Annotated in this window: 216 protein-coding genes, 3 tRNA genes and 4 pseudogenes (1 of these 223 cut by a window edge); 113 read left to right on the top strand and 110 right to left on the bottom strand. The window is 60.8% G+C overall.

Annotation, left to right across the window (positions count from 1 at the left end; all coding sequences use genetic code 11):
- Nucleotides 1–505: 505 nt before the first annotated feature.
- The 3 genes from AC1RT6_RS13255 to AC1RT6_RS13265 all read left to right on the top strand — a co-directional run bounded on the left by AC1RT6_RS13255 (nt 506) and on the right by AC1RT6_RS13265 (nt 3473).
- Nucleotides 506–1042: an invasion associated locus B family protein gene (locus AC1RT6_RS13255; RefSeq protein WP_079445063.1), complete on the top strand. Its 537-nt coding sequence runs from the start codon at nt 506–508 to the stop codon at nt 1040–1042.
- A gap of 150 nt (nt 1043–1192) precedes the next feature.
- The gene (gene tldD / locus AC1RT6_RS13260; RefSeq protein ID WP_079445064.1) at nt 1193–2620 is read left to right on the top strand and encodes a metalloprotease TldD; all 1428 of its coding nucleotides are present in this window, start codon (nt 1193–1195) and stop codon (nt 2618–2620) included.
- A 328-nt stretch (nt 2621–2948) separates the two neighbouring features.
- Nucleotides 2949–3473 carry a hypothetical protein gene (locus AC1RT6_RS13265; protein WP_079445065.1) on the top strand — a complete coding sequence of 175 codons (525 nt, stop codon included), beginning with the start codon at nt 2949–2951 and terminating at the stop codon, nt 3471–3473.
- A 25-nt stretch (nt 3474–3498) separates the two neighbouring features.
- Here AC1RT6_RS13265 and AC1RT6_RS13270 read toward each other — a convergent pair whose 3' ends face one another.
- Nucleotides 3499–4242 (bottom strand): DUF4336 domain-containing protein, encoded by a 744-nt coding sequence (locus AC1RT6_RS13270; RefSeq protein WP_079445066.1) that lies wholly within the window; start codon nt 4240–4242, stop codon nt 3499–3501.
- A gap of 297 nt (nt 4243–4539) precedes the next feature.
- Between AC1RT6_RS13270 and AC1RT6_RS13275 the strand changes: the two genes are divergently transcribed.
- Nucleotides 4540–5460, top strand: coding sequence for a pirin family protein (locus AC1RT6_RS13275; RefSeq protein WP_472791101.1), 921 nt, complete (start codon nt 4540–4542; stop codon nt 5458–5460).
- A gap of 63 nt (nt 5461–5523) precedes the next feature.
- Here the strand turns inward: AC1RT6_RS13275 and AC1RT6_RS13280 are convergent, their stop codons facing one another.
- Nucleotides 5524–6525: an adenosine kinase gene (locus AC1RT6_RS13280; protein WP_079445068.1), complete on the bottom strand. Its 1002-nt coding sequence runs from the start codon at nt 6523–6525 to the stop codon at nt 5524–5526.
- A gap of 121 nt (nt 6526–6646) precedes the next feature.
- Here AC1RT6_RS13280 and murJ point away from each other — a divergent pair, with 121 nt between their 5' ends.
- The 4 genes from murJ (at nt 6647) to AC1RT6_RS13300 (ending at nt 10756) form a co-directional block, all read left to right on the top strand.
- Nucleotides 6647–8206, top strand: a complete 1560-nt coding sequence (gene murJ, locus AC1RT6_RS13285) for a murein biosynthesis integral membrane protein MurJ (protein ID WP_079445069.1) — start codon at nt 6647–6649, stop codon at nt 8204–8206.
- A gap of 99 nt (nt 8207–8305) precedes the next feature.
- Nucleotides 8306–9349 carry a tryptophan--tRNA ligase gene (gene trpS, locus AC1RT6_RS13290; RefSeq protein ID WP_079445070.1) on the top strand — a complete coding sequence of 348 codons (1044 nt, stop codon included), beginning with the start codon at nt 8306–8308 and terminating at the stop codon, nt 9347–9349.
- 135 nt (nt 9350–9484) lie between these two features.
- Complete coding sequence (locus tag AC1RT6_RS13295; RefSeq protein ID WP_079445071.1) at nt 9485–9979, top strand: universal stress protein; 495 nt, start codon at nt 9485–9487, stop codon at nt 9977–9979.
- 213 nt (nt 9980–10192) lie between these two features.
- Nucleotides 10193–10756, top strand: a complete 564-nt coding sequence (locus tag AC1RT6_RS13300) for a NifU family protein (protein WP_079445072.1) — start codon at nt 10193–10195, stop codon at nt 10754–10756.
- A gap of 130 nt (nt 10757–10886) precedes the next feature.
- On the opposite strand, the gene AC1RT6_RS13305 is transcribed toward AC1RT6_RS13300, so the two are convergent.
- On the bottom strand, nt 10887–11987 hold the full coding sequence (locus tag AC1RT6_RS13305) for a DUF2778 domain-containing protein (protein ID WP_079445073.1): 1101 nt from the start codon (nt 11985–11987) through the stop codon (nt 10887–10889).
- A gap of 302 nt (nt 11988–12289) precedes the next feature.
- On the opposite strand from AC1RT6_RS13305, the gene tsaB reads away from it, so the two are divergent.
- The 18 genes from tsaB to pnp all read left to right on the top strand — a co-directional run bounded on the left by tsaB (nt 12290) and on the right by pnp (nt 32371).
- Complete coding sequence (gene tsaB, locus AC1RT6_RS13310) at nt 12290–12988, top strand: tRNA (adenosine(37)-N6)-threonylcarbamoyltransferase complex dimerization subunit type 1 TsaB (protein ID WP_079445074.1); 699 nt, start codon at nt 12290–12292, stop codon at nt 12986–12988.
- Nucleotides 12985–13467 carry a ribosomal protein S18-alanine N-acetyltransferase gene (gene rimI / locus AC1RT6_RS13315; RefSeq protein WP_079445075.1) on the top strand — a complete coding sequence of 161 codons (483 nt, stop codon included), beginning with the start codon at nt 12985–12987 and terminating at the stop codon, nt 13465–13467. The genes tsaB and rimI overlap by 4 nt, the downstream gene beginning before the upstream one ends.
- A 144-nt stretch (nt 13468–13611) precedes the next feature.
- The gene (locus tag AC1RT6_RS13320; RefSeq protein ID WP_309773345.1) at nt 13612–14061 is read left to right on the top strand and encodes a Fur family transcriptional regulator; all 450 of its coding nucleotides are present in this window, start codon (nt 13612–13614) and stop codon (nt 14059–14061) included.
- A gap of 207 nt (nt 14062–14268) precedes the next feature.
- A complete protein-coding gene (gene miaB / locus AC1RT6_RS13325) occupies nt 14269–15690 on the top strand; it encodes a tRNA (N6-isopentenyl adenosine(37)-C2)-methylthiotransferase MiaB (protein ID WP_079445077.1) in 1422 nt (473 codons plus the stop codon).
- 4 nt (nt 15691–15694) lie between these two features.
- Nucleotides 15695–16744: a PhoH family protein gene (locus AC1RT6_RS13330; RefSeq protein WP_079445135.1), complete on the top strand. Its 1050-nt coding sequence runs from the start codon at nt 15695–15697 to the stop codon at nt 16742–16744.
- Between the two features lie 62 nt (nt 16745–16806).
- The gene (gene ybeY, locus AC1RT6_RS13335) at nt 16807–17316 is read left to right on the top strand and encodes an rRNA maturation RNase YbeY (RefSeq protein WP_158081476.1); all 510 of its coding nucleotides are present in this window, start codon (nt 16807–16809) and stop codon (nt 17314–17316) included.
- On the top strand, nt 17317–18444 hold the full coding sequence (locus AC1RT6_RS13340; RefSeq protein WP_079445078.1) for a hemolysin family protein: 1128 nt from the start codon (nt 17317–17319) through the stop codon (nt 18442–18444).
- A gap of 2 nt (nt 18445–18446) precedes the next feature.
- On the top strand, nt 18447–20048 hold the full coding sequence (gene lnt, locus AC1RT6_RS13345; RefSeq protein ID WP_079445079.1) for an apolipoprotein N-acyltransferase: 1602 nt from the start codon (nt 18447–18449) through the stop codon (nt 20046–20048).
- A gap of 211 nt (nt 20049–20259) precedes the next feature.
- Nucleotides 20260–20676, top strand: a complete 417-nt coding sequence (locus AC1RT6_RS13350; RefSeq protein ID WP_079445137.1) for a helix-turn-helix domain-containing protein — start codon at nt 20260–20262, stop codon at nt 20674–20676.
- 19 nt (nt 20677–20695) lie between these two features.
- Nucleotides 20696–21484, top strand: a complete 789-nt coding sequence (trmB, locus tag AC1RT6_RS13355) for a tRNA (guanosine(46)-N7)-methyltransferase TrmB (protein ID WP_079445080.1) — start codon at nt 20696–20698, stop codon at nt 21482–21484.
- Between the two features lie 336 nt (nt 21485–21820).
- On the top strand, nt 21821–22600 hold the full coding sequence (rimP, locus tag AC1RT6_RS13360; protein ID WP_079445138.1) for a ribosome maturation factor RimP: 780 nt from the start codon (nt 21821–21823) through the stop codon (nt 22598–22600).
- Nucleotides 22601–22603: 3 nt separating this feature from the next.
- Nucleotides 22604–24211 carry a transcription termination factor NusA gene (gene nusA / locus AC1RT6_RS13365; RefSeq protein WP_079445081.1) on the top strand — a complete coding sequence of 536 codons (1608 nt, stop codon included), beginning with the start codon at nt 22604–22606 and terminating at the stop codon, nt 24209–24211.
- A 261-nt stretch (nt 24212–24472) separates the two neighbouring features.
- Entirely contained in the window at nt 24473–25138 is a 666-nt protein-coding gene (locus tag AC1RT6_RS13370) for an RNA-binding protein (protein ID WP_079445082.1), read from the top strand.
- Nucleotides 25139–25206: 68 nt separating this feature from the next.
- Nucleotides 25207–27825, top strand: a complete 2619-nt coding sequence (infB, locus tag AC1RT6_RS13375; RefSeq protein WP_493029504.1) for a translation initiation factor IF-2 — start codon at nt 25207–25209, stop codon at nt 27823–27825.
- A gap of 152 nt (nt 27826–27977) precedes the next feature.
- The gene (rbfA, locus tag AC1RT6_RS13380) at nt 27978–28391 is read left to right on the top strand and encodes a 30S ribosome-binding factor RbfA (protein ID WP_079445084.1); all 414 of its coding nucleotides are present in this window, start codon (nt 27978–27980) and stop codon (nt 28389–28391) included.
- A 5-nt stretch (nt 28392–28396) separates the two neighbouring features.
- A complete protein-coding gene (gene truB / locus AC1RT6_RS13385) occupies nt 28397–29623 on the top strand; it encodes a tRNA pseudouridine(55) synthase TruB (protein ID WP_087881076.1) in 1227 nt (408 codons plus the stop codon).
- Nucleotides 29624–29625: 2 nt separating this feature from the next.
- Entirely contained in the window at nt 29626–29895 is a 270-nt protein-coding gene (gene rpsO, locus AC1RT6_RS13390) for a 30S ribosomal protein S15 (RefSeq protein ID WP_079445085.1), read from the top strand.
- Nucleotides 29896–30217: 322 nt separating this feature from the next.
- Nucleotides 30218–32371, top strand: coding sequence for a polyribonucleotide nucleotidyltransferase (gene pnp / locus AC1RT6_RS13395; protein WP_079445140.1), 2154 nt, complete (start codon nt 30218–30220; stop codon nt 32369–32371).
- A 195-nt stretch (nt 32372–32566) separates the two neighbouring features.
- Here pnp and AC1RT6_RS13400 read toward each other — a convergent pair whose 3' ends face one another.
- Nucleotides 32567–33481 (bottom strand): LysR substrate-binding domain-containing protein, encoded by a 915-nt coding sequence (locus AC1RT6_RS13400; RefSeq protein WP_079445086.1) that lies wholly within the window; start codon nt 33479–33481, stop codon nt 32567–32569.
- Between the two features lie 253 nt (nt 33482–33734).
- Between AC1RT6_RS13400 and katG the strand changes: the two genes are divergently transcribed.
- Nucleotides 33735–35927, top strand: a complete 2193-nt coding sequence (gene katG, locus AC1RT6_RS13405) for a catalase/peroxidase HPI (RefSeq protein WP_079445087.1) — start codon at nt 33735–33737, stop codon at nt 35925–35927.
- A 341-nt stretch (nt 35928–36268) separates the two neighbouring features.
- Nucleotides 36269–36865 (top strand): glutathione S-transferase family protein, encoded by a 597-nt coding sequence (locus AC1RT6_RS13410; protein ID WP_079445088.1) that lies wholly within the window; start codon nt 36269–36271, stop codon nt 36863–36865.
- A gap of 53 nt (nt 36866–36918) precedes the next feature.
- Here AC1RT6_RS13410 and fabI read toward each other — a convergent pair whose 3' ends face one another.
- The 3 genes from fabI to fabA all read right to left on the bottom strand — a co-directional run bounded on the left by fabI (nt 36919) and on the right by fabA (nt 39760).
- A complete protein-coding gene (fabI, locus tag AC1RT6_RS13415; RefSeq protein WP_079445089.1) occupies nt 36919–37752 on the bottom strand; it encodes an enoyl-ACP reductase FabI in 834 nt (277 codons plus the stop codon).
- A gap of 177 nt (nt 37753–37929) precedes the next feature.
- On the bottom strand, nt 37930–39153 hold the full coding sequence (fabB, locus tag AC1RT6_RS13420; protein ID WP_079445090.1) for a beta-ketoacyl-ACP synthase I: 1224 nt from the start codon (nt 39151–39153) through the stop codon (nt 37930–37932).
- Between the two features lie 82 nt (nt 39154–39235).
- Nucleotides 39236–39760 carry a bifunctional 3-hydroxydecanoyl-ACP dehydratase/trans-2-decenoyl-ACP isomerase gene (fabA, locus tag AC1RT6_RS13425; protein ID WP_079445091.1) on the bottom strand — a complete coding sequence of 175 codons (525 nt, stop codon included), beginning with the start codon at nt 39758–39760 and terminating at the stop codon, nt 39236–39238.
- 491 nt (nt 39761–40251) lie between these two features.
- Between fabA and irrA the strand changes: the two genes are divergently transcribed.
- The gene (gene irrA, locus AC1RT6_RS13430) at nt 40252–40758 is read left to right on the top strand and encodes an iron response transcriptional regulator IrrA (protein WP_079445092.1); all 507 of its coding nucleotides are present in this window, start codon (nt 40252–40254) and stop codon (nt 40756–40758) included.
- 109 nt (nt 40759–40867) lie between these two features.
- On the opposite strand, the gene AC1RT6_RS13435 is transcribed toward irrA, so the two are convergent.
- Nucleotides 40868–41371, bottom strand: a complete 504-nt coding sequence (locus AC1RT6_RS13435; RefSeq protein ID WP_420799254.1) for an SH3 domain-containing protein — start codon at nt 41369–41371, stop codon at nt 40868–40870.
- Between the two features lie 405 nt (nt 41372–41776).
- Here AC1RT6_RS13435 and AC1RT6_RS13440 point away from each other — a divergent pair, with 405 nt between their 5' ends.
- The gene (locus tag AC1RT6_RS13440) at nt 41777–42778 is read left to right on the top strand and encodes a 2-hydroxyacid dehydrogenase (protein ID WP_079445094.1); all 1002 of its coding nucleotides are present in this window, start codon (nt 41777–41779) and stop codon (nt 42776–42778) included.
- Nucleotides 42779–42935: 157 nt separating this feature from the next.
- On the opposite strand, the gene AC1RT6_RS13445 is transcribed toward AC1RT6_RS13440, so the two are convergent.
- Nucleotides 42936–43736, bottom strand: a complete 801-nt coding sequence (locus AC1RT6_RS13445; RefSeq protein WP_079445095.1) for a HesA/MoeB/ThiF family protein — start codon at nt 43734–43736, stop codon at nt 42936–42938.
- A 181-nt stretch (nt 43737–43917) separates the two neighbouring features.
- On the opposite strand from AC1RT6_RS13445, the pseudogene AC1RT6_RS13450 reads away from it, so the two are divergent.
- Nucleotides 43918–45250, top strand: a pseudogene (locus AC1RT6_RS13450) (serine protease).
- 32 nt (nt 45251–45282) lie between these two features.
- Here AC1RT6_RS13450 and mutM read toward each other — a convergent pair.
- Nucleotides 45283–46164: a bifunctional DNA-formamidopyrimidine glycosylase/DNA-(apurinic or apyrimidinic site) lyase gene (mutM, locus tag AC1RT6_RS13455; RefSeq protein WP_079445096.1), complete on the bottom strand. Its 882-nt coding sequence runs from the start codon at nt 46162–46164 to the stop codon at nt 45283–45285.
- A gap of 33 nt (nt 46165–46197) precedes the next feature.
- A complete protein-coding gene (locus AC1RT6_RS13460) occupies nt 46198–46578 on the bottom strand; it encodes a glyoxalase superfamily protein (protein WP_079445097.1) in 381 nt (126 codons plus the stop codon).
- 122 nt (nt 46579–46700) lie between these two features.
- Here AC1RT6_RS13460 and ubiE point away from each other — a divergent pair, with 122 nt between their 5' ends.
- From ubiE to dut, 4 genes are all read left to right on the top strand, one after another.
- Nucleotides 46701–47459, top strand: a complete 759-nt coding sequence (gene ubiE / locus AC1RT6_RS13465) for a bifunctional demethylmenaquinone methyltransferase/2-methoxy-6-polyprenyl-1,4-benzoquinol methylase UbiE (protein WP_079445142.1) — start codon at nt 46701–46703, stop codon at nt 47457–47459.
- Entirely contained in the window at nt 47456–49024 is a 1569-nt protein-coding gene (gene ubiB, locus AC1RT6_RS13470; protein WP_079445098.1) for a 2-polyprenylphenol 6-hydroxylase, read from the top strand. The genes ubiE and ubiB overlap by 4 nt, the downstream gene beginning before the upstream one ends.
- Before the next feature lie 65 nt (nt 49025–49089).
- Nucleotides 49090–50526, top strand: coding sequence for a bifunctional phosphopantothenoylcysteine decarboxylase/phosphopantothenate--cysteine ligase CoaBC (gene coaBC, locus AC1RT6_RS13475; protein WP_079445099.1), 1437 nt, complete (start codon nt 49090–49092; stop codon nt 50524–50526).
- Complete coding sequence (dut, locus tag AC1RT6_RS13480; RefSeq protein ID WP_472791094.1) at nt 50523–50981, top strand: dUTP diphosphatase; 459 nt, start codon at nt 50523–50525, stop codon at nt 50979–50981. Before coaBC ends, dut begins: the two co-directional genes overlap by 4 nt.
- Nucleotides 50982–50999: 18 nt before the next feature.
- Here dut and AC1RT6_RS13485 read toward each other — a convergent pair whose 3' ends face one another.
- On the bottom strand, nt 51000–51245 hold the full coding sequence (locus AC1RT6_RS13485) for a hypothetical protein (RefSeq protein ID WP_079445143.1): 246 nt from the start codon (nt 51243–51245) through the stop codon (nt 51000–51002).
- A gap of 369 nt (nt 51246–51614) precedes the next feature.
- Between AC1RT6_RS13485 and AC1RT6_RS13490 the strand changes: the two genes are divergently transcribed.
- The 7 genes from AC1RT6_RS13490 (at nt 51615) to trxA (ending at nt 64235) form a co-directional block, all read left to right on the top strand.
- A complete protein-coding gene (locus AC1RT6_RS13490; protein WP_079445101.1) occupies nt 51615–54131 on the top strand; it encodes a PAS domain-containing sensor histidine kinase in 2517 nt (838 codons plus the stop codon).
- Nucleotides 54128–55651: a tRNA (adenosine(37)-N6)-threonylcarbamoyltransferase complex ATPase subunit type 1 TsaE gene (tsaE, locus tag AC1RT6_RS13495; RefSeq protein ID WP_079445102.1), complete on the top strand. Its 1524-nt coding sequence runs from the start codon at nt 54128–54130 to the stop codon at nt 55649–55651. Before AC1RT6_RS13490 ends, tsaE begins: the two co-directional genes overlap by 4 nt.
- Nucleotides 55652–55756: 105 nt before the next feature.
- The gene (locus tag AC1RT6_RS13500) at nt 55757–56077 is read left to right on the top strand and encodes a PilZ domain-containing protein (protein ID WP_079445103.1); all 321 of its coding nucleotides are present in this window, start codon (nt 55757–55759) and stop codon (nt 56075–56077) included.
- A gap of 289 nt (nt 56078–56366) precedes the next feature.
- The gene (locus tag AC1RT6_RS13505) at nt 56367–57089 is read left to right on the top strand and encodes a nucleotidyltransferase family protein (RefSeq protein ID WP_079445104.1); all 723 of its coding nucleotides are present in this window, start codon (nt 56367–56369) and stop codon (nt 57087–57089) included.
- A 75-nt stretch (nt 57090–57164) separates the two neighbouring features.
- Nucleotides 57165–60317 carry a double-strand break repair protein AddB gene (gene addB / locus AC1RT6_RS13510; RefSeq protein WP_472791091.1) on the top strand — a complete coding sequence of 1051 codons (3153 nt, stop codon included), beginning with the start codon at nt 57165–57167 and terminating at the stop codon, nt 60315–60317.
- Nucleotides 60311–63817, top strand: coding sequence for a double-strand break repair helicase AddA (gene addA, locus AC1RT6_RS13515; protein WP_244553362.1), 3507 nt, complete (start codon nt 60311–60313; stop codon nt 63815–63817). The genes addB and addA overlap by 7 nt, the downstream gene beginning before the upstream one ends.
- Nucleotides 63818–63914: 97 nt before the next feature.
- Nucleotides 63915–64235: a thioredoxin gene (gene trxA / locus AC1RT6_RS13520; RefSeq protein ID WP_011313390.1), complete on the top strand. Its 321-nt coding sequence runs from the start codon at nt 63915–63917 to the stop codon at nt 64233–64235.
- Nucleotides 64236–64449: 214 nt separating this feature from the next.
- On the opposite strand, the gene AC1RT6_RS13525 is transcribed toward trxA, so the two are convergent.
- From AC1RT6_RS13525 to AC1RT6_RS13575, 11 genes are all read right to left on the bottom strand, one after another.
- Complete coding sequence (locus tag AC1RT6_RS13525; RefSeq protein ID WP_079445106.1) at nt 64450–65778, bottom strand: bifunctional folylpolyglutamate synthase/dihydrofolate synthase; 1329 nt, start codon at nt 65776–65778, stop codon at nt 64450–64452.
- Nucleotides 65775–66734, bottom strand: coding sequence for an acetyl-CoA carboxylase, carboxyltransferase subunit beta (gene accD, locus AC1RT6_RS13530; protein ID WP_079445107.1), 960 nt, complete (start codon nt 66732–66734; stop codon nt 65775–65777). The genes AC1RT6_RS13525 and accD overlap by 4 nt, the downstream gene beginning before the upstream one ends.
- 339 nt (nt 66735–67073) lie before the next feature.
- Nucleotides 67074–67904 (bottom strand): tryptophan synthase subunit alpha, encoded by an 831-nt coding sequence (gene trpA, locus AC1RT6_RS13535; RefSeq protein WP_079445108.1) that lies wholly within the window; start codon nt 67902–67904, stop codon nt 67074–67076.
- Nucleotides 67901–69145, bottom strand: a complete 1245-nt coding sequence (trpB, locus tag AC1RT6_RS13540) for a tryptophan synthase subunit beta (protein ID WP_079445109.1) — start codon at nt 69143–69145, stop codon at nt 67901–67903. Before trpB ends, trpA begins: the two co-directional genes overlap by 4 nt.
- A gap of 150 nt (nt 69146–69295) precedes the next feature.
- On the bottom strand, nt 69296–69973 hold the full coding sequence (locus AC1RT6_RS13545) for a phosphoribosylanthranilate isomerase (RefSeq protein WP_079445110.1): 678 nt from the start codon (nt 69971–69973) through the stop codon (nt 69296–69298).
- A gap of 172 nt (nt 69974–70145) precedes the next feature.
- Nucleotides 70146–70493, bottom strand: coding sequence for a LapA family protein (locus AC1RT6_RS13550; protein ID WP_079445111.1), 348 nt, complete (start codon nt 70491–70493; stop codon nt 70146–70148).
- An 84-nt stretch (nt 70494–70577) separates the two neighbouring features.
- Nucleotides 70578–70883, bottom strand: a complete 306-nt coding sequence (locus AC1RT6_RS13555) for an integration host factor subunit beta (RefSeq protein ID WP_009796612.1) — start codon at nt 70881–70883, stop codon at nt 70578–70580.
- A 166-nt stretch (nt 70884–71049) separates the two neighbouring features.
- Complete coding sequence (gene sppA, locus AC1RT6_RS13560; protein ID WP_472791088.1) at nt 71050–72027, bottom strand: signal peptide peptidase SppA; 978 nt, start codon at nt 72025–72027, stop codon at nt 71050–71052.
- 174 nt (nt 72028–72201) lie between these two features.
- The gene (locus AC1RT6_RS13565; RefSeq protein ID WP_079445112.1) at nt 72202–72939 is read right to left on the bottom strand and encodes a sulfate transporter family protein; all 738 of its coding nucleotides are present in this window, start codon (nt 72937–72939) and stop codon (nt 72202–72204) included.
- A gap of 231 nt (nt 72940–73170) precedes the next feature.
- A complete protein-coding gene (locus tag AC1RT6_RS13570; RefSeq protein WP_079445113.1) occupies nt 73171–73659 on the bottom strand; it encodes a peroxiredoxin family protein in 489 nt (162 codons plus the stop codon).
- Nucleotides 73656–74654, bottom strand: a complete 999-nt coding sequence (locus AC1RT6_RS13575; protein ID WP_079445114.1) for a YiiX/YebB-like N1pC/P60 family cysteine hydrolase — start codon at nt 74652–74654, stop codon at nt 73656–73658. The genes AC1RT6_RS13570 and AC1RT6_RS13575 overlap by 4 nt, the downstream gene beginning before the upstream one ends.
- A gap of 324 nt (nt 74655–74978) precedes the next feature.
- Here AC1RT6_RS13575 and AC1RT6_RS13580 point away from each other — a divergent pair, with 324 nt between their 5' ends.
- Nucleotides 74979–76415 (top strand): flavin monoamine oxidase family protein, encoded by a 1437-nt coding sequence (locus tag AC1RT6_RS13580; protein WP_079445115.1) that lies wholly within the window; start codon nt 74979–74981, stop codon nt 76413–76415.
- Nucleotides 76412–77080, top strand: coding sequence for a Dph6-related ATP pyrophosphatase (locus tag AC1RT6_RS13585; RefSeq protein ID WP_079445116.1), 669 nt, complete (start codon nt 76412–76414; stop codon nt 77078–77080). The genes AC1RT6_RS13580 and AC1RT6_RS13585 overlap by 4 nt, the downstream gene beginning before the upstream one ends.
- Nucleotides 77081–77131: 51 nt before the next feature.
- Here AC1RT6_RS13585 and pheT read toward each other — a convergent pair whose 3' ends face one another.
- The 6 genes from pheT to infC form a co-directional block, all read right to left on the bottom strand.
- The gene (gene pheT, locus AC1RT6_RS13590; protein WP_079445117.1) at nt 77132–79570 is read right to left on the bottom strand and encodes a phenylalanine--tRNA ligase subunit beta; all 2439 of its coding nucleotides are present in this window, start codon (nt 79568–79570) and stop codon (nt 77132–77134) included.
- Nucleotides 79567–80673 (bottom strand): phenylalanine--tRNA ligase subunit alpha, encoded by a 1107-nt coding sequence (gene pheS, locus AC1RT6_RS13595; RefSeq protein ID WP_079445118.1) that lies wholly within the window; start codon nt 80671–80673, stop codon nt 79567–79569. The genes pheT and pheS overlap by 4 nt, the downstream gene beginning before the upstream one ends.
- 5 nt (nt 80674–80678) lie before the next feature.
- Entirely contained in the window at nt 80679–81179 is a 501-nt protein-coding gene (locus AC1RT6_RS13600) for a DinB family protein (protein ID WP_079445119.1), read from the bottom strand.
- A gap of 33 nt (nt 81180–81212) precedes the next feature.
- The gene (gene rplT, locus AC1RT6_RS13605; RefSeq protein ID WP_079445120.1) at nt 81213–81572 is read right to left on the bottom strand and encodes a 50S ribosomal protein L20; all 360 of its coding nucleotides are present in this window, start codon (nt 81570–81572) and stop codon (nt 81213–81215) included.
- A gap of 71 nt (nt 81573–81643) precedes the next feature.
- On the bottom strand, nt 81644–81844 hold the full coding sequence (gene rpmI / locus AC1RT6_RS13610; protein WP_011508684.1) for a 50S ribosomal protein L35: 201 nt from the start codon (nt 81842–81844) through the stop codon (nt 81644–81646).
- A 405-nt stretch (nt 81845–82249) separates the two neighbouring features.
- On the bottom strand, nt 82250–82789 hold the full coding sequence (infC, locus tag AC1RT6_RS13615; protein WP_079445121.1) for a translation initiation factor IF-3: 540 nt from the start codon (nt 82787–82789) through the stop codon (nt 82250–82252).
- A 208-nt stretch (nt 82790–82997) separates the two neighbouring features.
- Here infC and AC1RT6_RS13620 point away from each other — a divergent pair, with 208 nt between their 5' ends.
- On the top strand, nt 82998–83774 hold the full coding sequence (locus AC1RT6_RS13620; protein WP_079445122.1) for an alpha/beta hydrolase: 777 nt from the start codon (nt 82998–83000) through the stop codon (nt 83772–83774).
- A gap of 97 nt (nt 83775–83871) precedes the next feature.
- Here the strand turns inward: AC1RT6_RS13620 and AC1RT6_RS13625 are convergent, their stop codons facing one another.
- The 3 genes from AC1RT6_RS13625 to AC1RT6_RS13635 all read right to left on the bottom strand — a co-directional run bounded on the left by AC1RT6_RS13625 (nt 83872) and on the right by AC1RT6_RS13635 (nt 88656).
- Nucleotides 83872–86112, bottom strand: coding sequence for a T6SS phospholipase effector Tle1-like catalytic domain-containing protein (locus AC1RT6_RS13625; protein WP_079445123.1), 2241 nt, complete (start codon nt 86110–86112; stop codon nt 83872–83874).
- Nucleotides 86113–86342: 230 nt separating this feature from the next.
- A complete protein-coding gene (locus tag AC1RT6_RS13630) occupies nt 86343–88031 on the bottom strand; it encodes a PAS domain-containing protein (RefSeq protein WP_079445124.1) in 1689 nt (562 codons plus the stop codon).
- 550 nt (nt 88032–88581) lie between these two features.
- Nucleotides 88582–88656, bottom strand: a tRNA-Gly gene (locus AC1RT6_RS13635).
- 288 nt (nt 88657–88944) lie between these two features.
- On the opposite strand from AC1RT6_RS13635, the gene AC1RT6_RS13640 reads away from it, so the two are divergent.
- From AC1RT6_RS13640 to AC1RT6_RS13650, 3 genes are all read left to right on the top strand, one after another.
- Nucleotides 88945–89880 carry a thioredoxin family protein gene (locus AC1RT6_RS13640; protein ID WP_079445125.1) on the top strand — a complete coding sequence of 312 codons (936 nt, stop codon included), beginning with the start codon at nt 88945–88947 and terminating at the stop codon, nt 89878–89880.
- Nucleotides 89881–90093: 213 nt separating this feature from the next.
- A complete protein-coding gene (locus AC1RT6_RS13645) occupies nt 90094–90768 on the top strand; it encodes an LON peptidase substrate-binding domain-containing protein (RefSeq protein ID WP_079445126.1) in 675 nt (224 codons plus the stop codon).
- A 136-nt stretch (nt 90769–90904) separates the two neighbouring features.
- Nucleotides 90905–91105, top strand: coding sequence for a Trm112 family protein (locus tag AC1RT6_RS13650; protein WP_079445127.1), 201 nt, complete (start codon nt 90905–90907; stop codon nt 91103–91105).
- 113 nt (nt 91106–91218) lie between these two features.
- Here the strand turns inward: AC1RT6_RS13650 and AC1RT6_RS13655 are convergent, their stop codons facing one another.
- The 4 genes and pseudogenes from AC1RT6_RS13655 to AC1RT6_RS13670 form a co-directional block, all read right to left on the bottom strand.
- Nucleotides 91219–92568 (bottom strand): ammonium transporter, encoded by a 1350-nt coding sequence (locus AC1RT6_RS13655; RefSeq protein WP_079445128.1) that lies wholly within the window; start codon nt 92566–92568, stop codon nt 91219–91221.
- A 37-nt stretch (nt 92569–92605) separates the two neighbouring features.
- Nucleotides 92606–92979 (bottom strand): annotated as a pseudogene (locus AC1RT6_RS13660) (P-II family nitrogen regulator).
- 355 nt (nt 92980–93334) lie between these two features.
- Nucleotides 93335–94651, bottom strand: a complete 1317-nt coding sequence (locus tag AC1RT6_RS13665) for an ammonium transporter (protein ID WP_079445129.1) — start codon at nt 94649–94651, stop codon at nt 93335–93337.
- A 92-nt stretch (nt 94652–94743) separates the two neighbouring features.
- Complete coding sequence (locus AC1RT6_RS13670; RefSeq protein ID WP_079445130.1) at nt 94744–95082, bottom strand: P-II family nitrogen regulator; 339 nt, start codon at nt 95080–95082, stop codon at nt 94744–94746.
- 233 nt (nt 95083–95315) lie between these two features.
- Here AC1RT6_RS13670 and AC1RT6_RS13675 point away from each other — a divergent pair, with 233 nt between their 5' ends.
- Entirely contained in the window at nt 95316–96200 is an 885-nt protein-coding gene (locus AC1RT6_RS13675; protein WP_079445131.1) for a DUF4339 domain-containing protein, read from the top strand.
- Nucleotides 96201–96312: 112 nt separating this feature from the next.
- Here AC1RT6_RS13675 and tesB read toward each other — a convergent pair whose 3' ends face one another.
- Nucleotides 96313–97173 (bottom strand): acyl-CoA thioesterase II, encoded by an 861-nt coding sequence (gene tesB, locus AC1RT6_RS13680; RefSeq protein WP_079445132.1) that lies wholly within the window; start codon nt 97171–97173, stop codon nt 96313–96315.
- 169 nt (nt 97174–97342) lie between these two features.
- Here tesB and AC1RT6_RS13685 point away from each other — a divergent pair, with 169 nt between their 5' ends.
- Nucleotides 97343–98563, top strand: coding sequence for a ubiquinone biosynthesis hydroxylase (locus AC1RT6_RS13685; protein WP_079445133.1), 1221 nt, complete (start codon nt 97343–97345; stop codon nt 98561–98563).
- A gap of 235 nt (nt 98564–98798) precedes the next feature.
- On the opposite strand, the gene AC1RT6_RS13690 is transcribed toward AC1RT6_RS13685, so the two are convergent.
- Both AC1RT6_RS13690 and AC1RT6_RS13695 read right to left on the bottom strand, forming a co-directional pair.
- A complete protein-coding gene (locus AC1RT6_RS13690) occupies nt 98799–99653 on the bottom strand; it encodes a DUF3800 domain-containing protein (protein WP_493029505.1) in 855 nt (284 codons plus the stop codon).
- A gap of 132 nt (nt 99654–99785) precedes the next feature.
- Entirely contained in the window at nt 99786–100046 is a 261-nt protein-coding gene (locus AC1RT6_RS13695; protein ID WP_079445145.1) for a hypothetical protein, read from the bottom strand.
- Nucleotides 100047–100294: 248 nt separating this feature from the next.
- Here AC1RT6_RS13695 and AC1RT6_RS13700 point away from each other — a divergent pair, with 248 nt between their 5' ends.
- The 4 genes from AC1RT6_RS13700 to AC1RT6_RS13715 all read left to right on the top strand — a co-directional run bounded on the left by AC1RT6_RS13700 (nt 100295) and on the right by AC1RT6_RS13715 (nt 106219).
- Nucleotides 100295–101545 (top strand): aminotransferase class I/II-fold pyridoxal phosphate-dependent enzyme, encoded by a 1251-nt coding sequence (locus tag AC1RT6_RS13700; protein ID WP_079445146.1) that lies wholly within the window; start codon nt 100295–100297, stop codon nt 101543–101545.
- Nucleotides 101546–101557: 12 nt separating this feature from the next.
- Nucleotides 101558–104047, top strand: a complete 2490-nt coding sequence (locus AC1RT6_RS13705; RefSeq protein ID WP_079445147.1) for a DNA translocase FtsK — start codon at nt 101558–101560, stop codon at nt 104045–104047.
- 510 nt (nt 104048–104557) lie between these two features.
- On the top strand, nt 104558–105310 hold the full coding sequence (locus tag AC1RT6_RS13710) for an outer membrane lipoprotein carrier protein LolA (RefSeq protein ID WP_079445186.1): 753 nt from the start codon (nt 104558–104560) through the stop codon (nt 105308–105310).
- 93 nt (nt 105311–105403) lie between these two features.
- Nucleotides 105404–106219, top strand: coding sequence for an exodeoxyribonuclease III (locus AC1RT6_RS13715; RefSeq protein WP_079445149.1), 816 nt, complete (start codon nt 105404–105406; stop codon nt 106217–106219).
- A gap of 145 nt (nt 106220–106364) precedes the next feature.
- Here AC1RT6_RS13715 and AC1RT6_RS13720 read toward each other — a convergent pair whose 3' ends face one another.
- Entirely contained in the window at nt 106365–106814 is a 450-nt protein-coding gene (locus AC1RT6_RS13720) for a cyclic nucleotide-binding domain-containing protein (protein WP_079445150.1), read from the bottom strand.
- A 154-nt stretch (nt 106815–106968) separates the two neighbouring features.
- Nucleotides 106969–107655, bottom strand: a complete 687-nt coding sequence (locus AC1RT6_RS13725) for a response regulator transcription factor (protein ID WP_079445151.1) — start codon at nt 107653–107655, stop codon at nt 106969–106971.
- A 235-nt stretch (nt 107656–107890) separates the two neighbouring features.
- Between AC1RT6_RS13725 and AC1RT6_RS13730 the strand changes: the two genes are divergently transcribed.
- Nucleotides 107891–108439 carry a L,D-transpeptidase family protein gene (locus tag AC1RT6_RS13730; protein WP_079445152.1) on the top strand — a complete coding sequence of 183 codons (549 nt, stop codon included), beginning with the start codon at nt 107891–107893 and terminating at the stop codon, nt 108437–108439.
- Between the two features lie 42 nt (nt 108440–108481).
- Here the strand turns inward: AC1RT6_RS13730 and AC1RT6_RS13735 are convergent, their stop codons facing one another.
- Both AC1RT6_RS13735 and AC1RT6_RS13740 read right to left on the bottom strand, forming a co-directional pair.
- The gene (locus AC1RT6_RS13735; RefSeq protein ID WP_079445153.1) at nt 108482–109156 is read right to left on the bottom strand and encodes a YggS family pyridoxal phosphate-dependent enzyme; all 675 of its coding nucleotides are present in this window, start codon (nt 109154–109156) and stop codon (nt 108482–108484) included.
- On the bottom strand, nt 109153–109857 hold the full coding sequence (locus AC1RT6_RS13740) for a glutathione S-transferase N-terminal domain-containing protein (RefSeq protein ID WP_079445154.1): 705 nt from the start codon (nt 109855–109857) through the stop codon (nt 109153–109155). The genes AC1RT6_RS13735 and AC1RT6_RS13740 overlap by 4 nt, the downstream gene beginning before the upstream one ends.
- A 142-nt stretch (nt 109858–109999) precedes the next feature.
- Here AC1RT6_RS13740 and leuS point away from each other — a divergent pair, with 142 nt between their 5' ends.
- The 3 genes from leuS to holA are packed head-to-tail and all read left to right on the top strand — an operon-like array spanning nt 110000 to nt 114246.
- Entirely contained in the window at nt 110000–112636 is a 2637-nt protein-coding gene (gene leuS / locus AC1RT6_RS13745) for a leucine--tRNA ligase (protein WP_079445155.1), read from the top strand.
- Nucleotides 112623–113207, top strand: a complete 585-nt coding sequence (lptE, locus tag AC1RT6_RS13750; RefSeq protein WP_079445156.1) for an LPS assembly lipoprotein LptE — start codon at nt 112623–112625, stop codon at nt 113205–113207. Before leuS ends, lptE begins: the two co-directional genes overlap by 14 nt.
- A 10-nt stretch (nt 113208–113217) precedes the next feature.
- On the top strand, nt 113218–114246 hold the full coding sequence (gene holA, locus AC1RT6_RS13755) for a DNA polymerase III subunit delta (RefSeq protein ID WP_079445157.1): 1029 nt from the start codon (nt 113218–113220) through the stop codon (nt 114244–114246).
- Between the two features lie 46 nt (nt 114247–114292).
- Here holA and AC1RT6_RS13760 read toward each other — a convergent pair whose 3' ends face one another.
- The 6 genes from AC1RT6_RS13760 to mnmE all read right to left on the bottom strand — a co-directional run bounded on the left by AC1RT6_RS13760 (nt 114293) and on the right by mnmE (nt 121024).
- Nucleotides 114293–114580, bottom strand: a complete 288-nt coding sequence (locus AC1RT6_RS13760; RefSeq protein WP_079445158.1) for a GIY-YIG nuclease family protein — start codon at nt 114578–114580, stop codon at nt 114293–114295.
- Nucleotides 114581–114770: 190 nt separating this feature from the next.
- On the bottom strand, nt 114771–115652 hold the full coding sequence (locus AC1RT6_RS13765) for a ParB/RepB/Spo0J family partition protein (RefSeq protein ID WP_472791559.1): 882 nt from the start codon (nt 115650–115652) through the stop codon (nt 114771–114773).
- 148 nt (nt 115653–115800) lie between these two features.
- The gene (locus AC1RT6_RS13770; RefSeq protein ID WP_079445161.1) at nt 115801–116658 is read right to left on the bottom strand and encodes a ParA family protein; all 858 of its coding nucleotides are present in this window, start codon (nt 116656–116658) and stop codon (nt 115801–115803) included.
- Nucleotides 116655–117356 carry a 16S rRNA (guanine(527)-N(7))-methyltransferase RsmG gene (gene rsmG, locus AC1RT6_RS13775; RefSeq protein WP_173815862.1) on the bottom strand — a complete coding sequence of 234 codons (702 nt, stop codon included), beginning with the start codon at nt 117354–117356 and terminating at the stop codon, nt 116655–116657. Before rsmG ends, AC1RT6_RS13770 begins: the two co-directional genes overlap by 4 nt.
- A gap of 258 nt (nt 117357–117614) precedes the next feature.
- Nucleotides 117615–119489: a tRNA uridine-5-carboxymethylaminomethyl(34) synthesis enzyme MnmG gene (gene mnmG, locus AC1RT6_RS13780; protein ID WP_079445162.1), complete on the bottom strand. Its 1875-nt coding sequence runs from the start codon at nt 119487–119489 to the stop codon at nt 117615–117617.
- A gap of 164 nt (nt 119490–119653) precedes the next feature.
- Nucleotides 119654–121024, bottom strand: a complete 1371-nt coding sequence (mnmE, locus tag AC1RT6_RS13785) for a tRNA uridine-5-carboxymethylaminomethyl(34) synthesis GTPase MnmE (RefSeq protein WP_079445163.1) — start codon at nt 121022–121024, stop codon at nt 119654–119656.
- A gap of 104 nt (nt 121025–121128) precedes the next feature.
- Between mnmE and AC1RT6_RS13790 the strand changes: the two genes are divergently transcribed.
- Nucleotides 121129–123159 (top strand): thioredoxin domain-containing protein, encoded by a 2031-nt coding sequence (locus AC1RT6_RS13790; RefSeq protein ID WP_079445164.1) that lies wholly within the window; start codon nt 121129–121131, stop codon nt 123157–123159.
- A 171-nt stretch (nt 123160–123330) separates the two neighbouring features.
- Here the strand turns inward: AC1RT6_RS13790 and rho are convergent, their stop codons facing one another.
- Together rho and hemJ are read right to left on the bottom strand one after the other, a co-directional pair.
- Nucleotides 123331–124596, bottom strand: coding sequence for a transcription termination factor Rho (gene rho / locus AC1RT6_RS13795; RefSeq protein ID WP_009796565.1), 1266 nt, complete (start codon nt 124594–124596; stop codon nt 123331–123333).
- 279 nt (nt 124597–124875) lie between these two features.
- Nucleotides 124876–125298, bottom strand: coding sequence for a protoporphyrinogen oxidase HemJ (hemJ, locus tag AC1RT6_RS13800; protein WP_079445165.1), 423 nt, complete (start codon nt 125296–125298; stop codon nt 124876–124878).
- A 426-nt stretch (nt 125299–125724) separates the two neighbouring features.
- Between hemJ and AC1RT6_RS13805 the strand changes: the two genes are divergently transcribed.
- The 4 genes from AC1RT6_RS13805 (at nt 125725) to dnaQ (ending at nt 128658) form a co-directional block, all read left to right on the top strand.
- A complete protein-coding gene (locus tag AC1RT6_RS13805) occupies nt 125725–126567 on the top strand; it encodes a pyruvate, water dikinase regulatory protein (protein ID WP_493029506.1) in 843 nt (280 codons plus the stop codon).
- Nucleotides 126568–126574: 7 nt separating this feature from the next.
- Entirely contained in the window at nt 126575–127183 is a 609-nt protein-coding gene (locus AC1RT6_RS13810) for a Maf family protein (protein WP_079445188.1), read from the top strand.
- Between the two features lie 16 nt (nt 127184–127199).
- Nucleotides 127200–127799, top strand: coding sequence for a dephospho-CoA kinase (gene coaE, locus AC1RT6_RS13815; RefSeq protein WP_079445167.1), 600 nt, complete (start codon nt 127200–127202; stop codon nt 127797–127799).
- A gap of 124 nt (nt 127800–127923) precedes the next feature.
- Nucleotides 127924–128658: a DNA polymerase III subunit epsilon gene (gene dnaQ, locus AC1RT6_RS13820; RefSeq protein WP_079445168.1), complete on the top strand. Its 735-nt coding sequence runs from the start codon at nt 127924–127926 to the stop codon at nt 128656–128658.
- Nucleotides 128659–128707: 49 nt separating this feature from the next.
- Here dnaQ and secB read toward each other — a convergent pair whose 3' ends face one another.
- Nucleotides 128708–129193 (bottom strand): protein-export chaperone SecB, encoded by a 486-nt coding sequence (gene secB, locus AC1RT6_RS13825; protein WP_079445169.1) that lies wholly within the window; start codon nt 129191–129193, stop codon nt 128708–128710.
- Nucleotides 129194–129617: 424 nt separating this feature from the next.
- On the opposite strand from secB, the gene AC1RT6_RS13830 reads away from it, so the two are divergent.
- The 3 genes from AC1RT6_RS13830 to AC1RT6_RS13840 are packed head-to-tail and all read left to right on the top strand — an operon-like array spanning nt 129618 to nt 132380.
- Nucleotides 129618–130319, top strand: a complete 702-nt coding sequence (locus AC1RT6_RS13830; protein WP_079445170.1) for a Tim44/TimA family putative adaptor protein — start codon at nt 129618–129620, stop codon at nt 130317–130319.
- Complete coding sequence (mltA, locus tag AC1RT6_RS13835) at nt 130297–131805, top strand: murein transglycosylase A (RefSeq protein WP_472791079.1); 1509 nt, start codon at nt 130297–130299, stop codon at nt 131803–131805. Before AC1RT6_RS13830 ends, mltA begins: the two co-directional genes overlap by 23 nt.
- Complete coding sequence (locus AC1RT6_RS13840; RefSeq protein WP_079445172.1) at nt 131802–132380, top strand: Smr/MutS family protein; 579 nt, start codon at nt 131802–131804, stop codon at nt 132378–132380. Before mltA ends, AC1RT6_RS13840 begins: the two co-directional genes overlap by 4 nt.
- A 214-nt stretch (nt 132381–132594) precedes the next feature.
- Here AC1RT6_RS13840 and hslU read toward each other — a convergent pair whose 3' ends face one another.
- Together hslU and hslV are read right to left on the bottom strand one after the other, a co-directional pair.
- Nucleotides 132595–133896 carry an ATP-dependent protease ATPase subunit HslU gene (gene hslU / locus AC1RT6_RS13845; protein WP_079445173.1) on the bottom strand — a complete coding sequence of 434 codons (1302 nt, stop codon included), beginning with the start codon at nt 133894–133896 and terminating at the stop codon, nt 132595–132597.
- Between the two features lie 147 nt (nt 133897–134043).
- The gene (hslV, locus tag AC1RT6_RS13850; protein WP_472791078.1) at nt 134044–134598 is read right to left on the bottom strand and encodes an ATP-dependent protease subunit HslV; all 555 of its coding nucleotides are present in this window, start codon (nt 134596–134598) and stop codon (nt 134044–134046) included.
- A gap of 362 nt (nt 134599–134960) precedes the next feature.
- Here hslV and hisB point away from each other — a divergent pair, with 362 nt between their 5' ends.
- The 7 genes from hisB to coaA all read left to right on the top strand — a co-directional run bounded on the left by hisB (nt 134961) and on the right by coaA (nt 139723).
- Nucleotides 134961–135554, top strand: coding sequence for an imidazoleglycerol-phosphate dehydratase HisB (gene hisB / locus AC1RT6_RS13855; protein WP_079445175.1), 594 nt, complete (start codon nt 134961–134963; stop codon nt 135552–135554).
- 26 nt (nt 135555–135580) lie between these two features.
- A complete protein-coding gene (locus AC1RT6_RS13860) occupies nt 135581–136105 on the top strand; it encodes a DUF2628 domain-containing protein (protein ID WP_079445176.1) in 525 nt (174 codons plus the stop codon).
- Entirely contained in the window at nt 136102–136752 is a 651-nt protein-coding gene (gene hisH / locus AC1RT6_RS13865; protein ID WP_079445177.1) for an imidazole glycerol phosphate synthase subunit HisH, read from the top strand. Before AC1RT6_RS13860 ends, hisH begins: the two co-directional genes overlap by 4 nt.
- The gene (gene hisA, locus AC1RT6_RS13870; RefSeq protein ID WP_079445178.1) at nt 136740–137489 is read left to right on the top strand and encodes a 1-(5-phosphoribosyl)-5-[(5-phosphoribosylamino)methylideneamino]imidazole-4-carboxamide isomerase; all 750 of its coding nucleotides are present in this window, start codon (nt 136740–136742) and stop codon (nt 137487–137489) included. The genes hisH and hisA overlap by 13 nt, the downstream gene beginning before the upstream one ends.
- A 15-nt stretch (nt 137490–137504) precedes the next feature.
- Nucleotides 137505–138281: an imidazole glycerol phosphate synthase subunit HisF gene (gene hisF, locus AC1RT6_RS13875; protein WP_079445179.1), complete on the top strand. Its 777-nt coding sequence runs from the start codon at nt 137505–137507 to the stop codon at nt 138279–138281.
- A 78-nt stretch (nt 138282–138359) separates the two neighbouring features.
- Nucleotides 138360–138683 carry a phosphoribosyl-ATP diphosphatase gene (locus AC1RT6_RS13880; protein WP_079445180.1) on the top strand — a complete coding sequence of 108 codons (324 nt, stop codon included), beginning with the start codon at nt 138360–138362 and terminating at the stop codon, nt 138681–138683.
- Nucleotides 138684–138766: 83 nt separating this feature from the next.
- Nucleotides 138767–139723, top strand: coding sequence for a type I pantothenate kinase (gene coaA / locus AC1RT6_RS13885; protein ID WP_079445181.1), 957 nt, complete (start codon nt 138767–138769; stop codon nt 139721–139723).
- Nucleotides 139724–139787: 64 nt separating this feature from the next.
- Here the strand turns inward: coaA and AC1RT6_RS13890 are convergent, their stop codons facing one another.
- From AC1RT6_RS13890 to AC1RT6_RS13930, 9 genes and pseudogenes are all read right to left on the bottom strand, one after another.
- Nucleotides 139788–142046 (bottom strand): response regulator, encoded by a 2259-nt coding sequence (locus AC1RT6_RS13890; RefSeq protein ID WP_079445182.1) that lies wholly within the window; start codon nt 142044–142046, stop codon nt 139788–139790.
- 333 nt (nt 142047–142379) lie between these two features.
- Nucleotides 142380–143288, bottom strand: a pseudogene (locus AC1RT6_RS13895) (YifB family Mg chelatase-like AAA ATPase); the annotation flags it as partial.
- Between the two features lie 84 nt (nt 143289–143372).
- Nucleotides 143373–145028, bottom strand: a complete 1656-nt coding sequence (locus tag AC1RT6_RS13900) for a plasmid replication protein, CyRepA1 family (protein ID WP_472791076.1) — start codon at nt 145026–145028, stop codon at nt 143373–143375.
- On the bottom strand, nt 145025–146269 hold the full coding sequence (locus tag AC1RT6_RS13905) for a hypothetical protein (protein WP_493029507.1): 1245 nt from the start codon (nt 146267–146269) through the stop codon (nt 145025–145027). The genes AC1RT6_RS13900 and AC1RT6_RS13905 overlap by 4 nt, the downstream gene beginning before the upstream one ends.
- Nucleotides 146270–146386: 117 nt before the next feature.
- On the bottom strand, nt 146387–147139 hold the full coding sequence (locus AC1RT6_RS13910) for a hypothetical protein (protein WP_472791074.1): 753 nt from the start codon (nt 147137–147139) through the stop codon (nt 146387–146389).
- Nucleotides 147140–147235: 96 nt separating this feature from the next.
- Nucleotides 147236–147793: a hypothetical protein gene (locus AC1RT6_RS13915; protein ID WP_472791073.1), complete on the bottom strand. Its 558-nt coding sequence runs from the start codon at nt 147791–147793 to the stop codon at nt 147236–147238.
- Nucleotides 147794–148081: 288 nt separating this feature from the next.
- Nucleotides 148082–148363, bottom strand: a complete 282-nt coding sequence (locus AC1RT6_RS13920) for a hypothetical protein (RefSeq protein ID WP_472791570.1) — start codon at nt 148361–148363, stop codon at nt 148082–148084.
- Nucleotides 148364–149148: 785 nt separating this feature from the next.
- Nucleotides 149149–150039, bottom strand: a complete 891-nt coding sequence (locus tag AC1RT6_RS13925; RefSeq protein ID WP_493029508.1) for a dienelactone hydrolase family protein — start codon at nt 150037–150039, stop codon at nt 149149–149151.
- A 168-nt stretch (nt 150040–150207) separates the two neighbouring features.
- Nucleotides 150208–150792 carry a tyrosine-type recombinase/integrase gene (locus tag AC1RT6_RS13930; RefSeq protein ID WP_472791071.1) on the bottom strand — a complete coding sequence of 195 codons (585 nt, stop codon included), beginning with the start codon at nt 150790–150792 and terminating at the stop codon, nt 150208–150210.
- A 208-nt stretch (nt 150793–151000) separates the two neighbouring features.
- Here AC1RT6_RS13930 and AC1RT6_RS13935 point away from each other — a divergent pair, with 208 nt between their 5' ends.
- The 3 genes from AC1RT6_RS13935 (at nt 151001) to AC1RT6_RS13945 (ending at nt 154947) form a co-directional block, all read left to right on the top strand.
- On the top strand, nt 151001–152350 hold the full coding sequence (locus AC1RT6_RS13935) for a protein kinase domain-containing protein (protein ID WP_472791070.1): 1350 nt from the start codon (nt 151001–151003) through the stop codon (nt 152348–152350).
- Nucleotides 152347–152913 carry a UvrD-helicase domain-containing protein gene (locus AC1RT6_RS13940; RefSeq protein WP_472791069.1) on the top strand — a complete coding sequence of 189 codons (567 nt, stop codon included), beginning with the start codon at nt 152347–152349 and terminating at the stop codon, nt 152911–152913. Before AC1RT6_RS13935 ends, AC1RT6_RS13940 begins: the two co-directional genes overlap by 4 nt.
- Before the next feature lie 603 nt (nt 152914–153516).
- On the top strand, nt 153517–154947 hold the full coding sequence (locus tag AC1RT6_RS13945) for a hypothetical protein (RefSeq protein WP_472791068.1): 1431 nt from the start codon (nt 153517–153519) through the stop codon (nt 154945–154947).
- Nucleotides 154948–155292: 345 nt separating this feature from the next.
- Here AC1RT6_RS13945 and AC1RT6_RS13950 read toward each other — a convergent pair whose 3' ends face one another.
- Nucleotides 155293–157152, bottom strand: a complete 1860-nt coding sequence (locus AC1RT6_RS13950) for a PAS domain-containing sensor histidine kinase (RefSeq protein ID WP_472791067.1) — start codon at nt 157150–157152, stop codon at nt 155293–155295.
- 186 nt (nt 157153–157338) lie between these two features.
- Nucleotides 157339–157545, bottom strand: coding sequence for a hypothetical protein (locus tag AC1RT6_RS13955; protein WP_472791066.1), 207 nt, complete (start codon nt 157543–157545; stop codon nt 157339–157341).
- Between the two features lie 1624 nt (nt 157546–159169).
- On the opposite strand from AC1RT6_RS13955, the gene AC1RT6_RS13960 reads away from it, so the two are divergent.
- Nucleotides 159170–159325 (top strand): DUF2934 domain-containing protein, encoded by a 156-nt coding sequence (locus AC1RT6_RS13960; RefSeq protein WP_472791064.1) that lies wholly within the window; start codon nt 159170–159172, stop codon nt 159323–159325.
- 827 nt (nt 159326–160152) lie between these two features.
- Here the strand turns inward: AC1RT6_RS13960 and AC1RT6_RS13965 are convergent.
- The 5 genes from AC1RT6_RS13965 to AC1RT6_RS13985 form a co-directional block, all read right to left on the bottom strand.
- On the bottom strand, nt 160153–160446 hold the full coding sequence (locus tag AC1RT6_RS13965) for a PepSY domain-containing protein (protein WP_079445190.1): 294 nt from the start codon (nt 160444–160446) through the stop codon (nt 160153–160155).
- A 296-nt stretch (nt 160447–160742) separates the two neighbouring features.
- Entirely contained in the window at nt 160743–161003 is a 261-nt protein-coding gene (locus AC1RT6_RS13970) for a hypothetical protein (RefSeq protein ID WP_079445191.1), read from the bottom strand.
- A gap of 151 nt (nt 161004–161154) precedes the next feature.
- Complete coding sequence (locus AC1RT6_RS13975) at nt 161155–161892, bottom strand: thermonuclease family protein (RefSeq protein ID WP_079445192.1); 738 nt, start codon at nt 161890–161892, stop codon at nt 161155–161157.
- A gap of 49 nt (nt 161893–161941) precedes the next feature.
- Complete coding sequence (locus AC1RT6_RS13980; RefSeq protein ID WP_139372801.1) at nt 161942–162271, bottom strand: hypothetical protein; 330 nt, start codon at nt 162269–162271, stop codon at nt 161942–161944.
- 66 nt (nt 162272–162337) lie between these two features.
- Entirely contained in the window at nt 162338–162784 is a 447-nt protein-coding gene (locus tag AC1RT6_RS13985; protein ID WP_493029509.1) for a DUF2513 domain-containing protein, read from the bottom strand.
- 324 nt (nt 162785–163108) lie between these two features.
- Between AC1RT6_RS13985 and AC1RT6_RS13990 the strand changes: the two genes are divergently transcribed.
- Nucleotides 163109–163528 (top strand): DUF6641 family protein, encoded by a 420-nt coding sequence (locus AC1RT6_RS13990; protein ID WP_173815866.1) that lies wholly within the window; start codon nt 163109–163111, stop codon nt 163526–163528.
- 216 nt (nt 163529–163744) lie between these two features.
- On the opposite strand, the gene AC1RT6_RS13995 is transcribed toward AC1RT6_RS13990, so the two are convergent.
- Complete coding sequence (locus tag AC1RT6_RS13995) at nt 163745–163975, bottom strand: helix-turn-helix domain-containing protein (RefSeq protein WP_079445195.1); 231 nt, start codon at nt 163973–163975, stop codon at nt 163745–163747.
- Nucleotides 163976–164104: 129 nt separating this feature from the next.
- Between AC1RT6_RS13995 and AC1RT6_RS14000 the strand changes: the two genes are divergently transcribed.
- The 5 genes from AC1RT6_RS14000 to AC1RT6_RS14020 all read left to right on the top strand — a co-directional run bounded on the left by AC1RT6_RS14000 (nt 164105) and on the right by AC1RT6_RS14020 (nt 166372).
- Complete coding sequence (locus tag AC1RT6_RS14000; protein ID WP_158081477.1) at nt 164105–164269, top strand: hypothetical protein; 165 nt, start codon at nt 164105–164107, stop codon at nt 164267–164269.
- A complete protein-coding gene (locus tag AC1RT6_RS14005; protein WP_472791062.1) occupies nt 164257–164631 on the top strand; it encodes a DUF4870 family protein in 375 nt (124 codons plus the stop codon). The genes AC1RT6_RS14000 and AC1RT6_RS14005 overlap by 13 nt, the downstream gene beginning before the upstream one ends.
- A 201-nt stretch (nt 164632–164832) precedes the next feature.
- Nucleotides 164833–165432: a hypothetical protein gene (locus AC1RT6_RS14010; RefSeq protein WP_079445196.1), complete on the top strand. Its 600-nt coding sequence runs from the start codon at nt 164833–164835 to the stop codon at nt 165430–165432.
- A gap of 463 nt (nt 165433–165895) precedes the next feature.
- Entirely contained in the window at nt 165896–166027 is a 132-nt protein-coding gene (locus AC1RT6_RS14015; protein ID WP_274533921.1) for a hypothetical protein, read from the top strand.
- Between the two features lie 213 nt (nt 166028–166240).
- Nucleotides 166241–166372 (top strand): hypothetical protein, encoded by a 132-nt coding sequence (locus tag AC1RT6_RS14020; protein ID WP_274533922.1) that lies wholly within the window; start codon nt 166241–166243, stop codon nt 166370–166372.
- 78 nt (nt 166373–166450) lie between these two features.
- On the opposite strand, the gene AC1RT6_RS14025 is transcribed toward AC1RT6_RS14020, so the two are convergent.
- The 3 genes from AC1RT6_RS14025 to AC1RT6_RS14035 form a co-directional block, all read right to left on the bottom strand.
- The gene (locus AC1RT6_RS14025; protein ID WP_079445197.1) at nt 166451–166639 is read right to left on the bottom strand and encodes a hypothetical protein; all 189 of its coding nucleotides are present in this window, start codon (nt 166637–166639) and stop codon (nt 166451–166453) included.
- A gap of 144 nt (nt 166640–166783) precedes the next feature.
- Complete coding sequence (locus AC1RT6_RS14030; protein WP_079445198.1) at nt 166784–166945, bottom strand: RusA family crossover junction endodeoxyribonuclease; 162 nt, start codon at nt 166943–166945, stop codon at nt 166784–166786.
- Between the two features lie 27 nt (nt 166946–166972).
- Nucleotides 166973–167227 carry a DUF6894 family protein gene (locus AC1RT6_RS14035; RefSeq protein ID WP_079445199.1) on the bottom strand — a complete coding sequence of 85 codons (255 nt, stop codon included), beginning with the start codon at nt 167225–167227 and terminating at the stop codon, nt 166973–166975.
- Nucleotides 167228–167295: 68 nt separating this feature from the next.
- Between AC1RT6_RS14035 and AC1RT6_RS14040 the strand changes: the two genes are divergently transcribed.
- Nucleotides 167296–167520, top strand: a complete 225-nt coding sequence (locus AC1RT6_RS14040) for a hypothetical protein (RefSeq protein ID WP_079445200.1) — start codon at nt 167296–167298, stop codon at nt 167518–167520.
- Nucleotides 167521–167635: 115 nt separating this feature from the next.
- Here the strand turns inward: AC1RT6_RS14040 and AC1RT6_RS14045 are convergent, their stop codons facing one another.
- The 6 genes and pseudogenes from AC1RT6_RS14045 to rsmI all read right to left on the bottom strand — a co-directional run bounded on the left by AC1RT6_RS14045 (nt 167636) and on the right by rsmI (nt 173199).
- Nucleotides 167636–167905 (bottom strand): hypothetical protein, encoded by a 270-nt coding sequence (locus tag AC1RT6_RS14045; RefSeq protein ID WP_079445201.1) that lies wholly within the window; start codon nt 167903–167905, stop codon nt 167636–167638.
- A 409-nt stretch (nt 167906–168314) separates the two neighbouring features.
- Nucleotides 168315–170060, bottom strand: a complete 1746-nt coding sequence (locus tag AC1RT6_RS14050) for a recombinase family protein (protein ID WP_087881079.1) — start codon at nt 170058–170060, stop codon at nt 168315–168317.
- A gap of 60 nt (nt 170061–170120) precedes the next feature.
- Nucleotides 170121–170768: pseudogene (locus AC1RT6_RS14055) on the bottom strand (magnesium chelatase domain-containing protein); the annotation flags it as partial.
- Between the two features lie 92 nt (nt 170769–170860).
- On the bottom strand, nt 170861–171802 hold the full coding sequence (gene gshB / locus AC1RT6_RS14060; protein ID WP_079445204.1) for a glutathione synthase: 942 nt from the start codon (nt 171800–171802) through the stop codon (nt 170861–170863).
- A gap of 49 nt (nt 171803–171851) precedes the next feature.
- Nucleotides 171852–172259: a YraN family protein gene (locus AC1RT6_RS14065; protein WP_079445205.1), complete on the bottom strand. Its 408-nt coding sequence runs from the start codon at nt 172257–172259 to the stop codon at nt 171852–171854.
- Entirely contained in the window at nt 172246–173199 is a 954-nt protein-coding gene (gene rsmI / locus AC1RT6_RS14070) for a 16S rRNA (cytidine(1402)-2'-O)-methyltransferase (protein ID WP_079445206.1), read from the bottom strand. The genes AC1RT6_RS14065 and rsmI overlap by 14 nt, the downstream gene beginning before the upstream one ends.
- Nucleotides 173200–173467: 268 nt before the next feature.
- Here rsmI and AC1RT6_RS14075 point away from each other — a divergent pair, with 268 nt between their 5' ends.
- Nucleotides 173468–174688 carry a penicillin-binding protein activator gene (locus tag AC1RT6_RS14075; protein ID WP_420799255.1) on the top strand — a complete coding sequence of 407 codons (1221 nt, stop codon included), beginning with the start codon at nt 173468–173470 and terminating at the stop codon, nt 174686–174688.
- A 130-nt stretch (nt 174689–174818) separates the two neighbouring features.
- On the opposite strand, the gene hemW is transcribed toward AC1RT6_RS14075, so the two are convergent.
- The 3 genes from hemW to rph all read right to left on the bottom strand — a co-directional run bounded on the left by hemW (nt 174819) and on the right by rph (nt 177463).
- Complete coding sequence (hemW, locus tag AC1RT6_RS14080; protein WP_087881080.1) at nt 174819–175979, bottom strand: radical SAM family heme chaperone HemW; 1161 nt, start codon at nt 175977–175979, stop codon at nt 174819–174821.
- On the bottom strand, nt 175966–176601 hold the full coding sequence (rdgB, locus tag AC1RT6_RS14085; RefSeq protein WP_079445207.1) for an RdgB/HAM1 family non-canonical purine NTP pyrophosphatase: 636 nt from the start codon (nt 176599–176601) through the stop codon (nt 175966–175968). The genes hemW and rdgB overlap by 14 nt, the downstream gene beginning before the upstream one ends.
- Before the next feature lie 148 nt (nt 176602–176749).
- The gene (rph, locus tag AC1RT6_RS14090) at nt 176750–177463 is read right to left on the bottom strand and encodes a ribonuclease PH (RefSeq protein ID WP_079445208.1); all 714 of its coding nucleotides are present in this window, start codon (nt 177461–177463) and stop codon (nt 176750–176752) included.
- A 172-nt stretch (nt 177464–177635) separates the two neighbouring features.
- Between rph and hrcA the strand changes: the two genes are divergently transcribed.
- Complete coding sequence (gene hrcA / locus AC1RT6_RS14095) at nt 177636–178724, top strand: heat-inducible transcriptional repressor HrcA (protein ID WP_079445209.1); 1089 nt, start codon at nt 177636–177638, stop codon at nt 178722–178724.
- A gap of 98 nt (nt 178725–178822) precedes the next feature.
- Nucleotides 178823–179416 carry a nucleotide exchange factor GrpE gene (gene grpE, locus AC1RT6_RS14100; RefSeq protein ID WP_079445210.1) on the top strand — a complete coding sequence of 198 codons (594 nt, stop codon included), beginning with the start codon at nt 178823–178825 and terminating at the stop codon, nt 179414–179416.
- A gap of 156 nt (nt 179417–179572) precedes the next feature.
- On the opposite strand, the gene AC1RT6_RS14105 is transcribed toward grpE, so the two are convergent.
- The gene (locus tag AC1RT6_RS14105; protein WP_079445211.1) at nt 179573–180511 is read right to left on the bottom strand and encodes a hypothetical protein; all 939 of its coding nucleotides are present in this window, start codon (nt 180509–180511) and stop codon (nt 179573–179575) included.
- 397 nt (nt 180512–180908) lie between these two features.
- Here AC1RT6_RS14105 and dnaK point away from each other — a divergent pair, with 397 nt between their 5' ends.
- From dnaK to AC1RT6_RS14135, 6 genes are all read left to right on the top strand, one after another.
- Nucleotides 180909–182807, top strand: a complete 1899-nt coding sequence (gene dnaK / locus AC1RT6_RS14110) for a molecular chaperone DnaK (RefSeq protein WP_079445212.1) — start codon at nt 180909–180911, stop codon at nt 182805–182807.
- A gap of 154 nt (nt 182808–182961) precedes the next feature.
- A complete protein-coding gene (dnaJ, locus tag AC1RT6_RS14115; RefSeq protein WP_079445213.1) occupies nt 182962–184098 on the top strand; it encodes a molecular chaperone DnaJ in 1137 nt (378 codons plus the stop codon).
- 92 nt (nt 184099–184190) lie between these two features.
- Nucleotides 184191–184793, top strand: a complete 603-nt coding sequence (locus AC1RT6_RS14120; RefSeq protein ID WP_079445214.1) for a class I SAM-dependent methyltransferase — start codon at nt 184191–184193, stop codon at nt 184791–184793.
- A gap of 302 nt (nt 184794–185095) precedes the next feature.
- Nucleotides 185096–185674: an NADPH-dependent FMN reductase gene (locus AC1RT6_RS14125; protein ID WP_079445291.1), complete on the top strand. Its 579-nt coding sequence runs from the start codon at nt 185096–185098 to the stop codon at nt 185672–185674.
- Between the two features lie 94 nt (nt 185675–185768).
- Nucleotides 185769–186581: a 4-hydroxy-tetrahydrodipicolinate reductase gene (gene dapB, locus AC1RT6_RS14130; RefSeq protein WP_079445215.1), complete on the top strand. Its 813-nt coding sequence runs from the start codon at nt 185769–185771 to the stop codon at nt 186579–186581.
- 24 nt (nt 186582–186605) lie between these two features.
- The gene (locus AC1RT6_RS14135) at nt 186606–187229 is read left to right on the top strand and encodes a 2,3-bisphosphoglycerate-dependent phosphoglycerate mutase (RefSeq protein WP_079445216.1); all 624 of its coding nucleotides are present in this window, start codon (nt 186606–186608) and stop codon (nt 187227–187229) included.
- 113 nt (nt 187230–187342) lie between these two features.
- On the opposite strand, the gene AC1RT6_RS14140 is transcribed toward AC1RT6_RS14135, so the two are convergent.
- Both AC1RT6_RS14140 and AC1RT6_RS14145 read right to left on the bottom strand, forming a co-directional pair.
- On the bottom strand, nt 187343–188242 hold the full coding sequence (locus tag AC1RT6_RS14140) for a methylated-DNA--[protein]-cysteine S-methyltransferase (RefSeq protein WP_079445292.1): 900 nt from the start codon (nt 188240–188242) through the stop codon (nt 187343–187345).
- A 53-nt stretch (nt 188243–188295) separates the two neighbouring features.
- Nucleotides 188296–188820, bottom strand: coding sequence for a DUF2244 domain-containing protein (locus tag AC1RT6_RS14145; RefSeq protein WP_079445217.1), 525 nt, complete (start codon nt 188818–188820; stop codon nt 188296–188298).
- Nucleotides 188821–188843: 23 nt separating this feature from the next.
- On the opposite strand from AC1RT6_RS14145, the gene nth reads away from it, so the two are divergent.
- Nucleotides 188844–189746 carry an endonuclease III gene (gene nth, locus AC1RT6_RS14150; RefSeq protein ID WP_079445293.1) on the top strand — a complete coding sequence of 301 codons (903 nt, stop codon included), beginning with the start codon at nt 188844–188846 and terminating at the stop codon, nt 189744–189746.
- A gap of 209 nt (nt 189747–189955) precedes the next feature.
- On the opposite strand, the gene rpsA is transcribed toward nth, so the two are convergent.
- The 3 genes from rpsA to aroA form a co-directional block, all read right to left on the bottom strand.
- Nucleotides 189956–191659: a 30S ribosomal protein S1 gene (gene rpsA, locus AC1RT6_RS14155; protein WP_079445218.1), complete on the bottom strand. Its 1704-nt coding sequence runs from the start codon at nt 191657–191659 to the stop codon at nt 189956–189958.
- Nucleotides 191660–192082: 423 nt separating this feature from the next.
- Entirely contained in the window at nt 192083–192721 is a 639-nt protein-coding gene (cmk, locus tag AC1RT6_RS14160) for a (d)CMP kinase (RefSeq protein WP_079445219.1), read from the bottom strand.
- On the bottom strand, nt 192718–194064 hold the full coding sequence (gene aroA / locus AC1RT6_RS14165) for a 3-phosphoshikimate 1-carboxyvinyltransferase (RefSeq protein WP_079445220.1): 1347 nt from the start codon (nt 194062–194064) through the stop codon (nt 192718–192720). Before aroA ends, cmk begins: the two co-directional genes overlap by 4 nt.
- A gap of 145 nt (nt 194065–194209) precedes the next feature.
- Here aroA and AC1RT6_RS14170 point away from each other — a divergent pair, with 145 nt between their 5' ends.
- From AC1RT6_RS14170 to ilvD, 5 genes are all read left to right on the top strand, one after another.
- Nucleotides 194210–194626 carry a TIGR02300 family protein gene (locus AC1RT6_RS14170; RefSeq protein WP_079445221.1) on the top strand — a complete coding sequence of 139 codons (417 nt, stop codon included), beginning with the start codon at nt 194210–194212 and terminating at the stop codon, nt 194624–194626.
- Between the two features lie 68 nt (nt 194627–194694).
- Nucleotides 194695–194770, top strand: a tRNA-Ala gene (locus AC1RT6_RS14175).
- Between the two features lie 348 nt (nt 194771–195118).
- On the top strand, nt 195119–195544 hold the full coding sequence (locus AC1RT6_RS14180) for an Hsp20 family protein (RefSeq protein ID WP_009796516.1): 426 nt from the start codon (nt 195119–195121) through the stop codon (nt 195542–195544).
- Between the two features lie 99 nt (nt 195545–195643).
- The gene (locus AC1RT6_RS14185; RefSeq protein WP_079445222.1) at nt 195644–195910 is read left to right on the top strand and encodes a BQ00720 family protein; all 267 of its coding nucleotides are present in this window, start codon (nt 195644–195646) and stop codon (nt 195908–195910) included.
- Between the two features lie 336 nt (nt 195911–196246).
- A complete protein-coding gene (gene ilvD, locus AC1RT6_RS14190) occupies nt 196247–198091 on the top strand; it encodes a dihydroxy-acid dehydratase (RefSeq protein ID WP_472791053.1) in 1845 nt (614 codons plus the stop codon).
- Nucleotides 198092–198411: 320 nt separating this feature from the next.
- Here the strand turns inward: ilvD and ptsN are convergent, their stop codons facing one another.
- From ptsN to AC1RT6_RS14210, 4 genes are all read right to left on the bottom strand, one after another.
- The gene (gene ptsN, locus AC1RT6_RS14195; protein WP_079445225.1) at nt 198412–198873 is read right to left on the bottom strand and encodes a PTS IIA-like nitrogen regulatory protein PtsN; all 462 of its coding nucleotides are present in this window, start codon (nt 198871–198873) and stop codon (nt 198412–198414) included.
- Between the two features lie 239 nt (nt 198874–199112).
- Nucleotides 199113–199709, bottom strand: coding sequence for a ribosome hibernation-promoting factor, HPF/YfiA family (gene hpf / locus AC1RT6_RS14200; protein ID WP_079445226.1), 597 nt, complete (start codon nt 199707–199709; stop codon nt 199113–199115).
- 56 nt (nt 199710–199765) lie between these two features.
- The gene (gene rpoN / locus AC1RT6_RS14205) at nt 199766–201406 is read right to left on the bottom strand and encodes an RNA polymerase factor sigma-54 (RefSeq protein WP_079445227.1); all 1641 of its coding nucleotides are present in this window, start codon (nt 201404–201406) and stop codon (nt 199766–199768) included.
- An 87-nt stretch (nt 201407–201493) separates the two neighbouring features.
- Nucleotides 201494–201883 carry a DNA-directed RNA polymerase subunit N gene (locus AC1RT6_RS14210; RefSeq protein ID WP_079445228.1) on the bottom strand — a complete coding sequence of 130 codons (390 nt, stop codon included), beginning with the start codon at nt 201881–201883 and terminating at the stop codon, nt 201494–201496.
- Nucleotides 201884–202006: 123 nt separating this feature from the next.
- On the opposite strand from AC1RT6_RS14210, the gene AC1RT6_RS14215 reads away from it, so the two are divergent.
- On the top strand, nt 202007–202345 hold the full coding sequence (locus AC1RT6_RS14215) for a hypothetical protein (RefSeq protein ID WP_244553366.1): 339 nt from the start codon (nt 202007–202009) through the stop codon (nt 202343–202345).
- 58 nt (nt 202346–202403) lie between these two features.
- On the opposite strand, the gene lptB is transcribed toward AC1RT6_RS14215, so the two are convergent.
- The 4 genes from lptB to AC1RT6_RS14235 all read right to left on the bottom strand — a co-directional run bounded on the left by lptB (nt 202404) and on the right by AC1RT6_RS14235 (nt 205848).
- Nucleotides 202404–203420: an LPS export ABC transporter ATP-binding protein gene (gene lptB, locus AC1RT6_RS14220; RefSeq protein WP_079445229.1), complete on the bottom strand. Its 1017-nt coding sequence runs from the start codon at nt 203418–203420 to the stop codon at nt 202404–202406.
- A gap of 201 nt (nt 203421–203621) precedes the next feature.
- Complete coding sequence (locus AC1RT6_RS14225) at nt 203622–204311, bottom strand: LptA/OstA family protein (RefSeq protein WP_079445230.1); 690 nt, start codon at nt 204309–204311, stop codon at nt 203622–203624.
- The gene (lptC, locus tag AC1RT6_RS14230) at nt 204308–205000 is read right to left on the bottom strand and encodes an LPS export ABC transporter periplasmic protein LptC (protein WP_079445231.1); all 693 of its coding nucleotides are present in this window, start codon (nt 204998–205000) and stop codon (nt 204308–204310) included. Before lptC ends, AC1RT6_RS14225 begins: the two co-directional genes overlap by 4 nt.
- Before the next feature lie 227 nt (nt 205001–205227).
- On the bottom strand, nt 205228–205848 hold the full coding sequence (locus AC1RT6_RS14235) for a ribonuclease D (protein WP_079445232.1): 621 nt from the start codon (nt 205846–205848) through the stop codon (nt 205228–205230).
- Nucleotides 205849–206228: 380 nt separating this feature from the next.
- Here AC1RT6_RS14235 and AC1RT6_RS14240 point away from each other — a divergent pair, with 380 nt between their 5' ends.
- From AC1RT6_RS14240 to AC1RT6_RS14250, 3 genes are all read left to right on the top strand, one after another.
- Nucleotides 206229–206531, top strand: a complete 303-nt coding sequence (locus AC1RT6_RS14240) for an NYN domain-containing protein (protein WP_244553367.1) — start codon at nt 206229–206231, stop codon at nt 206529–206531.
- A gap of 52 nt (nt 206532–206583) precedes the next feature.
- Nucleotides 206584–206766, top strand: a complete 183-nt coding sequence (locus tag AC1RT6_RS14245; protein ID WP_338013155.1) for an OST-HTH/LOTUS domain-containing protein — start codon at nt 206584–206586, stop codon at nt 206764–206766.
- A 115-nt stretch (nt 206767–206881) separates the two neighbouring features.
- Entirely contained in the window at nt 206882–207238 is a 357-nt protein-coding gene (locus tag AC1RT6_RS14250; RefSeq protein WP_079445233.1) for a hypothetical protein, read from the top strand.
- Between the two features lie 151 nt (nt 207239–207389).
- On the opposite strand, the gene AC1RT6_RS14255 is transcribed toward AC1RT6_RS14250, so the two are convergent.
- Nucleotides 207390–207983 (bottom strand): tetratricopeptide repeat protein, encoded by a 594-nt coding sequence (locus AC1RT6_RS14255; RefSeq protein ID WP_079445234.1) that lies wholly within the window; start codon nt 207981–207983, stop codon nt 207390–207392.
- A 306-nt stretch (nt 207984–208289) separates the two neighbouring features.
- Between AC1RT6_RS14255 and AC1RT6_RS14260 the strand changes: the two genes are divergently transcribed.
- From AC1RT6_RS14260 to AC1RT6_RS14280, 5 genes are all read left to right on the top strand, one after another.
- Nucleotides 208290–209282 (top strand): phospholipase D-like domain-containing protein, encoded by a 993-nt coding sequence (locus AC1RT6_RS14260; protein ID WP_472791049.1) that lies wholly within the window; start codon nt 208290–208292, stop codon nt 209280–209282.
- On the top strand, nt 209282–210313 hold the full coding sequence (locus AC1RT6_RS14265; protein WP_493029510.1) for a TVP38/TMEM64 family protein: 1032 nt from the start codon (nt 209282–209284) through the stop codon (nt 210311–210313). The genes AC1RT6_RS14260 and AC1RT6_RS14265 overlap by 1 nt, the downstream gene beginning before the upstream one ends.
- A complete protein-coding gene (locus tag AC1RT6_RS14270; RefSeq protein ID WP_079445236.1) occupies nt 210310–210990 on the top strand; it encodes an endonuclease/exonuclease/phosphatase family protein in 681 nt (226 codons plus the stop codon). The genes AC1RT6_RS14265 and AC1RT6_RS14270 overlap by 4 nt, the downstream gene beginning before the upstream one ends.
- Before the next feature lie 202 nt (nt 210991–211192).
- Nucleotides 211193–211345, top strand: a complete 153-nt coding sequence (locus AC1RT6_RS14275; protein ID WP_173815868.1) for a hypothetical protein — start codon at nt 211193–211195, stop codon at nt 211343–211345.
- Nucleotides 211346–211444: 99 nt separating this feature from the next.
- On the top strand, nt 211445–211624 hold the full coding sequence (locus tag AC1RT6_RS14280) for a DUF2934 domain-containing protein (RefSeq protein WP_472791046.1): 180 nt from the start codon (nt 211445–211447) through the stop codon (nt 211622–211624).
- A gap of 25 nt (nt 211625–211649) precedes the next feature.
- Here AC1RT6_RS14280 and AC1RT6_RS14285 read toward each other — a convergent pair whose 3' ends face one another.
- A complete protein-coding gene (locus tag AC1RT6_RS14285) occupies nt 211650–212471 on the bottom strand; it encodes a zinc/iron-chelating domain-containing protein (protein WP_079445238.1) in 822 nt (273 codons plus the stop codon).
- A gap of 517 nt (nt 212472–212988) precedes the next feature.
- Nucleotides 212989–213075: transfer RNA gene (locus AC1RT6_RS14290), tRNA-Leu, on the bottom strand.
- Between the two features lie 150 nt (nt 213076–213225).
- Between AC1RT6_RS14290 and AC1RT6_RS14295 the strand changes: the two genes are divergently transcribed.
- Nucleotides 213226–214194 carry a complex I NDUFA9 subunit family protein gene (locus tag AC1RT6_RS14295; RefSeq protein WP_079445239.1) on the top strand — a complete coding sequence of 323 codons (969 nt, stop codon included), beginning with the start codon at nt 213226–213228 and terminating at the stop codon, nt 214192–214194.
- Between the two features lie 98 nt (nt 214195–214292).
- Here the strand turns inward: AC1RT6_RS14295 and AC1RT6_RS14300 are convergent, their stop codons facing one another.
- Nucleotides 214293–215099: an undecaprenyl-diphosphate phosphatase gene (locus tag AC1RT6_RS14300; RefSeq protein WP_079445240.1), complete on the bottom strand. Its 807-nt coding sequence runs from the start codon at nt 215097–215099 to the stop codon at nt 214293–214295.
- A 218-nt stretch (nt 215100–215317) separates the two neighbouring features.
- On the opposite strand from AC1RT6_RS14300, the gene AC1RT6_RS14305 reads away from it, so the two are divergent.
- Nucleotides 215318–216010 carry a glutathione S-transferase family protein gene (locus AC1RT6_RS14305; RefSeq protein ID WP_079445241.1) on the top strand — a complete coding sequence of 231 codons (693 nt, stop codon included), beginning with the start codon at nt 215318–215320 and terminating at the stop codon, nt 216008–216010.
- A gap of 45 nt (nt 216011–216055) precedes the next feature.
- On the opposite strand, the gene panE is transcribed toward AC1RT6_RS14305, so the two are convergent.
- From panE to ggt, 3 genes are all read right to left on the bottom strand, one after another.
- Nucleotides 216056–216976 carry a 2-dehydropantoate 2-reductase gene (gene panE / locus AC1RT6_RS14310; protein WP_079445242.1) on the bottom strand — a complete coding sequence of 307 codons (921 nt, stop codon included), beginning with the start codon at nt 216974–216976 and terminating at the stop codon, nt 216056–216058.
- 121 nt (nt 216977–217097) lie between these two features.
- Nucleotides 217098–217694 carry a DUF2239 family protein gene (locus AC1RT6_RS14315; RefSeq protein WP_079445243.1) on the bottom strand — a complete coding sequence of 199 codons (597 nt, stop codon included), beginning with the start codon at nt 217692–217694 and terminating at the stop codon, nt 217098–217100.
- Nucleotides 217695–217808: 114 nt separating this feature from the next.
- Nucleotides 217809–219566, bottom strand: a complete 1758-nt coding sequence (gene ggt / locus AC1RT6_RS14320) for a gamma-glutamyltransferase (RefSeq protein WP_079445244.1) — start codon at nt 219564–219566, stop codon at nt 217809–217811.
- Nucleotides 219567–219672: 106 nt separating this feature from the next.
- On the opposite strand from ggt, the gene AC1RT6_RS14325 reads away from it, so the two are divergent.
- A complete protein-coding gene (locus tag AC1RT6_RS14325; protein ID WP_079445245.1) occupies nt 219673–221061 on the top strand; it encodes an MFS transporter in 1389 nt (462 codons plus the stop codon).
- Between the two features lie 15 nt (nt 221062–221076).
- Here the strand turns inward: AC1RT6_RS14325 and AC1RT6_RS14330 are convergent, their stop codons facing one another.
- The 4 genes from AC1RT6_RS14330 to AC1RT6_RS14345 form a co-directional block, all read right to left on the bottom strand.
- Complete coding sequence (locus AC1RT6_RS14330; RefSeq protein WP_079445295.1) at nt 221077–221733, bottom strand: c-type cytochrome; 657 nt, start codon at nt 221731–221733, stop codon at nt 221077–221079.
- Between the two features lie 156 nt (nt 221734–221889).
- Entirely contained in the window at nt 221890–223482 is a 1593-nt protein-coding gene (purH, locus tag AC1RT6_RS14335) for a bifunctional phosphoribosylaminoimidazolecarboxamide formyltransferase/IMP cyclohydrolase (protein ID WP_472791043.1), read from the bottom strand.
- 193 nt (nt 223483–223675) lie between these two features.
- On the bottom strand, nt 223676–225430 hold the full coding sequence (locus AC1RT6_RS14340) for a heparinase II/III family protein (RefSeq protein WP_079445296.1): 1755 nt from the start codon (nt 225428–225430) through the stop codon (nt 223676–223678).
- Between the two features lie 127 nt (nt 225431–225557).
- A complete protein-coding gene (locus AC1RT6_RS14345; RefSeq protein WP_079445247.1) occupies nt 225558–226910 on the bottom strand; it encodes an RsmB/NOP family class I SAM-dependent RNA methyltransferase in 1353 nt (450 codons plus the stop codon).
- A 190-nt stretch (nt 226911–227100) separates the two neighbouring features.
- On the opposite strand from AC1RT6_RS14345, the gene AC1RT6_RS14350 reads away from it, so the two are divergent.
- Together AC1RT6_RS14350 and AC1RT6_RS14355 are read left to right on the top strand one after the other, a co-directional pair.
- Nucleotides 227101–227310: a DUF1674 domain-containing protein gene (locus AC1RT6_RS14350; RefSeq protein WP_472791042.1), complete on the top strand. Its 210-nt coding sequence runs from the start codon at nt 227101–227103 to the stop codon at nt 227308–227310.
- Nucleotides 227311–227383: 73 nt separating this feature from the next.
- A complete protein-coding gene (locus AC1RT6_RS14355) occupies nt 227384–227956 on the top strand; it encodes a thermonuclease family protein (RefSeq protein ID WP_079445248.1) in 573 nt (190 codons plus the stop codon).
- A gap of 80 nt (nt 227957–228036) precedes the next feature.
- Here AC1RT6_RS14355 and pyrE read toward each other — a convergent pair whose 3' ends face one another.
- Both pyrE and AC1RT6_RS14365 read right to left on the bottom strand, forming a co-directional pair.
- A complete protein-coding gene (gene pyrE, locus AC1RT6_RS14360) occupies nt 228037–228600 on the bottom strand; it encodes an orotate phosphoribosyltransferase (protein WP_079445298.1) in 564 nt (187 codons plus the stop codon).
- A gap of 152 nt (nt 228601–228752) precedes the next feature.
- Nucleotides 228753–228838, bottom strand: the 3' end of a protein-coding gene (locus AC1RT6_RS14365; RefSeq protein WP_079445249.1) for a L,D-transpeptidase. The gene runs 433 nt beyond the window's last position; 86 of the gene's 519 nt are visible here — the last part of the coding sequence; the start codon falls outside the window, past its right edge — the gene reads right to left on this strand; its stop codon occupies nt 228753–228755.

The raw sequence follows: 228838 nt of genomic DNA on the forward strand, positions 1-228838 counted from the left end.
CCCAGAAACCGGCGGCCAAACCGGCGGCCAGACTGGCCCATCGACATCTTCATGCCGCTCGCGCTCCTTGTCATAAATAAACCCTAAACAAGCCCCTAAGCAGTTCCCGCCGAGGACGAGCCTGCTGCTCCTCTGACGCTTCCGCAAACAGCCTGCGCGCCGTTTAGCTAGAATGCGTCCAAAGCCGCCCCTCTCAAACCATAATTTGTCGCGCCTCGCAAGGACCAAGGACAGCGAGTTGAGCGATGCTTAAAACGGCCGTGCGGCGCGTGGGCTATAAACGCATCGGGCCGACGACGCGGAGCGAAACACAGGGTTCACGGCAGGACGCCGCTTGACAGGCGGATTGTCCGATGTAGGCACAGGCTCGGCCGCTTCGCAGATTCGGCCGTGGTTCGGGCTAATCCGGGCCGGGACCGCCTTCAAGGCGCCGTCATTGACCGTCAGGCGGCGAGGCATGGTCGAAAGCAGGGGATCGACCCGGATGGAGCCTTCTAAACAACATATGAGATATGCATTCCCGCGCATGGCGGCTCGGCGGCAGCCGCTCCGCGCTTTGGCGGGCTTCGCCGCCGCACTTCTCGTGGTCGGCTTTACCAGTGCGGCCGAGGCCCAGGGAGCCGTCAAATCCGTTCATGGCGATTGGCAGATCCGCTGCGATACTCCTCCCGGAGCGAAGGCCGAGCAATGTGCCTTGATCCAGAGCGTGGTGGCGGAGGATCGCTCCAATGCCGGTCTGACCGTGATTGTGCTCAAGACCGCCGACCAAAAAAGCCGGCTGATGCGCGTGGTGGCGCCGCTCGGCGTGTTGCTGCCCTCCGGCCTCGGGCTGAAGCTCGACAACGTCGACGTTGGCCGCGCCGGTTTCGTGCGCTGCCTCCCAAACGGCTGTGTCGCCGAGGTCGTTCTGGACGACAAGCTGCTTGGGCAATTGCGCAGCGCAAAGACGGCGACATTCATCATCTTCGAAACACCCGAGGAAGGCATTGGCTTTCCACTCAGCCTGAACGGGCTCGGCGAAGGTTACGACAAGCTGCCCTAGAGCCCGAATCTGAAGCTCGCCTCAGCGAGTAGCGCGACGCCACTCGAGAAGTTCGGCAGAAAAAGCCTCCCATCTGGCGGTAATCATACCTATCTTGAACTTCTGTCCGCCTGAACCATACGGAACGGGCACGTTGCATCCGGAGTTCGCATGACCAGCCCCACTAGCACATCTCTGCTCGAACGCGCGGATCTCGACCGCGATTCCGTACGCAACGAAGTTGCGCGGGGCCTCAAAGGCGCGGACGATGGCGAACTGTTTCTCGAATATAACCAGAGCGAAGCTTTGATGTTCGATAACGGCCGGCTCAAGCAGGCGACCTATGATACCTCGCAAGGCTTCGGCCTTCGCGCGGTCAAGGACGACGCCGTCGGCTACGCCCATTCGTCCGACGTTTCGCTGCCCGCTCTGATCCGCGCTGCCGATGCCGTCGGCGCCGTGCGCGGCGGCTATCAGGGCACTTTCGCGGCCGCTCCCTCCCATACTAACGTACGGCTTTACGGCGATGACAATCCGCTCGATGGCCTCGGCTTCGAGACCAAGGTCAAGCTGCTTGCCGAAATCGACGCCTATGTCCGCGATAAGGATCCGCGGGTGCGTCAGGTGTCCGTCAGCCTCGGGGCGACATGGCAGGTCGTTGAAATCATGCGGCCGGACGGCGAAAGCTACCGCGATGTCCGTCCGCTGGTGCGAGTGAACATCTCCGTCGTCGCCGGACAGGGCGACCGGCAGGAAACCGGCAGCCAGGGCTATGGCGGCCGCGAAGGCTATGCCCGCTTCATCGAGACCAAAGCGTGGCGGTCAGCGGCAGAGGGCGCTATCCGTCAGGCGCTGATCAATCTGGAATCGATCCCTGCGCCCGCCGGCGAGATGGACGTGGTGCTCGGCCCGGGCTGGCCCGGCGTGATGCTGCACGAAGCGGTAGGACACGGTCTCGAAGGCGACTTCAACCGCAAGAAGACGTCCGCTTTCGCGGGGCTGATGGGTCAGCAGGTCGCGGCCAAAGGCGTCACCGTGGTCGACGACGGCACCATTTCGGCCCGACGGGGCTCCCTTTCCATCGATGACGAGGGCACGCCGACCAACCGCACCGTGCTGATCGAGGACGGCATCCTGGTCGGTTACATGCAGGATCGTCAGAACGCACGGCTGATGGGAATGAAGCCGACCGGCAATGGCCGCCGTCAGGACTATGCCCACGTACCGATGCCGCGCATGACCAACACCTATATGCCGGCGGGCGATCGCGATCCGGCGGAAATCCTCGCGTCGGTGAAGAACGGCATCTATGCGGTCAATTTCGGCGGCGGCCAAGTCGACATCACCTCGGGCAAATACGTGTTCCAATGCACCGAGGCCTACCTGATCGAGAACGGCAAGATCGGCGCTCCGCTGAAAGGCGCCATGCTGATCGGCAACGGGCCAACCGATTTGCATCGCATCACCATGGTCGGCAACGATGTCGCGCTGGACGACGGCATCGGCACGTGCGGCAAGAACGGTCAGGGCGTACCCGTTGGCGTCGGTCAGCCGACCTTGCGAATGGAGCGAATAACGGTCGGAGGAACGGGCGGATAACGCGGATACGTCCGCATCCGCCGCGACGCCCATGGCGCCAATGCTCCACATTGTTGTTTTGACGCGCTTTCTTCACGCGAACTGGAATCCACTTCGCTCGAACGCGATAGCCGCCTGCGACATGAGCAAATGGCGCCGCTCGTCTACATCAAGGATTGCCGTCAGTACGGCCATCCGCCAACTGGCGGCTCGCGGTCGTAAGTCGCTGTTCCGGGCGACGAACACGCGCGTGTGAACCATATTTCCGATATTCGCTTGAACCCGAACCCATCATCAGGAACCTAATCGTACAGGTCGCGTTTTTGTTTCTGACTGTGCGTTGGTGGGTATGATGCCGATCTTCCGTTATTTTGTGGTGATGGGTTGCTGCCTTGCAGGCTTGCTTTTTGTCGCTGGTTTGCTGTGGCCCAGTGATCACGTGGAGATTGCTGATAACCGCCCGGCTGCCATAAACGTGGCAGCGTCAACGGCAGAATCCGGATCTGCGAGCCAGGCATCGGCCGCAGGGCAGGCGGTTCTCAATACAATAGATAATTGGCGCCGGTCGGAGAAACGTTTCGAGCGGGCGAAGCAACATCCCCATCCTGTCGTCTATCCGAACGTCGCCACGCTGGCGCCAACCCCCGATCGTCTGCAGTGGGAACGCCATCTCCGTTATCTGCCGGCGGACCACGTCTACGAAGCGCGGGCGGAAATGCCGAAGGAAGCGACCGCGGAACGGTCCAAGGTCGCCGCGAAGCCAGCGACGCGTAAGCATATTGCCCATGCCCGCCCGGCAAGGATCGCGCAAGAGGCCGAGCGCCCGCGCTATGCCCGCAACGCCGCGTGGAATCCGTTCGGTCTGTTCGACTGATGCCGGCGGCCTCGCGAGCCCACCGTTATCGCAATAGCCACCGGAAGGCGCGGCGTAATTCGTCCGTGCCATTGCAATCGTACCATCGGCCATGGGCCAGAATAATCCGCTCCGGATTCCAGTCGATCATAGATTCCACGGCAAACCTCAACCGCGCCTTGTTGCGATAGGATGCACGCATGTCGCGCGGCATCGATCCGTTCGGGTCCTGCGCGCAGCCGAGCCGCGTCAGCCAGCGCATGAAAACTGAGTGCAGCTTGTGAGGCTCAAAATTCTCGATCAGATCGGTCACCACCAGCGTCCGGCTCCGGCGATGAAAGAAAACGACTTCCGTCATGTAGCTGCCCTCGACCGGAAGCGTCGCCACGCTGCTGTCCCAGGGGTAACCCCGATCCCGGTCAAGCGCTTGGCAATCGAAATCGATACGGCTGCCTGCCTGCTCGCGGATGCGCGGCGCGAGATAGACCTCGGTATCAGTAAAGGCGTTGTGCCAGTCCGGAATCCACCAGTAGTGGATCCGGTTGGGTCCGATGACCCAGCGCGGCCGGCCGAGGCCTTCGACACTCCGCTTGAGTTCGGGCGTCAGCCGCGTCGGCGAATGGACAAGCAAATCGCTCCCGATGCGGATGACTGTCATGCGGGTCGAGAACGGCATTTTCAGCAAAGGCGGGCCGAAGAGGATCGTCGGACCATCGACGATCCAGACGTCGTCGGCGACGCGCTTAAGCGTGTCGAGCGGCGGATAGGTCGCGGGCGTATCTCGTTCCATGGCACGACTGTCCAGCGCATCCCAAAACTGACCAATCTTCGGGCAAGATTACGCTCACCCAACGGACAAGAACAAAGTTTGATCCAGTGAACGACGGCTTCGTGAAGCCGGAATTGAAGTCCATTCTCTCCCGCGCGGTTGTCAACCGACCGACCGCGATAATTCAGAGCATGATCCCGAGAAGTAGAAACCGGTTTTCGGACAAGATCATGCTCAGTCAAAGAATCAAAAGAGTTTGATTTCAACGCAGCTGAATCGACCTTTAGGGTTCAATCGTTATTGTCTGATGGAGACATCATGAGCTGGCTTCCTTCCAACGACCCCACCCTCGGCGATCCCAAATCCTGCGATGCGCTCGAACTTGTCATCGTGCCGCGCACCCGAGATCTCGGCGACGGATTCGCCGTGCGCCGGGCGCTGCCTCATGGCAGGCGACAGATGGTCGGCCCGTTCATCTTCTTCGACCATTTCGGTCCGGTGCAGTTCGTCTCCGGCAAGGGCATGGACGTGCGGCCGCATCCGCATATCGGACTGGCCATCGTCACTTACCTGTTCGACGGCAGCATCATGCACCGCGACAGCGAAGGTAACATCCAGGAAATCCAGCCGGGCGCCATGAACCTGATGACCGCGGGTCGCGGCATCGCACATTCCGAACGCACGCCCGACGCGCAGCGTGCCAGCGGGCAGATGATGCTCGGCCTGCAAAGCTGGATAGCGCTGCCGAACGACAAGGAGCAGATCGCGCCGTCCTTCCAGCACTACGGCGCTGCCAGCCTGCCAACGGTGCAGGACAAGGGATTCCGCGCCCGTATCATCGCCGGCCGTTCGTTTGGCGCAACCTCGCCGGTCGAGATGGTGTCACCGTGGTTCTACGTCGAGGTCGCTCTCGAGGCCGGCATGAGCGTGCCGCTCGACGCGGACCACGAAGAGCGCGCGATCTATATCGTTGACGGCGAGATCGAGATCGCGGGCGACCGATACGAAGCGCCGCAGCTGCTGATTTTTCGTCCCGGCGACCGCATCACGGTACGCGCGACAAAGCCGGCGCGTATGATGTTCCTTGGCGGCGACGCGCTCGAAGGACCGCGGCACATCTGGTGGAATTTCGTCTCCTCGAGCAAGGAGCGTATCGAACAGGCAAAGCAGGACTGGAAAACCGGCCACTTCGCACCCGTGCCGAACGAGCACGAGTTCATTCCGTTGCCGGAAAACTGATCTTTATGTTGACGCGTTTTCGTTACGCGAACAGGTCACCACTTCGCTTGAAAACGCTATGGCCTACACCGGCAAGCCGTTCGCTTGTGCCAGTTCCTTGAGCGACACCTGCGGCCGTGCGCCGATGTGCTGAATGACCTCTGCCGCGGCGAGCGCGCCGAGCCGCCCCGCGTCTTCGTGGCTCGCGCCGCGCACCAGCCCAAACAGGAAACCGGCGGCGAACAAATCGCCGGCTCCCGTGGTGTCGACCAACGTGTCGATGGAGCACGCCGGGACCGCCGTTGTTTCATCCTTCGTCACGACGACGCAGCCCTTCTCGCTGCGGGTGACGATGCCGAGCGCAATGTCCTCGCGCAATTGCGCCAGCGCCGTTTCGAAGTCGGAGGTCTGGTAGAGCGAATGCAGTTCGGTCTCGTTGGCGAAGATCAGATCGACGGCGCCGCTTCGCATCAATTGCAGAAATTCGTCCCGGTAGCGATCGACGCAGAACGCATCCGATAAGGTCAGCGCGACTTGTCGCTTGGCGTCATGCGCGATCTGCGATGCCTTGAGAAACGCCTCCTTGGCGGCTTTGGGGTCCCACAGATAGCCCTCGAGATAGAGGATCGACGCGGCGGCGACGGTGTCCGGATCGATGTCCGCCGGCGACAGATCCTGAGCCGCGCCAAGATAGGTATTCATGGTGCGCTCGCCGTCCGGCGTCACCAGTATGTAGGAACAGCCGGTGGCGGAGCCGTCGGATGCTGGCGGCGTATCGAAGGCCACCTTGGCGGCCCGAATATCATGGGTATAGAGACGGCCGATTTGATCGTCCTTCACCTTGCCAACATAGGCGGTGCGAGCCCCGAACCCCGCAAGACCGACGATGGTATTTGCGGCCGAGCCGCCCGACATCTCGGTCGCGGGTCCCATGTCGGCATAGATCGAGGCCGCGCGCGCCTCGTCGATCAACGCCATGCCGCCCTTGGTCATGCCGTGGGCGGCGAGAAAGCCCTCATCGGTCCGCACCAGAACATCGAAAATCGCATTGCCGATCGCAAGCACGTCGTATTTCGCTGCAGTCATTAAGAATATCCTGTCGCGGCAATTGCGGTAAAGCGAGGAATCCGGTCAGACTCCTGACCTGTGAAGGTGCCGCGTATCACGGCACCTCCATGCCATCAAGCACGGTACGGCCAACCTCGCCATGATCCGCTCCGTCCTCACAGTCTCCTCAGGCACCCTGGCCTCGCGGCTGCTTGGTTTCGCGCGCGATGCGCTGACCGCGGCGCTGCTCGGCGCGGGCCCGGTCGCCGACGCTTTTCTGATGGCGTTTCAGCTCATCAACGTGATCCGCCGGATGCTCGGTGAAGGTGCCCTGAATGCGGCGCTGGTGCCGGCGTGGATGCGCCTGCGCGACGGTAGCGGCCTTGCCGCCGCATCGGCCTTCGCCGGCAACGTGCTCGCAACCGTGAGCGCGATGCTGATTGCGCTGGCCGTGATCGCCGGCGTGGCGATGCCGCTTCTCATGAGGGTGCTCGCGCCGGGTTTTGTCGGCAGCGAGAGCTTGCAACTCGTCGTCACCGACGCACGGCTGATGCTGCCCTATCTCGCTTTCGCAGGTCCCGCGACCGTCATCATGAGCCTGCTGAACGCCCGGCATCGCTTCGCGATCACCGCGTTCTCGCCGCTGCTGTTCAATGTCGCCCTGATCCTCGTCGCGGTGCTGCTGCTGTCGTTGCATCAGGACTCACATTTTGCCGCAGTGGTGATGGCGACAACCGTCGGCGTCGCGGGATTGCTGCAACTCGCGGTGCTTGCGCTCCTGACTCGCCGCGACGATCTCGCAAGTCCCTTACGAATATCGCTCGATCCCGGAATGCGGGATTTTGCCCGTAAGGCCGTCCCCGGCATGATCGCGAATTCAGGGCCGCAACTGCTGATCTTAGCCGGCGCAATCGTCGCGTCGACATCGCCGTCGGCCGTGTCGTGGCTTTACTTCGCAAACCGCCTGATCGAGTTGCCGCTGGGAATGATTGGCGTCGCCATCTCCACCGTGCTGGTGCCCGAAATGACCCAAGCCCTCAACAAGGGCGACAGAGCGGCGATGGTCAATGCCGAGTCACGCGGGATCGAACTGGCGGGAGCTCTCGCCTTGCCCGCGGCGGTCGGCTTGATCGTCCTCAGCGAGCCGATCGTGCGGGTGCTGTTCGAGCACGGCGCGTTTACCGCGGCCGACACGAGCGCAACGGCGCTCGCGCTGGGCTGTCTTGGCTTCGGCCTTCCCGCCTATGTGCTGATCAAGGCGCTGTCTCCGGCGTTCTTCGCACGCGGCAATACAATGACGCCGCTTATGGCCACACTGAGGGGCGTGGCGGTCGCGATGGTACTCGCGTTCGTATTCGGACGGCTGTTCGGGGTCGCGGGAATAGCTGTCGCCGTCGCGCTCGGTGCATGGAGCAATGCGGTGAGTCTCGTCCGCAGCATTGCTGGTACCTTTGGATTTTCCATCGATGCCGAAGCGCGCCGGCGTCTGCCGCGCATCGGGCTGGCGGCGCTCGTGATGGGCGGCGTTTTGTGGTTCGCTGGTCGGCTACTATACCCAATGTCCAGCGTGCACGGGTTGCTCCAGGCCGCCACGCTGGTCGTCCTGATCGCCGCAGGCGTCGTGATCTACGGCCTGCTGCTGTTGACGTTCAGGGTCATCGATCGGAACGACATACAAGCCGCGCTGATGCGATCGCGATCCGGCGACTTGCGCGCTTAGATTCCGCGTGGCAATGGACGGCGCGCCGGACCGAAGGCATGAGCCCCGCGTTTCGCCGCATGTTTTCCGAATCGCGCGCGGGCAAGCAGGAACCAAACGATGACGACACGGGTTTTTTCAGGCGTTCAGCCGACCGGCAATCTGCATCTCGGCAATTACCTCGGCGCCATCGTTAATTTCGTAAAATTGCAGGCTGACCACGAGTGTCTCTATTGCGTGGTCGATCTTCATGCCATCACCGTGCCCGTCGCCGTCTGGGGCGGGCCCAATGAGCTCCGCCGCGCCACCCGCGAAGTGACGGCAGCCTTTATCGCGAGCGGGATCGATCCGAAGCAGCACATCATCTTCAACCAAAGTCAGGTGGCCGGGCACGCCGAATTGACGTGGGTGCTCAACTGCGTGGCGCGGCTCGGCTGGCTCAACCGCATGACCCAGTTCAAGGAAAAGGCCGGCAAGGATCGCGAGAACGCGTCGGTCGGGCTTTACGATTACCCGGTTCTGATGGCGTCGGATATCCTGGTCTATCGCGCGACGCACGTTCCGGTCGGCGAGGATCAGAAACAGCACCTCGAACTCAGCCGCGACATCGCGCAGAAATTCAACAACGACTTTTCGGAGTCGATCGCCGCCAACGGTCATGGCGACACATTTTTTCCGCTGCCGGAGCCCGTGATCACGGGGCCTGCGACGCGGGTGATGAGCCTGCGCGACGGCACCAAGAAAATGTCCAAGTCGGATCCGTCCGATTATTCGCGCATCAATCTGACTGACGACGCCGATGCCATCGCGCAAAAGATCCGTAAGGCCAAGACCGATCCGGAACCTCTGCCGTCGGAGGAAAAGGGGCTGGAAAACCGCCCCGAGGCCGACAACCTGGTCGGCATCTATGCGGCGCTCTCAGGGAAGCCCAAATCCGCGCTCCTCGCAGAGTTCGGTGGCGCGCAGTTCTCGAGCTTCAAATCCAACCTCGTCGATCTCGCGGTCGCAAAGCTATCGCCGATCGCTCGCGAGATGAAACGGCTCACCGACGATCCGGCCCATGTCGACCAGATTCTGATCGAGGGCGCCGAGCGTGCCAGCGTGATCGCATCGGAGACCATGGACGCGGTGAAGGACATCGTCGGTTTCATCCGCGGGCGCTAAAGCCTTTCCGTTTGCGAACCGATATCCACTTCGCTCGAAAACGCTATAGTATGTCGCGGTCCGGAACCTGCTTGTCGAGGCAGCCGGTGCCGTGGCAGCATAGCGACGGGTTGCTGATTCAGCATCGGGACATGCATGAGCGCACAACGTCGAAGCTACGAGAGCGGTCACAAGCCAAAATATCTGGTCGTGGTCGATGACAGCGCTGAATGGGATCGCGCCGTTTATTACGCCAGCCGCCGCGCCATCCGCGTCGGCGGAGGCATCGTGATGTTGCGGGTGGTGGAGCCGGAAGACCGCAATCAGGAATGGCTCGGTGTCGCCGAAGTGATGCGGGCTGAGGCCTACGAAGGTGCGGATGCGGCGCTCGAGCGCGCCTCCGGCCGAGCCAACGGGATCGCCGCGATTACGCCTGAACGAATCATTCGCGAAGGCGATCCGCTTGAACAAATTCTGGATGTCATCGAGAAGGACGTGGATATTTCGATGCTGGTGCTCGCCGCCGCCGGCGGTCCCGAAGGTCCCGGCCCGATCATCACGACGCTGGCCAAGACCGCTGGAAACTTTCCGATTCCAGTGACGATCGTGCCCGGCACCCTGACGAACGACGCGATCGACGCGCTGTCCTAGAGCATGATCCCAAAAAGTGGGAACCGGTTTTCGGATAAGATCATGCTTAATCAAAGAAGGGTGATTCCACGAAGTCGGATCAGGCTCCAGGCTATTTCCGTCCATTCGGCCGCGGAACGGCTGCCCCGCTGGCGCCCTTGATCGTGCCTTCGTGATCGCTATCTGCTAGAGAACCCACGCGCCGGCCTTGAACCGGCGGCGACGGAGAGATCGATGTTCATTCAGACCGAAGTCACCCCCAATCCCGCTACCTTGAAGTTCCTCCCGGGCCGCACCGTGCTCGGCAAAGGAACAATGGAATTCACCGACCCCAGCACGGCCGGCCGCTCAATGCTCGCCGTGAAGCTGTTTGCCGTGCACGGCGTCACCGGCGTTTTTTATGGCTCGGATTTTATCACGGTGACGAAGGACGACAGCGACTGGCAACATCTCAAGCCGGCCATCCTCGGCGTCATCATGGAACACTACATGTCGGGCGCGCCGCTGTTGACGGACGGCGAGGGCGAGACGAACACAGACAACGACGTTGAATTTTTCGATGAAGCAGACGCCGAGACTGTGACCTTGATCAAGGATCTGATCGAGACGCGGGTGCGGCCGGGAGTCGCCGATGACGGCGGCGATATCACCTTCCGCGGCTTCAAGGATGGCGTCGTTTACGTGAACATGAAGGGTTCGTGCTCGGGATGCCCGTCATCGACCGTGACCTTGCGAAATGGCATCCAGAACCTTCTGAAACATTTCGTGCCCGAGGTCGTCGAAGTGCGGCCGGTCTAGAAGAGCGCGTCTTTTCGCAGGAGGCTTTGGCCTTTCCGCTTTCTGATGGATTCAGAAGCGGGCTCTCTGAATTTTTATTGGACGCGTTCTTCACGCGATTCCGGTATCGTCTGGCTCGAAACGCTATAGTTCAGAGTTTGGCAACGACAACCAGCCGCTTGATTTTGCCGCTCTTATAGGCGTTTAGAAACGCGTGGTAGTTCTTGAACGACACGCAGCCGTTGGAGGCGCCGCTCGGCCCAAGCATGTAGGTATGTGCCAGCAGCCCGGTGCGCCCGTATATCTTATCCTCGCCGCCGATCGGTTTCAGCCTGATCGCCTCCACGCCGTGGAAAGGGCGTTCACGCAACGACAGATCGTAGGTGTGTGGCGGCGTCACGCCGCGCATTCTCCTGTCGGCAGAACGCGGATCGTCCATCATATTGCCAAGCCCGGAATGCGCCTCAAGTGTATTGCCGTCCGGGAGGTAGACCTTACGCGCGGAAATATCATAGACGGCGGTGAATTGGTTGTATTGCGGGATGCGGCCGAGCGTCAGGCTCTCACCGTCGCTGGTCACCCCGCCGTCCGGTGCAGCGAACGCCAGTTGCAGGCCGGCCGCGGGCTTGCCGAACAGTCTCTCGAAGATCGACGGTTTCTTCGGCTCCGGCTCGACAGCGGCGGGGACTTCCGCGACCTCGCGGGAAGAGCTGGCAGCCTGCAGCTGACGCAGTTCGGACGGACGCGGGGCTGGCATCGGAACAATCGCGGCGACTTGGGGTGCCGGCGGGAGCGGCAGGGTCTCAGGTGCGGTCTCGACCGGAATTGAGGCTACGGTCTGCGGGGCATCCTGAGCCGGCTCAAATGAGCCGGGCGGCGGCCCGAGGAAGCGCGGACCATAGAGCCATGCCGTGCGGGCTCGCGCTTCAGGATCTTGAGCACGGGCCTTGGCCACAGGCGTTCCGGTGGTCGCCCTCACCACACGCGGCGCGGGTATTTCCCCCAATGCCTCGTAGGCCGCCGCGATGCGACGAACCGGTTCCACCGAAAGCCTGGATGCAAGCGGCGGTAACGATGCGGTCACCAACTCCGTGGGTCCGCCGGATACATGGGTATAAAGGGTCCAGGCGCAGGCCAGCCCGATGCAGGCGAGCGCGGCGGCGCCCAGAATATTTTGCGGGACCGCCTTGCGGGGCGAGTCGGCGGAATAGGCCGCCACATCATAGTAACGTCTGCCCGTAACGTATGTCATTCGCCCCACGTCCAGAGACACTCTACTTCCGATCCCTGCAGGCAGTGCCCGATAGTCTGCACGCCGCCGGCATGTCCGGATCAAGACTGCGCATGGCTGATTCGGTAACCCCAAGTTCCAGCGAAGCTGTTCGCAGACTCGCTGAGCGCCATTAAGGCGACTTTTAGTTAAATGCGGATTAAATCTGAGCCGGACCCCGAGACCACGGTAAACAGCCAGATCGCGGCAATCTGGTGTCTAAAACTCGGGTTCCTTCGTCCAAACCGCAGGTAAATCCTGGGCAGGGGTGCTAATCTGGCCCCATGCTCGTCCTTGCGATCGACACCGCACTCGATGCCTGCGCCGCTGGCGTCCTGGACACCAACGCCGGCCGCCTGATCGCTCAGGAAACGCTACCGATGAGGCGCGGCCACGCAGAAACTCTGATGCCGCTGATCGCCAGGGTCATCGAATCCGCCGGGATCGCCGTTGCGGCGCTGGACCGCATCGTCGCGACCACCGGTCCCGGCAGCTTCACCGGCCTGCGGGTGGGGCTGTCGGCCGCGCGCGGCATCGCGCTTGCCGCCGACAAACCGGTGGTGGGCGTGACCACCCTGGCAGCCTTTGCCGCACCGGTTATCGGCGAAAACCGCAAGTCGCCGGTGATCTCCGCGATCGATGCCCGACATGATCAGGTTTATTTTCAAACGATAAGTGGTGACGGCGCCACGCTGGTCCACCCGCGTGTCGCGCCGATCGAGGAGGCGCTCGCCGCGTCGCGCTTCGGCGCTCCGCATCTGGTCGGGAATGCCGCAAAACTTCTCGCCGACCGCTGGCCGACGCACCTAGCGCCCCCCGTCGCGGTGGATCCGCAGCCCGCACCTGATATCGCCTGGGTGGCATGGCTCGGCGCAGCAGTCAGTCCGAACGCCGCGCCGCCCCGCCCATATTACCTGCGCGCGCCCGACGCTAAGCCGGCCGGCAATTTCTTGCTTAAAACACAGACGCTGGCCGCATTATGATGAATTGGTTCCCAGGCAAAGAGCGCGCCGCTCCCATTGTCGAGCCCGCGAGCCCAAACGACACGGCGCGCCTTGCGGCGATTCACGGCGCATCGTTTCACCGCGGTTGGGGCGAAAGCGAATTCGAGGCCATGCTCGCCGAGCGCAACACACTGGTTCAGCGTCTGCGGCTACGATCGAACGTGATCGGGTTTGCCGTGTCACGCATCGCTGCGGACGAGGCTGAAATCCTGTCGATTGCAATCGACGCCGGCTATCGCGGCCAGGGATTCTCGCCCGGTCTGCTGTTCACGCACCTTGGCCACCTCGCCGGACGCGGCGTGCGGACCGTATTTCTCGAAGTCGAGGAAAATAATCAGCCGGCGCGGCGTCTCTATGAACGCGCCGGCTTTGTCGTTGTCGGACGTCGCGAACGCTACTATCGCGAGGCGGGCGGTCAGGAACTGAACGCATTGGTGTTGCGCCGTAACTTGTCGTAATATCCAAGCGGTGGCAAAAGGAACTAGGAAAACCATCGGCAACGGTGCATCGGTTTTTTGTCCGGTCGCACTCCCTTCCATCGTTCGCGCGCATTATCTACGTTTCTATGAGCGGATCATGCGCCATCGGAACCGGACACTTTGATGACGGCTCTTAAATCAACGTCCGTGCAGGAACCCACTAAAATTGAGGAGCGTTGCGCGGCCACTGGAATGCGTATGACCGAACAGCGCCGGGTTATTGCGCGCGTGCTGGCGGAGGCCTCCGATCATCCGGACGTCGAGGAGCTCTATCGACGCTGCGTCGCGGTGGATGACAAGATCTCGATCTCGACAGTCTATCGCACGGTGAAGCTGTTTGAGGACGCCGGCATCATCGAGCGGCACGATTTTCGCGAAGGACGCGCGCGCTATGAGACGATGCGCGACAGTCACCACGATCATCTGATTAATCTGCGCGACGGCAAGGTTATCGAATTTACGTCGGATGAAATCGAGGAGCTGCAAGCTGAGGTCGCGCGCAAACTCGGCTACAGGCTGGTCGACCATCGGCTCGAGCTCTATTGCGTTCCGATGGACGACGATAAGTCCTGAGTGCCTGTCGAAACGCTGCTACGCCGTAAGCTCCTCAGTGCGAAGTCATTTCGTGTGGGGCTCGTGCCGCCATGCTGACGCAAAGACAAGGACGTCCGGCGCGACCTCACCGATATCGGACAAGGGACGGGCGCTGGATTTTCGCCGCCCTCGCCTATAAGTGAACAGGGCGCCAATAAGCGCGCCACGTCCACCGAGCCAGGTTCCATGACGCCGCCGCGCAAGCTGCACATCAAGTCCTACGGTTGCCAGATGAACGTCTACGATGCCCAGCGCATGGCGGACACGCTGGCGCCGGAAGGATATGTCGAGACAGCCAGCGTTGAGGATGCCGACCTCGTCATTCTCAACACCTGCCACATTCGCGAGAAGGCGTCCGAGAAGGTCTATTCCGAACTCGGCAGGCTGCGCGCCGCCAAAGATCAGGCGGCGCGTGATGGCCGCGGCATGAGCGTTGTTGTCGCCGGTTGCGTCGCGCAGGCCGAGGGCGAGGAGATCATTCGGCGCGCGCCGGTGGTCGATGTGGTGGTGGGTCCGCAGAGCTATCATCATTTGCCGCAATTGCTCTTGCGCGCAAAGACCGACGGCCGCGCACTGGAGACCGAATTTCCGATCGCAGACAAATTCGGCTTTCTGCCGCAGCCGTCACGGCAGGCAATTCGTTCTCGCGGTATCTCGGCGTTCGTGACGGTGCAGGAAGGCTGCGACAAGTTTTGCACCTTCTGCGTCGTGCCTTATACGCGCGGTGCCGAAGCGTCACGTCCGGTGGCGAAGATCATCGAGGACGTCGAGCGCCTGGCAGGCAACGGCGTGCGGGAGATCACCCTCATCGGGCAGAACGTCAACGCCTATCATGGCGACGGTCCCGACGGGCAACCCTGGCCTTTCGGCAAGCTGCTGTATCGTCTCGCCGAAATTCCGGGCATCGTCCGGTTGCGCTACTCGACCAGCCATCCGCGCGACGTCGAGGACTCTCTCATCGATGCCCACCGCGATCTCGACGCCCTGATGCCGTTCGTGCATCTGCCGGTGCAGTCCGGATCCGACCGCATTCTCGCCGCCATGAACCGCAGACATACCGCTGATGACTATCGCCGGGTGATCGACCGGTTTCGTCATGTCCGGCCGGACATCGCGTTCTCGTCGGACTTCATCGTCGGCTTCCCGGGCGAAACCGAGGAAGATTTCGCCGCGACCCTCGCGCTCGTCGGCCAAATCGGATACGCTGCCGCCTATTCGTTCAAGTACTCGCCGCGGCCAGGAACGCCGGCGGCGGAAATGCAGGAGACGGTGTCAACGGCCGACATGGACGAGCGACTGGTGCGGCTTCAGAACCTGATCGACAGCCAGCAATCCGCCTTCAACCGGACTGCGCTGGGCAGGACGGTTGATGTGCTGTTCGACCGTGCCGGACGCAAGCCGGGCCAGATCGCCGGCCGCACCCCCTATCTGCAGCCCGCCCATGTAAATGCATCCGACGCCATCATCGGACAGGTGCTACCCGTAACCGTGGCGAGCCTGGAACGTTACAGCCTGTTCGGAACGCTGGCGTCCATGCCGACATTCCGCGCGCAGTTGAACGATGCTGCGCCGGCCGGCGCACAGTTCCAGACGACCGCCGGAGTCTGAACCCTTGCCCAAGAGCGCATCGGATTCCCTTCCACTTGCTCCCAGCCGGAAACCCGACATACACGGCCCGCCCGAAACGCAGGTCGTCATCGATTTCGAGGACAATCGTGCGGTATCCGCGCTGGTCGGCCCTTATGGACAGAATCTCGCACAACTCGAGCGGCGACTCGGAGTGGTCGTCGATTCGCGCGGAAACCACATCACCATCACCGGATCGCGCGACGGCTGCGACGCGGGACGGCGCGTGCTGGAAATGCTCTACACCCAGGCAGCGCAGGGCCATGATCTCTCGCAGGGCGAGGTCGAGGGTGCGATTCGCGCCGTGATCGCACAAGGCTCGCTGTTCGAATACGATGCCAAGGCGCCGCCCTCGACGTTTGAGGCCATCAACCTGCGCAAGCGCCCGGTGCGGGCCCGCACAGCCGCGCAAGATCTCTATATCCGCGCCCTGAAGCGTCATGAACTGGTATTCGGCATCGGTCCCGCGGGCACCGGCAAGACCTGGCTCGCGGTGGCGCAGGCCGCGCAACTGTTCGAGCGCAAGGAGGTCGATCGCATCATCCTGACGCGCCCCGCGGTCGAGGCCGGCGAGCGGCTGGGCTTCCTGCCGGGAGATCTGCGCGAAAAGGTCGACCCGTACCTGCGGCCGATCTACGACGCGCTATATGATCTGATGGACTCCCGCATCGTCGAGCGCGCGCTGCAAAGCGGCGAGATCGAGATCGCTCCGCTCGCCTTCATGCGTGGACGCACCCTGACCAATGCGGCGATCATCCTCGATGAGGCGCAGAATACCACCTCGATGCAGATGAAGATGTTTCTGACACGACTGGGCGAAAACAGCCGCATGATCGTCACGGGCGATCCCTCGCAAGTCGATCTGCCGAACGGTCAAACATCGGGCCTGGCGGAAGCGACGCGGCTGCTCGAGGGTGTCGAGGGCGTAGCTCAGGTGAGATTTACCGCCGAGGACGTCATCCGTCATGAACTGGTCGCACGGATCGTCGCCGCCTATGAAGGGTTGTCACGGCGGCCGGCCACCGGAAAAACCTGATGCCGGACATGAGTGTAGAGAAGGGCCGGCCTGCGCAAGGCGCTGGCGGCGAAAAACATACAATGATCAGCTCCGCTTCTCCCGTGACTGAAATCCTTGTGGTCGCCGATTGCTGGCGAGCGGAGGCGGATGCCGAGGCTATCATTCATCGCGCCATCGAGACCGCTGCCGGGATGGTCGATGAGGACACCGGCGATGCCGAGCTCGCGATCATGCTGACTGACGACGCCGGCATCCACACGCTCAATGCCAACTGGCGCGGCATCGACAAGCCGACCAATGTCCTGTCATTCCCGGCGCTACAGCCTACGGGTCCGTCCCTTCCCGACGATCCGCCGCGTATGCTCGGGGACATTGCGATCGCCTATGAAACTCTGCGCCGCGAGGCCGATGACGAACACAAACCGTTCAGTCATCACCTCAGCCATCTGGCTATCCATGGGTTTCTGCATCTGATCGGTTACGACCACGAAACCGATGGAGAAGCAGGAGAAATGGAAAACCTCGAGCGGAGAATTCTGGCGCGGCTCGGGATTCCAGATCCCTACGCACCCCAAGAATGGACGACGTGAGTGCCTTCGGAAGACCAACCCAGCGATAACCGGCCGGCGCAGGAGAATCGCAACCTGCCGGTACCCGTGCACAATGGCGAGGTGCTGCGCCCGGCCCCCGAGCGCTGGCTGATGCGTGCGATCCGCTCGCTGTTTGGATGGAAGGCGGGATCAGTCCGAGCCGACCTTCAGGTGGTGCTTGACGCCTCGACGCCGGACGAGGCCAGCTTCACCGCCATTGAGCGCACCATGCTGCGCAATATCCTCAGCCTGCACGAACGGCGCATCGCCGATGTGATGGTCCACCGCGCCGATATCGTCGCAGTCAGGCGCGACATTCCGCTCGGCGAACTGATCAACCTCTTCGAAAGCGCGGCACATTCCCGTCTGGTGGTTTATCACGAGAATCTCGACGATCCCGAAGGCATCGTTCACATTCGCGACCTGCTGGCTTTCATGGCTGCGCGCGCGCGCGCCACACTGCCGTCCACGGCGAAACGCAAAAAGAAACCGCCGCCTGCCGGTCTCGATTTGCGCGCTGTCGATTTGGCGCTGCCACTGAGCGAAGCCAACATTATTCGCAAGTTGCTCTACGTGCCGCCGTCCATGCCTGCGATCGACTTGCTCGCGCAGATGCAGGCCTCGCGAATCCATCTGGCGCTCGTCGTCGATGAATATGGCGGCACCGACGGCCTGGTGTCGATCGAGGACATCGTCGAGCAGGTCGTCGGCGAAATCGATGACGAGCACGACGGCGATGAGCCGCCATCGATCGTGCGCCAGACCGAGAATTCCTTCATTGCCGACGCCCGCGCCAGCCTCGAGGACGTCTGCGCCATGATCGGCGAGGCGTTCGAAACCGGCGAAGCGGGCGAGGAGGTCGACACGCTCGGGGGCTTTCTCGTCACGTATGTCGGTCGCCTGCCGGTGCGGGGGGAGGTCATTTTAGGGCCGGGACCGTTCGAGATTGAAGTGCTCGATGCCGACCCTCGCCGCGTCAAGCGGCTGCGGATCGGACTGCGCAAGGAGCGTCCCCCCGTTCGACCGCGCGACGGGCGACGACGAGAGAATGCATCGGATATAACCTCTCAACCGCACGGCGATTCGGCCTCTCTTTCACCGCCGGGCGATGGAGGCGAAACCCCGTGAGCATGAGCATCGCAGGCAGCGCCAGAACGGCGGGCCTTGCCATTACGTTGTCATGGGGTTGGAAGCGCGCCCTCGTTGCGCTTGTCTCCGGCGCCCTCTCCTCGCTTGCCATGGAGCCTTTCAACGTCTGGCCGTTGCTGTTCGTAACCTTCCCGGTCGCAACCTGGCTGATCGACGGATCGGCCGCCGGCCGTCTCGGCGGCGTGCCGGCCGCGGCGCTCGCCGGCTGGCTGTTCGGGTTCGGTTATTTCGTTCCCGGACTCTACTGGATCGGTAACGCCTTTCTGGTCGATGCACAGACTTTCGCATGGCTGATGCCGTTCGCCGTCATCGGCCTGCCGGCCTATCTCGCACTCTTTACGTCGCTTGGTTTCGCCCTGGCGCGCTTGATTTGGACCAAGGATGCTTCGCGCATTCTCGCGCTCGCCGCCGCGCTGACGGTCGGCGAATGGCTGCGCGGACACGCTCTGACAGGGTTCCCTTGGAATGCATTCGGCTATGCGCTGACTGAGCCGCTGGCCCTGGCGCAAACCGCCTCGCTGATCGGCCTGTGGGGTTTGACGTTCCTTAGCGTCGCCATCTTCGCGAGCCCCGCCGTACTGATCGATGGCTGGAGCCGCGGTCGCCGGCCATGGCTCGCCCCGGTCATCGCGGGCCTGCTGCTCGTCGCCATGAGCGTCTACGGTTCAGTCCGGCTATCGCAGCATCCGACAGAATTCACAGATAACGTCAGACTGCGCATCATGCAGCCCAATTTGGCGCAGGACGCGCGGTTCAACTATTCCGCCAAGCAGGCGGTGATGCAGAGATATCTGGCACTCTCGGACCGCGCCACCGGACCGCAGTCAACCGGCGTCAACGGCGCAACCGTTCTGATCTGGCCGGAATCGGCTTTCCCGTTTTTTCTTACCCGCGAAGCCGACGCGATGTCGGAGATCGCCGATCTCTTGCCGAAAGGAACGATCCTGATTACCGGTTCGGTCCGCGCGCCCGACCTGCCGCCAAACGCCAGGATCACACGGGCGTATAACTCGATCTATGTTATCGGCGATGATGGCGGCATCCTGTCGATTTACGACAAGCTCCACCTGGTGCCGTTCGGCGAATTCTTGCCGTTTCAGGGACTGATGGAAAAGTTGGGCTTCGTTCAACTCACCAAGGTCCAAGGCGGTTTCATTTCGGGAACCGGCCGACGGACTATCGAACTTCCAAACGCGCCAAGCATGCTTCCGCTGATCTGCTACGAGGCGATCTTTCCGGGTGACATCGAATCCAGAGGCGGCCGGCCGGGCTGGATCGTCAACCTCACCAATGACGGCTGGTTCGGGATCAGCACGGGTCCTCACCAGCACCTTCAGCAGGCGCGGCTGCGGGCCATCGAGCAAGGCCTGCCCCTTGTGCGAGCGGCGAACACCGGTATTTCGGTGGTCACAGACCCCGTAGGACGTATTGTCGCGCAGCTCGATCTCGGCGTGGAAGGCATACTGGATTCCCGCCTGCCCGCTGCCGTTACGGCAACACCCTACGCCCGCGCTGGCGATATTCCCGCCGCAATCATGGTGATCATCGCGTTTGTTCTGGTGATTCGACGGCGTCGCGACTAGCCGCGGCGCGTGAATAATTTCATGCGAGTTTCGCTACAGCGCTTCCAATCGCACGATCGATATAGTTCGTGTAACAATTTGCGCGAGTGGTATAATGCAGCCGACTGTGGGATTAACTTCGAATTTTTATCATGTGATTGAGTTGAGTTTGACGATCATGGCACCGGGAGCGTATTCAAGGATCGCGGCCCCCTTCGAGGAGACCCAGGAGATGTCGACCAAGGCGCCCAATCCTGTTGACAAGCATGTCGGCAGCCGTGTGCGCATGCGCCGCATCATGCTCGGCATGAGTCAGGAAAAACTCGGAGAAGCTCTGGGACTGACATTCCAGCAGGTTCAGAAATACGAAAAAGGCACTAATCGCGTCGGCGCCAGCCGCATCCAGCAGATTTCCGAGATACTTCAGGTTCCGGTTTCATTTCTGTTCGAGGGTAGCCCCACGGGTATCTCCAAGACCGAGGGTCTGAGCGAGGCGCCATCCCCTGCTTATGTCTCCGATTTTCTTGCAACATCCGAAGGTCTCGCGCTGACCCGCGCATTTACCCGGATCACCGATGCAAAGCTGCGCCGCAGCATCGTTGATATGGTTGAACAAATTGCAGCCAAGGAACCGTTAGACCAGCGCTAGGCCTTCACCGGGCGTGGTGATGATGGCTGTCGCTTCCGACCTTCACGATCCGTGTCGTATTGCCGACGATACATCGCTTCGCCGTGAGTCCGGTCACGGCTCGTTTTTCGGACGCCGCAAGGGACATAAGCTGCGATCGCACCAGAGCGACCTGATCGCGCATCTGTTGCCGCGCCTCAGTTTCGATCCCGCCAAGATCGAGCCGTCCAACCTGACCGCGCTGTTCGGCGGCCAGGTTGATGAAATACGTATTGAGATCGGTTTCGGCGGCGGCGAGCATCTCATCGCCGAAGCGCTGGCCTTTCCGCATACCGGCTTCATCGGTTGCGAACCCTACGTCAACGGCATGGCCAAGATCCTCGCGCAGATCGAAGCGCGTGATATCAGCAATATCCGCCTGTTCGCCGGCGATGCATCGGAACTGCTGGCGTGGTTGCCTGAAAGCTCGCTTTCGCGGATCGATCTGATCCATCCCGATCCGTGGCCGAAGCGCCGTCACTGGAAACGCCGTTTCGTCCAGAACGCGACCATCGCGGCGATAGCGCGCGTCCTCCGGCCGGGCGGCGAATTCCGCTTCGTCAGCGACATCGCCGACTACTGCGCATGGACGCTATCGCATCTGGCGCGATCGCCGGATTTCCTCTGGCTCGCCGAACGCGCGGCCGACTGGCGCAACCCATGGCCGGGCTACACCATGACGCGCTACGGTCGCAAAGCCACGCGCGAAGGCCGCCGCGCGACGTATCTGCGGTTCAGGCGAACAGACCGATCATTGCGGACGTCGCCCGCGCCTGAGGGCAGAGCGTAGGTTTTCTTTGGCGGGATCGGCTTGGCATATCCCGTCTTATCTCCAGTGCCACGCTCGGGGAGAGCTGCGAACGATGAAATTCGCCTCTCACGCCCTCGCCGGGCCTTGCCGGGGAGCGCGAACACGGCTATATTTGTGGAAACTTTCTCATACGAGTGCGTAGCGAGAGTGGGACCCGTCGGGACCCGCTCTTTTTTATTACCTGAACGGGCCTCATGCGCCGCGGCGTATCCAGGTTCCTTCAGTCAACAATGCCGACACGGACGACAATAGTGAGCGGCAGAGCCTGTGACCGGCAGACCCATTAATATCTGCAAAGCGATCCTTGAACCGGATATGACCAATCCCGTTGCCCAGATCCCGGATCACGACCTGCTCGACGAGCCTCGTCTCGTGGTCGAGCCGGGCGTCGCCGCGCGGGTCTCGTCGGTCGTCGCTCCGGTCCTGCAAGGCATGGGATACCGCCTGGTCCGCATCAAGGTGTCGGGCGAAGCCGGCTGCACGGTGCAGATCATGGCCGAGCGGCCGGACGGATCGATGCAGATCGAGGATTGCGAGGCGATCTCGAAGGCGCTGTCGCCGGTGCTCGATATTGCCGATCCGATCGACAAGGCCTATCGGCTGGAAATCTCGTCACCCGGCATCGACCGGCCGCTGGTGCGCCGATCCGACTTCGAACGTCACGCCGGCCACCTCGCGAAGGTCGAGATGGCCGTCGCCCATCAGGGTCGCAAGCGGTTCCGCGGCATTCTTCGGGGCGTCGAGGACAACGCAGTGCGCCTGCATCGGGACGACGTCCAACGGGACGACGATGCCGATGTCCTGCTGATCATGGAGGATATCGCCGACGCGCGGCTGGTTCTGACCGACGAGTTAATCGCGGAATCGATGCGGCGGGGCAAGATCGCGGAGCGCGAGATGAAACGGAATCTCGGCGTTCTGCCCCCGCTTCCGCCGCACGCTAAAAACGATCTACCGAAACACAACGCGCCGAAACGGAAACTCAAAAACGGCTCAAAAACCCCCGGGAAAAAGCCGCCGAAGAACACCAAGGAACATCGCCTGACCGCAGAAGGACTGCGGCGCGGCGACATTGATCCCATCGAAGGAGACTAAGTCATGGCCGCTGTCAGCGCCAATAAACTCGAACTGCTGCAGATCGCGGACGCAGTAGCGCGAGAAAAATCCATCGACCGTGGCATCGTGATCGCCGCGATGGAAGATGCGATCGCCAAAGCGGCGCGGGCGCGGTACGGCAGTGAGACCGACGTTCATGCGGAAATTCATCCGAAAACCGGACAGCTCCAGCTCACCCGCCACATGCTGGTGGTCGATCAGGTCGAAAACGCCGCGAACCAGATCTCGCTGAAGGACGCTCAGCGAGCCAATCCGGGCGCGCAGATCGGCGACACCATCGCCGACACGCTGCCGCCGCTGGAATATGGCCGCATCTCCGCGCAATCCGCCAAACAGGTGATCGTGCAGAAGGTGCGCGAGGCTGAGCGTGACCGGCAATATCAGGAGTTCAAGGATCGCATCGGCGATATCGTCAACGGCATCGTCAAGCGTGTCGAATACGGCAGCGTGATCGTTGACCTCGGCCGCGGCGAGGCCGTCATACGCCGCGACGAGATGTTGCCGCGCGAGGTTTTCCGCAACGGCGACCGGGTCCGGGCCTATATCTTCGACGTGCGCCGCGAAACTCGCGGGCCGCAAATCTTCCTGTCGCGCACCCATCCGCAGTTCATGGTGAAGCTGTTCGCACAGGAAGTGCCGGAAATTTACGACGGCATCGTCGAGATCAAGGCGGTGGCGCGCGACCCGGGTTCCCGAGCGAAGATCGGCGTGGTGTCGAGGGATTCCTCAGTCGATCCGGTTGGGGCTTGCGTCGGCATGCGCGGGTCGCGCGTTCAGGCGGTCGTCAACGAGTTGCAGGGCGAAAAGATTGACATCATCCCGTGGTCGCCCGATATCGCGACGTTCGTCGTCAACGCGCTGGCGCCGGCGGAGGTCGCAAAAGTCGTGATCGACGAAGATCGGGAGCGGATCGAGGTTGTGGTTCCCGATACCAACAACCAGTTGTCGCTCGCGATCGGGCGGCGCGGACAGAACGTGCGGCTCGCCTCGCAACTGACCGGCTGGGATATCGACATCCTGACCGAGCAGGAGGAATCGGAGCGACGCCAGGCGGACTTCGAGAATGCGACTCGCATGTTCATGGAAGCGCTCAACGTCGACGAGGTCGTCGGCCAATTGCTGGCGTCGGAAGGTTTTACCTCTGTTGAAGAACTGACGCTGGTCGATACGCGGGAACTCGCCGGCATTGAGGGATTCGACGATGAAACCGCGGGCGAATTGCAGAGCCGCGCCCGCGAATATCTCGAGCAACTCGAGGCCGAACTGGAAAGCAGGCGAAAGGAACTCGGCGTGGACGACGCTCTGAAGACGGTACCTGGCGTGACATTGAAAATGCTGGTCAAACTTGGCGAGAACGACGTCAGGACAGTCGAGGATCTGGCCGGTTGCGCCACCGACGATCTGGTCGGCTGGACCGAACGCAAGGAAGGCGAAGCGGTCAAGCACGCGGGTTATTTCGACGGCATCGAGATTTCGCGCGAGGATGCCGAGGCCATTATCATGCAAGCGCGCCTGATGGCCGGCTGGATCAGCGAAGCTGACCTGGCGAAACCGGCAGAGGCCGTCGCCGCTGAAGATCAGCCGGCATAGAGCACGATCCGGAAAAGTGGGAGCCGGTTTCGATAGATCATGCTCGTTCGTAGGATTTAGGCTGGAGTCTGATCTCAGTGCAGGGATTCACACTCCAGAACATTTTCCGGCTAAGTGGGTTTGGTTAGCGTGAAGAAAATGCTCACAACCAGTAACTTGCAGTCACCGCTTCTGCGGAACGTGCGCCAGGACCCCTTCCGCGAAAGCAGACTCGGCTTCGCGGGAAGACCTCGCCGCCGATGACAAGGGAATGTTCACGACATGCTCGCCATCGCCGACCCGGCAGATCTTGACGACGGACCGCGGACCAACAAATCCGCGACGACGCGGATGTGCGTGGTTACGCGCGAGGTGCGCCCGATCGGCGACTTGATCCGGTTCGTGGTCTCGCCTTCGGGCGAGGTTATCGTGGATCTGAAACGCAAACTTCCCGGCCGGGGTCTCTGGATTTCAGCCTCGCATGCTGCTGTTGCAGAGGCGGTCCGCCGCCACCAGTTTAGCAAGGGCTTCAAGCGGGACGTTCACGTATCGGCCTCTCTGGTTGAGAAGACCCGGCAGTTGATGGTCCGCAGCGCAATCGACGCGCTGGCGGTCGCCGCCAAGGCCGGTCAGGTCGTCGCCGGTTTCGCAAAAGCGGAGGACGCGCTGCTTCGTCATCAGGCGGTTGCCCTGCTTCACGCCGCAGACGGCGCCGCAGACGGAATTCGGAAATTGGACGCTACCGTCACTAAAATAGCCGTCCAGTCCGGTAAAACGCAGGAAATCCCGGTTGTCACCACCCTGACGTCGGCAGAATTGGATTTGGCACTTGGCAGGGCAAATGTGATACATGCAGCCCTGCTCGCAGGCCCGGCGAGCAAGACTTTCCTGCAGCGCAGCCAGATCCTGGTTCGATACCAGGATGGCGGGCAGCGGCAAGGCAGCTGAACACGGCAAGAATTCTAACGACACCACCTGTGCGATCGCGTACAGCGCAACAAGATTGGGACCGCTGAATGGTTGATACGAAAAATCCTGGCGACAAGACTCTGAGCGTCAGCCCGTCCAAGACCTTGACGCTCAAGCCTCGCGTCGAGCAGGGCACCGTGCGCCAGAGCTTCAGCCACGGCCGTACCAAGCAGGTGGTGGTCGAAAAACGCGGCAAGCGTCGAATCGGCGGCGACTCTCCCAGCCCAGAACCGGTGGGAACCTCGGAGCCGGCCGCCCCCAGGACGCTGGCTCCCAAGGCTCCACCGGCTCGTGCCGCGACACCCGCCGCCCCGCGCTCGGGTTCAGGCGTCGTGTTGCGGAAGCTGACCGAGGACGAGCGCAGCGCGCGAGCGAGCGCCCTGGCGGGAGCCAAAGTGCGCGCCGAAGAAGAGCGCCGTATTGCGGAAGCCGAAGCTGCGCGGCGCAACAGCAAGGAAGGCATCGAACAGGCCGAGCGCGAGGCCGCCGAGGCTCGCCGCAAGGCCGAGGAAGAGCGCCATCGTCAGGAAGAGGAAGCCAAGCGCAAGGCCGAACTCGAAGCCAAACGCCGGTTCGGCGAAACCGAGACCAAGGCTGCACCGGCCAAGACCACGACCACCACCACGCGCGCGGCGCCTCCGGCGCGGCCGGCCGCTGTCGCCGCCGACGGCAGCGACGAGGACGAGGCTCCGCGCCTGGTCCGTCGTCCCGGCGGCGGCCCCGCCCGTCCTGTGATCGCACCGAAGCCGGCTGCCAAACCGGCGCCCGCCAAGCAACGCGGCCGTCTGACGCTAGCGACGGCGTTGAGCGCCGACGACGTGCGCGAACGATCGATCGCCTCGTTCCGCCGCCGCACCCAGCGCCTGAAGGGTCATGCCTCGAATGAACCGAAGGAAAAGCTGATTCGCGAGGTCATCGTGCCGGAAGCGATCACCATCCAGGAGCTCGCCAACCGCATGGCCGAGCGCGCAGTGGACGTGATCCGGATGCTGATGAAGCAAGGCGCGATGCACAAGATCACCGACGTGATCGATGCCGACACCGCGCAACTCATCGCTGAAGAACTGGGCCATACCGTCAAGCGCGTCGCCGCGAGCGACGTCGAGGAAGGCTTGTTCGATGTGGTTGACGATTCCACCGATACCGAGCCGCGCTCTCCGGTCGTTACCGTGATGGGCCACGTCGATCACGGCAAAACCTCGCTGCTCGATGCGCTGCGCCACGCCAATGTGGTGTCGGGCGAAGCCGGCGGCATCACCCAGCACATCGGCGCCTATCAGGTCGCCTCGCCGGAGAGCGGCAAGAAGATAACCTTCATCGACACGCCTGGCCATGCCGCGTTCACCGCGATGCGCGCCCGCGGCGCCAAGGTTACAGACATCGTCATCCTCGTCGTCGCTGCGGACGACGGCGTCATGCCGCAGACCATCGAGGCCATCAATCACGCCAAGGCCGCCAAGGTCCCGATGATCATCGCGATCAACAAGATCGACAAGCCCGACGCGAAGCCGGAGCGCGTGCGCACCGAATTGTTGCAGCACGAGGTACAGGTCGAATCGATGGGCGGCCAGGTCGTCGACGTTGAGGTATCAGCGAAGAACAAGACCAACCTCGACAAGCTGCTTGAAATGATCTCCCTGCAGGCGGACCTGCTCGACCTTAAGACCAATGCCATGCGCCCCGCCGAAGGCACCGTGATCGAGGCCAAGCTGGATCGCGGCCGCGGCCCTGTGGCCACCGTGCTGGTCCAGCGCGGCACGCTGCGGGTCGGCGACATTATTGTAGCCGGCGCCGAAATGGGCCGTGTCCGCGCACTGATTTCGGATCAGGGCGAGACGGTCGACGAGGCCGGCCCGTCGGTGCCGGTCGAAGTGCTTGGATTCAACGGACCGCCGGAAGCCGGCGACCGCCTTGCCGTGGTCGAGAACGAAGCCCGCGCCCGCCAGGTCACGAGTTATCGCGCTCACCAGAAGCGCGAAAACGCCGCCGCCAGCGCCTCGGGCATGCGCGGCTCGCTCGAGCAGATGATGTCGCAGCTCAAGACCGCGGGCCGCAAGGATTTCCCCCTAATCATCAAGGCCGACGTGCAGGGCTCGCTGGAAGCCATCCTCGGCTCGCTGGAAAAGCTCGGCACCGACGAAGTCGCCGCGCGCATCCTCCATGCGGGCGTCGGCGGCATCAGCGAATCCGACGTCACGCTGGCGGAGGGTTTCAACGCCGCGATCATCGGCTTCAGCGTTCGCGCCAACAAGGAAGCCGCGGCCGCAGCCAAGCGCAACGGCATCGAGATCCGCTACTACAACATCATCTACGACCTCGTGGACGACGTGAAGAAGGCGATGAGCGGCCTGCTCGCGCCGACGCTGCGCGAAACCATGCTGGGCAATGCCGAAATTCTCGAAGTGTTCAACATTTCGAAGGTCGGCAAGGTGGCTGGTTGCCGCGTGACCGACGGAAACGTGGAACGCGGCGCCAACGTCCGTCTGATCCGCGATAATGTCGTGGTGCACGAAGGCAAGCTGTCAACGCTGAAGCGGTTCAAGGACGAAGTGAAGGAAGTCCAGTCGGGCCAGGAGTGCGGCATGGCGTTCGATAACTACGGCGACATGCGCGTCGGCGACGTTATCGAGTGCTATCGCGTGGAGACCATTCAGCGCTCGCTGTGAGTCCGAATCTCACAAGAGAGCTGCGTTAATTGGGATACGGCGTCATGGCCGGACGCGTTCCGGCCATCCACGTCTAAAGCCAGATATCTCGAGAAAGACGTGGATGCCCGCGACAAGCGCGGGCATGACGACTGTTTGAAAGACGCCGTTTCATGCCGCGCCATCATCAGCAAGCTAAACAACCCGGTGCCTCGCAGCGCCAGTTGCGCGTCGGTGAGACCGTGCGTCACGCGATCGCCGAAATTCTCACGCAGGGTCACGTGCATGATCCCGTGCTTGAAGGACGTCTCATCACGGTGCCCGAAGTCCGCATGTCCCCCGACCTCAAGCTCGCGACGATCTACGTGATGCCGCTCGGCGGTCGCGACACCACCGACGTGATCGAGGCGCTCGACCGCAACAAGAAATTCCTGCGCGGCGAGATCGCGCGGCGCGTTAACCTGAAATTCGCACCTGATATCCGCTTCCGCGCCGACGAACGATTCGACGAAGCGGAACGTATCGAGAAATTATTGAGAACACCTGCGGTGCAGAGAGACCTCGCACCGGATTCGGACGAAAGCTAACGATCATGACGATGCAAAACGGCACATTCGATTCGCCAATCGGCGAATCGGACGGGCCCGAGAAAAATAATTCTGATCGCGGAAATAATTTTTCCGACACATCGCCACATGACGAGGACAGCTCCCTCTCCCGCTCGGAGCTCGAAGAGAGCAGAACTCGCTCCGAGAGGATTGGGGTGGGCGAGTTTTCCTCGGCGACCCGTCAGACGAGTGAGGTTCGCCACCCCACCCCGCAAGCGGGAGAGGGAAGAAAGAAACAGAACAACCAGCCGCGCCGCGACAGGCGCGACGTGCATGGCTGGGTGATTCTCGACAAGCCCATCGGCATGACCTCGACCCATGCGGTGGCGGTCGTGAAGCGGCTGTTTTCGGCCAAACGCGCCGGGCACGCCGGCACGCTCGATCCACTGGCCTCGGGCGGTCTGCCGATCGCGCTTGGCGAAGCCACCAAAACCGTTCCTTTCGTCATGGACGGCCGCAAGCGCTACCGCTTCACGGTGCAATGGGGCGAGGAGCGCGATACCGACGACAGCGAGGGCCGGGTTACGTCGACAAGCGCGAACCGCCCCGATGCGGACGCGGTCCGGGCGCTGCTGCCACGCTTCACCGGCACGATCGAGCAGACCCCGCCGCAATATTCCGCGATCAAGATCCAGGGCGAACGGGCCTATGACCTCGCCCGCGACGGCGAGACCGTCGCTTTGCAGCCGCGACAGGTCGAAATTCACCAACTGACCCTCGTGGAACACACCGATGATGGCCGGTCCGCGTTCGAGGCCGAGTGTGGCAAGGGTACCTATGTGCGGGCACTGGCTCGCGACATGGGACGGATTCTTGGCTGTTACGGCCACATCAGCTCGCTAAGGCGGACGCTCGTCGGCCCGTTCGGCGAGGCGGACATGATTCCGCTGGAAGAATTGGAAGCTTTGTGCAATAGAGCCGCGTCCGGCGAGGGAAACCTCGCGGACGCTCTTCTGCCCGTTGAGACCGCGCTGGACGACATCCCGGCGCTGGCCGTCACTCGGGCTGATGCGGCAAGGCTCCATCGGGGCCAGGCCGTTTTGTTGCGCGGACGGGATGCACCCCAGAGTAGCGGCGTTGTCTATGTCACGGTGGCGGGCCGGTTGCTGGCCCTCGCCGAACTGGGGCACGGCGAACTCATCCCCAAGCGCGTGTTCAACCTGACCGGGCTGACAGCCAGTTCCGGCCGCAACGAAAACGAAAGAGGCTGACGATGTCGGTGACCGCCGAACGCAAAGCGGAAATCATCAAGTCCAGCGCCCGCAAGTCGGGCGATACCGGTTCGCCGGAGGTTCAGGTCGCGATCCTGTCGGAACGCATCTCCAACCTTACGAACCATTTCAAGAGCCACACCAAGGATAATCACTCCCGTCGTGGTCTCCTGAAGCTGGTCTCCACGCGTCGTTCCCTTCTTGATTATATCAAGAAGAAGGACGAGGCGCGTTACAAGGCTCTGCTCGAGAAGCACAACATCCGCCGTTGAGCAAAGTCCGCGCGCATCCTTGCGCGCTTGATGCGTGGACTGAATGTCCGCGCCATGTGTGTGATCTGCAAAAAACGAAATGCGCTTTTTGCAAACAGATCACGCCCAAGAAGAGCGTGTCCAGCAGCAATCCGGCGGCTGGGCGATGACGGGTCAAATGCCCGTACCATCGGAAGGATGGACGCCATTCAAGACCTGAAGACCATGGCAGGATCGCCGGACGCTGACACAACTACGATCGTTGTGGCCAGCGTCTCGCAATCTTGCGCATGGTCTTTGCGTCTGGCGTCCGTGCTTTCGTGAACCCATGAAAGACAACAAGATGTTCAACAAGCATTCAGTCGAGATCGACTGGGGCGGGCGTCCGCTCAAACTCGAAACCGGCAAGATCGCCCGCCAGGCCGACGGCGCCGTGATCGCCACTTACGGCGAGACCGTCGTGCTCGCTACCGTCGTCGCAGCCAAGGCGCCGCGCGAAGGCGTCGATTTCCTTCCGCTCACAGTCGACTATCAGGAAAAAACCTACGCTGCGGGCCGCATTCCCGGAGGCTATTTCAAGCGCGAAGGCCGGCCGACCGAAAAAGAGACGCTGGTTTCCCGCCTGATCGACCGCCCGATCCGTCCGCTGTTCGCCGACGGCTGGCGCAACGAGACCCAGGTCATCGTCACCGTACTGTCCCACGACATGGAGAACGATCCCGACGTCCTGGCAATGGTGGCTGCGTCCGCCGCGTTGACGCTTTCCGGCGCCCCGTTCAAGGGGCCGATCGGCGCGGCGCGCGTCGGCTTCATGAATGACGAATACGTGCTCAACCCGACGCTGGACGAAATGGTTGATACCCGGCTCGAACTGGTTGTCGCCGGCACCGCCGACGCCGTGCTGATGGTTGAGTCCGAAGCCAAGGAGTTGAGCGAAGACATCATGCTCGGTGCCGTGATGTTCGGCCACCGTCACTTCCAGCCGGTCATCAACGCCATCATCGAGCTGGCCGAGAAGGCTGCGAAGGAGCCGCGCGAAGTCAGCCAGGCCGACGACAGCGCGCTCGAGAAAGACATGCTCAGCCTGATCGAAGCCGACCTGCGCCCGGCTTACGCCATTGCCGACAAGCAGCAGCGCCAGAATGCCGTTGCCGCTGCCAAGGCCAAGGTCATCGCGCATTACTTCCCGGAGGGCCAGGAGCCGAAATACGACAAGCTTCGCATCGCCGGCGTGTTCAAGCACCTCGAGGCCAAGATCGTGCGCTGGAACATTCTCGATACCGGCAAGCGTATCGACGGCCGCGACGTCAAGACCGTGCGCAACATCGTCGCCGAAGTCGGCGTATTGCCGCGCGCCCACGGTTCGGCGCTGTTCACTCGCGGCGAGACCCAGGCGATGGTCGTGACGACGCTCGGCACCGGCGAGGACGAGCAGTACATCGACGCGTTGTCGGGAACGTACAAGGAAACCTTCCTGCTGCACTACAACTTCCCGCCCTACTCGGTCGGCGAGACCGGACGCCTCGGCGGCACCAAGCGCCGCGAGATCGGTCACGGCAAACTGGCGTGGCGCGCGATTCATCCGGTGCTGCCGCCGCATCACGAGTTCCCCTACACCATCCGCGTCGTCTCCGAGATCACCGAGTCCAACGGGTCATCGTCGATGGCCTCGGTCTGCGGCGCATCGCTTGCGCTGATGGATGCCGGCGTTCCCTTGAAGCGGCCGACCGCGGGCATCGCCATGGGCCTCATTCTTGAAGGCAGCCGCTACGCGGTGCTGTCGGACATTCTCGGCGACGAGGATCATCTCGGCGACATGGACTTCAAGGTGGCTGGCACCGAAAGCGGCATCACCTCGCTGCAGATGGATATCAAGATCGCCGGGATCACCGAGGAGATCATGAAGGTCGCGCTCGGTCAGGCCAAGGACGGGCGCATCCACATCCTCGGCGAGATGGCGAAAGCTCTGACCAACGCCCGCGCCGAGCTCGGCGAATACGCGCCGCGCATCGAAACCTTCAAGATTCCGACCGACAAGATCCGCGAAGTGATCGGCACCGGCGGCAAGGTGATCCGCGAGATCGTCGAGAAGACCGGCGCCAAGGTCAACATCGAGGACGATGGCACCGTGAAGGTGGCCTCGAACGACGGCGAAGCGATGAAGGCCGCGATCAAGTGGATCAAGTCGATCGCTTCCGATCCGGAGGTCGGCCAGATCTACGAGGGCACCGTGGTCAAGGTGATGGAGTTCGGCGCCTTCGTGAACTTCTTCGGCGCCAAGGACGGCCTCGTCCACATCAGCCAACTCGCGGCTGGCCGCGTGCAGAAAACCTCCGACGTCGTCAAGGAGGGTGAGAAGGTCAAGGTCAAGCTGCTCGGCTTCGACGATCGCGGCAAGACTCGGCTGTCGATGAAGGTGGTCGATCAAGAGACAGGCGAAGACATCGAGGCCAAACAGAAGGCCGAAGCGCCGGCACGCGAGGCCGCAGGCGAGTAGGCGTCGTCAGGCGCGGTCAAAGTTACGAAAGGGCGGCTTTGGAGCCGCCTTTTTTTGTTCCACTAAAGCGTTTTCAAGCGAAGTGGGCACCAGTTCGCGTAATGACACCGCGTCAGAAAAATCATAGAGCGCTTCTTTCGATTGAAACGCTTCATCGGAGTACAGCCAGCTCCTTCTCCCCCTTGCAGGGAAGGGTTAGGAGCCGTTCGTCGCAACACAATCCTTAACCACATCGCCGAGCGCCTCGAAATCGGCCTTGCGCGGAGAGGTCCTGCGGAAGGCCAGTCCGATGCTGCGGCCAGGTTGCGGCTCTTCCAGCCGTAGAAATTTCACGCGGCTGTCGCGCGCCTCGACATCGGCGGCGATCTGCGGGATCAGCGTCACGCCATAACCACCAGCGACCATCTGCATCACCGTGGCAAGGCTGGAGGCGCCGAATGTCATGCCGGTTGCGCCCGGCGTCGGCCCACGCGGGATCGTGGCGCAGAACGCCAGTGCCTGATCGCGCAGGCAGTGGCCGTCCTCGAGCAGGATCAGGCGCGACTGATCGATGTCTTGCGCGGCGACACGACGTTCGCAGGACCGGGGATCGCTTGCCGGAACCGCCAGCAGGAACAGGTCGTTGAAAAGTTCGAGCGTATCGATGTCAGGCTCGCCGAGCGGCAGCGCCAGCATGGCGGCGTCGAGCGCGCCGCCCTTGATCTCCTCGACAAGCAGCCGCGTCTGCGTTTCCCGCAGTTCAAGCTGCAACTCGGGAAACTTCGATTGCAGCGCGGGCAGGATACGCGGCAGCAGATACGGCGCCAACGACGGGATGATGCCAAGCGTTAGGCGTCCCGTCAGGGGGCTTGCGCGATGGCGGGCGAAATCGACAAGATCGCGCGCCGACGCCAGCACGTCCTCAGCACGGCGGGAGATCTCCCGGCCGAGCTCGGTCAGTAGCACCTCGCCGGGACGCCGCTCCACCAGCGTGACGCCAAGGAACTGTTCCAACTCCCGTATCTGCATCGACAGCGCCGGCTGGGTGATGGCGCAAGCCTCCGCGGCGCGTCCGAAATGACAGTGGCGCGCGAGCGCGGCGAGGTAGCGGAGCTGTCTGAGCGTGACCATTTTCGATCAGATAAGCTTATCACGGTGTGAAGGCAAATCGACTGGACCTTATCAAAAACTTCTCCCAAACTGCTGTCATCCTCGTGTTGCCGGAGGACTGCGGCACCGTCGGGCCTAACCTTTGTCACCATCAACGCCGGCACACCCGAACGGACAAGCATGGTTCCGCGTTGAGGCCTCCATCGGGTGACCGCGGCTTCTGGGTTGCCAAGGCAGCCATCGGCAACGCGACAGCACAGCATCGGAGACAATCATGGACGCAAAGACCAATGACAAAGGCGCGGGCAAGTGCCCTTTCGCGGGCGGTCACGGACACAGCAATCGTGACTGGTGGCCGGAGCAACTGGACGTTCAGGTCCTTCATCAGAAATCGAACCTGTCCGACCCGATGGGCAGGGACTTCGACTACGCCAAGGAGTTCGCCAGCCTCGACCTGAGCGCCGTCATCAACGACTTGAAAGCACTGATGACCGACTCCCAAGATTGGTGGCCGGCCGACTTCGGTCATTACGGCGGGCTGATGGTCCGCCTGGCGTGGCATAGCGCGGGAACATACCGCACCACCGATGGCCGCGGCGGCGCCGGCGGCGGTCAGCAGCGTTTCGCGCCGCTCAACTCGTGGCCGGATAACGTGTTGCTCGACCGCGCGCGACGTCTGTTGTGGCCGATCAAGCAGAAGTACGGCCGCAAGATTTCCTGGGCCGATCTCTACGTTCTCGCCGGCAACGCCGCGCTGGAATCGATGGGCTTCAAGACCTTTGGGTTTGCCGGTGGCCGTGCCGATGAATGGGAGCCGCAAGAACTGTTCTGGGGTCCGGAAGGAACGTGGCTGGGCGACGAGCGCTACAGCGGCGAACGCGAGCTTGCCGAACCGCTCGGCGCCGTGCAGATGGGCCTGATCTATGTCAATCCGGAAGGACCGAACGGCAAGCCAGACCCGATCGCAGCCGCCAAGGACATCCGCGAAACCTTCTTCCGCATGGCGATGAACGACGAGGAGACCGTCGCGCTCATCGCAGGCGGCCACACCTTCGGCAAGACCCATGGCGCAGGCGATGCATCGCTGGTCGGCCCGGCACCGGAATCGGCCGCGATCGAGGATCAGGGCCTCGGCTGGAAAAGCAAATTCGGCTCAGGCAAAGGCGCCGATTCAATCGGCAGCGGCCTGGAAGTCACCTGGACGCAGACGCCAACGAAGTGGGACAACAACTTCTTCGATACGCTGTTCAAATACGAATGGGAGCTGACCAAGAGCCCGGCTGGCGCTCATCAATGGCAAGCGAAAGACGCGCCCGCCATCACGCCTGATGCCTTCGACGGATCGAAGAAGCACGTGCCGACCATGCTGACCACGGACCTCTCGCTGCGCTTCGATCCCATCTACGGGAAGATCTCAAAGCGCTTCCACGAGAACCCGGACCAGTTCGCGGACGCCTTCGCCCGCGCCTGGTACAAGCTCACCCATCGCGACATGGGACCGCGCCAGCGTTATCTCGGTCCGCTGGTGCCGAAGGAGGTGCTAATCTGGCAGGATCCGATTCCTGCCGTGGACCACGAAGTCGTCAACGACAACGACATCGCCGACCTGAAAGCGAAAATCCTCTCATCCGGTTGCACCGTGGCGCAACTGGTTTCGACCGCCTGGGCCTCGGCCTCGACCTTCCGCGGCTCCGACAAACGTGGCGGCGCCAATGGAGCGCGCATCCGCCTCGCTCCGCAGAAGGACTGGGAGGTCAACCAGCCGACCCAACTGAAAGCAGTGCTGGCGAAGCTCGAAGAGATCCAAACCAAATTCAATGGCGCGCAGACGGGCGGCAAAAAGATCTCGCTCGCCGACCTGATCGTGCTCGGCGGATCGGCTGCGGTCGAGAAGGCGGCCAAGGATGCCGGGATCGACGTGAAGGTGTCGTTCACGCCGGGACGCATGGATGCGTCGCAGGACCAGACCGACGTCGACTCGTTCGCTCCGCTCGAGCCGCGAGCCGACGCCTTCCGCAACTACACCAACAGCAAGAAGCAGCAGTTCATGGCGCCCGAGGAAGCGATGGTGGACCGCGCGCAATTGCTGAAGCTGACGGGCCCCGAGCTGACCGTGCTGATCGGCGGTCTGCGCGTGCTCGGCACCAATGCCAGCGACTCCAAGCACGGCGTCTTCACCACCCGGCCGGGCAAGCTGACGAACGACTTCTTTGTCAACCTGCTCACCATGGATACCGAGTGGCAACCGGTTGCCGGTCAGGATGGCGTGTACGAAGGCCGCGACCGTAAGACCAATACGCTGAAATGGACCGGCACCCGCGTCGATCTGATCTTCGGCTCGCACTCCCAGCTCCGCGCGTTTGCAGAAGTCTATGCCTGCGCCGACTCCAGGGAAAAGTTCGCGAACGACTTCGCCGCCGCTTGGGCCAAGGTGATGAACGCCGACCGCTTCGATCTGAAGCCCTGATCGCAGCGATCACGCGGCGCGACGATTCTCGTCGCGAAATGCAGTTCAGCACAAAGCCCCTGCGATCACATCGCAGGGGCTTCGTCATCGATTCCGATATTTGAGAGCGGGATGGAAAAACGCTGCACACTTTTTCTCATCCCGCTCCAGTGTCGCGATATGGCGATCCCGTTCACTTACAAGGGGCTATCCAGCCCGCCACACCAACGGCCAAACGATCGCGGGATCATGATCCCGAAAAGTGGAAACCGGTTTTCGGACAAGATCATGCTCAACTAAAAGCAGATCAGGTCCGATTCAATGCAGGTGAAACAGACTCCGGAAGAAAGGATAACTGTTCGATGATGAAACTCTATTGGTCGCCGCGCTCGCGTTCGTTCACTACGCTCTGGCTGATGGAGGAAACCGGACAACCCTACGAGCGGGTCTTGATCGACATCTCAACCGGCGCGCAGAAAGCGCCGGAATTTCTCGCCATCAACCCGATGGGCAAGGTGCCCGCACTGACTGACGGCGACATTGCGACCGCCGAGGCGGCGGCGATCTGCGCCTATGTCACCGAGCGTTTTCCGGATGCAAAGCTAGCCCCGCCGCTCGGCGATGCGCGCCGTGCAAAATATCTGCAATGGCTGTTCTTCGGACCGAGCTGCATCGAGCCGGCATTGATCCAGATTTTCACCAAGCTCGAGGTGCCGTCGAGCACGGCCGCGTGGGGGAACGCCACTCAGGTGTTCGATGTGCTCGACAAGGCGCTGGAAAAGGGGCCGTGGATTCTCGGCAACGACTTCTCCGCCGCCGACATCGTAATCGGCTCCGGACTGAACTTCGCGATCCGCCAGTTCAAGATGGTGCCGCCACGGCCAGCCTTCGATCGCTACATCGACCGCTGCATGGCGCGGCCGGCGTTTCAACGTGCGGAGACAATCGCGGCAGGATGATTCAGCTTTTTCGCTTGTGAGAGAAGACGCAACTAACGCGCCGCTTCAAAGCCCTACTTCGCCGCATCGTTCGACGCGCCGTTGCTCATGCCGTCGCTACGCAGCGCGTCGGGCTGCGGCATCGCAATGATGTTGTAGCCGGAATCGACGAAATGAATCTCGCCGGTAACCCCGCCGGACAGATCCGACAACAAATAAAGCCCGGCGCCGCCAAGTTCATCGAGGCTGACGCCACGTCCTCGCGGCGAATGCTTCTGCTGGAACGCAAACATGAAGCGTGCATCGCCGATCCCGGCACCGGCCAGCGTGCGGATCGGGCCGGCCGAAATGGCATTGACGCGGATGTTCTGCCCGCCGAAATCGACCGCCAGATAGCGCACCGATGCTTCCAGCCCTGCCTTAGCGACGCCCATCACGTTGTAGTTCGGCATCGCGCGGTCGCCGCCATTATATGTCAGCGTGAGCATGCTGCCGCCGTCCGGCATCAGGGCAGCGGCGCGTTTCGCCGCTTCGGTGAAGGCGAAACACGAGATCAGCATGGTGCGCGCAAAATTCGCGCGCGTCGTGTCGGCATAACGGCCATTCAGTTCGCTCTTGTCGGAGAACGCGATGGCATGAACCAGGAAATCCATTTTGCCCCAGGCCTTGCCGATATCGGCGAACACCTTGTCGACAGAGGCGATGTCCTCGACATCGCACGGCAGCACCATTTTGCTGCCAACCGATTCGGCGAGCGGCCTGACCCGTTTGGCCAGCGCCTCGCCCTGGTAGGTGAAGGCCAGTTCCGCGCCGTGCGCGGCCAGTGTCTTGGCGATACCCCAGGCGATCGAGTGGTCGTTGGCGACCCCCATGATCAAGCCGCGCTTGCCTTGCATCAGGTGTGTCATGCGAGACTCCGTCGTCCCCGGCTCCGTGCCGGGCATCCACGCCTTAGCGACGTGGACAGGTTAAAAGGTTTGGATGGCCGGGTCATCCGCGCAAGACATGCTTGGCGCTAAGCCCGGTCTTGACAATATCGATATCGCCGCGACGCCGCAGATCTTCAGCACCGCCGCTCAAACCGATTACGCATCTAATCGTTTGAACACCAGCGTGGCATTGGTCCCGCCGAAACCAAACGAGTTCGACATCGCCGTGCCAATTTTGGCGTTGTCGATACGCTTACGCACAATCGGCATATCCGCGAACACCGGATCGAGTTCGGTGATGTTGGCGCTTTCGCAAATGAAGCCGTTGTTCATCATCAGAAGCGAATAGATCGCTTCCTGTACGCCGGTCGCGCCGAGCGAATGTCCCGTCAGCGACTTGGTAGCGGAAATCGGTGGGCACTTGTCACCCGTGCCGAACACCTTGCGGATCGCCTCGATTTCCGGCGGATCTCCCGCTGGCGTCGAGGTCGCATGCGGGTTAATATAGTCGACTTTCGTTTTCACCGTCGACATCGCCATCTTCATGCAGCGCTCGGCGCCCTCGCCCGACGGCGCAACCATGTCGTAGCCGTCGGACGTTGCGCCATAGCCGACGACTTCGCCGTAAATGCGTGCGCCGCGGGCCTTCGCATGCTCGAGTTCTTCCAGAACCACGACACCGGCGCCGCCGGCGATCACGAAGCCGTCGCGACTGACATCATAAGCACGCGAGGCTGTCGCCGGCGTATCGTTGTATTTCGAGGACATCGCGCCCATGGCGTCGAACAGCACCGAGAGAGACCAGTCGAGTTCCTCACAACCGCCGGCGAAAATGATGTCCTGCTTGCCGATCTGAATGGTCTCATAGGCGTTGCCGATACAGTGGTTGGACGTCGCGCAGGCCGATGAAATCGTGTAGTTGACTCCCTTGATCTTGAACCAGGTGGCGAGCGTCGCCGACGCGGTGGATGACATCGCCTTGGGCACCGCGAACGGACCGACGCGCTTGGGGCCTTTGCTCCGCGTGATATCAGCCGCTTCCACGATTGTACGAGCGGACGGGCCACCGGAACCCATGATGATTCCGGTTCGCTCGTTGGAGATGTCATTCGGCTCCAGACCTGAATCGCGGATCGCCTGCTCCATCGCAACGTGATTCCATGCCGCGCCTTCGGCAAGGAAGCGCATCGCGCGACGATCGATCACGTCGGCCGGATTCAGCGTCGGCGCGCCCTGCACCTGAGAGCGAAAACCGAGCTCCGCATACTTCTCCGCGCGCGTGATGCCGGATTTGGCCTCGAAGAGACTGGACAGCACTTCCTGAGTATTGTTTCCGATCGACGAGACAATGCCCATCCCCGTGACGACCACCCGCCTCATGATCTCCTCGCATCAAAGTCATATTGTCTCATGAAGCGTCCTCGTCAAAAACCCAACCTGCATCGTCCGGCGACCTCGGCCGTCACGTCCCCGGTTTTGCATCCTGCTTGAACAGACCGACCTTCAGGTCTTTCGCGCGGTAGATAATATCATCGTCGGCGGAAAGCCACCCGTCCGCGATTCCGAGCACGAGCTTCGAGCGCATCACCCGCTTGACGTCGACATTGTAGACGACCTTGCGAATGTGCGGCAGCACCTGACCGGAGAACTTCAGGTCGCCGATACCGAGCGCACGTCCACGGCCTTCACCGCCCGTCCAGCCCAGAAAAAATCCAACCATCTGCCATAGCGCATCGAGGCCAAGGCAGCCGGGCATCACCGGATCGCCCTTGAAATGGCAGCCGAAGAACCAGAGGTCGGGTTTGACGTCGAGTTCGGCGCGGATCAATCCTTTTCCAAACTCCCCGCCATCTTTAGTGATGTCGGTGATGCGATCGAACATCAGCATCGGTGGCAAAGGCAACTGGGCGTTTCCCGGCCCGAACAGCTCCCCCCGGCCGCAAGCCAGCAAACCCTCGTAATCATAGCTGCTGCGCCGGTCCTGCATGCTGCGTGGCCTTTCTCTCTGTTGGGCAATGATGGTTGGAAAGGCGCACGAGACGTGTGCTTTTTCAACTGAGACGGACACTGATCCTAAAGATCAGCGCATTGTGGCTCTCTAACACAGGGTCCGGAGGGGGCAAAGAGCACCCGTTTCGCGTGAGCGTCTGGCGATCCTATGTGATGCAGGCGATGATTCGAGCGAGGCGGGCAACCGTGCGATTCGCCTGACCTGCCAAGCCGATCGTAAGGTGACGGTTACGGGGACAGCTACCCTTCGTCCCCACTTGCGATCCGGGCCAGAAAACGGAAATTATTGATAAGTATATATATTTTGTACTCCGCACGCGTCAGGCCCGCTGAAAAGCGCGGAACTCGGATACGAGTTTTGAGCCGTTCTAGTTGCGAAAAACTTGCATCTAAGGACCTTCTTTCCTATAGTAGGAGACAGCAAGCTCCCTTGGGGAACGGTTGACGGTTGGATTAAGAGTTTTTCGGATGCATGGCGTGAGTACAAGCGAGAACATCGTAGTTGTGACCGAGGACGACCATGATGTATCAGCGGTCGGTCATGGGCGGCAGCCGACTCTGACAGGCTGCCCTTGGCACGACGTCAACGAAATGCTGCAATCGGTCGGGCTGCGGCCGACCCGGCAGCGTATGGCGCTTGGCTGGCTGTTGTTCGGCAAGGGCGCACGCCATCTCACGGCGGAAATGCTTTACGAAGAAGCGACTCTCGCCAAGGTTCCTGTTTCGCTCGCCACCGTTTACAACACGCTCAATCAATTGACCGACGCCGGACTGCTGCGCCAGGTCAGCGTCGACGGCACCAAGACGTATTTCGATACCAACGTCACCGCCCATCACCACTTCTATCTTGAGAACAATCACGAACTGGTCGACATCCCCGATCCGCATCTGGTGATGCCGAAGATGCCGAACGTGCCGGAAGGCTACGAGATCAGCCGTATCGATATGGTTGTACGGCTGCGCAAGAAGCGGTAATCCGACTCGCAGTTTCGAACGATGTTCCCGCTGCCCGGCCCTGCGCCGGGCATTTGGTTTTGTGAGAGGTGTTTAGTCCAACGTTCCGGCGAACGTGGCCGGACGACGATCAGTTGATTTTCTCATCGGCATAGACGCCCCAGAGTCGCTGCTGCTCGATCCAGCCGTCGAAGCCGTCACCCGCAACATGGCACCATCCCGACGCGCAATGTTTGACCTGCGCCACGACGCCAGCCTGCAAGCGGGCAGCCACATTGCCTTGAACATCCGCGCGATCATACAGCAGCGCGAAGTCGTTCTTCGTCTTCATCGTGACGACTGCGGTGCGACGGCCTGACAGCAGCGAGTGATAGACCCACCCCTCGGCTCCCTCGGAGTCCCGGATGCGGCGCCAATTCTCGAATTCCGCAGTGATTTCGACGGGGAGGCCGGCCTTGGTATAGACCCAGGCGACGTCGTTATCCTTGGTCGGACCGGCGCGGACGTTCACGTGGTCGGACTTCAGGCTCACATAACGCGGAACCGGCAGTCCGCTGGTGGATAGCGCGGAGTCCTTGGCGGCGGCGGTGGTTTCGAGCCCAGCCGCACTCAGCATCGCCGCTGCGAACACCATGGAAATAGTGCGCCATTTCACCATCATCACCTGCCCCCGAGACGTCCACCATACCACCCGAACCGGCCGCCCCGTCTTCCGGACCCGTCTTGCCTTGGCACGACCTTCTGCTAGAGAGGATCAAACCCAGGATGACCGGGGAGAAGCCCGGGAAAGTGCACGGAAGATGCGAGGGACCCGGGATACCAGGGAGACAGCCGATATCAGCCAGCGACTGCAGTTTCGAACGTGTGGGTTAACAGGGACTGAACGGTATGTCCGCAGAACCTGATTCGCTTGGATTGTGGGTTGCCACAGGCAGTTTCCGAACTCGAACGCGTGGCGTCACCGCGTCACTCCAATGTTTCATCAAAGGTTGCCGCAGGGGTCTACGAATTTCGAAAATCGGAAACTAGAGAGCATCAAATGTCGATCAAGAAAAAGCCTCTGGTTGTCGTCACGCGCAAGCTGCCGGACTCGGTCGAGACTCGAATGCGCGAACTCTTTGACGCGCGGCTCAATCTTGACGACCGGCCGATGACGACCGAACAGCTCATGGACGCCGTCCGCACCGTCGACATCCTGGTCACGACGGTGACCGACGATATTAACGGGACCGTGCTGAAACAGCCGGATTGCAAGCTGAAGCTGATCGCGCAGTTCGGCAACGGCGTCGATAATATCGATGTTGTCGCCGCGCACGAGCTCGGCATCACCGTCACCAACACGCCGAACGTTCTTACCGAAGACACCGCCGACATGACCATGGCGCTGATTCTCGCAGTCCCGCGCCGTTTCATTGAGGGCGCCGCGCTGCTGACCGCGGGCGGTGACTGGCCGGGCTGGTCGCCGACATGGATGCTCGGCCGGCGGCTCGGCGGCAAGCGGCTCGGCATTATCGGCATGGGCCGCATCGGTCAGGCCGTGGCGCGCCGGGCCCACGCCTTCGGCCTGCAAATCCACTACCATAACCGCAAGCCCGTGGCGCCGAAGATCGCCGACGAACTCGGCGCGACCTATTGGGATTCGCTCGACCAGATGCTGGCACGGATGGACATCATCTCGGTGAATTGTCCGCATACCCCGGCCACCTTCCACCTCTTGTCGGCGCGCCGCCTCAAGCTGATCCGCAAGGACGCCTATATCGTCAACACTGCGCGCGGCACTGTGATCGACGAGGACACACTGACGAAACTGATCGAGGCCGGCGAAATCGCCGGCGCGGCGCTCGACGTGTTCGAACATGAACCTGCAGTCAACCCCAGGCTGGTCCGCCTTGCCAAGGCCGGCAAGGTCGTGCTGCTGCCGCATATGGGGTCCGCCACCATCGAGGGCCGCGTCGAAATGGGCGAGAAGGTTATCATCAACATTCGCACCTTCCTCGATGCGCACAAGCCGCCGGACCGCGTGCTGCCGAGCATGTTGTGAGGAAGCGCTCCGCAAACCCCGTCATTGCGAGCGGCGCAAGACCGGCTGCGCCGGGTTTGCGTCAAGCGAAGCAATCCAGGACCGCATAAAAAAACTGGATTGCTTCGTCCGCTTCGCCTCCTCGCAATGACGGCAAGCGAACCTGCACTATCATCCGTCAGCGATACGCGCTTAAATCCCTGATGGTCGGATGATCGCCGTTGAGCGGATTCGACGGATCGCGCCTATAATTCAGCGTCTCGAACCGCATCGCGCGCGCATCCACCATCAATAAACGCCCGACCAGCCCCTCGCCGAATCCGACGATCTCACGGATCACTTCCAACGCCGTCATCGAGCCGAGCACGCCGGCCAGCGCGCCGAGAATGCCCGCTTGCTGGCAGCTCGGCACCGTGCCCTCCGGTGGCGGTTCGGGGAACAGGCAACGGTACGTCGGATTGAACTCGCCATCGGCATTCGTCTCGTGCGCGCGGATCGTCGTCAGCGATCCGTCGAACACCCCGAGCGCGGCGGTCACCAGCGGCTTTTTCGCCAGATAACAGGCATCCGCCACCAGATAGCGTGTGGTGAAATTATCCGAGCCGTCGGCGACGACGTCGTAGTCTGCAAACAGTGACAACGCATTCGCCGCATCCAGCCGCATATGATGGGCGTGGAATGCGACGTGCGGGTTGAGCGCGCGGATTTTGTCAGCGGCGCTCTCAACCTTGGGACTGCCGATATCCGGCGTCGCGTGAATGATCTGGCGCTGCAAATTCGACAGCGTCACCACGTCGTCATCGATGACGCCGAGCGTACCCACGCCCGCGGCCGCCAGATACATCAGCGCCGGCGCACCGAGACCCCCGGCTCCAATCATCAGCACGCGCGCATTGCGCAGCGCGTTCTGGCCAGGGCCGCCGACTTCGCGCATCACGATGTGGCGGGCATAGCGTTCAAGTTCGTCGGCGCTCAGCATCGTCCTGCCGTTCTCGTCTCGATCCAGCGCCGCACGCGGGCCAGAACCTCAGTGGCTGCTGTTGCCGGCCACGCAGATGTGTTTCAATATAGCGTTTTCGAGAGAAGTGGAATCCGGTTCGCGTGACGAAAACGCGTCAAACCAAGACTCTAACGCCGTTTCAACGGAGGCGAAAGCTGCCATGCGAACGACGATGGCCGCGGCATTGATGATCGTGGCCACCACGATGTATGCCCAGGCGCAAACCGGCGGCACTGCCGGAAGCGCGAAAAACAAACCGGCAGCCGCCCGCCCGCCGGCGCAAACCCCGGCCGATACCGTGAGCGCGATGGCACCCGCGGCGCTTCAGGCACTTCAATCCGACCTGGCATGGACCAGCCACTATAACGGCCTCATCAATGGCGAGGTCAGCGACAGGCTCATCGCTGCGATCAAGGCATTCCAGAACGATCAGGGCGGCAAGCAGACCGGTGTGCTTAACCCGCAGGAACGCGGCGTTCTCGCCGCGGCGGCGCGGAAAGCGCGCGCGAATGTCGGCTGGAAGATCGTCGCCGATGCCGCTATCGGCGTTCGGCTGGGCCTGCCGGCGAGGCTGGTGCCGCAGCAATCGAGAGAGGGCGAAAGCACGAAATGGAGTTCTTCAACCGGCACGATCCAGATCTTCGTCATGCGCCGCAAGGAAGCCGGCCTCACAACCGCAAGGCTGGTCGACCACGAACGCAAGCAGCCCGCCGGTCGCAAGATCGACTACAGCGCCGTCAAACCGGATGTCTTCGTGCTGTCAGGCACACAGGGTCTGAAGAAGTTCTACATGCGCGGCCAACTCCGTGATAGCGAGGCGCGCATCCTGACCATTCTCTACGATCAGGCCACCGAAGGCGTCATGGAGCCGGTAGTGATCGCCATGTCGAGCGCATTCGACCCGTTTCCGGCGAACGGTCCGGCGCTTCGCAAGATGGTGGAATATGCAAGCGGCGTGACTGTCAGCAGCGACGGCGCGATCATCACCGGACGCGACGCCACCGACGGATGCCGGTCGATTGTCGTCGCGGGCCATGGCAATGCCGACCGGATCGCCGACGACAAGGATCACGGCCTCGCGCTGCTGCGCATCTACGGCGCACATGGATTGCATCCGATCGCGCTCGGTCGCGATGCGGCAAAAGGTGGAGTCGATCTGGTCGGCATCACCGATCCCCAAAGCCAGGGCGGCGGCTCCGCCGTCAGTCGCATCAAGGCCTCGGTGACGCAGGGCGGCGATGAATTGATGCTGACGCCGGCACCGGCCTTGGGTTTTTCCGGCGCGGCGGCGCTCGATGCAAACGGAAAGCTCGCAGGGCTTGCACTCCTGAAGCCGGCGGACATCGCCGGACTTTCGGATGCGGCGACGGCCGCACAGGCCGTGCTCGCTCCAGTGGAAGCCGTCCGCGATTTTCTGAAAGCGAACGATGACGTCCGACGGAACGCTTGATGCAGAAGCCGCCGTGGTTCGCGTCATCTGCGTGCGGAGATAGGTCGACACATCCACTCGGCTGGCTGAACCGGGTTACGTCTGGCAACCCGGACACCAGAACGTCGAGCGTCCGTTCTGGGTGAAGCGCCTCACCGTGCCCTTGCATGTCGGCGTCCGGCACTTGTCGCCCTCGCGATCGTAGACCCGAAACGAATGCTGGAAGTAACCGAGTTCTCCTGTGGTCTGACGATGATCGCGAAGCGAAGAACCTCCCGCCTTGATCGCCTGATTGAGCACGTCGTGAATGGCAGCGACCAGTCGTTCGGCGCGCTCAGACGGCGCACCCGTTTTCAGGGCAAGCGTTGCGGCGAGACGGCGCGGCGAAAGCCGCGCGCGAAACAGCGCCTCGCACACATAGATGTTGCCGAGCCCCGCGACCACGCGCTGATCGAGCAGCGCGGCCTTCAGGCTGGTCTTCTTGTCGCGGCACGAACGCGCCAGCATCGCCGCGTCAAATTCATTCCCAAGCGGCTCCGGGCCGAGTCCTCTCAGTAGCGGCTCGTCGTCGAGCGCTTCGCGCGCGACAACCTTCATGTACCCGAAACGGCGCGGATCGTTGAACACGATCTCGACGCCGGAGGACATCGTAAAACACACATGATCGTGGGCGCGGCCCTCGTTACGCCGATGGTGAAAATCGCCCGGAGCCGCGGCTCCGGCCGCATCGATCACGCGAAAGGATCCGGACATGCCGAGATGCATCAGCAGCACGTCGCCGGATGCGAGGTCCGCCAGCAGGTACTTTGCCCGCCGCCCGAGCCCGGTCACGACCTGGCCCTCCAGACGGGCGACGAAATCGGTCTGGAACGGAAACCGCAAGTCCTTGCGCCGGGTCTCGGCGCGGACGATGGTCACTCCCTCCATCGCTGGCTGCAAGCCGCGGCGTACGGTTTCGACCTCGGGAAGTTCAGGCACCGCTGCGCTCGTTTCGTGGGATTCTCCGGCGTTCTAAGCCGGGGTCTCGTTTTCTTCGCTGAAGACCAGGCAGTTATAGAACGGATCAGTCACCGTCATGGTGGTAGCGCCCCAGGGCTGGCGCTCCAATCCCGGCCGGGCATAGCCGTAACGCTTGGCAAGCAGCCCAGCCTGATAATCCGCAAGCCCCGTCGTCTCGATGATGATCCGTGCGCCGGGCGAGCAGCCTCCATGGTGTTCGCTGAGATGCAGCACCGCCGAGCCCAGCGATATCCCCATGTAGAGCGGCAGATCCGGCTCGAACCGATGTTCGAAATCGACCTTGAAGCCGAGAAAATCGAGGTAGAACTCCCGCGCCTTGCGGACATCGAACATCCGGAGGGTGGGGGTCACGCTGGCAAACTTTGGAGACATGGACGCTTCCCTCTTGATGTCGCCGGTTAACCACTCTCCGATGGCGATCCATCCTCAGATCGACCTGGCTTGTAGCGCAGCGCAGCATGGCAGGCTATGGTTCGGTCATGGAGAAAATGGGCATGGATCGAGAGGACCAAACGCATTTCGGCTTCAGGGACGTCCCCCTGGTGGACAAGCAAACGCTGGTGAACGACGTCTTCCACAGCGTGGCGCAGCGTTACGACCTGATGAACGATCTGATGTCCGGCGGACTGCACCGCGTCTGGAAGGATGTGTTGATCACGGCGCTGAACCCGCCGCGCAGCGATGCGCCATTTTCGCTGCTCGATGTCGCAGGCGGCACCGGGGACATTGCCTTTCGGGCCGCGAAAGCCGCGGGCCACGGATTTCAGACCACCGTCTGCGACATCAATCCGGATATGCTCGCGGTCGGCCGCGAGCGCGCCATCAAGACACATCTCGATCATCAGGTGTCGTTCGTCGAAGGTAACGCCGAGGCATTGGCGTTCGCGGATCGCAGTTTTGACGCCTATACCATCGCTTTCGGCATCCGCAACGTGCCGCGCATCGACGCCGCGCTGCGCGAAGCGTTTCGGGTGCTAAAGCCAGGCGGCCGGCTTCTCTGTCTCGAATTCTCGACGGTCGATGTGCCGGGACTCGACAAAATCTACGATCTGTTCTCTTTCAAGGTGATCCCGCCGCTCGGCCGCACCGTCACAGGCGACGCCGACTCCTATCAGTATCTGGTCGAATCAATCCGCAATTTTCCGAAGCCGAATGCCTTTGCCGACATGATCCGTGACGCCGGCTTCGCCCGCGTGACCTGGCAGGCGCTCTCCGGCGGCATCGTCGCACTACACTCGGGCTGGCGTTTGTGATCTCCGCATTATCCCACGTCGCGCGGCTGGCACGCGCCGCGTTCGTGTTCGCGCGCGAAGGCGTGTTCGGCGTCGTCGATCCCTCGCTGGTGCCGCCGCCCGGACAGCTCGCGCTGCGCATGGCCCGCCTCGTCGAGCGCCGCGGCGCGAAATCCGGCTCGCGGCTGACGCGCGCGCTGACGCGGCTCGGGCCGGCCTATCTCAAGCTTGGACAATTCCTGGCCACGCGCCCCGATGTCATCGGCATCGCCATGGCTCGCGATCTGGAAAGCCTGCAGGACCGCTTGCCGCCGTTTTCACAAGCGGAAGCTGAAGCGGTGGTCGCGGCGTCTTTGGAAAGACCCGTGACACAGGTTTTCGCAAGTTTCGGACCGCCGGTGGCGGCAGCCTCGATCGCACAGGTCCATCGCGGCGAGGTCGAGAAGAACGGCGTCCGAAAGCAGGTTGCGGTCAAGGTGTTAAGGCCCAACGTCGGCGCACGCTTTCGACGCGACCTCTCGGACTTTTTTTTCGTCGCCAACAAGGCCGAAGCGCATTCGGCCGAAGCGCGGCGGCTGCGCCTCATCGAAATCATCAACACCATGTCGCGATCGGTAGCGATGGAAATGGACCTGCGGCTGGAGGCGGCCGCACTGTCGGAGATGGCGGAGAATACCCGCGACGATCGGGACTTTCGCGTTCCTACTGTGGACTGGGATCGCACCACTCACAACGTGCTGACGATGGAGTGGATCGACGGCATCGCGCTGAACGATCATGCGCGTCTTGCGCAAGCGAAAGCCGATCTGCCCGAACTCGGCCGCAAGGTGATCCAGAGTTTTCTGCGCCATGCGCTGCGCGACGGCTTCTTTCACGCCGACATGCATCCGGGCAACCTGTTTCTCGACGATTCGGGCCGGCTGGTCGCGGTCGACTTCGGCATCATGGGACGGCTGGGATTGAAAGAGCGGCGTTTCCTTGCCGAAATTCTGCTCGGCTTTATCACGCGTGACTACCGCCGCGTCGCCGAGGTGCACTTCGAGGCCGGATACGTGCCGGGCCATCACTCGGTGGAGAATTTCGCGCAAGCGATCCGCGCCATCGGCGAGCCGATCCACAATCGCACCGCCGAGGAAATCTCGATGGCCAAGCTGCTGACGCTGCTGCTTGAGGTCACCGGCCTGTTCGACATGCAGACGCGCCCCGAACTGATCCTGTTGCAGAAGACCATGGTGGTGGTCGAAGGAGTGGCGCGCAGCTTCGACCCTAAATTGGATATCTGGACGGTGGCCGATCCGGTCGTCCGCGAATGGATTACGGAGAATCTCGGCCCGATCGGACGGATGCAGGGCGCGATTGCCGGCGCCGGCGAGCTTGGCCGCCTGCTCGGTGGGTTGCCGGCGATCGCCTCGCGAACGGTCTCTCTCATCGAGCAGTTCGAGGCGATGGCGCGCGAAGGGCTGACATTGGGGCCTGACACCATTGCGGAGATCAAGCGGGCTGAAGAACGCAGTCAGCGCTGGAATATTCTGGCGCTCTGGGTCATCGCCGCGGCGCTTATGGGTCTGCTCTGGACCGCACATTGATTGAGTTGATTGCAGTGACACCAATCGACTGATATCAATGCTATCATACGTATCGCGGGACTATTATGGCCAGCCTGACCATCCGCAAGCTCGACGACGCCATCAAGGCCGAGCTGCGGATGCGGGCCGCCCGCAACGGCCGTTCGGTCGAGGACGAGGTCCGCGTTATCCTGCGCGAGGCTGCAACTCCCGCTGCGCCGACGGTCACCACCGCCAGCAACGCATCCCGCAACGCAGCAATCCCACGCTGGCATAATTTACGACACAATAGCAATGGTTTACTTAGAATAACACTGATCATTGGCGGCGGGATCGCCGCTTATAAGGCGCTCGATCTGATCCGACGATTGAAGGAGCGCGGTTTTATTGTGCGGTGCGTCATGACAAATGCTGCGCAGCAATTCGTCACGCCCCTGAGCGCCGGGGCGCTTTCAGATGAGCGTTGCTATACCGACTTATTCGATCAAGGCAGCGAATTCGACGCGGGCCATATCCGGCTCGCGCGGGACTGTGACCTCATCGTCGTAGCGCCTGCAACAGCCGACCTGATGGCAAAGATGGCACACGGCCACGCTGACGATCTCGCGAGCGCCATTTTACTCGCCGCGGACAAGCCGATTTTGCTGGCACCGGCGATGAACCCGCTGATGTGGAACAACCCGGCGACACGTCGCAACGTGGCGCAGCTCGCGCGCGATAGCGTCGCCATGGTCGGCCCCGAGGCCGGCGAGATGGCGGAAGCGGGTGAGGCCGGCGTCGGCCGCATGGCCGAGCCTGTGACGATCGCGACCGCCGCCGAGCGGATTCTCAGGCCTCCGCAGGCGCAACCATTGAAGGGCCGCCGAGTCCTGATCACCGCCGGACCGACCCTCGAGCCGATCGATCCCGTGCGCTATATCGCCAACCGCTCCTCGGGCAAGCAAGGCTTTGCCATTGCAGCGGCGGCGCAGGCAGCCGGAGCCGAGGTGGCGCTGATTTCCGGTCCGGTCGACCTCGATGACCCCGCCGGCGTCACCGTGGAGCATGTCGAATCCGCGCGGGAGATGCTGGCGGCTGTGGAAGCCGCGCTGCCCACCGACATCGCGATTTTCTCGGCTGCGGTTGCCGACTGGCGCGTCGCGCACGAAGGCGCGCAGAAATTGAAGAAGACCGCGGCCGGGATTCCGCCGCTGCAACTGACAGAGAACCCGGACATCCTCGCAACCATCTCAAACCTGCGCGACAAACGCCCGCCCCTCGTGATCGGCTTCGCCGCCGAAACCGAACATCTCATCGAGAATGCCAAGGCAAAATTCGCACGCAAAGGCTGCGACTGGATCGTCGCCAACGATGTCTCCCCCGGAACCGGCGTGATGGGCGGCGACCGAAACACCGTGCATCTGTTGACGCGCGGCGAAGGCGGCGAGATCAAGACCGAGTCCTTCGCCGTCATGACCAAGGAAGAGGTGGCCGCAATGCTGATCGAACGCATTGTCTCAACCATGACGGATTCGTCGAAGTGAGCGGCCCGATCAAGGTTGACGTCGTGCAACTGCCTCATGCCGAGGGTCTTCCGCTGCCTTGCTACCAAAGCAGCCAGGCGGCCGGCCTTGATCTCGTCGCCGCAATTCCCGAACAGGCGCCGCTGGTTCTCATCGCCGGACAGCATGCGATGGTTCCGACCGGGCTGATCATCGCATTGCCCGACGGATTCGAGGCGCAGGTGCGGCCGCGCTCCGGCCTCGCTGTCAAGCACGGCGTTACCGTGCTGAATTCGCCCGGCACCGTGGACGCCGATTATCGGGGCGAGATCAACGTTCTCCTCGTTAACCTCGGAACGGCATCATTCACCATCCGCCGCGGCGAGCGCATCGCGCAGATGGTCGTGGCGCCGGTGACGCGGATTGAACTCGCGCGCGCAGTGTCGTTGTCGGTAACGACCCGCGGCAGCGGTGGATTTGGTTCGACCGGACGCTAGCTTCACGGATGCGCGGACTCATCGTTCGGGCGCGGGCTCGTTTGCTTTTGGCGGCACCACAATGGCGCCGGCGTTGGGGTGATGATCTTCGGCGAGCGTTCCCCGCCGGACGCCATCACCCGGCATTCGTCCATCAAATAGGAACGGCCGTGTCCCATCCGCGCTGCCAACGGTCGGCGTGTGCGATTGTCCAGACTTGGTATCTTGCGCGTTGGCCGCGGTCACGACCAGTGCCAACACAAACGCGATTGCTAATCGCAACATGACGGCTCTTCCTCTTGCGCGCGGGACAAGCGCGCGGCGACGCGACTCAGTTTCGGCCACTGTCGGGGAGGAACCGGGCGCCAGGATGACGGCCATCCATGTCTTTGGTGGGATTCATACTTCGCGACGTCATACCCGGCATAAAACCGGGCATGACGATTCAATCAAACCTCATCCCGCTTTAGCCCCTGCCGCGCGTCTTTAAGAAAATCGTTTCGAAAATGTCGCGGCCGCGCATTTTTCCATTGCCGGATTCCCGTTCACGGTCTGGACTCTTACCCCCCGAGTCCGCTTAAGCATAATGGTGGTCGATTCGTGAACGGCGAACGGTTTGCCGGTCGAACATCGTCGTGCGGTTTTGGGGCAAAGATGTCAGGCGTAATCGGCGTGATGCGTCGGACCTTACTGTCGTGCACCTCGCTGGTGCCGGGCGGCATCGCCGGTGCCGGCGCGGTCAGCCTCATTGACATATCGCCCGCTTGGGCAGCCGAACCAGCGCTGGCCGAACGGCTGCTCCAGACTTTCATGAATCTCAGTCGGCAGGATTTGACTGCGCTGGCAATGGCGCTCGGCGTGCTGAGTTTCTCGGTGGTCGCCGCTATCCTGCTGATGCGCACGCGCATCCGCGCCGCCGCGAACGAACAGCGGCTGCGTGCCGAAATCCGCGACCTTCAATCGGAGGCCGACCGCTTTCGCGCCCTTCTATTCGTGGAACCGCAGATTTTGATTTCGTGGGGCGCGGGCGAGGACCGTCCCCAGGTCAGCGGCGATACCGCGCTGCTGTTACCGCAGGAGCCAAAACAGCCCTTGCGGGTTTTGGCGTTCGGAACCTGGCTGCTGCCTGAGCCGGCGTTGCAGATGGATCACGCGGTCGATGCGCTGCGCAATGCCGGAGAAGGCTTTCTGCTCAATCTGGTCACGTCGGCCGGACGCACCGTAGAAGCGATGGGCCGCGCCATCGGCGGCCAGGCCATCGTGCGTATCCGCGATCTCGGCGGTTTGCGGCGCGACCTCGCCGAGATGACGCTGCGTCATAACAGTCTCCTGGCAGAAACAGAGATGCTGCGGGCCTTCGCAGCCGCAGCGCCATGGCCTCTCTGGGCGAGAGGCGAAGACGGCAATATCTCCTTCGCCAACGCGGCCTATGCGCGCGCCACCGAAGCCGCCCACGCAACCGACGCAATCCAGCGCAATCTCGAACTGCTCGACAGCGAGGACCGTATCGCGATGGCGCGGGCGCTGAACGATCATGCCACTTTTACCGCGCGGCTGCCGATCGTTATCGGCGGCGAGCGGCGGATGCACGACATCCACGCACTGCGGACCACCGGCGGGAGCGCCAGCATCGCGCTCGACGTCAGCGAGGCTACGGAGCTAAGGCAGGCGCTGACGCGGATGGCGGACGCACATCGCCGAACCCTCGACCAATTGTCATCGGGCGTCGCCGTGTTCGACGGGCAGCGGCGGCTCGCTTTCTACAACGACTCCTACCGCCGGCTGTGGGATCTCGACCGTCCCTTTCTCGATGGGCATCCCGACGACTCCAGCGTGCTCGATCGCCTGCGCGCGGCGCGCCGATTGCCGGAACAGCCGGACTTCCGCGCATGGAAAGCACGCCTGCATGAAGCCTATCGCGCCAACGAGGCCGTCAAGGACGTATGGTATCTGCCGGACGGGCGCGCACTCAGCATCGTCACCACGCCGAATCCGGAAGGCGGTGTCACCTACCTGTTTGACGATGTCACGGAAAGCCTGAATCTGGCTCGGCGATATGACCGGCTCATCACCGTGCAGCGCGAGACCCTCGACAGCCTGACCGAAGCAGTCGCGGTTTTCGGCAGTAACGGACGCGCGCAACTTTTCAATCCGGCTTTTGCGCGGATGTGGAAGCTTTCGCCCGAGGCGCTTTCGCAGCAGCCGCATATCGATACGGTCGAGGCGTGGTGCAAACCGTTGTTCGACGACAATGACGCCTGGCAGACGATCCGCAGGGCGGTCACCGGCATCGACAATCGCACCTCAGTGCCGCTCAAGCTCGAGCGCAAGGACGGTAGCATCCTGGACTGCATGACCATGCCGCTTCCCGACGGCGCCACCATGCTGACCTTCCATGACATCACAGATAGCGAGAACGTGGAACGCGCGTTGCGCGAGCGCAACGATGCGCTCGAGACCGCCGATCAGATGAAAATCGATTTCGTCCATCACGTCTCGTACGAACTTCGCTCGCCCCTGACGACCATCATCGGCTTCGCGCATCTGATGAACGATCCCGGCACGGGGCCGCTCACCGAGAAGCAGGCCGAGTATGTCAACTACATCACCTCGTCGACAGACGCGCTGCTGGCGCTGACCAACAACATCCTCGACCTCGCCACTATCGACGCCGGCGCCATGACGCTTGAACTCGGGCCGGTCGATGTCCGTAAGACCATCGCGGCGGCCGCGGAAGGCATTCAGGACCGCCTGACCCGCGATCGAATCGTGCTGAATGTCGATGTCGATCCGGACATCGGCAACTTCATCGGCGACGAGCGCCGCATCGTTCAGGTTCTCTATAACCTGCTTGCCAATGCCGCCAATTTCTCGCCGCCGGACGCCGTGATCACGGTGAGCGCCCGGCGCGCCGAGCACAACGTGAGATTTGCCGTGATGGACGAAGGTCCCGGCATTTCGCCCGACGTCAAGGACAAGGTGTTCGACTGGTTCGAAAGCCACGCGAACGGATCGCGCCATCGCGGCCCCGGTCTGGGCCTTTCGCTGGTGCGTTCCTTCGTGGAACTCCATGGCGGGCGCGTGCATTTCGATTCCACCACCAAGAGCGGCACCCGGGTCGTGTGTGATTTTCCACTTGACCAAACCGCCCACCGAAACGCCGCCGAATGAGTGGACCGTCGAGATTCGCGACCGCGCTCCTCAACGAGACTGCGACCGCGCATCTCATGGCCGACCTGGCGCTCCTGATCGGTCCCGGGGACGTCATCACCCTGTCCGGCGATCTCGGCGCAGGCAAGACCTCCGCCGCGCGCGCCATGATCCGGTATCTCGCGAGCGACGACACGATCGAGGTACCGAGCCCGACCTTCACCCTGGCGCAACATTATGATCTGCCGCCCTGTCCGCTGCTCCACGCCGACCTCTATCGCATCAGTGGCCCCGATGAACTTGAGGAGATTGGCCTCGCGCCGCTGCCCGAAGACACGCTGGTCCTGATCGAATGGCCGGACCGCGCAGCCGGCGGCCTGCCTGCTGATCGGATCGACATCGCCATCAGCCACAGTCCGGCACTCGGATCAGCCGCGCGCGCCGCCGAAATCACCGGGTATGGCAAGGCCGCCTCTCAGGTTTCGCGGCTTGCCGCGCTGCGCCGATTCCTCGACGATGCCGGGTGCTTGGACGCGGAACGGCGCCGCATGCCCGGAGACGCTTCGACGCGCTCATACGCCCGGATAATCTGCAGCGACGGCAGTTTCATCCTGATGAACGCGCCACGGCGACCCGATGGACCGGCGATCCACGACGGCAAATCCTACAGTGCGGCGGTGCATCTTGCCGAAGACATCAAGCCCTTCGTCGCGATCGCCCGCGGCCTGCGCGACCACGGCTTCTCCGCGCCGGTGATCCATCATGCCGATCTGGAGTCGGGATTCCTGATTACCGAAGATTTCGGCAGCGCCAGCTTCGTCGAAGGCACGCCGCCGACGCCGATCGTCGAGCGTTATCAAACGGCTACCGATCTGCTGGCCGCGCTGCATTGTCAGACACTGCCCGACACGCTTCCGGTGGCGGCGGACATCGCCTACACCATTCCGGTGTTCGATACCGAAGCGATGCTGGTCGAGGTCGGCCTGATGCTGGACTGGTATCTGATCGACCGCGGCATTGAACCGAGCGAAGACCTGCGCGCGGAGTTCATGACAATCTGGCGCGCATTGCTGGCGAAACCGAGTGCTGCGTCCAGAACCTGGGTGTTGCGTGATTTCCACTCGCCCAATTTAATCTGGTTGGAGCAACAGCGAGATATCCGAAAGGTCGGCATCATCGACTTTCAGGACACCGTGCTCGGTCCCGCCGCCTACGATCTGGTCTCGCTTTTGCAGGATGCACGGGTGGATGTTCCCGAATCGATCGAACTCGCGTTGCTTACCCGCTACGTGAAGGCGCGGCTGGAATCGGACGCGCGGTTCGATCCCGCCGGTTTCGCCGAGCTGTATGCCATCATGTCGGCACAACGCAACACCCGGCTGCTCGGCACGTTCGCGCGACTCAATCGGCGCGATGGCAAACCGCACTATCTGCGACATCAACCCCGGATCTGGACCTATCTCACGCGCTCGCTGGCTCACCCGGCGTTATCAGCGGCCCAAGAGTGGTATCAGAATCACGTTCCGCCTCCGGCGGGTTGAACCGTTTTATTTTACGCCTTTTTTTAGAAGTAGCGCCGTAGCTTCGGAGCCCGGGATCTATCCTGCGGATCGCGGCACAGTCGTCCTTCCAAGAGGGAGCACATCATGGGTGTAGAACGGCGCAAGGGCGAGCGCGTCACCTTCGAGCGCGGTTACAGCGCGCGCATGATGGGCATCGACGGCACCTGGCGCCGCGACTGCACCATCGAGGACGTATCGGAAATCGGCGCCAAGCTGACTATCGAAGGCTCCATCGAAGGCCTGCATCTCAAGGAGTTTTTTCTGCTGCTGTCATCCACGGGCCTCGCCTATCGCCGCTGCGAACTGGCCTGGGTCAATGGCGACCAGGTTGGCGTCAATTTCCTGAAGCAGAGCGACAAAAAGAAAAAGACAAGCCGGCAAAACAGCGCCACGGCGGACACCTGATCCTGGAGCGAATGAAGAACAAGCGCGGTGCGGTTTCCGCCCGGATCCCGTCATTCAATCCGGCAGCCCCCTCCGCTATCATGGGCGCGTCATCATCTCGGGCGTGTATCGCCGGGGTTATCAGTGCGATTCGTAACGCGGCGTGATACAGGGCCTTTACGCTTCTGATGGAATCAGAAGCGTGGTTTTATGATTCTGGTCTGACGCGTTTTCTTCACGCGAACCGGGGTATCCACTTCGCTCGAAACCGCTATAGTTCGCTGAATCGACGATGTGCGTGAGCTAAGACATGCCAGTTACTCCTACCAAAGCCATGGTACTCGCCGCGGGCCTCGGCCTGCGCATGCGACCGCTGACCGAGCGGATGCCAAAACCCATGGTGCCGGTGGCCGGCAAGCCGCTGCTCGATCACGTACTGGACAAGTTGGCGGAGGCCAGCGTCGAAGAAGCGGTCGTTAACGTGCGTTATCTTCCCGATCAGATCATCGATCATGTCGCGCACCGCATCAGGCCGCGGATCATTATCTCCGATGAGCGCAATGAGGTGCTGGGCACCGGCGGCGCCGTGGTCAAGGCCCTGCCGCTGCTCGGCGAGGCGCCGTTCTTCCATCTCAACGCCGATACGATGTGGATCGACGGCGCGCGTTCCAATCTGATGCGGTTGACCGAGGCCTTCGATCCCGCGCGCATGGACATTCTGCTGCTAATGGCGCCGACCGTGAGCAGCATCGGCTACAGTGGCAGCGGCGATTACGCCATGCTGCCCAACGGCGCGCTTCGCAGACGGAAAGAGAACCAGGTCGTGCCGTTCGTTTATGCCGGCGCCGCCATCATGTCGCCCACGCTGTTCGCCGGCGCGCCGACAGGAGAGTTTTCGCTGACGACGATATTCGACCAGGCCGGCAAGCGGGACCGGCTGTTCGGGCTGCGGCTCGACGGCCTCTGGATGCATGTCGGAACACCCGATGCCGTTCAGGAGGCCGAGAAAGCGGTCCTCGCGGGCGTCATCTGACGCCTGCCTTTCAACCGGCCGCCGCTCCTCTCCCGCTCATGTCATGATATGCCTGATCTCGAATCAGGATTCCTCATGCGCGTCCACAACGTCCCCTCGTCAGTACTGTTTCTACGTACCGTCATCACCGCACTGATCGACGGCGAACTGATCGAGGGATTCCGTCCGCGCGCGCAGCCCGAACGACTTGCCGAGGCCACGCTCTACCTGCCGACCCGCCGCGCCGGCCGCATGGCGCGCGATATCTTCCTCGACGTCCTGGATCTCGACGCCGTGATCCTGCCGCGCATCGTCGCGCTCGGCGGCATCGACGAGGACGAACTGGCTTTCGCGCAGGCAGTCTCGCTGTCGCCGGAGTCGCTCGAATTGCCGCCGGCGCTCGACGGGCTCGCGCGCCGCCTCGCGCTCGCGCAGCTTATCAATGCATGGGCGGATCGGCTGAAACCGGGTGAGCCGGCGCAAGCGCCGCTGGTTCTCGGCGGCCCGGCCTCGACGCTGACGCTTGCCGAGGATCTCGCGCGACTGATGGATGACATGGCGACGCGCGGCGTGGACTGGCGCGCGCTTGACGGGCTCGTGCCCGAGGCGCTCGACCGCTATTGGCAGCTCACGCTCGATTTCCTGAAGATCGCGCGAAACTATTGGCCGGATCATCTTCAGGAAAAGGAGCGGATCGAACCGGTGGCGCGGCGCGATCGCCTGATCGAAGCCGAGGCCGCGCGTCTCCTCACCCATCATGCGGGACCCGTGATCGCGGCCGGCTCCACCGGTTCGATGCCATCGACTGCAAAACTGCTGCATATCATTGCAACTCTGCCGCAAGGCGCGGTGGTGCTGCCGGGACTGGATACCGACCTCGACGAAGACGCATGGCAACTGATTGGCGGCCGCAAGGATAAAAGCGGCGCATTCATCACGCCGCCCGCCGCCGGTCATCCACAGTTCGCGCTGCACGGCCTGCTCACGCGGTTCGGCATCGCGCGACGCGACGTGAGAGCGCTTGGCTCCCCTGCGCCATACGGGCGCGAGATGCTGGCGTCCGAGGCAATGCGGCCGGCGGAGGCGACCGCGCAATGGCACACCCGGCTTGCCGAGCCCGAGGTCGCCGAGAAGATCGCGGCCGGACTGCAAAGCCTCGCAGTAATCACCGCCGCCAATCCGGAAATGGAAGCGCTCAGCATCGCTGTTGCCATGCGCGAGGCTCGCGACCTGAACAGGACCGCGGCGCTTGTGACGTTCGACCGAGCGTTGGCGCGCCGGGTGATGGCGGCGCTCGGCCGCTGGAATCTCGCCTTTGACGATTCGGGCGGTGACCCGCTGATGGACACATCTGCGGGAATATTCGCACGGTTGGTCGCCGAGACGGCGTGCAACGGCCTGGAGCCGCCGACCCTGCTGGCCCTGCTGAAGCATCCGCTGTGCCGGCTCGGTCGCTCCACTGGAGGATGGGCGCGCGCAATCACAACACTGGAGCTTGCGATCCTGCGCGGCACCCGGCCGCCGCCGGGCAGCAAGGGACTCGCGGATGAGTTTGCGCAATTCTGCGGCGAACGCGACAAGCTCGATCGCGGCGAGAATTCTTCTCTGCATCGCAGCGAGCCCCGCGCCGCGCTGAAGCCACATCATCTTGACGAAGCCCGCGCCCTGATCACGGCCTTGCAGAAGGCACTTACGCCGCTCGAAAGCGATGGCGCATCAAGGTCGGCGGACTTCACCATTCTCGCCTCGCAGCATCGCCAGGTAGTCGAAGCAATGTCGCATGACGATCAAGGCGTTGCCGTCGCATTCGACGGCCAGCATGGCCGTGCGCTCGCCGAGGCGTTCGACGATTTGCGCGAGGCGGGTGACCGCAGCGGTTTGACGGTCAAGATCGCGGATTATCCGGAAACGTTCGAGGCCGCGTTCGGCGACCGCGTCGTGCGCCGGCCGCAGACGACCACGGCGAGCCTGCGCATCTATGGGCCGCTGGAGGCGCGTCTCACTCAATGCGACCGCATCATTCTCGGCGGACTCAATGAGGGCGTATGGCCGCCCGCGCCGCCGACCGATCCCTGGCTCAGCCGGCCGATGCGACACGAACTCGGGCTCGATCTTCCGGAACGGCGCATCGGACTTTCCGCGCACGATTTCACTCAGCTTCTCGGTGCCGAGGATGTCATCCTCAGCCACGCCGCCAAAGCCGGCGGCGCGCCGGCGGTTGCATCCCGTTTCCTGCATCGGCTCGAAGCCGTCGCCGGCACGGCACGCTGGACGGCTGCGAAACAGGCGGGAGCGCGATACATTCAATATGCGGAAGTGCTCGATCGGCCCGACGAGGTTACGCCGGTCGCGAAACCCGAACCAAAGCCGCCGCGTGTGGCGCGGCCGACGCACTTGTCCGTGACTGCGATCGAGGACTGGCTGCGCGATCCCTACACCATCTATGCCAAATACATTCTGAAGCTCTTGCCGCTCGATGCCGTTGACATGCCACTGTCGGCGGCGGACCGCGGCTCGGCGATTCATGACGCGCTCGGCGATTTCACAAAGCTGCATCCGGCAAACCTGCCCGACGATGCGCAGGACGTGTTGCGCGCCATCGGAGAAAGCCGTTTCGCGCCGCTCATGCAGCGGCCAGAGGCGCGCGCGCTGTGGTGGCCACGCTTCCAGCGCATCGCGGCGTGGTTCGCGGAATGGGAAGCGTCGCGACGAACGCAACTCGTGAAGATCGACGCCGAGGTTAGCGGCAAGATCGAGATCCCGATCGACGGTGATCGCAACTTTATTCTGTCGGCGCGCGCCGACCGCATCGAGCATCTCATCGACGGCCGCTTTGCCGTTCTCGACTACAAGACCGGCAGCCCGCCGAGCAATAAGCAGGTGCGGCTCGGCTTGTCGCCACAGCTCACGCTGGAATCCGCGATCCTGCGCAAGGGCGGTTTCGCGGGCATTCCCCCCGGCGCACCGGTCAGCGAGCTGATGTATGTCCGGCTTAGCGGCAACAACCCACCCGGCGAGCCACGTCAGGTCGATCTCAACAACAGCAAGACCGACAAACAATCGCCGGATGAGGCAGCCGATCGCGCTCTTCAAGAACTCACGGCGCTGATCCGCGCTTTCGACGACGAGCAACAGGGCTATGTATCGCTCGACCTGCCGATGTGGAAAACACGCTACGGTGCCTATGACGATCTCGCACGGGTCAAGGAATGGTCGGCTGCGGGCGGGCTGGGGTTAGAGGAATGGTGAAGGCATCCCGCTCCGTTCATCCCGACGCCAGCGCGCGCCAGCAGCGTGCGTCCGATCCGGCAACCTCGGTGTTCGTGTCCGCCAATGCCGGATCGGGCAAGACTCACGTGCTGGTGCAGCGCGTGATCCGCCTGTTGCTCAACGACGTTCCCCCGGCGCGCATCCTCTGCATCACCTTCACCAAGGCCGCCGCCGCGAACATGGCGGAGCGGGTGTTTTCAACGCTGGGTCACTGGGTCACGCTCGACGATGAGGCGCTGGACGCAGCGCTGCGCGGCGTCGGTATCGCGCAGCCTGACGTGAAATGGCGAGAACGGGCGCGCAAACTGTTTGCATCCGCGCTGGAAACGCCGGGCGGCCTGAAGGTGCAGACCATTCACGCGCTGTGCACGCGGCTGTTGCAGCAGTTTCCGTTCGAGGCGCAGGTGCCGGCGCGCTTCACCGTGCTCGACGAGCGCGACCAGACCGAGATCATGGAGCGCGCGAGCATCCGTATCATGCTTGACGCTTCGCAAAATCCTGACAGTCCGGCCGGGCGAGCGCTGCGATACGCCATGGGGGCGGCCGCTGACTCGACACTGCGGGACGTCGTCAACCAGGCCTGTCTCAGCCGCGATCACGTCATGGTCCGGACCGAAGACCGTGGCATCGAGCAGACGATCCGGGATGTTGCCGATGCGCTCGGTGTCGATCCAGCCGAGCGCGTCGAGGATATCGAGCGCGAGATCGTCGACGGGCCGAACCTGCCGAGGTCGGAATGGAAATCGCTCGCCGCGATTCTGAAGACAGGCAATAAATCCGACATCGACCAGGCGAACCGCCTTTGCGAGGCGCACGTCATGGTGGGAGATGCCGCGCAAGCCGATCGCTATCTCGACGTCTTCCTGACCGGTGATGGCGGCCGGCGCAAATCCTTCGTTACAAAGAAGATCAGCGATGTCCGGCCCGACATCGCTGAAATGCTCGATCGCGAGTGCACCCGTGTGATCGCGCTGCTCGAACGCCGACGCGCCATCAACATCCGCGACCGCACGCAATCCCTGCTGATCATCGCGACCGCAGTCGCCTCCAACTACCAGCGCGAGAAGCACGAGCGCGGCCTTCTTGATTACGACGACCTGATCGACAAGACGCTTCGGATGCTGGAGCAGACATCGCCGGGATGGGTCCACTACAAGCTCGATCGCGGCGTGGATCACGTGCTGATCGACGAGGCGCAAGATACGAGTCCAAAGCAATGGGACATTGTCGAGCGCATCATCGCGGAGTTCACCACCGGTGAAGGCGCGCGCGAAGGCGTCAAGCGAACCGTGTTCGCGGTCGGCGACGAGAAACAGTCGATTTTCTCGTTCCAGGGCGCGGCCCCGCGCGAATTCGACGAGCGGCGGCGCAAGCTGGAGCAGAAATTCCGCGATGCCGAGCTCCCGTTTCGCAAGGAGGATTTCATCTACTCATTCCGATCCGGAAAAACGATCCTCGAGTCGGTCGACCATGTGTTCCGCGATCCGAATATCTATTCCAGCATCCATGCGGTCGGCGCACATCCCGTGCATGAATCGCTGGCGGACGCCGCACCCGGCATCGTCGATCTCTGGAATCTGGAGGAGCGCGACCAGCGCGAGGAGATCGAGGGCTGGCGCGCGCCGTTCGATCAGGTCACCTCAACCAGCCCCGAGGTCAAACTTGCACGGCGCATCCGGGCCGAGATCAAGACGCTGATCACGCAAGGCACCATGACCGGGCATCTGGGCAATCGTCGTCCGCTCGGCTATGGCGATATCCTGGTGCTGGTGCGGCGACGCGGTAACACCTTTGACGCCGTCATCCAGGCGCTGAAGCAGTCCGGCATTCCCGTGGCCGGCGCCGACCGCCTCAAGCTGACCGAGCACATCGCGATCATCGACCTGATGAATCTTGCGGATGCGCTGCTGCTGCCGCGGGACGATCTGGCGCTTGCAGTGGCGCTGAAAAGCCCGCTGTTCGGCCTCGACGACGACGACCTGTTCACGCTGGCATGGCAGCGCAAAGGCTCGCTGCGCGACGCACTCGCCGAGCATGCGCCAACGAACGATAAACTCCGTGACGCACTCGAGCGCCTCAAGCGGTGCGAAAGTCGCGCCACACGCGAGACGCCGTTCGCGTTTTTCGCGTGGCTCCTGGGCGGCCAGGGAGAGATCGATGGCGGACGACGGCGCATCCTGCGCCGGCTTGGCCATGAAGCCAATGATGCGCTCGATGAGTTTCTTGAACTGGCGCTGACCTATGAGCGCAAGGCCCCCGCGTCGCTGCAAGGCTTCATGGCGTGGTTGCGCGCTGCGGATACCGAGGTGAAGCGCGACATGGAAATTTCGCGCGACGAAGTGCGCGTGATGACCGTGCATGGCGCGAAAGGACTCGAAGCCTCGGTGGTGTTTCTCGCCGACACTTCGACATCGCCAGCCGACACCGAGCGTCTCAGCCTGATTCGTATGGCGCGCGGCAATGCTCCCGCCGGCGTTGCCGGCGTGACGATCTGGGCCGGCAAGAAGGCAGAGGATCCGCCTTGCGTGGCGCAAGCTCGCGCGGCCATGACCACGGAAACCGAGCACGAATATCGCCGTCTGCTTTACGTCGCGATGACGCGCGCGGCCGACCGCCTGATCGTCGGCGGCTGCAAACCGGGAAACCGCAAAGATGTCCGAAAGTTCTCCTGGTACGACCTGATCGAGACAGGTCTGGGCAATTCCGGCCTTGCGATGCACGAGTTCGAAACCGCCGCCGGCAAGGTTAAGCGTTTCGCCCGGCCGGGGGAAACATCGGATGACACACGTCCGGCGCTGCCGGCCGCCACCGTCGCCGAGATCAGGTTGCCGCCGCCCTGGCTGCACCGCATGGCCACGCCGGAACCGCCAGCGAGCCGACCGCTACAGCCCTCGGATACTGACGAGGCCATACATCTTCGCTTGCCGGCCAGCGCCTTCCCGGATCAGCGCCACCGCGCGCGACTGCGGGGCACGCTGGTGCATCGCCTCCTGCAATCCCTGCCGGACTTGCCGCCAGATCGCCGTCGAGACACGGCACTTTCCTATCTCGCGCGCAACGCGAACGACTGGAGCGCCGCCGAACGCGATGCGCTGGCGGCGCAGGTCATGGCGGTGCTCGATGATGCGAGGTTTGCGCCCGTGTTCGCCGCGGGCAGCCGGGCTGAGGTCGCGATTGCCGGGCGGCTGACCACTCGGCGGGGCGATCCCGTGCTGGTATCCGGTCAGATCGATCGTCTCGTGGTAACTCCCGACGGAATTTTGGTCGTCGACTACAAGACCGGCCACGCACCACCCCCGAACGTTGCCGGCGTACCGCCGGCCTATATCCGCCAGCTCGCGCTCTATCGCGCGGTGCTTGCAAGCCTGTACCCGGAACTGCCTGTCAAGGCGGCGCTGCTCTGGACCGAGGCGCTTGAAATGATGGAGATTTCAGCCGCGGCGCTGGATGCTGGCCTGGAAGCGATCATCTCGGTGTGAGAAACCTTGACCCGGGAAGATCGCCTTCTTACCTTGATCGCAGTTTCACGTGCATTCGTTCGTAGCGCACGATCTCATCGACACAACGAGGTATTCCATGGCTGTTGGCAAGGTTTCGGACGCCAATTTCGAAGCGGAAGTGCTCAAGGCGACTGGCCCGGTCGTGGTGGATTTCTGGGCGGAGTGGTGCGGCCCTTGCCGCATGATCGGCCCGGTTCTGGACGAAATCTCCAGCGCGATGGGCAGCAAGGTCAAGATCGTGAAGCTGAACGTCGACGAGAGCCCGAGGACGGCCTCGAAATACGGCGTGATGTCGATTCCCACCTTGATGATTTTCAAGGACGGCGAGCTGGCCTCGCGTCAGGTCGGCGCCGCACCGAAGCAAAAACTTGAGCAGTGGATCACTGCCACAGTCTGATCTTTTCGCACCGAATCCCGCAAACGGCCGGCTCAGCGCCGGCCGTTTTGTTTGGGTGCGTTCGCCGTCCTTCTCCCCTTGCGGGAGTAGGTGTTTTGTCGGCGTCATTGCGAGGAGCGTAAGCGACGAAGCAATCCAGCTCTTACTTTGTCCTGAATTGCTTCGCTCCGCTCGCAATGACGGTGGGTTCGATCCAGCCCGAATTCAATAAACTTTAGTTCGGCGGCGTGCCGTTCTCCGCCAGCACGTGGCCGGCGAGATACAGCGATCCGGCGATCAGAATGCGCGGCGGAATTTCGTAGGCGAGACGCGCGACCGATTGCAGCGCGGCCCCGACGCTCACCGCGGTTTCGGCGCGCATATCGAGCGCGCGGACCGCTTCCGCCAGGACCTCCGGAGGCATCGCATTCTCCATGTTCGGAATCGGCACGGCAATGACATGGCGCGTTAGGCCGGCGAAGTTGGCGAGAAAGCCCTGCGCGTCCTTGTTGCCCATCATGCCTGTTATCACCACCAGCGGACGCGACAGCCGCTCCTCAAGATCGCCGAGCGCCGCCGCCGCTACCCGTCCGCCATCGGCGTTGTGGCCGCCGTCGAGCCAAAGCTCGGCGTCGCGTGGCGCCTGATCCACGATCCGGCCGGATGTCAGCCGCTGCATCCGCGCCGGCCATTCCGCGCCGGTAACGCCGCGCTCGAACGCCGTTGTCTCGATGCTGAACCGGTCCTGCGCCCGCAGCGTCGCGATCGCAAGGCCTGCATTGTCGAACTGATGCCGGCCGAACAGCCGAGGGGCGGCGAGGTCGAGCAGACCGCGTTCGTCCTGATAGACCAGTCGCCCGTGTTCCACGTGGACGTGCCAGTCCTGGCCGGCGGCGTGCAGCGGGCTGCGCATCTGCTTCGCCCGCTGCTCGATCACAGCCTGCGCCTCCGGCAATTGTTCGGCGGAGATCACCGGCACGCCACGCTTGATGATGCCGGCTTTCTCGCCGGCAATCTGCATCAGCGTGCCGCCGAGAAACTCAACATGATCGATGCCGACCGGCGTGATAACGCTCGCCAGCGGCGTTTCGACGACGTTGGTGCTATCGAGCCGGCCACCGAGGCCGACCTCGAGCAGCAGCACGTCGGCGGGATTTTTCGCAAACAGCAGAAAGGCCGCCGCCGTCTTCATCTCGAAAAGAGTGAGCGGATCGCCGCCATTAGCACGCTCGCATTCAAGCAGCGCGTCACGCAATGGGTCATCGGCCACCAGCGTTCCGGCCAGCCGCACGCATTCGTTGATCCGCACCAGGTAGGGCGAGGTAAAGACGTGCACGCGCAAACCTGCAGCCTCGAGAATCGCGCGCAGGTAGGCAATGGTCGAGCCCTTGCCGTTGGTGCCGGCGACATGAATGACCGGCGGCAGCTTGCGTTCGGGATGATCGAGCCGGTCGAGGATGCGCCACATCCGGCCGAGCGTGAGATCGATCTTTTTCGGATGCAGCTTCGAGATCCCCGCAACAACGTCGTCGAGCGGCGCTTGGCGGGGCGGAACGGCGCTCACGCCGGAGGTGCGGCTGGCGTCGCCGGCGGAGCCTCCGGAACGGCAGCCGGTTCGGCCGGCTCATCCGGCTGGACAAGAGAAGCTGGTTCTGGCGCCGTCTCGATCGTTTCCGGCGCCTTGGTCAACAGCCGGCACAGCCGCGCCAGCGTCGGCCGCAGCTCGTGACGATGCACCACCATGTCGATCATGCCGTGGTCGCGCAAATATTCGGCACGCTGAAAACCCTCCGGCAGTTTCTCGCGTATGGTCTGCTCGATGACGCGGGCTCCGGCGAAGCCGATCAGCGCGCCGGGCTCCGCGATCTGAACGTCCCCAAGCATCGCATAGGAGGCCGTGACGCCGCCGGTGGTCGGATTCGTCAGCACCACGATATAGGGCTGGCACGCCTCACGCAGCATCTGTACCGCGACCGTGGTGCGGGGCAGCTGCATCAACGACAGCACGCCTTCCTGCATCCGCGCGCCGCCCGACGCCGCGAACACGATGAAGGGGCATTGTTTTTCGACCGCGAGTTCGAGACCTCGCACGATCGCCTCGCCCGCCGCCATGCCGAGCGAGCCGCCCATGAAATCGAAGTCCTGCACCGCGACCACGACGGCGGAGCCTTCCAGCTTGCCGAACCCGACCTTCACGGAATCATGGAGCCCGGTCTTGGCGCGGGCGTCCTTGATGCGGTCGACATACTTGCGCTCGTCGCGGAACTTCAGCGGATCTGCAGGCACCTCCGGCAATGCCACATCGTACCAGGTCTCGTTATCGAAGATCGAGCTCAGCCGCGCATCCGCGCTCATGCGCATGTGATAGTTCGATCCGGGGATGACGAACTGGTTGCTCTCGACGTCCTTGTAGAACACGAGCTGCCCGGTGTCGGGACACTTGATCCAGAGATTATCCGGCGTCTCCCGCTTGAGGATATTGCGGATTTTCGGCCGGACGACGTTAGTCAACCAATTCATCGAAGACGCTCCATAAGCGAGCAGCAATACCCCCGGTGCGGCAGCGGCCGGCGCAAGGCAAAGGGGCGCTCCGCCGGAGTTTTCTAGAGCATTTTGCTCTGATTGAATCAGAAGCTCTAGATTGTTGTTTTGACACGCTTTCTTTACACGAACCGGTATCCACGTCGCTCGAAAACGCTATAGCTTAAATAACGCGAAGGAGCGACCCCTCTCGGCCTTCTCGCGCATAGATGCGGCTTGGGTCCCTCTTCTGCAAGGGAGTGTTGAAACCGGTATGCCCGGGCCTTCCGTCCCAATTCTTATAGAGGGACGACGCCGAAAATCCCTACACACCTTTCCTCACCCGCTTTTGGCGGACCGTACGCCCTCGGCCAGCGACGCTGCGAGACCAGCGACCGCGTTGACCGTTTCGGCCGTCGCCTTGCCTTCGGCGTCAAGGCTGCCGCTGAGCACATCCACCAGCGCCGAGCCGACCACCGCGCCGTCGGAGCGTTCGGCGATGCCGCGGGCCGCATCCGGGGTGCGGATGCCGAAGCCGACGCAGACCGGCAGGCTCGTATGGCGCTTGATGCGCCCGACTGCCTCGCCGACAGCCGCCGAATTCGCCGCCGCGCTGCCGGTGATCCCGGTGATCGAGACGTAGTACACGAAGCCGGACGTATTCGCGAGCACCGCCGGCAACCGCTTGTCGTCAGTCGTTGGCGTTGCGAGGCGAATGAAGTTCAACCCGGCTTTCATCGCCGGAATGCACAATTCGGAGTCTTCCTCCGGCGGCAGATCGACGACGATCAGACCGTCGATGCCAGCTGCCTTCGCATCGTCAAGAAATTTCTCGACGCCGTAGATGTAGATAGGATTGTAGTAACCCATCAGCACGATCGGCGTCGAATCGTCGTCTTTCCGGAAATCGCGGATCATCTGGAGGGTCTTGGTCAGCGTCATGCCCGCCTTCAGCGCCCGCAGGCCCGCAGCCTGGATGACCCGACCATCCGCCATCGGATCGGTGAAGGGCATTCCGATTTCGATGATATCCGCGCCGGCCTTGGGCAGCGCCTTGATAATGGCGAGCGAGGTCACGGGGTCCGGATCGCCCGCCATCAGAAAGGTGACGAAGGCCGAGCGGTCCTGCTTCCGCAACTCGGCAAAGCGCGTGTCGATACGGGTGGTCACTTCTTCCTGCCCTTCAGAATATCGCCGACCTGCGGCACGTCCTTGTCGCCGCGGCCCGAGAGATTGACCACCATCAGATGATCCTTCGGTCGCTCGGGTGCGAGTTCGATGACCCGCGCGATCGCATGCGACGATTCCAGCGCCGGGATGATGCCCTCCAGCCGCGTGAGCAGCTGAAACGCCGCCAGGGCCTCCTCGTCGGTCGCAGACAGATATGTGACACGGCCGGTCTCGTGCAGCCACGAATGCTCCGGACCGATGCCGGGATAATCCAGCCCCGCGGAAATGGAATGCGCGTCCTGGATCTGGCCGTCGTCATTCATCAAGAGATAGGTGCGGTTGCCGTGCAGCACGCCCGGCCGTCCACCTGTGAGCGAAGCCGCATGCAGCTTATCGAGGCCGTGGCCCGCGGCCTCGACGCCGAAGATCTCCACCGAGGATTCGTCGAGGAAAGGATGGAATAGCCCCATCGCGTTGGAACCCCCTCCGATGCAGGCGACCAGCGAATCCGGAAGCCGACCCTCTGCCTCCTGCATCTGCTGGCGGGTTTCGTCGCCGATGATCGACTGGAAGTCGCGCACCATCATCGGATAAGGATGCGGCCCCGCCACCGTGCCGATGCAATAGAAGGTGTCGTGCACGTTGGTCACCCAGTCGCGCAGCGCCTCGTTCAGCGCGTCCTTCAGCGTGCGGGTGCCGGACTGCACCGGCACCACTTTGGCGCCAAGCATTTCCATGCGGATGACGTTTGGCTCCTGCCGCGCCACATCCACCGCACCCATATAGACCACGCAGTCGAGGCCGAAGCGCGCGCATAGCGTTGCGGTGGCAACGCCGTGCTGTCCGGCTCCGGTCTCGGCGATGATGCGCTTCTTGCCCATGCGCCGCGCCACCAGAATCTGGCCGAGCACGTTATTGACCTTGTGCGAACCTGTGTGGTTCAGCTCCTCGCGCTTCAAGTAAATCTTGGCGCCGCCAGCGCGGCCCGAGGCCACGGAAATTTCCCGAAGATGCTCGGTGAGACGCTCGGCGAAATACAAGGGCGACGGCCGGCCGATGTAGTCCTTGCGGTAGCGCGCCATGTCACGCTGGAACGAGGCGTCGACCCTGGCATCGGCATAGGCCTTCTCAAGATCGAGGATCAACGGCATCAGCGTTTCCGCCACAAAGCGGCCGCCGAATATGCCGAAGTGCCCGCGTTCGTCGGGGCCGGACCGGAAGGAGTTGGGGAGGGAATTCATTTTCACCCTTCGTCATGGCCGGATTTATTCCGGCCATCCACGTCTTGCTTGCTGTGAATCTCGATAGAGGTTGATGCCCGCGGCGCAGACAAAGTTACGCAATCCACGACTGCTCTGCGCGAGCATGACAGCTGCCGTAGTGCTCCGGGACTACTCCACATGCGAGGTCACTCCGCGCAAACTGGTTTCCGCCGCTCGCGCGGCACGAATGAAATCTCTGATCATTCCGGCATCCTTGACCCCCGGCGAGCTTTCCACGCCTGACGAGACATCGACCCCGCCGGCGCGGGTGATGCACACCGCATCGTGAATATTGCCTGCGGCCAGACCTCCCGACAGCATGAATGGCACTTCGAGGGACAGATTTTCCAGAAGGCGCCAGTCAAAGGGCACGCCGAGTCCGCCCGGCCGGGTCGCGTCCTTTGGCGGACGCGCATCGAACAGCAAGCGGTCGGCGACGGCGGCATAGCCCGGCAGCTCTGCAAGATCGGCGGCGGTTTCAACGCCGATCGCCTTCATCACGGGCAGCCCGAACAGCCGCTTGATCTCGCGGATACGGGCAACGGTTTCCTTGCCATGCAATTGCAGCAGATCCGGCCGCATGGCCTCGATGATTCCACTCAACGTCGCATCGTCGGCGTCGACGGTCAGGGCCACCTTGCCCGCCCGGCCCCGCACCTGCGGGCTGAGTTCTCGCGCGCGCGGAAGCTCAAGATGCCGCGGCGACGGTGGAAAGAATACGAAGCCCACCATATCGGCGCCGGCTTGCAAAGCAGCGTCAAGCGTCTCAATGGTGGACAGGCCGCATATCTTGACGATCAGGGGCATGGTCTCGAATGATCCGGCGCAAGCCGGCCGATCGCCGCTATCAAGCGCGACGGGAGTTCTACAACGTCGCAAGCGGCTTGTCTCGCCCGGGCGAGAACGCCATTTGAACGTTCTTTTCCTTGCGGCTGGCGGCCAGTCACGATGATTTTGGATCGAATCGATCCAAAAGGCGCTATCCGGTCCGCCGGGTCAAGTCCGGCAACCGCGACGTCTCACGCGACTCGTAGCGGGATCGCAGATCGGCCAGTTCCACGCGCGCTTCTCGCGCATCCGTCTCGTACTGGCGAGACGTATGCCGCCAGCGGCGCTGCCTGAGCCAGGTCGCGGTGCTCCCGGCGACTACGCCGAAAATCGCAACCGCGATAATGAGAATGAACAGCGGCAGCGTGACGCCGGTCTCAGGGTCACTTCCACCGAAGGGATCGAACGTCACCGTCACCAATCGGCGATTGGCGAATGCGAATACGATGAAAAGGACACCAAGCGGAATCAGGATCAAGCCGGTGAGGAATTTGCGCATGATCTCTCTCGCGACGCAGCGTCAGTCGGCAATCGTGCTGACAGGTTCACTCGCCGATTGATGGGGCCGCTCCCCTGAACGTTCCTACGCGCTCGCTTCGCTCGTCGCATTCTCGCGATTGAGCCGCTCACGCATTTCCTTACCGGTCTTGAAAAACGGTACACTTTTCTGATCGACCGGGACGTGTTCTCCCGTACGCGGATTACGGCCCGCGCGGGCAGGACGATGTTTAACTGAAAACGCACCAAAACCACGCAACTCGACGCGATCGCCCCGCGCAAGAGCGGCGACGATCTCATCGAGGATCGCGTTCACGATGTTCTCCACATCCCGCTGGTAGAGGTGCGGGTTGTGTTCGGCGATGCGTTGAACGAGTTCGGATTTGATCATCGAGACTGAGGCCCGTGCGTGGGAAGCCCATTTCCTTGGAAATGGTCAGGACTGTCAAGACGCTAAATGCGATTCGGGCCGTTAGAGAAACCCGCCGCGATGCCTTGCATCGCAGCATCCGAGGTTCCCCGCGGCGCAAAATGCCCGCTTACGACCGGCTCGGACCTCAGTTCGACGGTGCGGGCTGCCATAATGCCAGCATTCCGTTGAGATTGAGGCGATCTGCCGCCCCCACGATGCCGGTCTGCTCGACCTGTCGAGCGATGCTGCTCAATCCCAACGCGTCAAAGGCCACCGAAGCGGCGGTACGAATAAACGTCAGATCGGTCAAACGCGGCGACAATTTGAAATCACGCACCGGCAGGTCGGGCGCGACTTTCTTTTCCGCCACAAGCCACGCGATCGCAGCCTTTTCGTCGCCAAGCTGATCGACCAACTTGAGGTCTACCGCCTGCCGTCCGGTGAAAACGCGCCCATCGGCGACTTTCTCGAGCTGTGCATCGTCCATGCCGCGCCGGTTCCGCACCAGACCCCGAAACCAGGCGTAGGAATCCTTCACCAGGGCATCGATCGCGGCCCGCGCCTCCGGACTGGTCGGTTCATATCCGTTCGGGGCCGCCTTCAGCGGCGATGATTTCACCTCCTCAACCTTGACTCCGACAGTTTTCAGAAGGTCGGTGATATTCGGATATTGAAACAGCACGCCAATCGAGCCGACCAGCGCCGTCTGCTGCGCGACGATGTGATCGGAAGCGAGCGCCGCGATATACCCGCCCGACGCGCCGAGCCCTTCCACCACCACAACCATCGGTTTCTTGGCCTTCAGGCGCGTCAGGGCGTCGTAAAGCTCTTCGGATCCGGCGGTGGTGCCGCCCGGCGAGTTGATGTGGACGATGACCGCGGGTGCGTTCGATTTTCCGAGTCGCTCCAGCGCCTCGACTCGCTTTTGGTCGCTTCGGATCAGACCGTCGATGTTGACACGCTGGATCGCGGAGGCGCCGGTCAGCTTGCCGCCCCAAGGCGTGGCGTAAGCGCCGACTGCAACGACAGCGCCGATCACGATCAAAGCCGACGCCACGCGCCAGAAGGTAAGCTTGCGGCGCAACCTGCGGCGATCGACGATCACATCGGATTCCATCGACATCGACATTTCTCCTCAAGGAATATTGCGGTCGATCACACCGTCGCCGGTGCATGACATTTGGGCTCGTCAAACTACACCAATCGCGGCGTAATATGAAGAAAGCATGGCCGGCTCCGATCATGCGCCGGAACGTGAAACCGTGCCGTTTGACCTGGCCGTTTGACTTGGCCCCGGCTAGCGGCTGCGCCGGTCCGGCGTGATTAACTCGGGTCGCGGCCCCGACAGCCGCTTGTGCAGGTGGACCATGAAGGCCATGCCGAACAGCGGCGTCGCCAGATTAACGATCGGAATCGCCACGAAAGCTGCGATGACGAGGCCGGCCACAAACACTGTAGAGGCGTTATCGCGGCGCATCGCCTTGGCCTCCGCCGGTGAACGGAACCGCATCGCCGCAAGCTCGAAATATTCCCGGCCGAGCAACCACGCCGTTGCAACGAAGAACACGATCACGCCCACGCCCACGAACACGAACGGCAGCGCAATCAGATAGACGAGCAGCGTCAGCAGCGCCGTCTTGACGCCCTCGGCCATCGCAAGGCCAATCGGCAATGCCGCGCCTGAACGGTCGGCTGGATAATGCTCGTGCTCGACGATCTCCGCGACGTCGTCGACGAACACGCCAGCAACCAGCGAGGTGATCGCAGGCATCAGAAACACCGCGCCGAACACGATGCCCAAGCCTGCGGCAATTGAAAGGACCCAGGCGAGAATATTGAGCGGCGTGTGGAAGGCCGGCCCCAGCATGGTCTCCGCCCAGAGTTCGCCCGATCCGGCGAGCCAGCTCAAGAGCCGCTGCAGTCCGATCGAGACCACGACGATCAGCACAAGCGCGAGCCCTATCGCGCGCCACAGGATGGCGCGCATCGGCGGCGAAAGAATCTGCGTAAGGGCGTTGACAGCAGCGCCGATCATAAGGGTGCGTTTCCCCAAGGAATCCTGCGCTCAGATAAACACCGCGATCCGCGCCGGCAAGAGCACGGGACCATGAGCGCCTCGAGGAGCGCAAATGCTGCAAGCGAGATGCGAACTTCGGATTCGGGGCACAAGAGCGGGATGAGAAAAAGTATGGAGCGGTTTTCCGTAAAACGCGTCAGATCAAAACCGTAGAACCACGCTTTTGATTCTTTCAGACACGGAAAGGCTCTAGGTGGCGTAGGTCTGCGCGCCCGCGAGTTCGGCCGCGACCATGGCGCCAAGCGCCATGTCACTCTGCTGACCGAAGCCGTGATGAACAATGCGGCCGTTGCGGCCGATCAGGATGCTGGTCGGCGTACCCTGCATTCCGTAGCGGTCCATAGTGACCGGCAGCGGGGTGCCGTCGCCCGCGGCATCGACGCCGATCGGAAACGTCAGCCGGTATTCGTGAATAAAGGCCTGAAGCGAAACCGGCGTCATTGCAGCGTGATGTTCGAATACCGTGTGCAGACCTATCACCTGAAGATCGGTCGCCTTGAACAACTCATAGGCGCGCTGCGTCTGCGGCGTGCCGTGCGCGACACAGCCGGGACATAGCATCTGGAAGGCATGGAGCAGCACCGGACGGCCGCGCAGTGCAGCCAGCGTCAGGGGCTCGGCCGTGTTGAACCATTGCGAGACGGCAAGTTCGGGAGCGGTGATGTCGGCGTCGGTCATGGAATTGCCTCGCGAGGCCATTTGAGGACCGGATCCGGCACGCTCTCCGGGTCGGATGTTGCGGCGGGCACGCAGGACTGCTGTCGTGCCCGCGCGCTGCGGACATGTGCCGCGTCCCCCGTTTCGGATCGCGGCCGCGGCGAGGAGCTTTCGTCGGCGATCATCTCTTCCACCGGCGCGGGAGCGAACGACGGCAAGCCCGCCCCGACTTGAATCGGGTCCAAAACACTCGCCACTTCCGCGAGCGGCTTCTGCTTGTCGGCCCAATGGAGCGAGAGGTAATCGAAACCCCGCACGATCGTGGGCTTGACGATCTCAAAATAGGGCGAGATGTCGAAATCTCGCGGCATATAGAGCGAGGAATCGCGAATGTGCAGAATCTCGCGCCGGGCGTTCCGGCTGCCGGCGCGGGTGATCTTCGGCAGGATCGGATAGCGCACCGCGCCGAACGCCTGCGCGATCAACGCCGAGCAGATAATCTTGGTCGGATCGCCAGACCCGAACGCGATCATGCGCCGCCGCCAGCGCTGCGGCACCGGCAGCGGAAACAGGTAACGCATCAGATCGACGATGTTCTTGGTGTCGTAGCCGAAGCCGATCCGGTTGATGGCGTAGCGGCACACCGTGACGCGATCCTCGTGCGACAGCCCGACCGGGCGGCACAACCGGGTGTGATACGGAAGATATTTCGACAGCGGCGCCGAGATGACACCTTCGCCGACATTGGCCTCGATCAGCACATGCGACTCGCCATCGGGCTCGCTGGCGCCGTCGATCGGGCCGACATAAAGCGCGGCATGCGACCATGTCGATTGCGTCAGATACTTGATGATGCCGGAAATACGGCTATTGCCTTCGACCAGGAGAACGTCGCCCTCCTGAATGAGGCCGCGCACGCGCTCCGGATCGCTCGGCGTGAACGGCTCGTACCCCGGCAGCTCCTTCTGGAGGTACGCCGCAATCCATTTTCCGACCGTATCGAGCACGAAACCCATGGCAGTCTCTCTCCGCCTTTCGACCTGACCGGTTTTCCCTCCTTACCATGGCCAAAACCCGTTGCAATTCGGTTCATAGCTGCAATCGCGAAATAACCATCGATTCACCATGACAGTTGCCGCAGGCTGATTGATGCGGCAAGTTCGCCGTGTCCCGAATCCTAAGCCTGCCAGACCGTCGGATCCGAAAAGAACACTGAAAATCTACGATTCTCTGGTGGCATGGAATCAGACCGTTCGTTTTGGAACATGCAAAACGGGAAGCGATTTTTTTTAAAACCACCACGCCGGTCATTCCTGCATTTGAGTCTTGGAAACCATGCCATGAGAATGACACGCCGCGATTTCCTGTCGGCATCCGCCGCCTGTGTGGCAGGAATGGGCATCGGCCGCGCGCCGGCCGCGCCGCTGCCGCGTGATGTCGAGATCGTCGTGATCGGCGCAGGCGCCGCAGGTATCGCGGCGGCGCGACGGATTCAGGCGGCAAATCGCACCGTGCTTGTGGTCGAAGCGGCAGACAGGATCGGCGGACGCTGTCACACCGATACCAGGACTTTCGGGACGCCGTTCGATCGCGGCGCACGCTGGCTGTTTGAGCCCGACACCAATCCGATGATCCGGCTGGCGCGAAGCGTGGGTACGGAGATGTTTCCGGCCCAGCTCGGCCAGAAAATCCGCATCGGGCGGCGTAACGCGCGGGCGGGCGAAACCGAGCAATTCCTCGCGGCGCTGGTGCGCGCACGGCGCGCCATCGGCGAGGCCGCGCGCGGGAAGATCGACGTCGCCTGCGCCTCGGTGCTGCCCGGCGATCTCGACGTTTGGGCTCAGACGATCGATTTCGTGATCGGCGCCAGCGCCACTGGAAAAGATCTGAAAGATCTCTCGGTGATGGATCGGGCGAGCGCGCCTGAGCGCAACGCCGCGATTGATTGCAAACATGGCCTCGGCGTGCTGCTCGCGACGCTCGGCCAAGCCATACCGGTGAGTTTGTCGATGCCTGTCAGCCGGGTGACCTGGGCAGGCCGCGCCATTGGAGTCGAGACGCCCGCGGGCCGTATCGACGCACGCGCCGTCATCATCACCGTATCCGTCAATGTGCTGACCGCAGGCAACATCCGCTTCACGCCCGACTTGCCGAAGCGCTCGCTCGACGCGGCTGCGAAATTGTCTCTCGGCAGCTACGATCGCATCGCGCTGTGGCTGCCCAACAATCCGCTCGGCCTTGGACACAATGAAACCATGATAGAGCAGAGCAGCGACGGAAAGACCGCGCTTCTCGTGGCGAACGCGGGCGGATCGTCGTTGTGCACGATTGATATCGCGGGCAGCTTCGGTCGCGATCTGTCGGCGCAAGGAGCAGGCGCGATGACGGCCTTCGCCACGGAGTGGTTGACAAAGTTATTCGGTAGCGATGCTGCGGCTGGGGTGAAGCAGTCCGCCGTGACCAGATGGAACGCCGACCCCTATGCGCTCGGGGCGATGTCGGCCGCAGAACCCGGCGGCCACCCCTCGCGGAGAATCCTGATGGAGCCGCTGGGCAACCTGTTTCTCGCCGGTGATGCCGCGCACGAGACGCTGTGGGGTACCGTCAACGGCGCATGGGAGAGCGGCGAGCGAGCGGCTGACGCCGCGCTGCGAAAAATCGGCGCGAGCAAGGAGCCAGCACAGCCGTCAGCGTCAAAGCACAAGCCATTGCGACACGACAGACGAACGCCGTCGCGAAGCGCAAACGACGCCTTCGGCTTTCCGCTGCCCCGATGACGCAACCGAGGGCGCTGATTTCATGGTCGTCAGGCAAAGACAGCGCCTTCGCCCTGCATGAGATTCGCCGCGAGGGCGCGTTCGATGTCGTCGGCGCACTGACCACGGTGAACGACAGTTTCGGCCGCGTCTCGATCCACGGCGTGCGCGAAAAGCTCTTGCACGCGCAACTCGCGTCCGCAGGACTGCCGCCGCTCGTCGTGCCGATTCCCAATCCGTGCCCGAACGATGCCTATGAAGAGCGGATGACGCGGGCGATGGCGGATGCAAAGCGGTCCGGCATCACGCATGTCATCTTCGGCGATTTGTTTCTCGCGGATATCCGCGCCTATCGCGAACAAAAGCTCGCCGGCACTGGTATCACGCCGGTGTTTCCATTGTGGCGCCGGCCTACTTCGGCGCTTGCGCGCGACATGATCGCGAGCGGACTGGAAGCGCATCTGGTCTCGATCGACCGAGCGAAGCTCGACCGTTCGTTTGCCGGCCGCAACTTCGATGAGAGGCTACTGAAGGACCTTCCGGCCGGAATCGATCCGTGCGGCGAAAACGGCGAGTTCCACACTTTCGTTTTTGCCGCGCCGATATTCTCGCAGCGAATCGAGGTCGTACGCGGCGACATTGTCGAGCGCGAGGGATTCGCTTACTGCGATCTTGTGCCTGCGTAATCGTTCCAGTGTACTTGATGCGAACCGGTATCCGCCTCGCGTCAAAACGCTTTAACCGCGCAAGTTGCCGCCGGTTCTTTTCGCGACTTCAGCGACGACCTTCGCCGCCACCGCGTCGATCTCCTGATCGGTCAGCGTCTTGTCACGCGGCTGCAGCGTCACCGCGATAGCAACCGATTTCTTGTCCGCATCGATGCCCTTGCCTTCGTAGATATCGAACACCGTGACGCCCGAGATCAGCTTCCTGTCCACGTTTTGCGCCGCGCGCACGATATCGGCCGTTTTCACAACGCGATCGACGATGAACGCGAAGTCGCGCGCCACAGGCTGGAACGGCGGCAATTCCAGCACCGGCTTTGCGCGAGTCGGCTTCTGCTTGGCTTCCGGAATGCGGTCGAGAATCACCTCGAATGCGAGTAGCGGACCATCAGCCTTCAGCGCTTCGAGCACGCGGGGATGCAGTTCGCCGAAATAGCCGAGCACGTTCTGCGGTCCGATCTGGATCGCAGCCGATCGTCCCGGATGCAGCCATGCCGGAAAGTTTTTCGATTCGCTGCCGGCGCCGATCTGCAATGCCTGTGCCGGCGCACCGGCGGCAGCCAGCAAGGCAAGCGCATCGGCCTTTACATCAAGCGCATCCGCGGTGGCCGAGCCCGACCAGTGCCTCCCGAGACCCGCCGACGAGGCCATGCCGCGGCGAAGCCCGGCGGCGGCCATGAATTGATCCTGCGCACCGTCGCCTCTGAAAATCTGCCCGACCTCGAACAGCGCGACGTCGGGAAAGCCCCGGTCGGCATTGGCCTGCGTGATCGCGACGAGACCCGGCAGCAGGCTCGGCCTCATGTCGGAAAGATCCGAGGCAATTGGGTTGGCGAGCGCCAGTTCCTTACTTCCGCCGCCGAATAGCTCGGCCTGCGGCTTGGCGATGAATGACCAGTTGACGGCTTCGACCATGCCGCGCGCCGCCAGCGCACGCCGCGCGCGTCGGGTGCGTGACTGGATCGGCGTCAGCACAGGTTTGCGCGGAGCCTCGCCACGATCGAACGGCGTCATCGGTACCTTGTCGACGCCAACGATACGCACGATCTCCTCGACGATGTCGGCCTTGCCCTGAACGTCAGTGCGCCAGGTGGGGATAGCGACCTTCACAACGGGGCCGCTGCCAGCCACCATGAAACCGAGATGGCCGAGAATGCGCCGCACTTCGACCAAAGGCACATCGATAGCCGCCAGCCGCTTGATTTCACTCAAGGGGAAATCGATCACGCGATCATCGGGCAGCGCCTGTCCGGCAACGACGTTCTCCGACGGCGTGCCGCCGCAAAGCTCGATCACGAGCCGCGTCGCCATTTCGAGACCGGGCACCATGAAAGCAGGATCGACGCCGCGCTCGAAGCGATAGCGCGCGTCTGAATTGATGCCGAGCCTGCGGCCGGTCTGCGCAATATTGATCTCGCTCCACAGCGCCGATTCGATCAGCACATCGGTGGTGGTCTCGTCGCAGCCGGATTGCTCGCCGCCCATGATGCCGGCGAGCGATTCGACGCCCTTGTCATCGGCGATGACGCAAACATTCGGATCGAGTGTGTAAGTGCGGCCGTCGAGCGCCAGCAGCGTCTCACCGTCGCGCGCGCGACGGATCGTGAGATGGCCGTGTACTTTCTTCGCGTCGAACACGTGCAGCGGGCGGCCGCGGTCGTAGGTCATGAAGTTGGTGATGTCGACCAGCGCATTGATCGGGCGCAGGCCAATCGAAGTCAGGCGCTTTTGCAGCCATTCCGGCGACGGGCCGTTCTTCACCCCGCGGACGAGGCGCAGCGCGAAACCCGGACACAGCGCGGCATCCTCCACCGTCACCTTCACCGGACACGGAAATTCGCCCTTGATCGGCTTGATGGTCGGGTCCTTGAAGCGGCCCATGTCGGCAGCGGACAGATCGCGCGCGATGCCGTGCACGCCCGTGCAATCCTGCCGGTTCGGCGTCAGGTTGATCTCGATCACGGGATCGCCGAGTCCGGCCCATTCCGCATATCCCACACCGACCGGCGCATCCGCCGGCAATTCGATGATGCCGTCGTGATCCTCGGAGATTTCAAGCTCGGCCGCCGAGCACAACATGCCGCGGCTCTCGACGCCGCGGATGGTGCCGACGCCGAGCGTGATATTCTTTCCCGGAATGTGGGTGCCAGGCGGCGCGAACACGCTGACAAGGCCCTCGCGCGCGTTCGGCGCGCCGCACACCACCTGGATGTAAGCAGGCTCACCCTTGTCGCTGGTCTCGCCGGTATCGACCATGCAGACCCTGAGACGATCGGCGTTCGGATGCTGCACAGCGGAGACCACGCGCGCGATGGTGAACGGCGCGAACGTCTTCGATTTGTCCGCGATGTGCTCGACCTCGAGCCCGATCATGGTGAGCTTGTCGGCGAGTTTGTCGAGCGGCTCGTCGGTGTCGAGATGCTCTTTCAGCCAGGAGAGGGTGAATTTCACGACGACAATCCCCCCGCCAGCGTCGGGATCTCAAGCGGCTTGAAGCCGTAGTGAGTAAGCCAGCGCACGTCGCCTTCGAACAATTGCCGCAGATCGGCGATGCCGTATTTCAGCATGGCGATGCGGTCGATCCCCATGCCCCAGGCGAAGCCCTGATAGACTTCGGGATCGATGCCGCACAGCTTCAGCACGCTCGGATGCACCATGCCGCAGCCGAGAATCTCCAGCCAGTCCTCGCCCTCGCCGAAGCGAATCTCGTTCTTGTCGCGGCGGCACTGGATATCGACTTCCAGCGACGGCTCAGTGAACGGGAAGAACGAGGGACGGAAACGCATGTTAACGTTGTCGACCTCGAAGAAGGCCTTGCAGAATTCGTGCAGGATCCATTTGAGGTGGCCGAGATGCGATGACTTGTCGATCACAAGCCCCTCGACCTGATGGAACATCGGCGTGTGGGTCTGATCCGAGTCGCTGCGATAGGTGCGGCCAGGGCAGATGACGCGAATCGGCGGTGTCTTGCTCAACATGGTGCGCACCTGCACCGGCGAGGTATGGGTGCGCAGCAGGAGGCGCGAAGGCTTTTCTCCGGCCTCCGAGCCGGCTGCCTCCTTCGGGTTGAAGTAGAAGGTGTCGTGCATCTCCCGCGCCGGATGGCCTTCGGGGAAATTCAGCCGCGTGAAATTATAGTCGTCGGTCTCGATATCCGGACCTTCGGCGACCGCGAAACCCATGTCGGCGAAGATCGTGGTGACCTCGTCCCACACCTGGCTCAGCGGATGGATGCGGCCGGCTTCCGCGGGCGTCTCGCGCAGCGGCAGCGTGACGTCGATCGTTTCCGACGCAAGGCGCGCGTCGAGCGCAGCGGATTTCAGTACCTCGCGGCGTGCGTTGATGGCGGCGGCCACCCGGTCCTTCAGCATGTTGATCGCAGCGCCGCGCGTCTTGCGTTCGTCCGGAGACATCGCGCCAAGCGTCTTGAGCAACGCCGTCACCGCGCCGTTCTTGCCGAGCGCCGCGACGCGCACCGCCTCCAGCGCGGCTTCGTCGCCTGCATTGTCGACAGCGCCGGTCAGCTCCTGTTCGAGAATCTCGATGTCGGCCATCCCTTTTACTCCGGCATGATGAACAAGTCGGTCTCGCGCGGCTTGCCGCCCGCCTGCGTCAGCATCGCGTGAACCTGCCCGCGATGATGGGTCTGATGATTGAAGAGATGCATCACGAGCTGCCAGCGCGGCTTGGTCACGTTGCTCCCGGTCGCGCCGGAGAACCAGGTAAGATCTGCCTTGATCCAGTCCGGATCGAGACCGTCGGCCCACTCGATCAGCCGGGCGTCCGCGGCGCGACGCTCGCGCTTGAGTTCGCTCCAGTCGGAAACAAGCGTCGGCGACTGGCCGATCCCGCACCCGGGCCTCGGCCAGTCCGAGAACCGGCTCATCCACATGCGGTCGGCCCAAAGCAGATGATTGAACGTGCCGTGGATCGAGCCGAAGAACGCGCCGCGATCGCGGCGGCGTTCGCCGTCCGACAGCCCATCGGCCACCGTGTAGAGGTTGTCGTTCTGCCAGCGGTTGTACCGGGCCATCCGCCGGGCATAGCTGATATCGATCATCCGTCGCTCCCGACGGCCGACCGTCGCGAAGCCTCAGGCCGCGAGCGCGGCCTTGGCCTTCTCGGCGATCGCCTGGAACGCGGCGGGCTCGTTGATGGCGAGATCCGACAGCACCTTGCGGTCGACCGTGATGCCCGACTTCGACAGGCCGTCGATGAAGCGGCTGTAGGTCATGCCGAATGGCCGGACGGCGGCGTTGAGGCGCTGGATCCACAGGGCGCGGAAGGTGCGCTTCTTGCGCTTGCGGTCGCGGAAGGCGTACTGGCCGGCCTTGTCGGCGGCGGCCTTCGCGGCGCGAATGGTATTCTTCCGGCGGCCGGAAAAACCCTTGGTGATCTTGTAGACTTTCTTGTGCTTGGCATGAGCCGTCACACCGCGCTTGACGCGAGCCATGACCGATCTCCTTCAAAGTGACTGGTGAATTTGACGCCGCTTGGCGCGGCGGGATTGCAACAGGTCGGCCGTCAGGCGTTCGGCAAGAAGTACTTCTTGATGTTGTCGCCGTCGGTCTTGAACAGGATGCGGGTGCCGCGAAGCTGACGAATCTGCTTCTTGGTCCGCTTGATCATGCCATGTCGCTTACCGGCGTGGGCGGACACCACCTTGCCGGTCCCGGTCACCTTGAAGCGCTTTTTAGCGCCCGATTTGGTCTTCAACTTGGGCATTTGGCTCTCCTGTTGCCACGAAAAAATGCGCCCCAAGGGGCGCTTTTCGCGGCGAAATGCTCGCTAGAGCGTTGAAAATGCTCGACTATATCTGAAATGACATCGCCGGCATGGTCGTCGCCACGGCAGCCCTTGAATCAGCCGGGCGGCGAAGATCGGGCTTATGGCAGAGGATGGCCGGATTGGCAACGATTTAGGGAAAGAACGATCGCTATTCCCAGCCGGAAGGGGCTGCCCGGGGAGATGTGCCCACTTAAAAAATAGCTGAAGGCAAGTCGCTTGGAACAGACACGGCGCGCTCCCTCTCCGCTTGCGGGTTAGGTCTTGCAGAGGCTCGTCGAAACTGGCCCGCCAGATGTCTCGCGAGCCAATTTCGGTCGAACTCTTAAAGAGATGAACGCAGCCTCAGCGCGGTGCCAGCACCATGACGACCTGGCGGCCCTCGAACCTGGCGTCCTGCTCGACCTTGGCGTAGGCGGCGACGTCGGCCTTCACCTTGTCGAGCAGTTTGGTGCCGATCTCCTGGTGAGCCATCTCGCGGCCGCGATAGCGCAGGGTGATCTTGACCTTGTCGCCCTCTTCGAAGAACCGCTGCATCGCCTTCATTTTCACGTCGTAGTCGTGATCGTCGATCATCGGACGGAGCTTGATCTCCTTGATCTCGACGACCTTCTGCTTCTTGCGGGCTTCGGCGGCTTTCTTCTGGGCCTGAAACTTGTATTTCCCGTAATCCATGATCTTGCAGACGGGAGGACTGCTGTTCGGGGCAATCTCGACCAGATCCATACCGGCATCCATGGCCATCTTGATGGCGGCGATCGTTTCCACGGTACCTTGGTTGGTGCCGTCCTGATCGATCAATTGAACCTGGGCATTGCGGATTTCATCGTTGGTGCGCGGTCCGTCTTTCGCGACGGGCATTGGCGCTCTACTGGGACGGCGAATGGGTGGCTCTCCAATGTTGTGAAAGAAGCGCCTACTTTGAAGGAATAAGCGGCTGCGGGCAAGCGGGGGAATTTAACGCGGGGCAAAACCATCGAACGCGAGGTATTTTGGTCACGCCGATCAATTTCGATCCGCTACTTGTTCCGCATCGAGCAGGCATTCAAATGGGGGAACGGCACTGCCGGAAACACGCAAACGGACGGACGCCATGACGAGCGAGACGGCAGCGCAATTTATCGAGGTCGGCGGCGGCGACGCCATGCGCCGGATCGCCGTGCAGGCACGGCGCGGGGACTCCCCGGGCCTGTTCTGGCTCGGCGGCTTCAAATCCGACATGGCGGGCACCAAGGCGCTGGCGCTCGATTCGTGGGCGGCCGAACGCGATTTGGCCTGCGTGCGCTTCGACTACTCCGGTCACGGGACTAGCGGCGGCGAGTTCACCGATGGCACCATAGGACGCTGGCTCGAGGAAAGCCTCGCGGTGTTCGACGCTTTTTGCGAGGGGCCGCAGGTGGTGATCGGCTCATCGATGGGTGGCTGGATGGCGCTTCTGCTCGCGCGCGAGATCGCGCGACGGGCATCCTCCCGCGCCACGCTCACCGGCCTCGTGCTGATCGCACCGGCGCCGGATTTTACCGAGGAGTTGATGTGGAAGACCTTTTCGCCGGAGGCCAGACATGCCATCGAAACTGATGGTGTCTGGCTGCGGCCGTCCGATTACGGCGATCCCTATCCGATCACGCGCGAACTGATCGAGGAGGGCCGCAGCCATCTGCTGCTTGACCGCAGCATCTCGACCGGCTGCCCGGTGCGCATCCTGCAGGGCGCGCAGGATCTCGACGTGCCGTGGCGTCACGCCTTAACGCTGACCGAACGGTTGCCGAGCGATGACGTGGTGCTGACCATGATTCAGGACGGCGACCACCGGCTGTCGCGTCCACAGGACATCGCGCGCATTTTGGCGGCGGTGGCGGAGTTCTTCTGAATCAGCGGATGGCCGATCATGCCCGGCCTGCGGCGAGCATCCTCATCTCGAAACGTTCCTCGGCGGGCTATCCGGCTCGAGCATCCGGAAGGCCACTCTATCTGCGCTTAACTGTGAGTTTGGCGGAGCCTTCATTGTTGCGATAGAATGCGTCGTAGAATCCGGGGATGCCCAGCACCGCATCGTTGACGAACACAAGCAACTCGCCGCTGCGCGTCGGCCGGATCACGGCCTCGATGGTGCCGTCTTCCGGATCGGGATCGAGAAACACCTCCTCGCCGCCAACCGCGCCGTAGCGCAACACCAGGCGGAACCACGGCCGCGTTAGCTCGCGACGCAAGGGAACGCCGAGCACCAGCGCCAGCTGCTGATGCCAGTTCGGCGCATCGGTCGAGTAGAATCCGCCGAGCGGGGACCGAATGCCGCCGTCCCGGAACGGCTCGGTGGTCTCCACCTTGACCACATAGCGCGCGCCATTGCCTTGGACGAAAATCCCGGTGTTGTTGCACAGGCCGGATGTGGCGAAGGTCACGCTGGCTTCCTCGCCGCGAGTTAGCGCTTTCGCTTGGGAGTTTTCGCGGCAGGTGAAGCCCGCGATATCCTGCGCGTTGTAAAGCAGGTGGCTGGTCAGCGTGACCCCGAGATAGACGAACAGCAGCGCAAAGAAGGCCGGCGCGCCGCGCCGCTTCAGCCAGTCGTGAAAAGCGACGTAGATGCGGCTGGTACGCAGCCGATAAATCCAGTTTGTCGGTCCCTTGGTGGGCGCGCACGGGGCGCGCCGCCAGATCGCGCCCATCGTATCAGAGATGCCGGCCGCGAGCCATGCGCTCCAGGCGATCAGCACAATCACGGTGATGAGCAGGAGTGAAAACTGCACCGGGCTGCGAGCGTAGCCGTCGATCCAGGTCTGCGCGAATCCGGGCAGGAAGCCGCCGACCAGGCGGATGATGTCCGAGATCCAGCGGACCGGGCTGAGATACTCGTCCTTGGCAGGCAGCTTGCGCAACAGCGGGTAGAGCGCGAGCCAAAGCGAAACGCCGACAGTAAGGAAATAGACGATGCGGCGCTTCCACACCTGGTTCCAGACATGCTCTTGCGCTTCGGCGCGTTTCGCCGCCTGATCCGAGGTTTCAAGCCCGAACGCATCGGGCGTGACGATTCGCCCATCATAAGTCGCGATATCGTAGACCGCGGGAAGCCCCACCGGCGCATAGGCGTGGGCGCGGCTTGCGATTCGGCACAAAGCGCTCTCGTGAATCTTCGGTCTCGCCACCGACACCACGTCCCGTTTGGTGTAGGCGTAGCTGGAGAGAAGCTCGATCTTGCGCGGCCCGTAACGATAGTATCCGCCGACACCCTTGCGCGGATCATAGAGCCGGCCATCCTTGTCGCACATTGCGACGGCATGCTTGAAGGTGTCGGGATCGGCTGGCGGTGCCCCCTGATCCGACTTGAAGCGCAAACCGCAGGCCTGCGCTTCCCGCAGCATCCAGACCAGTGAAATATAAGCCAGTGAATCGTCCGGATAGCCGCCGCCGACGTTGGAATGAACGCCAGGAAACCAGACCTGACTCACCTGTTCGTCGGCAAGATAGCGCTCACCGTCCCCGCGAAGCCGGGCAGACTGTGCTCCGCTCTCATCCCACAATTCGGGATGGAAAGTGGTTCGCTCCTCGTCGATCGACAGCGCCTGGCAGGCCCGCATCACCCGCGTCAGATCGAGCTTGTGGTCGGGCAATTGCAGCGGCCAGATGAAGCGGCTGACGCCTCGCGTCATCTCGTCGATCGGCAACCCGTAGGCGGTGACAGTATCCCACACGCCAACGAAGCGGATGCGCTGGATCACGCGATTGTCTGCCTTGTCGTAATCGTCGCGCCAAACCAGATCGCGCAAAGCCCTGAACAGATGCTCGATGCGCCAGACCGTATGATAGCGTTCGCGGCGATAGGCGCGATAGGCTGCGCGCGCCTTGCGATCCAGTTCTTCCTCGGTGGCGGCGGCAATCAGTCCTTGATTAAGGATCAGCCCCATCACCACGCGAATGGTGAAGGCGCCCCGGCTAAAGCCAAAGCCGAATATCTGGTCACTTTCGTCAAGCCAGTTGCGGCAGGCGAACTTGTAGATATCGATAACGTTGCGTTTCAGCCCGAAGCCGAACGCGCCGCCGAGCACGGCGAGCGGCTTGAACGACGACGTGCCGACGCCGTCATCGTAGAACGCCACCTGATCCGATCCGGAAAGATCAAGCCCTTCGAATGTGCGCCAGACGTTGGTGCGCCAGACCTTCGCCGCGGAATTTCCGGTGCCATCAGAGAGCAGAACGATTTTCCGGCCCATGCCAACTCCCGGAACGATGTCGCCCGACGTTGATCCGCCTTCTCTCGAAAGCCAACGACGCCCGCAGCGGGCGTCGCTTCTCTTAGCGTCAACTCAATCGCGGCCAGTTAGCCTTGCCAACTGAGGGAGGAAGGTTGGCAACGGCTAACTCCTGTGACATTCACGATGGGTTCGAGGTCATCGCCAAAGCATCGACCATCAACCCCATCGTTCTCCTGATCAACCAATCGTCACAAGAAATTGGCGACCGCTTTCGTCGAGGATGCCATCGCGGAGCTAAATCCCGCGCGAAGGCTTGTCAGGAACTGGGCGAGGGGCGACGGACCGACGCTCTCGCTCTTGCGACGGGTCTCCAGCCGCTCCATGCTCAAGCTCGACGCTTCAGCCTGATCAGCCAACGACACAAGCGCCTCCTGTACCATCTCTTCGCCACGGTCAGATTCGATCACCGTGGCGTATTGGATGACCTTGATCGCCTTGCCCTTGGCGTCGAGGACCGGAATGTACGAGGCCCGGATCCAGACTTCCTTGCCGTCCTTCCCGATGCGCTTGTACTCGGCCGATTGAGCCTCGCCGCGATTGAGCTTGGCCCAGAATTCGCGATAGGCAGAACCTGCACGCTCCGAAGCCTCCACGAAGATGCCGTCATTCTTGCCACGAACGTCGCCGAGGGTGTAACCCATCGCCTTCAGGAACTTGTCGTTGGCGGCGATAATCGTACCGTCCGGTTTGAATGCGGCCATTGCCTGGGCGCGTTCGATGGCGGCAAGCTGATCCGCGTTTTCCAGCGCCTCGAGTTTCCTGGCGGTGATATCGGTCGCGACTTCAATAACCTTCGTGGGTTTGCCCCTCGAATCCAGGACCGGATTATAAGAAGCCTGCAACCAGACGATCTTGCCGTTCTTGCCGATACGCTGATACTCGGCTGACTGTGACTCGCCGCGATTGAGCTTGGCCCAGAATTCGCGATAGGCGGCGCTGGATCGTTCGCCGGCCTCCACGAACATGTGATGGTGATTGCCCTGGACCTCGTTGAGGAGAGAGTAGCCGAACGCTTTCAGGAAGTTATCGTTCGCGGTCAGGATCTTTCCATCCATTCCGAATTCGGCGACGGCCTGCGACTTTCCGATGGCCGCGACCTGGCCCTCCAGCTCAGCCGCCTTCAATTTCTGTTTGGTGACGTCAGTCGTGAACGCGACAACCTTGAACGGCTTTCCGGTCTCGTCCACGATCGGATTGTAAGTCGCGAGAATCCAGACTTCTCTCCCGCCTTTACCAAACCGCCTGTATTCGGCCGATTGAGTCTCGCCGCGATTGAGCTTGGCCCAGAGTTCGCGATAGGCCGCACCTGACCGCTCCGACAGCTCCACGAACATGCCATCATGCTTCCCCTGCACTTCGCTAAGGGCGAAGCCCATCGCGTTAAGGAAGTTTCTGTTCGCGGTAATGATCGTGCCGTCCAATTTGAATTCGACCACTCCCTGCGCGCGTTCGATGGCGGAAACCTGACCCGCGTTTTCCAGATTCTTGATTCTTTTCGCGGTGATATCGGACGCGAGCGCGATAACTTTTGTCGGATTCCCCCTCGAATCCAGCACCGGAATATAGGACGCCTGAACCCAGACTTCCCGGCCGTGATTGTCGATGCGTTTGTACTCGGCCGATTGGGTCTCGCCCTTATTCAACCTGGCCCAGAAGTCGCGGTATGCGGCGCCGGACCGTTCGTCGGTCTCCACGAACATGCCGTGGTGCTTTCCGCGAACCTCCGCCAGCGTGTAACCGAGTATGCTGAGAAACTTCTCGTTCGCCGTGATGACCGTTCCATCAATTCCGAGCTCGATGACGGCTTGAGACTTGCTGATCGCTGCGGCTTTCGCGGCATTTTCTTTCGCGATCGACCATTTTTTGAAGAAAAACATTGATCCTCCCCAGGAGTTAGATCCAAGACTACCAAAGCTCACGACTCGCGGGCGAAGCTTGGTAACTTGATGATGAATGGAATCGGTTAAAACGAGGTTAATCGGCCTGGATCGCGAAGACATACCCGCAGCTCTTTGGTGTCAGAGAGCTTCGGCAGCCGCCCGGACTTTCCGCTTTTCTTAGTTTTTTCAACGGCTAACGCTTCCCCTGGTATCGGCGACGAAGCAGCCGGCGAAGGTTATCCGCCTTTGTTGCACCGCGATGGCAGCGACCGTTTCCTGAAGAAGTGCAACATTCATAACCGCCTGCTGCGGCCTCGGTATGCTTGAGTCGCGTGAGTCTAGTTCCAGCCTCGACGGTCAGAACGGCATCAAAGTCGCCCCCGCAGGTCGTCAGCATGGTGCGCTGCGATCTCGAACACTTCGAGCTGGAACCAAAGAACCATCTGGACCAGCGACAAATCCGTTCCGCACGGGATTGTCGCCTATGGTCTGGCATGTTCCGTTAGCCTGTTGCCGAGGGCCAACTGGAACGCGGACACGGGAAAATTGGAGCGGGCGAAGGGATTCGAACCCTCGACCCCGACCTTGGCAAGGTCGTGCTCTACCCCTGAGCTACACCCGCATCCGAAAACAGGCAGCCGATCGACGGCCGCCGAAGGGCAGAGCTATGCCAAATGCGGCGTGCGAATGCAACAGCCAGATATGAGGTCGTCTCTCCCAAAGTCCCCTCCACTGGACGGCAGCCGCGATACCGGAGCCATCGGAGAACCAGGAGGGAACGATGCCCCGCCCGCCAATTGCAATATTTCCGCGCAGGGACCAATTTATGGGTTCGGATCGTGCTAGCACGGATATGTGAACTTTGGGGCGGCGCAGACCGCTCCTTCCGGGGACATCAGGCGAGGATCACGTGACCATAGTCGAGCACGGCAGCGAGCCGCCACCGCAGGCGTCGGATCTGATCAACGAGACGACGACCCAGACCTTCATGAAGGATGTCATCGAGGAATCGATGCGCCAGCCGGTGCTGGTCGATTTCTGGGCGCCGTGGTGTGGACCATGCCGCCAATTGACCCCGATCCTGGAAAAGGCGGTGCACGCCGCCGCCGGCAAGGTCAAGCTGGCGAAGATGAATATCGACCAGCATCCTGCCATTTTTCAGCAGCTTGCGGCACAAACCGGTAATCAGTCGATTCCGGCGGTGTTCGCTTTTACCGGTGGGCGACCGGTGGACTTCTTCATGGGCGTTGTGCCCGAGACCCAGATCAAGAGCTTCATCGACAAGCTGACGCAAGGCGCGGGGGCGGCGCCCGGCACTCCGAATATCGAGGAAATCTTGCAAGAGGCGGAAGCCGCGCTCGCCGCAGGCGACCCGACCACGGCGGCCGAGGTCTATGCCGAGGTTCTCGGTATCGACGCCGCCAATCTTCCGGCGATCGCCGGACTTGCGCGTTGCTATGCGACCACCGGCGCGATCGACAAAGCCAAGCAAACACTCGCGCTGGTGCCGGAGTCGAAGCGCGGCGACGCCGCCGTGACAACCGTGCAGGCCATGATCGACCTCGCCGAACAGGCGAGTTCACTCGGTCCGGTCGTCGAACTCGAGCAGAAGGTTGCGGCCAACCCGCTCGATCATCAGGCGCGATTCGACCTGGCTACCGCACTGAACGCTGGTGGCCAACGCAGCGAGGCCACCGATCACCTGCTGGAAATCATCAGGCGCGACCGCAAATGGAACGATGATGCCGCCCGCAGGCAGCTCGTGCAATTCTTCGAAGCGTGGGGCGCCGCGGACGAAGCCACCGTCGAGGGCCGCAAACGCCTGTCGACGATCCTGTTTTCTTAAGCGGTCCGGTCTCACATTTGCGTCCGTTCAGCGAACGGCCTGCGAATGTAAGACAGGGCAGGACCGCTACAAGCTTTGCCCGTGAGAACATTTTCCGGCTAAGTGGAATCCGGTTAGACGTTAGAAAATGCTCTCACTTAATAACTTGCGCGTATTCTCATCGCAAAACCGGTATCCACTTTTGCGGAATACGCGCTAGCACCGGACTCGTTCATGCCCATCAATGCCGAATACCGCGGACCCGGTGACCTTCCCGAAGTGATACCAGTGTTCCCGCTGCCCGGCGCACTGCTGCTGCCGCGCGGCCAAATGCCGCTCAACATCTTCGAAATGCGCTATCTCGCAATGGTCGACGACGCGCTCCGGGACGGCCATCGTCTGATCGGCATGATCCAGCCCGACATCGCCCATTCTGCGAGCGAGGACAAGCCGGAGCTGTTCCATGTCGGCTGCGTCGGGCGCATCACGCAGTTCGCCGAATCCGGCGACGGCCGTTATATCCTGGAGCTCACCGGCGTCTCGCGTTTCAAGGTCGTGGAAGAGCCGACGGTGTTGACGCCCTATCGCCAGTGCAAGGTCGATTTCTTTGCTTACGCCGATGATCTGACCGCACGCAAAGGCGAGGACGCCGTCGACCGCAAACGACTGCTCGAGGTGCTGAACGATTTTCTCAAGGTCAACGACTTGAAGGTAGACTGGAGCGACATCGAGAACGCCCCGAACGAGGCACTGGTCAACGCGCTAGCAATGATGTCGCCCTATGGCCCGTTGGAGAAGCAGGCGATGCTGGAGGCAACTGACCTTAAAACGCGCGCGGAAATCTTGATCGCGGTGACCGAAATGGACCTCGCAAAAAAACGCACCAGCGGCGACCCCGGATTGCAGTAGCTAACGAAACGTCTCAACTGGTGGAGTTGATTGGACATTCGCCACCGACGTGCGGCAAACTCGGCAAGCGAATGTCAGATTCAACCACAACCCATATGAACCCACCCGCCCGACTTGATCCTTCGAAGAGACCCGTATGACGCCGCCCCCCTCCGATCGTCCCGAAGATACCGTCGATCCAAAGCTTCTGGAGATTCTGGTCTGTCCGGTCACCAAGGGACCGCTGGAATTCGACGGCAAACGGCAGGAACTGATTTCGCGCTCGGCGAGACTAGCCTATCCGATCCGCGACGGCATTCCGATCATGCTGCCGGAAGAGGCTAGGAAGATCGAGTGAGGGTAAATCGAGCGAGGATGATGCACGCCGCCCTGGCTCTTCATTTCTCATCGGAAGAGGCATCGTCCTGACGGCGGCGACGCCACTCGGAGCGCCGCAGCCGTGCTCTCGCGTCATTGCACCACCTCGCCGTGCTGGCTGATGTCGAGACCTTCACGTTCGTTCTCGCCGCTGACCCGCAGACCGATCACCGCCTTGATGGCAAGCAGGATGATCAGGGTGACGATGGCGTCGTACACGACCGTGGCGAGGATGCCGTAGATCTGGACGATCACCTGATGGGTGTTGCCGTCGATCAGGCCCGTGCCGGCCTTGTTGATGGCGGTGCGGGCGAACACGCCGGTGAGCAGCGCGCCGATGATGCCGCCGACGCCGTGGACGCCGAAGGCGTCGAGGCTGTCGTCATAGCCCATCATGTGCTTGAGGCCGGTGGCGCCCCAGTAGCAGCCGATGCCGGCGACGGCGCCGATGACCAGCGCGCCGCACGGATCGACGAAGCCGGAGGCCGGGGTGATGGCGACGAGACCGCCGACCGCGCCGGAGCAGATGCCGAGCGCGCTCGGCTTGCCGCGCAAGCCCCACTCGACGACCATCCAGGCCAGCGCCGCGGCGGCGGTTGCGATCTGGGTCACCGCCATCGCCATGCCGGCCTGTCCGCCCGCCGTCACCGCCGAACCGGCGTTGAAACCGAACCAGCCGACCCACAAGAGCGACGCGCCGATCATGGTCAGCACCAGGTTATGCGGCGCCATGTTCTCGCTGCCGTAACCCTTGCGCTTGCCGAGCACCAGCGCGCAGACGAGGCCCGCGACGCCGGCGTTGATATGGACCACGGTGCCGCCGGCGAAGTCCAGCACGCCGAGACCTCCGAGGAATCCGCCGCCCCAGACCCAGTGCGCGACTGGCGCATAGACCAACAGCGACCACAGGCCCATGAACCACATCATCGCCGAGAACTTCATCCGATCCGCGATCGCGCCGCAGATCAGCGCTGGCGTGATGATCGCGAACGTCATCTGGAAGCACATGAACACCGATTCCGGGATCGTCGGCGCGGCGGCGGCGATGGAGTCCGTACCCATGCCCATCAGCAGCATGCGCGAGGCGCTGCCGAGAAAGTTCGTACCCTCGGTGAAGGCCCAGCTATAGCCGATCACCATCCAGAGCACGGTGGCGAGGCAGGTGATGGCGAAACTCTGCATCACCGTGGCGAGCACATTCTTCTTGCGCACCATGCCGCCGTAGAACAGTGCGAGGCCGGGGATCGTCATCATCAGCACGAGCGCGGTGGAGGTCAGCATCCACGCGGTGTCGCCCGAATCCAGTTTGGGCGGCGGTGGCGCGGCAGGGGCGACCGCTGCGGCGCTCTGGGCAAGCGCGACGTCGGCAAATCCCGCAAGGCCGGCTGCGGCGAGTATCGCCGCGATGGCCAGTCCCGCGCGGGCCGGGCGTTCGAACGTCATGTGCTTTACTCCTGATTGAGGAAGGATGAGCGCGAAATCAGATCGCGGCGGCATCGAGATCGCCGGTGCGGATGCGAACCGCATGCTCGAGGTTGATGACGAAGATCTTGCCGTCGCCGATCCTGCCGGTTCACGCCACCGAGTCGATGGTTTCGACGACCGCATCGACCAGGCCGGAATTGACCGCGGCCTCGGCCTTGATCTTCGGCAGAAAGCTCACGGTGTATTCGGCGCCGCATAGATTTCCGAACGGCCTTTCTGGCGGCCGTATCCCTTGACTTCCGTCACTGTCAGACCGTGCACGCCGATCGCGGTCAGGGCATCGCGGACCTCTTCGAGCTTGAAGGGCTTGATGATCGCCATAACGATTTTTTCATGTGTCCGGCCCCCGCCTGGGCCCGGCTGCAACATGCCGGGCGGTCTCGGCTGAGACTCCGCGCCGGGAAGGGTCGCGGCGCAGGCGCAGCCGCAACCAGGGAATCAAATGCTGTGCCAAACCGGCCCAATTGCTTAACGACCTATGAATTCAAGGCTTTTTGGCTCGGCTGCCACGCGGTGCGCCATCGGACGGAACACTCCGCTCAAAGCCTGACCACACCTGCCCAAAAGAAAGGCAGCGTCCGGCTTTCAGGATATTTTGCTCAAGGGGAAGGCATCAGGAGTGCGTTCGAGAGGTTCGAAACACCGGTACCGATCAGAAAAGCCCCCGCTTCTGAAACCAGAACCGGGCCAAGGAAAACGCCGTCATATCGAAGTCGTCATGCGGCTATTGCAGCGCCTCGCCGTGCTGGGAAATGTCGAGACCTTCCAGCTCGTTCTCGCGGGAGACCCGTAGCGCCACGAAAGCGCCGACCAGCTTGAGGAGGCCGTAAGTCACCGCACCTGACCAGAGCAGGGTGACGGCCACGCCATAGAGCTGCAGCAGCAACTGGCGCGGATTGCCTTCGAGCAGGCCAGGCACGCCGCCGATCGACGAGGTCGCGAACACCCCGAGCAGCAGGGTCCCGGTCAGTCCGCCAATGCCGTGGACGCCGAATACGTCGAGCGAATCGTCATAGCGGAAGCGATGCTTGAGGCTGGTGCAGGCCCAATAGCAGATCAGTCCGGCAACGATTCCGATGATGATGCCTTGCAGGGGCGTGACAAAGCCGGAGGCCGGCGTGATCGTGCCGAGACCCGCAACCGCGCCCGAGATCATGCCGAGTACGGAGGGCTTGCGCCGCGTCGCCCACTCGATGGCTGCCCATGTCAGCGCGCCGGCGCAGGCGGCGAGATGCGTGGCGATAATCGCCATCACCGCGCGCGAATTCGCAGCCAGCGCGGAGCCGCCGTTGAATCCGAACCAGCCGACCCACAAAAGCCCCGTGCCCATCACAGCGAGGGACAAATCGTAGGGCGACAAATTGTCCGAACCATAGCCGTGACGGCTACCGAGGACTTTCGCCGCGACCAGCCCCCCTACGCCGGCGCTGAGATGCACCACCAGCCCGCCCGCGAAATCCTGCACGCCGGCAGCGCCGAGGAAGCCGCCGCCCCACACCCAATGCGCAAGCGGAATGTAGACAAAGATAAACCAGCCGATCGAAAACAGCAGATAGGCCGAGAAGCGCATCCGGTCGGCCACCGAGCCCGCCACCAGCGCCACGGTGATGATCGCGAAGGTCATCTGGTAAAGCATGAACAGTGCTTCGGGGATGGTCTTTGCCGCGGGATTGACGGCGTCCATGCTCATACCGGCGAGAAACATGCGGCCGGGCGATCCCAGCCACGGCCCGTCGCCTGTGAACGCCAGCGAGTAACCGAACGCCACCCACAGAATCGAAATCACCACCACCGCTGCGAGGCTTTGCGCCATCGTCGCCAGCACGTTCTTTTTGCGCACCATGCCCGAATAGAACAGCGCCAGCCCCGGGATCGTCATCATCAGCACGAAGGCCGTGGCGACGATCATCCATGCGGTATCGGCGGCGCTGACAGTTGAAGTGGCGCTGTCCGCAAAGGCCGGCGTCCCTGTCGTTACGAAAATCGTGATTGCAACGATTGTCGTCGCAGCGCCTGCTGCCCAACGCAAAAGTGCCCCCATTGTTGTTCCCCGACTTTCGGATTCTCTTATGTCACCGACGTGGTGCAGCGGTCTTCGCGCTGCTTCGCCGCGCCGGGAACACGTTCACATCGTCACAGCGCGTCGCTGTCGGTCTCGCCCGTGCGAATGCGCAGGGCGTGATCGATTGGAATCACGAAGATCTTGCCGTCGCCGATCTGGCCGGTGCGCGCGGCCGCGGTGATGACCTCCACCGCCTTGTCCGCAAGCTCCGACGACACTGCGACCTCGATCCGTAGCTTAGGCAAGAAGTTTACGACATATTCGGCGCCGCGATAGATCTCGGTATGGCCCTTCTGGCGGCCGTAGCCTTTGACCTCGGTCACGGTCATGCCATGCACCCCGATCGCGGTCAGCGCTTGGCGGACCTCGTCGAGCTTGAAAGGTTTAATAACGGCGACGACGAATTTCATGATGACGCTTCCGCTCAATGGACAATACGTTAGCTGACTCCGCACGATTGAGTCTGACATCTTTCCGTGCAACTCGCACAAAAAACTTGCAGCCTGGACGAAAAACATGCCGAGGGTTTGTCACAGTGTGGAGACCTCGGCACGGACGGGGCCGGTTTTTCGCCTGAACCAGGTTCGCGTCGTTGCGACTAAAGGGGACCACCGGCAAGAGCCGATGCGTCTTGGGGAAATTCATGCCGAACCGTCTGTGGTTTTTCGCCTCTGGAAACACCCAGCAAGGCCCGTATTCCGAAGACCGGCTGCGGGATTTCATCGTCCGCGGCACCGTGAACGCCGACACTCGCGTCTGGACCGAGGGCATGTCCGCCTGGGAAAGAGCCGGCGATATTCCGGGCCTCCTGTCCGGTGCTATGGCCGCTGCGCGCATGCCGCCGGGGCCCGCGCATGGAGGCGAGTCGCTGACCGGCAGTGACGGCCGTGCCGGCGACTCGCTGTCGGCGGATTTCAGCATCTGGGAGTTGCTCGGGCGCAGCCTGATCTTCGTCATCGGCTTCCTGCTGGTCGTTCCGGCACCCTGGGTGGCCACGAGCTTCTACCGATGGTTCATCTCTCAGGTACGGGTGCCGCAGCGGCCCGATCTCGGATTTACCGGCCAGCCGATGGATATCTGGTGGGTATTCGTGTTGAGCGCGCTGTGCACCTACTCCGGCGTGACCGGTATACCTTATATCGAGTTCATCCTGATTCCGGTGCAGGCCTGGCTGTCGTGGATGACGATTAAATGGATCGTGGCGAATATCAGCGCCAACGGACGGCCGCTTCAGCTTTCGTTCCGGGGCGACGCCATGCATTACGTCGGCTGGACTGTGCTGCTCCATCTCTCGCTCATCACCATCATCGGCGGGGCATGGGTCATCACGGCGATGACGCGCTGGATGTTCCGCAACATTGATGGCACCCGGCGCGAGATTATCTTCAATGCCAGCGGCCTTGAGGTGTTGTGGCGAACGGTGGTGGTTGCGATCGGCTGCATATTGATCATCCCGATCCCATGGGTGCTCAGCTGGATCGCGCGCTGGTACATCTCGCAGATCGAACTGTCGCCGCGGGCGGCTTAGATAATGATGATTTCGGATCGAATCGATCCAAGATCATGCACGTGATCGATTCTCACATCTTGAAAAGCGGGATGCGGGGCGGAAAACCGCACACACTTTTCCTCATCCCGCTCTAGCGCCGCTCGCGCACCGAGCCTTCCTGCACCACGGACGCGACCAGCGTGCCGTCCTGCTTGAAGATCAGGCCGCGGGCGAGACCACGGCCGTTCTGGGCATTCGGCGAATCCTGCGCATAGAGCAGCCACTCGTCAGCGCGGAACGGGCGGTGAAACCACATGGCATGATCGAGCGATGCCGCCATCATATGCTTATCGAACAGCGTGCGGCCGTAGCGCGCCATCACCGCATCCAGCAGGGCGAAATCCGACGCATAGGCCAGCGCGCACATGTGCAGCGCCGGGTCGTCAGGCAGACTCGACGCGGTGCGGATCCAGACATGGACACGACCGTCCTCGATCTTCTCGCCGAAGTAGCGGTTGAGTTCGACCGGGCGCAGTTCGATCGGCCTGTCCGATTCATAGTAACGGCGGATGAACTCGGGCACCTCCTTGAACATCGGCTGCTTGACGAATTCCTCCGGCGAGAGTTGCTCCGGCGGCGGCACGTCGGGCATCCGATCCTGATGATTGAAGGCGCCTTCCTCTTCCGCATGGAACGACACCATGAGCGAGAAGATGGCGCGGCCGTGCTGGATCGCGGTGACGCGCCGCGTCGAGTAGCTTTTGCCGTCGCGCAACCGCTCCACCTGATAGATGATCGGGATCGCGGGGTCGCCCGGCAGAATGAAATAACAATGCAGTGAATGCGGCAGGCGGCCTTCGACGGTGCGGCACGCGGCCACCATCGCCTGCGCGATCACCTGCCCGCCGAACACCCGCTGCCAGCCCGTCTTCGGGCTGTTGCCGCGGAACAGGTTTTCCTCGATCGGCTCCAGATCGAGGATCGAGATCAGATCGATCAGACTTTTGGACATCGCGGCGCCTTCACCATGAACTCATGCGTTGTCATACCGTAAATCCCGGGGGTTCGCGGCCTCTAGCCGTCCTGGAACGACGACACGGGCCGAGCGGGTGCTAAAGAAGCAACGTTTGGAAACCCGTTTCGACCGGCTATACTGCGGCAGCACAGAAGCAAGGCGTACCATGACGACACAACAGAGCATTGTCATCTGCGGCGGCGCATTCGCGGGACTGGCGCTGGCGCTGGCGCTGCGCCAGGGGCTGGGCGCCGGAGTTCCGATCGTGGTCGCCGATCCGGCGCTGGCAAACCGGCCGAGCCGCGATCCGCGCGCTACCGCGATCGTTGCCGCCTGCCGCCGCCTGTTCGAGACGCTCGGGGTCTGGAACGAGGTCGCCGGCACCGCGCAGCCGATCCTCGATATGGTGGTCACGGATTCCAAGCTCGAGGACGCCACCCGTCCGACATTTCTGACGTTTACCGGCGAGGTCGAGCCGGGCGAACCGTTCGCGCACATGGTCGAGAATCGTTATCTGATCGAGGCGCTGGCGTCTCGTGCGGAAGCGGAGGGCGTCGAGTTGCGCGCGACCGCGGTGACGGGAAACGACGTGCGGCCGGGCGGAGTCATGGTCTCGCTGGCCGACGGCTCGACGATTGACGCAAGCCTTCTGGTGGCGGCAGACGGTGCGCGTTCAAGGCTGCGCGAGCGCGCCGGAATCGCCACCCACGGCTGGGAGTACGACCAGTCCGGCATCGTCGTCACCGTCGGCCACGAACGCGACCATCAGGGCCGCGCCGAAGAACATTTTCTCCCCGCCGGGCCGTTCGCGATCCTGCCGCTGACAGGCCGACGCTCGTCGCTGGTATGGACCGAGAAGCGGGCGGATGCCGCGCGCATCGTCGCGCTTGCCGAAGAAGAATTTCATGCCGAACTGGAGCAGCGCTTCGGCCTGCACCTCGGCGAGATCAAGGCGCTCGACAAGCCGCGCGCATTCCCGCTTCACTATTTCGTCGCGCGCTCATTCATCGCCGAGCGGCTGGCGCTGGTCGGCGACGCGGCGCATGTGATTCACCCGATCGCGGGTCAGGGCCTGAACCTCGGACTGAAGGATGTCGCTGCGCTGGCGGAAACCATAGTCGACGCTGTCAGGCTCGGCATCGATCCGGGGCAGCCCGATGTGCTCGAGCGCTATCAGCGCTGGCGGCGCTTCGACACCATGGCGATGGGCTTCGCCACCAACACGCTCAATGTTTTGTTCTCGAACGAATCGGCGCTGCTGCGCAGCGTGCGCGACATCGGCCTCGGTCTGGTCGACCGAATGCCGCCTTTGAAGAACGCGTTCATCCGCCAGGCGGCGGGACTGACCGGCGAGATGCCACGGCTTCTAAAAGGCGAGGCGCTGTAGGCCTCGCGAGATCGGTGTCGAAGTTTGATTTCCGCTACAACAGCCGGATTGTGCTTGGCGTGGATCAAGCCTTAGAATAAACGAGTCATACCAATAGTTTACTAACGTATTGATTCACAACGATGAATCTGCTATAGGTTTAACCTGAGCAGGCAACGTCGGGACCACTCCGAGTCTCCAATCGCGCGAGGCAATGATCCCTTCAAAAGGATCATATTAGGAGCCGGGGGCCTGCTCACTTTTTCCTCCAACTATTCGCATTAGCTCCGTAGAAAGTGAAAAGCTCCTTCTGCGGATCGGTAAGGTTCATTTCTCCAAGCAGCGGCATTGGTTTTACGCCAAACCCGAGATACCAGCGTCTCCCATTATGATGCATGAGTGGCTTTAGAAGCTTTGCATAGGACGGATCGCACTCGACTTGAGCACCTCGGTTGAGTTCAACGGCTTGGAAAAAAGAACCCGCGATTACATCGGCCAGTTGAAGGCCTGCTCTGTCACCATGATCGTGTGCATAAATTTCATCGAAATCGATGACAGACCAAACAAGCTCCTTGTAGCCTAAAACCTGAGCGCCCCTCTCGTAGAACATCCTCCGAAGGTAATCGGTAAAATCCTTGTAGGTGAGGTCACCACGTCGGGAAAATATAATGCGAAGCTTGTCTTGGTCTTTCCGCGCTTCTGGGACATGTTGGGCGCAAAACGCCGTGACGCGTTCCAATAGCAAGCGAGTCAGAAACCAATAAATCCAGGCTTTATTGTCATCGTCTAGGCGCGGATTTTTGTATTTCTCGATGTTCTTTTTGTTGGACATCGCGACGAAACACCTCGCAGGCTTCGTCGCCAAGGCTGCACAAACGTGTGTTTTTTTGAAAGGCAGCAGCTTGTTGAAATGCAAGTCAGCCCGCCTACTGATAAACTGTTTTTGAACGTCCCGAGTCCATGTGACCATCTCGGAATCGTTTTGAATCCTTACTAAAAAGGCGGACAGAACGAGCCATTCGGTCCCCCCTTTTGGATCATCCGGTTTTTTGATTTGTTCGAGTCCCGTATCACCAGACTCATCAATGTACACAACGAAAGATACCGGCATGCAGGCTAGACACCTTCAAGGAAGCCGCGCGCTCCTGCAAAAAAATCGAAGACCGCGCTATTATTGACGGCCGCGCTACGACTACAGTTAGAGCAACCGTTGGGATGTGCGTTAACGATTAATACCGAGCAGCTATCGCCGCAACGATTGCAGGGCGTAAGCGATTTGATTCACCGCATTTTCAATGTGACTAATCTTCTGGCCCAAATCAGCAATCGCCTTCTCTTGCTTCTTCAGAAGAGAACCGTTGTCGAAATATTCAGTAACGCCAATTGGCGTCTGGCAACTCGTGCATTGGATTGCGTACATCCTGTATGCGGCACCGTTCACGTTCACTTCCTGCAATTTGAACGCAGCGCCTTCACACTTTCCGCATTTGGTAGAACCGAACATTGAACTTTCCTTGGTCGTGATTGGAAGAATTACAACCTAAGCGAGTCGCAAGCGGACTCGGGAGTCCAAATGGAGGATGGGTGTGGAAAGCACACAGTCCCCATGAAGGCATCAGAACAGAGTGCGAAAACACGCTCTCCCGCCGATGGTTAATCGCGTCTTAACCTCGCCGTACCTATGGTACTCAACTGTCTTTCGTCCGGCTATTGGGTGCGGCCGAACGTCTTGAAAGTGTTGACGCTTAACCGATGGCAACCACCGCTTCATCGTGCGCGGCGCCAGACGCCGTCAGTCCGGCCGAGTCCGCCGCCAGCAGAGCTGCGTCCACGACGCCGGCCGAGCGGTCCCCGTTCGCGCGGACGGCGGAGCTGCTTGCGCCCTACGAGCCGGGACAACCTCTGATCACGTTGTCGCTGGGCGAGCCGCAGCACCCGCCGCCCGACTTCGTCGCTCCGATATTGTCTCAATATATCAACGAGTTCCGACGTTATCCGATGGCGCGGGGGATCGAGCCGTTCCGCCGCACGGCCGCGAACTGGCTGTCGAGGCGCTTCGCCCTGCCCCGTGCCGTCGATCCCGAGACCGAGATTCTGGTGCTGAACGGCAGCCGTGAGGGGCTGTTTTTCGCCGCGATCGCCGCCGCCCGCTACGTCGCGCCCCGCATGGGCACGCCGGCCATCCTGATGCCGAACCCGTTTTACCCGGCGTATGGCGCGGGCGCACGCGCTGCCCATTGCGAAACCATCTTCCTGCCGACCACGCGCGCCAACGGTTTCCTGCCCGACCTCGATTCCATCGATGAGAGCACGCTGGCGCGGACGGTCGCGATCTATCTCGCCTCCCCCGCCAACCCGCAAGGAACGACGGCTTCGCGCGATTACCTCTCGCGCCTGATCGCGCTGGCGCGCCGTCACGGCTTCCTCGTGTTCTCGGACGAATGCTACTCGGAAATCTACACGCGGGACGCGCCCGGCAGCGCGCTGGAATGCGCGGGGCCGGATTTCGCCAACGTCGTCGCGTTCCAGTCGCTGTCGAAACGCTCGAACCTGCCGGGGCTACGGGTCGGCTTCGCGGCCGGCGATGGCAAATTCCTTTCCGCGTTTCATGAATTGCGCAACGTCGCGTCGCCTCAGGTGCCGGTGCCGCTGCAGCATGTCGCGGTGGCGGCCTATGGCGACGAAGCGCATGTCGAGGAGAACCGCCGGCTCTACCGGCTCAAATTCGACCTCGCCGACCAGATCCTCGGCCATCGCTTCGGCTACAGCCGCCCGGCCGGCGGCTTCTGCATCTGGCTGGATGTCTCCGCTTATGGCGGCGACGAGGCCGTGGCCGTCAGGCTCTACAAGGAAGCCGGCATTCGCGTCGTGCCCGGAAGCTATCTGGCGCGTCCGCAAGCCGACGGCTTAAATCCCGGCGCGGGCTATATCCGTCTGGCGCTCGTAGCGGACACTGAAACAACGGCCGAGGCATTGCATCGGCTGGTGAAAACTCTCGACTAATCGCGGGATCCCATGAGCATGGCAGCGATCGAACGCCTTTTTCCCATCGTCGATCATATACCGCCGTCGATCCGCGAGCCGCTCGGCCGGCGCTTGCGCGAACTCACCGGGCTCGGCATGATCGCCTTGTCCGGCGCTGCTGCGGCCGCGCTGATGACGTGGTCGGTACAGGACCCGAGCCTCAGCCACGCCACCTCGCGCGCGATCCACAACGTCCTCGGCTATCCCGGCGCGATCGGCGCAGATCTTCTGATGCAGATTCTCGGTCTCGGCGCGATCATGCTGATCCTGCCGGTGGCGATCTGGGGATGGCGGATGCTGACTCATCGCCCGTTCGATCGCGAGGCCACGCGTCTCGGCTGCTGGATTCTTTGCACCATAACCGCCGCCGGCTTCGCCAGTTGCTGGCCTCACAACGGCGCATGGCCGCTGCCCACCGGTCTCGGTGGCGTGGTCGGCGACGCGCTGGTGCGGGCGCCCGCGATTCTGTTCGGCCCGGCGAGCGTGGTGCAGAGCATCGTGCTCGGCGCGATCTTCCTGCCGGTCATGGCCGCGACATTCCTTTGGGCCAGCGGAATCAGATCGCAGCCCGCCGACGAGTCGCGCGAAATCGAGGACGACCTGCCGTTTGATGAGAGCGGCGACCACGCCTCGGTCTCGCTGGGCTGGGCGGTTCACGCGATGATGAGCGCGAAGGCGCGATTCAAGCGCCTCAGGCTCGGGGCACTGCTCGCGCTGGCCTATAAGTCGCTGGTGTCGAGCGCGCCGCAGAAGTCGGGGGCGCTGGCGTTCGAGCGTCAGGAACCGAACCTCGGCGGCGGACATATCGCTCCCTCCCTGGCGCCGACCCGGAGCGACCTTGACGATGACCTTGATGACGATGACGAGGACGAAGCGGACGACGAGGAGGAGAGCGATGATGCGCCGGTTGTCAGCGCGCCGCGCCGGAAGGCCGCTCCCCGTCAGCCAGCGAAGAAACCCGGCAAGTTCGAATTGCCTTCGGTCAACGTTCTGAGCGCGCCGCGCGCCTCCGACCGCCAGCCGCTCAGCAAGTCCGAACTGGAAACCAATTCGCGGGCGCTGGAAGGCGTGCTTGGCGACTTTGGCGTGCGCGGCGAAATCGTGAAAGCCAATCCCGGACCGGTGGTGACGCTGTATGAACTCGAGCCCGCGCCCGGCATCAAGTCGTCACGCGTCATCGGCCTTGCCGACGATATCGCGCGTTCCATGAGCGCGCTGTCGGCGCGCGTCGCGGTGGTCGCCGGCCGCAACGCCATCGGCATCGAACTGCCGAACGCGCACCGCGAAAAAGTTTACTTGCGCGAATTGCTCACCGCGAGGGAGGCGACCGACTCGGTCGCCAAGCTGCCGCTCTGCCTCGGCAAGACGATCGGCGGCGACCCGGTCATCATCGATCTCGCGCGCACCCCGCATATGCTGATCGCCGGCACCACCGGCTCCGGCAAATCGGTCGCAATCAACACCATGATTCTCAGCCTGCTGTACCGGCTGCGGCCCGATCAGTGCCGTCTCATCATGGTCGATCCAAAGATGCTCGAACTCTCGGTCTATGACGGCATCCCGCATCTGCTGACACCGGTGGTGACCGATCCGAAGAAGGCGGTCGTCGCGCTGAAATGGGCCGTGCGCGAGATGGAAGAGCGCTACAAGAAGATGGCCAAACTCGGCGTGCGCAATATCGACGGCTACAATACCCGCCTCCTCGAGGCGAAGGCCAAGGGCGAGGATCTGACGCGCACGGTGCATACCGGCTTCGACAAGGAAACCGGCAAGGCGATCTACGAGCAAGAGAAGCTCGAGTTCGAGCCGCTGCCCTTCATCGTCATTATCGTGGATGAAATGGCCGACCTGATGATGGTCGCGGGCAAGGATATCGAAGGCGCGGTCCAGCGTCTTGCGCAGATGGCGCGCGCCGCCGGCCTCCACGTCATCCTCGCAACGCAGCGTCCGTCGGTCGATGTCATTACCGGCACCATCAAGGCCAACTTCCCGACCCGCATCGCCTTCCAGGTGACGTCCAAGATCGACAGCCGCACCATTCTCGGCGAGATGGGCGCCGAGCAACTACTCGGCCAGGGCGACATGCTCTACATGGCCGGCGGCGGCCGCATCTCGCGCGTGCACGGGCCGTTCGCATCCGACGAAGAAGTCGAGAAGGTGGTTCGCCATCTCAAAACGCAAGGTGCTCCCGAATATCTCGAGGCGGTCACGGCCGAAGAGCCCGCTGAGGGCGAGGACGGCGCGGTGTTCGACGGCACGAGCATGGGCAGCGACGGCGGCGGCGATCTGTTCGCGCAGGCTGTTGCGATCGTGAAGCGCGACCGTAAGGCTTCGACCAGCTATATCCAGCGCCGTCTTCAGATCGGGTACAACCGCGCCGCTTCGCTGATGGAGCGCATGGAACTCGAAGGCATCGTCGGGCAGGCCAATCACGCAGGAAAGCGCGAAATCCTGATCGAGGAAGAAGAAGGCCACTTCTGATCCATGACGGTATGACGATGATCGAGTTTCCGGAGCCGCGAAATCGCCACAGCACCAAACTAGATCACGATGATTCTGGATCGAATCGATCCAAAATCATCAACGTGATCGATTCCGATTATGAGAAGCGGAATGCGGGCGGAAAACCGCACGACACTTTTCCTCATTCCGCTTCTAGGGGCCCGGTTCAAACTTGCATATCGTTGCAGCCACCTTCCGCTTGAGCATGATTTTTGAAAACTGGAAGCAGATTTTCAGACGAGATCACGCTCGATCAGAGAGATGCGATGGTATCGGGTTCAGCGCAGTTGAGGCGAACTCCCGCGCGGCGGCCATCCCTCGGATCCGGTCGGGGAAAAAAGCGATATCCGCAACGCCGCGAAGCACTGTAGAAGGAACGCCTCCGGCGGACAGGACGAAACATTGAGTAGAGACGTGACACATTCATCCGCGGCCAGTCGTCCGATCCGCGCGCGCCTCGGCGTGGTCCGGCTCGCGGCGGCGCTGACCATGGGTCTTCTTGTTCTTGTTACGCCTGCCCTCGCCGAGGCCGTTCCGCTCCCGCAACCGGCCCCTAAGGCCCGCAACGGAGCACCCGCGGCGATGGTGGTGCAGACGGCCCAGCCGGAGGTGACCGGAACCACGCGACCGCCGGACCCGATCATTCCCGATCCGCGCCGCAACGTACCGGCCAATATTTTTGCAACTTTCAGCGCGGATCAGAAAGCGGCGGCGGCACGAGTCAGTGCCTATCTATCGTCGCTGCGGACGCTTGCCGGAAATTTCGTACAGGTCGGCCCTGATGGCAGCCGATCAACCGGCGAATTTTACATCCAGAAGCCGGGCAAAGTACGGTTCGAATACGACCCTCCGTCACCGATCGCGATGATTTCCGACGGCTCGTCGCTCGTTGTTCGTGACACCAAGCTCGCGACCCAGGATGTGTACCCGCTGGCGCAAACGCCGCTGCGCTATCTGTTGTCGGACCGCATCGACCTGATGAGGGATACCAACGTCGTCGCCGTGACGTCGGACGATCTCTACATCAGCGTCACCATCGAAGAGAAGCAGGCGCTGGTCGGCACCTCCCGCCTCATGCTGATGGTCGGCGTCAAGGACGGCAAGCTCAAGCAGTGGACCATAACCGATCCGCAGGGCTACGACACCACGGTGGCGATCTACAATCTCAATGCCACGGCGAAGCTCGATCCCGCTCTGTTCAAGATCGATTATACCAATTATCCGACCTCGACGAATAACTGAGGCGCTACAACGCGCAGATCGATTATTGATGGATACGCGGGTCAGGCCCGCGTATGACGGCACATAGACCTGTCGACGTCTTCACCGGAATTCATGCATCTCACCTTCACCACCTGGAATATCAATTCGGTGCGGCTGCGCATCGATCTGGTCGCCAAGTTTCTGAAAGCGCAACGGCCGGACGTGTTGTGCCTGCAGGAGACCAAATGCCCCGATGACGCCTTTCCGCTGAAACGCTTCCGCCGACTCGGCTATGAGCACGTCGCGCTCAACGGGCAGAAGGGATATCACGGGGTGGCGGTGGTCTCGAAGCTGCCATTTGACGCCAGCAACATCCGCACGTTCTGCGACAAGATCGACTCCCGCCACGTCAGTGTGATCTTCGGCGGAAGAGCGGGTCTCGCCGCGCCGCTGGTGCTCCATAACTTCTATGTGCCCGCGGGTGGCGACATTCCCGATCCCGTGCTCAATCCGAAGTTTGCCCACAAGCTGCAATTTCTCGACGAGATGAAAGCCTGTGCGCCGCTGCATCCGGGCAACGGCGACCGGCATGTGCTGGTCGGCGATCTCAATGTCGCGCCACATGAGAACGACGTCTGGTCGCACAGGCAACTCCTGAAAATCGTCTCGCATACGCCCATCGAATGCGAGAAGCTGCTCGGCGTGCAGAATCACGGCAACTGGATCGACATCGCTCGCGCGCGGATTCCGATGTCGGAGAAAGTCTATACGTGGTGGAGCTATCGCGCCGCTGACTGGGTTGCCGCCAACCGCGGCCGCAGACTTGACCATATCTGGGTCTCCGAAGCGCTGCGCGGCGGAATCCGGGACTTCCGCATCACCCGCGACGCCCGAGGCTGGCAGCGTCCATCCGATCATGTGCCGGTGACGGCGGTGATCGAGGTGTGAGTGCCGACGCCACGGCGGATCTTATCCGAAAGCCGGTTTCCACTTTGCGATGGCACAGCCCGTCGGGTCGGGATCAAAGACTTTGTGTTTTTGATTTGACGCGTTTTCTTCACGCGAACCGGTATCCACTTCGCTCGAAAACGCTTTAACTACTCAGTTTCGCCGATGCCATCAGGATGTCGCTGGTCGTTTGCCGGGTGCGGTTGGCGAGTTCGTCGCGAAGGCGGTGGGCGGCGGCGGGATAGCTGTCAAGCACGCGCAGAAACAGGGTGCGTGAAACGCGGATCACCATCGAATATTCCCGCGCAATCGCGGTGGCCTGCCGCGATATCGGGACGATCAAAGCGAGTTCCCCGATCAGCGTGCCGCACTCGGCGACGACTTCCCGATCGTGGCCGTCCGGGACGTGGATACGAAAGCTGCCCTCCTGAACGACGTACCCCCCATCCGCCTCGTCACCCGCGCGAAACAGGATCGAGCCGCTGGCGAACTGCTGCTGTTCTGCGCCGATGGCAAGCACGCGCAAAGCCTCGGCGCCCAGCAAGCGCAGGGTCGGGACGCGCTCAAGCAGGACAACGTCATCGTCGATCGACATGCAAAACCGGTCGGCTCCGGATCACCCAAAGGCTGTTTTGACGGGAGCTGATACGAGTCGTCAACCTATAGCGTTTTTGGACGAAGTGGATACCGGCTCGCGGAAAGAAACGCCTCGAAACTACCATAGAGTCTCGCTTCTGACTCCATCCGAATCAGGGCACCAGCTTGTAGCCACCCGCTTCGGTCACCAGAATCTCCGGATTGGCAGCGTCATTCTCGATCTTCTGGCGCAACCGGTAAATGTGAGTTTCCAGGGTATGCGTGGTGACTCCGGAGTTGTATCCCCAGACCTCCTGCAACAGGGTCTCGCGTGACACCGGAATCTGCCCGGCCCGGTAGAGGAAGCGCAAAATCGCCGTTTCCTTCTCGGTCAGCCGCACCTTCTTGGCATTGGCGGTCGTCAGCATTTTGGCGCCGGGCCGGAAACTATAGGGTCCGACCGAAAATACCGCGTCCTCGCTGGCCTCATGCTGACGCAACTGCGCGCGGATGCGTGCCAGCAGCACCGCAAAGCGGAACGGTTTGGCGATATAGTCATTGGCGCCGGACTCAAGGCCCAGAATCGTATCCGAATCGGTGTCGTGACCGGTCAGCATGATGATCGGCGCCTTGAAGCCGCCCTTGCGCAAACTGCGCACCACTTCGCGACCATCCGTGTCGGGCAGGCCGACGTCCATCAGCACGAGATCGGGCGAATGGGCTTTGGCCGCGCTGGCGCCCTTTGCGCCGGTATCAACGGCGGACGCCTCGAATTCCTCATGCAGCGACAGTTGCTCGACCAGCGTATCGCGCAGATCGTTATCGTCGTCCACGATCAGGATTTTGCGGGCGTTGGCCATTTATGCAATCCTCCTGGCGGCTGAAACACCCGGCGGGCGCGCCAGCTACCTTCATCAGGTATTTAAGTCCCGATTCGTCGGGCGCATGAATTTGCAGCGATTCATCGTCCAAACAGAGTACTCCAGAACTGGGGAGAATTTGGATGAATGTTCCCTGTCATGACATACAGGATCGACGTCTCGGCTGAGAGAATGCGCGGGGCTTCCTCATTCCACACAAAGCTAAGACTTTTCAATGCCTTGCACGACACATTCCTGTGATCGACCGCTCGCGGCGATCCACGTTCGGGCCGCCGCCGGACGACCGCAGCGAGGTTGGTTGATCGCGGAAGGGCGGACAATTGCGGTGGCGCTCGGCCGCGGCGGTATCCGGGCCAACAAACGCGAGGGCGATGGCGGCACCCCAAAGGGGATTTTTCGGCCCATACGGCTGTGGTGGCGGCCCGATCGGCATCCACGGCCAAGGACGTTTCTGCCGGTTCGCGCGATCACACCTACTGATGCCTGGTGTGAGGATCCGGCCGACCGGCGCTACAATCGACCGATTCGGCTGACGCAGAGCGCAACCGGCGACCGGTTGACGCGCGAGGATCATCTCTACGACTTCATCATCGAAATCGATCACAACACCCGCCCGCGTATCGCAGGGCGCGGCAGCGCTGTGTTCCTGCATCTGGCGCGCGACAACTTTGGCCCGACCGCTGGATGCGTGGCGATGACGCAACCCGCCATGCTGCGGCTGTTGCGGCGGATCGGTCCACGCACGAAAATCATGATCGGGTGAAGCTGAAGGGCTTTCCTTCTCCCTTGCGGAAGATAGGAAGAATTACCGCGTCCCGAAAATCGCCGAGCCGATCCGCACATGCGTCGCGCCGAGCGCAATCGCTATGGCGAAGTCCGCGCTCATCCCCATCGACAGCTGCGTGAGCCCGTTGCGCTTGGCGATCTTGGCGGCAAGCGCGAAATGCGGCGCAGGCGCATCATCCATCGGTGGAATGCACATCAAGCCTGAGATCGTGAGGCCATAAGTATCGCGACAGCGTACGATGAAGTCGTCGGCATCCGCAGGTGCGACGCCGGCCTTCTGCGGCTCCTCGCCAGTGTTGATCTGCACGAACAGATCCGGCCGCCGGTTCTGATTCTTGATCTCTTTTCCCAACGCCTCGCAAAGGCTCGGGCGGTCGACCGAATGGATGGCATCGAACAGGGCGACGGCGTCCTTCGCCTTGTTGGACTGCAGCGGGCCGATCAGATGCAGCGCGAGACCGGGATGCGCCGCGATCAATGCAGGCCACTTCCCCTTGGCTTCCTGCACGCGGTTCTCCCCGAACACGCGCTGGCCGGCTGCGATCACCGGCATAATCGCGCCGACATCGAAGGTTTTGGACACCGCCACCAGCGTCACCGAGGAGCGTTCGCGTTGTGCGTCCCGGCACGCGCGAACAATCCCGGCTTCCACGGAAGCAAAGCCATCGATCGGCGCCGCCTCACCAGTGGTCATTGTCGCGCCGGAATCGCGAGACCGCGCTGCACCGCCGGCCGCGCCAGGCCTCGCTGCAGCCAGCCGCCGACATGACGGAAACGATCGAACCCGACGATATCGCGCGCATCGTAAAACCCGATCAGGTTGCGCACCCAGCCAAGCATCGAGATATCCGCGATGGTGTAGTCGTCGCCTGCAAACCACCGATGCGTCGTCAGATGCGCGTCCATCACGCCAAGCAGCCGCTTCGATTCCGTCACATAGCGGTCGCGTGGCCGCTTATCCTGGAAATCCTTGCCGGCGAACTTATGGAAGAATCCCACCTGCCCGAACATCGGCCCGACGCCGCCCATCTGGAAGTGCAGCCACTGGAGGGTCTGCCAGCGCAGCGCCGGATCGGCTGGCAGAAACTGTCCGGTCTTCTCGGCGAGGTATTGCAGGATGGCGCCCGACTCGAACAAAGCGAGCGGCTTGCCGCCGGGCCCATCGGGATCGAGGATCGCGGGAATCTTGCCGTTGGGATTGAGTGAGAGAAATTCACGACTCCTCTGTTCATCCCTGCCGAAATCGACGAAATGCGGCTCATAGGGCAATCCGGTTTCTTCCAGCATGATCGAGACCTTCACCCCGTTGGGCGTCGGCACCGAATAGAGCTGCAGACGTTCCGGGTGGGCCGCCGGCCAGCGGCGGGTGATCGAAAAAGCGGAAAGGTCGGCCATCGTCACTCCGGAAGGCGGGAAACGTTCCCTGCTTACACCGCAAAACCACACCGCTTGCAAACCGCCCGTCCGACCCGTTGACCCCCGGTCCGCTTCATGGCCTAGTCGAGCGACTGCAAATCACGAAAAACATTGCAATTCCATGACCTCAGAACGTTACAACGCCCGTGACGCCGAACCGCGCTGGCAAGCCGAGTGGGACAGGCAGGCGATCTTCGCCACCAAAAACGATGACTCGCGCGAAAAATACTACGTGCTGGAGATGTTCCCGTACCCGTCCGGGCGCATCCACATCGGCCATGTCCGTAACTACACCCTTGGCGATGTGATCGCGCGCTACATGCGCGCCAAGGGCTACAACGTGCTGCATCCGATGGGCTGGGACGCCTTCGGCCTGCCGGCCGAGAACGCTGCGATCGAGCGCAAGATCGCGCCGAGGGCGTGGACTTACGACAACATCAAGGCCATGAAGAAGCAGCTCCGCTCGATCGGGCTGTCGCTCGACTGGGCCAGGGAGTTCGCGACCTGCGATCCCTCCTATTACAAACACCAGCAGAAGATGTTTCTGGACTTCCTGCGCGCCGGTCTCGCCGAGCGCGAGAAGCGCAAGATCAACTGGGATCCGGTCGACATGACCGTGCTCGCCAACGAGCAGGTGATCGACGGACGCGGCTGGCGCTCCGGCGCCGTGGTCGAGCAGCGCGAGATGAACCAGTGGGTCTTCAAGATCACGACGTATTCGCAGGAGCTGCTCGACGCGCTCGGCACGCTCGATCGCTGGCCCGACAAGGTGCGGCTGATGCAGCGCAACTGGATCGGCCGCAGCGAGGGCCTTTTGATCCGCTTCGCACTCGACCCGGCGACCACGCCAAACGGTGAGAACGAGCTGAAAATATTCACCACGCGGCCGGACACCCTGTTCGGCGCGAAGTTCATGGCGATCGCGCCGGATCATCCGCTCGCGCAAGCGGCAGCGAAGAATAACTCCGCGCTCGCCGACTTTATCGCCGAGTGTAAGCGGCGCGGCACCGCGCAAGCCGAGATCGACACCGCGGAGAAAATGGGGTTCGACACCGGCATCAAGGCCGTGCACCCGTTCGATGCGACCTGGAAGCTGCCGGTCTACGTCGCCAACTTCATCCTGATGGAATATGGCACCGGCGCCATCTTCGGCTGTCCGGCGCACGACCAGCGCGACCTCGACTTCGTCAACAAATATGGACTTGGCAACACGCCGGTGGTCTGCCCCGAGGGACAGGAACCGTCGAGCTTCGTCATCACTGACACCGCTTACGACGGTGATGGCCGCATGATCAATTCGCGTTTTCTCGACGGCATGACCGCTGATGCGGCGAAGGAAGAAGTCGCCAAGCGCTTGGAAGGCGAAACGCGCGGCAAAGCCCCGGTCGCCGAGCGCAAGGTGAACTTCCGTCTGCGCGACTGGGGCATTTCACGCCAGCGCTACTGGGGTTGTCCGATCCCGGTGATCCATTGCCCGGCCTGCGACGTCGTTCCGGTGCCGGACGAGAATTTGCCGGTGACGCTGCCGGAGGATGTCACCTTCGACAAGCCCGGCAACGCGCTCGATCATCACCCGACCTGGAAGCACGTCAGTTGTCCACGATGCGGGGCGAAGGCCACCCGCGAAACCGACACCATGGACACCTTCGTCGATTCGTCGTGGTACTTCGCGCGCTTCACCGATCCGTGGAACGACAACGCACCGACCACGCGCGCAGTCGTCGACCGGATGCTGCCGGTGGACCAGTATATCGGCGGCGTCGAGCACGCGATCCTGCATCTGCTCTATTCGCGCTTCTTCACCCGCGCGATGAAGGCCACCGGCCATGTCAGCATGGACGAACCGTTCAAGGGCATGTTCACGCAGGGCATGGTGGTGCACGAGACTTACCGCAAGCCTGACGGCGGCTGGGCCTCGCCCGAGGAGGTGCGGATCGAGGTCGACGGCAACAACCGCCGCGCCACGTTGATCGCAACCGGCGAGCCGGTCGAGATCGGCGCGGTCGAGAAGATGTCGAAATCGAAGCGCAACACCGTCGATCCCGACGATATCATCGGCAGCTATGGCGCCGATACCGCACGCTGGTTCATGCTGTCGGATTCGCCGCCGGATCGCGACGTGATCTGGAGCGAGGAAGGCGTACAGGGTGCGGCGCGCTTCATGCAGCGGCTATGGCGACTGGTCAATGAATCCGCCGAAGCCGGCAAGACCGCGCCGCAAGAGAGACCAGCGGCATTTGGCACCGATGCTTTGGCGCTACGCAAGGCGGCCCATGGCGCGCTCGACAAGGTCTCTACGGGAATAGAGCGGCTGCACTTCAACGTCTGCCTCGCCAATATCCGCGAGTTCGCCAACGAACTGGCCGACGCCCTTGCCCGCTCCCGCAGCAACAAGTCCGCCCCCGCACCGGATCTGAGCTGGAGCCTGCGCGAGGCAGCCATCATTCTGGTGCAGGTGTTCAGCCCGATGATGCCGCACCTCGCCGAGGAATGCTGGCAGGCGCTCGGCCAGGCTGGCCTGGTCTCGGAAGCCCGTTGGCCACAAATCGAGCCCGATTTGCTGGTTGAAGACGCCCTCACGCTGCCCGTGCAGGTAAACGGCAAAAAGCGGGGCGAGGTGACCGTGGCGAGCGGCGCGGGAAATCCGGAAATTGAGGCTGCCGTTTTGGCGCTCGATGCGGTAAAGCAGGCCTTGGGCGGCAAGCAGGCTCGAAAGATCATTATCGTTCCGCAGAGGATCGTGAATGTGGTGGGGTAGTTTGTCGGGTCGCCGGGCTGGAAAATGGGCCAATCCGCGCATCGCAGCCCGGCTAAGCATCATTGCAGTGCTGGCCGCGCTGACGGCCGGCTGCTTCCGTCCGATGTATGCCGAACACGCCGACGGCAGCCCGGCGCTTCGCGACAGGCTGATGGGCGTCGAACTCCTGCCGATCGATAAACCCAATGGGTCTCCGGATGCGCGGATCGGTGTCACCCTTCGCAACGCGCTTGCATTCAAACTTTACGGCGGCGCCACCGGAGCGCCCCCGACACACCAGCTTCAGATCCGCTTCACCACTAACCGTTCGTCGCTGATGCTCGACCCAAACACCGCGCTGCCCTCCAACGAGCAATACGGTATCAATGCGAGCTACCAGCTGATCGAGGTTGCCACCGGCAAGACCGTCCTGAACGCGTCCACCTTCTCCCGCACCTCCTATGACATTCCCGGCCAGCTCCAGCGTTTCGCCCGCGCGCGTGCCTATCGCGATGCGGAAGACCGCGCCGCGCAGCAAATCGCCGAGAATATCAATACCCGGCTGGCGGCGTTCTTTTACGCCGGCACCTGATCGCCGGCGAATGGTCGCGCTGCGTGGAAAGGACATCGACAGCTTTCTCGCCCGGCCCGATCCGGCCCGCCCGATCATCCTGCTCTACGGTCCCGACGCTGGTCTGGTGCGTGAGCGCGCTGACGCGTTGATGGCGTCGGCCGTGGAAGATCCCAACGATCCGTTTTCGGTGGTTCGGCTCGACGGCGACGATCTCGCAACTGAGCCGTCGCGTCTCGTCGATGAGGCGATGACGGTGCCGCTGTTCGGCGGCCGCCGCGCGATCCGGATCAAGGCGGGGTCACGCAGCTTTGCCAGCGGCGTCGATGTGCTGGCGAACTCCACGATCCAGGATTGCCGGATCGTGATCGAAGCCGGCGAGCTGAGGCCGGAATCACCGCTGCGCAAGGCTTGCGAGCGTGCGAAGAACGCGGTGGCAATTGCCTGCTATCCCGACACCGAACGCGATCTGACGCGGTTGATTGACGAGGAGTTGCGCCTCTCGAGCCTGAAGATCGCGCCCGATGCCCGCGCGGCGCTGATGTCCCTGCTCGGCGGTGATCGTCAGGCTTCGCGCAATGAGCTGCGCAAGATTGCGCTCTATGCTCATGGGCAACGCGAGATCACGCTCATCGACGTCATGGCCGTGGTCTCTGACGCATCCGACTTCAAACTCGATCCCGTCATCGACGCCGCATTCGCCGGACAGCCGGCGGTGGTCGAAACCGAATTCGCCAAGGCCATGGTCGCTGGCACCTATCCGGGCCTCGTCATTTTGGCCGCGCAGCGTCAGGTCGCCGCCCTGCACAAGGCTGCGCTTTTGATGGAAGGCGGCGCGTCCGCCTCATCGGCCGCCGATAGCGGATTTCCGCGATTGCATTTTTCGCGCAAGACGACCGTGGAAACGGCGTTGAGCAATTTCAGCGCCGCGCGGCTGATTCAGGTGATGGATCAGCTTGCCGGCGCCGCATTGGAAACCCGCAAGCAAGCGGCGCTGGCCTCCGCGATCGCGCAACGCGCTCTGATGTCGATCGCGGTGAATGCACGGCGGAGAGGATGACAGGTCGTCATTGCGAGGAGGCAAGGCCGACGAAGCAATCCAGCTCTTAGAAAAGCGATTCAAACAGATCGGTCCAAGCCGGGTTGAGGCCTTCAATCAATACGAGTTTCTTTACACGGCTGCCGGCTTTTATCTGCTTTTCGCGTGTAATTGCGTTTGTCATGGTCTCGTGCAATTCGTACCAAACTAAGCTCTTGCATCCATATTTCTTCGAAAATCCTGCAATCAGGCCTTCTCGATGCTCAAAGATACGACGCGGTAAATCTGCCGTTACACCGGTGTAAAGGGTCCCGTTCCGACCGCTTGTTATAATATAGACGCAGGGCTGTTTCATGCCGCTGTCTGGATTGCTTCGCTCACAACGACGCGAGATCGTGACGATTGAGGCCAGCTCGGCTTCCCCGTCATTGCGAGCGGAGCGAAGCAATCCAGGAGCCACTCCGAAAGACTGGATTGCTTCGTCGCTTGCGCTCCTCGCAATGACGATGATTCAAACTCATTTCATCTCGCTCTAAAAGAGCCCGTTACCCCTTCGAATCCAGCCTTTTCAAAATCTCGTCAAGCTGTTCGAGGTCGCGATAGCGTATCTGCACGACGCCGCCGGGATTTTTGTGATCGACCGTCACCGCAAGGCCGAGCGCGTCGCTAACGCGCTTTTCCAGCGCCAACGTATCGGAGTCCTTCTGCGCTTTGTCAGCGCGGGCCTTCTGCGGCTTGCGCTCGGCAACGCCCTCCTCATGCGCAAGCGCCTCAGCCTGCCGCACATTGAGACCTTCCGTGACGATGCGCCTCGCCGCCGCGGAAGGATCGGGCATGCCGATCAGCGCGCGCGCATGGCCTGCCGATAACTCGCCGGAGGTGATCAGCGCCTGCACATCGTCCGGCAGTTTTGTCAGCCGCATCATATTGGCGACATGGCTGCGGCTCTTGCCGACGATCTTCGCAATGTCATCCTGAGTGTGTTTGAATTCATTGGCGAGCGCGTGATAGCCCTGCGCTTCTTCCATCGCATTGAGATCTTCGCGCTGCACGTTCTCGACGATCGCGATTTCGAGCGCGACATGATCGCTGACCTCGACCGGAACGATTGGAACCTCGTGCAGCCCCGCGGACTGCGCCGCGCGCCAGCGGCGCTCGCCTGCGATGATCTCAAAGCGATCCTGCGTCCCCTTCACGGCCCGCACCACGATTGGCTGGATGACGCCGTGCTGTTTGATGGAGTCGGACAACTCGCCGAGTTCGACATCGGAAAACGCGCGGCGTGGATTGCGCGGATTCGGTTTCAAAAACTCGATCGGCACCTTGCGCTGCACGCGCGGACGCTCGGCATGGGCGGCCTCGCCACCGACGTCGCCGATCAAACTTGCAAGACCGCGTCCCAGTCGAGAACGCGCTTCGTCGGCCATCGCCAGCTCCCTTGGATTCACGCGCTGTACTCCAGACTTGAAGGAAACGTAAGGTCACTCTTCTCTCCCCTTGTGGAAGAGAGCAGGTTGCGCATCGTGGCAGCACTCATCGAGTTACTCACGCGCCCCACGACCCGATTTCCGATTCTCAATGCGCCGTGCGCAACTCGCGCTCGCGCTGAATCACCTCGGTCGCAAGTTTCAGATAGGCTTCGCTGCCGCTGCATTTGAGATCATAGACCAGCACCGGCTTGCCATAGGACGGCGCTTCTGAAATCCGCACGTTGCGTGGGATCATGGTGTCGTAGACTTTTGAGCCCATGAACTGGCGCACGTCGGCGACCACCTGGTTCGACAGGTTGTTGCGCGAGTCGAACATGGTGAGCACGATGCCGTGGATCGACAGATTCGGATTGAGCGTGGAACGCACCTGCTCGACAGTCTGCAACAGCTGCGACAGACCTTCGAGGGCGAAGAACTCGCATTGCAGCGGCACAAGGATCGCATCCGACGCCGCCATCGCGTTGACAGTGAGAAGATTGAGCGACGGCGGACAGTCGATCAGCACATAGGTGTAATCGGCAGCATCGGCGGCATTGCCGTTGAGCGCGGTGATCGCGTCCCGCAGACGGAAGGCACGGTCCTTTGTGGTTCCGAGCTCAAGTTCCAGACCGGAGAGGTCCATGGTCGAGGCCGCGATGTGCAGGCGCGGCACCGCGGTCGGCACGACCGCGTCACGCAGCGGTGCTTCGCCGATCAACACATCATAAGTGGAGACGTTGCGATCGCGCCGGTCGATGCCAAGACCCGTGGAGGCGTTGCCTTGCGGATCGAGATCGACGATCAGGACGCGCTCCCCGATCGCGGCCAGTGCAGTGCCAAGATTGATCGCGGTCGTGGTTTTGCCGACACCACCCTTCTGATTGGCGAGCGAAATGATGCGGGGATGGCGGACGTGAGATTCGCCTCCGTCTTCGTGTCGGGAGACTTCATCAATTACCGTCATGCACCACGCCATGCCTGTTTTGCCTGAGGACGATCACGCCGCTCGATATGATCGAGTTCCACGATCCAGCCTTGTCCGCCGGTGCAACTAGAATGAATCCGAGGCTTAATATTCCAATATTTAGTAGCTTCCGTCAATTCAGCTTCTACATCTTGGCCCTTGAGAAAAAGCGCGGTGGCGCCCTTTGTTACGAAGGGTTCTGCGAAGCCGAGCAGCACTTGTAGAGGCGCCAGCGCACGCGCGGTCACGCAATCGATCCGATCCTCCACTCTGTCCACATAATCCCCGATATCCATCAGGTGAATAACGCCCGGTGACGCAGTGACCCGCACGGCCTCGCGCAGAAATGCCGCTTTTTTAGCGTTGCGCTCGATTAGATCGACGCGCGCGTCCTCAACGCCCGCAAGCGCGCAAGCAAGCACGACACCGGGAAAGCCGCCGCCGCTGCCGAAATCAGCCCAGCGTTTTGCATTCGGAGCCAGCGTCAGAAGCTGAAGGGAATCCGCGATGTGGCGGGTCCAGAGCTGCGGCATCGTCGACGACGCGACGAGATTGGTTTTTGTCTGCCATTGGACCAGCAGATCGACATAGGCGTCCAGCCGCGCTTCGATTTGACGTGAAATGGGGGTAAGCGCCAGCGCGGCTATCTTGTCGGTAGCCGAGATTGGGGAGCTCTCTCGTTCGGGCGTGGGCATCATGGCCAACATAGACGGCCCTCTGATTCCTGGCCAGACGTTTGGTGGATCCCGGTTTGGGATTGGTCGGCCATTGGCCGACAGCAGTCGACGAATCGGGAGATACCGCCCGATCATCCTCCGCTAGCTCGTGCGCCGAGTGCGGATCCGGTTAGAAATTGTTTCACGTGAAACAAGTCGTCGGCTCGGAATCATCTTCGTCGAAATGCAGGACTCGTTTGTCCGATGTTTCACGTGAAACATTTCAATCGGTGAACCGGATCATCGCGCGGAAGCAGCCGCTCTCTTCCGCGTTTCCCGACGGAGATAGGCCGCGAGAATCCCCAGAGCGGCCGGCGTGAGTCCGTCGAGACGGCCTGCCTGCCCCACAGTGCGCGGCTGAGCGTTTTCCAGCCGGTTTCGGGCTTCATTGGAGAGGCCGGGAACCGCACTGTAGTCGATCCCGGTGAGAATCAGCCCCTCGTCGCGACGAAACGCCTCGACATCGGCGGTCTGGCGCTTCAGATAGACGTCGTATTTGGCATCGATCTCGAGATGCACAGCGATTCCCGAATCCACGGCCGACAGCTCCGGCCAGATCGCGGCCACGTCATGCCAGCCGATCTCCGGATAAGACAACAACTCGAACGCAGACCGCCGATGGCCGTCGCGATTCAGCGAGAGTCCGTAGCGGGCAGCCTCGTTCGGCGTCACCGACAGCGACATCGCCAACGCCTTTGCCGCGCGCAAGGCCGCCATCTTGCCCCGATGATGAGCCGCGCGCCCTGCCCCGACGCATCCGATGGCAATGCCCTTGTCCGTCAGCCGCTGGTCAGCATTGTCGGCGCGGAGCGTCAGCCGATACTCGGCTCGGGAGGTGAACATCCGATAGGGCTCGGCGATTCCGCGCGTCACAAGATCATCGATCATCACACCGAGATAACCGTCAGCGCGGTCGAACACGACCAAATCGCCGTCGCCCGCGGCCAATGCTGCATTCAGCCCCGCAACAAGCCCCTGTGCCGCCGCCTCCTCGTAACCTGTCGTGCCGTTGATCTGGCCAGCCAAAAACAGCCCGGGCATTCGCCTGGTCTGCAAGGTCGGTTCAAGTTCGCGAGGATCGACATGGTCATATTCGATGGCATAACCCGGACGGGTCATCCTGACCTTCTCCAGGCCGGGAATGGTCGCAAGTATCGCGAGCTGCACGTTTTCCGGCAGCGAGGTCGAAATCCCGTTGGGATAAACCGTGCTGTCGTTGAGGCCTTCCGGCTCGAGAAAGATCTGATGTCCGTCACGATCGCCGAAGCGGACCACCTTGTCCTCGATCGAAGGACAATAGCGCGGACCCGAGCTCGTAATCTGGCCGGAATAGATCGGCGAACGATGCACGTTGGCGCGGATCACCTCGTGCGTCGCCGGCGTGGTGCGCGTGATGCCGCACTGGATCTGGGGCGTTGTGATCCGCTCGGTCATGACCGAGAACGGCTCCGGCGGATCGTCCCCAGGCTGCATCTCGACCGCAGCCCAGTCGATGGTCGCGCCATCGAGCCGCGGCGGGGTTCCGGTCTTGAGTCGGCCAAGGGCGAAGCCGATCCGCTCGAACGACGTGGATAGGCCAAGTGCAGGTGCTTCATCGACCCGCCCTGCCGGCCAACTCTTTTCGCCAAGATGGATTAAACCGCGCAGAAAGGTGCCGGTGGTGACCACGACGGCGGCGGAGGTGAAGTGCCGGCCATCGATCAGTCGAATGCCGGCGATCCTGCTACCGGAAACAATCAGGTCATCCGCCTCGCCTTCGATCACCTCAAGATTCGCGGTTTCGCGAATCGCAGCCTGCATGGCCGCGGCGTAAAGCTTGCGATCCTGCTGGGCTCGCGGACCGCGGACGGCTGGGCCCTTGCGACGATTGAGCATTCGGAACTGAATGCCGGCAGCATCGGCCATACGTCCCATCAGACCGTCGAGGGCATCGACCTCGCGGACCAGATGGCCCTTGCCGAGTCCACCGATCGCTGGATTGCAGGACATCGCGCCCACGGTGCTAAACCGATGGGTGACCAGCGCGGTTCGCGCGCCGGTACGCGCGGACGCAGACGCGGCCTCGCAGCCAGCGTGGCCACCCCCGATCACGATCACATCGAATGCTGATGCCATAAGCTTCTCGGCTTCTCGCCAATACCCGGTGCGACTTCTATCTCAGGCTCGCAGAATCCGAAAGTTCGGACTCGGGATACAAGGCTCGGTGTTTCACGTGAAACACCGCATCCCCAAACCTCCCGGCACACTTGATCTTGCACTAAGAAATGAAATATTATTCACTATTTACCGACGCAGAATTCTAAAAAGAGTGAATCAAGAATATCGTCTATATCGACACGACCGAGCAGCCGCCCGATAAAATGAACTGCAATTCGCACCTCCTCGGCGACAAGTTCGTCGCCCCGACCGGCCAGCGCCTCTGCCTTTACAAGCGATGCTGCAGCATCCCGCAATATGCTGCGATGCCGCAATCGCGTGATTGCGCCCGTCTCACCCCGTCCAAGCCAGATGCCCGCGAAAGCCGTGAGCGCGGCCACCAGTTCATCGACGCCATCACCCCGCGCCGCCGAAATGCGAAATTGCCGCGTCGGGGCGCGTTGCTCCATTTTGGTTTCGACCTGCCCCAGGTTCGCCCCACCGTTCTCCGGGTTAGAAAGGTCGATCTTGTTTCGTATCAGCCAGAGTGAAACGTCTCCGTTGACAATTGATCCATCCGGCTCGGCGCTGTGATCGGCCGAAAGCCACAGCACCAGATCGGCCGACGCCGCCCGGTCGCGGGCCCGCCGCACGCCCTCCTGCTCGACGGGATCGTCCGTCTCGCGAATGCCGGCCGTGTCGATGAGCGTCACCGGATAGCCATCGAGATCGAGATAGACTTCGATGATGTCACGCGTCGTTCCCGCGTGCGGCGACACGATCGCCGCTTCGCGACGGGCAAGACGATTGAGCAGCGTCGACTTGCCGGCATTCGGCGGACCGGCGATCGCGACCGTCAGACCGTCGCGCAGGCGTTCACTCTGTACTGATGTCGCAAGGGTTTGTTCGATCTCGCGACGGAGCTGCGCGATCTTCTCCAGCGCCGGTTTCAGCAGGTCTTCCGGTACATCGCCTTCATCGACGAAATCGATTCCGGCTTCGATCAGGGCCGAGGCATCGATCAGCTCCTTGCGCCAACCTCGCGCGCGATCGCCAAGCAGGCCCTGCAACTGACGCAAGGCCTGACGGCGCTGCCGGTCGGTGTCGGCATGAACCAGATCATCGAGACCTTCGGCTTCAGTGAGATCAATCTTGCCATTCTCGAAGGAGCGCCGGGTAAACTCTCCCGGTTCCGCAGTTCTCGTATTGTCGATCGACGACAACGCCGCGAACAAGGCATTCAGCACGGCTCGGCCACCGTGAATGTGAAACTCCGCAACGTCTTCACCGGTTGCGCTCGCAGGCGAGGGGAACCACAAGATAATAGCATCATCAATTGCTTCACCGGCCCGGTCGCGCAGCAATACGCGCGTCGCCATACGCGCAACGGGAACTGCACCTGCGATGTCTCGAAGTGCGGTGCCAGCCTCTGGGCCGGACACACGCACAACAGCGATCGCCGACGTCGGCCGGCCCGACGACAGCGCAAAGATCGTTTGTTCTCGCGGATGCATGACTTATGTCTTGGACTACTTCGATGATCTGAACTTCAAAGCAATTGCAACGAACCCCGCCGTACGTTTTCCGCTATCGCAGATTCGCAGAAGGGCACTCCGATATGAATCACGTCGCTACGGGGTCAGACCGCCCAGAGAACCGTCTGGCCGCGGAAACCAGTCCCTACCTGCTGCAGCACAAGCACAATCCCGTCGATTGGTGGCCCTGGGGACCCGAGGCGCTCACTGAGGCGCAGCGCAGCAACCGTCCGATCCTGCTCTCAATCGGTTACGCAGCCTGTCACTGGTGCCATGTCATGGCGCACGAAAGCTTCGAAGACGACGAGGTCGCCGCAGTGATGAACGAACTGTTCGTCTGCATCAAGGTCGATCGCGAGGAGCGGCCTGATATCGATCAGATCTACATGAGCGCGCTGCACCATCTCGGCGAGCAGGGCGGCTGGCCGCTGACGATGTTCCTGTTGCCCGATGGATCGCCGTTTTGGGGCGGCACCTATTTTCCGAAGCTACCGGACTTCGGCCGCCCGGCATTCACCGACGTTCTACAATCGGTGGCGCAGGTCTTTCGCGATCAGCCTGATAAAATCTCGCGCAACCGCGACGCGCTGATCGCACGGCTTTCCGAACGCGCCAAGTCGAAAAACCCGGCCAATCTCGGCGTTGCCGAACTCAATAACGCAGCCGTCGCCATCACACGTTCAACCGACCCGGTGCACGGCGGCCTGCAGGGCGCACCAAAATTCCCGCAGTGTTCGGTGCTGGAATTTCTCTGGCGCGCCGGTGCGCGCACCCACGACGACCGCTTCTTCTCGGCCACAACGCTGACCCTGACCCGAATGAGCCAGGGCGGTATCTACGATCACCTTGGCGGCGGCTATGCACGCTATTCGGTCGACAACAGATGGCTGGTGCCGCACTTCGAGAAGATGCTTTACGACAACGCACAGATCCTTGATCTGCTCGCGCTCGACTATGCACGTAGCAATAATCAGTTGTACCGCGAACGCGCGATCGAGACGGTCGATTGGCTGCGCCGGGAAATGCTGGCGGCCGAGGGCGGTTTTGCCTCTTCACTCGATGCGGACACCGAAGGCGAGGAGGGCAAGTTCTACGTTTGGTCTCTGAAAGAGGTCAATGAGGTGCTCGGCCCTGCCGACGCCGCCGATTTTGCCGCGCGCTATGACATCACCGCAAACGGCAATTTCGAAGGTCACAATATTCCCAACCGCCTCAGAAGCATCGATGTGGCCAGCGACGACATCGCTCACATGCGGGCGCTGCGCGAAAAGCTACTGGCGCACCGGGAAAGCCGGGTTCGTCCGGGACTCGATGATAAAGTTCTCGCCGACTGGAACGGCTTGATGATCGCCGCTCTCGTTCACGCCGCTTGCGTCTTCGACAAGCCTGACTGGCTGCAAACCGCGCGAACGGCGTTCGAGTTCGTTCGGACCAACATGACCCGCAACGGGCGGCTTGGACATTCCTGGCGCGAGGGAAGGCTTTTGATTCCGGCGCTCGCGTCCGACTATGCCGCGATGGGACGCGCCGCGCTCGCTCTGTTCGAAGCGACCGGCGACAACGCATATCTTGCGCAGGCGTTACGCTGGCAATCCACGTTGGACACGCACTACGCCGATGTCGACCATGGCGGCTATTACCTAACGGCCGACGACGCCGAAGGGCTGATCGTGCGGCCGCATTCGACGGCCGATGACGCCATCCCCAACCACGACGGACTAATCGCGCAAAACCTGGTACGGCTCGCCGCGCTGACCGGCGCCACAAAATGGCGCGACTGCATCGATAACCTCTTCGCTGCCTTGCTGCCGAGCGCGACCGAGAACGGCTTTGGCCAGCTGTCGCTCATGAATGCGCTTGATCTTCGCCTCAGCGGCGCGGAGATCGTCGTGGTCGGCGAGGGCGCACAAGCCGACGCGTTGCTCAGCGCCGCACGAAAACTGCCGCACGCGACAAGCATCGTGCTGCACGCGCCGCATGCCGATGCGCTGCCGCAGGATCATTCGGCGCGAGCAAAGATTACGGCGGTGACGCAAAGCGCCGCTTTCATCTGCCGCGGTCAGTCCTGCTCGCTGCCGTTGACCCATCCCGAGGCCCTTAGCGGGATTTTATAGCGTTTCGAGCGAAGTGGTGACCGGTTCGCGTGAAGGAACCACGTCAAAACGATAATCCAGAGCTTCGCTTCTGATTCAATCAGAAGCAATAATGCTCTAGGAGACTCGAAAGCGGGTTGAGAAGCCAAACACTTTCGCTTGCGCGAGAGCCGCGCACCCAAGCCCGAATGATCAAGTATTCATCGACTCAAAGAACTCACCGTTGTTCTTAGTGTTGCGCAGCTTGTCGAGCAGGAACTCGATCGCATCCATGGTACCCATCGGGTTGAGGATGCGCCGCAGCACATACATCTTCTTGAGCAGTTGCGGATCGGTGATCAGCTCTTCCTTGCGCGTCCCGGAGCGGGCGATGTCGATCGCCGGGAAGGTTCGCTTGTCGGCGACCTTGCGGTCGAGGATCAGCTCCGAATTGCCGGTACCCTTGAACTCTTCGAAGATCACTTCGTCCATACGGCTTCCGGTATCGACCAGCGCGGTAGCGATGATGGTCAGTGAGCCGCCTTCCTCGATGTTGCGCGCTGCGCCGAAGAACCGCTTTGGCCGCTGCAAGGCGTTAGCATCGACGCCGCCTGTCAACACCTTGCCGGAGGAGGGCACCACGGTGTTGTAGGCGCGGCCCAGACGCGTGATCGAATCGAGCAGGATAACGACGTCGCGACCGTGTTCGACCAGACGCTTGGCCTTTTCGATCACCATCTCGGCAACCTGGACATGGCGCACCGCCGGTTCGTCGAAAGTGGAAGACACGACTTCGCCTTTCACCGAGCGTTGCATGTCGGTGACTTCCTCGGGACGTTCATCGATCAGAAGAACGATCAGATAGCATTCGGGATGATTGGCGGTGATGGAGTGCGCGATGTTCTGCATCAGCACGGTCTTGCCGGTCCGTGGCGGCGCCACGATCAGGGCGCGCTGACCCTTGCCGATCGGAGCGACGATATCGATAACCCGCGCCGACAGATCCTTACGAGTGGGATCTTCCAGCTCGAGCCGGAACCGCTGATCGGGGAACAAAGGCGTCAGGTTGTCAAAGTTGACCTTGTGCTTGGACTTCTCGGGATCCTCGAAATTGAGCGTGTTGACTTTCAACAACGCAAAGTAGCGCTCGCCCTCCTTGGGGCTACGAATGTGCCCTTCAATGGTATCTCCGGTTCGCAGACCGAAGCGGCGAATCTGCGATGGCGAAACATAGATATCGTCCGGACCAGGCAGATAGTTAGCGTCCGGCGAGCGCAGGAAGCCGAAGCCGTCCGAGAGCACCTCAACGACACCCTCGCCGATGATATCGGTTTCCTGGATGGCAAGCTGCTTCAGAATCGCGAACATCAGCTCCTGCTTGCGCATGGTGCTGGCATTTTCAACCCCAAGCTCTTCCGCAAACGAGACGAGTTCAGCTGGAGTCTTGGCTTTGAGGTCTTGAAGTTTCATTTCCCGCATTGGGAGAAGTCCTGTGGAATGCTTGAGGAGGATTGCCAGGCGGTTTCGTGAAGATGCGGACGACGACCGAAAGAAAAGTCCGCAGTCCTGCCCGTACCGGGAAAAACCTCGAGCGAGGAAGGGCACCGAAAGGCTTCAAACCTGACGTGGCGACCGGTTCGATTTAGAAACCGGGACGCGACCACATCCGCCTGCGTAGGGTGGGATGCGCACAATATAGAAAATTGATTGCCTCCGCGCAAGGAGGTGCTGACAGACTCTTGCCGGTCGTTTTCCGGCCTAAGATGGCTTGACGATGACCAGAATAACGATGCCTATCATGAGGGCTGTTACAACCTCATTGATAATACGATAGAATTTCTGACTCATCACATTGCGGTCGGCCGCGAAATCGCGCACGCGGCGGGCGAAATAGCCGTGAACGGCGGACATCAGGATGACGAGCGCCAATTTACCCTGAAACCAGCCGACCGAATACCACTGACGCTCCCACATCATATAAAGACCGAGTCCCCAAGCCACCATCATCGCCGGATTGATGATGGCCTTGAAGAGCCTGCGCTCCATGATCTTGAACGTCTCGGATTGCTTCGAGCCGATCTCCGCATCGCAGTGATAGATAAACAGCCGCGGCAGATAAAGCATTCCCGCCATCCAGGAAATGATCGCAATGACATGAAAGGCTTTGATCCATTCGTACATCGATCGTCTCGTTCAGGTCTCGGTCTTACGATCTGCCGCGCGTCCAGTACCTGCCAGAATCGGAGCGATATCCGCAAGCGACTCTTTCTAAAGAAAATCTTAAGATTCTTCAGTTTGAGTTTAAGTGACGGTGAATTGGGCGAACACAATGTCGTCCCCGTCTTTTCCGTACCTTGCCCACATAGGCACGAGATTCCGAGGCATTCACGATCAATCAAAAGATCATCGTGGAGCCAGGTACTTACCCCGCATTCGTACGTGATTATCAAGAGACAAGTCCACACAGCCCTACTATCTTCCGAGACGGCGGACAGAGTTTTGCCTTCAGGAGACCTGTGAAGAAAAATCAAGGTTATCCCGTAGCTGTCGCAGAATAAGCGAAATTGCGGCTAGGTCTCCACAACGATACACAGGGTATGCAGGTCCATGGCACCCGTGACCGGCCGCGATTTTCATCTTCATCTTGTCTCCGATTCGACTGGCGAGACGCTGATCACCGTTTCACGCGCGGTGGCCGCCCAATATGCCGATGTCACGCCTATCGAACACGTCTACCCTATGGTTCGCAGCCAGAAGCAGCTCGATCGCGTTCTTGCGGAAATCGAGGAAGCGCCGGGAATCGTTCTGTTCACACTGCTGGAAAAGGATCTGGTGGCGCGCCTCGAGGCCAAGTGCCAGGCGATTAACAGTCCAAGCCTTTCGATTATCGGCCCGGTCATGCAGCTGTTTCAGGCCTACCTTGGCGCTGATACGACCGGCCGCGTTGGTGCCCAACACACGCTGAACGCGGACTATTTCAAGCGTATCGACGCCTTGAACTACACGATGATGCATGACGATGGGCAGCACGTCGAAGGTCTGGAGGAGGCGGACGTTGTTTTGGTCGGTGTGTCGCGCACCTCGAAGACACCAACGTCGGTCTACCTTGCCAACCGCGGCATCCGCACTGCGAACGTTCCGCTAGTGCCGGGCATCGCGATTCCACGTCAACTCGAATCGTTGAAGAACCCCTTGGTTGTCAGTCTTCATGCAACACCCGAGCGCCTGATTCAGGTCCGGCAGAACCGGTTGTTGAGCATCGGGGCAGGACCAGGCAATGAGGCCTATATCGATCGCCAATCTGTTACGGACGAAGTGATCCACGCCCGCCGCCTGAGTATGAAACACGACTGGGCTCAACTGGATGTCACTCGCCGGTCGATCGAGGAGACGGCCGCGGCGATCATGAAGCTGTTTGCCGACAGGCGCCGGCAGCGTGGTCCGGGGTAGGCCGGAAATGGCGATATGGCGCGAATCAAAACCCCTGATACTGGCGTCGCAAAGCCGGGTGCGACAACTATTGCTCGCCAATGCAGGTCTGTCATTCGAGACAGTCCCGGCTGCGATCGACGAGCGAACCGTCCAGCAAAGTTCCGGCCTCACGACCGCCGGTGAGATCGCGGCCCGTTTGGCCTGTGAAAAAGCACGTGACGTTTCGTTGCGCTCGCCCGGCCGCTACGTCATCGGGGCGGATCAGACGCTCGAATGCGATGGCTGTCTGTTCAACAAGCCGGTCGGGCGCGCGGGGGCGGCCGCACATCTGCGTGCGCTTTCTGGGCGGACTCATCTTTTGCACGCCGGCGTCTCGGTCGTGCGCGATGGTAAGCCGCTGTTTGAAAATGTCTCAGTCGCGCGGATGACGATGCGGGAACTGAGCGAGGACACGATCAGAGTGTATCTGGACGCGGCTGGCGATGCGGCTTCCTCCAGTGTCGGCGCCTATCAGCTCGAAAGCCTCGGCATCCATCTATTTAGCCTGATCGAAGGAGATCATTTCACCATTCTAGGCTTGCCGCTGTTGCCGCTGCTTGCTTTTCTGCGCTCTCAAGAGTTGCTATCGCTGTAACAGCGGATGTTCGGATATGCTGGTGCTTGGGCTGACCGGCTCGATCGGAATGGGGAAATCGACCACCGCCCGACTTTTTTCAGAAGCGGGGATTCCGGTTTACGATGCGGACGCGGCCGTTCACGCCATCTATGAAGGAGAGGCGGCCCCGGTGATTGAGGCCACGTTTCCCGGCACGACCGTCGACGGCAAAGTCGACCGTGAGAAATTGTCGGCAAAGGTCGTGCACGATACCGCAGCCATGAAGCGGCTTGAGGAGATCGTGCACCCCATGCTGCATGTCTACCGTCGCGCGTTTCTCGAGCAGGCTGAGCGGTCAGGTGCAGCGGTAGCGGTGGTTGATGTGCCGTTGCTGTTTGAAACCGGCGGCGAGCAGGATGTCGACGCGGTCGTTGTCGTCACGACAACGCCTGACATTCAGCGCAAGCGCATCATGGCTCGCAACAACATGACGAGCGAAAAGCTGGAAGCAATCCTTGCCCGGCAGTTGCCGGATGCCGAAAAGCGCACGCGGGCGGATTTCGTAGTGGATACCTCGCACGGTCTTGATCACGTGCGCGCGCAAATCCGGGAAATCTTGGCAGCAGCTGCTAAGATGCCGCGGCGGCGGCTCTGATTCTCCTGAGCCGGTCCGCTTCTGAGGGAATCAGAAGCGAGCACTATGATTTTGATTTGACGCGTTTTCTTCACGCGAACTGACATTCACTTCGCTGGAAAACGCTCTAATATCACGAAAGCGCATGCGCGAAATCGTTCTCGATACCGAAACCACCGGCCTGGATCCGCTGCGAGGCGATCGTCTGGTTGAGCTCGGTTGCGTTGAGATATTCAACCGCATGCCGACGGGGCAAACGTTCCACCGTTACATCAATCCGGAACGCGATATGCCACAAGAGGCGTTCGCGGTACATGGCCTGTCGAGCGAATTCCTTGCCGACAAACCGCTGTTTGCGCACGTCGTTGATGAGTTTCTGGAATTTATTGGTGATGCGCCTCTGATCATTCACAACGCATCGTTCGATATCAGCTTCATCAATGCCGAGCTTGATCGCCTCAAAAGGCAGGCGATCGGCCGCGAGCGGTTGGTAGACACGCTATTGATGGCGCGTCGAAAACATCCCGGCGTCTCGAACCGGCTGGACGACCTGTGCTCGCGCTATGCCATCGACAATAGCCGCCGAACCAAACACGGCGCATTGCTGGACGCCGAGCTGCTTGCGGAAGTCTATATTGATCTCATTGGCGCGCGCCAGTCGCAATTAATCCTGGCTGAAGCCACGCCCCGTCAATCCGGCGGAACTTTGGAACTGCCAAGACGTCAGCGAACGGTGCCGCTGTCCTCGCGCGTGACCGAGGCCGACCGCATTGCGCATCGGAATTTCGTCGCTACGCTCGGCGAGAAGGCGATCTGGACAGAATTCCTGGCCCAGGAATCCGAAAAGCTGAATCCAGTCCTGGAACGGGATGGCGTCTGATTCACGTATATGAATCGCCTTTAAGGGCGACGGCCTCGCTCGCCGTGGATTAGCTTGGCTTTTGTTGCGCCGCGGCGGCGGCCTGACGCTCCATGTTTTGTCGATACAGGCTTACAAAATCAATTGGGTCGAGCATCAGTGGCGGAAATCCGCCGCCACGAACGGTTGTGGCGACAATTTCGCGAGCGAATGGGAACAGCAGCCGTGGGCATTCGATCATGACCAGGGGGTGAAGATTTTCCTGGGGGACGTTGACGATTCGGAACACGCCCGCATAGGCGAGCTCGAAACTGAACATCAGCTTGCCGGTATGTTCAGCCTTGCCTTCGACTTTAAGCACCACCTCATAGTCGTTCTCCGCCACGTTGCTGGCGCCCACATTGATCTGAACGCTGATCGACGGAGGCTGTTGCTGAGGCGCGAGGGAGGCGGGCGCGTTGGGATTCTCGAAAGAGAAATCTTTGGTGTACTGGGCCAGCACGTTCAATTGGGGTGAAGGGGCTGCCTCGGGAGGCGTGCCGTTGCCGTTGGTCATGGATCTCTCTCTCCTAAAACTTCAAGCCGACTTGTCAGACGATGCGCCTGCTTGAAGAGCGAAGTGCCGCGTCGGGGCGAGTGGCTAACATAAGCCTGCCGCTGTCCACAAGGACGGCGGACGCGCCAGTGAACCCGGGGGCGTCCCTCGGCCGCACCACAGGCCTTTCGCCCGTGCCCTCAAACTGTTGAGGGAATGCGCTTTCTGCCTGCAATCGGACTTTCCCCTTTGATCGGAAACGCGCTATGTTTGGTCAACTTGGCAAAGGAGGCACCCTCCCTGGTCCGCTCGTTATGCTAAAATCCGCCCTTGGCCGGACTATGTTTCGTACTTAAATAAATCCGGCCGTCCGATGCGAACCTGGCCCACGGCTGGACGTTTGTTCGCAGGCCGTGATCCTAGCCGATCAGAAAGTGAAGACGACGTGGATATTTACACCATCATTTTCCTGGCGCTGGCGGTCTTTATTTTCCTGCGTCTGCGCAGTGTTCTCGGGCAGCGGACAGGAAGTGAGCGTCCGCCTTACGATGCTACGCGGGAAGTCCTGCGTGGTACCCAGGACAACAACGTCGTTCCGGTGCCGGGAACCGTGATCAATCAGTCATCCGCGACGCCCACCGCCGATGTGGGGCCAAATTCCGATCGCTGGAAGAATTTGGCTGAACCGGGCACGACACTCGCTTTAGGGCTCGATGCTATTGCAGCCCAGGATTCCTCCTTCGATCCCGGGCATTTCCTGAGCGGCGCACGCAGTGCCTATGAGATGATCGTACTGGCATTCGCCAACGGGGATCGCCGGACTTTGAAGGACCTGCTGTCGTCGGATGTCTATGAAAGCTTTGATGCGGCTATCAAGGATAGAGAGAGACTCGAGCAGAAGACCGAAACGCGATTTGTATCAATTGATAAAGCCGAGTTGATCGGTGCGGAATTGCGAGACGGCGCCGAGCAACTGACGGTCCGCTTCATTTCGCAGATGATTTCTGTCACCCGCGACAGGACCGGAGTGATCGTCGACGGAAACCCTGAGAAGATTTCCGATATTACCGATGTTTGGACGTTTGCCCGCGATATCTCGTCGCGCGATCCGAACTGGAAACTGGTTGGCACCGGAAGCGTCAGCTGACTTCTATCGGTTAAGAAGGTGCGCGGTCGGATTATGCGTCGCCGCCGCGATTGCGCCTGTCGCCGCCCAAGCTCACGATAGCCATCATCGTTCGGCCGGGCCGCTCGAGATCGTTGATGGTCAATACTCGCCGGTTTCCTGGGCTGGCATCGCTGGCTGGAACAACGACAATCATCTTGACGCGTTCAAGGCTTTTCGCGCCAGCTGCCGCGCCGTCACTGTGCGGCGTATAACGGCCGTCAGTCAGAAGGCGCTCGGCGCAACCTTGTGGGAGCCGTGCCGAGCGGCGAAGACGGCCAACATCTCAGACGACGCCAAAGCGAAAGCCTTCTTCGAAAACCATTTCCGGGCCGTGCGCATTTCACGTCTCGGCGAAACGGACGGTTTCGTTACCGGCTATTACGAGCCAATCATCGACGGGTCGCGCGCCAGAACGGATGTCTACACCGTCCCGGTTTACCGGCGCCCCTCGAACCTTTTTGTCCGGGGATTCACGCAAAGCGCGCCGAGCCTGCCCAACAGCGGGCCGGTGTATCGCAAGATTGGCCGCCGAAAGCTGGTCCCCTACTACGATCGCGCCGAAATCGAGGATGGCGCGATCGAAGGCCGCGGCCTCGAAATCTGCTGGCTCAAGAGCCAGACCGATCTGCTCTTCACGCAAATCCAGGGCTCAGCGCGCGTTCGGCTCGAGGACGGCTCCACCTTACGCATCAACTATGATTCCTATAACGGATATCCATATACCGCAGTCGGTCGTATTCTGATCGAACGCAGCATCGTCCCGAAGGATCAGATGTCGATGCAACGCATCCGGCAGTGGATGAATGAAAACCCGGATGGCGCCAAGGAATTGCGCCGTCAGAACCGCTCCTACGTGTTCTTTCACGAGGTGAAGCTCTCGGACAACGACGAGGCGATCGGAGCACAGGGTCTGCCTTTGACGCCGGGCAGGTCGATTGCGGTCGACAAATCGCTGCATGTCTATGGCACGCCTTTCTTCATCGAAGGCGAGTTGCCGATCGAATCCGAACAGGCGAAAACGCCTTTTCATCGACTGATGATTGCGCAAGATACAGGCTCTGCCATTGTTGGTCCGGCCCGCGCGGACCTTTACTTCGGCGCCGGTTCGGAAGCGGGGCGGGTGTCGGGCCGTCTGCGACACCATATGCACTTCGTCATGCTCGTCCCGAACAGCCTTGATCCGGTCGCTCGCGCCAGAACCATGCCGCTTCCGCAAACACGACCCTCGGCAAGAATAGCAAAGCTTTTTCCGCCCAAGGATCAGAAGCCGGCCAACACCCCGCATACCTCCGCGCCCTCTTCTTTTCCCGCGGGTGAACAAGCCGGGGCTGCTCCGACGCCAGCGGCGAAAGCCGCACCATCGAACGCCACCCCGCTGCCCTCGGCGCGGCCTGAGGTCAGATCCATGCACAACCGGCGGCATCGCACCCATTACCGCCGCCGCTGGCATCGCTGGGCGCGATGAAACGCTTGTCGCCCGACGCATCCGCGCGGCCAAACCGCCAGCGCGTACTTACGGAGGAAGAGCGCCGTTTGTGGGAAGGCGTTGCGGGGCAAGCCAAGCCATTGCGCAAACGGCCTCGGCCAGATCCATTGCAACTCCGGCTTGAAGTGAAGTCCGCCAGGATTGCGAACCCCGCGACGTGGTCCGAATCAAGCTCAATCAAAAAAACGGCCAGATTCAATAGCCCGCAGCCAGCGCCGCTCACCCGCCGCGAGCGATCGCAATTGTCACGAGGGCGGAAAGACATCGATGCCCGGATCGACCTGCATGGCATGACGCAAACGCGGGCATATCGAGCCCTTCTGCAATTTTTACAAAACGCGTCGGGCGATGGCCTCACCTTCGTGCTTGTCATTACCGGCAAGGGCCGCGCGAGGGGGCTGGACTCCGAGCGGGGCGTACTGCGCCGGCAGGTCCCGCAATGGCTTGCTCTCCCCGAGTTTCGCTCGCTGGTCGTGGGTTTCGACGAGGCCCACTCCGGCCATGGCGGCGAGGGCGCGCTTTACGTGCGGTTGCGACGCCGAGTCAGAGCATAATCCCGAAAACGAACCGGTTTTCGGGATTGGATCATCCGCGATCAAAAGGTGCGATCAAAAGCCAGCGCTCGAGTCTGATGTCGGAATCAGTCTCCATAGCGTTTTCGAGCGAAGCACGTCCTTGGGCTTGACCCAAAAATGGAATCCGGTTCGCGGGAAAAAACGCGTCAAAAAAATAGAATCTTTCAGCGTTTCCGTGACGCGGTGACAGACTCTAGAGGATGAACCTGCTCAAATCGGCATTCTTGGCCAGATCCCCGATATGCTTCTGGACATATCCGGAGTCGATGCGGACCGTCTCGCCTTTGCGGTCAGGAGCCGTGAACGAGATGTCGTCGAGCACCCGCTCCATGACGGTCTGCAACCGTCTCGCACCGATGTTCTCCACGGTTGAATTCACCGCAACCGCGATATCCGCGAGTGCGTCGACGGCATCATCGGTGATGTCGAGCGTGACCTCTTCGGTCTGCATCAACGCGACGTATTGTTTGATGAGCGAGGCCTCTGGCTCGGTCAGGATGCGCCGCAAGTCATTGCGTGTCAGGGCCTCCAGTTCGACGCGGATCGGCAGCCGGCCCTGCAATTCGGGGAGCAAATCGGAAGGCTTGGCAATATGAAACGCGCCTGACGCGATGAACAGGATATGGTCGGTCTTCACCGCGCCATGCTTGGTCGAGACCGTCGTTCCTTCGATCAGCGGCAGCAGGTCGCGCTGCACGCCTTCGCGCGAGACGTCGCCGCCGCTGCGCCCGTCACGCACGCAGATCTTGTCGATCTCGTCGAGAAACACGATGCCGTTATTTTCGACCGCAGCGATCGCTTCCAGCGTGAGCTGATCGCTATCGAGCAGCTTGTCAGATTCCTCGTTGATCAGGATTTCATGAGAGTCAGAAACGGTCAGCCGGCGGGTCTTGGTTCGTCCGCCCATCTTGCCGAAAATATCACCGATCGAGATCGCACCGACCTGTGCTCCCGGCATGCCGGGAATCTCGAACATCGGTGCTCCGCCGGATGATTGCGTCTCGATCTCGATTTCCTTGTCATTCAGTTCACCTGCCCGCAGTTTCTTGCGAAAGGAATCACGCGTTGCGGCGCTCGAATTGGCGCCGACCAAGGCGTCCAGAACGCGCTCCTCGGCGGCAAGCTGTGCGCGTGCTTGAACATCCTTGCGCTTGCGCTCGCGGGTCTGGCCGATCGCGACTTCCACGAGATCACGGACGATCTGTTCGACGTCGCGTCCGACGTATCCCACTTCGGTGAATTTCGTGGCCTCCACCTTGAGGAAGGGGGCGTTTGCAAGCTTCGCCAGCCGTCGCGCGATCTCCGTCTTGCCGACGCCGGTCGGGCCGATCATCAAAATGTTCTTCGGCAACACCTCCTCGCGCAGTGGTCCGGTCAATTGCTGGCGCCGCCAGCGATTGCGCAACGCGATGGAGACGGCGCGTTTGGCGTCGGTCTGGCCAACTATGAAACGGTCGAGTTCGGAGACGATTTCGCGAGGAGAGAAGTTCATCATGTTCTCGAAGATATGTTGGATCGTTGGGGGAACAAGCGGTCAAATGATGGGCGGCCCGGCCTGCCAGTGACGCCGAGCTGGATAGATTGGCACGACGACGGTTGTCACGAATACTCCGACAAGAGCCTCCTGCAGGAGCCGTCGTGCTCAATCCGTGGACAGCATCTCGACCGTCAAGTTTCGATTGGTATAAACGCAGATATCGGCGGCGATATCGAGAGAACGGCGGACAATGGTCGCGGCGTCGTTGTCGGAGTCGACCAGGGCCCTCGCGGCGGCAAGCGCGTAATTCCCGCCAGAGCCGATCGCCATCACGCCGGATTCGGGCTCCAGCACGTCTCCGGTCCCGGTCAGCACCAGCGAGACGTCTTTGTCGGCAACGAGCATCATGGCTTCCAGCCGCCGCAGATAGCGATCGGTTCGCCAGTCCTTGGCGAGTTCGACGGCGGCGCGGGTGAGTTGGCCGGGATACTGTTCGAGCTTGCTTTCCAGCCGCTCGAACAGGGTGAAGGCATCGGCGGTGGCGCCGGCGAAGCCGCCGATGACGTCGCCTTTTCCGAGCTTCCTGACCTTCTTCGCGTTGGATTTGATGACGGTCTGTCCGATCGACACCTGACCGTCTCCGCCAATGACCACTTTGCCGCCCTTGCGGACGGTCAGGATCGTGGTGCCGTGCCACACCTCCGGCTGTGATGCTTGCATATGAACCCCTTGATGACCCGCCAGATTTAGGCATTGCCGCGCCGCGTTGCAATCGGCGTTGGATTCCGTTCCAGTGGTCCGATTCCAACATTCGCATCTCGGTGCCCGCGGCAAATGGGTGGCGAATGTCAAATCCCTCCACTAGTCACCATGCTCGAAGAACACTAGCAAAATGCATCATCCCGCAGTAGCGAAGGGGACCTGAGCCTGTTAAAAGAGCCGCGTTCTATCAGAGCGCGGTCAGCAGGAGTGGATATCGATTTGTGTCCGACGCGCTCAGATCGTTAGATGGCGCGTGATCTTGTTGCCCAACCGCTTACACTCTGGCGGAGGCGGATCATGCGCGAGGCAGAGAGCTTTTCATGCGCACGGCGAGCATCAAGCGCAAGACCAAGGAAACGGACATCGAGGTCGCGGTCAACCTCGATGGCTCCGGTGTGTCGAAGGTTGCAACCGGCATCGGCTTTTTTGACCACATGCTGGATCTGCTCGCCCGCCATTCGCGGATCGACATCACGGTCAAAGCCGTCGGCGATCTCCACGTCGATTACCACCACACGACGGAGGATGTCGGCATCGCGCTGGGCCAGGCTGTGAAGCAGGCGCTCGGCTCGATGGTTGGCATCAGCCGGTATGCCAGCGTCTATATGCCAATGGACGAAACGTTGTCCCGGATCGTGATCGATATCTCCGGCCGGCCGGTGCTCGTGTTCAAGGTCGATTTCCCCCGCGACAAGATCGGTGAATTCGACACCGAACTGGTGCGCGAATGGTTCAATGCCTTTGCCGTCAATGCGGGAGTGACTTTGCACGTGGAGACGCTATATGGCGAGAACAGCCATCATATCGCCGAATCCTGCTTCAAGGGTCTGGCGCGAGCGCTTCGTGCAGCGGTAGCGATCGATCCGCGCGCTGCGGACGAAGTGCCATCAACAAAGGGTCAGCTCGGCGGCTGACCGTTCCGTTGTCAGCGGAGAGTGCAATGTCGGTCTATACAGTCCATGCGCCACCGGTCGACGGGCCAGACGTGCGCGGCACCACGGACAATTTCGTGTTCGTTCGCGATGGCTTTTCGTTTGGGGCTTTTGTGTTCGGTCCATTGTGGCTGCTTTACCAACGACTTTGGTTGGCGCTCGGTGGGTATTTGGTTCTGTCGATCGCGGTGGAAGCCACGATGACGCTGCTGCGCGTCAGCGGGGGAACACGCATTGCGGTGATGGCCGTGATCGCCGTGCTGATGGGATTGGAAGCGGCGAGTTTGCGGCGCTGGACGTTGTCGCGGCAAAAGTGGCGTCCGCTCGACGTCGTTGTCGCAGACGACGAGGAAGCCGCTGAGCGGCGTTTTTTCGATCGCTGGCGAGCGATGCCGGGCGCGGATTTCGATCCCTTGGCGATCGATCGCGGCGCGCCGCCTCCGACCCGAGGCGCTTCGGACCACTCCCATCCGCCGTCGACGCTGCGCGGCGACATCGTCGGCCTGTTTCCTCAACCCGGGTTCAGGCGGTGACGGCCGCGATTATCGACTATGGCTCCGGTAATCTTCATTCGGCCGCCAAGGCATTTGAGTGCGCGGCGCGCAACATGGAAGGTTCGGAAAAGATCATCGTGACGCGCGATCCGGATGTGGTGTTCCGGGCCGATCGCGTGGTACTGCCCGGCGTCGGCGCGTTCGCCGATTGCCGCAAGGGCCTTGATGCGCTCGACGGCATGGTGGAGGCCATGACGGAGGCGGTGCGCGATAAAGCGCGTCCGTTTTTGGGCATTTGCGTCGGGATGCAGCTGATGGCGACACGGGGCAGGGAGCACGTGACAACGGACGGGCTAGGCTGGATCGCCGGTGACGTCGAGAAAATTTCGCCGCGTGACGAGAGACTGAAGATTCCCCACATGGGCTGGAATACGCTTGATCCGGTGCGGGAGCATCCGGTGCTCGAGCGTCTGCCATTGGGACCGAAGGGCCGTCACGCCTATTTCGTGCACTCCTACCACCTGAACGCCGCCAACGAGACCGACGTGCTCGCGCGCGCTGATTATGGTGGTCCGGTGACGGCGATCGTCGGCAAGGACACCGCGGTCGGCACTCAGTTTCATCCCGAAAAGAGCCAGCGATTCGGGCTGGCTCTAATCGCCAATTTCCTGAGATGGAAACCGTGATCCTCTTCCCCGCCATCGATCTCAAGAACGGTCAGTGCGTTCGCCTCGAGCAGGGCGATATGGCGCGCGCGACCGTTTTCAATCTTGATCCCGCGGAGCAGGCGCGCTCATTCGCCGCACAAGGCTTCGAGTATCTGCATGTGGTCGATCTCGACGGCGCGTTCGCCGGTAAGCCCGTGAATGCGGATGCGGTTGAGCGGGTCTTGAAAACCGTTGCCCTGCCGGTTCAGCTCGGCGGCGGCATTCGGAATCTGAAAACGGTCGAAGCCTGGCTCGGCAAGGGTGTTGCGCGCGTCATCATCGGCACGGCCGCGGTACGCGATCCTGTTCTGGTCAAGGAAGCCGCCAGGGCGTTTCCGGGACGCGTTGCGGTCGGTCTCGACGCGCGTGATGGCAAAGTCGCGGTGGACGGCTGGGCCGAGACGTCGGAAGTGTCGGCACTCGACATCGCGCGACGGTTCGAGGACGCTGGAATCGCGGCGATCATCTTCACTGACATTGCCAGGGACGGCTTGCTGAAGGGCCTGAACCTCGATGCCACGATTGCGCTTGCCGACAGCATTTCAATTCCGGTGATTGCGTCGGGTGGCTTCGCCTCCATCGTGGATGTAAAGGCGCTGCTCGCGCCGCGTGCGAAGAAGCTCGCGGGCGCCATTGCTGGACGGGCGCTCTACGATGGCCGGCTCGATCCGGTTGAAGCGCTGAAGCTGATTCACGCCGCGCGTGCGGCGGCTTGAGAGTATCGGGCGACGATGTTCAAGGTCCGTGTCATACCATGTCTTGACGTAAAGGATGGCCGGGTCGTCAAGGGTGTCAACTTCGTGGACCTGCGGGATGCAGGCGACCCCGTGGAAGCGGCGGTCGCATACGATGCCGCCGGCGCCGACGAACTCACCTTTCTCGACATCACCGCAACGCACGAAAATCGCGGCATCATGTTGGATGTGGTTCGGCGTACCGCGGAAGCCTGCTTCATGCCGGTGACCGTGGGCGGCGGCGTTCGCACCATCGAGGATATCCGTACCTTGCTGCGCTCCGGAGCGGACAAGGTCTCGATCAACAGCGCAGCGGTGAGCCGGCGTGAGTTCGTCAAAGAGGCCGCGGAAAAGTTTGGCGACCAGTGCATCGTGGTCGCCATCGATGCCAAACGGGTGTCGAGGGCCGGTGGCGCGGACCGTTGGGAAATCTTCACTCATGGTGGGCGCAAATCCACCGGCATCGATGCGATCGAATATGCGCAGGAAGTGGTGTCGCTCGGCGCGGGCGAGATCCTGCTGACGTCGATGGATCGCGACGGCACCCGCCAGGGCTTCGATCTGCCGCTGACCCGGCGCGTGGCCGATGGCGTTTCCGTGCCCGTGATCGCGTCCGGCGGCGTCGGCAATCTCGATCACCTGGTCGATGGAATTCGCGAAGGCCATGCCACGGCGGTCCTTGCGGCATCGATCTTTCACTTCGGGGAATTTACCATTCGCGAAGCCAAGGAGCATATGGTTCGTGCCGGGTTGGCCATGCGGCTCGATCCCTAACGACTTTGGATCGCATAAGTGCTAGGTATTCAACAGTTGCCGTGTGCCTAAAAGTGCGACCGGACGAGTAGACGGATTATGCCGCGTTTCACGATCCATGATCTTGCTGCCATCATTGACGCCCGGGCTGCATCCGGGGGCGATGCGTCCTACACGCGAAAGCTGCTCGACAAGGGCCCCGTACATTGCGCCAGGAAGCTCGGCGAGGAAGTTGTTGAGACGGTCATCGCGGCAGTCGAGAATGATCGGCATCATTTGATCGCCGAAGGTGCGGATCTCCTGTTTCATTTCCTTGTGCTGTTGAAGGCCAGGGATGTGACGCTGGAAGATGTCGAAGCTGTTTTGGCGCAACGCACGACGAGATCGGGACTTGAAGAGAAAGCCGCACGCAATCGCGACTAGCGTCCGATTCAACTTGAGCATGATCTTTTCCGAAAGCCGGTTTCCACTTTTCGGGATCATGCTCCAGCCCCGAGGCAAGCTTCATGGATTCGCGGGCAGAACAGCAGCAATATAATCCGTATCGGGTTTTCCCCCGTGCCGAATGGGCAAAACTCCGCCACGATATGCCGATGACGCTGGCGGCGAATGAAATCGCCGCGTTACGGTCGATGCATGATCGGTTAGATCTCGTGGAGGTCGAGGAAATTTATCTGCCTTTGTCCAGACTGCTGTCGATCTATGTGGCCTCGATGCAGCGTCTCTTTGTTGCTCAGCGTCAGTTTCTCGGCATTCATGATCGCAAGGTGCCGTATATCATCGGTGTTGCCGGGTCGGTTGCGGTTGGAAAATCAACGACGGCGCGCGTGTTGCAGGCGCTGCTCGCACGATGGTCGCCGCGCCCCAAAGTCGAACTCGTCACGACTGACGGATTTTTGTTTCCGAACGCGGTGCTCGAGCGACGCGGCTTGATGCAGAAAAAAGGTTTCCCGGAGAGTTACGACTTGCCGGTTCTGCTGTCGTTTCTCAGTGACATCAAGGCCGGCCGTGCGCCGGTGCGCGCACCGGTTTACTCGCATCTGACTTACGACATCGTCCCTCATAAGTGGATCGAGATCAGTCAGCCCGATATTCTGATCGTCGAAGGCGTCAATGTTCTGCAGACCGGTCCGCTCCCGCGCGACGGCAGGGCCGTTCCGGTCGTCTCCGATTTCTTCGACTTCTCTGTCTATCTCGATGCCGAAGAGCCGGTGCTGCGCGACTGGTACGTGACCCGCTTCCTTGCCCTGCGGGATTCGGCCTTTCAGGACCCACGGTCCTATTTTAATCGGTACGCGCTGCTGTCGGACGATGAAGCGATCGCAACGGCGATTGCAATCTGGGAGCGCACCAACCGTGCCAATTTGGAGGACAACATTCTGCCGACGCGGCCCCGTGCGAACCTGATCCTCAAGAAGGGGGCCGATCATGTCGTCGAGCAGGTCGCGCTAAGGCGGCTTTAGAGATTTCTCGTGCGCAAAGGTAGGTCTCATTGGCAACGAGACGTGCGCACTGGTGCATGTTACCTCAGGCGGGGACGTGACGAGCGGCCGTCAATCCCGCAAGCGCTTCGGCCAGCCTGTCGCGATCGAGCGGCTTGACGAGAAAGCCATCCATGCCGGCCTCGAAGCAGGCATAACGATCGTCAGTCAGCGTGTTGGCGGTCAACGCCAAGATGGTCGTGCGGCGGCCGAACTGGGCGGCTTCTCGTTCGCGAATTTTCCTGGTGGCCTCAATGCCGTCGAGGGTCGGCATCTGGACGTCCATCAGGACGAGATCGTAGGGCTTACCCGCGGCTAGGGCGGCGTCCCACGATTCCAGCGCTTTCTCTCCGTTTGCGGTGACGATGACGGCATGCCCGAGGTGGGTCAGGAGTGATCGCGTCAAGAGCGCATTGATCTCATTGTCCTCCGCGACGAGAATTGAAAGGCTTGGTGCGGACGTCGTGGTCGATGTCTCGGATCGTTCAGGCCTGTCGCAATCAGGTTGGCCGTTGGTGGTGCGAAGGAAGGTCGAGTCCTCGATCGGCGCAGACAATCGCGCTGCGATCGACGCAGCTCGCAAAGGCTTGACAAGATAGCCCGTAAACGCCGCGGCGCCGGTGGCCTGAAGGTCCTGCCTTGTGGATGGCGTGACCATGACGATCCGGCGCGCCGAATGTTGGCGGGCAACCTGACCGAGCCGCCAGATCTCATCTCTGCCCATCGCATGATCGACAAGCACGGCGTGCCACGCTCGCTCCGGAAGCAGCGCGTGAGCAACTGCGAGGTCCGATGTCGTGCAAGTCTCGGCCCCCCATCGCTCCAGGCGCCGGGCGAGCAGCGATGTCTCGATGGTCTGAGGCGCCACGAGCATGACTGGATGTCCCGCCAGATCCGGCGTGACAAAGCGCTTTCGTTCTGGTGCGCTCTCGTGAGCAGGAAGAGGGATTGAGACCTCGAATGTCGAACCGGCACCCGGCTTGCTCTGCAGCGTGATGCGCCCGCCCATCCGTTTAGCGATGCGATTGCTGATACTTAACCCCAGTCCCGATCCGCCGTAATTGCGCGCAATTTGGTCGTCGGCCTGCTCGAAATCACGGAAAATCCGAGCCTGCGCATCCGGCGCAATGCCAATTCCAGTGTCACGGACCATGAAGCGAATATCGTCGTGCCCGACGCCGGGGGCGACGGTCAGCGCAACGCCGCCGGACGCCGTAAATTTGATTGCGTTGCCTGCAAGATTGAGCAGCACCTGGCGCAAGCGCGCGGCGTCTCCGATCACTTCGGTTGGCAGGGTCTCATCGATATAGGCGGCGATTTCAAGCTGCCTGGCCTGCGCACGCGGCGCCAGCAGTTCGGTGATGTCCTCGATCAGATCGCACAGGATGAAAGGGCGGCGTTCCAGGTCGATCTTCCCGGCCTCGATCTTGGAATAGTCGAGCAACTCCTCGATCAGCGATAACAATGCATCTCCGGATGCCTTCACTGCCTTGACATATGTCGTCTGTTCGGGCGTTAGCGAGGTTTCCAACAGCAATCCGCTCATGCCGATGATGCCGTTAAGTGGTGTGCGAAACTCGTGCGACGTCATCGCCAGGAAGCGCGATTTCGCCTGGTTGGCCGCGTTCGCGTGATCCCGCGCTTCACCGAGCACGCGCTCGGTCTCGGTACGATCGGTGACGTCGCGGCCGACGCATTGTAGTTCTGCCGGATGGTTGGCGTCGATCCGCATCAGGGCTTCGCGCCATGCAATCCAACGGGGGCCTCGTGCGGTTTCGACGCGCTGATCGCAAATTCGCGTGCCGTTCGATTCAATCATGCTCTCGCTTTGCTCGAGAACGGGGAGCGCGAACCGGGTTCCAAGCAGCTCCGCCCGTGATCGCTGAGCCAGGATGCAATAGGCATCATTGACCGAGGTGATGGCGCCGGTCCCATCGCGCAAAACGATCAGATCGCCCTGCGACTCGAAAAGGCAGCGCGCGCGCTCCTCCGCTTCCTTCAGCTCCCAATTGCGATCAGCGAGCGCTTCATTGTGGAGAGCAACTTTGCGAATTTTCTTGCGCATCCTGCGCAAGCGTATGCTCTGGATCGCCAGCGCGACACAAGCGAGCGCGAACAGAAAGCTGATGCCGATTGCGAAGGCGTGAGGGTCGTAATCGGCGCTTCGGCTTCCGGAAATGAAACCGTAGGCACCTCCGAACGCGATTGAAAAGGTCATGAAGGCTCGAAAAGCAACATTCAGCCGGGGATGTTGCCGGATCAGCCCACGCAGGCGTGCCCTCATCCAGAATAATCGCGCTGCCATCGACCTTCCCGAATTTTCTGCAGCGTTCGTCGGAGGCGGTTGCCGCCAACGAAAGTACGCGCAGCGTGTGTGTGTCCCTGTCAGCATGAAAGCATGACATTGCGGAAGTCCTCGAGGGCCACACCGGAAACGGTTCGGATGCGAACAAGGTTAACGAGGTCTTATCGAGACATCACAGGACCGGTGTCGCGAGGCAGATCGGGGCGGCAACTTGCGGATCCGTCGCGGACGGAGGCGAACTGTATTGTTATTTTGAAGCGTTTTCTTCACGCGAGCAGGTCACCATCCTCGGGTCAAGTCCGAGGACATGCTTCGCTCGAAAACGCTATAATGTCAGGCCGCGCGTTTGATGTCGTCGGCGAGCGCGCGATAGGACAGAGCTTCGGCAAGGTGCAGCCGGCCGATCTTGTCAGCGGCATCGAGGTCCGCGAGCGTGCGGGCGACGCGTAGTACCCGGTGATAGCCTCGCGCCGACAAACGCATGCTTTCCGCGGCGTCGCGGAGCAGCTTCAGCCCTTGTGCATCCGGTTGCGCGATGTCTTCCAGCGCGGCCGCCGGGGCTTCGGCGTTGGTCCGGACATTCGTAAGGCCGAGCGCAGCATAGCGCGCTGCCTGAATGTCCCGTGCCGTGGCAACACGAGCGCCGACTTCGGCTGAACCTTCCGACGAAGGCGGCAGAATGAGATCGGAGGCGGTCACAGCCGGCACTTCGATGCGCAGATCGATGCGGTCCAGGAGAGGTCCCGAGATGCGCATTTGATAGTCAGCGGTGCAGCGATCGATGCGGCCGCGCTTGCAGGCATAGCCAGGCTCAAAGGCATGGCCGCAGCGGCATGGATTCATCGCCGCCACCAGCATGAAACGCGCAGGATAGGTCACGCGATGATTGGCGCGGGACACCGCGATCTCGCCGTTCTCGAGCGGCTGCCGGAGCGAATCCAGCACGCGCGGATCGAACTCCGGCAACTCGTCGAGAAACAGGACGCCGTTATGCGCGAGCGAGATTTCACCAGGTTTGGCGCGCGTGCCGCCCCCCGTCAGCGCGGCCATGCTGGCGGAATGATGCGGGGCGCGAAACGGCCGGTGCGAGGTGAGCGCACCGCCGTCGATTGCGCCGGCAACCGACGCGATCATCGACACTTCCAGCAGCTCGGCCGGCGACAGCGGTGGGAGAATCGAAGGCAGGCGTGCCGCGAGCATTGATTTGCCGCTGCCGGGAGAGCCGACCATCAGGATATTATGAACAATTAACCCGAGCCATTTTGGGGTAATGGGACCAATAGATCGAGGGAGGATACTTAACCTAAAATATCGGGGTACTGGCCCCTATGCTGCCGCCACGATTTCAGCCTTGATGTCCTTGTTGCAGCGATACGCCGACGCCAATCGCGCCATGAGTTCGAGTTTTGCCGGATCCAACGCGTAGTACCGGGTGGCCCGTTTCGCTCGCTTTTCTCGGGCGACGGGATTCACCTTAAGGCCCAGGGTCTTGAGGAGCCCATTCAGCTGCCGGACAGGATTGGAGCGCACGTCCCGACGAATGGGAACCCCAGTACGCTCGTGAATGAAATTACGATTCCGTTCACAGAGATCAGCGAACGCTGACAGCTGTTGAACGGTGATTCGGACGTCAGATCGAAATCCCGATTCGTCAGCGATGCCTGCTGCAACCGCGAGCACAGCCATGAGAATCGTCTTATCCCCGGAGAGGCGAGAAAGCTCATCGTCCAGGCTCACGAGAATCATCCGGACGGTTTTCAGAAGATCTTTCCAGCGGTTCTGAAGCTTAGACAACGCTTCAACGCGCTCCAGCAGCCTGTTGTCGTGATTCAAGACCAAAATGTCGTAGGTCAGGTCGACCGAAAGAGCCCGCTGAAGAAAATTGCGCTCGTAGCGGAGGCGCTCCGCGGGAGACAACGTCTGATTTTCATGGAGAATGCAAAGATCCAAATATTCGTCGTCATCCACATCGTCAGCCTCAAGTAGCCCGCGAACGTGATCGCTCCAAAGTCGCTTCTCGGCCTCAGACCGGTCCTTGTTGGGTAGTGACTGTTCGTCGTTCTTTTCGATCTCCCAACCTTGGGATCGTCTAAGATCGCAGAACAATTCAATGAGATTATTCTTTGATGCGCGCTGTGCTGCCACCACGTGCGTATAAATCAACAGCAGCGGGTCGGTGGGATTATATTTTGTCAAACCATCCGGGGCGTAGCCGGTGACCGCGCGAGGGACGACCCTTGCGCGCGCCAGATCGTCGCGAATCACGTCAAAATTGGACGCGTACTGAAACCGGGTGGGGCTGATCCATACTTTGACTTGCCCGGGATTTCGGACGCGCCACAACTGCTGGTCCATATCGGTGTGGGTGTTGACCTTGGGGTAAAAGAAACCAAACACACGGTCGACCTTGCATAGACCGCTCTCCTCAAGGCCCTGTGGATCGGGAAACGTGATGTCAATACCGGTTCCGAGAGACGGGGAGCACATTAAGACCTGAATCTTGAGAATCTCCTCACAGACATTTTGTACAAAATCGATTTCTGCAGGGTCCTGTGAATTGTCCGAGGTGATGACTTTCATCTTGAGGGATGAACCACATTTTTCTCGCAGTATTTCCGCGAGCACTTTGATCTGCTTTTTTGAGTTTGAGGTCACAAAGCATCGCTCTCCACTCTGAATGCTGGAGATAAGCTCCTCCCTGAGCACCTTCTCACTGGCATAGAGTTGCAGCTTCCGTTCTGATTTCTGAGTAAGTGGCTTGTTCAAAATGATGCTGGTGTTGTCACGCCAGTCTTGTGGTCGAAGATACCCCAGCACGTGGGAGGTGAGCATACCTAAGTCGGCATCGAGCGCGACGACGGACTTTGCCCCTTGGATCTCGAAAGCCAGCGCGTCGTAGCATCGCTCCAAGCCACCTTTGGTTTTTGTGATCGTATCGCCCACCAAATGCGAAAACAGCTGCTCCGATTCGTCGATGATCACGAGTTCAAATGGCGGGTCTGTCGAAAGAATGGTCGCTTACCCTGACATCGATAGACGTAGCTCTCGGTGAAATTCGGAAGGCTGTCGATGCAGACGGCCAGCCTGCTGGGGTTCTTCATGACATGTCCCAGATCAAGATAGTAAGCCAGGCCCAGACGACTTGCCGCTTCTCTGAGCAGCGCGCGTCGATGGCCGACTAATAGGATGGATTTTGGAAAGCCATTCTTTCCAGCGTTCTTCTCGATTTCATGGATAAGCTGTTTCAGGGCAGTTGTTTTGCCGCTGCCCTTTGGGCTCTTAACCAGGGTTATGCCCGGTTCAAATTTGAGGGCCGGCAGGAATCTCTCCTGAATCACGGTGCAGTGGGAATCTGGCGGGAAGAATTCCTCAAACAGGGTCTTGGGTTCCGACGTGCGTTCCGGATTTTCAAGCCGCCGCTGAACCATCCGCTCGAATGCTCCAAAATCATACTGATCGGGCTCAAGCTCCCAGTAGGTCAGCCCGCATGCACGGCAGTGAATTCCCAAGCCGCCCCGAGTCCACGAAGGGACGACGAAAGCGCTTGCATGGCGATCATCGTGATGCGGACAATGGACGCTCGTCCCGGGCTCAAGGTCACCGAGAAATGCCGTATCGCCGCTGGCAAGCATGAGCGGCGTTTCGCTCTTGACTCTCTTGGACGAGTTGATCGCCAGCTTGCTTTTTTGGACGCTTCGGAGCTCCCTGCCGTTCTCGATGAGATCATCGAGAACCTCACGAGGCATCACGTTGTCATAGCTCCACGTTGACGCTTTGCTGGAGCCGAAGAAGCATCGCGCCTTATCGCTGATCGACAGGTCTGCACCTAGTCGAAATGCGAGGGCTAGATTGGCATCGGCCCAATCCTGTGCTGCTAAGATGGATCGTTCCAACGCAAAGACAACCCGCAGGCGATGCTCCGCGTCGGTGTGCGACGCTGTTGTGTAGATGAACGCCGCATTTCCGTTTATGAACGCATTATCTCGGGCTTCATTGATCCTCAAAGTCCCGTCTAAATCCGCGGCGAGAAAGCCAGCGGCGAGAAACTTTTTTCCCTTTCGCTGCCCATCTTTGAATTGCGGTGCAAATGCGTGGCCGTCGGTGACATGCTGGATAAGTTCGGCGACATTGAGCTCCTTTGAATCCCAGCCACTTGCGCTGTGCGCTTTCATGACGCCTTGATCAGGCTTATCGATCAGCGCGGTATTGATGCTGAGGCTCATCCGTGGAATGACGGGCGTGGTTTTAGCCTTGATATCTTTTCGTTGTGACATGACACATCCCTCTGTCCGGACGCGGAAAAGCGTCCGGACAGTTTCGTAGAGAGGTTGTGGTTGGATTTAGGGTTGCAGCCGAGTGGAGCTACAGGGGTTCTTTGCCATTCGCCAACCGGTCTTGTCTCCAAACGGCTGATGAAACTCGCCTGGCTGAACGATCGACTTGAAGTGTGGCAAAGTGTGCACGAATGTCGCTAACGCGAGGGCAATCATATCCCAGTCTGCTGGTCCGGGGCAGCTGTTCACGGCTGCTGTGATCGCGCAATAGAACGCCTTTTCAATATCGGAATCTGCTTCCGTGAGGTGGAGGCAATGCTGGACTAACGCTGATTCGATTTCAAAACCCGCGCTTTCAACGATCGCGCGGCCTGCGTGAATGAAATCAAGACCCGGCGGTCGCAGTTCATAAAGTCTATCACGCATGTATTCGCGATTGACTCGAACGAACTCTGAGTAATCTTCCTTTGTGCGTTCGAGATTGATGGCTTCGAGCCAATTGCATCGACGATTATAATCTTCAGGATCAATGGATCGCATCATCCGGACGACTACCACACCCGTGTCCTGTTCTGACTCTTGCTCTTGAGAACCATCCCCCCAGCTGGCTTGAGCCCTGAACGCGTCGGTTAGGTCGAACCGCTTCGGAGGCTCTCCCTTTGGAATCGTTCGTCTAATGCCGTTTTGCTCAGTCACCCGATAATAGCAGAACGATCCCTGCGAAGGGCTCGCGAGTGCGCCAGCGTAAGTGGAGTGTTCGAGCTTAAATGCGCTCGATTGATCATTGGCTTTCGAAGCTCTGCGCTGCTTTCGATTCATTGTAACTCTCCTCTTGTTGCAGCAGAGCGGGCTGCTCTGCTTGCCCAATCAAATAAAACAGGCCGCAACAGAAGGGTGGGCGTTTACACGGGCCCCTTATTTTGACTTTTTCGAAAATCGCTTTTTCGCCGGCTGTGTGTACCAACGGACCCCCGCCTTATGCAGTAGCTTTTCCAGGGTGCTTTCCGAGGGATATTTCTTCGATGATCTCTTCATCTCATCGATCAGATGAGTCTTGCTGATACCCCGCTTCTTTTTCCGGATACTTTCCGCATGAGCTTTAATTTCATCTAGTTTCGAACGCGTCTTTCTCTTATCGGTCGGTCGTCGCAAATAGTGTGCATCGGCAAAGATCTGTACGAGCTGGAGCCAGTGATTTGGATTTCGAGGATCGAGCCCGGCCTCAGCAAACGCCCGCCGAACGGCCGCTGCTCCGTGTAGCCGCTTCCCCTCAACACGGTCATCTGCGACTACAACGATGTTCGAAACAACCTCAAACCATTCACCGACATCATGATAAAACTTAGCTCCTTCCGGGGAAGAGTAACTGTACTCACTTCGCCTCCATTGAGCTGGATCCGTAGGCTTCAATTGCTCTTTCTTTGCCTTCTGCAAGTCAGCGGCTAAGAGAGGCTTGTATCGCTTGCTCGTCATTCAATCCCCCTGCACTGAGGCGCAGCAACGACTTTGCTGATTTCCATTACGACAGGCAAGGTGGCGAAAGGAGCCTCGGCCATGTGCGCCTTCCATTTCCGCTTCCGAGGGGTGATGCCCGCTCGTAGTATGCGGATTTAGGTACATGCTAGGCAGCACCCAAGAGCACTGTCAGTCTAGGCAGCCCTAGTTATGGCCACCGTTTCTTCGAAATATTTCGCTTCATGATTAGAAGTTATCGCTTGATCGGGCGCATTTTCGCGATCACTCCCCAACTCTTGCTTTATCTCATTGATTGGAGAACACGATGGCCAATGAAAAAGGCCCGAACATAAAGAAAAAACAGACATGCAAAAACTGTGAGGGTAAGGGCTTGCTCAAGAAAGGCGACAAGGTTTTAAAGTGCCAACGCTGCAAGGGTACGGGAGTGAGGTGAGGAACAGAGCCAAATGAGATAACGATTTCGAAGCTGTCCAAGCGATGCTCTGGGATGTCATGAGAATGCCGCCCCGTACTTGACGTGCGCTGATGGTGCATCAGCCGACTGGTGCCAACAGATTTGATCTGCATGCTAGTTTCGCGAGGACTTGAGCGGTGGCAACCAAACGGAAGTCTGATTCACTCACCCTCCCTTCGCTCGGGTGAATCCTTCGGATCTGCCGGATAGAGTGTTTTTCCAGAGGCTTACCAACTAGTGTTTGGCTAACTTACCGCAAGAAAACCATTCCTACTGATCCTGTCACTCACCCTCACTTCGTTCGGGTGATGATGCCTTCGGCATCAGCTCTTTTGTTCTGATCCGATTCTTAAGGTTGCGGATTGAGAGGGCATAGCTTTGCCAGCGACAGAAGCCATGCCCGCGTTGCGTCTATTGGTCGGACATAGTCGAATCAGAAGAACCAACAGGTAAGATCAGGCGCTGCGGATTGACCGTTTACCTTCTGCTATTGCGCGCAACTTGAGGGGCCGATTCGACGACGATCCCTCTCGCTCGGCGGACTAAAGCTTTTCCGCCTCTCGTGCAGACTTTTTATGCTGACCTCGTCTGCTCTGGCCACTTGTATGAAGCTCGCCAGCTCACCAGTGTCTCAGTCCACCGGATTTATGACCGCATTGCCCCGAACTCTCTTTAGTTCGACGTTACGGGACGCGCACTTAGCGTCGATCCTGAGATTTCAGGAATATTTATAGTTCACGGTGGCCCAAATTGACTCCTCGAAAGATTTTTTTGGATGAGAGCAATGCGCATGGATGAGCTTCATGCCTTTTGCCGGGCGAAGCTAGATATCGGCGCTTCCTAGAGTACCCCATAACCGGATATCACACGGCTACGTCCGGGTTGGACTATTCCTTCTCTATAGATGCTCGGCAAGAAACCGATATGCCGCTTCTCGCATTTCCTGCGTGAACACATGACCGCCTGGCCAACATCGAAGCTCCAGCTTTCCTTTTGGAAATGCGGTTTTAGCATAGTCAAATGTCACGGTGGCTCCCCGAGACCATACATCGTCTGAAGTCGCCTGTATAAGTAGCGCGCGAGGAGAAACAAGCCGAACGATGTCTTCAACATCCCCAAATTGAAGCACACCCGGCAGACAAAATTCCATCTGAACGCCAATGTCGCGGACTAACGACTGCTTGTAGCTCACGCATCCGCAATTTGAGACCGATGCTCGAATGCGGTTATCGAGCGCTGGAGCCCAGATGGCCATTCTGCCACCATAAGAATGGCCTATGAATCCGATCCGGAGCGGATCAACCTCCGGCCGCGCCACTAAGAAATCCAGGGCTACGCTGACATCATGGAGGCATTTGGAGAGTAACGTTTTGCCTTGTACAAGACGCGTGGCGAGTTCGTAATACTCGGCATGTCCGGATGGATTGCTCCAATTCCGCTCTTCAAACGCCAAAGCATCGGGCGCGATGACGACATATCCTCGCTCTGCAAGTTCCGAAGCGTATGCTTGATTTGCATCGCCTTTCAGTCCGACAACTTCGCTCTTTCCCAAATGAAACTGACTCGCATGCTGATGATGCGCAAAGATTGCGGGTACACGGCGATTGATATGCTTGGGCACGAGCAAAAAGCATTTGACGCGTTCATCGGTCTCGACTGCGTATTCGACAGTCTCTCGCACGTAAACGCCACAATCGGCTGTTTCTAGAACAACAGCATCAAGCGGGCATCGTGTTGGAAAGGGGCCAAGAAGCCGCTTCAGGTCATCGCGATCCATGATCTCAAGCATCCGACCCAGCGCCCGCTTGTCAACAGCGTGCTCGGGGATCAGAACGGTTGCCTCTCCTCTACGTGCTGCACTGCAACACAAGTCTGATTCGGACCTAGCGCGATGGTGAGATTGAATTCGTCATGCGTACAATCGGACATTCCCCGGATGCTGAGTCAAGTTACCTGCTCAAATCATCTCGACGATCTTCCGTTGGGCATCTTGATCGGCATCTATGTATCTCTGTGTAACGCGCAGGCTCGTATGCCCCGCCAACATCTGCACATCCCTGAGTGATCCGCCCACAAGCGAAATCTTTCTCGCTGCATTGGTGATGAAGGTGCGTCGCCCGCTGTGGCTTGAACACCCGTCGAAACCGATCTGCTCGTACCATCGGGAAAACATGTTCACGATAGCCTGAGGGGAGGTCTGCTTCGACCGTTCAGTGCAGATGATCCGAGAATTTGAAGTTGGTTTCTGGATCTCGTGCCAGTCAATGAGGGTTGCCCCGAGCTGAGAGTTTATTGGAATCACCCGTCCGGACCGACCTTTGCTCACCTCGTCCTGTAGCGCGATCGTGTGGCCGACCTTGCCCTCTGCATCAGTCACCATACTCCAGGTGAGTAGGGCTATTTCACGGGCACGAAGTCCTGCCCGGATCGAGAGCAGGAATATCAGCTTGTTGCGGATGGGATGGCGGGTCTTTGCGAGAGAGCCCAGGACGGCTTCAACCTGGGCTTTCGTTAAGGGCTTGGCCTGCTTTCCGAGAGACATGACTTTGCTCCTGATCGATCTGTCAGGATGCAGAAACATATCAAGTCACGGGTAATCGTACAGGGTCGGTTGCCCGATAGCGTACACAGGCTCTCGCAAATCCTTCTAAAGCTCTGCGACGCAAAAGGAAGTGTTGAGCCCTAACGACTTGATTGCAGCGTCGTTCTTATGCAACTTAAATGAGATTCTGGCTAGCTGCGAGGCTTGAGTGACCGACGAAATTGAAACCGACATCCTTAATCTTGAGTTAGCGCGTCGTTGGTGCATTCAGCAAGGTGACGGTTGGAAGGTCCTCGATCAAGCAGGAAGGGGCGGCACTGCACCCGTGTTCTCAATTCAATCGCCCGATGGACGCAGAGCTCTAAAAATATACGATGAATTCTTTTCTACTGGCGCAAAAGGCGCTGTCGAGGAAAAGCGCGTCGCTCACCAAAAGCGTCTCGGAATGCATAACTGTCCGTATCTTGTCAAAATCTACGATGGCGGTCGATTTGAAGGCCGCCTTTTTGTTTTGATGAGTCGCGCACCCGGAAACGAACTAGAGAAAATTCTCCACACAGTACCACGAAACAAAATACGTCACATAGTCGATAGCATTGCGCGGGCATGCATTTTTCTCAGGAAGGAGAATCTCTGTCACAGAGACATTAAGTCTGCGAACATTTTCGTAAGTGATGATTACGAGCAGGTTACACTGTTGGACCTCTCGGTCATGCGCGACGTATTCGATCCAGTGGGTTTAGGAACCGACCACGGAGAGCAGCTTCCCATCGTTGCTACGGCTCGATACTCACCGCCAGACTATCTCTTCCGACTAATCGAACCTTCGATCGAACTCTGGCACGCGGTGGATATTTATCAGCTCGGCGCGCTTCTGTATGATCTAATAATGCGTGAACCACTGTTTGAGAAGGAGTTTAAGCGATCAAAGGAAAATAGATACCGTTTCGCTTGGGCTGTAGCCACGGTGACGCCAGAGATACGAGCGTCAGATGTCGATTTCGATTTAATACTGATTGCGCGCGCCGCTCTCGACAAAGACTGGAGAAGACGATCCCAATTGAAGCTCGAGGATTTTTTGTCTGATACCTCGCGCGTGCAGAGCAACGCGTTGAATGCGATTGGTTTCGTGCATGATGCATCGCAGGTAAGCGACGATGTTAATGAAGGTGCGAAACTACGTAGGATCGCAGAAGTGGCCAGCAATTTAGAAAGCGCCGTTACCGAGCATTTGAGGGAACACAAAATTACTGCGGAGCATGGTGTAGCTCATACGGACCTTGATCGCTCAAAGTCTGTCTATTTCCGATGGAGCACCGACAAAGCCGGTTCAACAGATGTAGCAAAATTCGAGTTTCGTATCCGTTTGACGCTCGTGAGCGCGCCTTCAGCCGATAGTTTTCAGGTCTCTACTGAACTCAGTGACGAAAACGGCAATATGGAAAGCCTGAGCCTTCCCGATATTGAAGAAGGCCCGAACGTAATTGAAATGCTATTAGATAGTGCCAAGGCCGCAATGCCTCGGCTTGCGACTTCAATCATTAAGGGACGCAAATGACGCTTTGGTGGGCACGCAAGGATCAATTAGACAAGCACCAAGTTGCGTTGATCGAGAATCTTCCTCTACGAAAATCTCAGCTTATACTTGGTCCGCCAGGATCTGGAAAAACAAATGTGCTCTTGAGAAGAGCTCAGTTCGTTCGTACTCAGAATATGCCCAATGTATTGGTGCTAACATTTACGCGGCCTCTCACGGAGTTTCTGAAGACAGGATGCGTTGATGCGCAGGGCAAAGAAATTTTCCCACTTGCGTGCGTATCGACGTTAGAGTCGTGGATACGAGATATGTATCGGCAACATAGTGCTTCGCTACCGCCGAAGACGAATGATCTGAATGAGTGGAAAAAAACGCTAGCTAGCGGAGCACTTGGCTTTTTTTCGCAAGGACGGTTGCCGCAGTATGACTCGTTATTTATCGACGAAGCGCAAGATTTGACGTGTGAGGAAGTCAAGCTTTTGGAGCAATGGGCCTCGGTGTTGTTTTGTGTCGGGGATGATCGGCAAAGGATCTACAACGGCGCCAGCGGGATTGATGAATTCGCAAACTTCAGCCAGCGCTAGGCGAGCACATACTACCCTTTCACTACCGGTTGGCTCCCGAAATCTGTCAAATGGCAGACCGCATAATGAAGGCTCAGGGTGGCACCAATCTAGCCACGACGCAGCATTATGTAGGACCGACGCCCAGTCGCATTGAGGCCGAGGGGCCGATACCGAGAGCGGACCAAATGAGGAGCGCAGCGGCTAAACTTCGCGATCAGATCAGAGTTTATGCGGACTTCATTAAAAGTGGGGATCGGCTTGGCGTGATTGTTCCGCGTAAACGGGATAGACAAGCATTATTCGAGTATATGGAAAACGATCGGAGTCTTGCCGGGAAGAGCCAAATCATTAGATCGCGATCTCTTGAGGATGGCTCGCTTTCCACCGAGTTTGACGGTTCTATTCCCATATGCATTTTGACGGTTGCGGGCTGTAAGGGGCTCGAATTTCGTGCAGTACATTGGCTATTTTGTGATGATCTCAGTTGGTATCACACCACTGAACATTACTATACCGTAGTCACCAGGGCGAAAACGAGCTTAGATCTCTATTACGAAACTTCGCTCCCTCAGGATCTGGCTCGCTCATATTTGCCGATTGAACCTAATCTCTGGTGACCTAATGTCAGTCGATGAATACAGCTTCTACAAGCCCAATGGTGAAGCCGAATTAGGCGATATTTTGGAGGGAAGAAGGGTCGGGCATGGATCGCCATGGCCCAGCCACGCCGATTTTCGTTCACAGGGCGTAATCTGTCGCGATAATCAAGATGGTAATGAGCCTCTGCGACCAGTTGCGATCGTTTTGCAACCTGAAGAATTTCGGCGGTTCTTTGGAAGATACTCACAGCTACGCAGTGATCTTTCGCCGATTTCAGCGTGGTGTCATGTGATAACGCCACGGGCGCTTGAGCGCCTGCAATCTGTTGAGCGATCGGCCGAGTTGAGTGGATTTGAAGCTGCTTGGACTGGATTGGTTGTGGCTGAGGCTCTCATGTTAGCGGAGCGCTCCATCTCGCAGATTAAGATCGCGGCATGTTTTTCAACGCATAGTTATGCCATTGCGCGCGCCACCGCGCTTTGGCCCAGCCTTCAGGTGGAAGAAATCCTAGAGCGATATGAACACGCCCAGGGTCTAGTACGCGGATCAACGTCAAAGCACATCCGCCTTCGGCAAAATTTGGCTCCCGTTTGGGATGTTTTATTGGAAACCTCGCGATCGAGACCGATCTCACATCGGAGCAAATTTTCAATTCTGGCAGAAAGTATTCGAGCGCTGGAATTTTCGCGCATCCATTCTGATCCAAATGAAAGTCATCATTTTGTAGAACCGCTGGAACATTTAGTTCCCTCCGCAAATGTATTTCGAAACCTTGGGAGGCTATCTCCAGAGCAAAGACTGCAACAGTTTGATAGGTTAGTTTTGCTCGCTGATGAGGTGGGGGATAACTCTATAGAACAGAATGCCGTTCTTATGTTGGCGGGATATCTAGCGACTGTGGCGGCGGGGGGATCGGCTAGCCTTTCTTTGGTGGAGGCCTCATCCAGGAGGTGGCCACAAATCACCGCATGGGCATATGTTCTCGGCAGCATTGGTGAGCGGGTTGTATGGACGTCTAGTTTTGATGGCCTCGGAAGACTCGTGGCTCGTGAACTACTCAGACCATTCAGGATCTCTGACCCACCTACCTGTGATTTTTCGCTGGACGAAGCAGAAGTTCTAGTTGATCCCCAACTCAGTGATCCGTTTGTTCATTTGCGGATCAAACAGTCTCGTGTCCTTACTGTGTCGGTTCTTCCGGGGGTAAATATTTCACTGCCACTAGCAAACGAAGCGAGTCATGAAGCTACCTCGACGGCGCCCGGTTATGGGAAAGTGGCACGCTTAATTCGCAACGAAGAGTTTGCTCAGCTCGCAGATTCTTTATGGCCCTATTTGCGCGAGCTTATGCAAGGCTCTTCTGGAAAAGGGCAGTATGGAAATGAACCTCGAACCAACAAGCCGCGAAATCAAAGGCGAGGTGGAACACAATCAAAGCTGCCGTTGAAATAGATGTCATCGAGAAAACTAAACAATCACTCATTTTAGCGTCTGAGTGTTGCTGGCTCCGCGCTTCCAGAACCTTCCTGTTCTAATTAAATAATGACAGAGCGGGATAGTTTTATCATAAGCCGTCAATTGGCTGGTATGACGACCAAAGAAAATATGGTGGCGGGTCAACCGCCTGCACGAACTGATGATAGAATGGACCAAGTATCATCTGTTTCTTTCCTTGAAGCGCGCGACCTGTGGCGCAAAGCATCCTTGGGTCAGGGCGGCGATGATCCGCCCGTGATTGCCGGAATGATTCGTCCAACCATGTCCGAAGGTGTCCAGAAGGCTTCACTTAGTCTGCGATCATTCTTCCCAGTCGGCGGCAAGGGGGGCGACGATTTCGCAGATGACGCCGGATGGCTCATAATTGATCCGGACATCGCCCATCAGTTCGAGTGCTAACACACGTTCGATCAATCGCGAACCGAATCCCTTTCGACTGGGTTGTGAGACCGCCGGGCCATCCTGCTCTTGCCAACAAAAGATAAGCCACGGGACGTCACGCTGCTCGATTTCCCACCTGATCGTGACTCTGCCAATCGGGACGGATAGTGCGCCATATTTGGCCGCGTTCGTCGCTAACTCGTGTAGTGCCAACGTCAACGCCAATGCGGATTTTGGCGAAAGCCGCAGATCGGACCCTTCGATCTGAAATCGCCGGCGTCCATGCACAGTGATGATCTGCGCAACGATATCCCTCAGTTCTGCGCTATCCCATTCCTCGCGGGTGATCAGATCATGACCTTTCGACAAGGCCAGCAAACGTGCCTCGAATTTGCGAAAGTCCTCGCTTTCACTCTCATGACCGCCAAAGCTTTGCCGTGCGATCGCGAGCACGGTCGACAGATTGTTCTTGAGCCGATGCTTCATCTCACGTAGCAAAGTGGAATTTAGACGTTCGGCCGCCTTGCGATCGGTGACATCGCGAGCAATCTTGGAAGCGCCGATGATATGGTTGTCACTGTTTCGGATCGGTGAAATCGTCAGGGATATATCGATCAGACTGCCGTCCTTTCGTCGACGAACCGTCTCAAAATGTTCAACACGCTCGCCCCTGCGAAGCCGCGCCAGGATGTCGGGTTCCTCCTTCTGCCGATCCTCCGGGATCAGGATCATGACGGGTTTGCCGACAATTTCTTCGGCTGAATAGCCGAACAATCGCTCTGCGCCGGCATTCCAGATCGTAATGATGCCATCGAGATTCTTGCTGATGATCGCATCGCCAGAGGACTCGACGATTGCGGCAAGATGCCCGCTCGCTAGCTCGGCTCGCTTTCGGTCGCTAATGTCCACTGCAACGCCAGGCATCCGCCAAGGCTTGCCAGTTTCGTCATAGAGACATTGGCCGTGCACTTCCAGCCAGTGGACCGTCCCGTCCGCTTTCAAGACGCGATATTCCAAAATGCATTTTTCGCCGGTCACAATCGCTTGCTGTATGGCATCGCTAACCTGGCCGACGTCATCCGGATGGATTCCCGCAAGATAATCGGCAAGCGGAGCACCGGCGGCACCCTTCTCAGGCGCTACCGAGAACATCGTCGCAAAGCGGGCATCCGAATAAACAGTACCCGTTCGAAGGTCGGTATCAAAGGTCCCGATCATGCCGGCCGCCTGCAGCGCGTAGGAAAGCCGTTCTTCCGCTTTCGCGAGCGCCCGGTCGGTAAGAACGCGCTGCGTCGTCTCCTCGACGATGCACAGAACACCGTCAATTCGGCCTGTCTCGTCGGATACTGGAGAGTATGAAATGTTGAAGTAAACGGTTTCGGGATAACCGTGCCGTTCGATCTCGAACGGTCGATCCTTTGCGGACACTGTTTCGCCCGTAAGAAGAACCCGTGTTAGCAACGGTTCAAGGTCGCTCCACAACTCCGTCCAGCTCTCTCGTGCCGGTCGCGCAAACGCCGTTGGGTGTTTGTTACCAATGGTCGGAGCATAGGCGTCGTTATATAACGCTAAGAACTCCGGGCCCCAAAACATCACGATCTGCGCCTTCGCGGGCAACATCAGCCCAATGGTGATTCTCAGATGCGCGGGCCACCCGGAAATCGGTCCCAAGCTGGTCTTTGAAAAGTCGAACGCACGAATAAGCGAACCTATCTCACCGCCGCGAAACGGAAATGCCTCGTTCTGTTTCTCGCCCGCTTCCGGGCTCGCATTGCGCATAGGGTGTGTCTCGAAGCGGCGATACTAGTCTGCCATTCGGATAATACGCTGAAGCCAGGTTCGAGGAAAAGCTCATTCCATGTGGACGAGATGCGAAACCCACCTTGGTTGTTCCGTTGCTCGCGAAGTTCGGAACATCCGAATGTTAAAGCGCGCTCAAATCACTCGGCACTTCGCCAAATGCTTTCAACAAACCGCATCTGCAAACTCACCGCTGGCAGGATCGCCTATACGGCTGAATGCCACCGCACCAATTTGTCCCTCAGCCCGCGCCATTCGCTCAGCACTTCGTATCGCTGCATTCGCACTTGTGCATTCGACAGCCTCGCGCTGCTCGGGGCCATTGTCGCCAGCACCAAAGGGCGGTGTCACGTAGTGGGTTACATCGGCCATGATCGTGTCATCTAAAATGACCGGCTGCCATGCAGGCAAACACGATCATTAGCGCCGCAACCCATCCGGCACGCTGAACGATCTTCCGATCACGCCACGGCAGACGATTGGACCGATCGTGGTTTGGTCTGGCTCGAGGCGTTGGATCGCGTGCCCCTCGCGGAAATCTTGCGGACGCTGATTGATCTTGGCTTGCAAGATCGCCTCGAGGATGCGCTCCGGTGGAGGCTGACTAAGATCCTCGGATCGCCGTTCACACCGCAACCGGCCAATCTGAAAACGCCCGCTCGCAAGATGGTGAAGCCGTCGACGGTATCAGAGGTTACGTGGAACGAAGTTATGGAAATGAAAAGGCCGATAGGCGGCAGGCTGATCGGCGGCGCCGAGCGAAAATTCGGGCGCAGGGGACGGCGGCGTAGCCTCTAAACGCAAACCCGCGCGAACGCTGAAGCTCGCGAAAAGGCCCGCTGGAGTTGGAGCCACAGCGGGCCAATTCGGGCTCGGGGATCACAACGGGCGGGGAATGATCGACCGTTCCCGCGGTTCAATACGATTGGATGAAAGTCGTTCCCGACAGTTGCGCTTTTGAGTCCACACTTGAACTGAGTTCGCTCCTACACATTATTACGCTATCTGCAAAACCATGCGGTTAGGACCCGTAGCAGGAGGTAGCGTCATGGAACAGCGTCGCCGCTTCAAACAAAAGCTGACTTTCTTCGAACGGTGCTCCGAAGAGGCCGAACGCCTCCGGAAAGAAGCTGAAAAGCTTCCGCACGGCCCAGAGCGAGATGAACTCGAGAGTAAGGCGCACCAAGCCGAAACGGCCGCTGGTATGGAACTCTGGCTGCGGTCGCCTGAGCTAAAGTCGCCGAAATAATGGTTCAATCGAACCAATGCGTGACTGTCTCGTTGTCGCGCATGGCACGCTATTTCCTCATTACCACAGTCATCGGCATGTTCCTTCTGGTCTCGCTACTTCTGGCCACGCTTTTTCATCTGCCAGCGGGTGAAGTGTCCGCGCTGAACGGCGACCAGTCCGTTTGTCGTTCGCCCACGTAGACCGCAATCACTTCGGCGATAAGAACGAAGCTAGCGGGCTACGATTGCTGCGCAGCTGTAGTTCATCCGGCCCACGACCCAGACACAGCCGCAGAGATGAGCGGGAGAAACTGACTTTACCGCTGCCCGCGGCGGCGTTCCTGCATCGCTGGCCGGCTGCTGCGTACATGACCGCGGTCGAGAGTTGGCGCGAGCTGCCCGGTGGCGAGATCGAGTTCACGATGAAGCGGCTGCGGAGCGCGGACTGAAGCGATCCATGAAACCCGCCGGTGGGGTGGATTTTCACCGGCGGGAGTCGATGGATCGAACGGAGGACACCGTCCGTCCAATGGTCAACCCTTGGAGTGAGGCGACGTTCCTAGTTCGATGCGCTCACCAAGAGGCCGGCAGCAATCCGAAAAACCTTGCCCAAGAAAGTTCAGGAGGCCGGAAATAGGAACCAGCTGCGATCAGGGGCTTATCTGACGGGACGGAATTCTGCGACGAGCAGGACAGTCACCGGAAAGGCCGCGCGGTTTAATGCCCGCGCGGCCCTTTCTTTTTAAGCGGCCACAGGAGGCAAACCATGGATCGGCCATCGGAAGAGCAGATAAGGGAGCGAGCCCATCAATTATGGGAGGCTGCAGGAAAGCCCGAAGGTCGCCACGAAGAGTTTTGGCAACAGGCAGAGCGCGAGCTTTGCGGGTCGGAAGACTTCGACAGCCCTGATCGACCGACATGAGTCCTATGACAGAGCGCCGCGAACTCTATCGAAGTCCGAATGGTGATTGCTGGTGTTTGGGGCGGGAGCCTGAGAATGGATACGCCGTTATCATTCATCAGCCCAACTCTCCCTCCGGCGGACGGTTGTCGCATATTGAGTTGGGAGAATTCCTCAGGAGTGGAAAAGGCCCTGAACAGCAGGCACTGCTCCGGGTGATTGGTACGCTCGTGGAAGTGCCGCCATTTTACAGCGCGGATTGAACTTCCATGTTCGGCTCACGTTGCCGAACATGGCACGGCAATGGACATCAACTGACGATCGAGAACTTGCCTTGTTGAAAGAAACTCGGAAGCCCACTTCTGTAATCGCCAAACTCTTCCGCACCACAGAGGCGTCTGTCAGTAGTCGGTGGTCCGTTCTGCGTCGATCTATGTCTTCGGCGGATCGCGACCCAAATCACCAGAAAGCCAGCTCTTCGCCGTCTCGTCCCGTAGCCAGTCGCAGTCGACGCACGTGAGAACACGCGGACCTTTGCCGCCTGGCGGCAATGCCATGGTCATTGGCTTCCGGCAGATAGGACAGTTGGTTGTTTTGAGGAGTTGGCCCATCAGACAGAAAACCATGGCAGAGCGCCAAAGTCGAGCCATGTTTTGTCCAAAGCTTCCACCTCTGCGGGTCGTTGGTGTTTGGCGCCGTCTGAACAATCACGTCGACGGCGCGCTTACTTGCAAACTCAACCCCGCTCCGGCGGGGTTTTCTATTCCGGGAGCTAGAGGCTCTTTCGACCTTGCTAATCGATCGATTCGGCCGCCTCGTCGGCCTGGCTTGGGCGCCTGCGACCGACGTCACCTATTGACGTTTACGATCGCGCCGGTGCGCGCATCCACATCTACTTCCATATAGCTTCCGGCAACGTCATAGCCCTCGACCTGCCACTCGTTGCCCCATTTGTTCGTGTTTGACACGGAAACCAGTCCGATACCGTTGGCGATATCGACTGCCGCCTGAAGCGGCAGTGGTCCCGCCTGGGTGTAGCTCTCGGTCACCGGTTCCTGAACGTAGCCGACGTCGGCTGCCGACGCGGGAACAGTGAATCCGATCATGGCTAAGGCGGCGGCGGGAAACAGATTTTTTCGCATGATCGTTCTCCAAGCGCGTTCAGACATTAGACGTTGTTGACACATCTCAGCAAAACGCATGTGGCGGAAGACCGTTCCGCATTCATCGCTTCAACCGGGTCGAGGGGGGCCGGTCTGCTCGGACAGTTCTGCTTCTGATCCGCAAAAAGGCCCGCCGGGATGGGTATCGCGGCGGGTCTAATCGAAACGGTGATCATACGTCAGGCATGAGCCCGTTCCTCCGACCCAATGCGCGGAGCAGAAGGCGTTCCTATCGCTTCGCCTTCAGCGCGCGCTCCGGTGGGGTTTTCTTGGAGTTACGCTCCAAAGATCGCTTCGGAGGGGTTTTCTGGCCCACTCGGCAATGCCTTATCGACGATCGCCAGGATTATCTCTAAATCGCGCTTCATGACGGCGGTGTCCTCACTCTTTATGGCAACACGGGCCAGTGTTCGGATATCCACCAAGGCTTCCCTGGGATCGAGGGAAGGCTCTTTATCCCCCTGTCGAGAGGGGACTTCCTGCCCACGCGCCTTTATCAGTGTTCGGATGTGAGACAAGTTCTTACGCTTGTTCATCAAACCCTCCTTTTGTCGCGGCGACGTCTGGGGCGACGGCGTCGACCAACTCAGATGTAAATGGCGACGAAGACGACCGTCCCCAAATGCAGAAACGGCAGATGAACCACTAGCGACCGTATCGGTCATGGCCATCGTTCGAATGGGGTCTTTAACGCTTCGGTGCCCTGCATCCCGCGGCTTCGGCTTCTTTCTCAGAACAAAACCATCTGTGATCCGGCTTAGCCATGTTCATGTCCGCATACCAGCGATCACCCACGATGTGATAGATGCATTCGCCGTCGTGCACGCCGGCCTTAATGGTGCATGCCGGATCGGGAGCTTCCTGTGACGACATTCCTTCCAGCAAGAGCTTTTGAGCAGTCGCGGGCACTGAGACGGAGCCGAGAATGACGGTCTGTTTGCTCCGGGATCGCCAGTCCCATGGGGCAATAAACGCGCCAGACCAAAGTCCGGCGTGTATCTCGCGGGACCATGATTCATCAGCGACATAGCGGTTGGAATCCCTAACGGATGCGAGTGCCCATCCGTGCTGGACCATCCACTGATTGATGTCATGGCCGGCGATGGAGCAAAAAGCGAGCGAACGATCATAGCTTTCCTTGCCAGATACTTCGCAGGACCACGGCCGGTTGTTGGAGAAGTCCGAGAGAGCATCACGCGCGGCGATGCCACATGCCCATTTCTTACCTTCGGCATCCAGACACAGTTGGTCCGATTCTGGGGCATCGATACTCTGCAGCCGGATCTTTTTCTCTCCAATATCAACGGTATCGCCGTCGATAATGCGCGGCTCGCCTGAGATGGTCTCAGCGTGAGCTACGAGGCCGGCTAAACAGAGCAATCCAACAAAAGTAGTGGCGGCGACAGTGCGTGAGAGGGTGAACATTGGTACCGCCTGGGTAGGTGCGTTTCTCACTCTCTTGTAGCCTTAAATATCATGGCTGTATCGTTATGAAGAAGCTTTTGCTGTTCGCGGTTGTCCCACTTGATGACGGAGCGGCCACTGCTATGGCGGTCGGAACCGTCAACACTCCGGCCGCGCTGCAAAAGGCGAGGCCGGCGCCCCACAGCGTCATGTCGAGCGTTTTCTCGCAGATGCTGACGTGTTTTTCCTCCCAGAAGTGGCGAAGTCCATCTGCGATCGAAAGCGCCTTCGCGATCGGCTCTCCGTCTCGCTTCGCATTCGCAGCCAGGAATTCTTCGACGCGATGCTTCAGATTGCTGAATTCGTCGATTTCAGAATTTGAACCGCTCTCGCGCAGCAAGCTTGATCTTCAACTCGATTGCGGTGAGCAGCGCCACAGCGGTGAGCTGCGCCTGAATCTGGTTGCCTAAGACCGTCCGGATGATGACGTCCGCGTGGGGACCACGTGACCGTCAATGTGCGCCCCGTCGGGTTTCTCGACCAAAATGGCTTGGCCGTCTTCCGTTAAGAGCCGCGCGCCGTTTTCGTTGGCGAGATTAACCCAAGCATCGCTTGCCGATTCCTCGCCACCGGCCATTGCTCTAACGGCTGCGCCAGGAATGTCGATTTGCTTGTCTTCCTTTTCCAGCCAGTCATGTCCAGCTGGAGTCAGGCTGTGAACGACGACGCGATCTGCTCTGCCGCCCGCTCTATGAACAAGTGCGTGGATCAGCTTTTGTTGCTCTGCCAAGCCCAGATGGTCGACCACATCTTGGGGGTCTTCATCATCGATCGTCAGGTCATGCGGCCCGCCCGATGGTAAGGCCTCGACCTTTAGAAGGATACGGCGCAGCAAGTCTCGATTCCAACGCATCAACGCCCTCCGTCAAATTATCGACCGTTACCATCATAGCAACGCGCCCTTGACCGCAAATCCGCGCGGCGATGCTGACGGCTGGAAGTGGTGGCGAAGGGCCGCCGGGCCGTGCTGCCCTATTCGATAATGGCTTTGCCAACATAATGCCTACACGAGGCATTTCCGGATTGCGGTGATATGAGTTTAAGTTATTGATTTTGTTGGTGAGCGCGGAGGGACTCGAACCCTCGACCCCATGATTAAAAAGCCAGGTGCGGGCCAGTTACAAGCACGGGCGCGATGTTAAAACGGGCTGGGTTTGATCCAAGCATGGAGAACCCAATGCCAGTCCTGAAGTCCCTTTCCTTCACCGCAATGCCCAAGTCCGCCAGTGATCCGGTCCATATCCGGAGGGCTAAATTCATTGAAAAGCTGGAGGAGCAGAAGCTTCTTCTTCAAGATCCCGGATATGTCCGTACTGTCCAGAGGATGGCTGAGGTGGACGGCCAGAAGCAGGCGGTCGTCCGTAGGCAGAGGGTCCGGCCATGGTGGAAGATGGATTCCACCGGCCAGATCATCATGTCTGTCAAGTTCGGTGCCAAGCCCATCGAGTTTGAGAAGGGCAAGGCCGGAATCGCCGTCCCGTCGAAGGACAAGCTGCCGACGGTGATCAACACCCTGATCGAAGCCGTTCGCGCGGGCGAAATGGATGATCTCTTCGCAAATGCCAGCAAGTCGCGACCTGCCGTCGGGAAGAAGTAGAGCCCACCTGATAAACCGGGAGGCTCAATCACTCCCGGTTTCTGGGCTTCTGGAACGTCCAAATCCTTGAGAAGGTATTTCTCCATTCTTCAGACCCCGGACGTTCTGGTGTGTCCTGAAGAGGGATGAGTTGAGCCAAAGGATCTTCGGATGATCAGTCACCGGGAATCCTGTGAGCCGGTGAATCCTGTGCAGCGCGGATTTCAACGCAGGAATCTAGCGCTTACGGCCACGCCTCGGCGGACGTTGTAATAGGTCAGCTGGCTCGACACCAAGAGCGTCGCTGAGCTTGACCATGATTTCCAGCCCCACCCACGTATCGCCCTTTTCCACTTTGCTCATGTACGTCCGATTGACCTCAGCCTCATAGGCGAGCTCTTCCTGAGAAATCCCTTTCTCATGCCTGATCCGGCGCAGGTTGGCGGCAAAGACTTGGCGATAGTCCATACGGACAGCCAACCGCCGTGTCCGCTATAAACCCACCGCTTTAAACAGACATTATTTTCTGATAGGCCAGTTACTCATTCTGGGACCGAGGGTAGAATCTCGTCTGTGATGAGATGAAGGGAGGCTGAAATGCAAATTGACAAACTGTCGGCACTCGTTCTGGCCGGAGCACTGATCTTGTGGTTTCCGGGATATCGCTGGACGGATAAGGGAGCCATCTGGACGATGACGGCCTTGATCATCGTTGCGGGCGCCTACTTGGTGATGTGGGAGAAGCAGCGTTGGCGGAAATGACTAACTCTTCCGATCAGCCAGCGGAGCGGCCGACCTCGTTTGTCAGCCAGCGCGGGTTGGCGCTCACCGTCTACATCCTCTACCTCATCGGCTACATGAACGGCGTCACGGCGCTGGTCGGGGTCATCATTGCGCACGTCAAGGCACCGTCGTCCGACGAGGTCCTGCGAAGCCACTACCGGTTTCAGATTCGGACCTTCTGGATCGGGCTTCTGTATCTCGTCGTCGGTTGGCCCCTTGCCTACGTCTTGATCGGCATCCCGGTGCTGGTCTGGTGGCTCATTTGGAGCATCATCCGCATCATCAAGGGAATGGTCGTCTTGAACGATGGCAGGCCGATTAAATCCTGGTTATTCGGTTGAGAGATCCCTTTAGAAGAGCGTGAGGCGTCCGAACTTCGATGGGCGGTTCAATCGAAGGCACCCGCCGACGCGGCATGCGGATCACGTAGTTTAACGCGTGCCGATGCAATTTTCCGGCCGCACCATCGAAAACGTCTCATTCCTCAAATCGCAACACGCAAGGCGACAAGCGGAAGTCCCATAGAAAAATAGAGGCTCTTCATGACCCAGAAAGTTCTGATCTTTTCTGCCGCAGTTGTCGCCGTTGGCCTATCGGCTGCTGTTTTGAGTGGCGCCTTCACCACGTCGCCGCAAGCCATGTGCTCGGCAAGGGACGTTGAGGGGACACTACATCGGGAGTGGGTCGACATGTTGTCTAACACCACTTTCGCCAGCATACTTGGACTTCCGAAAGATGCTGTCATTGGTCTGACGGAAGCTGAAATACAGAGTGATCCAGCCTATAAAGAAGCTTACGCGCAACTTCTGGAAGTGCAACGGGCTAAGACAATCGACCAGGTCAGGGCTAAGGAAATTCGTCAGGAGATGCTGCGAATTAAACAACGCGTCATTGACGAGTATAAGGCCAACCACCCGACGCCTAAGGCACCGCCGACAGAAGTCAGGTTCGTTTCAGACCCGGTCGCCCTCGAATTTGATCCCAATATTGAGCGGGTCACTTGCACTCGGCAGTTGGCCACCAACAATCAGTTCATAAACCTCATTCTCGGGGCCGACGGAGAAAACGGCGTGACAACGAGATACAGCGTTCAGCCGGGAACGGATGGGGGATATATGGTCTCGATCTTGGACAACCGCTGAGCTTCGTTACTTTCAGAAGTCAAATTTCGAGACGCACAAGTGCGGGAATCACGGCTCGGGTTTAAGTGGTCCGTGGGAGATCGCTATGGGTGACCATCGACGACCGAGGACATACATTGCGCCGTGACGGTTCGGAATGCAGTGCGTCGAAGGATCGATTTCAGACTGACAAAGACGCTGGCGCTATTTCTCCGGTGAGCGACCTTTCACGCGCCCGATCACATGTTCGTCTCCGTGAATTCTGGCTGGCGGTGTCTAAACATATGAAAGCCCGATGGCTCCCCTTGACGTTACGATACTGTTGATCGGAGCTGAGTGCCTCATTTGGTGTGAATCATCGGCTTCCATTTGCCGTCTCTGATCGCCAACATCACTTGCTCGCAATCAGCCTCGGCGCGGCGACCGTGTCCCAGTAGCCGACGACGGAGACGCCGATGATGATAGTCACATTGAATATTTGATGATGGGTAAAGCGCAGCTTGCTTCTCCTGAAAGCGTAGCACGGCCTATCCAAAGCGTCTGCCCGATCGCCGGCGTGCCGGACAGGTTGGTGGTGAATGAGGTGATTGCCGCCGCGAGCGCGGTGATCGCGTAGAACGCCACGCCGACCAGGCTATGAAGTCATGCCGAATTGCACGGCGCACGGAATCGAACTCATGTTACCCGTTGCCTGCATGAAGGATTGGACGGGCGGCGAACCCTCAGGCCCGTCCTTGCTCTCACGCGTGCGTGAGCGTACGCCTAGCTCGGTTGCTGTTCCTAACCATGCACAGCATGGTATTGGACTGCATTCCCTCGGAGGTTGAACATGAGTAGCGTAAGGCAAGGCTGGGTTATCGGAGGCGCGGTCGTCGTGCTGCTGGCCCTCTTTTCCTCCTTTTACAACGGAACGGGCACGCATTACCGGCCTGCCGGGACTGCCGTAGCGCAATCTGAGTGAGTTGAACTGGTTTCGCAAAAACGAAGCCGCCAGACCCTTCACAGGCGATGGCGGCTTCCTCTGCTCTTAGCTCTGTTTCTACGGCAGAATGTCGCTCTTTCCCGGCTTGGCGTACTTGATGTTCTCGTCGCCGCCCTTCTTTATCTTCTCGGCCAATTCCTTATCCGCTTCCTCGGTCAGCTGTTCCATAGTCTTGCCGAGCGTCTTCGTCGGGTCCTGCTTCGGCTCGCCCGCAGGGGGGAAGTTCGTGCTGCTGTCGTTGCCCATATGAAAGTCCTTTCGTTAGGGATGCGAGGACAACGGGTGCCTTCTGGAAGGGTTCCTCCGTGCAGCGGTTTTGCTCAACACGATTTCCGGGATGCATTCACGCGCCGTGCGCGACCAAGCCGCCGTTTCTAAGAGGCTAACAATTCATAGCGGCGCGACTGCGATCTTGATGCGGGGCTTCTGCTGGTCGTCGGCGAGCGCGACGGTCACCTGCCGTATCTGGCTGTTGTCATATGCGATGCTGTTGAGCGCGTCGCAGCTCAATTTGTGGAGATTATCCCAGTTCGCGCGGGGTGCTGCGTTGATTTCGGCTCGCCCGAGAGTAGGCGGTCTTCACCGATTAAGTGCAGCACCCGAATGGGCGAAGGGAGGGCTTCTGCGGTTAATCGGCGCCCTGTGCACTTCCTCGCCTTCGAGGTTGGTGGCGGAGATCGCGTAGTCCTTGCCTCTGAGCTCCGGCCGGTCCTTGTAGAGCTCGGACGCCATCCTGTCAGCTTCGTCCGCCGCGGCGATGTCATCCGCGAGATCGCGGCCGCCTTCGTCGGCAAGCGTGCATCCGTCTATGAGATCGAAATGGTAGTGCGCCATACGCCGCTAACGCTGAAGCGGCAGCAGCGTTCCAACAGAAACAAGGCCGCGCGGGCCTGTAGGTGTTTATGTCAATTCTGCTTGCGCTTCTCGTGAACCCTGCGGCTGTATCGGATGCGGTCGGCCTCCTTGCGGAGTACCGGCATGTCCCGCTCCAGATTTCCCTTCGCGCGCTCGGCGTCGAGGTCGGAGAGCGTGCAGTCGAGCCTGATGATGAAGTTCTCAAGCCGCTTGATGTACGCGTGGGTGATGCGGCTTGCTCCCGCTTCTCTTCCGAGAAGGCGCGAAGGTAGTCCGTCGCCTTAGAAGCATGCTCGCAGCCGATAGCATCGCTCGGCTGTCCTGCCTGAACGAATGAAAGCACAATGGCTTCTCTTATGACTTCACGATCCTCTTGAACTGGGATTCTCACTTGCCATGATTCATCGGCTTCCATTTGCCGTCTCTGATCGCCAACATCACTTGTGCCTGCGGCAATAGAATCGGATTTGTCTTGCTGGCTGCAGATGCTTCGACCTCGTCCCAGTCAATCAGAACTGTGCCGTCGTCTTTTACTTCATAAAGCGCAGTGTCGTTCAGAGGTTGGATGACTTTGACTGTCTTGATGGATTTTGGCTCTTGGGCTGAGGTAGTTGTCGCGTAAGCGAGCGCAGCCATCAGAACGATGCGGTGTAACATTTTTCCTCCCACCAAGGCAGCTTGAGCCTTCCAGACTACGCATTCGATGGAGCGGCAGATTTTCCATCCATACCGATGCAAGTTCCGGCCACGTCAAAAATGTCTCGATACCGCAAGCGTAGCGCTCAAACCCACAAGCAGAAGGCCCGAGAATCTAGGACGCTCTCGGACAGACCATATTGCCAGTAGAATGATCAACAGGCCCCGATTGGGGCCGAATGCCCGCATAACCGTGCCCGCTTGGGCAAGAACTCCTGTGACACCACTTTCGTTATCAGACATCCCGCAAAGTCCCTCGTCATCCTGCATGGGAATATAATCCCATAAAAATCCGGCAGGATTACGAGGTGTATATTCCTAACACCATCGCTTGTTTCAAGCGGACTAGCGAACCTGGCTAAGTTCTGAATTATTTGTCTCCGTATTCCACGGCAAAACGCTTATCGTTTCCCGGATGATCTGTAATTTGCTCCTCGTATTTGAGCGGGTCGTCATCACGTGGATAGACGACACGCACCGCATTGTTTCGAAAGCCCACCGCGAAATACCGCCTTGCAGTCTTACCCTCATTCAGACGTTTCTTCAGATGGGATATCACGTCTTCGGAATCGGGTTGCTGCTCAAGAAACTCGATCGTTCGTTGAAGTTTTGGCCTATCGCCCAAAGTCGCCACGCTAATCGTTAGCACAAGGTTTTTCAGCCGTGAGGCGATCTGCGCTCGCAGCTTGTAGAGCTCAGCGCCGGAGGGCCCCTGCAGACGCTCTAGGAGATGCGTGAGCCCGGCCCTGCTTTGACGCAAGCTTGAAGCGCGCAATGCTAAAGCATCACGGACTCGTTTTTTCTCGATCAGCTTAGTGTCACATTCATTGTCGCGTTGCTGCAATTCCTTAAGCTTGGCGGATACGAACTCCACAGCGCTGCCAGCGTCCAGCAGCGCGTATGTTTTCTCCATCGACGCCTTGATGTCGGCTAGCTGCCCCTCTAGCGAAGAGATCTCTGATTCGATCAGTTTACGTTGGGTCGCCTCGGCATCCTGATCGATCAAGCTCTCCAGATCGAGCTCAGAAACAAAGGCAAAAAACGAAGTCTCAAAGTCTTGGTAACGCCATCGCACGGCTTCACAGCCGAGGTGGCGTCGAGCGTTATCACAGACTAGGTAAGTACCACCTTTGGGCGTAGCTCCCTTGTTTTCGAACGACATCGAATAGTTGCAGTGAGCACAGTTAGCCAGCCCTGAAAAAAGATTCGTATAGGTCGGACCCTTCCGTCCAGCCCCCGCGCCACCACTGCTTCGCAGACTTTTGGCAGCTTGCGCCTGGAAATACGTCTCGCTGTCCATGATCGCAGGGTAGTAGTTTGGTATCGGGTCGCCGTCTGGAACGCGCTTCCCGTCCACTTTTCTGTGTGGTTGGAATTCGCCAAGCACCGCACGATTCGCTAAGGTTTTAGCGATGTAGGACTGATGCCAGCCGCTCTTACCTACGAACGCTGGTATACGGTCCTGGTTGAGGCGCTTCGCAACGGAATACATTCCGACGCCGGCGATTGTTTCCTCGAAAATGCGATGGACGATGTCGACCCTAGCCGGAATTATCTCATAGGCCTTTCGATCGGACGATAGGCGAAGCCACGCGGGGCACCGCTGAGTCATAGGTGTGCCTTCAGCAGCCTTGAGACGCTTATGATTCCAAGCTGCTCCAACCCGCTGACTCTTCTTAAGCGACTCCTCGTGTGCGGTGCTCATGATGACGAGCGATATGACGAGGTCTCCGAGATTTGTCTCGCCAGCGCGATACACTCGACCATCAGTTAATGTGACGAGATTGATCCCAGCTTGAATAATCCGAAGGAAAACTCCTTGTGCAGCGAGGACGTGCTCCCGACTAATTCGGTCTAGAGACTCGACAATGAGATATGATCCTCGCGCGACGGCACCCTGTTCGACTGCTTCCAGGAACCGGCCGAGGGCACCTTCTCTGAGGTTGGCCCCCTTGAACGCTGATATGCCGATGTCTTCAAGTTGAGCGTCGTCAGCGAGATCCAGCCCATTCCGATCTGCGTATTCTCGGGACGCCTCAAGCTGACGTCGACGACTATCCCCCTTCAATTGAAGGTCAGTCGACATCCGAAGATAAGAATATGCTTTCGAGTTCAAACGGTTGGGCTACATTCGAAGAGGACTTCTTCGGATACCACAGGTCCGGTTAATTGTACACATTATCAGCAGATGATGTCCGCCGGCGGCTGCGATCTCGAGCGCACGCTTGGCGCTCTCCTGCCCTTTGATGTCGCGAAGATCAAGAGCGCTACCTTGGGTTTCACGAATCCGGGGCTGCGGGCGAGACAGAACCTGAGTTCCCTTGAAATGATTTGCGATCTGAATGAGCGAACTGGCGGCGACGATCTGGATGTCGGGGCTCGCCCAGGCTGCCTCAGCGCCGCAGGCTGCGGGGCAGATCAGCCCTTCATCGCGCGCATTCGCACCGATCGCAGCGGGTAGAACCCCCGCCACCGCCGCAATCGATCCGTCGAGGCCGAGTTCGCCGAGTACCGTAAACCCCGACAACGCGTCGGAGGGAATCGCTCCGATCGCCGCCATCAGGCCGAGCGCAATAGGGAGATCGTAGTGACTGCCTTCCTTGGGCAGATCGGCCGGAGCCAGGTTGACGGTGATTCGTCTCGCCGGCAGCGCAAGACCTGAAGCGATCAGGGCCGCCCGCACCCGCTCCCGGGCCTCGGACACGGCTTTGTCCGGCAAGCCCACAATGTTGAAGGCGGGCAGGCCGGGAGCGACCTGCACCTGCACGTCGACCGCGCGCGCCTCGATCCCTTCAAATGCGACGGTGGATACCCGCTGAACCATGGCCGCCCCCTTTGCCACGGCGAAGCTAGCTTACAACTCCCCGATGTACAAGAACATTAAGGGAACGCAGGCTGCAGGATTTCTGGGTGAGCCTATTGGCGCTTCGCCTCGATCCCGTCCCAGATTTTTCCGGCGACATCCGGGCCGCCCAACGCGGCAAGCGCCCGAATTCCGGTCGGCGAGGTAACGTTGATTTCGGTGAGCAAGCCGTCGATGACGTCAATGCCGACAAACAACAGACCGCGCTCGCGCAGCGCCGGACCGATGCGCTTACAAATCTCGCTCTCGCGGGGAGAGAGGTCGGTTGCCCGCGCCGCACCGCCGCGCACCATGTTGGAGCGCAGATCGTCAGCGGCAGGCACGCGATTGACAGCACCTGCGAATTCGCCGTCGACGAGGATGATGCGCTTGTCGCCCTGTTTGACCTCGGGCAGGTATCGCTGGATCACCCACGGCTCGCGAAACGTCACCGAGAACATGTCGAACAGCGATCCGAAGTTCATGTCTTGCGGCGTGACGCGAAACACTGCGGCTCCGCCGTGACCATGCAGCGGCTTCATGACCACCGCACCATGCTCGTCACGAAACGAATTGATCTCATCGAGATTGCGCGAAATCAACGTCGGCGGCATCAACTCCGGAAAATCCATCACGAACAGCTTTTCCGGCGCATTGCGCACGCTTGCCGGATCGTTGACCACGAGCGTCTTCGGATGAATGCGCTCGAGCAAGTGAGTACTCGTGATGTAGGCGAGATCGAACGGAGGGTCCTGGCGCAGCAATACGACGTCGAAGGATTCTAGGTAAGCACGCGCCGCTTCACCGAGCGTATAATGGTCGCCCTCCTGATCCCGAACGGTCAACGGCTGGACCGACGCAACCACGTCCTTGCCGCGAAGCGATAACTTATCCGGCGTGTAGTATGAGATTTCGTGGCCGCGTCGCTGTGCCTCCAGCAGCAGCGCAAAGGTCGAATCGCCGCGAACGTTGATGCGCGCGATCGGGTCCATCTGAACGGCGACTTTCAGTTTCATCTTGTTGGTCCGGGTTGTGTCAATGCGGAAAGCGTCTGAATACGTCAGGCTATGTGCTGGCGTCGAATGCACCTAACAGATGACGCGGCAGACGTCGCGGCGCAATCAGCATGGCGTCAAAGCGGAATTCGAAAGCCGCATGTTCGGGGTGCGCCATCAGCCAGGCTTGGGCTGCGTTGATGATCCGCTGTTGTTGTCTTTGCGTCACTGCATAGGCAGCATCGTCGAGGCTGCGACGGGCTTTGACTTCGACGAAAGCGAGAAGTTGCCGCCGGCGGGCCACGATATCGATCTCGCCATGAGGCGTGCGAAACCGGCGTGCCAAAATCCAGTAGCCCTTGGCGATCAGATAGGCTGCGGCGAGACTTTCCGCCGAAAGACCGGTACGAAACGCCGCGACGCGCTCGGGCGCCGCCGCCTCTGGGCCGTTTCGGGAGCGGTCCTTACAGGCTGCCATTGTTGTCACTGTCCCTCATCTGTCCGGCGAGCTCAAGCGCGCGGGCATAGACTTGACGTCGGGGGAGGCCCGAGATTACGACCGCGTGAGCCACGCTGTCTTTGACGCTGCTCTCCTTCAACAACGTCAGCAGCAGATCGTCCAGCTGGTCGGAGGACATCGTGCCTGCATCAGCCGTTGGTGGTCCGACGACCAGGACGAATTCGCCCCGCGTTTCCAGCGTTTCGGCTCCTTGCGCGAACTCCGTGAGGGTCGCGCGGCGGATATCCTCGTGCAGCTTTGTCAGTTCGCGGCAGATCGCGGCGTCGCGATTGCCGAGGATGGCCGCGAGGTCGTGCAAGGAATCCCGGATACGACTGCCGGACTCGAACATGACCAGCGTGGCATCGATCCTTGCGAGTTCGGCAAGGCGCGTGCGGCGCGCGACCTCTTTTGCCGGCAGAAACCCCTCGAAGAAGAACCGGTCCGTCGGCAGCGCTGCTATGGACAGCGCCGCTAGCACCGAAGATGGTCCCGGAACCGCGATCACCTGATGACCAGCGGCACACGCTTCACGCACCAGCTTGAAGCCCGGATCGGAAATCAGCGGTGTGCCGGCATCGGAGACCAGGGCGATGGAGGCGCCTTGTGCCAGCTGCGCCAGGATTTTCGGCCGCGCTGTCGCAGCATTATGCTCGTGGTAAGGCTTGAGCACGCCTGTAATCGCGTAGCGTTCGGTGAGGCGGCGGGTGATGCGGGTGTCCTCGCAGGCGATGATATTGACGCCTGCGAGGGTCTCAAGCGCCCGTAAGGTGATATCTCCGAGATGACCGATCGGCGTAGCGACCAGGTGAAGACCGGGCGCGGCCGTCGGGGCAACCAGTTGATGGCCCGCTATGGAAAAGGTCCGGGTCCCCGGGGTTTCGATGTCCGATTTCAGAGAGGCGGGTTTTGCACGCATACTGCGACATTCTATAACATTTTCGAGAAAATGAGTTCGGCCCGTGTCAAGAAGCGTCTTCGGTGCCGGAGCCGGATAACACGAAGATTGCGTGCGAACGGATCCGTCCCATGCTTTCCGATGTTCCGCGGCACCCAAGGTTGGGTATGGAGCTAAATTCGGGGCGGACACGATCCGTTTGTTTTGGTTAACTGGCGGCATCGGCAATATGGCTGATTCTGCGGGGCTTGTGCCCGGACCTGTCCGGAATGGGTGCACTGCAAGGATAATGATGAAGGATCCCTTCGAACCGAAATCTGAGCGCCAGGGAGCGACTCGGCGAGCCGCGCTGGGCCTTGTCATCGGCGCGCCTCTGCTTGGCGCCTGCTCGGGCGTCCAGCAAACGCTGACGAACAATTTTTCCAGTTCCCCCGGTTCTTCTCCGCAGCCAGAGGCAGCCGGTCCGCCTCAGCAGGCAGCTACAATCGGTACGGGTCAGGTCAAGGTCGGTTTGATCCTTCCGTTGTCGGCCGCAGGCAATGCGAGCGTTGCGGCGCAGTCGATGAAAAACGCGGCCGAGATGGCGCTGTCTGAATTTCAGAACCCGAATGTCCAATTGCTGGTCAAGGACGCAGCCGGCACGGCGCAGCGTGCGCAACAGGGAGCGCAACAAGCGCTCGATGAAGGAGCCGAAATCATTCTCGGTCCGCTGTTCGCAGCATCTGTTCCGGCGGTTGCTCAGGCGGCGCGGACACGCGGCACGTCGGTGATTGCGTTCTCGACTGATTCGAGCGTGGCGGGCCGGGGCGTCTATCTTCTGAGTTTTCTCCCTGAATCGGACGTCAACCGGATCGTCGAATATGCCACCAGCACCGGAAAGCGCTCGTTTGCCGCCTTGGTGCCCGAAAATGCGTATGGCAATGTCGTCGAGGCGGCCTTCAAACAGACAGTTGGTCATCGCGGCGGGCGTATCGTCGCATTCGAGAAATATGGCGCCGATCGCGCCAGTGCGGCACGGAAGGTGGCGCAGTGGCTCCGCTCGGCTGATGCGCTGCTGATCGCCGATGACGGCGATGCGGTGGTTTCGGTCGTTGACGCGCTCGCCGCGGCGGGTGCGAATCTGCGCAATGTCCAGCTTCTGGGTACCGGTCTGTGGGACAATCCTCGCGTATTCGCCAGCGCGTCGCTGCAGGGCGGCCTCTATGCCGCCCCTGATCCATCCGGTTTCCGCAGCTTCGCAGGGCGCTACCGCGCCAAGTATGGCGGCGATCCGGTACGTACGGCCACCCTTGCCTATGACGCCGTCGCGCTGGTGGCGGCTCTTGCTCGCACCCAAGGCCCGCAGCGCTTCGCGGCCGAGACGCTGACCAATGCGTCAGGCTTCGCAGGCATCGACGGTCTGTTTCGGTTCCGTTCCGACGGCACCAACCAGCGGGGCCTCGCCGTCATGCGAGTCGCATCCGGCGGCGGCCAACCGGCGGCAGGTTCGCCAAAAAGTTTTGGCGCCTGATCTGTAGCCCGCGTCGTCAGATCACGATGATTTTGGATCGATTCGATCCAAAATCATGACGTGATTGGTTCCAAATATTTGAGACACGGGATGCGGGCGGAAAACCGCACCACACTTTCCTCTTCCCGCTCTACGCGGCGAGATCGGCCACCACGGCATCGAGGAGGGGAAAGCCATCCTGCGTGACGCGCAGGCGGCCCTCGGTGCTGATTGTGATCGCACCTTCGTCACGGAGGATTGCGATTCGCCGCGGATCAAGAGGGCGGCCCGATAGCGCCGCGTAGCGCTGCGGATCGATGCCCTCGCGCAAGCGCAGTCCCATGAGCAGGAATTCGTCGGCGCGTTCTTCGCTGTTCAGCAGATCGTCGGCGACGATTCCATTGCCGATCGCCTCGACCCGCATGAGCCAGGCTTCCGGCCGCTTTTCCGTGGCGACGGCATGCCTGATGCCGTCGATGTCGAGGCGACCGTGCGCTCCGGGTCCGATTCCCGCATATTCCTGGCCGCGCCAGTAAAGCAGGTTGTGCCGGCATTCCGCGCCGGGCAGCGCATGATTCGAGATCTCGTAGGCTGGCAGGCCGTGACGCGTGCAAACGTCCTGCGTGACGTCGTACAGCGCGCGTGCAATCGCTTCGTCGGGGGGCCTGAGTTTTCCGGCTGCGTGCAGGTCGAAAAACGGCGTACCCTCCTCGATAGTCAACTGGTAGAGCGACAGATGCTCCGCCGCTTCCGAGATCGCCTGCCGCAGTTCCTCGGTCCACATCGCTGGCGTCTGGCCGGGTCGCGCGTAAATCAGATCGAAGGAATAGCGATCGAAGACGGAGCGTGCGATCGCCACTGCTTCCAGCGCCTCGTGTGCGGTATGCAGGCGTCCGAGAGCCTTTAGCGAGGAATCGTCGAGCGCCTGCACGCCGAGCGACACGCGGTTGACGCCCGCTGCGCGATAGCCGCGGAATCGCGTGGCCTCGACGCTGGTCGGATTGGCTTCCAGCGTGACCTCGACGTTATCAGCGACGCCCCAATATTTTCCGATTGCGTCGAGGATCGCGCCAACGGTCTGCGGCCGCATCAAGGACGGGGTACCACCGCCGAAGAAAATGGAGGACACCTCCCGGCCGCGCGCGCGTGCGGCGGTGGTCTCGATCTCGCGCTTGAAAGCACGAACGAAGCGCTCTTCATCGATCGGCGCGTGGCGGACATGACTGTTGAAATCGCAATACGGGCATTTCGACAGGCAAAACGGCCAGTGCACATAGATGCCGAAGGCAGTGGTCGGATCAGCGCCGATCAAGAGCAATCTCCGCCAGCTTCACGAACGCGCGGGCGCGATGCGACAGGCCAAGGCCGCGCGGCGGAAGCCCGTGCTTTTCAATGCCCGTCATCTCGCCGAAGGTGCGCGTATGTCCGTCCGGGAGGAACGCAGGATCATAGCCAAATCCGGCCGTGCCCCGCGGCGGCCATACCAGCGTGCCGTCGACTCGTCCTTCGACTTCCTGGAGATGGCCGTCCGGCCACGCGACGCAGAGCGCCGAAACGAAGTGAGCCTTGCGCTTGTCCGCGCTCGTCGCGCCGCGCTCCTGCAGCAGGCGCTCGATCCGCGTCATCGCAACGGAGAAATCCTTGGTCTCGCCGGCCCAGCGCGCGGAATAGATGCCCGGCGCACCGTCAAGTGCGTCGACCACGAGGCCGGAATCGTCGGCAAAAGCCGGAAGCTTTGCGCTCAGGGCCGCAGCGGTCGCCTTGATCCGAGCATTGGCGCGGAAATCATCGCCTGTTTCCTCAGGCTCGCTGAGACCGAGCTCGCCTGCGGAGATTGCCTCGACGCCATACGGCGCAAGTAGCTCGCGCATCTCGGCGAGCTTGCCGGGATTGTGGGTGGCGATCACGAGCTTGCCGGCGATCCGACGATTCATGGCCGATCCTAGAGCCATTTCGACTTTGACGGAATTCAAAGTCAGGCTCCGGTTTCTTGTGTTGACGCAGTTTCTTGACGCGAACCGCTACCCACTCTGCTCGAAAACGCTATTGGAGGAGCATCCCGCGGAGCGCTCGCAGAACGAATCACGCCAACGCCATTTTCTGCAAATCCACCAGCCGTGCGACTCCTTTTTTCGCCAGCGCCATGAGCGCAAAAAATTCGTCGTCGGAAAAAGGTGTCTTCTCGGCGGTTCCCTGCACCTCGATGATGCGTCCCTCGCCGGTCATCACGAAGTTTGCATCGGTGTCGGCTTCCGAATCTTCTGCATAGTCCAGATCGAGGACGGGCGTGCCATTGTAGATACCGCATGAGATCGCTGCGACATTGTCTCGAAGCACGCTGGCCTTGAGCATGTTGCGGGCCTTCATCCAGTTGACGCAGTCGGCTAACGCGACCCATGCGCCGGTAATCGATGCGGTGCGCGTGCCGCCATCGGCCTGAATGACGTCGCAATCGACTGTGATCTGGCGTTCGCCGAGCGCCTCGAGATCGATTGCGGCACGCAAAGAGCGGCCGATCAGGCGCTGGATTTCGACGGTCCGGCCGCCTTGCTTGCCGGCGGAGGCCTCGCGCCGGGTTCGCTCCAGCGTGGCGCGCGGCAGCATTCCGTATTCGGCCGTCACCCAGCCCCGGCCCTGGCCCTTGAGCCACGGCGGCAGCCGCTCCTCTAGCGTCGCGGTGACCAGCACATGGGTATCCCCGAATTTCACCATGCAGGAGCCTTCGGCGTATTTGACCACGCCACGTTCCAGCGACACGGCGCGCAGTTCATCCGGTGCACGGCGGCTAGGCCGCATGGGAACCCTCCAGCTATTCTATGAAAATCGTCGTGCCGTGCTTTTAGGGGTGAGGAGCCGCACCGGCAAGGGTCAGAACTGCGATTGCCAAAGGCTGCTTGTAACTGGTGCGCCGGAGAGACAAACTAGATCCGGTCCCAGGCGCAACAGTCATTATACGCGGGAGATATCGTTGGCCCATCACGATCCGATCGGTCTGATTGCGCCGAACGCCGGGCTTGCCCAGTTGAACGAGCGGTCGCGCGACATTTTTCGGCAGATCGTCGAAAGCTACCTTGCAACGGGCGAACCGGTGGGTTCCCGCAACGTTTCCCGCCTCATCGCGGTGCCGCTCTCGCCAGCGTCGGTCCGCAATGTGATGTCGGACCTCGAACAGCTCGGGCTGATTTATGCACCGCATACCTCAGCCGGCCGCTTGCCGACCGAGCTCGGCCTGCGGTTCTTTGTCGATGCCTTGATGCAGGTCGGCGATCTGACCGAGCCGGAGCGCCAGTCGATCCAGACTCAACTCGCGTCGGTGGGCAAGGCGCAATCGGTCGAGGCTGCATTGGGCGAGGCCTTGACACGGCTGTCCGGATTGACCCGGGCGGCGGCAGTGGTTCTGACGGCGAAATCCAATGTACGGTTGAAGCATATCGAGTTCGTCAGGCTGGAGCCCGACAAGGCGTTGGTCGTGCTGGTCGCCGAAGACGGGCAGGTCGAAAACCGCGTGCTGACGCTCCCCTCCGGCGTCCCGGCTTCGGCGCTGACGGAGGCGTCAAACTTTCTGAACGCTCGAATTCGCGGCCGGACGCTGGCCGAGGCAGGGCTCGAGCTTGAAACCGCGTTGACGCAGAGCAAGGCGGAGCTCGACCAGCTCACACAAAAGATCATCGCGGCAGGAATTGCGAGTTGGTCTGGCGGCGACAGCGACGACCGGCAATTGATCGTGCGCGGCCATGCCAACCTGCTCGGAGATTTGCATGCGATGGAGGACCTTGAGCGCGTGCGGCTGCTGTTCGACGACCTCGAAACCAAGCGCGGCGTGATCGATCTGCTTGGCCGCGCCGAACGCGCCGACGGCGTAAGGATCTTTATCGGTTCGGAGAACAAGCTGTTCTCGCTGTCCGGATCCTCGACGATCATCGCGCCCTACAGCGACGGCGCCGGCCACATCGTCGGCGTTCTCGGAGTGATCGGACCGACCCGGCTGAACTACGCGCGCGTGATCCCGATGGTGGATTACGCGGCCCGCATTGTCAGCCAGATGCTCGGCGGCTGAGCCCGCCCGCCGCCCTGCGCTTGATTTTTACGCCTGAAGCACGATATCCCGCACGACCATCCCTTTTAATTCGAGACCATGTGCAAGAAGGCTGTGTAATGACCGATTCCGACGGCAAATCAAACAATTCCGGCGATCCGGCTCCGGAGGCCGAGCCAGTGGTATCCAAGCCTTACATTATGCCCGACGATCCTGAGGAGGGGGCGGTTGAAGCGCTGACCAAGGAGGTCGCGGACGCCAAGGACCGGATGCTGCGCACGTTGGCGGAGATGGAAAACCTGCGCAAGCGCACCGCGCGAGAGGTGTCGGACGCGCGGACCTACGGCATCTCGGGGTTCGCTCGCGACGTGCTGGATATTGCCGACAATCTGCAACGCGCGCTTGATGCGGTGTCCGCCGAGGCACGCGCGGCCGCCGACCCCGGACTCAAAGCCCTGATCGAGGGCGTGGAGTTGACCGAACGCTCGCTGCACAACGCGCTGGAAAAACACGGTGTGAAGCGGTTCGATCCGGCTGGTGAAAAATTCGATCCCAACGTCCATCAGGCCATGTACGAAGTTCCCGATTCGTCCATCCCCGTCGGCACGGTCGCGCAGGTCATTCAGGCCGGCTACATGATCGGCGAGCGGGTGTTGCGTCCGGCGCTGGTAGGTGTTGCGAAGGGCGGAGCCAAGGCAGCCGCGTCCGAATGAATCCGCCCGTTCGCGGGCTTACCAATATTATGTCCTCGGGCTTGAATGCGAGAATCAAACACCACTGGCCGATATTGGTTGCTGGTCGAGTTTTGAATTCGACATTCACGCCCGGGACGCGCGGCTAGGTGGGTCGCGAATGTCAAATTCACTCCACTAGCGCGGCCGGATACCGTCACGAACCGCGCGGAAGCGCGAAAAAGCTTCAGACCACCCATCCCGCGGCGTACTTCCGATCAGACGCATTGCCGTTTTTCCGCTGCCAAACACCAGCCACTGCACGACCGTCACTGGCGTATTCGTTCGTGTGTTCGTGCCGTCGATCCGCGTTTCAAAACCGGGCGATCCGTTGATCCGCATCGACTCCGACATGGTGATACGTCCCTCACGCAGGTTCGGGATCGTGGCCGCGATGTCGCGCGCAAATCTGTCCCGGTCGTCCGGTCGTTCAGGGACCGAACCGATCGGGCTGATAATCATAAAGGCTTTGCTGTCGATGTCGTTTTCTGCTTCTGCGTCGGAAAGCAGGATAACTGCTCCTGGTGCCAGCGTGCGGATCAATTTGAAGGAGCTCAATTCGCTCAGCTTGAAGGGCAGCAGGCCGAGTTGCTCCTCGACCGGTACGTCCTTGCGCAAGGCGACCGTTGCGAACATCTTTCGCACCGCTTCATCGGAATAGATCTTTCCGACGTTCTCTGGCACCTGCGCTGCGACGTATCCGGAAAATGTGCCGCCCGAAATTACCATTGAATAGCGCCGGACATTGTCGTCGCCGTTCTTGGCCGCCTCGACGATGAAATAACCCTGTCCGCTCGCCGTCTCGAGGCCTTGTGGCTTCTGGCCTCGAGGGTCGGCCACGTTCGATTTGGCGACGTTTTCCACGTCTCTGAAGGCGGTGACGGGGAGTTCGGCGACGATGACCTTGACCCGCTGATCCGCGGTTTCGAAACCCGGAAATGTCTTTGCCGGGGTCAGACCTATCAGCGGAACCAGCCCGATCCGGCTGCCCGGCGCATAGACCACGTCGTCGGCGAGGGCCGAATTTGCGCTGCTCAATATGCAAAGAGCGATCAATACGTGCAGAAGGTGTCTCATGCGCGCTTATTGGATTTGCATTAAGGCCGTTCAATGATCGCCAGGTCGGCGGTGCTGGAAGGAGATTTGACTGCCGCCTCAAGCGCATGATTCGTCGGCAATCGGCCGAACCTCTCGTCGCTGTTGTGCGGCGGCCTACCACCGTTTTGATTATGAGGCCAAGGTGTCCGGTGAGGCTGGGTTAATTATCTGCCTATTCGGGCCGTCTCTGGCTGTCCGGGATTGCAAAAGAATTGCGTTTTCATCCGGTGGAGAGTGGTCTGGTCCTTGCAGCCCCCACCCCCCCTCCTATATGAGGCTCACCGTCGCTAATCGCGAGTAATTGATATCTGGGGGTCTGGATGAGGGTGCCGTCAGGGCCTGGCCGGACTGCCGCAACAAGAAGGATATGAGGACCATGGGAAAGGTCATTGGGATCGACCTCGGCACCACGAATTCGTGCGTGGCGGTAATGGACGGCAAGACGCCGAAAGTCATCGAAAACGCGGAAGGGATGCGGACTACGCCGTCCATCGTTGCCTTTAGCGACGATGGCGAGCGTCTCGTCGGGCAGCCGGCCAAGCGCCAGGCTGTGACTAATCCCGAGCGGACCATTTTCGCCGTCAAGCGTCTGATCGGCCGGCGGTACGACGACCCCACGGTTGAAAAGGACAAGAAGCTTGTCCCTTACAAGATCTCGAAAGCCGGCAACGGCGACGCCTGGGTCGAGGTCGACGGCAAGACCTATTCGCCGTCGCAGATTTCAGCCTTCACGCTTCAAAAGATGAAGGAAACCGCCGAGGCTCATCTCGGTCAGAAGGTTGATCAGGCTGTCATTACAGTTCCTGCCTATTTCAACGACGCGCAACGCCAGGCGACCAAGGACGCCGGCAAGATCGCGGGCCTCGAAGTGCTGCGCATCATCAACGAGCCGACTGCGGCCGCGCTTGCTTATGGCCTCGACAAGTCGAAGGCCGGCACCATCGCTGTGTACGACCTGGGCGGCGGCACCTTCGACGTGTCGATCCTCGAGATCGGCGACGGCGTGTTTGAGGTGAAGTCGACCAACGGCGATACGTTCCTGGGCGGCGAAGACTTCGACATGCGCCTGGTCAACTATCTGGCTGACGAATTCCAGAAGGAGCAGGGCATCAACCTGCGCAACGACAAGCTGGCCTTGCAGCGGCTGAAGGAAGCCGCCGAGAAGGCCAAGATCGAGCTGTCGTCGACCACGCAGACCGAAATCAACCTGCCATTCATCACCGCTGACCAGTCAGGTCCGAAGCATCTGACGATGAAGCTTACCCGCGCCAAATTCGAGGCGCTGGTCGACGATCTGGTTCAGAAGACGATCGAGCCGTGCCGCAAGGCGCTGAAGGATGCCGGCCTGACGGCGGGCGAGATCGGCGAAGTGGTGCTGGTCGGTGGCATGACCCGCATGCCGAAGGTCCAGGAAGTCGTCAAGCAGTTGTTCGGCAAGGAGCCGCACAAGGGCGTCAACCCGGACGAGGTTGTCGCGATCGGCGCGGCGATTCAGGCCGGCGTGCTGCAGGGCGACGTCAAGGACGTGCTGCTGCTTGACGTCACGCCGCTGTCGCTCGGCATCGAGACGCTGGGCGGCGTGTTCACCCGCATCATCGATCGCAACACCACGATCCCGACCAAGAAGAGCCAGGTGTTCTCAACAGCCGAGGACAACCAGAATGCCGTCACCATCCGCGTTTTCCAGGGCGAGCGTGAAATGGCGGCCGACAACAAGGTTCTCGGCCAGTTCGATCTGATGGGCATTCCGCCCGCTCCGCGCGGCATGCCGCAGATCGAGGTGACGTTCGACATCGACGCCAACGGCATCGTCAACGTCTCGGCGAAGGACAAGGCGACCGGCAAGGAACAGCAGATCCGCATCCAGGCATCGGGAGGTTTGTCGGAGGCCGACATCGAGAAGATGGTCAAGGACGCGGAAGTGAACGCAGCCGAGGACAAAAAGCGACGCGAGTCCGTCGACGCCAAGAACCACGCCGACAGTCTGGTGCACTCGACCGAGAAGGCTCTCGCCGAGCACGGCTCGAAGATCGAGGAAAGCGAACGCCGCTCCATCGAGGATGCCGTCAGCGATCTGAAGGAGGCGCTGAAGGGCGACGACGCAGAGGCGATCAAGACCAAAACCAACACGTTGGCGCAGGTATCTATGAAACTCGGCGAGGCCATGTACAAACAGCAGGCGGAGGCCGATGCGGCCAAGGACGCCGCGAAGGACGATGTCGTCGATGCGGAGTTTACCGAAGTCGACGACGACAAGAACAAGAAGTCTGCTTGAACGGCAGGTATGACCATGGCCCCGGCCCCCAAGGAGTGCGCAGCGCGTCTCGGAGGACGGGGTCATGTTTGTTTAGGTGGGACGCTGCATCCAGCGACAAGCGAATTTCTGACGCGTTTTCCGGGATAAAACGACGTTCGGGCGGAATGGACTGATGTCGACCAAGCGCTGTTACTACGAAACCCTTGAGGTCGAGCGGAGTGCGGACGACACCAAACTCAAGGCGGCCTTCCGCAAGCTGGCGATGAAATGGCACCCGGACAGGAATCCGGGCGATTCGTCCAGTGAGATGCGTTTCAAAGAAATCAACGAAGCCTATGAAGTTCTGAAGGACGGCAACAAGCGGGCGGCTTACGACCGCTTCGGTCATGCCGCGTTCGAGCAGGGCGGCATGGGTGGCGGTGGCCCCGGGTTCGGAGCCGGCTTCGCCTCATCATTCTCTGACATCTTCGAGGACTTGTTTGGAATGGCCGGCCAGCGCGGTCGTACCGGCGGTCGCGAACGAGGCGGAGATCTTCGATACAACATGGAAATCACGCTGGAGGAGGCTTTTCAGGGTAAGACTGCTCAGGTCGAAATCCCAGTCTCGGTGACTTGCGAATCCTGCTCAGGCACGGGCGCCAAGGCCGGGACCAAGCCGAAGAACTGTTCGATGTGCGGCGGTGCTGGCCGGATCCGCCAAGCCCAGGGTTTCTTCACGCTGGAGCGCACCTGTCCTGGCTGTCAGGGGCGGGGCCAGATGATTGAGGATCCCTGTCCGTCCTGCGGTGGGTCAGGTCGTGTCAACCGGGAACGCTCGCTATCGGTCAATATTCCCGCCGGCGTCGAGGATGGCACCCGCATTCGCCTGGCCGGCGAGGGTGAGGCGGGAATTCGTGGCGGTCCGCCGGGTGATCTCTACATTTTCCTCTCGCTGGCTCCGCATGAGTTCTTCCAGCGAGACGGTGCCGATCTGCATTGTCGCGTTCCGATCTCAATGGTTACTGCCGCGCTTGGTGGAGAACTTGAGGTGCCGACCATCGACAAAAGCAAGACCAAGGTGAGGGTGCCGTCTGGGACCCAGTCAGGCCGACGTTTCCGCGTTGCAACAAAGGGGATGCCAGTGCTGCGCTCCCGTCAGACCGGCGACATGTATGTGCAGATGGTGGTCGAAACGCCGCAAAATCTGACCAAGAGGCAACAGGATCTCTTGGCCGAGTTCGAAAAGCTATCTTCGGGTGAGACTCAACCCGAGACGGCAGGTTTCTTCACTAAGGTCAAAGACTTCTTCGGCACTCGCGCCACTCCGTAATGACCGTTTTGCTTGACCGTGTCGATTGTCGGTTGTACCTGTGTATAACTTAAGCCTGACTTCCTGCCAGTAGTGACCCACCTGGGTGCGAAATGCCTTTGCAATTGTCCGCGCGTGCGTCGAAGAAACCCCTTCGTCTTGACGACGAGGTACGCTTTCTCCGCTCGTGGATTGAAAAGCCGCTCCATATGGGTGCCGTCATGCCGTCCGGCCGCATCCTGGCACGCACGATGGCGCAGTATGTCGATGTCGGATCGTCCGATCCGGTCATCGAACTGGGACCGGGGACCGGTGCGATCACCAACGCGCTGATTGAGCACGGCGTCGATCAGAAGCGGTTGGTGTTGGTTGAATACGATCCTGGTTTTTGTGCGCTGCTTCGCGACCGCTACCCGCAGGCAACGGTTGTGCAGGGTGATGCCTATACGTTGCGAGATTCGCTGTGGAACGTGCTGAGCGCTCGCGCCTCGGCGATTGTCTCCGGGCTGCCGCTTGTCACCAAGCCGATGTTGACCCGGCTCAAATTGATCCGGGACGCTTTCGCGACGCTCGCTCCCGGCGCCCCGTTCGTGCAGTTTACTTATTCGGTCGTCCCTCCCATTCCCAAATCTCTCCCCGGTATTTCGACCGAAGCGTCCGAGCGGATTTGGATGAACCTCCCTCCTGCACGCGTCTGGGTATATCGCAAGCGCTGATGAGCTCGTGTGGTGGTTCAGAAGTTCGCTATTTTTTCTCTGCGAGTGCTTCGAGCGAACTTCTGAACCCAAACCACAAGATAGCGTTTTCGAGCGAAGGGATCCGGTTCGCGGGAAGAAAACGCGTCTAATCAATAGACGGAGTCTTTCACCGTTTCCGTGAAACGGGGAAAGAGAATTATGAACGTGCTAATGCCCTTTCGAATCTGAAGTCCGCTCTGGAAGGCGCCGCACAATGAGGCAAACTTCAGATTCAGGGCACGAGCGCGGCGGCTGGTGTCCCTGCAATGCGATCGACAGTTCTGTTCGCACCGAAAATTCTCATCATTCCCGGCTCGCTTCGCACCGGCTCGCAGAATGCAAGGCTTGCCGCCGTCGTAGCCGAGGAATTTGTTCGAGCCGATGTCGAGGTCACCCGAATTTCGCTTGGAGACTTCCCGCTGCCGATCTACGACGCCGATCTACAGGCAAATTCCGGCGTGCCCGCAAGCGCCATCAACCTCAAGCAGATGATCGGGGCGCATCATGGGATTCTTATCGTGACGCCCGAATACAACGCCTCGCTGCCGCCATTGCTCAAGAATGCGATCGACTGGATATCGTGCGTACAAAGTCCGCATGAAGCACGCGGTCAGGTTTTCCATGAACGCGCGTTCGCGATCGCCTCGGCCTCCGCGGGCCGGTTTGGCGGCGCAAGATGTCTGGCTCAGTTGCGTCTGATACTTACGGCGTGCGGGGCGATGGTGATTCCTAATCAGCTCGCGCTGTCGTTCGCCGGCGAAGCCTATGACGATATGGAACGGTTGAAGCGTTCGGCGGATGCGGATGCGCTGAAAAAGATGGTACGCCAGTTGATCACCATCGCCGGGGATATGCGATGAGGCCGCGCCTGATGTGAGGCACTGCGCTGATGTAGACCTGATCGGTTGCCGCGAAACGCAGCCCCCGCTATACCCGAAGAGCATTTGAGGAGTCGTGGCTGACATGCGGTTGATCGTTGCAGGAGCAGGCGGCCGGATGGGCCGCGCGCTGGTGCGCGCGATCGCGGAAACCGGTGACGCAGTGCTGGCCGGCGCGCTTGAGGCGCCCGGATCCGAGCTGATCGGGAAAGACGCCGCCGTCCTGGCCGGACTTCCCGCCAGCGGAATCGAAGTGTCGGCAGATCTCTGGTCTTTATCGGCAAATGCCGACGGTATTTTGGATTTTACGGTTCCGGCCGCGACCATCGCGAACGTTGCCGTCGCTGCCGAGCGGGGTCTGGTTCATGTCATCGGCACCACCGGACTCTCAGCGTCGGATATGGCGGTGATCCGAAGCGTGACCTCACGTACGGCGGTTGTGCAGTCGGGCAATATGAGTCTGGGCGTCAATCTGCTCGCCGCGCTGGTGAAGCGGATGGCGCAATCACTCGACGAGAGTTTCGATATTGAGATTCTCGAGATGCATCACAGAGCCAAGATCGACGCGCCTTCGGGCACCGCGTTGATGTTGGGACAGGCGGCGGCTGACGGCCGCAAGATCGGGCTGGATGAGCGCGCGGTACGCGGGCGAGATGGCCTGACCGGCGCCCGCAAAGCGGGCGACATCGGTTTTGCCTCGCTCCGTGGCGGCTCCGTGTCCGGAGATCACAGCGTCATCTTCGCGGGTCCGTATGAGCGCATAACGTTGTCGCATCACGCCGAAGACCGGATGATCTTTGCCCATGGTGCGTTGAAGGCCGCGAAGTGGGCGCGCGGCAAGGCGCCCGGGCTTTATTCAATGGCCGACGTGCTTGGGTTGGGCGTTTAGAATTTAAGAAACGGAGCAAACAGAATGAGCGAACGTCTTCTGGTGCTCGTGCGTCACGGCCAGAGCGAATGGAATCTGAAAAATCTGTTCACTGGCTGGAAGGATCCGGATCTGACGGATCTTGGCGTGACTGAAGCGAAGAATGCAGGGCGCAAGCTGAAGGGGCAGGGCTTTGTTTTCGACGTTGCCTTTACCTCGACGTTGATCCGCGCCGAGCACACGCTCGACCTTGTGCTGAAGGAATTAGGCCAGACCGGAATTCCGATCAGGAAAGATCAGGCGCTGAATGAACGGGACTACGGCGATCTTTCGGGTCTCAATAAGGACGAGGCTCGTAAGAAATGGGGTGACGAACAGGTGCTGATCTGGCGCCGCTCGTATGACGTGCCTCCGCCCGGCGGCGAGAGCCTGAAAGATACGCTGGCGCGCACGCTGCCGTACTTCGTGCAGGAAATCCTGCCATGCGTCCTCCGTGGCGAGTGCACGCTCGTCGCGGCGCACGGCAATTCGCTGCGCGCGCTGGTCATGGTGCTGGAAAAATTGTCGCCGGAACAAATCCTCGCGCGCGAACTGGCAACCGGTGCGCCGGTGATCTATCGGCTCAATGCCGATGCGACAGTGGCCTCGAAACTTGATCTCGCAGCCTGATAAACTTCATTCTCGAGTCTTTTCGTCGCTTCACGGGACCAGTGAAAGACTCTAGCTTTTTGATTTGACGCATTTTCTTCACGCGAACCGGGACTCCCCTTCGCTCGAAAAGGCTATAGGCCGATCTGCCCGGCTTCCCACCCCAGCATTGCTTGCTTGCGGGTGAGTCCCCAGTGATACCCGGTCAGCGCGCCGCTTTTGCCGAGCACGCGATGGCAGGGCACAACGAATGATACGGGGTTCTTGCCGACGGCGGCGCCCACAGCGCGCGAGGCGTTCGGGCGATCGACATTGGTAGCAATGCTCGAATAGGTCGTGGCCTTTCCCATGGGAATCCTGAGCAGGGTCTGCCAGACCCGAACCTCGAAATCCGTCCCGATCAGAACCACACGCAGCGGCTGATCTGCTCGCCAGAGCCTCGTATCGAACACGCGCTGCGCCAGCGCACCGGTGCGACCGGCATCCTCAACATAGGTTGCATTGGGCCACCGCCGCTTCATGTCGGCAAGCGCGGTCTGCTCCTCGCCTGGGTCGGCGAAAGCGAGTCCGGCGAGTCCACGGTCGCTGGCAATCACGATCGCGATGCCGAAGGGCGAGGGATGAAAGCCGAAAGCGAGCTTCATACCGGAGCCGCCATTCTTCCATTCGCCGGGTGACATCGCTTCATGCGTGACGAACAGGTCGTGCAGGCGCCCCGGACCGGAGAGTCCGGAATCGAGGGCTGCGTCCAGCACGCTGGCGGAATTGCGCAACAGCCCCTTGGCGTGGTCGAGCGTCAGCGCCTGCATGAACAACTTCGGAGTCAGGCCTGCCCAGCGCCGGAACAGATGATGCAGTTCGTCGGACGTCACTCCAGCGGAGTCAGCCATCGCTGCGATGGGAGGCTGCGAGCGCCAGTTTTCCGAGATGAAGGCGATAGCTCGCCGTACGGCGTCGTAGTCGCGCAATGCGGCACCCGGCGCGTCCGTGATGCAAGAATCACTCGGAGCGAGATTTTTTGTAAGCGTCATCATGGCCAAGATGTAGAACGGCTGCCGCCTCGCGGCCACCCGATTTACCGCGGCCCTCAAGTCGCCAGATTGTAGGTCGGTCCGCGTTTTGCGAGTTGGAGCGCTGCTGATAAGGCTTTAACGAAACTCAACTTCTCGTCCGGACCAAGAAAACTTGCGATCGAGATCCGGCGGCCGCGCGAAACCAGATAAAGCCGCTCAATGCCATATTCCTCGTGGATTTTCTGGTCGAGATGCACCCACAGCGGATTGGAAACCCACTCGACGATGTGACCGCGGTGACTGGTGCGGCGCACCCGCAACTCATAATGGGTGATGGAGATTTCCTCGGTCGCTTGGGCGCGCCGGAAGTTGATGCGGAAAGCCCAGTAGATGGCGAGGACGTCGAGACCTAAAAAGCCGAACACCGGCCAGGCGCCCATCATCAGGAATATCATTCCCGCGACAAAGCTTCCCATGGCTACAATCGTCATCATCACAACAAATCCAGTTTGAGACAACGAGCGATGGGGCGTTAGCAGCGCTGAAAACAGCGTCTGTTCAGGTAACTTCGGACCAGCCTGTGTATGGTCTAATGTCATTGGAAATCCACTATACCACGATCATGTCTAAAAACACCCGCCGCACATTTTCAAGGCTGAAGCCCGCTGGCGCCGGGACCGACAAACCACCCTCGAACAGCCCTGCGGCGAATTCTCGGCAGCAAAAAACCTCCGCGGCGAAATCGGAGCAGCCCGCGACGGCAAAAAAAAGGAAAACCGGAAAGCCGGCGGCACGCCAGACGGGGCCGACCTCCAAGGCCAAGCAGCCTTCCAGCGCGACGCAGGGATCCGCAGTGCTCCCGCCACCCCTTAAGCCCTGGACGCCAGCCGAAGTCCGTGAAGCCTTTGTGCGCTTCCGCAAAGCCAATCCCGAGCCCAAGGGCGAACTCGAGCACCTCAACCCCTACACGCTGCTCGTCGCCGTGGTGCTGTCGGCTCAGGCGACCGACTCCGGCGTCAACAAGGCCACTCGGGCGTTGTTCGCTATCGCCGACACGCCTGCCAGGATGCTGGCGCTCGGGGAGGAGAAGGTCCGCGACTATATCAAGACCATCGGGCTCTATCGCACCAAGGCGAGAAATATCATAGCGCTCTCCGAAAAACTGCTTGCGGAGTTTGATGGCGAGGTCCCGCACAGCCGGGCAGGGATCGAATCGTTGCCCGGCGCGGGACGCAAGACCGCCAATGTCGTGCTCAATATGGCCTTCGGGGAGCACACCATGGCGGTTGACACTCATGTTTTCCGCGTCGCCAATCGCACCGGTATGGCACCAGGCAAAACGCCTCTTGACGTCGAGCTCGGGCTCGAACGCGTCATCCCCGACCAATTTATGCTGCATGCGCATCACTGGCTGATCCTGCATGGACGCTACACTTGCCTAGCGCGATCACCGCGCTGCGCAGTGTGCCTAATCAATGACCTATGCCGTTGGCCCGAAAAGACGCTAGAGGGCTCCCGGTCATAATCGTCTGGTCCGGATGGCGCGGATACCTCCATCTTTAACAGTAACCGGGTACGCAGCGTTAGGTTCCCGTGAGTCGGAGTCTGATGTCGCGTGCGTTTGCGAACAACGAAAAGGCCCCGGCGAGACCGGGGCCTTGATACAATGCGCCTCATTGGGAGCAAACGATGACGGATCAGGAGCGATCCAGATCCGTCACAAGGAAGCTGCGCTTATTTGGTGTCGGTGCGCTGTTTCAGAGCGGTGCCGAGAATGTCACCCAGCGTCGCGCCAGAGTCGGAAGAGCCATACTGCGCGATGGCTTCCTTCTCTTCGGCCACTTCGAGCGCCTTGATCGAGACCTGCACCTTGCGGGCCTTCTTGTCGAACTGGATGACACGGGCATCGACCTTTTCGCCGACGGCGAAACGCTCGCTGCGCTGGTCGTTGCGGTCCCGCGCCAGTTCCGAGCGCTTGATGAAGGTCTGGAACTCGGTGCCGGAAATCTGCACCTCGATGCCGCCGTCCTTGACCTCAAGCACCTCGCAGGTGACGACCGCGCCCTTCTTGACGTCGCCCGGTTCGGCAAACGGGTCGCCCTCAAGCTGCTTGACGCCAAGCGAGATGCGCTCCTTCTCGACATCGACGTCGAGCACGACGGCCTTGACCATGTCGCCGCGCTTGAAATTGTCGATGACCTGCTCGCCCGGCTGCTTCCAGTCGAGGTCGGAGAGGTGGACCATGCCGTCGACATCGCCCTCCAGGCCCAGGAACAGGCCGAACTCGGTCTTGTTCTTGACCTCGCCCTCCACGGTCGATCCGACCGGGTGCTTCTCGACGAATGCCTCCCAGGGATTGCGCATGGTCTGCTTGAGGCCGAGCGAGATGCGGCGCTTGACGCTGTCGACCTCGAGCACCTGCACCTCGACTTCCTGTGAGGTCGAGACAATCTTGCCCGGATGCATGTTCTTCTTGGTCCAGGACATTTCCGAGACGTGGATCAGACCCTCAATGCCCGGCTCCAGCTCCACGAAGGCGCCGTAATCGGTGATGTTGGTGACGCGGCCGGTGAAGCGGGAGTTCAGGGGATACTTCGCTTCGATGCCCTGCCAGGGATCGTCGAGCAGCTGCTTCATGCCGAGCGAGATGCGGTGGGTCTCGTGGTTGATCTTGATGATCTTGACCTTCACCGTCTGGCCGATCGCCAGCACTTCGGTCGGATGGTTGACGCGGCGCCAGGCGATGTCCGTGACATGGAGGAGGCCGTCGATGCCTCCAAGATCGACGAAGGCGCCGTAGTCGGTGATGTTTTTCACCACGCCGTCGATCACCTGACCCTCTTCGAGGTTCTGCACCAACTCTTGTCGCTGTTCGGCGCGGGTCTCTTCCAGCACCGTGCGGCGGGAAACCACGATATTGCCGCGCCGGCGATCCATCTTGAGGATCTGGAACGGCTGCGTGTTGTTCATCAGCGGACCGACGTCGCGAATGGGGCGGATGTCCACTTGCGAGCGCGGCAGGAAGGCGACGGCGCCGTCCAGATCGACGGTGAAGCCGCCCTTGACCTGATTGAAGATGACGCCGTGCACCTTCTCGTTATTCTGGAATGCTTTTTCGAGCTTGCCCCAACTTTCCTCGCGGCGCGCTTTGTCGCGCGACAGCACGGCTTCGCCGAGCGCGTTCTCGATGCGATCAAGGAACACCTCGACCTCGTCGCCGACCTTCAGGGCGCTCTCGCGACCGGGTCCGGAGAATTCGCGCAGCGCCACGCGGCCTTCAGTCTTGAGGCCGACATCGATGACGGCCATGTCCTTCTCGATCGCGACCACCTTTCCCTTGATGACGGAGCTTTCCTGCAGGCTGCCGCCAGCGAAAGACTCATCGAGCATCGCGGCGAAATCGTCACGGGACGGATTGAGGGTATCAGTCGAAGCCATGTGTTCTCCAATGCGGGGTACTTGCCGGCCGTTCGGGTTGATGTGCGTTTCGCGCGGGAAGGGTCAGGGTCCGCAGTCCTGACGACCGTCGTGCAGAGAGCAACAACGGGCCGGCAGAAGCCTTCACGTTCGAGACGATGATTTGGTCCGGAGCCTGATTAAGAGCGATCGATCGTAAGGACGATCGATATGGAGACTGAGCGGGACATTCCTCCAATGGCGGCGGGAATTTGAGATTCCGGCCGGTCCGCTCGGACAGCCTCGACACTTCGACGATGGTCCGGATGCCGTGGATATACCGTCAAAGCCGCAAGCGAACAAGGCTTTTGTAAAACGTCCTACAGTGGTTTCGAGGGAAGTGGATACCGGTTCGCGTGAACAAAATGCGTCAAATCAAAATCATAGAGTTCCGCTTCTGATGAATCACCCGCGGCCGGAACCGATCCTCACCGCCTCGACGATCGCAATCGCCGCTTTCAGGCCGGCCTCGATGTCAAGATGGGAGTTGTCCAGCACATGGGCGTCCGCGGCCGCTTTCAGCGGTGCGACGGGCCGGTTGCGGTCCCGTTCGTCGCGCTTGAGGATATCAGCTAGAACCACCGCCTCATCGGCCTCCTCGCCACGCGCCCGCGCTTCCAGCGTGCGCCGCCGGGCCCGCACGACAGGATCGGCCACCACGAAAATCTTCACGTCGGCGTCCGGGCAGATCACGGTTCCGATGTCACGGCCGTCAAGCACCGCGCCGGGCGGCTCGGCCGCGAATTGGCGCTGGAAGGTCAGAAGCGCCTCGCGCACTCCGGGAAACGCCGAGACCACCGAGGCGGCCTCACCGATCGCCCGGGTTTTCAGGGCCGGATGGCCGAATTTTTCCGGGTCGAGCTCATGCGCGGCCGCGACCGCGTGTGCCTCGTTGGCCAGGTCCGCGCCGATGTCGAGCAGGGCCTTCGCGACCGCACGATAGATCACCCCGGTATCGAGATGGCGGAAGTGATAGTGATGCGCCAGCCGCTTGCCGAGCGTGCCTTTTCCCGAAGCGGCAGGTCCGTCGATGGCGATGATCATGCGAAATCCGCTCCCAACCGCTGCATCATCGGAACAAAATCGGGGAAGCTCGTGGCGATGAAGGCGATGTCGTCGACCTTGACCGGCGCGTCCGAGGCGCAGCCCATCACCAGCGCCGACATCGCGATGCGATGATCCATGTGGGTGGTGACGAGACCGCCGCCGGGCACACGGCCGCGGCCTTCGACGATAAGGTCGTCGCCGGCGATCTCGACTGCGACGCCGTTGACGCGCAGCATCGCTGCGGCGGCTTCGAGGCGATCGGATTCCTTGACGCGCAATTCGTGCAGGCCGCGCATGACGGTGGTGCCTTCGGCAAAAGCTGCGGCGACCGAAAGCACGAGATACTCGTCGATCATCGACGGCGCGCGTTCCGCCGGCACCTCGACCCCGCGCAGCTTCGATGCGCGCACGCGCAGCTGCGCCATCGGTTCGCCGGCATCAAGGCGTGTTTCGCTCTCCTCGATCGACGCGCCCATCTCGCGCAGCGTGACGAACAGGCCAGTTCGCAACGGGTTTGTCATCACGTCGTCTAGCACGATGTCGGAGCCTGCGGTGATCAGCGCGGCAACAATCGGAAACGCTGCCGATGACGGATCGGCTGGCACGGTGACTCCGGCTCCGTGCAGTTCGGGCTGTCCGGTCAGCGATATCCGGCGGCCGTGCGCCTCGTCGGCCACGGAAACGATGTCGGCGCCAAAATGCTTCAGCATCAGCTCTGTGTGGTCGCGGCTGGCTTCGCGCTCGATGACCGTCGTGACCCCAGGAGCGGACAGTCCCGCCAGGAGCACCGCCGATTTGATCTGCGCCGAGGCCACCGGCGTGCGATAAACGATCGGCAGCGGATCGTGCGCGCCCTCAAGCGTCAGCGGTAGGCGGCCGCCTTCGCTTTGTGAGATCACCCGCGCGCCCATCAATTCCAGAGGATCGAGAATGCGCCGCATCGGCCGCGAGCGCAACGAGCCATCGCCATCAAAGGCTGCTCTGATAGGGCAGCCGGCCACCGCGCCCATCACCAGGCGGCATCCAGTGCCTGAATTGCCGAAATCAAGCGGCGCCTGGGGTGTCGCGAATCCACTGGTGCCGACGCCGCGCACCGACCAGGCGATCCCGCCTTTGTCGTCGGTCCGTTCGACCTTCGCTCCCAGCGCCTGCATCGCCCGGGCCGTGTTAAGCACGTCCTCACCCTCGAGAAGGCCCCAGATTCGGGTTTCACCAACCGCCAGCGCGCCCAGGATCAGCGCCCGGTGGGAAATCGATTTGTCTCCGGGCACCCTGACGCGCCCGGTCAATGACTGGCATTTTCGCGCCTCAAGCGGCATGGTCTGGCCGGAAAGAGTCAAGTTGCACGTCCCCGTTGTGGCGGCTGGTATCACAGGGACGACGGCGCGTCACGCCTGCGAGCCGGTCTGCAAAGCGCTATTGACAGGGCCGCCGCAACTAGCCAAGTGAAGCACCGTTTTTCAAGAACTCCCGGGATTCCAACACGTGGCCAAATCCGAGCTCGGAACCAAGCGCATTTGCCCGACGACTGGCAAAAAGTTCTACGATCTGAACAAGACCCCGGTGATCTCGCCCTACACCGGCGAGGTCGTGCCGATCGTCGTGGCGCCGGTTCGGGGGCGAGGCGAGGCCGCCCGCGCCGCCGCTTCTGCGCCTTCCACATCCGACGCTACGCCGGAGGCCGAGACCGAAGAACTGGTTTCGCTGGAGGAGGCCGATGCCGAGGAGAACAGCGGAAAGGTCAAGAAGGCCGTCGTCCCAGAGTCTGAGGATGATATCGAGATCGACGACAGCCTCGACGACGACGAGGACGATGACTCCACCTTCATCGCCGACGAGGAAGAGGGCGACGAGGATGTGACCGATATCATCGGTGACGTAGGAGATGACGAGGAGACTTGAGATCGGCCCTGAACTGTGGTTCAGGGTCTTTGCAGATCGCGCCGCTCCCATTGGGTGGGGTCGGTCGAGGGGCCATAGCTCAGCTGGGAGAGCGCTTGCATGGCATGCAAGAGGTCGGCGGTTCGATCCCGCCTGGCTCCACCATATGCCGTCATCTTCCAAGGCGTGGCGATGTATGCCGGCGCCGGACAAGCGACATCCCTTCTAGCGCCTGTGAGGACAAATGGCGCGATCCTGACCTAATTCCAAAGCCTTAAAGGGTAGGTCGCACATCTTGAATGGCGTGCAAATCATGCCATATTTTGAGTTGACCGGCTGGGAGCACCAGACGGCCAAGCGGGGTGCCGCAAGGGCCCTGCGCGTTGACCCGCCGAAGTGTAGGCGGTTCGGCGATCCGGATCATACGCCAATAAAGTTGGCGCGCGACCGGACGCAAAACCGGTTTCACTTTGCTGGTCGCGCGCGTCAAAGTCGCTTCGAGAGGACTTTGTAATGTCTCGTGTTCCTTCGTTGTCCAGTCCGTTCCTTTTGGGATTCGACGAGATCGAGCGGGCGCTCGACCGCGTCGTCAAAGGCGCCGACGGTTATCCTCCCTACAACATCGAGCGGTGCGACCGTGACAGCGGAGAGCCCGAACGCCTGCGGATCACGCTGGCGGTGGCGGGATTTACCCGCGACCAGCTTGATGTAACCATTGAGGAAAATCAGCTTGTGATCCGAGGCCGGCAACAGGAGGATAAAGCCCGGCAATATATCCATCGCGGCATTGCCGCGCGCCACTTCCAGCGTACCTTTGTGCTGGCGGAGGGAATGTTGGTGCTGGGCGCGGACCTCAAAAACGGGCTATTGTCCATCGATCTGGCCAGGCCGGAACCTGAAAGGGTCGTTAAGACAATCGCGATCAATGAACACGAATGATGCATGACCCGAAAAAAGACCGGTTATCCGGCAAAAAAAGCTTTCGGGTGCAACGAGTAGCGGACTCGACCGCTTAGTCTAGCAAAAGGAGTCGAGACCATGAGTGAAGTGATTTCTACGTTCCGACCCGAAAACGTTTCGACCGAAGCGCTGGCGCAGCTTGGCGAGGGCCACATTGCCTATGTGAAGCAGGTTCGTTCCGAGGACGTTCCGGATCTGTTTCCGCAGGCGCCGAAAATCGCGCCCGGTCTCATGCTGTTCGCACTGCATGCTGCTGACGGCACGCCGATCATGCTCACCGATTCGCGCGAGGCCGCGGTCGCGAGCGCCTGGAGCAATGAATTGCAGGCCGTCAGCGTTCACTAGCGGTCATGCCGCAAAAAACGGGTACCGGCCTGCGATCAGAATACGAGCAAGTATCCGTTGAATGAGCCGCGTCGATTGCGCGGCGGAGTTGACGGGAAGCGGCGGCGCGTTGAGCGCTGTCGCTTTCTGGAGCAGGGATGAACAGAGGCCGGCATCGACCCCAAAATATTGCAATCGATTGATCATGATCGATCCGATCCCCAAATCATCTTGATCGAGGCCCCGCATCCGGCCGCGCGAGGCCTTCGCGGATGACAGCATTCGACGGTTGCATTTGACCTTGAGCGGCCGGCCTGTATGGTCACGCCAAGCTATTGAACCTTCGGGAAAAACCTTATGCCTGCCTATCGCTCCCGCACTTCCACACACGGTCGCAACATGGCCGGCGCTCGCGGCTTGTGGCGCGCCACCGGTATGAAGAACGAGGACTTCGGCAAGCCGATCATTGCGGTGGTCAACTCCTTCACCCAATTCGTGCCCGGGCACGTTCACCTCAAGGATCTCGGCCAGCTGGTGGCGCGCGAGATCGAGAAGGCCGGCGGCGTCGCCAAGGAATTCAACACCATCGCGGTGGATGACGGCATTGCGATGGGCCACGACGGCATGCTCTACAGCCTGCCCTCGCGCGAGGTCATCGCCGACAGCGTCGAATACATGGTCAACGCGCATTGCGCTGACGCCATGGTCTGTATCTCCAATTGCGACAAGATCACGCCCGGCATGCTGATGGCGTCGCTGCGCCTCAACATTCCATCGGTGTTTGTCTCCGGAGGCCCGATGGAATCGGGCAAGGTCACACTCAACGGCAAGGTCAAGTCCGTCGACCTGATCGACGCCATGGTCGCCGCCGCCGACGACAATGTGAGCGACGCCGATGTCGAGGCGCTCGAACGCTCGGCATGTCCGACCTGCGGCTCGTGCTCGGGCATGTTTACCGCCAACTCGATGAACTGCCTGACCGAAGCGCTCGGCCTCGCATTGCCCGGCAATGGCTCTGTGCTCGCCACTCATGCTGACCGCAAGGGTTTGTTCGTCGAGGCCGGACATCTCATCGTCGATCTTGCGCGTCGTTATTACGAACAGGACGACGAACGGGTGCTGCCGCGTTCGGTCGCGAGCTTCAAGGCGTTTGAAAACGCGATGACGCTCGATATTTCGATGGGCGGCTCCACCAATACCGTGCTGCATCTGCTCGCCGCGGCCTACGAAGGCGACGTGCCCTTCACCATGAAAGACATCGACCGGCTGTCGCGCCGCGTGCCGGTCTTGTGCAAGGTCGCACCCTCCGTGCCGGACGTGCATCTGGAAGACGTGCATCGCGCCGGCGGCATCATGGGCATTCTCGGCGAACTCGATCGCGCCGGTCTGATCGACGCCGGTCTGCCCACGGTTCACAGCACCTCGCTGAAGGATGCGCTGGAGCGCTGGGACATCAAGCGGACGAAAAGCGAGAGCGTGCGCACCTTCTACATGGCCGCGCCGGGGGGTGTCCGCACCGAAGTCGCGTTCAGTCAGGACAAGCGCTTCGAGGAGCTCGACGCCGACCGCGCCAGAGGTTGCATCCGCGATGCTGAACACGCCTTTTCAAAAGACGGCGGTCTCGCCGTGCTTTACGGCAACATCGCGCGCGACGGCTGCATCGTGAAAACCGCGGGCGTGGACGACAGCATCCTGACCTTCTCAGGTCCCGCGCGCGTTTTCGAAAGCCAAGATGCAGCGGTGGACGCCATCCTTGGCAACAGAATCAAGCCAGGAGACGTGGTGTTGATTCGCTACGAGGGGCCGCGCGGCGGCCCCGGAATGCAGGAGATGCTGTATCCGACCAGCTATCTGAAATCGAAGGGGCTAGGCAAGCAGTGCGCGCTGATCACGGACGGCCGCTTCTCCGGCGGCTCGTCGGGCCTGTCGATCGGCCATGTCTCGCCGGAAGCAGCGGAGGGTGGTGCGATCGGTCTCGTCGAGGAAGGTGACGCCATCGCGTTCGACATTCCGAACCGGAAGGTTCATCTCGACGTCAGCGACGCTGAGCTGGAGCGCCGCCGCACGGCGATGGAGTCGAGGGGCGACAAGGCGTGGAAGCCGGCCGCTCCGCGCAAGCGCCGCGTGACGATGGCGCTGAAGGCCTACGCTGCGCATGCCACCAGCGCCGCGCTCGGCGCCGTGCGTGTGGTGAAGGAATAGCGTGCTCGGGTTGAAGCTTTTCGTCATGGTTGGGCATTGCCGTTCACCGAACGGCGAACGTTGTCCGCCTATGGGCTGAGCCTCCATGTCTTCGAACGCCCGAGACAGAACGACGTGTGCGTCTGGCCCAAGATCGGGCATGACAGATCCAGTTCCTGTCGTGAATGTTTGCCCCAAGCGTTAGAGCCTTCTTTTCACGGAAACGATGAAAGACTCCAGCTTTTTGATTTGACGCGTTTTCTTCACGCGCGTTCGCAATGTCGGAGTGGTCCGTTCCGTCAAAATAAGAATCGCTCCAGGGTTTGCTGGATTCGCAGCGATCAGGGGACTGTCGCCGGCGGCAGCGCCAGCACGGAATAGATCGCTTGCGCATCGCGGGAGGCCCGCAGCTTGTTGGCGATGTCCTGATCGCGCAGCAGCCGTGCGATCCGCGCCAGCGCCTTCAGATGATCCGCGCCGGCGCCCTCGGGAGCGAGCAGCAGGAAGACGAGATCGACCGGCTGCCCATCCATTGCTTCAAAATCGATCGGACGGTCGAGTCGCGCGAAAAGACCGAATATCTTGTCGAGTTTTTGCAGCTTGCCGTGCGGGATCGCGACACCGTAGCCGACAGCCGTGGTTCCGAGCTTCTCGCGCCGCAACAGCACCTCGAAAATCGCGCGGTCGTTCTGTCCCGTCAATTCAGCGGCACGCGCGGCCAGTTCCTGCAGCGCCTGCTTCTTGCTGTTGACCTTCAATGCAGGAATGATCGCCTCGGGTGCGACCAGATCGGTAATCATCATATGACGTTCCGAGGTGAGGTTTGCCGTCAGGTTGCGAAAAGACACGTCAGACAAGCAGCAACAAACGTGAGCCCACATACGGGCGAACGCACACGCTAAGCGGTTCGCGGCCCTCCGGCCAGGATGACCGGCCTTATAGTCTAACGCGAGCCCGATGCCAATTCCCGAACTTTTATGTAGACCGATCGGGAAGGCCGCGGCCCATATGGATCGTCGTCCCAAGCGTCAATGGCAACGAGTCAGGCCGCGCCGTTGACGGACGGCGGGTCGATCCAGCCCACATTGCCATCAGGTCTGCGATAGATCATGTTTACGCGGCCGCTGGAGCCATGCTGGAACACCAACATGGGTGCGCCGGTGAAATCGAGTTCCATCACCGCTTCGCTAACCGAGAGCCGCCTCAGCGAGGTGACGGTTTCTGCGATGATCACCGGATTGAAGGCGGTGACCTCGTCTTCGCCGTCCACAGCTGGCGCCTCGATAACGTAGCTCGGCGCGTCGAGCCCGGCGATCGCCTCCGCAGCGGCGTGCGCTTTGCGCGCCGAGCGATCCTTGAGACGGCTCTTGTAGCGGCGCAGACGCTTTTCGATTTGCAGCAGTGCCTGATCGGCGCTCGCATAGGCATCCGCGGCATTAGATTCAGCCTCGAGCGTTACTCCAGAATCCAGATGCAGCGCGCAGTCGGTGCGGAATCCGAAACCGTCCTTGCTCAGCGTGATGTGGCCCGAATATTGTCCATCAAAGTATTTTCGGAGAACCTCGTCGGTACGGTTGTTGAGGCGCCCTCGCAGCGCCTCGCCGACGTTAATGCTCTTGCCCGAGATTCGAAGTGTCATGACAAGCCTCATCGATCATGAGTGGGGAGAGATTATCGGGTGTCGCGGGTGCGCAATCAAGCCGGTGCGGCATTGCGCGAGCGGTTCGGCGACGGAGCAGACGCCGTCTGCGCGCCGCCAAGCAGATTCTGCTTTTCGCGGCGGCGCTGCACTGAAGAAGGGATTCGCAGCGCTTCGCGATATTTAGCGACGGTGCGGCGGGCGATGTCAATTCCGGCTTCGCGCAGTCTTTCCACGATGGTGTCGTCGGACAGAACAGCCGACGGCGCTTCTGCATCGATCAGTTGCTTGATGTGGTGACGGACCGACTCCGCCGAGTGGGCGGAACCGCCGTCGGCCGCGGCGATCGATGCCGTGAAGAAATACTTTAACTCGAAGACGCCGCGATTTGTCGCCATGTATTTGTTAGCGGTGACGCGGGACACGGTGGACTCATGCATCTGGATCGCATCCGCCACGGTCTTGAGATTGAGTGGTCTCAAATGGGCGATGCCATGCGCGAAAAAGCCGTCCTGCTGCCGCACGATCTCTGTCGCCACCTTGAGAATGGTGCGGGCACGCTGGTCGAGCGCGCGGACCAGCCAGGTCGCGTTTTGCAGGCAGTCCGTAAAATAGGTCTTGTCGCCGTCCTTGTGGATCGTCTTCGACAATTCGGCATAGTACGTTTGGTTGACCAGCACGCGCGGCAGCGTATCGCTGTTGAGTTCCACGAGCCAGCCGCCGTCCGGACCGGGCCGCACGTACACGTCCGGCACCACCGTCTGCGTGCGCGTGGTGCCGAACCTCAAGCCCGGCTTGGGATCGAGATGACGGATTTCGCCGACCATCTCGGCGAGGTCGTCGTCGTCTACGCCGCAGATCCTGCGCAAGGCTGCGAGATCACGCCTCGCCAGCAGCTCGAGATGCTCGACCAGCGCCTGCATCGCTGGATCGTAACGGTCCTTCTCGCGCAACTGGATCGCAAGGCATTCGCTTAAGCTGCGGGCGCAGATGCCGGGTGGATCGAAAGTCTGCAACACCGCGATAACGGCCGCCAACTCGCTTTCGCTGGCGCCGAGCTTGTCGCCGACTTCGCTAAGATCGGCTGGCAGGTAACCAGCCTCGTCGACGAGATCGATCAGATACCGGCCAATCATGCGCTGCGCCGGCACCGTGACGGCCACCGCAAGCTGTTCGGCGAGATGTTCGCCGAGCGTTATCTCCGCCGCGACGAAGGCTTCGAGATTGTAGCTATCATCGCTGGAGGCGCCGCCGCCCCATTCCGTGAACGTGACCGGTGCGGCATCCTGCGCGGTCCGCGCTGCAGCCTCGGCCGGTTCTTCCGGAAAAACGTTTTCCAGGCCGCTGTCGAAGGTCTGTTCGATCTCCGCGCGGCTGCCGAGATCACGATTCATCCATTCGTCGGGCGCGGGTTCCAAATCCTGACCACCGGTGCCCTCGCCTGCGCCGCGGTCCGCGAACGCCGCCGCGTCGTCACCTTCTGAATATTCAGTGTCCCTTACGGCCGACCCTCCGGCGACCGGCGGGTCGGGGTCCTCGCTCGCGCGCTCCAGCAGAGGATTCCGCTCCAGTTCCTCCTCGACAAACGCAGAAAGGTCCAGATTCGACAGTTGCAGCAGCTTGATCGCCTGCATGAGTTGCGGCGTCATCACCAGCGACTGGGACTGTCGAAATTCGAGTTTCTGCGTTAGCGCCATGCCAAGAGCGGTCCAAATGGTCCGATTCTTGCTTAGCTTTTTTATGGCCGGATGTACACGCTTTACGATGACAATCCGACTTTTGGCTTAGTAATCGAGGGCTTGTACCGGAGGCAGCGTGACTTTCGGGGGAACCGCACGCGGTTCAGCGGCCATCGCTGCTGTCGATGTTGCGGTCCGGCTTGCCGTCTGCGCATCGGGTGCGCGGCCGCCGCTATCGGTCACGGTCGTCCGTCCCCGATGCCCTTGTTTGGAGGATTGCCGTCGCGACTTGGTCGATGAGTGGCGCAGTCCCCACGAACGCGCGATCGACGGCCCCGCAGTATAGCCAACCACCGCGCCGGCGACCGCCCCGACCGGACCCAGCACCACCGCGCCCGACAACGCGCCGAGCGCAGCGCTGCCGGCACGTTCCTGCGCCGCCGCCGCAGACGATAGCAGCGCGAGCGAGGCAATTGCAGCAAGGACTGTCTTCATTTCACGCTCCCCGTTTTGTCGACGAGAAAGAACGAAGAATGCGGCGAGACGGGGGTCGGCCCGCCGCCGATACGCCCGCGGAAGTTCCCAATTCGGCCATCGGCGCGGTTCAGCTTCGGGGCGTTGGCCGGCCGCCGCCGCGCCAACCACGCGAGGAAACTGCACATGTTCAAGACCAGCCTTCTTGTTGCCGCCGCGGGATTGTTATTCGCGCTCCCCGCGTTTGCCGCGGATTTCTCCTTCACCGGCGAAGCCCCGCAGATGATTTGCGACGACGACGGGAATTGCTACCGCACGCACGCGCCGCCGTTCGTCGAACGCTGGCAGGATGATGATGACGATGATGGCGTCTATGAGCGCCCCGGTTATCGTTCCCGCTACGGGGCGCCGGGCGTCGGCGTCTATCGCAACTTTGACGACGGACCGGCAATTGATGTCGATGTCAATGACGACCCCTGGTGAGGGGTCGAATCACGCGTAGCGTTGCAAGGATCGAGCGGAAAAGTCTGGCGGCGACTATCTACAACCGGAATTCCTCGCCCAGATACAGGCGCCGCACGTCGGGGTCGTTGACGATCGCCTCAGGGCTGCCCTCGGTCAGGATCTCGCCCGCATAGACGATGTAGGCGCGGTCGGTCAGGCCGAGCGTTTCGCGGACGTTGTGGTCGGTGATGAGCACGCCGATGCCGCGATTGGTCAGATGGCGCACAAGATCTTGAATATCACCGACCGCGATTGGGTCGATGCCGGCGAATGGTTCATCCAGCAGCATGTAATTCGGGCGCGTCGCCAGCGCGCGCGCGATCTCCACGCGCCGGCGCTCGCCGCCGGACAGCGCGATCGATGGCGATTTCCGCAGGCGCGTGATGTTGAATTCCTCGAGCAGCGCGTCGAGCTCGGCTTCGCGCTTCTTCTTGCTTGGCTCGACAACCTCGAGCACGGCACGGATGTTTTGCTCGACGCTGAGGCCGCGGAAGATCGAGGCTTCCTGCGGCAGATAGCCGATCCCGAGCCGCGCCCGCTGGTACATCGGCAGTTTGGTCACGTCGTGACCGTCGAGTTCGATAGCGCCGCGATCCGCAGGGATCAGACCAGTGATCATGTAGAATACGGTGGTCTTGCCGGCGCCGTTCGGACCCAAAAGTCCGACCGCCTCGCCGCGGCGGACATAGATGCTCACGCCGCGCACGACCTGACGGGAGCCGAAACTTTTTTCCACCCCGTGTACGGCCAGGTAACCAGGACGCGCGGCCATCCGTGGCGCGGCAGTCCCGTTGGAGGCGGTGCGCGGCCGGGAAGCTTCTGGCCGGGACGTTTCAGGCGCTGAGCGCGCCAGAACCCGGGGTTGCGAAACGGACGGGGCCGGCGGAGCGTTGCGACGGGTCCCGTGAGCGATCGGCGGTGCGTCGCGCACCGGATTGGTCAGCATGTCGCCAATGGTATCGCCGAGTGCCGTGATGTCCGTCCGGGTCCGCGCAAACGCTTGCGCCCCGCGCTTCTGCGGCCGCTTACGGAATACATTGAAGATATCCACCATGGGCGCCTGCTCAGCTTCTCACGGTCGTTCGCCTGCATCCCGCAGCGTGCCTGATTCGTCGCCTCACCATGAATGAGGAAACATCCGTTGCCCGCAACACCCGCCTCCGCCGCGGCAGCTTTAAATCCGCTTGCGGTAGATACAAACGAGCGACTGCGGATTCAACTTCCTGCCGCCATGTCCTTGGACAATTAACTGATATCATTTGGGCTTTTGTGTTGATCCGGGGAGCGACAGCGGTCCACCCAGCGGCCCTCCCTGCCCGGACGACTGAAACAGGCCCTGTACCCGCCCATTCTTTGATTCGACGCGGGAAACGCCGGTGGTCATGTCTACGATCAGCCTGTCGCCGCGTAATACGTTCTTGCCCTGGGTCAGAACAACTCCGCCGAGCATGGTGACCAGATTTGTCTTGGTGTCGAACACCGCGGTTTCGCCGGTCACGACCTGGTCCTTCTGGGTCACGACCACGCTGCCCTTGGCCTCCAGCCGCTTGATCGAGGATGCACCCGATGGGCCCGGTTCCGCCGATTTCATCGCCGTCCTCGCTGGTGCCTTGGCCTTGCCGTCAGCGGTCGAACTGCCGCCCTCGTAATAGACCACGAGCGTCTTCGATGTCATCGTGGTGTCGCCCTGCACCACCTTGACGTTTCCGGAGAAAGTCGCCTCTTTTTTCTTATCGCGCATCTCCAGCGCGGCGGCCTCGATCTGGATTGGCTGATCGCGATTCTGGGAAAAACCCTGCATCGCGTTGGGAACGCCCTGCACCGAGCTTTGTCCGGCCGCTTCGCCGACAGCCATCACGGCGACGGCGACCAATCCGCCGCGCAGCAGGAGAGCTATGCGGGAAACCGGGGGAAAGCAGCGAAAACTTGGCACGGTCGAATTCATTTCGTATCGCCGCCCGCACCGGCAGTTGCGGGAGGGCGGTCCATCACCAGATGCATGACGACATTTTTCTCGAATCGCACCACGTCGCCCTTTTCGGTGACCTGCATGGTGTCGGCGGTCAGCGTTCCGTTCAGCAGTTTGACATCGACGGGCTGGTCCGAGGTGACAGTGCCCCGGCCCATATCGACCATGGCATGGGTCAGCCGCGCCTCGTATCCGGTCGAAGACTGCATGAGGATATCCTTATGCAGGTCGAGCACTTGCGTTTTCGTGTTGAACATCCCGGTGCGGGAATTCAAGGTCACCGTCGAGTTGTCCTCCATCCGCACTTTGGCCTGCAAGGTATGCAGTTCGACATGATCGGGGTCGGTGACGTCCTGCGTTGCTGTGGTGGCCTGCATCTCGTAGGGCCGCTTATCCGGCGTGAAGCCAGCGAGGCGCGGCGATTCCATCGTGATCTTGGTGCCGGAGACGACGAGATTATCCATGTCGAGCGGCAGGCTCGCCAGCGCGCGGAAGGGATTGAAGGTTGCGATCCCGATCAGCGCGGCCATCGCCAGCCCAACCGCCCCGGGCACCGCGATCCGCAATACCCGCACCAAGCGGCTGTGTCGGGCGGCGCGGGCGAACCTTGCTTCCAGCCCAGTCTGCATTCCGGCTTGATAGGTGGGATTGTGAACCGAGTACACCGCTGCTCCGGGCGCCTGTTCTGGTTATCCTACCCCGAAATGGGGGTCTTCGCAGCCCGGACATCGTGCGGCGGCACACCCGCACGCGCATCTTTCGGTCGCTGCTGGTGCCGAGCGCGTTTGCTGCTTTAGCCGCTTTGACCTCGAAGCCTGCCCCACCGAGGACGAGGAGTGTGACCGAAAGGGGGCGAAAGGCCGACCACGAGGCTGCGATCTTCGGGCGCGGCTCACGAATGCGCGAAAATGTCGTCGGCTTCCCAGCCGGAGAGATCGAGCTTCGCTCGCGTCGGCAGGAACTCGAAACACGCTTGCGCCAGCGCGGTGCGATCCTCGCGCGCCAGCATCATGTCGAGCTTGGCGCGCAAAGCGTGCAGATGCAGCACGTCGGAAGCGGCGTAAGCGAGCTGCGCGTCGCTCAGCGCCTGCGATCCCCAATCGCTCGATTGCTGCTGCTTCGACAGGTCGATGCTGAGAGCCTCGCGCACCAGATCCTTCAAGCCGTGCCGATCGGTATAGGTACGGGTCAATCGCGAGGCGATCTTGGTGCAGTAGACCGGCCGAGGCATCACGCCGAATGCGTTGTACAGCGCGGCGAGGTCGAAGCGCGCGAAGTGGAAGATCTTGACGACGGCCGGATCGCCGAGAAGCTTCTTCAGGTTCGGCGCGTCACCCTGCCCTTTGGCGATCTGAATGACGTCGGCCGAACCGTCGCCCGGCGACATCTGGACCACGCACAGCCGGTCGCGGTGCGGATTGAGGCCCATGGTCTCGGTATCGATCGCCGCCGAACCGGTGTAGCGCGTAAGATCCTGGTCCGGTAGGTCGCCACGGTGCAGACGGATGGTCATAATGTCTCGGCCTCGTCGAATCGATTGGGGCTAAAATATCGTTGCAATGACTATAGCGTTTTCGAGTGAAGTGGGCACCGGTTCGTGCAAGAAAACGCGTCAAATCAAGATCATAGAGCCCCGCTTCTGATTTCGTCAGAAGCGGGAAGGGCTCTCACAAACGGCGGACGATTCCTTTAAAAGACCTGGGCGGCCAGCAGCGCTCGCAGCGGATAAGGCCGGGTGGCTTATGAATACTTCCAATACAAGGAAAAATCTGGGTTCTTTCACAAGATTTCACTGACTCCGGTCCCTGCTTGTGTGCCTGACGGCGGCCCATCTTTCAATAATATCAACGAAATCGCGACAACATCGGCAGGTTACGTCTCTCAAGGCGTTGGATGAAAGTCGAACAACAACGATCGCCCCGTTATGGACCTCTGCATGACGGTCGGATCAATGGATTTTGCCTGGTCTCGTTGGACAGTGATTTCACGAGTCTTGCCACCGGGCTGCGGCGTGAAGGCGCGAAAGTTTATGGGTTTGACGAAAAGAAAACTCCGGGCGGCTTTGAGCGAGCTTGCGATAGGATCTCGCTTGAAAAGCTTCTTCCGCAAAAAACTGAACTCAAACCCGTAGCTGTTCCGTCACCGATATCGCCCCACTCTAAAATCCTGAAGCCGCCGCGCCGTTCCGATCCTTAACAAGGCCCTTTCGCAGATCGAAAACGAGAATGGATGGGGGCTTCTCGGTCCTATGGGGCAACAGAGATCAAAACTGGCTTCGGATTTCGATGTCCGTACCTATGGGTTCGGAAAGCTCAGCAGTCTTATCCGAGAAATCGATGTGTTTGAGATCGACGAGACGAACGGACCGATGCGCATCCGCCGTGCAAAACGACGGAAACCGACGCCCCTAGGGCGTCAAGTGAAGAATTGACCATGAACCTTGAAACCACGGGCAGGCAGTTCGGCCAGGTCGTCCTGATCCTTGCGTGGCGAGTTTCCCGACGATACGATTCCGAGCAGCGGAGTAGCTGGAGGCGAGGGTAGCGATGCAGGCGGATATCAAGGAACAGATACTTTCCATAATAAACCTCCGGCTGCTGACGATCCTGCTGCCGGCAGTCGTCCTGTCGATCCTGGCGGGATGGATAATGTACGCGCTGGGCTATCCGGCGATGGTGTACGGAGAGGTGGCGCTCATTCTTAAGACGCTCATGCACCTATTGCTCGCAGTCTGGTCGGCGTTTAAGGCGATTCTTCTGGGGATCGTGGTCTTTGGGCTTCTGCTCGTTTTTCTATCGCCGGTCCTGATCGTCCTGCGGGAACTGCGGAAGCAGCGGAACCTGCCATCCAACGCCTCAAGCCTGGCGGCCTCATCCAGCACGGCGGTAGAAACACGGCCATAACCGCGCGCCACGGCATCCAGGCGGCCTGCCTCAGTGGCGGTCTCTGGCTCAGGCATGGGTCCCACCGTCACCTTGCCTGCGCTCATCCTGACGGCGTTTTCGAGCGAAGTGGATGCCGATTCGCGTGATTTTATCAGAAGCGAAAAAGGCTCTAGGGACTGCCGGTGCTCCCCTTCTGGGCGCTATACAAGTCGTCCAAATTGCTCCGCGATTTCACGACATCAGCGTGATCGGGGCCGAGCCCTTTCTCCCGGATCGCCAGCGCTCGTTTGTAGAGCGGCTCGGCATCGGCGTAGCGGGCCTCTGCTTTGTAGAGTGAGGCCAGATTGTCCAGCGCCGACGCGACGGAAGGGTGACCCTCGCCGAGCGCCTTCTCGAAGATGACGACAGCCCGCTTGTAGAGCGGCTCGGCCTCGGCGTAGCGGCTCTGGGCGGTATACAGTTTGGCCAGACCGTTCAGCGATTGCACGAGATCGGGGTGACTAGGCCCGAGGGCTTTTTTCCAGGTCGCCAACGCCCGCTTGCAGAGCGGCTCGGCCTCGGCGTAGCGGCCCTGGAGGCCGTAGAGTTCGGCCAGATCGGTCAACCCTAGCGCGACAGAGGGGTGATCGAGCCCGCGCGTCTTCGCGCAGATCGCCAGCGCTTGTCTGTAAAGCGGCTCGGCTTCGGCGTAGCGACCCTGCTCTTTAAAGAGCTCGGCCTGATCGTTCAGCCTCGCCGCCAGCATGATATCGGACACGGCCATGAACGGTGCACTCCTGACGCATGGATAAGTTTAGCAAGAAAGCCGGTATGCCACTAATTCCTACCCATTGGCAGTGGGTGCTTTCGGCCCCTCGGCGACAGCAAAGCGAGGCCGTTTCCGGTACGGGGTTGAAGGCTCGCCAACGCGCGCAACTCAGCGTTAGTATGTGGAACTCGGCAGATCAAGCATCGTTCTATCCACCAGCAGTTCCTCGCACGCAGCGTCTATTGGAGATCTGACCTGCTTACGAATTCCTCGATTCTCATACCGGGACAAACCGTGTGGTTCAAGTGCCGGGCGCCTCGAATGGCGGTTCTCAATGATGCCGCCGAATACTTCGCGGCGTTACGGGAATCCTTTCTGCGGGCCGAAACACAAATACAGATTGTTGGATGGGATATTCATAGCGAAACCCCGCTGGTCGGGCCCTCGGGGGTCGTCAACGACGGATTGCCGCTTTCGCTGGCCTCTTTTCTAAAGGCGCTGTTAAAACTCAAGCCCAAACTCACAATCAACATTCTCATTTGGGACTTTGCGGCGCTGTACGCCGCCGAGCGCGAAGTCAGTTCTGCTGCCAAATTCGCCGGTGCGGCCGATGACAGGATTCGTTTCTGCTGGGATTCGTGCCTTCCGCTTGGATCGGCGCAGCACCAGAAATTTGTCGTCGTCGATAACTCGCTGGCTTTCGTCGGTGGGCTCGACCTGACGATCCGGCGCTGGGATACCAGCGACCATCTTCCCGAGCATCCATTTCGAAAAGATCCGCAGGGAAAGCGCTATCCCCCCTTCCATGACGTCCAGTGCATGGTCGACGGCGAAGCGGCAGCGGCTCTCGGTGAGCTTGCGATGCGGCGCTGGCAGGCGGCGGGTTGCAATTTTGAGAAGGTCGGTTCTGCCGGCGACGACCGGTGGCCGAAATCCGTACCGATCGGAGCCCGGGAAGTCACCGTCGGGATCGCCAGGACAGAGGTGGCAGGCCACTCATCCGAGGACGTTCACGAGGTTGAACTCCTGTTCGAAAGGTTGATTGGCGTCGCGACGACGTTTGTCTACCTCGAAAACCAGTTCATCAGTGTCAGGAAGATCGCCGAGCTCCTCGCCCAACGGATGGCAGCTGTCCCATCACTTCAAGTGCTGATTATCGTGCCGAAGCTACATTCGTCATGGCTTGAGTCGCGGGCGATGCAGAGCGGTCGCGACTCCTTTCTTGATCCATTCAAGAAAGCCGGCGTCACGGAACGATTGCGCATTCTTCATCCATCTACGGCGGGCCAGCCTATCATGGTCCACAGCAACTGATGATTATCGACGATGATCTCGTCCGGATCGGATCGGCCAACCTCAACAACCGCTCAATGGGTGCGGATAGCGAATGCGACCTTGCGTTTGAAGCGACGACCGAAGCCCATCGCGACTTTGTTCGCAGGTTGCGTCGGCGACTCATCGGTCATTTTTGCGGCGCGGCCGAAGAAGAAGTTGCTGAGAATGAATCTCGTCTGCTGCGGTTCCTCGATGCTTATGCAGTCGCGGGAGCGACCAAGGCGTTGCAGCCGATCGAGGTCGGTCAGGTTTCGTTTCGTGCGCTCAATGATTTCATCCAACCCATTGCCGATCCCCGCATACCTTTGAATCTCAAACGCGCCGCAAACAGAATGTGGACCACAAGAACCCTCCTGGGAACGGCGGGCCTCGTGCTTATGCTTATGGCCCTGACGTTGCTCTGGCGTTACACGCCGCTGCGCAGCTACGCTGATATCGGCTTTCTGTCGGCCATCATGAGTCAGCACGACTCCCCGTTTGCTGCGCTCATCGCGGTCGCCTGCTTTGTGCTCGGCGGTTTGATCATATTTCCTGTCGTGGTTCTGATCGCAGCGACAGCCGCAGCATTGGGACCCTGGACCGGCGCGATAACTGCTGTGGCAGGGGTCATTTTGAGCGCCTCTCTACTCTTCATGATTGGGCGCTATCTTGGCCACAAACGGCTGCAAAACCTTCTCGGGCCTCGCGCGCTGCGCGTTCAGGGGCGGCTGGCTGGGAAGGGGATTATCGCGGTCGCCATCCTCCGGATGGTCCCACTCGCACCATTCTCGATCGTCAATGTTGTCGCGGGCGCGAGTCAGTTGAAATTGAGAGACTTCCTGGTGGGTACGATTTTTGGCATGATGCCGGGTATCGTGGTCATGGCTGCGCTGGGTTCACAGATCGCCGATTTTGCGAAGAGCGAATCCTGGGGGAATGTGATTTCTCTCGGATTGACGATTGTTATCTGGATTGCGATCTGCCTCGCGGCTCAGTTTGTCGTCACCTGGCTCGCCGGGCGGAAAGCATGACGCTTACAATCCGCGTGATGACGTGGAACGTACACGGCACATTCAATCTCAATCCGCGCTTTGATATCGGGGCGGTCTCGTCGATCATTCGGAAATGGTCGCCCGATATTGTGGGACTGCAGGAGATCGACTCTCGCGGACGCAGCGACAATCCTTTCGAACGTCTTGCAGGTGTCGTGGGCGCGCATAACGTCGATGCCAGATCGATCGTCACGGCGGATGGCGATTACGGACAGGTTTTGCTGAGTAAGTGGCCCTTCATCCGGGCACCGACCATCGTGGATGTTTCATACCGGGAGCGAGAGGCGCGCAGGGCGATTTCCACTTGTATTCAGTTCCCGATCGGGGAGGTTGCAGTGATCGCTACCCATCTCGGGCTGAGCATCCGCGAGCGTCAGGAGCAGGCTCGCGCAATCGTCAATCTCATCGATGCTCCCAGAACGATCGTGCTCGGTGATTTCAACGATTGGTTCTGGGTCAAATCGGTCAGGCGAATATTGGCGCAGCGATGCCCTGTGCGGACCAGACTGCGCACCTTTCCATCATGGTGTCCCGTGCTTCGACTTGATCGCATTTACACCGTGCGGACGGGGTGTATCGCCAGGGCATGGACCGATCCCGAAGCCCGCGCTTGCTCGGATCATTTGCCGGTCATCGCCGACGTGACGTTCTCCTGAGAGAACGCTTAGGTTCCGCAGGCGGAGCAAGGACCGGGCCAGGCAAGCGCTCACTGATCGCACTGCTGCTTGGTCAGTGTATCTGCCGTTGAAAGAACGACGCGCGCAGCCTGGAGGAACGATCTCCGAGGCAGCCCGTTTTTCTTTCCTGAGCGATACGCAGTTCCACAACGGATACCCAACAGATTTTAGGAGCGATCGAATGGCAAAGATGGAAAACGGACACATCGTCGAAACCGCAACGGAAGCACGGGGCGCAGAGCGCGGACCCACGGTGCGCAACGTGCTCGTGGCAGGAACCGGTTTGGTCGTGGCCGCCTTCATAGTTGTCTATATCGCGTACTTCGCAGCCTGAGGGCTGACGGGCATATCGCCGCATCGCGAGCGGCCCTGCGAGCTTTCCGCTCGCAGGGCAGTCCCTCTCAAGATTCCATCGTCCAATCCAAAATCAACTATGAGAAAACCCCACCAAAACCCCACCCCGGCACAGATTCGCCGCCGTGCGTATGAGGTATGGCAGCAAGAAGGCTTCCCTTCCGGGAAGGATGAGGAGTTCTATCTTCAGGCCGAGAAAGACTTGTCCGGCGAAGAAAAAGCAGATCCCATTTCAGAACGAGTAGCGTGGACTGAATGACACCAGTCTGCCAGGTTCGATCGGATTATTCTGATTTATCGGGTGGATGTTTCGACAATCGGAGAAGGGCAGGCCGATAAGGAGGATAGGGATCTTCGTCGTCGGGGATCGCGCAATATCCAAATTCCTGCTGTATCCGCTGGATCTCAGCGGCGCGTTCATTCAAGCGTTGGGCATGCTCCTGCGACTGGGCCCTCCAATAGCGGAAGGTTTCGGGCGTGACGGGTACGAACGCCGTGCCGAAGAGCGTCGGATCGGGGACGGCGGTTCGCCCGAGCAGGAGAAATTTGTCAGAACCGACGAAGACGAGGGTGGCATAGCCGGGGTTTCCTCTCGCCCTTATCCCATTGAGTGACAACTCGCACAGCTTGCTGAAGTACGGCTCCTGTCGCCATCGGTCGGGATATTCGGGATCGACCTGAACGTTGACCGTGTTCTCGCTGAAATGCATCACCAGGCGAGCCTTCTCGGGAAACCAGTCGTCGTTGAAATGACCTTGCAGCCAGGCGCACGTGAACGATCGGCACATTTGAGGACGATCGTTGTAGATGGTGCATCCTTTGCCGGTCTCCCAATACTTGCATAACTCATTCACCGGTTTTGCGACCGCTGTCACCTCGAGGATATCGCAACAGCAGTTGCACGATCCACATTGCCGGACGTTTGGTTTCGTCGGCTTGCCCGGTGGCCTGAAGCCTTCACTGTCGCGAACAATCCGCTTCTGCTTCTCAAGCGTTTGCAGTGCGCGTTCGACTTTAAGACGAGACAACCCGGTCACATCGATAACACCACGAACCGTCGTTGCGCCTCTTTCGACCGCGAGAGCAACTTGCGAAATCGCTTCCATCGCTTTTTTCCTACTTATGACTCAGCTGCGGCGCGCTTCTTCTCACCCTTTCGTTGAGTAGCCGTCTTGTCCGAGTCACGAGTGCGCTATTCTACGGGAATGCGCCGCACATCGTCTCGATTCCGAACCGAAAAGAGGATGGTCGGGAGTCGGCCTGAGTAGAGGGACAACGAAATATCCGCAAACACCAAGAATTGTAACGGCTCCGACGTCTCATTGGCTTGCGTCTCGATTACGCGCTGCCAGCCGCCACGGGGCTTTTGCTCAATGGCCGGGGCTCCGGGCGCGATTCTTAACCGTCCGCCCAAATGCGATAGAGCTCGCCGCGAGTGCGGTGGCCTGGTAATGCGCGCATCTACGGGAATCCGCTACACGAAAACCGGAATACGAGAGCCATCGCGCTTCATCGGACCGACTAGCCGAAACAGCATTGTTGCGCACCCTTGTTACACAGCCGGGCAAGTGCAACACTCTGATAGGGCTTAATTTATTGAAGGAGAAGAGGTCTTCAATGAAATGGTGCCCAGGAAAGGACTCGAACCTTCACGACCTTGCAGCCACTGGCACCTGAAGCCAGCGCGTCTACCAATTCCGCCACCTGGGCCCGGCCGGGTTAGTAGGCATCGGCCGCGCGCTTGTCAAATCCTTGAAGGCGTCCTCAATAGGTGGCTGAGCGGTCCGCCGGTTGACGTGCCGCGGAACGGCGGAATATCCATTCTCTAGACCTGAAATTATCGCCCTTGAGGACCGCATCATGGCATCGCATTCGGACACGCTCGTCACGGTTTTCGGAGGCTCGGGCTTCCTCGGCCGGTATGTGGTGCGCGCTCTCGCCAAACGGGATTACCGTATCCGGGTTGGTGTTCGGCGCCCCGAACTGGCCGGACATTTGCAGCCGCTCGGCAAGGTCGGCCAGATCCATGCCGTGCAGGTCAATCTGCGTCATCCGGGGTCGGTCGGCGCGGCCATGCGGGGGTCCCACGTGGCCGTCAATCTGGTCGGCATCCTGACCAAGAACGGCCGGCAGACTTTCGATGCCGTGGTGGCCAAAGGCGCCGCCACCATTGCGGAGGCAGCCGCGGCGGCCGGCGCGCGCATGGTGCACGTCTCGGCCATCGGCGCCGATGCGACATCGGCTTCGGCCTACGCCCGCGCCAAGGCTTCCGGGGAAAGGGCGGTACTGGCGGCGGTGCCGTCTGCGACCGTCCTGCGGCCGTCGGTGATGTTCGGCCCCGAGGACCAGTTCACCAACCGGTTTGCCGCGCTGGCGCGGATGTCACCCCTGCTGCCGCTGATCGGCGGCGGCGCGACCCGGATGCAGCCGGTCTATGTCGGCGACGTCGCAACCGCCGTGGCCGACGCGGTCGACGGCTGGACCAAAGCGGGCGCCGTCTATGAACTCGGCGGCCCCGAGGTGCTCTCGATGCGCGAGATCATGCAGATCATTCTGCGCGTCATCGAACGGGAGCGGATGCTGGTGCCGCTGCCGTTCGCGATTGCCCGGCTCAAGGCGATGGTCCTGCAGTTCGCGCCGGGGCCGCTGAAGCTGACGCCGGATCAGGTCACGTTGCTCAAGACCGACAATGTCGTTTCCGATGCGGCGACGGCCGCGGGCCTGACGCTGCAAGGGCTGGGGATCGCGCCGGACTCCATGGAGGCGGTGGTGCCGCAATATCTCTGGCGCTTCCGCAAGGCCGGTCAGTTCGCGCCGAAGGGGGCGTGACCTTTTTATCGTTGAGAGAGTTATGAGCGACGAAGCGGTTAGCTTCGTGGATTTCCGAGTTGATCCTGCGCTCGCGATGATGATGGTCCGGTGGGATTCTACCGCCCCAGCGCCAGCGCGATCAGACCGAGCGTGCCGACGATCACCCGCCACCAGGCGAAGAACGTAAAGCCGTTGCGCGTGACGTAGCTCAGGAATGCTTTGACCACGATGATCGCCGTGACGAACGATGCCACGAAGCCGATCGCAACGATTCCGAGATTGTCGGTCGTCATGTCGGCGCGGTTCTTGTAGAAATCATAGGCGAAGGCTCCGATCATGGTGGGGATCGCGAGGAAGAATGAAAACTCCGCCGCCGCGCGCTTGTCGGCGCCGAGCAGCATCGCGGAGACAATGGTGGCGCCGGAGCGCGACACGCCGGGAATCATCGCAACGCATTGTGCGATGCCGATCCAGATATACATCGGCAGCGGAAAGGCCGTGGCGTCGTGTTCGCGCGGCCGGTGATCGAGTTGATCGACCCACATTAAAGCCGCGCCGCCGACGATCAGCGAGAAGCACACCACCCACGGATTGAATAGTAGTTCCTTGATGTACTTGCCGGCGATCAGGCCGACGATCACAGCCGGCAGAAAGGCCGCCAGCACGCCGATGACGAAGCGCCGATCCTCGGCGTTGGAGAACATGCCGAGCGCGATCGGCCACAGTTTCGCAAAATAGATGACCACAATCGCCAAAATTGCGCCAAGCTGGATCAACACCGTGAATGTGTTCCAGAAGTTCCCCGAACCGAGATCGAAGAAGCGCTCCGCCAGTAGCAGATGGCCGGTTGAGGACACCGGCAGGAATTCGGTGACGCCCTCAATGACGCCGAGAATCACGGCTCTGATCACATCGGAAATCATGGGAAGGGCCTACCCTGAATTCTAGTCGACTGCGAACGATGCGTCCTTCTCGCTTATTCGCCGCAGGGCAGCAATGCCCAAATCCATGAATCTGGCCCAGGCGAACGCAGTTTCACCCGCTACTCGACAGCTCAGCGGAGGTGCGCGTGCCGCTAACGCTCTGCCGTTAACGCTTTGGAGATAGTTTCTTAAGCATCGCAAACTTATCAAGGGGCCCCATGTTCACGTTGCTTCACCATCCATTCTGTCCGCAATCGCGCTTTATTCGCCTGATTCTCGGCGAACACGGACTCGATGTCCGACCGGTGGAAGAGCGGGTGTGGGAGCGGCGTGAAGCTTTCCTGACACTCAATCCGGCCGGCACCACGCCGGTGCTGATCGCCGAAGGCATCCCCGCGGTTCCCGGCGCCGGTATCATTGCGGACTATCTCGACGAGACCTATGGCGAGCGCGTCGGCGAGCGTCGGTTGTTGCCGACGTCAATGCCCGAGCGCATCGAGGTGCGTCGTCTGATGGCCTGGTTCAACGAGAAATTCTTCGAGGAGGTTTCCGGTCCGCTGGTGACCGAACGCATCTACAAGCGCTTCATGGGAGAGGAGATCGGCGGCGGTCCGCCGGAGACCGACGTGATGCGCGCTGCCCGGACCAATGTGCGCTATCATCTGGCCTATATCGGCTGGCTGGCGCGAACGCGGAATTATCTGGCCGGCGATCGGTTGACCTATGCCGATCTCGCCGCGGCGGCTCATCTGTCGGCGATCGATTATCTCGGCGACGTGCCGTGGGTCGAGGACGAGGCGGCGAAGGCGTGGTATGCGCGGATCAAGTCGCGGCCGTCGTTCCGTCCGTTGCTAAGCGAATGGCTGGCGGGCGTGCCGGCATCGCGCACTTATGTCGACCTTGATTTTTGAAGATCTGGATTTTTGAAGACGGCGGGGCGGTCGCGGATGCGGCAATCATTCCCGCTGGTTCTCGTACGCCTTCAAATGCGTATAGATGGTGCGAAGTTTCGGTATCGGCAGCTTTGCGGCCTCGGCTCGGGTGATGAGATCGCCGATGATATGATCGGCTTCGACCCGCGCGCCGGCCTCGATATCGCGGAACATGGATGCGGTCAGCGGCGATCCCTTCGCCGTCAGCATTGCGGATGCGCTGCTCAGGAAATCTTCGCGCGGCGCGTGACCTGCCGCGCTCGCAAGAGCGGCAACTTCGGCCAGCACGGCAAGGATGAAATCGTGTCCGCCAGGTGCGGCGACGATCTGGCCGATGGATGCGCGCATCATGCAGGTCGTGCCGGCGAGCGTCGCTAAAAACACCCACTTTTCCCACATGTCCTGAATGATGGTTTCGGATGCCTGTGCTCCGCAACTGGCGCCGGCGAAAGCTTCGGCTATCACCCGAACGCGTTCGCTTGTGCCGCCGTTGCGCTCGCCGAAACGGAGCGACTGCATTGGCGCGAGGTGGACGACTTCGCGCTTCTCGTTGAGCGTGACCGCGAGCGAACACAGGCCGCCGAGCACGCGCTCGCGGTCGAATGTTGCGTCGAGCATCTCCAGGTGCCGCATCCCGTTGAGCAGCGGGAGGGTCGCCGTGCGCGGCCCCGCCGCCGGCGCGAACGATGTGATCGCGCCTTCGAGATCAAACGCCTTGCAGCTCAGCAGAACCAGATCGAATGTCTGCTTCAAGCCAGTAGCCTGGACTGTCGGCGGATTGCGGAGCGTCAACTCGCCGTGCGGACTCTTGATGACAAGACCGGTGCTTGCCAGCTCAGCGGCGCGTTTGGGACGCACCAGGAAGGTCACATCCTGACCCGCCTGCAGCAGCCTGCCGCCGAAATAGCCACCGGTCGCGCCGGCCCCGACAACGAGAATGCGCATCGCTCTTTTCTGTTTTGCCTTTTAAGTTTCTTCGACACAGGTTCGCGGGGCGCAAGGCTCGTTCCTGTTTCGTCAGATCAGCCGCTCGATCTTCTGTTTGCGCCAGACCATGGAGCGAATGTCAAATCCGCTCCACCAGTTTGACGATGTGATCACGGATGTCGTCTGGCCAGCCGGCGATCAGGGCTGCTAGCCGCCGCCGGTCGTTGGCGAACAGCGCGCGTGCGGCTTCCTCGAAGTTTGCAAAATCGCCCGCCATCGCAGACATGAAGTAATAGGCAGCGTCGCGTGCCGCGCGGCTGCGATCCTTGTCGCTATTTGCGCGGCGCGCCTCGTCGACCAGCTTGCGCAAGGCGACCGACGCCCCGCCGGGTTGCGCGCTCAGCCACTCCCAGTGCCGCGGCAATAGCGTCACCTCGCGCGCGACCACGCCGAGTTTCGGCCGGCCGCGGCCGCGCGGTTCGCCCGGTTTGGAGGCCCCGCTGGCTTCGGTCGTTTCCACCGACAAGGTCTGCCGCAGGCGAGCCGCGATCTCGTCGTCGGACCCACGCAAATCGAGGTCGATCGGGCGCCCGGTTTCGTCGCTGTAGATTGCGATCGGAGCGGTCGTGCGCGTGCCTGCGTGTTTGACGGCGAGCGCGACTTCGGTGAGCGGGCCAGATGCGATCCGCCGCTGGCCCTCGAAAGCGGTAAAACAGGAGGTGTGATCATGCATCATCGGAGGTGTCCGGCCGCGGGTTGGCTGGTATTTATTACCCGGATATAATTAATCCGTCAATATTACCCGGATAAATATTACGAGCCATATCGTTCGGCTCCAGACGGGTGCGCCTCAATATCCTACAGCATGCGAGCCGCGGGTACGCGGGTCGGGCGCACCGAACAATCCGTCCGGGGTGATGGCGATGGAGTTGGCCGAAGTCTGTCCCATCGGCACGACAACGGTGTGGCCTCGCGCCTGCAATCCCGCAATGATGCCATCGGGGAATCCGTGTTCGGCGCGGACCTCGTCCGGCAACCACTGATGGTGCAGCCGAGGCGCCTGGACCGCGGCTGCAATGTTCATATCGTAGTCGAGCACGTTGACGATCACCTGAAGGACCGTGGAGACGATGCGGCTGCCGCCGGGCGATCCCGTCACCAGCACCGGCTTTCCGTCCTTCAGAACGATCGTCGGAGTCATTGAAGACAGTGGTCGCTTGCCGGGGCCGGGCAGGTTGGCCTCGAATCCGACCAGCCCGAAGGCGTTCGCTGCGCCCGGCGCGGCGGTAAAATCGTCAAGCTCATTGTTGAGCAGGACGCCGGTGCCATCTGCCACAAGTCCGACGCCGTAGCTGAAATTCAGCGTATAGGTGTTGCTGACCACATTGCCGAAGGCGTCGGCCACGGAAAAATGCGTGGTGTTGTCCCCCTCGCGCTGCGGCCGCACGGGCACGGCGGCCGCAGGCGTTGCATGCATCATGTCGATCGACGCGCGCTGTTTTGTTGCATAGTCCTTCGCCAGCAGGGTTTGGATCGGGGCGTTGACAAAAGCGGGATCGCCGAGATAGCGGGCGCGGTCCGCATAAGCGCGCTTCATCGCCTCGACCAGCACGTGCAGCGAATCCAGCGATCCCTGATGCAGATCGCGCATCGCGAAGCCTTCGAGGATGTTCAGCGATTCGAGCAGCACAGTGCCGCCCGACGAGGATAACGGCGTCGAAACGACGTCGTAGCCCCGGTACCTGCCACGCACCGGCTCTCGGATCAGCGGCCGATAGGACTTGAGGTCTTCAAGCGTGATAATGCCGCCGGCTGCGTCGATCGCTCTCACCAGGTTCGAGGCCACCGAGCCTTCATAGAATCCTTGCGGTCCGCGATCGGCGATTGCGGTCAGGGTCGCGGCCAGATCGGTTTGGACGAGCCGGTCGCCCTCGCGCAGCGGAGTGCCATCAGGGTGCGCGAAAATCTTCATCGAGGACGGCCAACGCACAAAACGGTCATGCGATTGCGACAGCGTATCGGCGTTGTCGTCGGCGATTTCGAGTCCGTCGCGCGCCAGCGTGATCGCAGGCTTGAGAAGACGGGCGAGGGTGAACTTGCCCGAGCCGTATTTGTCGAGCGCCAGCGTGAGCCCCGCGACGGTGCCGGGCACGCCGATGCCGAGCGCGGAATCGCGCGACTTCGCAGGGTCGGGCGCGCCGTCTGCGCCCAGGAAGATGTCGCGTCTGATCGCATCCGGTGCGGTCTCGCGATAGTCGATGGCGATGTCGCGTCTGGAATCGGCGAGGTGTATCAGCATGAACCCGCCGCCGCCGATGTTTCCGGCGCGCGGGTAAGTGACCGCGAGGGCGAAGCCGGTCGCGACCGCTGCGTCGACCGCATTACCGCCCTGCGCGAGCACCTCCGCCCCGATCTTGGCCGCGAGCCGCTCCTGCGCCACCACCATGCCGTGTTTGGCGGCAACCGGACGGCTCACATCGGAGGTCGCGGCCGGAGCTGTGCCGCGTGCATCCTGCGCGACCGCGGGCCATGACAGCGGTGCAAATGCTACGATCACGCAGAAGGCGATCACGGAAAAAATGGACCGACGCGGCTCGCGGTGGATCATCCATTCGGTTCCGGATCTGGAGGAGTCGCTCTGTTGATGGGAGCAATGCTATAGGAACTCAGGCGCAAGGTCAGACGCCCACATGATTCGACACAACATATCGGGCATGACGGTGACGACAGCCTTACCGGCGGCCAGGGCGAATCTCGGAGAGGGCTATGCCTCTCGCGCCGCCATTGCCAGCTGGATCATGTTCGACTGGGCGGCGCAGCCCTATTTCACGCTGATTACGACCTTCGTATTCGCGCCGTATTTCGCGACTTTCGTGGCGGCGACACCGGCCGAGGGGCAATCGCTTTGGGGATTTGCGACCGGCGCGGCTGGCATCGTGATCGCGCTCGCCTCGCCGGTGCTGGGCGCCATCGCCGACGCCAGCGGCCGGCGCAAGCCGTGGATCGCGGCCTTCGGCGCGCTATTGGTCATCGGCTCCAGCCTGATGTGGATCGGCAAGCCCGGTGACGCCAGCCTGATCCTGCCGCTGTTGATCGCCTACGGCATCGCTACCGTCGGCGTCGAATTCGCCACCGTGTTCAACAATGCGATGATGCCGTCGCTGGTGCCGCCGCACAAGATCGGTCGCCTGTCGGGGACCGGATGGGCCACCGGCTATATCGGCGGCATCCTCAGCCTGATCCTGGTGCTGGGTTTCCTCGCCGCCAATCCCGCCACCGGCAAGACGCTGTTCGGCATGACGCCGTTGTTCGGTCTCGATCCCGCAACCCACCAGGGCGATCGCATCACAGGCCCGCTGACGGGCCTCTGGTTCGTCGTCTTCGTCCTGCCGATGTTTTTGCTGACACCGGATTTCCCGGCCAAGCGTCCGGTGCGAGCGGCGCTGCGCGAAGGGTTGATCGAGTTGCGCGGCACGCTCCGCGAATTGCCGAAACGACCGTCGCTGGCGATCTTCCTGCTCGCCAACATGATCTACACCGACGGGCTGGTGTCGCTGTTCGCGTTCGGCGGGATCTATGCCGCAGGCACCTTCGGCTGGCATACCATCGAGATCGGAACGTTCGGGATACTGCTGGCGATAGCCGGCGCGCTCGGCGCGTGGATCGGCGGCAAGCTCGACGACCGGGTGGGTCCGAAATTCGTCATCGCCGCGAGCATGACTGTTTTATTGTTGGCGATCGTGGCGATCCTGATGGTCGACAAGGATTCGATCCTGTTCGTGAAGGTCGCGCCGCCCGTGCCCGGCGGCGGGTTGTTCGCAGCACCCGCGGAAAAAGCCTATCTCATCCTCGGCTGTCTGATTGGCGGCGCCGGCGGTCCATTGCAGGCGGCCTCGCGCACGTTGCTGATCCGGCTGGCGCCGAAGGATCGCATTGCGCAGTTTTTCGGATTGTTCGCGCTGACCGGAAAGGTAACGTCGTTCGTTGGCCCGCTGCTGGTCGGCTTCATCACCGCGATCACCGCTAGCCAGAAGGCGGGCATGGCGGTGCTGGTGTTGTTCTTCGTCGCGGGGCTTGCACTGCTGTCGCGCGTGCGGGAGTAACCGCCTGCATGCGGATCATGGCCTGGATTCCGGAGTCGGGGCCGGTGCTGCCACAGGCAAACTCTCGTAATACGCGGCCACGCTTTTGATTTGATCGTCGGTCAGCTTGTTTGCGACATTGGCCATCACCCCCATGGGATCGACCTTGCGATCACCGGCTTTCCACGACCGGAGTGCTTTCTCGATATAAAGTGCTGATTGTCCCGCGAGGCGGGGAAAGTTCGCTCCCGCGTCAAGGCCCGCTGCACCGTGGCACTGTCCGCAACCGGGCAAGTCGTTCGAGGGATCGCCGGTCGCGGCAATCTTCGCTCCGGCCGCGATCACGGCTTGATCAGCGGGAGCGGTTTCGGGCTTCGGTGTCGTCATGCCCGCATAGTAGTTGGCCAGCGCCTTTCTTTCGTCGTTGGACAGATCCGATGCGATCATCAGCATGACACGGTTCTTGCGCGCGCCGTTATTGAAACCATCGAGCTGACGTTCAAGGTATTCCGCATTGAGACCAGCAAGGCGTGGAATGCCCCTTGCCGGCTGGCCCTCTCCATTCCGGCCGTGACACGGTGTGCAGGTTGTCGCTCTGCCCGGCGGCTTGGTGATAACCTCACCGTTGCCCGCGAGCACGGGTAGCGACGACACGCCCAGCAGCAGAAGCGCTCCGCCTATCACCGGTCTCATCCGTTCTGCCCGCATCCATCTCAACGTGTAGTATCTCGCTTTAAAGCGGGATGAGGAAAAGTGTGAAGCGGTTTTCCGCTCGCATCCCGCTTCTCAGAATACTGGAATCGATCACGTTCATGATTTTGGATCGATTCGATTCAAAATCATCGTGATCTAATGATGGAAATGCCTGATGCCGGTGAACACCATGGCGATGCCGTGCTCGTCGGCGGCCTTGATCACCTCTTCGTCGCGCATGGAACCGCCGGGTTGAATGACCGCGGTGGCGCCGGCCTCGACGCAGGCGAGCATTCCGTCGGCGAATGGGAAGAACGCATCCGACGCCACGACCGAGCCTTTGGTCAGCGGCTCGGTGAGGTTCAGCTCGCGCGCCGCATCTTCCGCCTTGCGTGCTGCGATGCGCGCGGAATCGACGCGGCTCATCTGTCCCGCGCCAATGCCAACGGTGGCCAGATCCCTGGCATAGACAATGGTGTTTGACTTGACGTGCTTCGCGACGCGGAAAGCAAAGCGCAGGTCGCGCATCTCAGCCTCGGTCGGCGCGCGCTTGGTTGCGACCTTGAGCGACATGTCGTCGACAACAGCGTTGTCGCGACCCTGCACTAAAAGTCCGCCAGCGACGGTCTTCGCGGTCAGGCCGCGCGCGCGCGGATCGGGCAGGCTACCGGCCAGCAGCAACCGCAGGTTTTTGCGCTTACCGATGATCGCAATCGCTTCCTCGGTCGCATCGGGCGCGATGATGACTTCAGTGAAGATGCCGGCTACCGCATTGGCGGCGTCGGCGTCGATCGTGCGATTGAACGCGATAATGCCGCCAAAGGCCGAAGTCTGGTCGCAAGCGAGCGCTTTGCGATAGGCCTCGGTGAGGCTTGAGCCTTCAGCGACGCCGCAGGGGTTCGCATGCTTAACGATGACGCAGGCCGCGGTGCGCGCCGCGTCAAATTCGGCGACGCATTCATAGGCCGCGTCGGTGTCGTTAATGTTGTTGTAGGATAATTCCTTGCCCTGCAATTGCCGCGCGGTGGAGACGCCGGCGCGCCGCTCCGGCGTGCGGTAGAATGCGGCGGTCTGGTGCGGGTTCTCTCCGTAACGCAACGTCTGCGCGAGACGTCCGCCGACGGCGCGATAGTCGGGGGCATCGGTCTCAAGCCGCAGCGCGAACCAGTTGGAGATCGCGGCATCATAGGCGGCGGTCCGGGCGTAAGCTTTCGCGGCGAGGCGCTTGCGCAAGCTCAACGTGGTCGCACCCGCGTTGGCGTTGAGCTCGTCGAGCACCGCCTGATAATCCTGCGGTTCGACCACGACCGCGACGTCATCATGGTTTTTCGCGGCGGCGCGGATCATCGCGGGGCCGCCGATGTCGATATTCTCGACGCAGTCCTCGTAAGCAGCGCCTTTGTCGACCGTCGACTCGAACGGATAGAGATTGACGACCAGCAGGTCGATCGGAACGATGCCGTGGTCCTTCATGGCTTTTGCATGATCGGCATGGTCGCGGATGGCGAGCAGGCCGCCGTGTACCTTTGGATGCAGCGTCTTGACCCTGCCGTCCATCATTTCCGGAAAGCCCGTCAGGTCGGAGACGTCGCTGACCTTCAATCCTGCCGCTGCGATCGCCTTGGCGGTGCCGCCGGTCGACACCAGATCAATGCCAAGGCTGGCAAGCGCGCGGGCGAACTCGGTCAAGCCGGTCTTGTCGGAAACGGAAAGCAATGCGCGGGTCACGCGGCGCGGTCGGTCGGTCATGATTGTCGATCCTGGAAGGTCATAGCGTTTTCGAGCGAGGAGGGTATCGGTTCGCGTCAAGAAAACGCGTCAAAACGGAAGCCCGGTGCCGACTTTGATTCCATCAAAGCCGACAACTTTAGCGCAGCCGGTTAGCATGAATTTGCCGGTGATGAAACCGGCCTGCTCTGGCAAGGCCGCCGGCACATTTCGTCTACAGCGGCAATTCCGGTTCGCGCCGCGCATTACGGCGGGCGTTGGTGACCGCGGCCGACGTCGTCGAACGCACGAAACCCCAACGCACTCGGGGGACTTCCCGGGCATTCTGGTGAATCACGATCTGTGCGGACCGTCGCGGACCGTCGTTGCCGGCGAGAAAAACGCTGTCTTCGAGCTCGACCCGGTCGTCGGCCGCTTCGAACGTCCAGACCTCGCGGTTTGGCAAAACCAGCATCACGGCATGCGCATCATCGAGGCGGCTGGCCTTGACGGACGGATGCAGGTGAAAACGCAATGCGTAACGAATCTGGCCGCCTTTGATGCGGCCGCCCGGGGCAGGCGCTAGCATGTCCTCGCCCTCCAGCCGCGAGCCGTCCGGTGCCATCGTCAGCACACGGCGATGGATCAGACCAAACCGGGCGAGATAGCCGTCATGCGAAGCCGTCAGCCGCTCGCCGTCGTCATTGGTTTCGCGAAAAGTTTCGACGTGGGCCGGACCGCTGACAATCGGCGCCCCCTGGAGCAGCCGCTTCATCGCCGATTGTTCGACGAACTGGCACGAGGATGTTTGATGGCAGACCAGTGTGGAATGCGCTGCTGTCGAGCGCGCGAAGACGCGCCATGTCTCGCGGCTGGTCGAGGACATTCCGCAATTCGTGACGACCCGGTTCAAGCCGGAAGACAGCTCGAACGACAGGCAGCCGGCATGCGCTTCCTCGCTGAGGTTCGGTGGTGGCGGCGGACCGGCATCGACGATCAGGATTGTCGCGCCGGCGTCGATCCGCTGGAAGCCCGTGTGCGGCATGCTGGCCATCGGTATGCCGCGGGTGTCGTCATAGGCCAGGAGCGTCGCCAAAAGGTCGGACGGTGTGCTGCTCATGCCGTTGAACAGCGCAAAGCCGCCGTCGCCGTGACGGAAGAAGCGCAGCATCGGCATCACGCGGTCGATGGCGTTCAGCAGCGCCGGCGGCGGTGCGATGTTGCGCGCGGCGAAGGTTTGCCGGAGCGGCAGCAGGTCGATCAGCAGTTCGATTAAAGCTCCCGGATTGCGCGAGACATGTCCGCCGTCGGGCAGGATTTGCCGCCGCAATTCCTCGGAGAGCTTGCGGGTCGCGTTGCGGATGGTGCGGGCCTGGTTGGCAAGACACAGCGAGGCGTAGCACAGCGCGATCAGAACCTGCAGCCGTGACACGCCGTCAGGCGCGTCGTGCAGGCCGAAACGTAACAGACGGATGTCGCGGGCAAGCGCGCGCAGATAGCGGCGGTAGAATTTTCCATCCGCATCGCCGAGCACAAGCGGGGCCTGCGACAGCAGCGAGATCACGCGCCTCGACATGACGTCGGCGCGCCGACCTACGGGCCGCCTGCGCGTGGGATTCGAGATCCAGTCTTCCATCAGCGATCGCGCATTGGCGCGCGTAATCGCCGTATCGGCGGCGCGGAGATGCCGCAGCCAGCCGAAGCCGAGCAGGGCGGCTTCCCAATCCTCGGACGGCGGTTCGAGGTCGAAAATGGAGCGGGAGTGACAGGTGACGATCTTGCCCGCGAATACGAAGCGGCCCGCATAAATTTCGGCGGCGCGGGTGGCGTCGGCCGTACGAAGGTCGTGTGGTGCGATGGTCAGGCGGTCGGCGCGGCCGGGCCATAGCCGCGAAAGCGCCGCAGGCCCGTCGCTGGCGCGCGCAATCGTCCGACGAGCGAAACGGCGGACGATCAGAATTGAAATGCGTCTGCGATGAGCGACCGACACGCGCGCCTTCGGTGTGAGGATTCTCGCGAATCCCTTTGCAGTGATGAGGACTGAGTCCTTGTAATCCGGAAAGGCCGGCAACGCACCATCTTGAAATGCCGCGAATCTCTCGCCCTTGCTTTGCGAATCAGGACTTGGTCAATCGTGCCGCATAGAAGCCGTCTAGTCCGCCCAGCGTGGGATCATCGTGTGGCAGATGGCAGGGCAGAGTGCGCAGATCCCCCGCGGGCGTCACGATATCAGACAGTCCGGCCACTTCGGCGTCGCTGACTGGCACGCGCCGGATGCCTGGTTCGGATGCAAGCAGCGTGGCAACGACCTGTTCGCCCTCCTCGGGTTCCAGCGAGCAGGTGCAATAGACCAGTGTTCCGCCGGGCTTGAGCAGTGTGATCGCCTTTTTCAGCAGCCTTTGTTGCAGGGTGGTCAGCGCCGCGATATCCGATTCTTGCTTGAGCCAGGCCACGTCCGGATGACGGCGGATGGTGCCGGTTGCGGAGCAGGGCGCATCGACGAGCACGCCGTCGAAGCCGTCGCTGGCGACATCATCGTGCCAGTCGATGGCATCGGCGACGAGCGACCGTGCGTTCAGCGATAGACGGCCAAGATTCTCGCGTAGCCGCGCTACCCGATTTGGTGATCGGTCGATCGCGGTTACGTCTGCACCGGCCTGCGCGAGTTGGGCTGTCTTGCCGCCCGGCGCCGCGCAGAGGTCGATGACCCGCCGTCCGGCGACATCGCCGAACAGTCGCGCGGGCAGCGCGGCGGCGGCGTCCTGTACCCACCATTGCCCCTCGGAGAATCCTGGCAGCATCGTCACCGGACCTTGCAGCGAGGTGCGAACGGTCCCAGTCGGCAAGGCCTCGCCGTGCAATCGTGTCGCCCAATGTGCCGCGTCGGCTTTGATGGTGAGATCGAGGGCGGGCTCGTGGTTGATCGCGTCGGCAATCGCTTTCGCGGTGCTTTCACCGTAGTGTCCGCACCAACGCGCCAATAGCCATGGCGGGATATCAAGCGACTCGGAACGGACCTCATCGATCAGGGACTGGCCTTCGCGCGCGCAGCGGCGGAGCACCGCGTTGACAAGTCCGGCATATTTCGCCGCGCGGCGGTCGGATTGCACCAGCCGTACTGACAGATCGACAGCGGCATGATCCGGCACGTCCATCCAGAGAATCTGCGCCGCGCCGATCAAAAGCGCGCTTTGCGCGCGCGGCGCATCGGTCGGAATACCGCGATCGAGCAACCGCGACAGCAAATGGCCGAGGGTTCCGAGCCGGCGCAGGATCGTCGCCACCAGACGCCGCATCAAGGCACGGTCGCGGTCGGCAAGCGATTTCAGCGCGGGATGCGCGGTGGGACCCTCGAGCTGTTCATCGAGGGTGCGACGCTTATGAAGGACGCCGTCGAGGATATCCGCTGCGATGCGCCGGGCCGCAAGGCCCGGAGCCTCGGTCGGCGGTGCGAATCTGGTGGACGGCATGAGGCAGGCACATCGCTTAAGGGGATCAGGGGATGGCGGACGCATCTGCTGTGCGTCCGTCGCGGCGGATCCAGACTTATGACATGCGAATAAGCCAAATATAAGAATCGCCACCATCTTCACGCATTTGCATGATCTGTGGAAACGGTTTCATACGCTTCCGCTTCGTCTCGCTGACCGGAGAATGTGCATGACCGACGAGCCGTCCGCGTCGCTGCGGAGCGCAGAGATGGACCCGCGCAAGTCGCCGACGCCGGCGGCTCAGCGCGCGCTTGCCGAGGCTCGCCGCGCCGCGCAGACCGATGCATCTGCATGGGTTAAAGAGGTTTTGGGGCCGAAGGGTCCCGAACCGACGCGGTTCGGCGATTGGGAACGCAACGGCATCGCATCGGATTTCTGAGCGGCGCGCTTTTTCCTCCTGCCACCGCTTGCGTGGGCTTGCCGGGTGACCCGACTCGCTCTATGCTAGGAATATGTACCCATACACCAGAATAAATGCATTGCCCGGGCCGCGCTGGCGCCACCGATTGTCGCCGGTTCTGCCCTGGATATTCATTGTGGGCGTGGTGGCCGGAACCATGCTCCCGATCCGAAGCTGGATTGGCTGGCCGCAGGTCGTTGACTCCCAAACGCCGACGGAGACGCGGGCGATCTGGGCTCGCGCCGCTGGTTCGGCGGGACGGCACCAGGTCGACGTGATCAGGACGATCGATGGCGATACCTTCGAGGCGCTGGTTCATTTGTGGCCCGGCCTCGATATGACGACGCGGGTGCGGCTACGCGGCATCGACACAGCGGAAATGAAGGCCTCATGTTCCGAGGAATTTCGGCTAGCGAAAGCCGCCAGCGCCCGGCTGCGGGATCTGCTCGGCGAGGGCGGCGTCACGATCGCCAATATCGGCCCCGACAAATATAACGGACGGGTGGTTGCCGATGCCGCGACGGCGCGAACCTCCGACATCGCAGCGGCGATGGTAGCGAGCGGTCTTGCCCGCGCCTATCATGGCGGTCATCGCGAAAGCTGGTGCAACAGCGTGAGCCGGTAATCACCGCAAAAAAAGCCGCGTGAGCCGCGGCTTTTTTTGTGTGTAACGATTCGCTGCCGCGTTGTGATCGCCTCAGAAGCTTAAGAATCCAGGAATTCGCTCGCGGTGAACAGGGAGTCGAATTCAATATTTCTCCCTTTATAAACGGCCACGGCCCCCTCGCCTCTGTCGACGATCGATAACACCATCGCGACTTCGGCGCCTGCAGCTTGGGCGGCCGACACCGCGATCATGGCTGACTCGCCGCTTGTCGTGACGTCTTCCAGGATGACCACCTTCTTGCCGGAGAGGCCGCCGTTGGGAACCCCTTCGATGAGCTTTTGGGTTCCGTGTTTTTTGACTTCTTTCCGAACGAAGAAGCCGGGAAGCGGTTCATTCTTGATGTGGCTGAGAAGGCTAACGGTCGAAATCAGCGGGACCGCTCCCATCTCCAATCCACCGATAAAATCTATGCTCTTGCCGAAAAGGCGAGCGAGAATGAGTTCGGACAGCGCATGGGCTCCTTCGGGAAACAACATCGTCGGCTTCATATCGAAGTAAAACGTGCTGCTTTTCCCGGAAGACAATTTGATGTCGCCGCGACCGAACGATCGGGCCTTGATAATCTCAAAAGCCCTTTGGCGGACTTTGCTGTCTTCAGCCATGGCTTCGGGCTCAGTCGATGTGGCGAATTGACGGGCCATCGTGTCCTATCAGCGTATGGGAAAGAAGCCGGTCTATACGCTCAACCAGTCGCCGTGACAATGATTCCTCAGATAGTAGACCGATGTCGAGCATATTCGCGACTCGTCGCGATCTATTGTTGCGTTACCACCACGGGCGTGCCGACTGACACGCGCCGGTAGAGATCGTCAATGTCGTTATTGTACATGCGGATGCAGC

Source organism: Nitrobacter sp. MLSD-S21, from assembly GCF_058809865.1.

Bases quoted from the DNA above. Each gene is read 5' to 3' on its own strand.
- AC1RT6_RS13255 (WP_079445063.1), top strand. From the start codon at position 506: ATGAGATATGCATTCCCGCGCATGGCGGCTCGGCGGCAGCCGCTCCGC.
- tldD (WP_079445064.1), top strand. From the start codon at position 1,193: ATGACCAGCCCCACTAGCACATCTCTGCTCGAACGCGCGGATCTCGAC.
- AC1RT6_RS13265 (WP_079445065.1), top strand. From the start codon at position 2,949: ATGATGCCGATCTTCCGTTATTTTGTGGTGATGGGTTGCTGCCTTGCA.
- AC1RT6_RS13270 (WP_079445066.1), bottom strand. From the start codon at position 4,242: ATGGAACGAGATACGCCCGCGACCTATCCGCCGCTCGACACGCTTAAG.
- AC1RT6_RS13275 (WP_472791101.1), top strand. From the start codon at position 4,540: ATGAGCTGGCTTCCTTCCAACGACCCCACCCTCGGCGATCCCAAATCC.
- AC1RT6_RS13280 (WP_079445068.1), bottom strand. From the start codon at position 6,525: ATGACTGCAGCGAAATACGACGTGCTTGCGATCGGCAATGCGATTTTC.
- murJ (WP_079445069.1), top strand. From the start codon at position 6,647: ATGATCCGCTCCGTCCTCACAGTCTCCTCAGGCACCCTGGCCTCGCGG.
- trpS (WP_079445070.1), top strand. From the start codon at position 8,306: ATGACGACACGGGTTTTTTCAGGCGTTCAGCCGACCGGCAATCTGCAT.
- AC1RT6_RS13295 (WP_079445071.1), top strand. From the start codon at position 9,485: ATGAGCGCACAACGTCGAAGCTACGAGAGCGGTCACAAGCCAAAATAT.
- AC1RT6_RS13300 (WP_079445072.1), top strand. From the start codon at position 10,193: ATGTTCATTCAGACCGAAGTCACCCCCAATCCCGCTACCTTGAAGTTC.
- AC1RT6_RS13305 (WP_079445073.1), bottom strand. From the start codon at position 11,987: ATGACATACGTTACGGGCAGACGTTACTATGATGTGGCGGCCTATTCC.
- tsaB (WP_079445074.1), top strand. From the start codon at position 12,290: ATGCTCGTCCTTGCGATCGACACCGCACTCGATGCCTGCGCCGCTGGC.
- rimI (WP_079445075.1), top strand. From the start codon at position 12,985: ATGATGAATTGGTTCCCAGGCAAAGAGCGCGCCGCTCCCATTGTCGAG.
- AC1RT6_RS13320 (WP_309773345.1), top strand. From the start codon at position 13,612: ATGACGGCTCTTAAATCAACGTCCGTGCAGGAACCCACTAAAATTGAG.
- miaB (WP_079445077.1), top strand. From the start codon at position 14,269: ATGACGCCGCCGCGCAAGCTGCACATCAAGTCCTACGGTTGCCAGATG.
- ybeY (WP_158081476.1), top strand. From the start codon at position 16,807: ATGATCAGCTCCGCTTCTCCCGTGACTGAAATCCTTGTGGTCGCCGAT.
- lnt (WP_079445079.1), top strand. From the start codon at position 18,447: ATGAGCATCGCAGGCAGCGCCAGAACGGCGGGCCTTGCCATTACGTTG.
- AC1RT6_RS13350 (WP_079445137.1), top strand. From the start codon at position 20,260: ATGTCGACCAAGGCGCCCAATCCTGTTGACAAGCATGTCGGCAGCCGT.
- trmB (WP_079445080.1), top strand. From the start codon at position 20,696: ATGATGGCTGTCGCTTCCGACCTTCACGATCCGTGTCGTATTGCCGAC.
- rimP (WP_079445138.1), top strand. From the start codon at position 21,821: ATGACCAATCCCGTTGCCCAGATCCCGGATCACGACCTGCTCGACGAG.
- nusA (WP_079445081.1), top strand. From the start codon at position 22,604: ATGGCCGCTGTCAGCGCCAATAAACTCGAACTGCTGCAGATCGCGGAC.
- AC1RT6_RS13370 (WP_079445082.1), top strand. From the start codon at position 24,473: ATGCTCGCCATCGCCGACCCGGCAGATCTTGACGACGGACCGCGGACC.
- infB (WP_493029504.1), top strand. From the start codon at position 25,207: ATGGTTGATACGAAAAATCCTGGCGACAAGACTCTGAGCGTCAGCCCG.
- rbfA (WP_079445084.1), top strand. From the start codon at position 27,978: ATGCCGCGCCATCATCAGCAAGCTAAACAACCCGGTGCCTCGCAGCGC.
- truB (WP_087881076.1), top strand. From the start codon at position 28,397: ATGACGATGCAAAACGGCACATTCGATTCGCCAATCGGCGAATCGGAC.
- rpsO (WP_079445085.1), top strand. From the start codon at position 29,626: ATGTCGGTGACCGCCGAACGCAAAGCGGAAATCATCAAGTCCAGCGCC.
- pnp (WP_079445140.1), top strand. From the start codon at position 30,218: ATGTTCAACAAGCATTCAGTCGAGATCGACTGGGGCGGGCGTCCGCTC.
- AC1RT6_RS13400 (WP_079445086.1), bottom strand. From the start codon at position 33,481: ATGGTCACGCTCAGACAGCTCCGCTACCTCGCCGCGCTCGCGCGCCAC.
- katG (WP_079445087.1), top strand. From the start codon at position 33,735: ATGGACGCAAAGACCAATGACAAAGGCGCGGGCAAGTGCCCTTTCGCG.
- AC1RT6_RS13410 (WP_079445088.1), top strand. From the start codon at position 36,269: ATGATGAAACTCTATTGGTCGCCGCGCTCGCGTTCGTTCACTACGCTC.
- fabI (WP_079445089.1), bottom strand. From the start codon at position 37,752: ATGACACACCTGATGCAAGGCAAGCGCGGCTTGATCATGGGGGTCGCC.
- fabB (WP_079445090.1), bottom strand. From the start codon at position 39,153: ATGAGGCGGGTGGTCGTCACGGGGATGGGCATTGTCTCGTCGATCGGA.
- fabA (WP_079445091.1), bottom strand. From the start codon at position 39,760: ATGCAGGACCGGCGCAGCAGCTATGATTACGAGGGTTTGCTGGCTTGC.
- irrA (WP_079445092.1), top strand. From the start codon at position 40,252: ATGCATGGCGTGAGTACAAGCGAGAACATCGTAGTTGTGACCGAGGAC.
- AC1RT6_RS13435 (WP_420799254.1), bottom strand. From the start codon at position 41,371: ATGGTGTTCGCAGCGGCGATGCTGAGTGCGGCTGGGCTCGAAACCACC.
- AC1RT6_RS13440 (WP_079445094.1), top strand. From the start codon at position 41,777: ATGTCGATCAAGAAAAAGCCTCTGGTTGTCGTCACGCGCAAGCTGCCG.
- AC1RT6_RS13445 (WP_079445095.1), bottom strand. From the start codon at position 43,736: ATGCTGAGCGCCGACGAACTTGAACGCTATGCCCGCCACATCGTGATG.
- AC1RT6_RS13460 (WP_079445097.1), bottom strand. From the start codon at position 46,578: ATGTCTCCAAAGTTTGCCAGCGTGACCCCCACCCTCCGGATGTTCGAT.
- ubiE (WP_079445142.1), top strand. From the start codon at position 46,701: ATGGATCGAGAGGACCAAACGCATTTCGGCTTCAGGGACGTCCCCCTG.
- coaBC (WP_079445099.1), top strand. From the start codon at position 49,090: ATGGCCAGCCTGACCATCCGCAAGCTCGACGACGCCATCAAGGCCGAG.
- AC1RT6_RS13485 (WP_079445143.1), bottom strand. From the start codon at position 51,245: ATGTTGCGATTAGCAATCGCGTTTGTGTTGGCACTGGTCGTGACCGCG.
- AC1RT6_RS13490 (WP_079445101.1), top strand. From the start codon at position 51,615: ATGTCAGGCGTAATCGGCGTGATGCGTCGGACCTTACTGTCGTGCACC.
- tsaE (WP_079445102.1), top strand. From the start codon at position 54,128: ATGAGTGGACCGTCGAGATTCGCGACCGCGCTCCTCAACGAGACTGCG.
- AC1RT6_RS13500 (WP_079445103.1), top strand. From the start codon at position 55,757: ATGGGTGTAGAACGGCGCAAGGGCGAGCGCGTCACCTTCGAGCGCGGT.
- AC1RT6_RS13505 (WP_079445104.1), top strand. From the start codon at position 56,367: ATGCCAGTTACTCCTACCAAAGCCATGGTACTCGCCGCGGGCCTCGGC.
- addB (WP_472791091.1), top strand. From the start codon at position 57,165: ATGCGCGTCCACAACGTCCCCTCGTCAGTACTGTTTCTACGTACCGTC.
- addA (WP_244553362.1), top strand. From the start codon at position 60,311: ATGGTGAAGGCATCCCGCTCCGTTCATCCCGACGCCAGCGCGCGCCAG.
- trxA (WP_011313390.1), top strand. From the start codon at position 63,915: ATGGCTGTTGGCAAGGTTTCGGACGCCAATTTCGAAGCGGAAGTGCTC.
- accD (WP_079445107.1), bottom strand. From the start codon at position 66,734: ATGAATTGGTTGACTAACGTCGTCCGGCCGAAAATCCGCAATATCCTC.
- trpB (WP_079445109.1), bottom strand. From the start codon at position 69,145: ATGAATTCCCTCCCCAACTCCTTCCGGTCCGGCCCCGACGAACGCGGG.
- AC1RT6_RS13545 (WP_079445110.1), bottom strand. From the start codon at position 69,973: ATGCCCCTGATCGTCAAGATATGCGGCCTGTCCACCATTGAGACGCTT.
- AC1RT6_RS13550 (WP_079445111.1), bottom strand. From the start codon at position 70,493: ATGCGCAAATTCCTCACCGGCTTGATCCTGATTCCGCTTGGTGTCCTT.
- AC1RT6_RS13555 (WP_009796612.1), bottom strand. From the start codon at position 70,883: ATGATCAAATCCGAACTCGTTCAACGCATCGCCGAACACAACCCGCAC.
- sppA (WP_472791088.1), bottom strand. From the start codon at position 72,027: ATGTCGATGGAATCCGATGTGATCGTCGATCGCCGCAGGTTGCGCCGC.
- AC1RT6_RS13565 (WP_079445112.1), bottom strand. From the start codon at position 72,939: ATGATCGGCGCTGCTGTCAACGCCCTTACGCAGATTCTTTCGCCGCCG.
- AC1RT6_RS13570 (WP_079445113.1), bottom strand. From the start codon at position 73,659: ATGACCGACGCCGACATCACCGCTCCCGAACTTGCCGTCTCGCAATGG.
- AC1RT6_RS13575 (WP_079445114.1), bottom strand. From the start codon at position 74,654: ATGGGTTTCGTGCTCGATACGGTCGGAAAATGGATTGCGGCGTACCTC.
- AC1RT6_RS13580 (WP_079445115.1), top strand. From the start codon at position 74,979: ATGAGAATGACACGCCGCGATTTCCTGTCGGCATCCGCCGCCTGTGTG.
- AC1RT6_RS13585 (WP_079445116.1), top strand. From the start codon at position 76,412: ATGACGCAACCGAGGGCGCTGATTTCATGGTCGTCAGGCAAAGACAGC.
- pheS (WP_079445118.1), bottom strand. From the start codon at position 80,673: ATGGCCGACATCGAGATTCTCGAACAGGAGCTGACCGGCGCTGTCGAC.
- AC1RT6_RS13600 (WP_079445119.1), bottom strand. From the start codon at position 81,179: ATGATCGATATCAGCTATGCCCGGCGGATGGCCCGGTACAACCGCTGG.
- rplT (WP_079445120.1), bottom strand. From the start codon at position 81,572: ATGGCTCGCGTCAAGCGCGGTGTGACGGCTCATGCCAAGCACAAGAAA.
- rpmI (WP_011508684.1), bottom strand. From the start codon at position 81,844: ATGCCCAAGTTGAAGACCAAATCGGGCGCTAAAAAGCGCTTCAAGGTG.
- AC1RT6_RS13620 (WP_079445122.1), top strand. From the start codon at position 82,998: ATGACGAGCGAGACGGCAGCGCAATTTATCGAGGTCGGCGGCGGCGAC.
- AC1RT6_RS13625 (WP_079445123.1), bottom strand. From the start codon at position 86,112: ATGGGCCGGAAAATCGTTCTGCTCTCTGATGGCACCGGAAATTCCGCG.
- AC1RT6_RS13630 (WP_079445124.1), bottom strand. From the start codon at position 88,031: ATGTTTTTCTTCAAAAAATGGTCGATCGCGAAAGAAAATGCCGCGAAA.
- AC1RT6_RS13645 (WP_079445126.1), top strand. From the start codon at position 90,094: ATGCCCATCAATGCCGAATACCGCGGACCCGGTGACCTTCCCGAAGTG.
- AC1RT6_RS13650 (WP_079445127.1), top strand. From the start codon at position 90,905: ATGACGCCGCCCCCCTCCGATCGTCCCGAAGATACCGTCGATCCAAAG.
- AC1RT6_RS13655 (WP_079445128.1), bottom strand. From the start codon at position 92,568: ATGACGTTCGAACGCCCGGCCCGCGCGGGACTGGCCATCGCGGCGATA.
- AC1RT6_RS13665 (WP_079445129.1), bottom strand. From the start codon at position 94,651: ATGGGGGCACTTTTGCGTTGGGCAGCAGGCGCTGCGACGACAATCGTT.
- AC1RT6_RS13670 (WP_079445130.1), bottom strand. From the start codon at position 95,082: ATGAAATTCGTCGTCGCCGTTATTAAACCTTTCAAGCTCGACGAGGTC.
- AC1RT6_RS13675 (WP_079445131.1), top strand. From the start codon at position 95,316: ATGCCGAACCGTCTGTGGTTTTTCGCCTCTGGAAACACCCAGCAAGGC.
- tesB (WP_079445132.1), bottom strand. From the start codon at position 97,173: ATGTCCAAAAGTCTGATCGATCTGATCTCGATCCTCGATCTGGAGCCG.
- AC1RT6_RS13685 (WP_079445133.1), top strand. From the start codon at position 97,343: ATGACGACACAACAGAGCATTGTCATCTGCGGCGGCGCATTCGCGGGA.
- AC1RT6_RS13690 (WP_493029505.1), bottom strand. From the start codon at position 99,653: ATGCCGGTATCTTTCGTTGTGTACATTGATGAGTCTGGTGATACGGGA.
- AC1RT6_RS13695 (WP_079445145.1), bottom strand. From the start codon at position 100,046: ATGTTCGGTTCTACCAAATGCGGAAAGTGTGAAGGCGCTGCGTTCAAA.
- AC1RT6_RS13700 (WP_079445146.1), top strand. From the start codon at position 100,295: ATGGCAACCACCGCTTCATCGTGCGCGGCGCCAGACGCCGTCAGTCCG.
- AC1RT6_RS13705 (WP_079445147.1), top strand. From the start codon at position 101,558: ATGAGCATGGCAGCGATCGAACGCCTTTTTCCCATCGTCGATCATATA.
- AC1RT6_RS13710 (WP_079445186.1), top strand. From the start codon at position 104,558: ATGGGTCTTCTTGTTCTTGTTACGCCTGCCCTCGCCGAGGCCGTTCCG.
- AC1RT6_RS13715 (WP_079445149.1), top strand. From the start codon at position 105,404: ATGCATCTCACCTTCACCACCTGGAATATCAATTCGGTGCGGCTGCGC.
- AC1RT6_RS13720 (WP_079445150.1), bottom strand. From the start codon at position 106,814: ATGTCGATCGACGATGACGTTGTCCTGCTTGAGCGCGTCCCGACCCTG.
- AC1RT6_RS13725 (WP_079445151.1), bottom strand. From the start codon at position 107,655: ATGGCCAACGCCCGCAAAATCCTGATCGTGGACGACGATAACGATCTG.
- AC1RT6_RS13730 (WP_079445152.1), top strand. From the start codon at position 107,891: ATGCCTTGCACGACACATTCCTGTGATCGACCGCTCGCGGCGATCCAC.
- AC1RT6_RS13735 (WP_079445153.1), bottom strand. From the start codon at position 109,156: ATGACCACTGGTGAGGCGGCGCCGATCGATGGCTTTGCTTCCGTGGAA.
- AC1RT6_RS13740 (WP_079445154.1), bottom strand. From the start codon at position 109,857: ATGGCCGACCTTTCCGCTTTTTCGATCACCCGCCGCTGGCCGGCGGCC.
- leuS (WP_079445155.1), top strand. From the start codon at position 110,000: ATGACCTCAGAACGTTACAACGCCCGTGACGCCGAACCGCGCTGGCAA.
- lptE (WP_079445156.1), top strand. From the start codon at position 112,623: ATGTGGTGGGGTAGTTTGTCGGGTCGCCGGGCTGGAAAATGGGCCAAT.
- holA (WP_079445157.1), top strand. From the start codon at position 113,218: ATGGTCGCGCTGCGTGGAAAGGACATCGACAGCTTTCTCGCCCGGCCC.
- AC1RT6_RS13760 (WP_079445158.1), bottom strand. From the start codon at position 114,580: ATGAAACAGCCCTGCGTCTATATTATAACAAGCGGTCGGAACGGGACC.
- AC1RT6_RS13765 (WP_472791559.1), bottom strand. From the start codon at position 115,652: ATGGCCGACGAAGCGCGTTCTCGACTGGGACGCGGTCTTGCAAGTTTG.
- AC1RT6_RS13770 (WP_079445161.1), bottom strand. From the start codon at position 116,658: ATGACGGTAATTGATGAAGTCTCCCGACACGAAGACGGAGGCGAATCT.
- rsmG (WP_173815862.1), bottom strand. From the start codon at position 117,356: ATGATGCCCACGCCCGAACGAGAGAGCTCCCCAATCTCGGCTACCGAC.
- mnmG (WP_079445162.1), bottom strand. From the start codon at position 119,489: ATGGCATCAGCATTCGATGTGATCGTGATCGGGGGTGGCCACGCTGGC.
- mnmE (WP_079445163.1), bottom strand. From the start codon at position 121,024: ATGCATCCGCGAGAACAAACGATCTTTGCGCTGTCGTCGGGCCGGCCG.
- AC1RT6_RS13790 (WP_079445164.1), top strand. From the start codon at position 121,129: ATGAATCACGTCGCTACGGGGTCAGACCGCCCAGAGAACCGTCTGGCC.
- rho (WP_009796565.1), bottom strand. From the start codon at position 124,596: ATGCGGGAAATGAAACTTCAAGACCTCAAAGCCAAGACTCCAGCTGAA.
- hemJ (WP_079445165.1), bottom strand. From the start codon at position 125,298: ATGTACGAATGGATCAAAGCCTTTCATGTCATTGCGATCATTTCCTGG.
- AC1RT6_RS13805 (WP_493029506.1), top strand. From the start codon at position 125,725: ATGGCACCCGTGACCGGCCGCGATTTTCATCTTCATCTTGTCTCCGAT.
- AC1RT6_RS13810 (WP_079445188.1), top strand. From the start codon at position 126,575: ATGGCGATATGGCGCGAATCAAAACCCCTGATACTGGCGTCGCAAAGC.
- coaE (WP_079445167.1), top strand. From the start codon at position 127,200: ATGCTGGTGCTTGGGCTGACCGGCTCGATCGGAATGGGGAAATCGACC.
- dnaQ (WP_079445168.1), top strand. From the start codon at position 127,924: ATGCGCGAAATCGTTCTCGATACCGAAACCACCGGCCTGGATCCGCTG.
- secB (WP_079445169.1), bottom strand. From the start codon at position 129,193: ATGACCAACGGCAACGGCACGCCTCCCGAGGCAGCCCCTTCACCCCAA.
- AC1RT6_RS13840 (WP_079445172.1), top strand. From the start codon at position 131,802: ATGAAACGCTTGTCGCCCGACGCATCCGCGCGGCCAAACCGCCAGCGC.
- hslU (WP_079445173.1), bottom strand. From the start codon at position 133,896: ATGATGAACTTCTCTCCTCGCGAAATCGTCTCCGAACTCGACCGTTTC.
- hslV (WP_472791078.1), bottom strand. From the start codon at position 134,598: ATGCAAGCATCACAGCCGGAGGTGTGGCACGGCACCACGATCCTGACC.
- hisB (WP_079445175.1), top strand. From the start codon at position 134,961: ATGCGCACGGCGAGCATCAAGCGCAAGACCAAGGAAACGGACATCGAG.
- AC1RT6_RS13860 (WP_079445176.1), top strand. From the start codon at position 135,581: ATGTCGGTCTATACAGTCCATGCGCCACCGGTCGACGGGCCAGACGTG.
- hisA (WP_079445178.1), top strand. From the start codon at position 136,740: ATGGAAACCGTGATCCTCTTCCCCGCCATCGATCTCAAGAACGGTCAG.
- hisF (WP_079445179.1), top strand. From the start codon at position 137,505: ATGTTCAAGGTCCGTGTCATACCATGTCTTGACGTAAAGGATGGCCGG.
- AC1RT6_RS13880 (WP_079445180.1), top strand. From the start codon at position 138,360: ATGCCGCGTTTCACGATCCATGATCTTGCTGCCATCATTGACGCCCGG.
- coaA (WP_079445181.1), top strand. From the start codon at position 138,767: ATGGATTCGCGGGCAGAACAGCAGCAATATAATCCGTATCGGGTTTTC.
- AC1RT6_RS13890 (WP_079445182.1), bottom strand. From the start codon at position 142,046: ATGGCAGCGCGATTATTCTGGATGAGGGCACGCCTGCGTGGGCTGATC.
- AC1RT6_RS13905 (WP_493029507.1), bottom strand. From the start codon at position 146,269: ATGAGCCTCAGCATCAATACCGCGCTGATCGATAAGCCTGATCAAGGC.
- AC1RT6_RS13910 (WP_472791074.1), bottom strand. From the start codon at position 147,139: ATGAATCGAAAGCAGCGCAGAGCTTCGAAAGCCAATGATCAATCGAGC.
- AC1RT6_RS13915 (WP_472791073.1), bottom strand. From the start codon at position 147,793: ATGACGAGCAAGCGATACAAGCCTCTCTTAGCCGCTGACTTGCAGAAG.
- AC1RT6_RS13920 (WP_472791570.1), bottom strand. From the start codon at position 148,363: ATGCAGATCAAATCTGTTGGCACCAGTCGGCTGATGCACCATCAGCGC.
- AC1RT6_RS13925 (WP_493029508.1), bottom strand. From the start codon at position 150,039: ATGCTTGAGATCATGGATCGCGATGACCTGAAGCGGCTTCTTGGCCCC.
- AC1RT6_RS13930 (WP_472791071.1), bottom strand. From the start codon at position 150,792: ATGTCTCTCGGAAAGCAGGCCAAGCCCTTAACGAAAGCCCAGGTTGAA.
- AC1RT6_RS13940 (WP_472791069.1), top strand. From the start codon at position 152,347: ATGACGCTTTGGTGGGCACGCAAGGATCAATTAGACAAGCACCAAGTT.
- AC1RT6_RS13945 (WP_472791068.1), top strand. From the start codon at position 153,517: ATGTCAGTCGATGAATACAGCTTCTACAAGCCCAATGGTGAAGCCGAA.
- AC1RT6_RS13950 (WP_472791067.1), bottom strand. From the start codon at position 157,152: ATGCGCAATGCGAGCCCGGAAGCGGGCGAGAAACAGAACGAGGCATTT.
- AC1RT6_RS13955 (WP_472791066.1), bottom strand. From the start codon at position 157,545: ATGGCCGATGTAACCCACTACGTGACACCGCCCTTTGGTGCTGGCGAC.
- AC1RT6_RS13960 (WP_472791064.1), top strand. From the start codon at position 159,170: ATGGATCGGCCATCGGAAGAGCAGATAAGGGAGCGAGCCCATCAATTA.
- AC1RT6_RS13965 (WP_079445190.1), bottom strand. From the start codon at position 160,446: ATGCGAAAAAATCTGTTTCCCGCCGCCGCCTTAGCCATGATCGGATTC.
- AC1RT6_RS13970 (WP_079445191.1), bottom strand. From the start codon at position 161,003: ATGAACAAGCGTAAGAACTTGTCTCACATCCGAACACTGATAAAGGCG.
- AC1RT6_RS13975 (WP_079445192.1), bottom strand. From the start codon at position 161,892: ATGTTCACCCTCTCACGCACTGTCGCCGCCACTACTTTTGTTGGATTG.
- AC1RT6_RS13985 (WP_493029509.1), bottom strand. From the start codon at position 162,784: ATGCGTTGGAATCGAGACTTGCTGCGCCGTATCCTTCTAAAGGTCGAG.
- AC1RT6_RS13990 (WP_173815866.1), top strand. From the start codon at position 163,109: ATGCCAGTCCTGAAGTCCCTTTCCTTCACCGCAATGCCCAAGTCCGCC.
- AC1RT6_RS13995 (WP_079445195.1), bottom strand. From the start codon at position 163,975: ATGGACTATCGCCAAGTCTTTGCCGCCAACCTGCGCCGGATCAGGCAT.
- AC1RT6_RS14000 (WP_158081477.1), top strand. From the start codon at position 164,105: ATGCAAATTGACAAACTGTCGGCACTCGTTCTGGCCGGAGCACTGATC.
- AC1RT6_RS14010 (WP_079445196.1), top strand. From the start codon at position 164,833: ATGACCCAGAAAGTTCTGATCTTTTCTGCCGCAGTTGTCGCCGTTGGC.
- AC1RT6_RS14015 (WP_274533921.1), top strand. From the start codon at position 165,896: ATGGGTAAAGCGCAGCTTGCTTCTCCTGAAAGCGTAGCACGGCCTATC.
- AC1RT6_RS14020 (WP_274533922.1), top strand. From the start codon at position 166,241: ATGAGTAGCGTAAGGCAAGGCTGGGTTATCGGAGGCGCGGTCGTCGTG.
- AC1RT6_RS14025 (WP_079445197.1), bottom strand. From the start codon at position 166,639: ATGGGCAACGACAGCAGCACGAACTTCCCCCCTGCGGGCGAGCCGAAG.
- AC1RT6_RS14035 (WP_079445199.1), bottom strand. From the start codon at position 167,227: ATGGCGCACTACCATTTCGATCTCATAGACGGATGCACGCTTGCCGAC.
- AC1RT6_RS14040 (WP_079445200.1), top strand. From the start codon at position 167,296: ATGTCAATTCTGCTTGCGCTTCTCGTGAACCCTGCGGCTGTATCGGAT.
- AC1RT6_RS14045 (WP_079445201.1), bottom strand. From the start codon at position 167,905: ATGTTACACCGCATCGTTCTGATGGCTGCGCTCGCTTACGCGACAACT.
- gshB (WP_079445204.1), bottom strand. From the start codon at position 171,802: ATGAAACTGAAAGTCGCCGTTCAGATGGACCCGATCGCGCGCATCAAC.
- AC1RT6_RS14065 (WP_079445205.1), bottom strand. From the start codon at position 172,259: ATGGCAGCCTGTAAGGACCGCTCCCGAAACGGCCCAGAGGCGGCGGCG.
- rsmI (WP_079445206.1), bottom strand. From the start codon at position 173,199: ATGCGTGCAAAACCCGCCTCTCTGAAATCGGACATCGAAACCCCGGGG.
- AC1RT6_RS14075 (WP_420799255.1), top strand. From the start codon at position 173,468: ATGATGAAGGATCCCTTCGAACCGAAATCTGAGCGCCAGGGAGCGACT.
- rdgB (WP_079445207.1), bottom strand. From the start codon at position 176,601: ATGAATCGTCGGATCGCCGGCAAGCTCGTGATCGCCACCCACAATCCC.
- rph (WP_079445208.1), bottom strand. From the start codon at position 177,463: ATGCGGCCTAGCCGCCGTGCACCGGATGAACTGCGCGCCGTGTCGCTG.
- grpE (WP_079445210.1), top strand. From the start codon at position 178,823: ATGACCGATTCCGACGGCAAATCAAACAATTCCGGCGATCCGGCTCCG.
- AC1RT6_RS14105 (WP_079445211.1), bottom strand. From the start codon at position 180,511: ATGAGACACCTTCTGCACGTATTGATCGCTCTTTGCATATTGAGCAGC.
- dnaK (WP_079445212.1), top strand. From the start codon at position 180,909: ATGGGAAAGGTCATTGGGATCGACCTCGGCACCACGAATTCGTGCGTG.
- dnaJ (WP_079445213.1), top strand. From the start codon at position 182,962: ATGTCGACCAAGCGCTGTTACTACGAAACCCTTGAGGTCGAGCGGAGT.
- AC1RT6_RS14120 (WP_079445214.1), top strand. From the start codon at position 184,191: ATGCCTTTGCAATTGTCCGCGCGTGCGTCGAAGAAACCCCTTCGTCTT.
- AC1RT6_RS14135 (WP_079445216.1), top strand. From the start codon at position 186,606: ATGAGCGAACGTCTTCTGGTGCTCGTGCGTCACGGCCAGAGCGAATGG.
- AC1RT6_RS14140 (WP_079445292.1), bottom strand. From the start codon at position 188,242: ATGATGACGCTTACAAAAAATCTCGCTCCGAGTGATTCTTGCATCACG.
- AC1RT6_RS14145 (WP_079445217.1), bottom strand. From the start codon at position 188,820: ATGACATTAGACCATACACAGGCTGGTCCGAAGTTACCTGAACAGACG.
- nth (WP_079445293.1), top strand. From the start codon at position 188,844: ATGTCTAAAAACACCCGCCGCACATTTTCAAGGCTGAAGCCCGCTGGC.
- rpsA (WP_079445218.1), bottom strand. From the start codon at position 191,659: ATGGCTTCGACTGATACCCTCAATCCGTCCCGTGACGATTTCGCCGCG.
- cmk (WP_079445219.1), bottom strand. From the start codon at position 192,721: ATGATCATCGCCATCGACGGACCTGCCGCTTCGGGAAAAGGCACGCTC.
- AC1RT6_RS14180 (WP_009796516.1), top strand. From the start codon at position 195,119: ATGTCTCGTGTTCCTTCGTTGTCCAGTCCGTTCCTTTTGGGATTCGAC.
- AC1RT6_RS14185 (WP_079445222.1), top strand. From the start codon at position 195,644: ATGAGTGAAGTGATTTCTACGTTCCGACCCGAAAACGTTTCGACCGAA.
- ilvD (WP_472791053.1), top strand. From the start codon at position 196,247: ATGCCTGCCTATCGCTCCCGCACTTCCACACACGGTCGCAACATGGCC.
- ptsN (WP_079445225.1), bottom strand. From the start codon at position 198,873: ATGATGATTACCGATCTGGTCGCACCCGAGGCGATCATTCCTGCATTG.
- hpf (WP_079445226.1), bottom strand. From the start codon at position 199,709: ATGACACTTCGAATCTCGGGCAAGAGCATTAACGTCGGCGAGGCGCTG.
- rpoN (WP_079445227.1), bottom strand. From the start codon at position 201,406: ATGGCGCTAACGCAGAAACTCGAATTTCGACAGTCCCAGTCGCTGGTG.
- AC1RT6_RS14210 (WP_079445228.1), bottom strand. From the start codon at position 201,883: ATGAAGACAGTCCTTGCTGCAATTGCCTCGCTCGCGCTGCTATCGTCT.
- lptB (WP_079445229.1), bottom strand. From the start codon at position 203,420: ATGGTGGATATCTTCAATGTATTCCGTAAGCGGCCGCAGAAGCGCGGG.
- AC1RT6_RS14225 (WP_079445230.1), bottom strand. From the start codon at position 204,311: ATGAATTCGACCGTGCCAAGTTTTCGCTGCTTTCCCCCGGTTTCCCGC.
- AC1RT6_RS14235 (WP_079445232.1), bottom strand. From the start codon at position 205,848: ATGACCATCCGTCTGCACCGTGGCGACCTACCGGACCAGGATCTTACG.
- AC1RT6_RS14240 (WP_244553367.1), top strand. From the start codon at position 206,229: ATGAAAGTCGAACAACAACGATCGCCCCGTTATGGACCTCTGCATGAC.
- AC1RT6_RS14245 (WP_338013155.1), top strand. From the start codon at position 206,584: ATGGGGCAACAGAGATCAAAACTGGCTTCGGATTTCGATGTCCGTACC.
- AC1RT6_RS14250 (WP_079445233.1), top strand. From the start codon at position 206,882: ATGCAGGCGGATATCAAGGAACAGATACTTTCCATAATAAACCTCCGG.
- AC1RT6_RS14255 (WP_079445234.1), bottom strand. From the start codon at position 207,983: ATGGCCGTGTCCGATATCATGCTGGCGGCGAGGCTGAACGATCAGGCC.
- AC1RT6_RS14260 (WP_472791049.1), top strand. From the start codon at position 208,290: ATGGCGGTTCTCAATGATGCCGCCGAATACTTCGCGGCGTTACGGGAA.
- AC1RT6_RS14265 (WP_493029510.1), top strand. From the start codon at position 209,282: ATGATTATCGACGATGATCTCGTCCGGATCGGATCGGCCAACCTCAAC.
- AC1RT6_RS14270 (WP_079445236.1), top strand. From the start codon at position 210,310: ATGACGCTTACAATCCGCGTGATGACGTGGAACGTACACGGCACATTC.
- AC1RT6_RS14275 (WP_173815868.1), top strand. From the start codon at position 211,193: ATGGCAAAGATGGAAAACGGACACATCGTCGAAACCGCAACGGAAGCA.
- AC1RT6_RS14280 (WP_472791046.1), top strand. From the start codon at position 211,445: ATGAGAAAACCCCACCAAAACCCCACCCCGGCACAGATTCGCCGCCGT.
- AC1RT6_RS14285 (WP_079445238.1), bottom strand. From the start codon at position 212,471: ATGGAAGCGATTTCGCAAGTTGCTCTCGCGGTCGAAAGAGGCGCAACG.
- AC1RT6_RS14295 (WP_079445239.1), top strand. From the start codon at position 213,226: ATGGCATCGCATTCGGACACGCTCGTCACGGTTTTCGGAGGCTCGGGC.
- AC1RT6_RS14300 (WP_079445240.1), bottom strand. From the start codon at position 215,099: ATGATTTCCGATGTGATCAGAGCCGTGATTCTCGGCGTCATTGAGGGC.
- AC1RT6_RS14305 (WP_079445241.1), top strand. From the start codon at position 215,318: ATGTTCACGTTGCTTCACCATCCATTCTGTCCGCAATCGCGCTTTATT.
- panE (WP_079445242.1), bottom strand. From the start codon at position 216,976: ATGCGCATTCTCGTTGTCGGGGCCGGCGCGACCGGTGGCTATTTCGGC.
- AC1RT6_RS14315 (WP_079445243.1), bottom strand. From the start codon at position 217,694: ATGATGCATGATCACACCTCCTGTTTTACCGCTTTCGAGGGCCAGCGG.
- ggt (WP_079445244.1), bottom strand. From the start codon at position 219,566: ATGATCCACCGCGAGCCGCGTCGGTCCATTTTTTCCGTGATCGCCTTC.
- AC1RT6_RS14325 (WP_079445245.1), top strand. From the start codon at position 219,673: ATGACGGTGACGACAGCCTTACCGGCGGCCAGGGCGAATCTCGGAGAG.
- AC1RT6_RS14330 (WP_079445295.1), bottom strand. From the start codon at position 221,733: ATGAGACCGGTGATAGGCGGAGCGCTTCTGCTGCTGGGCGTGTCGTCG.
- purH (WP_472791043.1), bottom strand. From the start codon at position 223,482: ATGACCGACCGACCGCGCCGCGTGACCCGCGCATTGCTTTCCGTTTCC.
- AC1RT6_RS14345 (WP_079445247.1), bottom strand. From the start codon at position 226,910: ATGCCGTCCACCAGATTCGCACCGCCGACCGAGGCTCCGGGCCTTGCG.
- AC1RT6_RS14350 (WP_472791042.1), top strand. From the start codon at position 227,101: ATGACCGACGAGCCGTCCGCGTCGCTGCGGAGCGCAGAGATGGACCCG.
- AC1RT6_RS14355 (WP_079445248.1), top strand. From the start codon at position 227,384: ATGTACCCATACACCAGAATAAATGCATTGCCCGGGCCGCGCTGGCGC.
- pyrE (WP_079445298.1), bottom strand. From the start codon at position 228,600: ATGGCTGAAGACAGCAAAGTCCGCCAAAGGGCTTTTGAGATTATCAAG.